A 227,415-nucleotide genomic window follows, 5' to 3' on the forward strand; every position below is an offset into this window, starting at 1 on the left:
TGATCGGCCCTTGGCCGCTCGATAGCACCAATGCAATCTGGTCCTTGACGTCTTTCCAGTTCGTGGCAGCGTTATCAACCTTATTGGCCGAAGCCAGGTTGATGATCCCGTTACCCTTGGCCCGGTAAAAGCCATTGCCGTCCACGTCGAAAAAGCCCAGCGATAGAGCCCTGGCGCTGTATCGCAACAACTGTTTGAGGGCCTGCCAGATCCTGTCGAAGTCACGGTTGACGGTGCTCGACAGGAAGTCGCCGTTTTCCTGATAGTCGTTCAGGCGCTGAAACGGGACGTCCAATTGCAGCAGCAGGGCCCCCAGGGGCGCGACAGTAAATGTGATTGTGCTTTGGGGGGCGCCAATTCCTGAAACGGTGAAGCCTGACGTCACCTCAACGTCGTTCAGGTAGACCTTGAGGTCGGCAGCCCCCAGCAGCAGGAACGGAATGGTATAGACGGTTGCGATCCCGTTGGCGGCATAACGCTTTTCGGTTGGCCCTTCTGGAACTGCCATGACTTGCCCCTTTGGTGGTGGCGGGCTAGTAGTCCACTTGAACCTCATGAACACCCGCATCTGGGCGCCAATCGTCACGCCGGGTCTCTGTCGGTTTCCCGACTATTCGGCCAATGCGCACAGGGGTTTGGGCTATGCCGCCAGCACCGGAGTCGATGTAGTCGTCTTCCTGGGTGGTCAGTGCTGGGTTGAAGTCGCGCATCTGGTCCCAGATGATTTTCAGCACCTCGACGTGCGCCCACAGGAAGCGCGCTGACAGCGGTGATTCGAAGGCGTCGAGGATGCGTTTCTGTTTGTTGGTGCTGGAGTGTTCCTCTCCTATCCCGCAACCTGTGCCCTTGAGTGCCTGCTTAAGGATCGCGGGAGCGAACCCGCCAGGGCCGTTTGTCTCGATGATCACGCGCGGAATTTGATACCTGACCACCAATTCGCGGATCTGGTGAACCTGGCCCCCGCAGATCCTTTCCCTCTTATCGAACTCCGCAATTTCCCCTGTAAGCCCCACGGCCAAGTGCCAATAAAGCTGCCCGCGCGCGTCGGTGAGGATCAGCGAGAAAGCCGATGCGTCGGACTTGATCTTACCCAGCGAGCAATCCCAATAGGCCACGGCCCCCACGATCTGCGTGGCGCCTAGGTACATCGCCGCGGCGTTGTTGGCGTAGCGCATGACCGGCTGAACGTCGTACGGGATGATGCGCGCGGGGTCTAGGCGAACCTCTGTGACGGGTTTCGAGTGGAGCTGATACTGCGAGTCCCATTCGTTGATGGTACGGGTTTCACGGCGCCGGGTTTCCAAGGTGGCCATGTCGAAGCGTTCAGGCCAGGCGCTACCGGCGTAGCAATCCACAAGTGTGCCGGGCGGCGCAAAGAAGGCGATGCCGGTTTTGGTGGCTTGGTAATCCCTGCCCAGCACCAGCACGCGGGCGTGCTTGCCGATGCCGGAGAACACAACTTCGGGCACGAACGGAACGTCATAAGCGTTCTGCTTGGCGTCCTCTATCCGGTGCTCCTGGGCGAACATGCGAATGGTCAGGCAGTCGGCCCCCATGCTTTCAAGTTCGTCGTACAGGCTGTCGTGGGTGTGCGGCGTGCCGATATAGAGCTTGCTGCCACCCGGCACCAGAATGTGCGTCTGCTCGCCCAGGCGATAGCGCAGCTTCTCCCGCGCCTCGGGCGTCTGGATGTTGCGCGGCACCTCCACGTCATCGTTCTGGCACTCGTCCGCACGGGCCGAAGTAACGTTGGACAGGATGCCCTTGGCGAACATGCTGGCGTTACGGAAGTCGGTGGCACCTTCAACCCACCATTGCTCGACCGTGCCCTGGTTGGGTGGCAACAGGTGGCGGGTCAGTGGGTGGTTGCGGATAACGTTCTGCGTATCGCGGCTGGTCTTGTAGGCCGTGGGGTCCGACTCCGACTGGTGCAGAATTCGATAGGTCGGGTCTTTGTAATACAGCCACGCGTTGTAAATCGCCAACAGCGTCGATTTGCCGAAGCCCCGGAAGCAACGCAAAACGGCCAGAGGTCCTTTGGCCTCCAGCCATATCAGCGCTTGTACGTGGATGAACGGCACATCCCATCGCATGCGCCGCGCCCACAGCATGAAAAAAATCAGTAGGCTGACTTTCTTTTCAGGCTCAGTGGACATGACCACCCTTCTGCATCCGGTCGATGATGGCCTGGGCCTCACGCTCGGCAGCAGCTAGTTCGCCGTCCAGTTCATCAGCAGCATCACCATCGTCCTTGCCTGGCTTCTGCTTATTCAGGACGCCGGTAATGTTCACCACCTTGAGCAGCAGCGTCATGGTGGCGGCGGCGTTCTTCTTGCTCCAATAGCGATCACCCCGTTCCTGCTGGGTGAGGTCGGAGGGGTCTTTCTTTGCCCCGGGCCAATTCGCTGGGTCTACCTCATGAATAACAACTTCGCCGAGGCTTTCGCTCAAGGCCTGCAACCGGGTTATTTGATCGTCGCGCATTACTTCGCTCCTACTGCGGCGCCCAGGTTCGGCGCGCGATCTGGTGTCGAATCGCCCGGCTCCCACCAGTACGACTGCTTGAATTCCTTGCGGGCGCGCTGCTTCATCCGGCGCAGGTAGCCCGGCGAGAAGTAATCCTGCAGTTGGTTGAAGATCAGGTGGTCGGTGGCGGCTTTGGTGTACCAGAGGTTTGCACCGGGTATGTGGGACTTGGCCAGGCGCACCAGCTTGCCCCCGGTTTGGTTGACCTCGCCGTCTGCGGCGTTGTCCTTCAACTTGAAGATGGATTCCAAATCCCCGGCAATGGGGCCGCTCAGGGCTGCAAGCGGGGAACTACCACCCTGCGACGTGTCGGAGAACAGGAAGTCGCCGTACAGACCCATGGCGCCACCCTTGAGAAATGAGGCAAGGCCGAAGCGCAGGCCCGGTACGCCCCATTTCTTATCATCGGTGATGTCCTTTGGATCGCGGCCGGCAGCAATCTCGCCCAACTGGATGGCCATTCCGCCCAGCACCGTGGTGGATGCGACTAATGCAGCCAGATACCCAGCCTTGCCCCATCCTTCCTGAGCCATGCCGCGCGCGCCGTGGCGCATGATCATGCCGATGGAAAAGCTCTTGAACTGCCAGAACGAGCGGACCAGCTCGCCTTTCATGGTTCCGCGCTCTACGCCGCCGTGCATCATGGCTTTCTCGCGGGCGCCGGGTTCAATGATTGCCATGTTGGTTTCATCCAGTACGGCGCCCAGCAGCTTGGTGGCGGCCTGATCCTTGAGGCGCTGCGGGGTTGTCTTGAGTTGCTGAGCCATCGCCGTCAGATCGGCGTCCGGGATGCGGTAGATGCTGTTCGCCGTCAGTACGGTGTCACCCACGCCGCGCCAGTCCTCGGGCTGGGCCATGCGCCACACAGACCAATCCGTCTCGGTGACACCCTGGCCCGCCAGGCGCTTGGCGTCGGCTGGGTCCATGGCTGCAAGGGTCGGATGGCGTCGGGACATATCGCCAATCGTGTCCAGCATGGTCGCGCCGAACGCGCGCTGGGAGCCGGCGGTCAATGCGTTCAAGCCTGACGCCTGCATAACCTTGCTGGCAGCGGTCTGGGAGAACTTGGCGATACGCCCAGCCACCTGTTCGTTGGTGCCAAGGCCGTCGGCGCCGAAGCGGTTCAGGCTGCCGATCAGTTGATTCAGGCCCAGGCCCGCGCGCTGCGCAAGGCGGCGGTCCCCGGCGCTGGCCGGGTTGAGCATGCGGATTTCGTTGGCGAACACCTTCATCACCGGCATTCCGTTCATGGACGCGGTGAGGCCCAGCGTTCCCTGGTCAGTGACCGACGTCAGTACGGCGGAGCCCAGGCGGCTGGCGACGTTGAGCGCGCGGTAGGTGTCGAAGCCATTCGCCAGCGCGGCAGACACTGGCGGTTCGCGGGTGGCGGCCACTTCCTCGTAAAGGTGTTCGATCTTCTTGCGCTGCTTGGCAGTCTTGGCCAGGTCGTTGGGCTTGGCGGTGTCCATGGCCTTTTGCCCGGAATCCAAGAAGTAACGCATTTGGTTGGATGGGTTGGGGCCAAGGGTTTCCACCAGGGCAATATCCCGCGATGCACGGTCGATGTGCCCGATAAGCAGCTCCAGCAGGTTATGGTCTCCATATGCCTTCTGGGCGGCGATGAAGCTTTCGGCGTCCTTGTAATGGATCTGCCGCGACTCACTCCCGCGGTTGGCGCGCATGCCGTTACCAGCTGCCTGCCCGGGCTGCATCTTGTTGGCGCCACCCGTGGCCAACGTGGTCCAGGCATGCCCGAGGAAGTCGGCCAGCTCGGCGTCGTTCATCGGCGTCCCATCTTCCTTGAGGTACTTGCCACGGTTCGCCCACTTCACATGATCGGCGACCCACTTGGCCTGGTCCTTGGCCACCTTCACCTGGGAGTGGTCGCGCGGCATGGACCAGTCGTCCAGCAAGCCCACATCACCACCGGCACGGTTGAAGCGCTGGCGCAGTTGCTCGGCGGTGTCCTTGAATTGCTTCGCTGCGGTCTTGGCCACTGCGCTGCCGGAGTCCTCGCCGTGCAGCTCTCGCACCAACGCCAGGTTGCCGGCTTCGTTCTGGAACAGGCCCAGGAACTTGCCCTTAGTCTGGTCGATCACGTCAAGCATGCGGCTCATAGAGTCGTCGCGGATTGCCCGCGCAGATGATTCAATCGACAGAATCCCGCTTTTGCCGTCGGCGGAAAACGCCAGTACCCGGTCGAGGCCTTCAAGTGGTTGATCCGGGAAGCGCTTCATATAACTGTCGATGCGGTCGTGGGCCAGGATGGTCAGGGCCACACGCTTTTTCTTGAGGTTCGCCTCTTCCACCAGATCCTTGGCGGACTTGGCGGCAGCTTCGTTGAGCCGGTCAGCGGCGGTTTTGGATTGCCAGGTGGTGTCGGTCTGCGCCAGTTGCTTCATATTGCGGCGCACGCGGTTCTCGATGCCCTGGATTTCCTGCTGGTTGAGGGGGCGGCCAATTGCCTGGGTTACGGCCTTGATGCATTCGGGGCGCATGGGCTTGCTCCTGTTTGAATGGGAGCAAGCCTATGGTTGCGGGATAGACGGTTTCCCGACTATTTAAAGCCCTCGTTGCAAGAAGCAGGCGGCGGCGGCGGCAAAGCCTTTGGCGTCCTGGGTGGCCTGGGCGATGTCTGCGTCTGCGCTGGCGAGCAGTTCACGGGCTGACACGGTGATGGGGTTGCCGTCGGCGTCCATGGCGCCCGTGCCAATGCGCATATCCTCGACGCGGGCCAGGATTTCGTCAGCGACCTGCACGACCGGGTCAGATACGGCAACCTCACCTTTCGGTGCTACGGCTGGATCGTTTTCAGCTGGTGCATTTTTTGCACCAGTTGGCTTTCCACCTGGTACGGAATCTGCCTTGGGCGCTGCGCCTTCCGGTTTTGGGGCCGCTTTGGGGGCCGGAATATCCAGCGGCTTGGGCTGCAACGTTGGGTCGGCGCGCTCGATGTCATCGAGGATGCGGGTTATTTCCTGGCGGGCGATCTGCGCCATGGTCAGCTTGGTGTTGGCCTCGGCAATACCAGACGATAGCGGGCTCTTGTCGAAGCCCTTCACGATGGCGTCGGCGCGCTGGCTCAGTCGATCCTGAAACCGCTGCGGAACCTCGCCACGATCCATGGCGTTCAGGTCTGCACGGGCTTGCTCGGCGCTGCGGTTGCCGCCGAGGGCCTCATTCAACGAGGCTTGGCGGTCGGCCAGATCCAGGCGATCCGCCTCGATTGCCTGGCGCGCTGACTGCTCGGCCTGTTTTCGCCCCTGGCCCTGCCGCTGGAACTCTTTGGCTCGGGCCTTGAACGAGTCATCAAGGGCGGCAATGCTTTGTGCCACGGTGGATAGTTCGGCCTTCACGTCCTTAACGTTGGGCAATATGCCGGATGCCTCTTGCTCCAGTTCGACACGCAACTTCGGCTCCAGATCCTGGCGCGCGGTGACCAGCGCCGAATCACGCGACGGAGCAACTACCGAGGATTCCTCGGCTGTTCGCAGGAACTGTGCACTGTGGATGTTATCGGGCAGCACCACCGGCTCGCCTCGCTGCAACTGGTCGATGACCGAACGGATTGCATCCTGGTGGGCCATGGCCGACTTGGGATCAACCGGCGCACCCGGCGCGGTGTCGATATCGGCATGCTGATTGGTGCGCTCGGTTAGCGCGGCGTCGACCTGGGCAGCCGTCGGGCGGCGGAAGTTGGCCCGGCCAATACCGAAGAACGCCAACCCCATGATGGCGTCAGTCGCCAGGGCCGTTCCGTCCATGACTTTGTACTGGGCGGCCTGCGTGTGATAGCCGTTGCTCTCCAGTAGTGAAGCAGTGGCGCCGCGCCCAGCCATACCCAACCCAACGTTCGCTCCCACAGCGATTGCAGCATCACCCAATATCGGTTTAACGAACTTTGCGGCGGGCAGCGCAACGCCAATGCCCGTGACTGCGGCGTCGATCAAGCCCTTTTTGGTCGCGGTGGATTCGTCCAGGCCTTCAGCCATACCCACTTGCTTGCTGGCAAAGCCAGCAGGCGCACCAGCAGCCAACGCAGCACCAGCCGGGCCGGCAACTACAGCGCCAGCAATGGTGCGCGGCAGTACGGCAGCGGCTTCGCCCAGGATCTGGCCGACAACGCCAACCTCTGTTGGGTCGGGGCGCAGGCTCATGACTGACTTGGCGGTGGACTCGCCGATGTCGCGGGCCTGGGTTTCCCGGAACTGCTGCTGATCAGCCACCTGGCCGTCATCGGGGAAGTAGGACGAACCGATGTTCAAATCAGATTCAACCGCCAGGCTGCCCAGTTGCAGCGCGGTGGATTGCATGCTGCGTCCGCCTTCGATGGCGCCACGCAGAAGGTTGGGCCCGATAGTACCGAGCGCGCCGGTGAACACGCCGGGGGCGAGCTTATCGGCCGTGCGGTCAAGGCGCTGGTCCTGGCTGCGCGCCTCGCTGTCTTCGATCATTCCGTCTAGCCAGCTCATTTGACGATCACCATGATTGGTTGCTTGGTGTCCGGGTCGATCTGCACCCGGCCGGCGTTCAACAGGTAATAGGAGCCCTCTTTGCCTGGCACCGGTGACAGCGGCATATCCTCCAACTGGCTGACCGGGATTTTGCTGGTCTTGGCCATGCCCTCGATCTGCATATCGACGGACTTGTTGAAGGCGTCGTCGTCCATGCCGTAAGGCTTGATCACCCGGGCGCCCGCTCGCTCAGCAACACCGCCGGTTGCCATGTCGAACGCGGACTGGGATGTCTTGCTGTCGAGGTCGTCGCCTTCGTCGTACTTCAAACCCTTCGACGCCGCGGTGCCTGCATACAGCGACTTGAACGCCAGGTAGGCCTGTTCGCGCTGCGGCGTGCCCGGTACAAGCGATGCGCCTGCATGCTCGTCGAAGGCTTCGCGGAATAACTTGTCCTTCGGCAGTGGCACCGACTTGTCAGCAAGCACCTTGGCGCCCGACAGCAGCGTGCGGGGAACGTCCGTGCCGTCGGCGCCCTTGAGCCCACGGAACTGGGCCATTCCGGCAAGCGTGGCGATAGGGTCGTCAGCCACCAACGGCTTGAGCGCGGCGGAGAAGTCAGCGCCTGACGGGGACGATGCAGCGATAGCGCCGAACAGTTGCAGCTTTGTCCCGTCGTCGGCCTGCTTGATCAGCGATGACAGCATGGTCTGCTCTTCCGGCTTCCACGGGTTGCGGGCAACCTCGGGGCCGTACGCCTTGCGCACAGAGTTGACCACGTCGAATCGGTCGGCGATCTGCTCACCCAACTTTTGCTGGCCTTCCGGAGTGGCGATGCCGGACACATCAAGCGGCGCCACATCGGCGCCAGTGCGCAATGCGTTGAAGGTCAGCGGGTTTTCCCGCATCAGTTTGATGTTGTTGTCCACGGCGGTCTGCAACCGGTTCAGGTTGGCTTGCTGGGCAACGCTGCCGCCATTCGCCTGCATCTGCTGGCGCTGCTGGTCAATGAACTGCTGGGCGACCGCTGGCGGCTGCCGTAGCAGGCCCTGCACCTGGGTCATTTCCCTCATGCGGGTATTGAACTCGCCAGCGGCTGACGTGCCGGACAGTGCCGACTTCCACCGCTGCTGGTCTGCCGGGGTTGGCGGAACGCCCGTGGAGGCCTGCCGGTCCATCTGGGTCAACACTCGTTCGGCCTTCATTTCCCGCATTTCGGCCTGGCGCTGCTGGTGTTCCTTCACCTGGAAGATTCGACCGCTCACGGTGTTGAGCAACTGGTTGCGTTTCTCCGGGTCCAGCTTGTGGGCGTAGAAACCGTCCTCGGCGGTCAGGTCATGTTCAACCTTTTGCAGGCTGCCCAGGCTTTCCCGCGATTCGATAACGCGCTGTGTCGCGTGTGTGGTCCAGTTGCCGTCCTTGAATTCCTGCTTCTTGCTGGCCCAGGACTCGCCGAACGCCAGGCGCCCAGCAACGTCGATGTCCTCGGCGTCCATGCGGGCATTGATCTGCTCGACGTTCGCCCCCGGCATTGCCGCGTCTTTGCCCAGCATATCCATGCGGGACGTCAGATCGCTCTGTGCCGACTGAATGCGGCCCTTTGCGGCTGATGCACGGATGCTATCCAGGCCGCCCAACTGCATGCGCTTTAGAGAGTTACCAATTTCACCCTGCTGTGCTTGGTCAAGCCCAGGCGTTTCCAATGGGTCAAGCTTCGACACTGCGCTATTGAAGGCCTCTTCGGACTTCTCGTACGGCAGTTTGCCGGTGCGCATTTGTTCATCAAGATCCGTAGCAATGGTCTTGATTTGAGACTCGCGATCGATCAAAGCGTTGCTGGCCTTAACTCGCGCAAGTGCTTGATTTTCCTTGTTTATATTATCAAGAACACCAAGCGCGGCGTTTTGCACGGTGCTTGCTGCCTGTTGCGCGGCCTGGGCCTCCCCACGAGTATCCACGGTGATGACGCGGTTCTGTGGCGCTTCGGGTACAGCACGGGCCTGCGCGAAGTTGCCCAGTGGAATCTGTGCCATCAGGAAGCCCCCCCAACTTTCGGAACAGTTGCATTGGTGCCAGCAGCCGAAGCCTTCCAGGCCATGCCCGCCTGGGCGCCGGCCGACAACACAGTGCTGATGGACTGCGAGTTAGCCGCGCCGCGCGCCTGGGTGCCCGCCAGGCTGTAGTTGCTGGCATCGGTGTAGCCACGGGTTTTCTGGTTTTGCCCGTTGAAGATGGTCAGCGCCGCGTCTTCCTCGGCATTGCCGATGATTTCCTCGTTGATGTTGATGGCCGTACCCGCGCCAGTCTCAACGCCCGAGGCGGCGAGGGAGGCGTTGGCCTCGCTGGCCTGATTGCGCGCCAGGCGTCGAATGCGGTCAGCCTGCACCACGGCAGCGCTGGCGGCCGCGTCTGCATCGCTCTGGGCCTGATCCGACTGGGCGTTGGCGTTGAGCTGGGCCTGCTTGCCCGACTGCTGGGTGGTGTAAACCGAATACACGGTCGCCGCCGCGACTGCGGCATAAGCGGCGTATGCTGCTGCTCCTACTGCCATGTCAGATCTCCATCATCAAAAGCGGGCCGATGTTGCGCAGCCCCTGGGATTCATAAAGCCGGGTGGTTCCCTCAACGCTTACACCGGTGCCGATGCCCATGTAGATTTGCTTCGCGCCCTTGAGCTTTGCCCACTCCTTGAACGTCTGGATCAGGCGAACAGCGATCACCCCATTGCGCTTGGATGGCTCAACGAATAGCGAATAGTCGTAGGCGATCATGTCGTCACTGAACCACTGATCAATGACGCCACCGGCCATGCCACCCACCACCTCCCCGCGAACCTCGGCGACAAACACAACGCCCTGCCCATTGATCAGGTCATGAAGAAAACGGGCCGACTTGTCCGGGCAAAAGTTCATGGTGGAATAGCTGGTGGTAGCGTGCAGCAGCGTGCCCAGCTCGATCAGCCGGGGTACGTCGGAGTGCTTGGCGGGCCGGATCATGGGTACACCTCAATCATTGATGGTTATTTTTTTGATGACGTTCAGCAGGTGGAACGGCAAAGGCTGGTCCTGCATGATTTCCAGTGACGCCTCGCCACGCTCCCACCCAAGGTTCTCCAGGCGCTTGACGCCGATGAAGCTCTCGGGGGGCTGGTCAAGCACGTTCTCTCCGAGATTTCGAAAGCTGATGGTCTGGGTGATGCCCTTGCCTTTCACCTTGCATCCGATGGTGTCGAGGAAACGCAGGGTGATTTCGCCAATTCGCATGCTGTTGCCTTGCGCGCTGCCGGTGTTGCCTGCGGCCTCGGGCGTCAGCGTCTTGATCAGCGTCTTGAAGTTCAGGCCGATTGAGGTGGTGAACGCCTTTCGCTCAATCGTGACCTGGCCGCCTGTGACGAGCTGCTGCTGCATTACAACGCCGTCGGCGACGATATCCACCATCTTGCCTTCCAAGTGCGCCAGGCCGCCCCACACGGTGGCCCCGCCAACGCTTGTGGCGTTCACGCCGGAATCAACGCGAACACCAGAGGTGAACCGCTCGATGTAGCGAAGGTTTTGCCCGTTGATGTTGCGACGGACCACCACCCACACCTGATCACCGGTCTCGGTGGGAATGGACGCGGCCGACTCGTAAGCACCGTCGGTGATCTGCCTGGCCCAGCCAATAACGTCTTGGTCACGGTCCACGGTCATGGTGGCCAGCACGCCGTCGGCCCGGACCATGTACAGGATGGATTCCGGCTCTTGCTGATAGGCCATATCAACGATGCCAGACTTGGTTGCATGCTCCGACAGCACGGACATATCGGGAGAGCCGAACGTGTCGGAGTCGTACTTGTAGGCCATGGCGCGCAGCTTGCGGCCGGCGCGCTGGATGAAATACAGCTCATTGCCGATCCGAACCGGGCGGACCTTGTTGCAGCCGTACACGGATGGGTTCTTGGCGCGGATGTTGGTCGGGGTAATGGCCTTCTCAACACCGCCGCTCACGGTGAACTCGCCGCCGTAGGTCAGCGGGATCAGGGCGTTGATCTGGCCGATGTGCAGGATTGGATTGATCTGGTCCGACGACAGGTTGTAGGAGATTGCATCGTCGTCCTTGGTGCCCAACTCGAAGTTCAGGTACTCGCCTGTGCGCGATTCCCAAATGGTCTGCGGGAAGTTTGGCGAACCGCCCAGGGCAAGGCGTTGTTCGTACAGCGTGCCCGCGCCAGGGTAGCCGTCGATGTCATTCCATACCGAAGCCTCAAGCGACCAGGCGTTGGCCGGGGATGCGACGGCCGATGTCGGCGCCGACCGGATGATGCCCGACACCACCGTGGAACTGGTGAACGTGATGATTTCCAACAGCCCGCCGTTGATCTTGACGAACTTGCCGATGTCATTGGCGCGCCAGCCTGCAACACCGAGGGTCATGCTCACAGAGCCGCCAACGGGCGTTGCTGCGCTCAGGGTGTTGGTGGTTTGCGGCGAGCCCTTGAGCGACCAGGTTGGGCGCGTGGTGGCGCTGAATGCATTGGTAACTTCAACGGTGGCCACCGTGGCGCTGGTTACTGCTGTGACCTTTGCCACGCCGCCGCCCGCCCAGATTTCGCGGCCAACATCGGCAGCCAGGAAAGCAGATTCAGCAGCAGTAACGGTTCGACCGGTGCCCACGGTTGGATCGCTGATAGTGAACAGGGTCAGGAAGTCGATACCCTTTTCATCGAACGGCTTGGTCACAAACGGCGCCGGGGCCAGGGTCCACTCGGTATTGGTGATACGGCGCAGGCGCCCCACTGGCACCTTGTTGTGGAAGATGAACATGGTGTCGGCGCCCTGCACGTAATCCATTCGGTCAAGGATGTCGTGGGCGTATGGGCTGACCAGTTCAATCCCGCTGTATGCGCCGGTAGGAAGGTGGATCCTGACGTACAGGTCGCCAAACTCAATCATGAACGCCTGGGAGGCGTTGAACACGTAAGGGATAAGGCGGCAGTTCTTGTCCGGGAACTTGGCCGGCGAACACATCAGCGTGCCGTCACGGCGAACACATCCGCCATGGATCACCGGCCAGGCGTTCTGGATGATCTCGGCGCCGTTCTGGTAGCGGGCGATATCGACGCGACCGAGCATGCGCGGGGAGACCTCCCCCGCGGTGAAGTTGGTTTGGTTCAGCGTCAGGCGAGGCATTACCAGTGACTCCCGAAACGCGCGGCATACAGGCGCTCATCACCCAGGGTCTGCGGCGGATCTTCCTGGCCATCCACGGCCTTGGCCCGGCGCAACATCGTTTCGAGCTTCTGCTCTTCGCCTGCCTGCTTGGCAGTTGATTGAGTGACTGGGTACGCCAGCGCCGCGCACATCGCCTGGGTGGCCAGCGCCACAAGGTGAGAGTCCCAGGTGCTTTCTACCTCGTTACGGAAAACGTAGCGCAGTTCCAGAACCGTGGTGTCAGCCTGGATGGACCGGCCCTCAACCAGGTAATCGATCTGCTGCCCGCTGCTTCCGACCTCCAGAACCCGCGAGCAATCGGCCGGCAGCTCAAACGCATGGGAGTAACCAAAGATCGGAGCGGCAGCATCAGGCGCGAGCACTGCCCGCTTGATGCAGCAGTTCCAAGGGTGGGCACGCAACAGGTCGTCACGGACAGTCGGGTATAGGTTGGCGCACAACTTCGCCCGGTCAAGGTTCTGCTGGTCGGCAAAGTCATTGATGGTCTGCGAGCCGAGTAGCAGCAGAGCGTTGGAACAGATCGAAACACCAGTGGCCATTGCCAACCTCCAGATAAAAAGACCGGGGCGCGCGGCCCCGGTAAATGATTTGCCATCCTTGGCGGCCCGTGAAATCAGTTTTGACCGGCGTACTGACCTACCAAGGTGATGACCTGACCAGCCTGGAGAGCAGCACCAGCCACGGTGGAGAGCAGTTCACTTTGATCAGTGGCCAGACCCTGCTGGGCCACGGTCACTTCGAACAGCGCACCGTTGGCGAGGTGTGCCTCGGCGACCGCGTTACCGGCAGCAGCGACCGAGGTAGCAGCCAGGTAGCGGGCTTGCGACACGGTGTCGCCCAGGTTGAGGGTCGAGGATGCCGCGCCGGCGCCGAAGTACAGCTTGGTGCCAGGCATCAGTCGGGAGCCGAACGGCAGAAGGCCCCAGCTGATTTTGTCGCCGATGGCAGTACCACCAGCGGGAACGGTGAAGGTGCTGACGAGGATCTGAATGTCAGCGCCTTGCAGGTTGGGTTTCACCAACTGCTGAGGGAGCGCCACGCGTGCGGCGGATACAGAAGCGTTTACGGTTGCCATGGTTTGAAACTCCTAAGTCGGGAAAGGGGCAAAGCCGAAGCCGCTTACGCGGCCTCAGTTACTGCGATCTCAACCACCTTTTCTTCCTCGACCCGCACGGAGCCGATGGACATTTTGGCGTAGACGCGGACGTTGAAGCCCTTGCCTGGATCTTCACCAACCTTGGTGGTGATGTCGGCGCCCTTGCCGAGGGTGACGCCCGACTTGGCCCAGGCGTACAGGCGGCGGGTGCTGCCGTCGTACGGGGTGCGCTCGGACGGAATCCAGGTGAAGCCCATCCACTTGCCTTCTACGTCGCCTTCCTGGAGGAACTTGCCGGCCATGTAGTCAGCGCTGGTCAGGGTGGCGTCCGCGAGGATGTCGGCGGCAGCGGCAGCGGTGTAGGTGATGAACAGCTCTTCACCGTTGTGGTTGTCGGCCTCGTTGCGTCGGAACAGCTTCCGGGCCTGGATGATCTTGGCCTTGGTCAAGCCGGTGCCGCCCACAACGATCTTTTGGGAGGCTGGCAAGATGATGTTGCCGGTGGTGGCGCGGGAGTTGCCGCCCATGGACGCGATGACCACGTCATCCTTGGCACGGTTCAGCGAGCTGACCATGGCCTTGACGTAGTCCGACGTCGGGTCAACCAACATGCGGATCTTGTCTTGGTCGTCGATCATGTCGCCGTCGTCCCAGTCGAACAGGTCAACAAAGCGCGTGCTGTGCGGTTGATCGTTGATCGGGGTGTCCGCATGGCGCTGGGTGCGGCGCTGCGCGGTACGCTGGCCGAGACGGTTGATCGACTTCGACATGCCCACGATGTTGGGCTCGATGGTTACGTGCGGCTCGAAACGGGACTGCATTTGTTGGGCAACGTGGCGGAAGTTATCCGCGAACTGCTGAACAAACGCTTCGGTGATTTGCTGAGACATGCGGTGCACTCCAATGCAGATAAGGGATTGCCTGCCGGGTATCCGCATCGCGGGCCGGTATTACCTGGCGTGCATCGGCTTTGCTGCGCCTCGGGGCTTTCTCGGGTATCTGCGTGCCATCGCAGGCCGGCCCATTGCTGGGATGCCTGCGATGTTTGTGCATGGGGGGTGTCGGTTTCCCGACTATTTGACGCGGGGATCAGCCAAGGCGGGATTGCTGCTTGCTGTACTTGCTGTTGTATAGGGCGTCCAGCTGAGCCTGGATGCCTTGTCGCTTTGGATCGTGCGCCGGCAACGCCTGCAACTGGCTGCGCAGCTCGGATGTCTTCACGGCGAAGTCAGCTTCGTTGATCTGGGCACCGCCATTGATGGCGTTGTCTTCCTTGAGTTCGCGGCCAATGTTGGCGGTGAACGCGATGAAGTCCGGGTCTCTGCCGAACTTACGGTTCAATGCCTCGTAGCTGCCAAGCCCTTCCTCGTTTGCAAAGGTGGACGAGGCCAGGTAGGAGGCGCGCACGTTCTGTGTCATTGCCTTGTCGTCGCCCCATACGGCCTTCAGCGCATCTGTGCAACCCTGCAAGTCGAGCGTTTCAGCGCCACCAACCAGGGCAGGCGCCGCCTTCATGTACTCGCCAATCACGTATTCGACCTGGTCATTGGTCAGGCCCTTGGCATGGGCGCCCTTGAGGAAGGACTGGGTGTCGGGGTCAGCCTTGAACTCGTTCCAGTCGAAACCCTCGACGCCTTCCAGCTTGACCGTGTATTCATCGACGGTCTTGGGCGGCACGTCGCCGGAACCCATGCGGGTTTCGAGGTGCTTGTACGCTTCGGCCATCTTGCGGCTGGACTGCTCCAGGTCGAGCGAGCCGTCTTCCTTGTTGGTCCGGTACTTCTCGGGGATGTAGTCGGTGGTGTTGGCGCCGCTATCCAGCACGGAGCCTGTGGGAGCGGGGGCTGGCGTGGTCGCTGCTGGGGTGGATGGGTCGCCGCCCTCACCAGCTTCGGCCATGTAGAAGTGGCCCAGGCGGCCATGGATAAACATGTTCATCGTTATTCCTCTTGCTCGTTGGGATCGGCTTGGACGCCGTTGGCGCGGTTGATGCGGTTTACAACGTGGTCGAGGACTTCACGGGCCCCGGCCTGCTTGTACGTGGTGAGGATGGCGTCGATACCACCGACGGTGCAGGCGTTCTTGGCGAAGCGCTGAATCAGCAGCTCCAGCACGATGCGACCTTCGTGGTGATCCTCGAATACGCGCTTGAACATCGCGTCGATCTGTTCGGGGGTCATGCGGCTGCTCCCTGTTGTTTCAATGCAGCTTCACCGGCCTGCTGCATCATTGCTTGCTGCTGCTCCTGCTCCATGGCGGCCTGTTGAGCCTGGGCGCGGTCGGCGCGGATCTTGTCCCGGTCGGCTGAGCTGCGGATGACAGAGCCAGGCACGCCCAAAGCCTCACCCTTGAAGCGCTGGGCTGCATCCATGTCAATGTTGTCCATAACGGTTGGGTCGGTTGCAGCGACGACCAGAGCGCCTTGGATGAACGTGTCGATAGCCGTCACTTCCTCCAGCTTCTGCGACCTGGCCAGCGGCGACAGGTAGCGCACGGTGAAGTTGCGGCCGGCCAGCGACTCAGGTGCAGCACCCAGCACGCCCGCGCGGTAAGCAATGCCAAAGCACCGTTCGATCATCGGTTGCAGGTACTCGGTTTGCAGCCGGCCATACACCGGGCCGAGCAACTGACGGATCAGGTTGACCCGCACATGCACCTCGGTGGCGGTCATCGCCGGGCCATCCTGGGCCTGGAGCTGGTCGGCCATCAGGATCTTGCGGATAGAGCCCTGCAAGCGGGCGATCTTGGTCTCGGCGTATTGGAAGTTGGACCCGCTCTGTAGCGGCTTCATGCTGTCCACGGAGTTGGCCACGATGATCTTGCGCGGGCCTACCTTGATGGTGCGCGGGTTCAGCACGCCGTCGTCTTCGGCAATCCACATGCCCGCGATAGCCAAGTCACCGGCTGCCAGGTCCATTCGGCACAGTTCGTTCAGGGTGCGCGCATCAGGCAAGGCATCGAACACCGGGCCAATCGCGTACACGCTGTCCGGGATCATCATCCAGCGCGGAACAACCACCGGCATTTCGTGATAGCCCGACTCGCTCACCAGATGCTTGGCATCTACCTCGACCTTGCACGATGCAATGGGCATGTTCTTCGCCAGCTTGGCGTTGACCATGTGGGTGGTGCGCGGGTAGATGGCGTGGACGAACCGAACCATCTCCTGCGGCTTGTCCTTGGACAGCTTACGGGTGGCATCGCTGACGTTCTGTTCGCCGAACTCGTTGACCGCCTGTTCAGCCGTCAGCTTGTATTCGCGATACACGGTGTCGATCTTGCCCCCGGCCTTGGATGCGGATGCATACACGCTCGCGATGGGCCACAGATCGAAGGTGAAGCCGCCCCTCTCCATGTCCTGATCGATGTACAAGGCAAACCAGCCAGCGCACACAACGTCAATCAGCCCCTCAAAGGCGGCCGCGTCGAAGTTGGATGCGTGGATGTTCTGCCACAGGATGTCGGCCGAGTCGTCCAGCCAGCGGCGCTCTTCCTCGGTCTCCTGGCCAACGTCCATGCCGAACCACAGCGAGTTGGCCGGGGTCAGGCCCGACATGATCCCAGACGACAGAATCCGTGCTGCGTCCGTGGTGGTGCCGTCGATCATCCGCGCCTTACGCATCTGCGCTTCGATGGCGGTGATCTGTTCAGTGCAAAAGCCACTACCCCGAATCGGGTAGCTGTGATCGAAGCAATCGCGCCAGACCGACTCATGCGGCGAGCGGAGAGACTTCAATGTGCTCAGCGTTTTGGCGATCTGGTCTGCATTCATGCGCCGAGTGTCCTTTTGCCCTGGTCAAGGACGCTACCCGCCGCGCCGCCAGTAGAGAGCAAGCTGCTCTCCTGCTTGCGCTTCTTGCGGGTGGCCGTTTCTTCGTTGGCCTTCTGGGCTGCCAGGTCGGCGGCTTTCTGCGCCTCGATAGCAGGATCAGGCGTGGCAACGGTCTTTGGTGCCTTTGGCTTGCTTCCCATGGTGTCAGTCCTTTGCTTTTGGCTCAGGGCACAACCAGCCTTCGGGCGTCATGACCGCCTGAGCGAGCGTGGTTGCGTCGATGCTGGTGGTGGTCGTGGTGGCGGGCTTCGGCTCGTTCAGCCGCTGCGGGTCCAGCACCAGTGGTTCGCCACCAGCGTTCAGGCGCTCGACCTCGGGAATGACCGTGGCCTTGTCGCCAACGAAGTCACCGACCTGCTCGGCCTTCTCGTCGTTGGTGACGGCAATCCACTTGCCCGCGCCCTTGTGCTTGGCGACGTAGAGCGGCGGCGCGGCGGTGTCGGTCGCCGTATCCGTGCTGCTGGTGGTGGTCGTGGTGGTGTTGGCGAGCGGATCGCCTGGGGTTTGAACGGTGAGTTCTGGAGCTGGCATTGGACTGGCCTCGGGCTGGTTGGTGATCAACGAGGAGGCCAGAATCAATGGGGTGGGCTGTCGGGTTCCCGACTATTTGCGAGGGAGGCAGGCGGTGTTGACCCAATCAATCAGGCTGTTCAGGGCAATGATTGCTTCGTCTCCGTCTGTGGCGACGGCGACAATTCGTTGACCAGCCGCTGGGTCAAGTTCGGCGCGCGCTTCTGCATCATCCACGCGGCCGGCACTTGGTCCGGTACGCACGACGGGGCACTTGGCTGGGACTGACAGCCGCTGAGCGCCAGTGCCAACACGAGCAAGCAGGTCTTTGTTCTGGGCTTGAGCATCAGTGAGTACCTTGGTGTTATCGGTGTCGAGCTGGGTCAGCAGCTTCTGGGTGGCCTTGCGTGATGCTGCGGCGCGCTCCAGGGTGCCGACCTGCTCCGTCGCGGTGTCGAGGCGTGTGCTGATGTGATCGAGACGCCAAAGCGCCAGGACAAGCGCCATGGCAAGGCCTGCAACGAGATAGCGAGCCATGGCGCCCATGCTCAGGACTCGACGTGCAGGCGCTGAGTCAGCTCGTAACCCATCAACGGCCAAATCTTGGTGATTGCGTTCTGGCGAGCGACCTTCTTGCCAATCTCGGCGTCGAAGTTCGCCTTGGTCACGCACGCGCTCTCACCGGTGACAGTGAAGCCGTTAGCCAGCACCAGGACGCAGAAGGTCAGGCGATTCAGGCTGTCGGCATTACCGGCAGGCTTGGTGCCCATCTGGCTTTGGCCCAGCACCCCTTCGCCGGCGGTGAAGTAGAACTCGCTGCGGATGTTGCGCTCTACGTCGCCAGGGGTCACACGCGGCGCGGTCAGTCCTTTGTCTTGAATCTCTTGCTCAATCGCTTGGTCGTTCATGGATATTGCCTCGGGGTTGGGGTTGGGGGATTACTGCGCAGCCATGCACTTGGCATGGCGTTCAAGCTGTCGAGCCCAGACGCCCCAGCACCGTTTGTTGCGCGGCGTGGAGCAGTCGAAGCCAGCGGCATAGCGATACTTGAGCAGGTCATGGCATGCCTGGGCGTAGTTGCCGGCCAGCAGGTCGCGACGCGGGGATCCGGCGCGCCAGGTGCCAATGCCGTACTGGCCCACGAAGTCCATGTAGATATCGAATTCGTCCTGATACAGCTTCACGCCCGGGAGGGACGCGGCGAATTGCTTCTCGGCTTGGCTGTTCAGGTTGCGGGCCAGGATCTCGGCGCGCTGCGGGGTGATGGTGTCGCCCATGCGGACTGGCGAGCCATCTTCGTAGCGGGTCGAGCCGTGGCCGATGGTGGGTACGTCGCCCTTGGTGGGGATGACGGCGGTGGTGGTCAGGCCTTCGCTGGTCTGCCATGCAGCGAACCCGGCAGCGCTCAGACTGAGCAGGCCCACGGCGATGCGCTGACGCAGTTGGGGGCTCATACCTTGCACTGATCGCGCAGGGCCTGAAGCCTGGCTTGGCTTTCGGCGTGTTCGCGGCGGTCCTTGCGGATCTGGAAGTACGTGCTGATCACCAGGCCCAGCACTGCAACTGCCACACCGGTCATGCCTATCCAGTTCACCTGGGACAACCAACCAACGAAGCCAACGGCCCCGCCGGTGATCATGCCCTTGCTGGCAACTGATGCGCCGACTACCTCAACGATGCTTTCCGGCGCAGGGTTGGCCATGCTGTTACTCCTGACTGGATGCTTCATGTCGCCTCCAGGGTCAAAAAAAGCCCAGCGCTAGTTGGCTGGGCTGCGATGACCGTAAGAGTCGTCGGGGTCAGGTGTCGGAATCCCGACTATTTCTCCGCTCCAAACTCGGCAGCGGCCAGCACGATGGCGCGGCGAACGTCTGCGTTTGGATCAGCAAGCACCAACTGTTCGACCGTACACAGCCTGCCCTGGGCGTCCACATAGTTCACGCGCACGCCTCTCGGGCCTTCGAACTCAATGTCCAGCTTGAGCGCAACCATCAGGCGGAACGCATCGCCGTCGTCAGTGAGCGGGTTCCAGTATTCATGCGATTCAGGCATCACGTAATGCGTTGAGCCTTTGTGGTCAATCGTTTCGCGCGCACCAGCAGCCTTTGCCGCCAGCTCCAGCAATTCCTGATCAGTCACTTCGAATCCTCCAGCGCTTTCATCAGCGTGTCATGCGTGAGCTGCGCCATGGCTTGGGCGTAGTTCGCGGTCTCTTGCATGAAACGCATTAGGGTCACATCCTGCCGCGTCCCCTGCACGTAGTAGTGATCGTCAAACGATCTGCCGTTGTGCGTATCAGCAAACCACTCTTCAAAGCTCGGTAGCTTCACGGTAACCCCTCCCACTCAAGTCGCCAGATGGTACGCCAGCAGTCCCATGGCGAACATGCATACACAGCTCAAGCCGATGACGTGCGCCAGCAACAGACCGCGATGCAGGCGCATCACGTTGCTCCGGTACTTGGCCAACTGCTCCGGCGTCATGCGGCTGAACTTCTTCATACTGATGCCCATTACGCCACCGCCTGCCCGCCAGCAGTCACCCACAGGTCGTACAGCTCCTGCGTCATCTTGCTGACGTAGCCCCCCTCGTAACGCTCAAGGTTGTAGTGGCGGGGCACGCACCACTCTTCAAAGGTTACGCCGGCGCCAAGCTTCAACAACTTCTCGGCCTCGGCGGTCAGCTTGTCTGCCAGTGCGTGCTGGCCGTTGTTTATTGCACGCCCAGCAGCATCGGACAGGTTGATGGCGCGGTTTTGGTTTTCAATGGTAAGCATCGGTATTCCCTCAAGCCTTGGAGTGATAAGCCCACCAGTCACCGACGGCGACCATGGGCAGCTTTGAACGGTCCCGGCCAGTGACCTGGGACCAAAACGACACAAGGCGCTCACCCTCGGTGTATCGAGGTTCGGCGCCCTGCTTCCAGCCAATCAGCGTTGTGCGTGCAACACCGACAGCGGCTGACACAGTGTTCAGTGAGTAACCCGTCTTGGTCAGGCCGGTGATGACCTTGAACCAATCGACGCGCTTTTCCGTCTTGGGCTGCGACCTGGCTGTCTGTCGAACAGGAATGACCAGGCGAGCAACCACAACCCCTTCCCGCGCAGACACGACAGGCTCTGGTGGTGGAAGGTACAAATCCAATTGGTTGGGGTGGGCCTGGGTTCGCATGGTTAGCCTCCAAACGCGTGCGCGCGCGAGACAGAGTGAGTTGTCGCACCCTCCCCCAGCTCTTTCATCATCGCTTTGTACTTGGCCCTGATCGCCTTCAAGTCGTCGATGGTGTAGCGCTGCGGCTCGTGCGGACCTTCCAGCCAATCGACTTGGGCCTGACCAATGCGGTGCACCAGGTTGATTCGGTAGTTCACGATGTCGCCGGACTTGTGTTGATTGCACGGGACGCACTGCTTGTGGCAGTTGAGTGGCTCGAAGCGGAGAGCGGGATTGCTGCCCACGGTGCGGTAATGGCCAGCGTCGTACTTGCCCTCATGGTGGCGACCACAACTGATGCACGGACGGGCTGCGTCTCTGGTGCGTATCCAGGCGTTAAACGCGGCCTGAGCCTCACGCATGTACTGGCCCTTTGGCTTTAAGCGCTCCTTGGCCGCTCGTAGCTCCTTCCTGCCTACCTCTGCCAGGGCCTTTCGGGACTTCTCTTGGCGTGCACGGGCGATCACCACGGCGCAATCGGGTTTGCACCAGCTCTGGAAGCTGATGGCGGGCACGAACTTCTCGCCGCATGCGGGGTTCTTGCACTTCTTCGGGCGGGGCTTTTTGGTGATCACGCGGCCACCTCGCCCAGCAGGTCGGAGAAGAACACGCCCTTGGCGGTGAACTCGGCCACGATCTGATCCGTGTAGGCAATGCCCTGGGCACGGTTGAACAGGCGGGTCACCGGGAAGCCATCCGGGCCGAAGATCGAGCAAGGGCCCATCAGCTCCAGCTTGGTCTCGTACTCCAGGTGCAGGAACATCCGGTTCCAGCCGTTGCGGAAGTCGGCGTCGGCATTGCGCATGATCGGCACGCCGAAGTGCAGCTTGCAGTACTTGCGGGCGTCTTCCACGTCGCCGATCTGGGTCATCTGGGCGATACGCTGGTACAGGGCGAACCACAGGGCGTTCTGGTCAAGGGTGCGGTCCTTGCCCGGGCGCAGGGTGATGACCACGAACTTCTTCGCCTTGTACATGGCTGTCAGGGCGTTGATGGCCTCGGAGAGCTTGGTGGAGCTGTTGACGCTGATCTTGTCGGTCATTGCCCGCCACCCTTCGACCCTTCTGGATCGGCGCTTTGAGACGTTTTTGAGGTCGATTGCCCGCCACGGTCTCCCTGGCCCAGGGCGGCGCCAACCTGTCCGGATCGAGTCTCTGGAAGATCAGCCTGAGCCGTGATGCGCATGTTCGGGCACGGAAGCCCACCCATGCCGTAGTGGATCTCGCCGCATAAAAGGCACTTGGATGGACCGGTAAGAGGAGCCCTAGGGGGCGCATAGCGGTTGCCTGTACCACGGCGAAGTGCTTCAACCTCAGCCTTCAGCTCAGCATTCACCCGCTCGTAGGCTTCGTAGCCGGTGCGTAGGCCTGCGATTTCTGCCTTGAGCTCAGCAATAACTGCTGATTTGGTATCGCGAGTGGCTTCTGCGTCGCGCTTACCACGCCACAGGTCTGCTCGTTCGCTCTCAAGCCGCTCGTTCTCGGCGATCAGGGCCAGGACTGCGGCAGGCTCGACCAGCATCACGCGCTTCGACTCAATCGGGTCGGCGATATCTTTTTGAGCGTGCGCCTCGGCCAGCCGCTTCAGTTCGGTGTTGTCGGTCATGTCCGTTGCTCCGTGGGTTTCTTGCCGAACTTCGCCAGCAGCAGTGCGCGGGCTGACTTGCCGTCGGCCGGGATGCCCTGCTGAAGGATTCGGTCTTGGGTTTGCTGGTCGGCCAGCTCGTTGGCGAGTTCGAATTCGGACTTCTGGCTGTCGTGACCGATGCCGGTGGCAATCTTCCCGTCGAGTGGCTGGCCCATCTGGGCGCGGCGCAGGATGATTTCGTAGCTGCGGTCAAAGCGGGCGCGCAGGCCCTTGTCTTCCTGCTTGGCGCTGCGCAGGTCGAAAATGCCCGTGGCTTCGGCGGCGAGCTTTACCGCGTCGTGGCTGTACACGCCCATCAGCGCCTCGATCCAAGCGTCAGCCGGAGCAGGCATGCCGAAGTCTTCCGGGCCGGGGATGCACATGGCGATGAACTCACCCACGCTCGGGGCGAAGGGCTTCTTGAGCTTGCGGCTCTTCTGGATGCCGAACTCGATCTGCTCCAGGGAGCGAATACCGGCGTCGGCGAATTCCTTGATCCACTCGGCCTTGGCGGCGTCGAGCGCTTCGGTGGATGGCCAGGCCTGGCGCCATGCTGGGAAGATCCCGCGCAGTCGGCGGAAAAGCTCGTTGACCACTTCGGCGGTCTGCGGCGTGACCTGAATCGGTTCCGACTGGATGGCTGGCGGCAGGTTGCCGAGGGTCGCCATCAGCTCGCTGGCTCGTTTCATGGGTTCACCAACAGGCCGTTGGCCCAGGCCGTGCTGTCGAAGTCCGGTTCGTTACCGTTTCGGCGCGGCGGGAGCTGGTGGACGTTGTTGACCTTGTCCGGAAATATCCCCGTCCAGCCGTTGGAAATCGAGGTGGCAAGGACTTGGTCCGGGTCTGCGTGCCCCTCCAGCGCCTTGGCCTGCTGTTCGCAGCTTTTGGCGGTCAGGGGCTTGTGGATTTCGCGGCGGTGCTGGCACCAGTCGGCCCAGGTCTTTTCGGTGACGTTGGCGGGCTTGACGGTGAGCGGGTCGAACTTTCGAGACTTCTCCGGCGCGGGAGCGGGAGCGACAGGCTTTTGATCTTGTATGTTCTCTTCTCTTCTCTTCTCTTCTTTATTCGTTGAGTTTTCGTTCAACGGAATTTCAACGGGCGTTGAACGGGCGTTGCGGGAGGCTTTAGGACGGGACTTTGCGGCGTTCTTGCGAGCCTCTGCGGACGCCCTTCCAGCAGCAATACGTTGTGCCTGCGTTGCGTGCAATGCTTCAAGATCGCGCTCAATTCGCTCATGCACCCACTCGCCATCACGCTCGTTGAAGAACTCGTTCAACGAGCGTTCAACGTCCGTCCAGCGGTCGTTGGTTAGGCGTGCGATTCGGGCAAGGCGAGACACCGGGATAGGCTTCCCGGTTTGCCAGTAATTGAATATCAGCAACAGGTACGCGCCATGTTCCTCGGTGGTGAGGTGCATGGTGTCTGCCAGGTAATCGGCCACGTACAGCTGCATGTATGGGAGTGCGGCCATGGTTATTCCTCCTGCAACTGATCAACGCTCTGGATCAGCTCCATGTACCGCCTGGCCTGATGCAGAAGGGTTTCAATGTCCCGCTTGTCGAAGCACTGCATAGCCTTCGGCACAACCTTCAAATCCAGCACGGCCAGGATCTGGCAGAACTGTTCGAACTTCTCGGGCTTCATGCGGCTTATGGTCGCTTCATCGCAACCCACTGCAAACGCGACAGGTGCATTGCCGACAGACGCAAGCTGCTGCATGAGAACGCTGTAGTTCTTGCGGGCCCTTACGGTCTGCTCTTGGCTTAATGGGCTCGTGGACATGGTCAAGCCGCCTTCTGATCAGCCTTCAGCTTGTTCTTGCTGATGACCTGGATCTGAAATTGGCGGACAGGCGGGATGTCGATCCCCCACTGCGTAACAGCGCTGGGGCGAATCCCCAAGGCATCGGCAAGCTTCTTTTTGGAGCCGAAATGCTTGATGGCGTCATTGATGTTCATTGCGAATCCTCGCTTGGTAATGCGCAGATTTAAGCACCCTTAAAACATGCGCGCAACAAGGCAGCGAGATTTTCACCCACTTAAATTAAGCTGACTTAACATACGACGATGAATAGAAACGAACGCATCGCCCGCGCCATACAGGTCAGCGGGAAATCAAAGAGCGAAATAGCCAAACTTTGCGACGTTGCACCTTCGGCGGTCACTCAGTGGATCAATGGGGATAGCAAGGCGCTGAAGGCTGAGAGCGTTTTTGCTTTGGCGAAAGCGACCGGATTCACAGCTGAGTGGCTTACCTTTGGTACCGGGCCCGAAAAAATCGATAGCGAGGAGCTGGGCACGCCAAGCGAGAAGGACTACGCATTGATACCTCAATACAGTGCTCACGGATCGTCGGGCGATGGATACCTTAACGATCATGTCGAGGTGACCGGTGGGCTGGCGTTCAAACGAGACTGGTTGAAGCGTATGTCCATGCGCGAAGAAAACCTGCGAGTGCTCTACAACGAAGGGGATAGCAACTGGCCAACACTTAGCGATGGCGAAGTGCTGCTTGTGGATGTTTCGCGCACCGACCCCACTAACGGCAATATGTACGCGATCCTTAACCAAGATCATGAGTTGATCATCAAGCGGCTGATTCGCGACCTTGCTGGCGGGTGGATCATTCGATCAGACAACCAGGACAAGGCGAGGTATCCAGACATGCCAATCAGCGACGAAGGAATGCGCGGGGTTGAGGTCGTGGGGCGCGTAGTCTGGCGAGGCGGCGGAATATAGGGAATACGGCATGAGCTGGCTAGACGCGTTTTCAAGCGAAGCTGACATCCAAAACCAGATGAACCAACTTAAGTTCACGACAGAACTGCCGCAGCCGAAACCGGCATTCAGTTACACCACGGGCTTGGTCTGCTGCTACAGCGTTGCGGTCAGCTTGATGGTCTTCATCCTATTTCGTCGGCTATGGAGAATAGCTCGCCATGGCGCTAACATCGGGTTCGGACGAAGTCGAACAGTAAGCTTTTTCCTTCGACAGGTCCCTTTGACTATCGCAGTAGCCATCTGGTCTGGATTCCTTTTGGGGTCTGTCATGGCTGCCATCGTTTCAGGTCTGCTCTGGATTACTACCTAGCTTTCCCTGCCGCCTAAAAGGCCCGCCGCGCGCGGGCTTTTTTATTTCCGCGCGCCTGCCAAATTCAGCTCACTTAAATAATTTACTTAAGCGCACTTGACCTCTGCTTTTCAGTGCGCTTAAATTCGCCCATGCAAATGCAACACAACACCGCTCTTTAGTTCCACCGCAACACAACAGGCAGCAATGGTCAGGCCTAAACAGACCAGATGGGGGGCCTCCACCCAAGGCGCGAAGCGTAAAGCGCCAAAACTGGAGAGGTTGCGGCCTGCATGGGCGTGGCGACCTGTTGGGCCCTCAGGGCTCCCGAACAAGTAATCGCCCAGTCCGCAGGTGGCGTGTAACAGCGGCCAGCAATACCGGAACCTTTCACTGATGCACCTGGCGACGGGTGCATTGGGAAAATCACCGGGAGTCACAAATGAGCGAGTTTAACTACGACCTGGCCAAGGCATCGTTCCCCAGCTTTGGCGATTACGCACTGATCGAAATGAAGCGTCATGGCGTGCCGAACGAGGTATTCACCCACAAGGTTATCGGCACTTACCAGTCGAACACCTGGGTGGACGTTCCAATCCAGTCGCCGCCCACCGAAACCATTCACAAGGGTGAAATGCAGGCTGTAGCCCGCGTGATTGTCTGCGGGATCAGCGAAGACAAGGTTTACACGGTCCGGGTGGCAGACATGAAACCCCGAGCCTTGCCAATGCCTGACGCCGAGGTTCAACAGCTGATGGCGTTCTATGAGGTAAAGGACATTCGCAGCCTGATCGACCAACAGGCCGACCACGTAAAGGTTCTCCAGCTTCGGCTGTCTCCGTTCCTCAACGAGCCAAACCCAATTAATCGAGTACGCGAAGGTTGACCGCATCACCTCTGCCCATTCCACCGAGTGGGCAGACGGATGCGGACGAAATCGCGGCCTACAACAACCCACCTGCATCAAGTCGGGAATCGCTGCGTCAGTTCGACGCTAAAGCACAGGCAGCGTGACAGCCGGGAAAGACCGGCACGCAGGTAGCCAGCGCCTAGCCGGTGAAATCCCAGACAGATCTGATCGTGGATCAGCGCCGGGCACCTGCACCTATTCAATATGCCCCTGGAGGCGACCATGGAACACGAAATAGTTGTTGAGGGGTTTGTCCTCCAGGTGGAGGTGAACATTCTGGTGGATGACCCGCCCTGCCCCGGTAGCTGGAACAGCGACTGGGACGCCCAGGGCGAACGGGAGCTGGAATTCAAGATTATCTCGGCCGTCTGCTACGACGATGACGGCGTGCGTATGACTTGCAGCCGTCAGTGGTCCACGGCATCACTGGCCCACCACTACTGCCCGCAGATCACCGCGGCGTTGTGGGTCGAGATCGACGCCCTCAAGCGTCGGCAACGGTGGGCAGCATGAGCCGTAACCACCGGGTCGCCCTGGAAATCATCGACTCCCGCTTCACCAAATTGCAGGCCGGTGATTCATCGGCCCAGCTCCACGCCGAAACGAGCATGGCCGTTGAAATGGCCCACTCGCTCGGCGCCATCGACACGCAAGAACACAGCCACTACGTCCAGCGCCTGCATCGTCTCTACGAGATTCAGGCCGAAGGGTTCCTGGCTGACATTCGGAGGGCTGCACCGTGAACACCATGACCCTGGCATTTACCCACACGTCCTGGCTCGGCGCTCTGTCGCTGGCCTATGACGCTGGTATCGAAAACGTCCACGCCTGGAGCCGTCGGGCCTGCCTGTGCGGTGAGTGGACTGTCGCGTACGAGGTGAAAGCATGAAGTGCTGGATGGTTCACGACGGCGAGCCTGCATACGGCTGCCAAATGGTGTTCGCGGAGACCAGAAGCCGCTCCAAGCTGGTAGGCATCAATAACTACCCGGGCGACATGGGCGACTGGATCGGAGTTGTTGCGTGGAGAAAGCCTGATTTTGACGGTATTCGTGATCATGAGTGCGCGGTCATGGATAACGATGAATTGCCGCCGGACAAGCCGTTTTATAGCGAGGTTATTGGATGACCACCCACCAGCGGCACCGGCTCCGCGCCATCCGCTGGACCTCGGCCATCGTTGGCCTGACCTTCCTCACCATCGTTCTACTGGGCCCAGCCATTGGCGGCCTGATCACCAACTAAAAACATTACACAGCGCCCCGCAAGGATGGCGCGGGAGCATTGCCATGTCCGCGAAACAGCAAGTAATCACCATCGACGACATCAGCGCCGACAACGCGCCGGCCATTTACGTTGCCGGTGGCCTGGGCCAGTTCTTCGACGCGGTGAAGGCCGAGGTAACCGGCGAGGTGCCTGATCTGACTACCCGCAAGGGCCGCGAGCGCATCGCCTCCCTGGCCGCAACGGTCAGCAAGTCCAAAAAGGCAGTCGAAACACCTGGTCGCGACTACCTGAAGCGCCTCAAGGAAATGCCCAAGGTGGTGGAAGCCGAGCTGCGCGACTTCGTGACCAAGATGGACAACCTGCGCGATACCACCCGCCAGCCGCTGACGGACTGGGAAAAGGCCGAGCAGGCCCGCAAAGACAAGCACGTCGACGGTATCCAGGCCATCAAGGATCTGGCCGTTTTCGAAGCGACCCCGGCCGCCGCCCATGTCGCCCAGATCATTGCGGACCTTGAGTTGGTCGAAATCAGCGATGCATGGGAAGAGTTCCTGGCCGAAGCCGCCCAGGTAAAGGACCAGACCCTTGCGAAGCTGCGTGCCCTGCACGCCGAACGCGCTCAGTACGAAGCCGAACAGGCCGAATTGACCCGCCTGCGCCTTGAGAAGGAGGCCCGCGACAAGAAGGACAACGAGGATCGCATTGCCCGCGAAGCTGCCGAGCAGGCCACCCGCGAAGCGGAAGCGAAGGCCCTACGTGATCGTGAAGCCGAATCGCAGCGTGTGCGTGATGACCAGGCCGCCGCCGAGAAGCGCGAGAGCGACCTGAAATTGCAGGCCGCCGAAGCTGAGCGCCAAGCCGAACAAGCGAAGCGCGAGAAGATTGAGGCCGAACAGAAAGCCGAGCGCGACCGCCTGCAAGGCATCGAAGATCAGAAGCGGGCCGTTGAGCAGGCTCGCCTGGACGAGAAGGCCCGTGCCGATGCAGCAGCAGACGAAATCCTGCGCCAGCAGCGGGAACGCCAGGCCGACGTAGCACACAAGTCGAAAATCCTCGGCGAAGCCAAGCAGGCCTTGATCGGCATGAACATCAGCGAAGAGCTGGCCAAGGCCATCGTCCTCAAGATCGCGCGCGGCGAAGTGCCGAACGTCACCATTCAATTCTGAGGTATTCAGCATGTCCACCGACATCATCATGCCGGAAGAACGGCACCAATCAGTCGCACTCCACCAGCAAGGGCAAGAAATCAGCATGCTATCGACGATCAGTCGGCTTGCTCTCGACCCTCGCTGCGACATGGATAAGCTGGAGCGCCTGATCGCGCTTCAAGACCGCATGGAAGCCAAAAGCGCACTTGAGGCCTTCAACGCTTCGTTCGCCGAAATGCAATGCGAAATGCCTTCGGTAGAGAAGCGAACCGAAAACACGCACACCAAGAAGATGTACGCCGACTTGGACGACATCAACTTCGCGGTGCGCCCGGTCATGGCCAAGTTTGGTTTTGGCGTGTCGTTCAAGATCATCAATCAGGCCGCCGGAGTCAGCATTACCGGAATCCTGATGCACAAGGCTGGTCACCGCGAAGAAACGACCATGATCCTCCCGCTTGATACCGGCGCCGGTCGTAGCGCTGTTCAATCGGTAGGCTCAACCACCACATACGGCAAGCGCTACGTCATGTGCGCCCTGCTGAACATCACCAGCGGCGACGACAACGACAACGATGGCTATGTAGAGGCCACTGATCAGCTGGTAACTCCCGCCCAGGCGCGGCAGGTGCAAGCCCTTCTGGATAAATGCAGCGAGGCTGTCCACGCCAACTTCGAAAAGAAGTACGGCGACCCGGGCCAGATTGCGAAGTCAGCGTTTGACGGCGTAGTGGCCGGCCTCAACAACTCAATCTCAAAGGCCGCCAAGGCGGCGCAGCAGGGGAATTGAACATGGCCATGCAAATCATCACAGAGGTCGAGCAGGGTTCGCCGGAATGGCTGGCCCTGCGCCTAGGTATCGTCACTTGCTCCGAGCTGGAATGCCTGCTTACCAACGGTAAGGGCGAAGCCGGGTTTGGTGTCGGCGCATTCACCTACATGCATACCCTGATCGGCGAGCGCATCACAGGCGAGGCTGCCGACCCCTTCACGGGCAACCGACACACCGAGCGCGGCCACGAGCTGGAAGGTGTCGCCCGCAAGCTGTACGAGCAGCGCGAGGAAGTCGAAACCAACCAGGTGGCAATCATCCTCAACCACGGAGCCGGCTATTCGCCTGACTCGCTGGTGGGGGCCAAGGGCCTGACGGAAATCAAAACCAAGCTGCCGAAGTTTCAGGTCGAAGTGATCCTTTCGGGCGAGATTCCAAAGGAACACGTCGCCCAGTGCCAGGGTGGCCTGTGGGTCTCGGAGCGCGAGTGGATCGACTTCGTTTGCTACTGGCCCGGCATGCCGATGTTCGTCAAGCGCGCTTACCGGGACGAAGCGATGATCCGCAAGATCGCCGAGCGGGTTAAGACCTTCTACGAAATTCTCGACGAGCGCATGAATCAAGTTCTGGGGATCGCAGCATGATCAGCAATCACCTAAGCATGGTAGAGGCTTTACGGCCCGCATCGAACGAACTGGCCGCCGCTGTCGAGCAGTACCTGGCGGCCGGCGGCAAGATCGAAGTAGCCGAGCCCATCGGCTACAAGCCAAAGCCCATCACCTACAGCAACCAGATGCCTCCGGCGCCGAAGCCATTCGTGCGGCGCCGGGTTCAAGCCGCGTCCCTGCCGGTCGCGCCCCTCGACGTGCGAAACGAAAAGCGCGCAGAGAAGGCTGAAATGGTAAGGGCCCTTGCCCCAAATCACACACAGGCGGAAGTATCGGGCATCACCGGCATGACACCAAGAACGCTCAGAGACCTCGCCAAGGATTTTGGGTTTTCGTTCAAGCGGTCCGCCCACGGCGGCCACTACGGCGATAAGTGGAAAGCGGAAACGGTAGTTCGTGATGCCAAGTACGCCGAGCGCATCAGGGCGTTCAAGGAGCTGGGTATTTCCCGGCGCCGGATCTGCGGCATGTTGGCGATATCACACAGGACGCTTGATCGCATTCTGGAAGATCACGATATCGATTACCCGAAGGCACGCCAGGGCAAGACCTCATGCGCCGCATAGTCCGCGTCCAGCAACGCAAACGCCAAACCTGGCTGGCACTGCCGGCCAGCGGAATACAAGAGGCAGTCCATGGCAGCCCAACCCAAAGAGCGATCGGCAAAGACTGCGGCGAGGCGAAAGACTCGCGGCGAGGAAGAGTTGCGACTTCACACCATGGCCGGCACCCGCCAGGCCTTAGCTGACCTGATGGCCTGGCACAGCATCGAGGAGCAGGGCGAGGCGATGACCCTGATGATTCACCACCTGCACGGCCTCGGCCCAGCAGGGTCAGCGCAGTTCCTCGCACCGCCGCGACACGAATACGTGATACCCGAAAACGTGTCGGCAAAACTGCAGCTCGCCTTCAACCGCGAATCGCTGCGCGTCTGTCACGACGAATAACCCCTCCCCCTTCAAAGTCAGCCGCTATAGCGGCAAGGATGCGTTCGCCCCATGAAAGTTACCGACGCAGAAATCCTGCAGGCCATCTGGCGCGCGCAGGTCAAAAAAACAGCCCGCGGTGTGATCGACAACTACATCGGCGGCACCAAGGGCCTGAAACGGGATAGCGAGCAGGACCGACACTTTGCCCAGTACCAATACATGATCGGGCGCGGGGACCTGGGCATTGCGCTTGGCAAGGGTCAGCTCGCTCGGCGCTTAAAGGTGTTGATCGGCGGGGACAACCTTCAATGGCAGGGGTCGCCGGGGCATGTCTACGAGTTCCGTACTGAAGCAGCCATGGACGTGTTCCGGTTTGCGCGTAACTGGTGGGCAGACCATGGAGTGCCTAGCGGTTGGGACGCGGATAACCAGTGCATGCGCACCATGCGCCTCGACAATTACGACGATCTGGCCGCCCAGCTCGAGAAAGTGCTGCTGGAACGCTTCGGAAATCAGGCGGTGACGCAATGATCGCCACCATCTGGTTCGCCTACGTGTTCATCTACAAGGGGCCTAGGCCATGAGCCAGATGATCAACGTTCGAACCGAAGACCTGGCCGGCCCCGCGCTTGGCTGGGCCATCGAGTCAATCGAAGGCGCCGCGCCGCCGGCGGAGGGCCAACTACAACTGGCCTTCTGTGCGCCACCGGTGGACGACGCCCAATGCGACCACCTGATCGCCAAGTACGCTGTTTGGGTTGAGCCCGGCCACCGCGAGAGCTGGGTGGCTGACGCGAAGTGCGATCCATTCCAGCGTGTGGCCGGTGATACCAGAGCGATTGCGGTATGCCGCGCCGTCCTACTGAAACTTTCAGGCAGCACCGTAAGCGTCCCCGCCGAATTCATCTAACCCAATCCCCCTACATGCCTGCCGGTGAACGGCGGGCGAGGTATTTCTATGCAACAGCAAAACACCGCCCTGGTGGGCAACGCAGAAGTAATCAAGATGCTCGGCATGCAGAGCGTTTCCGGGCTGAACAAACTGCGGGTACGTGACAAGACGTTCCCCACGCCGATCAAAACCAGTGAGGCGCGCGGCGCCCGGGTTCGCTTCGATCCCGTCGAGGTCGAACAGTGGATCGCCGACAAGAAAGCAGCACGCAACCAAGCCAGCAGCGACGAACAATAACTGCCGGCGATTGATCACCAAGGGGCCGAGCAATCCGCGACAGCCCCAAGTGAACTGTATGGCGGCGTGTATGGTGAAACGCACAAGTGCCTTGCAGGCCCCGTAAAACGTGAACAGTCACAAGTCCTCTACCCGCTCCACCTAATTGTTGGTCCCGCGTCTGGATGGTTTTGACGGGGGATTCATGAAAAAACCGGCCCTGGTGGCCGGTTTTTTTATGTCTGGGATTCGGTGGTTCGACACATGTGGCAACTTCGCACAGGCACAACCCAGGCGATTCAGATGGCCGCGTAGGCGGTTTCGCTTAATTCAACACTGCGCCTACGAGCCCATTCTCCTGGCAAATTCTGGCAACAGAAATCGTCTTTGAAACCGAAGTGTTCCCGCCCCATCCTCCGCAACCTTTGCGATCAGTCATTCCTGTTGCCAGATAGTATCCACATGGATACAGTTGGCGCCTGCGAGGTCCTGTGTATTATTCAATCCAGCAAACCCAAGTCTTCGCAGACTGGCATTCAGGTGTTCGCGACCTGAGAGCAAAGATTGCGATTGGCCGGCGTATTGAGAGAGCAAGCATGGGTAACCTGGGTGATATCAAGGCGCTAGGAAACGGCATCTCAGAAATGCGAGTCGATGTAGGTGTCGGTTCATGCCGCAAACACTGACGACATTCGATATGGCCGAGCTGCTCGACAGTGACGAGGCCATCAGCGAGTACCTCTCTCAGGTGCTGGCCGACGGCGATAACGAAGAGTTTCTGCGTGCCATCGGCTACGTGGCCAAAGCCCGAGGAATGACAAAGATCGCCACTGAGACGGGTATGGGTCGCGAGAGTCTTTACAAGGCGTTCTCCCCCGGCGCAAAACCGCGCTTTGAAACAGTCCTCAAAGTACTCCACTCGCTAGGCATTGATCTGTTTGCACGGCCTGGACATGTCACCAATCACCCAATTATTTGAGCACGCGGCCCGGCCGGCACTGCGACGACGCCCGTCAAGGCACTGAAACCAGCGCGGGTTTAACAGGCTTCCAACCGACCAAGGCGATGAGCAACGTCATCAACTGAAAGACGACAATCAACCCCACACACCCCGCCCAGCCCCACCGTTCCCAGATCAATGCCGGGACGATCGCCCCGCAGCTACCACCCAGGTAATAGCAGGTGAGGTAAATACCGATAGCGCCCGCCTTGTTGTCGCCGGCATTGGCCGTGGTGAACGCATTGGCGGCGGCCTGGGCGAGGAATACGCCGGTGGAGCTGAGGGCCAACCCCAACACGATGCACCACAGCGTTGGCACCAGGGTCAGCAGCGTGCCCGTGATGCCCAGCATGACGGCAACGGTCAGCAGTTCGCCATGGGGCCGGGCTTTGCTGAGGCGCCCCGCGATGGGGATCACGATCAACGCCAGCAGGAACACCATGTAAAGCGTGCCCAAAGCCGCAGGCCCCAGATTGAATGGCGGCAGGCCAAGGTAAAAACCCACGTAGGTAAACGCCGCGACCTGGGAAAACAACACGCAAAAACCTACGGCATAAGCCGCCAGCAATGGCTGACGAAAAGTCCCCGATGAACCCGATGAAACGGTTGCAAGCGGCACCGTACGCGCCCGGCTAACCGGCAACAGAAACTGAATGAACCCGCCCACCATCAGGCTCAGCGCCGCGAGCAACTCGAAGGCTTCGCGCCAGCCCACATACTCCGTCATCACACCAGTGACGAACCGCCCGGCAAACCCTCCCAGCACGGTGCCCGCCACGTACAGGCTGGTGACTTCGGTGACCGTGCCACCACTCCAACGGTCGCCGATATAGGCCACACTGGTGGCGAACACCACCGGAATCACCATGCCTTCGACAAACCGCCACACCAGCACTTCGGTAAAACTGTCGGCATACGCCGTCATCAACGCTGGCACGGCCAACAGCAGCGCCGCCACGCAGATCACCGTGCGTTGCTCGAAACGGCCTGTCAGTCGGCCGACAAACGGCGCCGTGATCGCGACAGCCAACGTCGTCACGGTAATACTCCACCCCGCCGCCTTGGCGCTGATCTGAAATTGCGCGGCAAAGGTCTGGAGGATGCTCTGGGTCGCATAAAGGTTGAGAAACGCCGCGCAGCCACACAGGAACAGGGCAAGACGGGCACAATGCAGGCGCGGTTTCATGAAACCTCTCGTTTTATGTTGAGCGGTCTTTATAGAATGCCCGGCAGGTCTTGAACCAATACCGAATCAGGACCGATCAATACCCGAGGGCCAGGATGCTCGACCTACGCAAGCTGCGATACTTTCTGATGGTCGCCGAAGAATTGCACTTCGGCCGCGCCGCCCTTCGCCTGCACCTGGCCCAGCCGCCGCTGACCCGACAGATCTCGGCGCTGGAAGCTGAGCTGGGTTTCAAGCTGTTCGATCGCACCAGCCGCACGGTGACACTTACGGCACAAGGGCGGTCGTTTCTACCTTATGCGCGTGGCGTGCTGGAGCAGGTGGAGCTGGCTCAAGTCATCGCCGGCAAACTCGCAGCAGGCACCGCCGGGCAACTGACGCTGGGGTATGTCAGTTCGATTGCTTTGTCAGACCTGTTCAGCCAGGCAATCCAGGCGTTTGCCCAACGCTTTCCCGATGTGCAACTGACCCTGGTGGAATGTGCCTCCGGCAGCCTGGGTGCGCAGGTGGCAGACGGGCGCCTGGACGTCGGGCTGAGTCGTTTGTTGCCACAGGGCAAGGCGGTGCAAGCGCTGTCGCTGGGCGAGGAACGGCTGGTGGCGGCCTTATCCACTGACAACCCATTGGCGAGCCACGCGCAAGTCAGCTTGGCGCAGCTCAGTGCTTATCCGCTGATCCTTTTCCCGGCAGATTACGGATCGGGACTGAACCAATCCATCGAGCAGCTTTACCGCCACCACGGCCAGCCTCTGCGACCAGGGCCGACCGGGCGGCAGATCACCTCGATCATCGCTCTGGTCGCCGCCGGGCAAGGCGTGGCGCTGGTGCCACAATGCACGCAAAGCTTGATGAACAAAGGCGTGACCTACCGGCCGTTGGTGGAAGTGGATGCGTGTGCCCAGTTGTTGGTGCTGAAGCCAACTGAATCAAAAAGTGTACTGGTTGATGCGTTTCTCAGCGTGATGACGCAGGCCCTACACACCCGGTAATACCTGCGCAAAACCTCGCAATACCTCTCTCTGGCGCCGTTGCGGCGTGCTCATACACTTCAGTCACTGCCTGGCGAAATACCGGTCATCGACCGTCGGTGGGTAGAGTGTTGATAACTTTTTATTTGTGGTTATAGTCACCACCAACACACACCACAAGGAGGTGTTGTGGATAGCCGATATTTGATAGGTCACATCGTCGCAGACGGTTGGTATCTGGTGCGTACCCGAGGCAGCCATCACCACTTCAAGCACCCGACCAAACCGGGGCTGGTGACCATCCCTCATCCACAAAAGGACCTGTTGGACAAGACCGCCAAGAGCATATTGAAACAAGCTCTGCTGAGTTGACCGTCCCTGGAGGACAACAGACATGCTTTATCCCATCGCAATTTCAACCGGTGACGAAAACCACGCCTGGGGTGTGGAAGTACCGGACATTCCCGGCTGCTACTCCGCCGGCGACGACCTGGACGACGCCATGGCCATGGCCCGTGAAGCCATCGAAGGGCACTTCGAGATCCTCGCGGAAGACGGTGCGCCGATCCCCAGCGCGCAGAAAGTCACCCTGCATGCCGCCAACCCGCAATACGCAGGTTGCACGTGGGCAGTGGTCGACATCGATATCACCAAGTACTTGGGCAAGGCGCAGAAACTCAACATCACCCTGCCGGGCTACCTGTTGAAGCGCATCGATGAATATGTGCTGCACCATCCTGAAGAAAAAAGCCGCTCGGGTTTCCTCGCATCAGCGGCGCTCAAGGTGTTGCAACAAGGCCACTGACCCACCTCAGCAAAGTCTGACTGCGGCGACACGCTAGTCTCTTGATGATGTCAGCTCTTTCAGCCCGAGATCGAGGCAATGCCAAAGTCCAAACAACGCACCTCCAAACCCATGCTGCACCAAGTGGTGGGCTGGGTGCTGGTTTTGCCACTGCTGCTTTCGTTCGTGAAGCTGCCGTTTCTCCTCGGGTCGGTCATCGCGGCTGGCTCGATCGTGGGTTCGGTTTATGGCGTGCTGTTGGCGAGACGCCACGCCAGCCGACGCGTGGTCGTGTTCGCCGCTATCGTTACCCTGCTCAACATCATTTCGTTCGTAGTGTTCAGCACGGGCTCACTGCTCATGGCGCTCTACTTCACGTTCAGGCTTTTTGGTTATCCGTATCTTTACGAGTGGGTCTACTGGAATTTCTAAACGCAGGAAAAATTCAACCGCAAGAAACGTAGTTTGTGGGCGGGCGTATGAAACTACCCTTGCATGGTAACGTTTGCACACTCTCAAGGAGGCCGCCCATGCCCTACGAATACAAACTCATGCCCTCCCCCGTCGGCCAACTTACTCTGGTGGCGCGTAACGGCAAACTCTGCGCGATCCTGTGGGAAACAGAACGAGCCAACCGTGTGCGCCTGGGTGAACTGCGCGAAGCCAACGACAGCCTGGTGCTGCTGGAGGCAGAGCGTCAGTTGCAGGAGTACTTCGCCGGCACCCGCAATCTATTCGCGCTGGAGCTGGACTTCGCCGGCACCGACTTCCAGAAGCAAGTCTGGCAGGCACTGCTGACCATTCCCTTCGGCGAAACCCGCAGCTACAGCCAGATCGCGCAGCAAATCGGCAACCCCAAAGCCGTACGCGCCGTGGGCGCAGCCAACGGGCGCAATCCAATCTCGATCATCGCGCCCTGCCATCGGGTGATTGGCGCCTCGGGTGAGCTGACCGGGTTTGCCGGTGGCCTGCAAGCCAAGCAGTATTTGCTTGCGCTGGAAGGTACCGGCCAGGCGGAATTGGCCTTCTAAACAAGCAACAAAAAACGGCGGTTGGATTTACTCCAACCGCCGTTTCGCGTTTCAGATGCTCGATTCAACCGTCACCCTGATGGTCTTTACCGTAGGTCGATGCCAGGGCGCGGGCCTTCTGCAAGCGCTCTTGCAACTTGGGCAGCGTCTCATCCACCAGCGCTTTTATTTCCGGCACATCCGACGCGGCGCCTTCCTGTTTGAACAGGGCAATGGCCTCTTCGTTTTCCTTGACCTGTTGCGCGGTGTAGGCAGCGTCAAAGGAGTCGCCGTCCTTGAGTTCGGGCATCAGGGTTTCGGCTTTGTCGACGATCTTTTCCCGCGGAGCCACCGGCAGCTCCAGCTTCTTGGCGATGGCCGCCAGATGTTGGTTGGCCAGGGTGCGCTCGTTGATCACCTCAATGGTGTAATCCTTGATTTCCTGGGACGAGGTCTTGGCGTGGGCCATGCGACTGGTTTCGATATCGGCCATGCCTTTGGCCGACGCCTGTTCGATGAATTCAGCAGGCGACTGGGCGAAAGCATTGCTGGCGCCGAGGCCCAGCAGCATCGCGAAACTGGCGGTGCGTAACCGGATAGCCATGCGGCTCATGATGGGTTCCTCCAGGGCAAAAATAAGCGCGGGGGAACACTCCCCGCCCTGAATTCGAATTTTCAAGGCGGCAAAGGTTTAGAAAATACTTGTCAGTGCGACGAACGGTCGTGTGGCAGCTTCAGCCCCTCCACCCGCCCCATCAACCACTGCAACCCCGAATCCCCACCCCGCCGCACATTCCACGCCAACTCCACCGCAAACGAGGGGATATGAAACGGTGGCGGCACCGCCAACAGGTGTGGGTGATCAATATTGAGCAATCCCCGCGACGACACCGTCAAGATCAAATCCGTGCCCTGGATCAACTGCGGTGCCACGCCCCAATGCGGCAGGCTGACCGCCACATGTCGGCGCTCACGAATCGCGGTCAACGCCCGCTCGATTTCCGGCGTTCCACTGCCGCGCATTTCCAGCAACACATGCGGACGCGACAGGTAAGTGGGCAGGTCCAGCACGCCGTCAGCCGGCAAGCTGTCGCGATCGACCAGACAGGTGTAGTGCTCTTCAAACAGCGGCGTAGTACGCAGTTCCGCAGGCATGTCAGGAAAGACTCCAGCAGCCAGGTCGAGATCGCCATTGAGCACGCCCTCCACCATGCCCTCGCGGCTGGCCTGGATGATTTGCAGGTCGATACCGGGCGCTTCACGGCGCAGCATGCGGACCAAGTCCGGTAGGAAAATAGCCGCACTGTAGTCCGACATCGCCACCCGAAAGCGGCGCTTGGCCGAGGCCGGATCAAACCGGTTGGGCGCCAACAGCGCCTGCACCTGGGCCAGCGCCTCGGCGAGCGGTGCCGCCAATTCCAACGCGCGTGCGGTGGGCACCAACGTGCCGCCCTGGCGCACCAGCAACGGGTCGCCGAGCAAGTCCCGCAACCGTGCCAGCGCATGGCTGACCGCCGGCTGGCTCAGGTGCACGCGTTCAGCGGCGCGGGTGACGTGTTGTTCGGCGAGCAAGGCGTCGAGGATCACCAGCAGGTTGAGGTCAATGCGGCGCAGATCATTCATTAACTGCATGCTCGGCATAAGAATTTGGAATTTAAATTTGCGCGACGAATACCTTAGAGTCCAGCAAAACCTCTGGGAGATTCACGATGACAACGTTGCATTGGCTGGGTTTATTGGCGCTGGCAGTGATCGCCGGGGCGGTGGTGCCGTTTCAAAGTGCGATCAACGCCAACCTCGGGCGCGGGCTCGGGCACCCGTTATGGGCCACCTTGGCGTCGCTGCTGGTAAGCATTGTCGTGTTGCTGCCGGTTATTCTGGCGCTGCGTTTGCCCCTGCCGAGCCTGGGTTTTATCAGCAAGGCGCCGTTGTGGATGTGGGCCGGTGGTGCATTTGGCGTGTGCTTTATTTCCCTGGCGTTGATGCTGCTGCCCAAGCTCGGTGCGTCAGGCTTCATTGCGCTGGCCATGGCCGGGCAGATTCTCGCCTCGCTGCTGCTTGATCACTTTGGCCTGTTCGGCCTGGCTGAGCGCCAACTGACAACGCCCCGAGTGCTGGGGGCGTTGTTGTTGATTGGCGGGGTGGCGTTGATTCAGTTCAGCGCCACGCCAGCCAAGGCCTTGGCCGCAGCGTGATAATTCGTCAACGCTTGTCGGATGTACGCAGTTTTTGCGGCAGCCCCCACAGCAACAGCGCAGCGGCGATCAATGCACATACACCAATCACGTAGAGCGCCGGGGTGGTGCTGCCGCTGATGTCCTTGATCCGCCCAACCATTACCGGGCTGACGATACCGCCCAGTTGTCCCAGGGTGTTGATCAAGGCAATCCCGCCCGCCGCACCGGCGCCCGCGCCGGCCAGCAATTTGGGCGGCAAGGTCCAGAAGGTCGGGATGGCGGCGATGATCCCCGCCCCCAACAGGCCCAGCGCAACGATCAGGAACGTGGTGTGGTCGTCAAAGATACCGGCACAGAAAAAACCTACCGCGCCCAATGCCACCAGCCCACTGACAAACTTGCGGCGTTCACCGGTAGCATCCGACCAGCGTCCTACCAGCACCATGGTGATCGCACCACAGATGTAGGGGATGGCAGTCAACAAGCCGATCACCACCGAGCTTTCGATACCGGTGCTGCGGATCAATTGCGGAGCCCAGAAGTTAAGGCCGTAGGACGCCACCTGGATCAGGAAGTAGATCAACCCCAACATCAGGAAACCGGGAATTCGCAGGGCCTGGAGCAGCGAGCCCTTCTTGTGCACCTCATGCACGGCGATGCGGCTGGACAGCAAGGTTTTCTCTTCGGCGCTCAGCCACGGCGCATCTTCGATGCGGTCCTTGAACTGCGTCAGCACCATCCACGCCAAGACCACGCACGGCATGCCGCCGAGCAGGAACAGCCAGTGCCAGCCACGCATTTGCAGCACCCCGTCCATGTGCTCCAGCACCAGCCCGGAAAACGGCGCCCCCACTAGCCCGGCAAACGCCGAAGCGAGGAACAGCATCGAGGTAATACGCCCACGGAAGTCCTGGGGAAACCACAGCGTCAGGTAATACAGCACGCCCGGCGCAAAGCCTGCCTCCATGGCGCCAATCAAAAAGCGCAGCGCATAGAACTGCCACTCGGCCGTGACAAACACCATGGCCGCCGTCGCCAGCCCCCAGGACACCATGATCCGCGCGATCCACCGACGCGCCCCAACCTTGTAGAGCATCATGTTGCTCGGCACTTCGAAAATCACATAGCCCACCACAAACAGCCCAGCCCCCAGGCCATACGCGGTGTTGCTCAGGCCAAGGTCGGCCTGCAGTTGGAACTTGGCGAAACTGATGTTGATACGGTCAAAAAAGGCGAACAGGTAGCAGACCATGATCAATGGCATCAGGCGCCAGGCGACCTTGTTGACCACGGCTTTGATCGGATCGACTTCAACTGCCGGGCGCGCGCCGGCCTCTAACGGATTAGTGCTCATGCTTTCTCTCCAGCGGGCTGCTCACAGGCGCCCGATTGTTTTTGTTGTCTGGTGCGGGGTTACAGCGTGGCGATGTACGCCGGTGGTGGATGCAGGTCGCAATTGCGCCCGGCCTTGGCCACCTGACCGGACAACTCATGCCCCAGCAGGGCCGGCAATTGGCGGGACAGGTGCAGCAGGTGCGGCAAGTCGATCCCGGTGTGAATCCCCACTTCTTCACACAGGTTGACCAGGTCTTCGGTGCAGATATTGCCCGACGCCCCCGGCGCAAACGGGCAACCACCGAGGCCGCCGAGGGCCGCGTCAAACCGCCGGGCCCCAGCCTCGTAGGCCGCCAGCACATTGCACAAACCCAGGCCACGGGTGTTGTGGAAATGCAAGGTCAGGTCACTGGCGGGCACACGCTCCAGCACACGTTTGACCATACGCGCCACCTGACGCGGATTGGCCATCCCGGTGGTGTCGGCAAGGCTGATGCCCTGGATGCCCAGTTCGCGATAAGCGTCGACTATTTGCAGGACGCGGTCTTCATCAATCTTGCCCTCGAACGGGCAACCAAACGTGGTGGCGATGCTGCCGTTGAGGCGCACCGGGTGGTCGGCGGCAAAGCTGACAATGTCACCGAACGCCGCCAACGAAGCCTCGCAACGCATGCGCATATTGGCCAGGTTGTGGGTCTGGCTGGCGGACATCACCAGGTTCAATTCATCGGCGCGGGACTCGATGGCACGTTGGGCGCCCTTGAGGTTGGGGATCAACGCCACGTAAATCACACCGGCTTGGCGCCTGATGCCCTGGAACACCTGCTCGCCATCACGCAGTGCAGGAATGGCCTTCGGTGACACGAACGAACCGGCTTCGATCCGCGAAAATCCGGCCAGTGAAAGCTGGTCGATCAGGCCGATCTTGTCGTCGGTCTCGACCCAGGTCGGTTCGATCTGCAGGCCATCACGCGGGGAGACTTCCTGCACGATCAGCGGGTCTGAATAGTCGTGAATCATTGCACCACTCCCGAAGTTTTCAGGCGTTGTATGTCGGCGCCGGTAAGACCCAGGCTGCCAAGGATGTCATCCGTATGTTGGCCGAGGGCCGGACCCGACCAGTTCACCCCGCCAGGCGTTTGCGAGAGCTTGGGCACGATGCCGGGCATTTTCACCGACACGCCGCCGGGCAGCTCGGCGCTGAGCAACATGTCCCGCGCCTGATAGTGCGGATCGCTGACGATGTCCGCCACGGAATAGATGCGCCCGGCCGGCACTTCGGCGGCCTCCAGCGCGTTGAGTACCTGGTCGATGGGCAGGCTGCTGGTCCAGTGGGTGATCGCCGCATCGAGCAGCCCGCTCTTGGCGGCACGGCCATCGTTATGGGCGAACTCGGGCGCATCGCCCAGGTCGGCGCGGCCGATGGCGGTCATCAGGCGCTTGTAGATCGGGTCGCTGTTGCCGGCAATCACCACGTAGGCGCCATCGGCGGTCAGGTAGGTGTTGGACGGCGCGATACCGGGCAAGGCGCCGCCACTGCGTTCACGCACATGACCGAGCATGTCGTATTCCGGCACCAGGCTTTCCATCAGGTTGAACACGCTTTCGGCCAACGACACATCGACAATCTGCCCATCGCCCTGCCCGGTCTTGACCCGCAGCAACGACATCAGTGCGCCGATCACGCCGTGCAATGACGCGAGGGAATCCCCCAGGCTCACGCCCACCCGCGCCGGTGGCGAGTCCGGGTTGCCGGTGGTGTAGCGGATGCCGCCCATGGCCTCGCCAATGGCACCGAAGCCTGGGCGGTCACGGTACGGCCCAGTCTGGCCATAACCGGAGATGCGCACCAGGGTCAGCTTGGGGTTGAGGGCGTGCAACACTTCCCAGCCCAGGCCGAGTTTTTCCAGGCCGCCGGGGCGCAGGTTTTCAATGAGGACGTCGGCATCGCCGAGTAGCTGTTTGATCAGGTCCAGGCCTTCAGGGGACTTGAGATCCAACGCCAAGGACTTCTTGTTACGCGATTGCAGGTACCACCACAGCGACGTACCTTCATGCAGCTTTCGCCATTTGCGAAGCGGATCGCCCTGGCCCATGGCCTCGATCTTGATCACCTCGGCGCCAAACTCGGCCATCAACCGGGCGGCGAACGGCGCGGCAATCAGGGTGCCGATCTCAATCACCTTGATACCGCTCAGGGGACCCGTCATGGGATGTACCTCTCGTTCTTGGAATGTGGTGCCAAGACTAGAGGGCCGACGCGGGAGAAATCCAACCGTCAGTTGGCAAGGAGCGTTCGCGAAACGCGAACGACCAGAGAATTATCTGTAGGAATCCGTGGTCTTGCTCAGGTAATCAAAGAGCAAACAGCTTACGGGCGACAACTGTGCCTCATCACGTACCACCAGGATCAGGCTGCGATCCGACCAAGCGTCCGTTAGCGGTACGGCATGCAAACCCAAGGCACGACCGAACAATTCATACGCCTTGTGAGGCAGGATTCCGATGCCCATGTTCGCCTGGACCATCCGGCACATCGCATCAAACCCCGGCACATGAATGCGCAGGCGCAACATCTTCCCCGCCTCGCGAGCGGCGGCGTGGGTGCGCATATTGATGGAGCTGGCGGCATGCAGGCCGACGTAATCGCTGTCCAGGGTCTCGGCAAACGCCAGGCTCGTGCGCGTCGCCAAAGGATGATCCGCTGGCATCAACACCACCAGTTTATCCAGGCGATAAATCACGCTGGGCAGCCCTTTGGTATCTGTATCGCTGGAGCAGATCCCCAGGTCCGCCACGCCATCCAGCACGCCCTGGACCACGCCGTTGCTGGGACGTTCTTCCAAGTCGGTTTTGACCTGAGGGTGCAGCTCGGAAAAATCCCTCAGGTCTTCGGGAAGGAACTGAATGATCGCCGATAGATTAGCCAGCATCCGCACATAACCGCGCACACCATGGCTGTGCTCGCCCAGTTCCAGGCCCATTTTTTCGACGTTGAACAGCATCTGCCGCGCATGGTGCAGCAAGGTTTCACCGGCGGCTGTCAGGTTCATGCCCTTGGCGCGCCGCACAAACAGACTGAGGCCCAGCACCTGCTCCAACTCCATCAAACGCTTGCTGGCAGCCGACACCGCAATCGCTTCGCGCGCAGCGGCGCGGGTCAGCGTGCCTTCTTCGAACACCGCGACAAACAGCTGCAGAGTGATCAGATCCAGGCGGCGCACCAGGCCCTTGTGCAACATCAGCGGCGCTCGCCGGCCAGTCGATTGATCTCAGCCTGCTCCACCACCGGCTGCGGCGCACCATGACTCGCCGCCTGCAACATCGCCCGGCCAACCGTTTCGGTGCTCACCACCCAACCCGGTTTGACCCGGCGCAGCAACGTCAGCAGCGGCCCCAGCACGGAATAAAACGCCTGGTACAACGGCGTCTTCGAGCGCACGCCGTGCAACGGTTGGATCACTCCCGGCCGGAACAGGTACACCGCCTTGAACGGCAAGCGCAGCAAGGCATTCTCGGTCTTGCCCTTGACCCGTGCCCACATCGACTTGCCCGCCTCGGAACTGTCGGTACCGGCGCCAGACACGTAGATAAAGGTCATCTGCGGATTAAGCCGCGCCAAGGTGCTGGCCGCGACCAGGGTCAGATCGTAGGTGAGGTGAGTGTACTGGGTTTCGTTCATGCCCGCCGAAGACACGCCGAGGCAGAAGAAGCAGGCATCAAAGCCTTGCAGCAGGTTTTCCAGGGGTTGGAAATCGAGCATGTCGCTGTGCAGCACCTGATGCAGCTTGCCGTGTTCCTGGGTCAGTGGCGTGCGGCCGACGGCGACGACTTCCTGCACGTCGGCGGCCAGCAGGCATTCACGCAGAACACCCTGGCCGACCATGCCGGTGGCGCCGAATAACAGAACTCTCATAGGGGGACCTCAGCGGCAAGCCGCAAGCTTCAAGCGACAAGTTGAATGCAGTTCAGCTTGTAGCTTAACGCTTGCAGCGTGTCAGTGCCCCGTTAGAAAGCGCTGCGAAAGATCTCTTCTATTTGTCTTTGATCGGCGCGCCGTGGGTTGGTCAGCCCACACGCATCCTTCAACGCATTGCTGGCGAGTAATGGAATGTCCTGCAACTTGGCGCCAAGCTCACGCAGGCCGGCCGGGATATCTACGTCCTGAGACAGGCTGCGAATCGCCGCGATCGCCGCCTGGGCCCCCTCTTCCACGGTGACGCCTTTGACATCGGCACCCAACGCGCGGCCCACGTCGCTCAAGCGTTTGGCGCTGACGCTGGCGTTGAAGCTCTGCACATGGGGCAACAACACGGCGTTGCACACGCCGTGGGGCAAGTCGTACAGGCCGCCCAACTGGTGCGCCATGGCATGGACAAAGCCCAGGGACGCGTTGTTGAACGCCATGCCGGCGAGGAATTGCGCGTAGGCCATGTTTTCCCGCGCGGCCTTGTCGCTGCCGTCGCGCACTGCCAGGCGCAGGTTGGCGCTGATCAGTTCGATGGCCTTGATCGCGCAGGCGTCGGTGATTGGCGTGGCAGCGGTGGACACGTAGGCTTCGATGGCGTGAGTCAGTGCGTCCATGCCGGTGGCCGCGGTGAGGCCCTTGGGCATGCCGACCATCAGCGCCGGGTCATTGACCGACAGCAGCGGCGTGACGTTGCGATCGACGATGGCCATTTTCACGTGGCGGCTTTCGTCGGTGATGATGCAGAACCGGGTCATCTCGCTGGCGGTGCCGGCGGTGGTGTTGATGGCCACCAGCGGCAGTTGCGGTTTACTCGACTGGTCAACGCCTTCGTAGTCGCCAATATGCCCGCCGTTGGTGGCACACAGCGCGATGCCCTTGGCACAGTCATGGGGCGAACCGCCGCCCAGGGACACCACGAAATCACAGGCGCTTTCCTGCAACAGCGCCAGGCCTTTCTCGACGTTTTCCACATTGGGGTTGGGCTTGGCGCCGTCGTAGATCACCGAGTCGATGTCCTGCATCGCCAGTTTCTCGGCGATCATGCTGGCCACGCCGGCTTTGGCCAGGCCCACGTCGGTGACAATCAATGCCTTGCGAAAGCCATAGTTGCGGATGGCGGTCATCGCTTCGTCGAGGCAGTCGGTGCCCATGATGTTGACGGCGGGAATAAAGAAAGTGCTGCTCATGGCTAATCCTCGTAGGCTTTATGCCTACAGAATCAACCGCTGACGGTCATAGCATCTTGATCAGGATCAACGCCCGCTCGTGATAAAGTCACCGCCCAGCCGAATTCGAGTAGACCCGCCGCAATGAAGGATTTCCAGGATATTGACGCCCACCTTGAAGACTGGAGCGCCCTGCGCAGCGCCATCGACTTCAGCGGGATTCTGATCGGCAACGGCGCCAGCCGTACGATTTGGGAAGACTTTGCCTACGACTCGCTGTTCGAAAACGCGCGCACCGTCGAAGAAAAACCCCTGAGCCCATCCGAACTCAGCGTGTTCGACGCCCTGCAAACCCGCAGTTTCGAGCAGGCCCTGGGCGCCCTGAAAACCACCAGCCGGGTCAACAAGGCGCTGGCGGTCAGCTCGGCGGCGCCGCGCAATCGCTACTACGCGATCAAGGAAGCGCTGATCAACACCATCCACGCCCTGCATATCCCGTGGCGCCTGGTGCAGCCGTCGACACTGGAGACGATCAACCGCGAACTGGCGAGCTACACCACGGTATTCACGAGCAACTACGACTTGCTCAACTACTGGGCGATCCTGCACACACCGGGCATCGACGACCTGTTCCGCAGCGCCGACGCCAGCTTCGACCTGCGCAATACCCACACCGACGCCACGCGCATCCTCTACCTGCACGGCGGCCTGCACCTGGTACGCAACCTCGACGGCACCGCGCGTAAATTGCCGACCACCGACAGCACCTTGCTCAGCAGTTTTGCGATCAACAACACGATCAAGACCCTGGATGATGTGCCGCTGTTTGTCAGCGAAGGCAAGGTGGAAGAGAAACTGAAGACCATCCGCAGCTCGGATTATCTGTCGTTCTGCTATGAGCAGTTGCTTGGCCATCAGGGCGCGCTGTGCATCTTTGGCCACGATTTGGGCACGCAGGATAAACACTTGGTGGATGCGATTCGCCAGGCCAGGTTGAGCACCCTGGCGATTTCGGTGTCGGGGCGCAGTGATGGGTTTATTCGCCAGCAGAAGCGGCGGTATTCGGAGATGTTCGAGGGGACGGGCGTGGAGCTGAAATTCTTCGCTGCGCGCACTCACCCACTGGGCAATCCCGCACTGTCCGTCCCCGTCGAACACTGATCTCCAGAACAAAGGAGATCCCCTGTGGGAGCTGGCTTGCCTGCGATGCAGACACCTCGGTGTATCAGGCAGACCAGGGTGATGCTATCGCAGGCAAGCCAGCTCCCACAGTAGATTGCATTTCAAACAGGCATCGCGGTCAGTCTTCCGGGCTGTGCACCACCACCAACAACTGCGCCTGCACCGCCCCCACCGACCTCAGCCGATGCGGCTTCTGCGCATTGAAATGCAGCGCATCACCGCGCTCCAGAATCACCCGTTCATTCATGAAATCCACTTCCACCTGGCCTTCATGCACGAACAGAAACTCCTCCCCCAGGTGCTCCTTGAAGGTCTTGTCGGTGAACTCCGCCGGCGGATAGATGATGAACGGCAGCAGGCTGCGCTCACTGACCTGATGGGCCAACACCGCATAACCCGGCGCGGTGTCGGGCCGTTCATGGCTGCGCACCAGGCTGTAGCTGTCGAGGCTGACGTTGTCTTCGCTGAACAGCTCTTCGACCTTCACGTTCAACGCCTTGGCCAGTTTCAGCGCGGCCGCAATCGACGGTGTATTGAGCCCGCGTTCAACCTTGGACAGGTAACTCTTGGTCATTCCGGACTTTTCGGCCAGCACGTCCAACGTCACGCCAAGTTTTTTTCTCAATAATTTCAAACGGATAGACATGTGCTGCGGTTAGTCCATGCAGAAAACGATAAGCTGCGCTTGCCAATGACACTTTGTGTCATATAGCATCTTTAGTGTCATTTGCGTTCACCCAACGACCTTGCGAGCAGCGGGAGACCAGCAAACCAGACGTCCATTGAACCACCCAAAGGACACCGATATGGCCAAGACATTAGCACTCCCCAAAGACCAACTGGTCAAGCAAGCGCTGATCCAGATGCAAAACACCCTGGCGGATAATACGTGGACCGACCGGCAAAAGCTGGCGCTCACGTGCCGCATCCTGTTCGAGAACGGCCACGACTCCGGCCTGGCCGGGCAGATCACCGCCCGTGGGCCAACACCTGGCACCTATTACACTCAGCAACTGGGCTTGGGCTTTGACGAAATCACCGCCAGCAACCTGCTGCTGGTCAACGAGGACCTTGAAGTGCTGGAAGGCCATGGCATCCCCAACCCGGCCAACCGTTTCCACAGTTGGGTGTACCGTGGGCGGCCGGATGTGAATTGCATCATCCATACGCACCCCACGCACATCGCTGCGTTGTCGATGCTGGAAGTGCCGTTGCAGGTGTCCCACATGGACCTCTGCCCGCTGTACGAAGACTGTGCATTCCTGGAAGCCTGGCCGGGGGTGCCGGTGGGCAATGAAGAAGGTGAAATTATCACGGCAGCCCTGGGCGACAAGCGCGCGATCCTGCTGTCGCACCACGGCCAACTGTCCACTGGGGCGAGCATCGAGGAAGCCTGTGTGATCGCGCAGTTGATCGAACGTGCGGCCAAGTTGCAGTTGCTGGCGATGGCGGCGGGCACCATCAAACCGATCCTGCCGGAACTGGGTCGTGAAGCCCACGACTGGATCTCCCGGCCCAAGCGCCACGGCGCCGCGTTCAACTACTACGCCCGGCAGAACCTGCGCCAACACGCCGATTGCCTGAACTGATTGCCCTTTTTCGACCGGAGACCTCTCATGTCCAGCCCAACTATTCACGGCATCATCGGCTACACCATCACCCCTTTCAGCGCCGACGGTTCGCGCATTGACCTCGACGCCCTGGGCCGCTCCATCGACCGTTTGATCGCCAGCGGCGTGCATGCCATCGCACCCTTGGGCAGCACCGGCGAAGGCGCCTACTTGAGCGACGCCGAATGGGATGAAGTGAGCGCCTACAGCCTGGCAAAAATCGCCCGGCGCGTGCCCACCGTCGTCAGCGTGTCCGACCTGACCACCGCCAAGGCCGTGCGCCGTGCCCGTTACGCCGAAGCCAATGGCGCCGACGTGGTGATGGTGCTGCCCGCCTCGTACTGGAAGCTCAGCGAAGCGGAAATCCTCGCCCACTACGCCGCGATTGGCGACAGCATCGGCGTGCCGATCATGCTTTACAACAACCCGGCCACCAGCGGCACCGACATGTCGGTGGAGCTGATCGTGCGCATCATCAAGCAGGTCGCCAACGTGACGATGGTCAAGGAGAGCACCGGGGATATCCAACGCATGCACCAGTTGCATCGCCAGAGTGACGTGCCGTTCTACAACGGTTGCAACCCGCTGGCACTGGAAGCGTTCGCGGCCGGTGCCAAGGGTTGGTGCACGGCGGCACCGAACCTTATTCCACAGCTCAACCTGGATTTGTATGACGCCGTGTTGGCCAATGACCTGACAAAGGCGCGGGCACTGTTTTATCGCCAGTTGCCGCTGCTGGAGTTCATTCTCAAGGGTGGCTTGCCGGCGACGATCAAGGCCGGGTTGCGCTTGACCGGGCTGGAGGCGGGCGATCCGCGGTTGCCGGTATTCCCGCTGGGTGAAGCGGCAATCGAACAGCTGAAAACATTACTGAAATAAAGCCACAGTCCCCCTGTGGGAGCGGGCTTGCTCGCGAATGCGGTACATCAGTGACAGATACATTGACTGACACAGCGCCTTCGCGAGCAAGCCCGCTCCCACATTTTTGATCACGAGCGTTCGTAATTTATAGAGACAAATAGCAATGGTTCTCGATACCATTCGCGACTTTCCTACGTCGTGCTTCGTCAAGAAGGATATCCATGTCTCGTCCCAAGCCCGACCCGTTGGCGGCCGATGCCTTTCGCGGTTTTTATACAGATATCCTGTATTTCCTGCGCAAACGCACGGACAACGCCAGCGACGCGGCGGACATGACCCAGGATGTCTTCACTCAATGGCTGGACTACCGCGACCGCGCCAACGTCGAGCAGCCACGGGCGTTTCTGTTCCAGATGGCGCGCAACCTGCTGCGCGATCACTGGCGTAAACAGAAGGTACGGCAGACCGTCCACCAGGATCAGGCCGAAAGGGACGTGGAGCCTGCCACCGACGAGCAAAACGAACCCATGGCCGCCGCGCAACGCTTGCAACGCCTGGAACAGTTGAAAGAAGTCCTCGCCGAACTCTCGCCCCGCCGACGAGAAGCCCTTATGCTGCACCGCTTCGAAGGCCTGAGCCAGGCGCAGATCGCCGAACGCATGGGCATTTCCACCAGCATGGTGGAAAAGCACATCGCCTTGGCCCTGCTGCATTGCAAGCGACGCCTTCAACCTGAACCCGGCACGGAGCAGCCAGAATGAACCGCCTGAGCGACATCGACATCGAGGACAGCGACTCCATCGACGCCCAAGCCGCCAGCTGGTTTGCACGCAACCACAGCGACACCGACCGCGCCGACCGCAAGGCCTTTGCCGCCTGGCAGGCCGAGCCGGCCCATGCCCGCGCCTATGCCGAATTCGAGCAGCTGTGGGCGGACCTCGCCCAGTTGCAGCAACTGAACAAACCCGTGGCGCTGCCGCCGCGCAAACCGTCCGTGTGGCGCCCGGCCCTGGCCGTGGCGGCCGCCTTGCTGTGCGCAATCATGGCCACGCATATCGGCGCGCCCCGCGAGCTGTATCACACCCAGGTCGCAGCCCACGCCAAAGGCATGCACACCCTCAATCTGCCCGATGGCAGCACCTTGTATGTGAATGCCAATACCCGCGTGCGGGTGGAGTTCACCGCGTACCAGCGCATCGTGCACCTGGACAAAGGCCAGTTGTACCTCGAAGTGGCCGCCGACAAGGAACGCCCGCTGTTCGTGCAAGCGGGCGAGGCCAATGTGCGCGTGGTCGGCACCGGCTTCGATGTGCGGCGCAGCCAGCAGCAACTGGTGGTCAGCGTCGCCCATGGCCAGGTCGCGTTCGAGCCGGATGCCAAAAGCCCCGTCACCCTATTGGGTGCACAGCAGCGCGCGATCTTCAGCTACGCCAAGGGCACGTTGCAGCAACAGACCCTCACCGCCGAAGAGGTGGCCGACTGGCGCAGCGGTCACCTGTCGTTTCGCAACCGCGAGCTGGTCAGCCTGATCGATGAATTGAGTCTGTACCGCCCACAGGCACCGTTGCAGGTCAGTAACGCCGTGGCGCACTTGAAGGTCTCGGGCAACCTGGATGTGAATGATCCCGACGCCCTGCTCAACGCCCTGCCCGCCCTGTTACCGGTGAAAACCGTGGCGTCGGCCGATGGCATCGTACGCATCGAACCGAGCAAATAACCCTGCAAGATTCTTATTTGAGAATATTTTGCATTCGCAGGTGTGGTTTTTTCGAGCAGCCGCGTCTTCCCCCGGTCTGCGTTTGATACGCACACCTTTTCGGCCACTTGGCCACACCGGGGGATTTCATGTTTCGCGCGCCTTGCCACGCTTCGCACCTGTTTCTTCGACCGACGCTCATCGCCAGTTGCCTGGTATTCAGCCTCAGTGCACAGGCCGATTCGCTCACGCTGCAACTGCCAGCGCAGTCACTGGCGACGTCCCTCAGCCAGGTGGCGCAACAGGCACAGATCCAGTTGCTGTTCGATGAAGAGCTGCTCAAGAACGTGCAAGCCCCCGCGCTCAACGGCGACTTCACGCCGGAAGTAGCGATTCGCACCCTGTTGAAAAACGGCGAGTTCACCCTGATCAAGGTCGGCAGCACCTACGTCGTGCGCCCCGATGAGGGCAAGACCACCAACAGCGGCGTTGTTCAACTGGATGCACTGAGCGTGATCGGCACCGGTAGCCAGGTCGACTCCAGCACAGTGGGCCGCTCCACGCTGAGCCAGGCGGATATCAACCGCTACCAGCCCGATAACATTCCTTCGCTGTTGCAGACCCTGCCCGGGGTATCCATGGGTGGTTCACCCAAGCCGGGCGGCCAGACCATGAACATCCGCGGCATGGGCGATGCCGAGGATGTGCCAATGACCGTGGACGGGGCGGCCAAAAGCGGTTTCGAGCGTTATCAACAAGGCACTATCTTCATTGAACCCGAGCTGATCAAAAGCATTGAGGTGGAGAAAGGCCCTTACTCGCCATTTACCGGTAATGGCGGTTTTGGCGGCACGGTCAACATGATCACCAAGGACGCACCCGACCTGCTCAAGGACGGGCAAAATGCCGGGGCGATGGTCAAATACGGCTACGCCAGCAACACCCACGAGCAGGTCTACACCGGCGCCGTGTATGGCCGCACCGACGACGGCCGCATGGACGGCCTGGCCTACCTGACCAAGCGCGACGGCGACGACCTCAAGCTTGCCGGCACGCCGCCCGACCCGCGCAATGAATACCCGATCAACCCCAAACGCTTGCCCAACAGCGCGCAGGATGTCGAAGGCCAGCTGTTCAAGTTCAACGCGTATTTCACCGATGAACACAGCATGGGCGTGTCTTACTCTCGCGCCCAAAGCCAACGTATGACGCCGTTCTCGGCTAAGTCCTACCCATCACCCCCGAAACAACCTGCCATCGACCGTTATGGCTACGCAACGGCGGTGTCTCGCTTCCTGGCCGACCGCGACACAGTGGACACCACCTGGTCGAGCAAGTACGAGTACCACCCACTGAACAACCCGCTGATCGACCTGAAGCTGAGCTACTCGGAGTCCAATACCGACCAGACCGATGAGCGCGCCGAGAATGCCGTCATTAGCCTGGCTACCGGTGGACGCAAGATGGATACGTCCTACAAAGACCGCATCCTCGAACTGCGCAATACCAGCTTGCTGACCACTGGTCCGCTGGAGCACGCGGTGACCACGGGCGTGCAGATCCGCAAGCACAAGCGCGAAACCGAAAGCTGGATGCCAGGTGCGGCCTACAACACCGCCAGATACAACTATGGGCATTTCCAGCCGTATTTCATGCCCCACGGCAAGGTCGATAGCAACGCGTTCTACATCCAGGACGCGATTACCCTGGGCGACGTGACCCTCACGCCGTCCCTGCGTTACGACCACGTGCGTAATCGCGGCGAAGCCAACGATGCGCCGTACTACAGCAACCCGGACCCGAAAGTGGGCCACGACTATAGCGACCGCACCTACACCGGTTGGTCACCACGCCTGGCGGCGTTCTGGAACGTGACCCCGGATGTGGCCTTCTTCGCCAGTTGGAACCGCACCTGGCGTGCGCCGGTGATCGATGAACAGTACGAAGTCCAGGGCGGCCTCAGCACCCGCAGCGCCACCAGCCTGAACCTCGACCCGGAGCGCATTACGGCGATTACCGCAGGCAACGTCACCAACTTCTCGGGGCTATTCACCCGCGAGGACAACCTGCAACTGCGCACCACGCTGTTCCACAACCGTATTGAAGACGAAATCATGAAAGCCACCGGCGTCGGCTGCGAACGGCAACTGACAGTATCGGGCAGTATCGATGCGGTATGCAGTGACGCGGCGTCCAGGACCAACTATCGCAATGTGGGTGGCATGACCATCAAGGGCGTCGAGCTGGAAAGCTACTACGACTCGACCTACCTGTTCGGCTCCCTGACTTACTCCTGGGCCACAGGCAAGCGCGACAACCCCTACACCAACCCCTGGGCGACAGACCTGCACGTATGGGCGCGGGATATCCCACCGGCCAAATGGGTGGTGGTGCTGGGTACCAAGATCCCGAGCTGGGATGCGCAGGTGGGCTGGCAGGGCCAGTTCGTACGCAAGACCGATCGCGTGCCTACCGATGTTTACGCGGGCGGTTTGAACTCCAGCATCGGCGACTTCATCTACGACCAGACGGAGAACGCCAGCTACGACACACAAGGCCTGTTCGCCAATTGGAAACCGCAGCAGGCAGGTCTCAAGGGCACCGAGATCAACTTCACTGTCGACAACCTGTTCAACCGCTTCTACCAACCGGCACTCAGCGGTGAAGGTGTCTACAGCCAAGGCCGCAACGCCAAGATCAGCATCACGCGCTTCTTCTGAAAAAACTGTACGGATAAATCCGCACCCAGCTGTAGGCCCTTGATTGGCGGGGGGTGTGGCTAGATGGGCTTCCCTTGAAGCCCTCTAGATTCTGGTTGCCTTCCATGAGCTCGCGCGAAAACACCGGCATGGCCCTCGGCCTGCTGGGCGTCATCATCTTCAGCCTGACCCTGCCCTTCACCCGCATCGTGGTGCAGGAAATCCACCCGCTGCTCAACGGCCTCGGCCGTGCGCTGTTCGCGGCGGTCCCGGCGGCGGCGTTGTTGCTGTGGCGCCGTGAGCAATGGCCGACCTGGCGCCAGGTACGTGGGTTGTGCCTGGTGATTGCCGGGGTGATCCTCGGCTTCCCGGTGCTGTCGGCGTGGGCCATGCAAACCCTGCCGGCGTCCCATGGCGCGCTGGTCAACGGCCTGCAACCGCTGTGCGTGGCGTTGTATGCGGCGTGGCTGTCCCACGAGCGGCCGTCCAAAGCCTTCTGGGCCTGCGCGGCGCTGGGCAGTGGCTTGGTGTTGAGTTATGCGTTGATCACCGGCGCCGGCAGCATTCAGGCGGGCGATTTGTTGATGCTCGGCGCCATCGCCGTGGGCGGCCTGGGTTATGCCGAAGGTGGCCGACTGGCCAAGGAGATGGGTGGCTGGCAGGTGATCTGCTGGGCGCTGGTGCTCTCGACGCCGGTATTGATCGGCCCGGTGTGGTACCTGGCGGCGCAGCATCAAGGGGCGATTTCCATGGGCACCTGGTGGGCGTTTGGCTATGTGTCGCTGTTCTCCCAGTTCCTCGGGTTCTTTGCCTGGTATGCCGGGTTGGCCATGGGCGGGATCGCGCGGGTGAGCCAGATCCAGTTGTTGCAGATCTTCTTTACCATCGCGTTTTCGGCGTTGTTCTTTGGTGAACAGATCGAGCCGATTACCTGGGTGTTTGCCTGTGGGGTGATTGTGACGGTGATGCTGGGGCGCAAGACCTCGGTGCAGCCTGCGCCCAAGCCTAGCGCGGTCTGACAGTGGAAGGAGGTTAGTGTGGGAGCGGGCTTGTGTGGGAGCGGGCTTGCTCGCGAAGGCGGTGGATCAGTTGAAATTCCTGTGACTGACACACCGCATTCGCGAGCAAGCCCGCTCCCACACAAGCCCGATCACACAGGGGGTCTGTGTTCAGCTTAAGTAGCCATCCGCCCGCAGCAGGGTTTCCAGGCAATGTTCAGTGATGTGGTAGAACGCCTTCAGTTCCTGGATCTTCTCCAGCAACTGCGCATTGTCCATCGGTTCCGCACGCTTCACCGCCAGGATCATCTTGTTCTTGTTGGTGTGATCCAACGAGATGAACTCGAACACCTTGGTCTCATAACCACAGGCTTCCAGAAACAGCGCACGCAAACTGTCGGTGACCATCTCGGCCTGCTGGCCCAGGTGCAAACCGTATTGCAACATCGGTTTCAACAGCGCCGGGCTCTGGATCTGCAGGCGGATCTGTTTGTGGCAGCACGGCGAGCACATGATGATCGACGCGCCGGAGCGGATGCCGGTGTGGATCGCATAGTCGGTGGCAACGTCACAGGCATGCAGGGCGATCATCACGTCCAGCTCGCTCGGCGCCACGCTGCGCACGTCGCCGCACTTGAACACCAGCCCAGGATGCTCCAGGCGCGCGGCGGCGGTGTTGCACAGGGTCACCATGTCTTCACGCAGCTCGACGCCCGTCACTTCGCCCTCGGCCTTGAGGGTGTTGCGCAGGTAATCGTGAATGGCAAACGTCAGGTAGCCCTTGCCCGAACCGAAATCAGCGACACGCACCGGCTGGTCCAACTTGAGCGGTGAAGTGGTCAACGCATGGCTGAACACTTCGATGAACTTGTTGATCTGCTTCCACTTGCGCGACATCGACGGGATCAGCGCCTGCTTGGCGTCGGTCACACCGAGGTCGGCGAGGAATGGCCGGCTCAGGTCGAGGAAGCGATTCTTCTCGCGGTTGTGCTCGGCGCTCGGCGCCTCACGCAATTGCTGCGGCTTGCTTTTGAACAGCGAGCTTTTGTTCTTCTTGCTGTATTCCAGCTGGGCTTCGTCGGTCAGCGACAGCAGGTGCGCGTTCTTGAACTGCGCCGGCAGCAACGCGGCAATCGTCGCCACGCCCTCGGCCACGGGGAAGTTCTTGGTGATGTCACGGGTTTTATAGCGATAGACGAAGGACAGGCACGCCTGCTCCTTGACCGTCACCGCCTTGATGATCAGGCGTTGCAACTCGGCTTCGTCACCGACGTACTTGGCCAGCACCAGCTTGATAAAGGCGTTCTGCGCGAGGCTGGTGCCCAGCAGTTCGATGAACTGGGCGTGGTGGTCGCTGACGGGTTGAGCGGTGACAGACATGAACAAAAACGCCTCGGGCAGGGAATGCCGGGCATTTTAGGGGGGATGGCTCGCCAGGGCACGGAGTTATTTGATCAACGGTCAGTGTATTGACTCACACAAAACCAAATGTGGGAGCGGGCTTGCTCGCGAATGCGGTGTGTCAGTCAAAGATATTTCAACTGATCCACCGCATTCGCGAGCAAGCCCGCTCCCACATTTAGAACTGCATTGTCTGGATTACTTGAGTACGACCAAGCGATTGGGTAGTTCGTTACGGGTCTGCGTCACCGGCACATGCACCTTCAACAACTCGCCACACGCCTCGATGCAGTCGATAAACCCCGCCAGCGTCTGCCCCTGCTTCACTTGCTGGGTAAACGCCTGCACGATGGCATCCCAACTGCCGTCATCCAAGCGCTTGGAAATCCCGTCATCCACCAGGATCTCCACATACCGCTCCGCCTCGCTGACAAAGATCAGCACGCCGGTGCTGCCCAAGGTGTGGTGCAGGTTCTGCTCCAGGAACTGCCGCCGAGCCAGGTTGGACGCGCGCCAGTGGCGTACCGACCGCGGGATCAGCCGTGTGGTGACCTTGGGTAGACGAAACACCAGGCACAACACGATAAACGTCGCCCATTGCGCCAGCAGCAAGGTGTACATGGTCAGGTAGCCCGACAGGTAATGCACCACACCCGGCACCACCAAGGCGATGAGGCTGGCCCACAGCAACGGAATATAGGCGTAGTCGTCGGCGCGGGCGGCGAGCACGGTCACCAGTTCCGCGTCGGTGGTTTTCTCCACGCGAGCAATCGCTTCGGCCACTTGGCGCTGCTCGTGTTCAGTCAGTAATGCCATGGTTGTAGATGCTCTTTTCTAGTTATTGTCATTACCAGCCACCCGATGCCCCGCCGCCGCCGAAGCCGCCACCGCCGCCCCGGAACCCCCCGCCGCCGCCACCTCCGCCACCGCGACCACTGCTGCTGAGGATCGCCAGCAGGATCGCGCCCACCGGCAGGCCCAGGCGATTGCACAGCCACAACACACCGATCAGCAGGATAAACAGGCCAATGGAAAACCCCGGATTATCCTTGGCAAAGTTGGCATCCGCCACATGCGCAGGCACGGCCAGCGGTTCACCGCCCACCACTTGCACCATTGCCGCGACACCATCGCTGATGCCCTGGCTGTAGTTGCCGGCCTTGAACTTGGGCGCGATCACCTGGTTGATGATCACCCACGACTGCGCATCGGTGAGCACGCCTTCCAGGCCATAGCCGACTTCGATGCGCAACTTGCGCTCATCGCGGGCGACGATCAACAGCGCGCCATTGTCCTTGCCCTTCTGACCGATGCCCCAGTGGCGGCCCAATTGATAACCGAAGTCTTCAATCGGCACGCCCTGCAGGTCGGGCACGGTGACCACCACGATCTGGTCGCCCGAGGTCTGCTCCAGCGCCTGCAATTGCTGGGTCAGTTGCTCGCGCGTGGCCGGGTCGATCATCTGGGCGGTGTCCACCACCCGCCCGCTCAGCGCCGGGAACGTCAGCGCAGCCTGGGCCACGCCCACGCAGGCCAACAGGCACAGCGCCAAGCCTATCCTTAATAAACGCATCGACACCTCAATGCAGTGTTATTTGAACTTCACTTGCGGTGCTTTATCGGCATCGGCGCTGGTGGCTTCAAACGTCGCGCGGATCGGCAAGTCGCTGTACATCACGCTGTGCCACAGACGGCCAGGGAAAGTGCGGATCTCGGTGTTGTAGGCCTGCACCGCCTGGATAAAGTCGCGGCGCGCCACGGCGATGCGGTTTTCGGTGCCTTCAAGTTGCGATTGCAGGGCCAGGAAGTTCTGGTTGGCCTTGAGGTCCGGGTAACGCTCGGACACCACCATCAAACGGCTGAGGGCACCGCTCAAGCCGTCCTGGGCTTGCTGGAACTGCTTGAGTTTTTCCGGGTTGTCGAGGGTGCTGGCATCCACCTGGATCGAGGTGGCCTTGGCCCGCGCTTCGATCACCGCGGTGAGGGTGTCCTGTTCATGGGCGGCGTAGCCCTTGACCACTTCCACCAGGTTGGGGATCAGGTCGGCGCGGCGCTGGTACTGGTTCTGCACCTGGCCCCAGGCGGCCTTGGCCTGTTCGTCCAGTGTCGGGATGTTGTTGATGCCGCAACCGCTCAGCACGCTGCTGATCAGTAGCAACGCCGCGGCTTTCAAGCCCCAACGGTAACCTTGTGCTGCTTGCATGGTGTTTCTCCTGGCGAACCTTGATGGAATTGGGCAGCCGTGAGGCATAATCCGCGACCACGACTGGATTGCATCGAATCAATCAGCTAAAAAGATGCCCACCGCTAATAAGAGTTCCGAAGTGTGCGGCATTTGTCGGTATAACACTCGAACAACAACATACGTCCCCCACATTTTGGCAGAGCAGCGCATTTTTGCTGTGCAGTGAGCCGAAAAAGGATATTCATGAAAAAGCTGTGTTTGCTCGGCCTTGTTGCCACTCTGGCCAGTCACCCCGTATGGGCAGAAACAAAGCCTGCTGCGCTTAAAGACAAGGACGCGTTTGTCAGCGACCTGCTCAAGCAGATGACCCTCGATGAAAAGATCGGCCAATTGCGCCTGATCAGCATCGGCCCCGAAATGCCCCGCGAGCTGATCCGCAAGGAAATCGCCGCCGGCCGCATCGGTGGCACGTTCAACTCCATCACCCGCCCGGAAAACCGTCCGATGCAGGACGCGGCCATGCGCAGCCGCTTGAAGATCCCGATGTTCTTCGCCTACGACGTGATCCACGGCCACCGCACGATCTTCCCGATCAGCCTGGCCCTGGCCTCCAGCTGGGACATGGACGCGATCCACCGCTCCGGGCGCATTGCCGCCCAGGAAGCTGCCGCCGACAGCCTCGACATCACCTTTGCGCCGATGGTCGATATCTCCCGTGATGCACGCTGGGGCCGCACGTCCGAAGGTTTCGGCGAAGACACCTACCTGGTCTCGCGCATTGCCGAAGTGATGGTCAAGGCGTTCCAGGGCACCAGCCCGGCGAATGCCGACAGCCTCATGGCCAGCGTCAAGCACTTCGCCCTGTATGGCGCCGTAGAAGGCGGCCGCGACTACAACGTGGTCGACATGAGCCCGGTGAAGATGTACCAGGACTACCTGCCGCCGTACCACGCGGCGATCAAGGCCGGTTCCGGCGGCGTGATGGTGGCGCTGAACTCGATCAACGGCGTGCCCGCCACCGCCAACACCTGGCTGATGAACGACCTGCTGCGCCGCGACTGGGGCTTCAAGGGCCTGACCGTCAGCGACCACGGCGCGATTTTCGAACTGATCAAGCACGGCGTGGCCAAGGACGGGCGTGAAGCCGCGAAACTGGCGATCAAGGCCGGTATCGACATGAGCATGAACGACTCGCTGTATGGCAAGGAATTGCCGGGGCTGCTCAAGTCTGGCGAGATCGAACAGAGCGACATCGACAACGCCGTGCGCGAAGTGCTCGGCGCCAAGTACGACATGGGCCTGTTCAAAGACCCGTACCTGCGTATCGGCAAGGCCGAGGATGACCCGGCCGACACCTATGCCGACAGCCGCCTGCACCGCGCCGAAGCCCGCGACGTCGCACGCCGCAGCCTGGTGTTGCTGAAAAACCAGAACGACACGTTGCCGCTGAAAAAGTCCGCAACCATCGCCCTGGTCGGCCCGTTGGCCAAGGCCCCGATCGACATGATGGGCAGTTGGGCCGCCGCTGGGCGCCCTGCGCAATCGGTCACCCTGCTGGACGGCCTGAACGCCGTGATCGGTGAAAAAGGCAAAGTGATCTATGCCCGTGGTGCCAACATCACCAACGACAAGGCCGTGGTCGATTACCTCAACTTCCTCAACTTCGATGCCCCGGAAGTGGTGGATGACAAACGCGCACCGCAGGTGTTGATCGACGAAGCGGTGAAAGCCGCCAAGAGTGCCGACGTGATCGTCGCGGCGGTGGGCGAGTCCCGTGGCATGTCCCACGAATCCTCCAGCCGCACCGACCTGAACATCCCGCAGAGCCAGCGCGACCTGATCAAGGCCCTGAAAGCCACCGGCAAGCCGTTGGTGCTGGTGCTGATGAACGGTCGCCCGCTGTCGATCCTCGAAGAGAACCAACAGGCCGACGCGATCCTGGAAACCTGGTTCGCCGGCACCGAAGGCGGCAACGCCATCGCCGACGTGCTGTTTGGCGACTACAACCCGTCGGGCAAGCTGCCGATCACCTTCCCACGTTCGGTGGGGCAGATTCCGACCTACTACAACCACCTGACCATTGGCCGGCCGTTCACACCGGGCAAGCCGGGCAACTACACCTCGCAGTACTTCGATGACACCACCGGACCGCTGTTCCCGTTTGGTTATGGCCTGAGCTACACCACGTTCAGTCTGTCGGACATGGCGTTGTCGTCCACCACCTTGAACAAGACCGGCAAGCTCGACGCCAGCGTCACCCTGAAAAACACCGGTAAGGTCGATGGCGAAACCGTGGTGCAGCTGTATATCCAGGACGTGGCCGGCTCGATGATCCGCCCGATCAAGGAGCTGAAGAACTTCCAGAAGATCATGCTCAAGGCCGGCGAGGAGCGCACAGTGCACTTCACCATCACCGAGGACGACTTGAAGTTCTACAACACCCAGCTCAAGTTCGCGGCGGAGCCGGGTGAGTTCAATGTGCAGATCGGGCTGGATTCCCAGGATGTGCAGCAGCAGACGTTCGAACTGCTCTAAAACCGTACGCGGTCAAAAAATGTGGGAGCGGGCTTGCTCGCGAATGCAGTGGATCAGTCAACATCTTCGGTGACTGACACTCCGCCTTCGCGAGCAAGCCCGCTCCCACATTTTGATCTCAGTAGTCTGGTTAGCCGCGTCGGTCGAGCAAGTTCACCACCAACCGATCAATCCACCCCCACACCCGCTGCTTCACCCGCCGCCACAGCGGCCGCGACTGCCACGCCTCCAGGCTCACGGCCAGGCTCTGGGAAAAATCCCGCGCGAAACTGCCCGCCACTGCCTGCGTCAATTCAGGGTCCAACGCCTCCAGGTTGGCGTCCAGGTTGAAGCGCAAATTCCAGTGATCGAAATTGCATGACCCCACACTGACCCAATCGTCCACCAGCACCATTTTCAGGTGCAAAAAGCACGGCTGGTATTCAAAAATCTGCACCCCCGAACGCAGCAGGCGCGGGTAATACCGGTGCCCGGCATACCGCACGGACGGGTGATCGGTGCGCGGCCCGGTGAGCAGCAAACGCACATCCACCCCACGCCCGGCGGCACGGCGCAAGGCGCGGCGCACGCCCCAGGTCGGCAGGAAATACGGGGTGGCCAGCCAGATACGCTGCTTGCCACCATTCAACGCGCGGATCAACGATTGCAAAATGTCGCGGTGCTGGCGGGCGTCGGCATAGGCGACACGGCCCAGGCCCGGCCCTGTGGCGGGCATCTTCGGCAAGCGCGGCAAACCGAAACGGGTGGCGGGCTTCCACTCCCGACGCGCAGCGTTGGCGTGCCATTGGCGGTCGAACAGCGCTTGCCAGTCCTGCACCAACGGGCCGTCCATCTGCACCATCACTTCATGCCAGTCGGCCGTATCATTGCCCGGGGTCCAGAACTCATCGGTAACGCCCGTACCGCCGACAAAAGCGCTGCCTTGGTCAATCAGCAACAGCTTGCGGTGATCGCGGTACAGGTTGCGCATCCAGCGCCGCCAGTTCAGGCGATTGTAGAAACGCAGCTCCACCCCGGCGTCGGTCAGGCGCTTGCGCAGCCCGAGGGTAAACGCCAGGCTGCCGTAGTCATCAAACAGGCAGCGCACCTGCACGCCACGCTCGGCGGCCAGCACCAGCGCTTGCACCAAGGCTTCGGCACAGGCGCCGGCTTCCACCAGGTACAACTCCAGATCGACCTGGCGCTCGGCGCGGGCAATGCCCACCAGCATCTGCGGGAAAAAAGCCGGCCCGTCGATCAACAACTCGAAGCGATTGGCGCTGCGCCACGGGAACACTGCGCCGCTCACGGTCAGCGCGCCGTGAAGATCAGCACCGCACCCACCGGCACCGACAAACTGATGGACGCCAAACCGGCCGCCTTGCGCAAGGCCGCGACACCGGGCATCAAATCAAAATCCTCGGCATGCAATACCACCGGCTCCAGGGTCACCACCTGGAAGCGCCGGTCATCCAGGCGCGTGGCCAGCAGCTCGGCGCTGTAGGTCTGGGTCTTGCCGTGCAGGGTCACGCTCAAGGGCAGGCGCAGTTCCAACTGCGCGCCGGCGGCCAGGTCGTTGATCGGTTGCAGGTTGATCTGCGCGCGGATCAGCGCGTCGGGGAAAGTCTTGATCTCGAACAGGTCATTGCGCATACGCTCGTCGCGCAGCGGGATACCACTGTTGACCGACTCCAGCTCCACTTCCACTTGCGCGGCGCCGTTACCGTCAACCTTGCCGTGCAACACCAAAAAGCGCTGCACCTCGGCGATGTCGGTGTTTTTGGTGGTGACGAAGGACAGGCGTGAGGACTCGTTATCCAGGTACCAGTCGGCATGGGCAGGCACGGCAGCGGCGGCCAGCAGGGCGAAGGCCAGGGGTTTGATCAGCATTAAGAACTCGCGGGGGAAAAACCTGCACGAACCTTAAGCGCAATATCATAAACGACGCAAATCCAATGTGGAGCGGGCTTGTGTGGGAGCGGGCTTGCTCGCGAAGGCGTAGTGTCAGACATTGAATAGTTGACTGACCCACCGCTTTCGCGAGCAAGCCCGCTCCCACAGGGGGTATGAGGTGTGTCAGGGGTTCAGGCGACAGCCCTGGCGGTCGCCGAGCCAGCGCGCCGTGTGGCTACGCCCCATGCCACTGGCCGTCACTTCGCTGCGCTCGGGGTTATCGCTGAATGCGCTGGTGGGCACGTACTGCTTCACGTAACCCCGGCAATACTCCGCCGGATTATTCGCCACATACCGGCACGAGCAATATTCCTTCGCCGTGTACGCCGCAATGATGTCGGGAAAGGCTTGCAGGTTGACCCGCTCGTGCCACACCCAGCCCAACAGGGCGAGCAGCAGCACAATCAACAGGCTGATGAACGGCCGACGTCGGATCATGGCTGCACCGCCGCAAGCACGCGCTTGAGCAATTCGTTGTGGCGGTAGCTGCCGTCGCGGTCATCGCCGTAGCGCACGATCACCAGGTGTTCGGCGGGCAGCACGTACAGCGCCTGGCCCCAATGGCCGAGGGCGGCGAAGGTGTCGGCGGGTGCATCGGGCCAGGGTCTCGATGGGCCTTTATTGAGCCACCAATGACCACCGGGCACGGCTTCGTCCTGTCCGGCTTTGTATTTATCGAAGGGCTGGCGGTTGAAGGCGACCCAGTCTTTGGGCAGCAACTGTTGCTCGCCCCAACGGCCGTCTCGCGCCATTAACAAACCGACACGCGCCAGGTCGCGGGCCGTGAGGTAGGCGTAGGAAGAAGCGACGAAGGTTTCATCCGCGTCGGTTTCCCAGGTCGCGTTTCGAATGCCCAGAGGCTTGAACAATGCATCCCACGGATAACTCATATAAGCCTTGTGCCCGAGCATCCCTTTGAGCGCAGCGGACAGGATATTGCTGTCGCCACTGGAGTAACGGAACACCTGGCCGGGGGCGCTGACGGCCTCGGTGTCGGCGGCGAACTCGGCCATGTCGCTGCGCCCCCGGGTGTAGAGCATCGCCACCACCGAGGATTTCAGCGGGGCGTATTCGTAGTCTTCCTGCCAGTCCAGACCCGAGGCCCAATGCAGCAGATCAGCCATGGTGACCGTGGGATGCTGCTTCATCGGCGGATAGAAACGGGCGGCGGGGTCGGTCAGCTTGAAGCGGTTTTCGCCGTAGGCCACGCCTAACACCGTCGCCATCAGGCTTTTGCTGATGGACCAGGTGAGGTGCGGGGTACTGGCCGTGGTTGGCGCGGCATAGCGCTCATAGATGATTTCGCCATCGCGGATCACCAACAGCGCATCGGTGCGAACGCCTTGGCGGGTGCTGTCGTCACGCGCGGGAAACGCGTAGGTATTCAAGGCATCGACAGCGGGGCCTGCGATCTGCGTGCCCTTGGCCCAGTCCTTGTCAGGCCAGGTTTCGGCGTGGGCGGCAACGGTGGCTAACAGCAGGACAACACACAACAGGCCTCTGACCATGGACGCAGACTCAAGGGGGGGCATTCAAGGCGGCGAGCCTAATCCAGAAACATGACAGGCTTGCGACAGACACGATGCAACGCAAGCCCATCCCCCATAGCTCCAATATCTAGCGCTTGAACGCGAACGCTTGATGAATCGAATGGGTAGGCGCCGCGTCACCTCTCTTTCCCCACCGCTCCTCATGCCCACCAACGGCGATTGCAATATGGCTGCCAGACTGGAATATGCCTGTCCTGCCATTCACCAGTTCATCGATGGATACTGGCTCAACCAGTTCCATTATCCCTAATCGCCGGAACGTGGACTCAGCACCACTGCCACCACCGTTTATAATTTTCAAAGCCTCCTCGAAGCTCCCCGCTCCTGTCTCTTGATAGCGCTTGGCGTTGACCGCTCCGATGAAGTTCGCATAGGTGATCGTAGTCGAGTCCTCACCTTTCAAGTCCGCCGCCATAGACGCCTGCTTGAACTCCGCCTTGGAAAGATACGTCGACTCGCCGTTTCTCAATACGATCTCATAGCCTTGAGGGGTTTCTTTAACCGACTTGAATATGTCGAGAGGACTTTTTCCAAGTTCCTGCATCGCCAACTTGATCACCGATACGCTCAAGCAGTTGTTGGCTCCCCACTGACTGAAGTCACCGAAAATATTCTCGGGTTTGCCTCTTGGGTGGTAATCGAGCTGTGTGTAGTGGCTGAAATCCGCACCAGCCAAGACCGGCCGATCGCTCATTTTTTCGCCATAGGTACGCCCATCCTTGGGATTTATGCCTGACTTTCCCTGGAGAGGGGAGTCATCCATGGATACCGGCAGGGAGGCTTGCTCCTGGGACTGGGCGCCCGGTGCAGGCGTTGGAGCCTGCCATTGAGGTTGACTCCCGAATGCGGGGAGCGAGTGTAGCCACTGAGATTGAGACCGACCCCCGTTGATAAAGTCCGGCATTTAATTTTCCCTTCATGAAACGTTTCTTTCGCCCTGCATCTTTCGACTTCAATATCAGTTCGCCATAAAGCTGCCCCCCTTATTGGCAAAGGGAAGGGTTCGGGTTCCATATATTTATCAATGGCTGCTCCCGAAGCCTGTCATCCAAGCGTCACCATAAGTTCATGGAGATGACACCGGGCCTCCATAGCCTGACTTTGGACAACAAAGTCGACCGGCCGAAATCGTGGCCGGCACTCGGAGACTCGCCATGACTCAGATCGCCCGCATCAGCGACACCGGCAATGAACGCCGTCTGCAAGCCGAACGCCTGGTTGGCGCACAGGCGTTGCAGGAAGCCCAGGCCTTGCGGTTCAACGTATTCAGCGGCGAGTTCAACGCCAAGCTGAAAGGCGCGGAACTGGGTCTGGACATGGATGACTATGATGTTCACTGCAGCCACATCGGCGTGCGGGACTTGAACAGCGGTCGCTTGGTGGCCACCACCCGTTTGCTCGACCACGCGGCCGCCAGCACCCTGGGCCGGTTCTACAGTGAAGAAGAGTTCAGCCTGCATGGCTTGCTGCACCTGCAAGGCCCGATCCTGGAAATCGGCCGCACCTGCGTCGACCCGGCCTACCGCAACGGCGGCACCATCGCCGTGTTGTGGGGCGAATTGGCCGAGGCCCTGAACCAGGGCGGCTACAGCTACCTGATGGGTTGCGCGAGCATCCCGATGCACGACGGCGGCATCCAGGCCCATGCGATCATGCAGCGCCTGCGCGAACGCTACCTGTGCAACGAGCACCTGCGCGCCGAACCGAAGAACCCCCTGCCAGCGTTGGACCTGCCATCCAACGTCATCGCGGAAATGCCGCCGCTGCTCAAGGCCTACATGCGCCTGGGTGCGAAGATCTGCGGCGAGCCGTGCTGGGACGAAGATTTCCAGGTGGCCGACGTGTTCATCCTGCTCAAGCGCGATGAGCTTTGCCCGCGTTACGCCCGCCACTTCAAGGCGGCCATGTAATGAGCCGCCTGCGGGTGTACGGGCGCATTGCCCGCGTGCTGGTGGTGGTAGGGCTGGGCTTGAGCATGGCCAGCGTGTTTGGCCTGTTCGAGCGCTTGGGCATTGCCAACTCGATGGTGCGGCGCCAGCGTTGGTCGCGGTTTTTCATGGCTCGACTGACCAATGCCCTGCCCTTTCGCGTGACCGTGCACGGTGAATTGCCACAACAGCCGATGCTGTGGGTGAGCAATCATGTGTCGTGGACGGATATCCCGTTGCTGGGAGCCGTGGCGCCGATGTCGTTTCTGTCCAAGGCCGAAGTGCGCACCTGGCCGGTGGCCGGCTGGCTGGCGGCGAAGGCCGGGAGCTTGTTCATTCGTCGCGGCTCGGGCGACAGCCAGTTGATCCGCAAACAGATGACCCGCCATCTGGAGCAACAGCACCCACTGCTGATGTTCCCCGAAGGCACCACCACCGACGGGCGCAGCCTGCGTACCTTCCACGGGCGCTTGCTGGCCAGCGCGATTGACGCGGATGTGGCGCTGCAACCCGTAGCGATCCGCTATCTACGCGAGGGCCAGGTCGACCCGCTCGCACCGTTTATTGGCGATGATGATTTGCTCTCGCACCTGATGCGCCTGTTTGCCAATGACCAGGGCGATGTGGAGATTCATCTGCTCAAGCCGATTGCCTGTGCCGGGCAGGAACGTGCGGCGTTGGCGTATCAGGCGCAGCAAGCGGTGCAGAAGGTGTTGTTTGGGCCGGTGCCGGAGGCTGAGCAGGTAGAGGCTCGTCCTGCATTTGCAGCATGAACACAGTTCAAAATGTGGGAGCTGGCTTGCCTGCTCCCACATTTAGATCTCAGTCGTCAGTTGGGTTTGTGCAAACACCTGCAACTCGGGGTAAAACACTCGGAAGTCTTCACTCAACGGCTCATACAGCTCGCGCAATTCCTGCATCGCAAACCCCAACTCCTCAGGCTGCGACAACCGCCGCGAAATCCCGCGCAACACCTGTTCCATCACCGCAAACTCGCGATAAGACCCCAACCAATCATCTGCCGCCATCCAGGGCGCAATCTGCGCCAGCCGCCCCGGTAACTGTGGCTCGGCCGCCAGCACGCGGTACACCTGCGAGGTGAAGCGCTCCAGCGGCTGGTCGGCGTACAGCGCCCAGTCCCGCGCCAGGCAGTGATCGAAAAACACATCGAGGACGATCCCGGCGTAACGCCTGCGGGTGAGGCTGAAGCGCGACAACGCCTCCCCCACCAACGGGTGGCTGTCGGTAAACCGGTCGATGGAACGGTGCAGCTGGATCGCCGCTTCGATTTGCGGGCTGTATTGGCCTTGCAGGCGGCCTTTGACGAAATCGCCATAGAGGCTGCCCAGCAGTTGTGCAGGAAGTTGGCCGCCCAGGTGCAGATGTGCGAGATAATTCATGGCGCGCAGTTTAGCACTGCCGTCAACGTATCGTTATAACCCGATATACCGATTTGATCTCGTTTAAGACCCAATTCATATTGGCATATCGGGATATAACGATTTAAGGTTCGCCTCATCGCGATATAACGTTTCAAGACACCGAGCACCTGCCATGTCCATCGACCTCGACGAAATAATAAAAGCCCTGGCGCACCCAGTACGGCGAGACATCCTCAACTGGCTGAAAGACCCGAAAGTGCAATTCCCCGAGCAACTGCACAACCACGAATACGGCATCTGTGCCGGGCAGATCGACCAACGCTGCGGCTTGTCCCAGTCCACCGTGTCGGCCCACCTGGCGACGTTGCAACGCGCGGGGTTGATCAGCAGCCAGAAGGCCGGGCAGTGGCACTTTTTCAAACGCAACGAGGAAACGATCCAAGCGTTCCTCGATGCGCTCATCACCGAACTCAGCGCACCGCTGTAACAAGGAAACGATAATGCCCCTCTCGCTACTCATACTGGCCCTGAGCGCCTTCGCCATCGGCACCACCGAGTTCGTCATCATGGGCTTGCTGCCCGATGTGGCGGCGGACCTCGGCGTGTCGATCCCCGGCGCCGGCTGGCTGGTCACCGGCTACGCCCTCGGCGTGGCCATCGGTGCGCCATTCATGGCACTGGCGACCGCCAAGCTGCCGCGCAAGGCTGCACTGGTAGCGTTGATGGGCATCTTTATCATCGGCAACCTGCTCTGCGCCCTGGCCAGTGACTACAACGTGCTGATGTTCGCCCGTGTGGTCACCGCGCTGTGCCACGGTGCGTTCTTCGGGATCGGTTCGGTGGTAGCCGCCAACCTGGTGCCGGCCAACAAGCGCGCATCGGCCGTGGCCTTGATGTTCACCGGCTTGACCCTGGCCAACGTCCTCGGCGTGCCGCTGGGTACGGCGTTGGGCCAGGCCGCAGGCTGGCGCTCGACGTTCTGGGCGGTCACCGTGATTGGTGTGGTGGCGCTGATCGGCTTGATCCGCTTCCTGCCGGCCAAGCGTGACGAAGAAAAACTCGACATGCGCGCCGAACTGGCGGCTCTTAAAGGCGCCGGTATCTGGTTGTCGCTGACCATGACCGCGCTGTTCTCCGCGTCGATGTTCACCCTCTTCACCTACGTCGCGCCGCTGCTGGGCGACGTCACCGGCATCTCGCCCAAAGGCGTGACCTGGACCCTGTTGCTGATCGGCCTGGGCCTGACCCTGGGCAACATCATCGGCGGCAAGCTGGCGGACAAGCGCCTGGCAGCCACCCTGATCGGCGTGTTTATCAGCATGGCGGTGATCTCCACCGCGCTGACCTGGACCAGCATCGCCGTGATCCCGACGGAAATCACCCTGTTCCTGTGGGCCACCGCCGCGTTCGCCGCCGTGCCGGCGTTGCAAATCAACGTGGTGACCTTTGGCAAGGCGGCGCCGAACCTGGTGTCCACCCTGAACATCGGCGCCTTCAACATCGGCAACGCCCTCGGTGCCTGGGTCGGCGGCAGTGTGATTGCCCACGGTTTCGGCCTGACCAGCGTGCCATTGGCCGCCGGTGCCCTGGCGATCCTCGCGCTGCTGGTGACCTTGATTACTTTCCGTCAGAACGGCGACGCCGACCTGGCCCCTGCGACCCACTGATCAACTTCAAAGAGAAGGTGTTATCCCATGACGACTATTTTCGACCCGATCAAACTGGGCGACCTGGAACTGTCCAACCGTATCATCATGGCGCCGCTGACCCGCTGCCGTGCCGACGCCGGTCGTGTGCCCAACGCGTTGATGGCCGAGTATTACGTGCAACGAGCTTCCGCCGGGCTGATCCTCAGCGAAGCCACCTCGGTGACGCCACTGGGCGTGGGTTACCCGGACACGCCGGGCATCTGGTCCAACGACCAGGTGCGTGGCTGGGCCAACGTGACCAAGGCGATCCACGGCGCGGGCGGCAAGATTTTCCTGCAACTGTGGCATGTGGGCCGTATCTCCCATGAGTCGTACCTGAACGGCGAAACCCCGGTAGCGCCAAGCGCGATCCAGCCCAAAGGCCACGTCAGTCTGGTGCGCCCATTGGCCGACTACCCGACGCCGCGCGCCCTGGAAACCGCGGAAATCGCCGACATCGTCGACGCCTACCGCACCGGTGCAGAGAACGCCAAGGCCGCCGGCTTCGACGGCGTGGAAATCCACGGCGCCAACGGCTACCTGCTGGACCAGTTCCTGCAAAGCAGCACCAACCAGCGCACCGACCAGTACGGCGGCTCCCTGGAAAACCGTGCGCGCCTGCTGCTGGAAGTGACCGATGCTGCCATCGAAGTCTGGGGCGCCGGCCGCGTGGGTGTGCACCTGGCACCGCGTGCCGACTCCCACGACATGGGTGATGACAACCTGGCGGAAACCTTTACCTACGTGGCCAGCGAACTGGGCAAGCGTGGCATCGCGTTCATCTGCTCCCGCGAGAAAGAAGCCGGCGACAGCCTCGGCCCGCAATTGAAGAAGGCATTTGGCGGCGTGTACATCGCCAACGAACGCTTCACCAAGGACAGCGCCAACGCGTGGCTGGCCGAAGGTAAAGCGGATGCCGTGGCCTGGGGCGTACCGTTCATTGCCAACCCGGATTTGCCGGCACGCTTGAAAGCCGATGCGCCGCTCAACGATGCACGCCCGGATACGTTCTATAGCAAGGGCCCGGTCGGTTACATCGACTACCCAACGCTGGCGATCTGATCGCCTGAAACGCAAAAAGCCCCGGTTCGCAAGAACCGGGGCTTTTTTATGCTGACCAGAGCCACACCCACCATCCCCTGTGGGAGCGGGCTTGTGTGGGAGCGGGCTTGCTCGCGAAGGCGGTGTGTCAGGCAACTCATCTGTTACTGACCCTCCGCATTCGCGAGCAAGCCCGCTCCCACAAAAAACCGCACATGTTTCTGAACCTGAGTGATGTGAGGGAAACACTCCTTCACACCCCTGCAACAAAATCCCTACAAAATACTTAGCCGGCTACCTATCAACCCCAGGCCAGCGCGTATATAAAGTCACCCCACAAATAAGGCAGAAGGACGATTGACCATCCTTAAGCTTTACTGTTGACACAACGTGATGCAATTACGCATTTTGTCTCAATTGCGCAGGCTGGGGCTCAGGCGCAGCATGTCCAATCCGGCATCGACCCAGCGCTCGGCGTCCTGGTGCAGTTGGAAGCTGTCGGGGACCAGCAGCCACTGGCCAATCAGCCCGTTGATATAGGCATGAATGCACACGGCACCACGGGTGGTGTCGAGGTTTTCCGGCAGTTGGCCACGATGCACTGCATTGCGCAGGGTCAAGCCGATACGCAGATTGCACTCCAGGCTGTGGGTCTGGCGTTGACGGCGCATGTCACACATTTCATCGGTGAATTCACACTTATGGAAGAGGATCTCATTGATGCGCCGGGTTTTCGGGTCCAGGGCCACTTGATGAAACAGATGGATCAACAGCTTGCGCATGCAGCCCAGCGGGTCGAGTTCGTCCTCGCTCTCACTGGCCCGGGCCAGCTCGTCCAACGGTTCGTGCAGCGTGTCGAGCAACGCTTGGAGCAAATCGGACTTGTTACTGAAATGCCAATAGATGGCGCCCCGCGTCACGCCCGCCAACGCGGCGATGTCGGCCAGGGTGGTGCGCGCCACACCGCGCTCATAGAAGGCCTGCTCGGCGGCTTGGAGAATCTGGCTGCGCGTTTCCTGAGCTTCCTCTTTGGTGCGACGAACCATGGCAGTAAAACCTCAATCAGGACACTTGGGACGATTGTTAACGCACAATTAATAGCGGCTAACGATCATCTGAATATTTGTGGGACGACACCATCGTGGGTGCCGAACGTAATGAAATCGAGGCTTTGGGCGTTGCTTTGTCAACATTCCGCGAAGCCTGTCAAGAGTTTACAAACAACCGTGAACGTAAGTATATTGCGTAGCAAGCTACTTATCTACTCACAGCTTGTTTTTTACCCTTCCACATTTCTTGTGCGCACCCTGCGCGCCTGACCCGAGGATCTTCATGCAACTTAAGCCAGCTGTTACCGCTCTGGTCACTGCCGTCGCCCTGGCATCGCTGCTCAGCGGATGTAAAAAGGAAGAAGCGGCTCCGCCCGCTCAAACCCCTCAGGTCGGCGTGGTCACCATTCAACCGCAAGCCTTTACCCTGACGTCCGAGCTGCCAGGCCGCACCACCGCCTACCGCATTGCGGAAGTTCGCCCACAGGTCAACGGCATCATTCTCAAGCGCCTGTTCAAGGAAGGCGGCGACGTGAAGGAAGGGCAACAGCTCTACCAGATCGACCCGTCGGTGTATGACGCCACCCTGAAAAGCGCACAAGCCAGCCTGACCCAGACCAAGTCCATCTCCGACCGCTACAAGCAGTTGGTCGATGAGCAAGCCGTCAGCCGCCAGGAATACGACACCGCCGTCGCCAATCGCATGACGGCCGAAGCCAACCTGCAAACCGCCCAGATCAATGTGCGCTACACCAAAGTGTTCGCGCCGATCTCCGGGCGTATCGGCCGTTCTTCGGTGACCGAAGGCGCACTGGTCAGCAATGGCCAGACCGATGCCATGGCCGTGATCCAGCAACTGGACCCGATCTACGTCGACGTCACCCAGTCTTCGGCAGAAATGCTGAAACTGCGCCGCGACCTGGAAAGCGGCCAGTTGGAAAAAGCCGGCGCCAATGCCGCCAAGGTCAAGCTGACCCTGGAAGACGGTACCGACTACAACCAGGACGGCAAACTGGAATTCTCCGAAGTCTCGGTTGACCAGACCACCGGTTCGGTCACCCTGCGCGCCGTGTTCCCCAACCCTGACCACACCCTGCTGCCGGGCATGTTCGTGCACGCCCAACTGCAAGCCGGTGTGAACAGCAAGGCCATCCTGGCGCCACAGCAAGGTGTGACCCGCGACATCAAGGGCATCCCGACCGCGCTGGTGGTGAACAAGGACAACAAAGTTGAGCAACGCACCCTGGTTGCCAACCGTACGTCCGGCGCCTACTGGCTGGTGGAAAAAGGCCTCGACGCCGGTGACCGCGTGATCACCGAAGGCCTGCAATTCATCAAGCCGGGCATCGAAGTCAAGGTCAAGGACGCCGACAACGCCAAGCCTGCCGGTTCTGCTGCTCCTGCTGCCGCTGCTGGCAAAGGGGAGTAATCCATGTCGAAATTTTTTATCGACCGTCCCATTTTTGCCTGGGTAATTGCCCTGGTGATCATGCTGGTCGGGGCACTGTCGATCCTGAAGTTGCCCATCAACCAATACCCGGCCATCGCGCCGACCGCCATCGACATCCAGGTGACCTACCCAGGCGCGTCCGCACAAACCGTGCAGGACACCGTGGTGCAGGTCATCGAGCAACAGCTCAACGGTATCGACAACCTGCGTTATGTCGCCTCGGACAGTAACTCCGACGGCAGCATGACCATCACCGCGACGTTCAACCAGGGTACCAACCCGGACATCGCCCAGGTTCAGGTACAGAACAAGCTGAACCTGGCGACCCCACTGCTGCCGCAAGAAGTGCAGCAGCAGGGTATCCGCGTGACCAAGTCGGTGAAGAACTTCCTGATGGTGATCGGTCTGGTGTCGGAAGACGGCAGCATGACCAAGGACGACCTGTCCAACTACATCGTGTCCAACATCCAGGACCCGATTTCCCGTACCGCGGGTGTGGGTGACTTCCAGGTCTTCGGTTCGCAGTACGCCATGCGTATCTGGCTCGACCCGGCCAAGCTGAACAACTACCAGTTGACCCCGGTAGACGTCAGCACCGCCATCGCCGCGCAGAACGTGCAGGTGGCCACCGGCCAACTGGGCGGCCTGCCTGCCCTGCCCGGCACTCAGCTGAACGCGACCATCATCGGCAAGACCCGTCTGCAAACCGCAGAAGAGTTCGGCAAGATCCTGATGAAGGTCAACGCCGATGGCTCGCAAGTTCGCCTGCGTGATGTTGCACGCATCGAACTGGGCGGCCAGAACTACAGCATCAGTGCACAGTTCAACGGCAAGCCGGCTTCCGGTATGGCGATCAAGCTCGCCTCGGGCGCCAACGCCCTGGACACCGCCAAGGCCATCCGCGCCACGGTTGCGTCCCTGGAACCGTTCTTCCCGCCAGGCATGAAGGCGGTGGTGCCGTATGACACCACCCCGGTTGTAACCGAATCGATCTCCGGTGTAGTGCACACCCTGGTCGAAGCGATCGTGCTGGTGTTCCTGGTGATGTTCCTGTTCCTGCAGAACTTCCGCGCCACCATCATCACCACCATGACTGTACCGGTGGTATTGCTGGGCACGTTCGGCATCCTTGCGGCGTTCGGTTTCACCATCAACACCCTGACCATGTTCGGCATGATCCTGGCCATCGGCTTGCTGGTGGATGACGCCATCGTCGTGGTGGAAAACGTCGAGCGGGTAATGGCCGAGGAACATCTGTCGCCCAAGGAAGCGACGGTCAAGTCCATGGGCCAGATCCAAGGCGCCCTGGTGGGTATCGCGCTGGTGCTGTCGGCGGTATTGCTGCCAATGGCCTTCTTCGGCGGCTCCACCGGTGTGATCTACAAACAGTTCTCCATCACCATTGTTTCGGCGATGGCGCTGTCGGTACTGGTTGCCCTGATCTTCACCCCGGCCTTGTGCGCCACCATGCTCAAGCCAATCGACCCGGAAAAGCACGGCCAACCCAAGCGTGGTTTCTTCGGCTGGTTCAACCGCACCTTCGACCGTGGCGTACTGAGCTACGAGCGCGGCGTGGGCAACATGATCAAGCACAAATTCCCAGCGTTTTTTGTGTACCTGGTCATCGTCGTCGGCATGGTCTGGTTGTTCACCCGTATTCCAAGCGCGTTCCTCCCGGAAGAAGACCAGGGCGTGATCTTTGCCCAGGTGCAGACCCCGGTCGGCTCGTCGGCGGAACGTACGCAGAAAGTCATCGACGACATGCGCGCATTCCTGCTGAACGACAAGGAAGGCGAGCCAGGCGAAGGCAAGGCTGTGAAGTCGGTGTTTACCGTGAACGGTTTCAACTTCGCCGGCCGTGGCCAGAGCTCGGGCCTTGCGTTCGTGATGCTCAAGCCATGGGATGAACGCGACGCCTCCATGTCGGTGTTCGAAGTGGCCAAGCGTGCCCAGGGTTACTTCTTTGGTGCCTTCAAGGACGCCATGGTGTTCGCCATCGTGCCGCCTTCGGTTCTCGAATTGGGTAACGCCACTGGTTTCGACGTGTTCCTGCAAGACCAGGGCGGCGTCGGCCACGAAAAACTGATGGAAGCGCGTAACCAGTTCCTTGGTATGGCCGCACAAAGCAAGATCCTTGCAGGCGTGCGTCCTAACGGCGTGAACGATGAGCCGCAATACGAGCTGACCGTTGACGACGAGAAAGCCAGTGCCCAAGGCATCACCCTGTCGAGCATCAACCAGACCCTGGCGATTGCCCTGGGTGGCAGCTACGTCAACGACTTCATCGACCGTGGTCGGGTGAAGAAGGTGTACGTGCAGGGCGAGGCCGCTGGCCGTATGTCCCCTGAAGACCTGGACAAGTGGTTCGTGCGCAGCGACTCCGGGAAGATGGTGCCGATGTCGGCCATTTCCTCGGGCAAGTGGATCTTCGGTTCGCCGAAACTCTCGCGCTACAACGGTGTAGCGGCGATGGAAATCCTCGGCACCCCGGCACCGGGCTACAGCACCGGTGACGCCATGGCCGAAGTCGAGCGCATCGCCAAGCAATTGCCGGCGGGTGTCGGCTATGCGTGGACCGGTCTGTCGTACGAAGAACGCCTGTCCGGCTCCCAGGCGCCGGCGCTGTACGCGCTGTCGCTGCTGGTGGTGTTCCTGTGCCTCGCGGCACTGTACGAAAGCTGGTCGATCCCGATTGCGGTGGTGCTGGTAGTGCCGCTGGGTGTGGTCGGGGCGTTGATCGCCACGAGCATGCGCGGGTTGTCCAACGACGTGTTCTTCCAGGTGGGCTTGTTGGTGACGGTGGGCCTGGCGGCGAAAAACGCCATCCTGATCGTCGAATTCGCCAAAGAGTTGCACGAGCAAGGCAAAGGCATTGTCGAGGCGGCCATCGAAGCGTCCCGCATGCGTCTGCGGCCGATCATCATGACGTCCATGGCGTTCATCCTCGGCGTATTGCCGCTGGCGATCTCCTCGGGCGCCGGCTCGGGCAGCCAGCACGCGATTGGTACCGGCGTTATCGGCGGTATGATCACGGCCACTGTCCTGGCGATCTTCTGGGTGCCACTGTTCTTTGCAACCGTGTCTGCCGCGGGCGAGCGCAAAAAGACTGAACCTACTGAAACCCCTAAAGAGGCTGGCCTATGAGCAAGTCGCTCCTTTCCTTAGCCGTCACGGCATTCGTGCTCAGTGGCTGCTCGCTGATACCTGACTATCAGCGCCCTGAAGCGCCGGTGGCCGCTCAGTTCCCGCAGGGGCCGGCGTATTCGTCGGCCCAGGCGCCGAACCAGGCCGCTGCCGAGCAGGGCTGGAAGCAGTTTTTCCATGACCCTGCCCTGCAACAGCTGATCCAGGTTGCCCTGGAAAACAACCGCGACCTGCGTGTCGCGGCGCTGAACATCGACGCCTATGCCGCGCAGTACCGCATCCAGCGCGCCGACCTGTTCCCGGCCGTCTCGGCCAATGGCAGCGGCAGCCGCCAGCGGGTGCCAGCGCGTGCCTCGCAGACCGGCGAGTCGAACATCACCAGCTCGTATTCGGCCACCCTCGGGATCAGTTCCTATGAGCTGGACCTGTTCGGCCGTGTGCGCAGCCTGAGCGAAGAAGCCCTGCAAAAGTACTTCGCTACCGAAGAAGCCCGACGCAGCACGCAGATCAGCCTGGTCGCCAACGTGGCCACGGCCTACGTGACCTGGCAGGCCGATAAAGAGCTGCTCAAGCTGACCCAGGACACCCTCGGTGCCTACGAGCAGAGCTTCAAGCTGACCTCGCGCAGCAATGAAGTCGGCGTGGCTTCGGCTCTCGACCTCAGCCAGGCGCGCACCTCGGTAGAAAACGCCCGGGTTGCCCTGGCGCGTTACACCCGCCAGGTGGCCCAGGACGAAAACAGCCTGACCCTGCTGCTGGGCACCGGCCTGCCGGCGAATATCGCCAGCCAGCCGCTGTCGGACAACCTGCTCAGCGAAGTGCCTGCCGGGTTGCCCTCGGACTTGCTGCAACGTCGTCCCGACATCCTGCAAGCCGAGTACAACCTCAAGGCCGCCAACGCCAACATCGGCGCCGCCCGTGCAGCGTTCTTCCCGAGCATCAGTTTGACGGCCAACGCCGGCACCCTGAGCCCGGACCTGAGCGGCCTGTTCAAAGGCGGCTCGGGCACCTGGTCGTTCGCCCCGCAGATCAACATCCCGATCTTCAACGCCGGCAGCCTGCGCGCCAGCCTGGACTACGCGAAGATCCAGAAAGAAATCAACGTGGCGACCTACGAGAAGGCCATCCAGACCGGCTTCCAGGAAGTTTCCGACGGCCTCGCCGCGCGTGAGACCTACAAGGAACAGCTGGAAGCACAGCGTGGTTTCGTCGCCGCCAACCAGGATTACTACCGCCTGGCCGAGCGTCGCTACCGCATTGGCGTGGACAGCAACCTGACGTTCCTCGACGCCCAGCGCCAACTGTTCAGTGCCCAGCAATCGCTGATCACCGACCGCCTGGCGCAGCTCACCAGCGAGGTCAACCTGTACAAGGCCCTCGGCGGTGGCTGGAACGCGCAGACCGCGAAGAACGAGCCGTTGAAAGAACAAGCGCCAGAACTGAAGTTGTTCTGATCGCGCTGATGTAAACAAAAAACCGCTTTCGTTACCGGAAGCGGTTTTTTTATGCCCACACATCCGATGTCATGAGGGGTAGATCTCATCGCCTGGACACATTCAGAGCTGACAACTCGCATCAAGAGTTGACACCTTGAAACGGTGTTAAAGGGGAGCTTCGATATCTAATTGGTACCCAAACACGCCCATCTCTCGAGCTGGAACCTGGCTATTTTCGACGAAGTGGAAGAAAAACTGCACGCTCAAATACAACCGTCCGTTAACTTCACTTAGCCTCATGACTTTCATTTCACCTGATTTAATATCCTCTTGCGGATAGCCAACGAATCCACGCATCGCAAATCCGCCTTCAACTTCTCCTTCGTCAGGAATGGTTTTGATCGGATAAACCCTCAGGTATTCCAGCGTGACCTCTCCACGCAAAACCAATTCATCTTCTGGGGAGTCCGACCCTGTCGGCACCAGTCTGATAAAAAAATAGTTGCTCGTGCGATAAAAGTAGATTTGTTGGAAATCAATCTTGGTCGCACGTTTTCCATTGATATCCAACTGGCCACTGAAACTCCCCTCAACAAGATCGAGTTTTTCGGAATTAGCGATGGGCCTACCTTTTTGATCATCCATCTCACACCTCTAACAGTTAAACCAAGATTCTATAAAATAGGTCTGTCGAAACACTGCCACAACTGTCAACTCTCACAGGTAGGCCGTTGTCACTGGCCGGCATTAGGGCTTGCCCCTCCCACATTTAAGCCCCCACTGTCGCCTTGCATTTGGCTCAACCTTTCAGGATAAAATTGGTCACAGATTCTTACAGACCACAGAGGGAGCTTGTCGTAATGATCGTAGGAATCGACCTGGGGACCACCAACAGCCTCGCCGCCGTCTGGCGCGGTGACGCAGCCGAAATGGTGCCCAATGCCCTTGGCCAGTTGCTCACCCCCAGCGTGGTGGGCCTGGATGACCAAGGCCGCATCCTGGTAGGCCAGGCCGCCAAGGAACGCCTGCACACCCACCCGCATCTGACCACCTCGCTGTTCAAGCGCTACATGGGCAGCGCCACCGAAGTGCGCCTGGGCGACCGCTCGTTCCGCCCCGAAGAACTCTCGGCACTGGTGCTCAAAAGCCTCAAGGAAGACATCGAACGCACCTACGGCCACACCGTCACCGACGCCGTGATCAGCGTGCCCGCCTACTTCAGCGACGGCCAACGCAAAGCCACGCGCATCGCCGGTGAGTTGGCCGGGCTCAACGTCGACAAACTGATCAACGAACCCACCGCTGCCGCCCTCGCCTACGGCCTGCATCAGCGCGACAAGGAAACCTCGTTCCTGGTGTTCGACCTTGGCGGCGGCACCTTTGACGTGTCGATCATCGAGCTGTTCGACGGCGTGATGGAAGTGCGCGCCAGCGCCGGCGACAACTTCCTCGGCGGCGAAGATTTCGACACCCTGCTGCTGGAACACTTCGTCGACAGCCAGCGCCACGCCGCAGGTTTCCCGCCCACCAGCAGCGTGTTGCACGCCCTGCGCCGTGAAGCCGAGCGCGTGCGCAAGGCCCTGGGCCAGGACGACAGCGCCGAATTCGCCCTGCGCGTCGACGGCCAGCAGTGGGTCACAACCATCACCCAGCAGGAACTCGCCAAGCTCTACACGCCCCTGCTGGAGCGCCTGCGTGCGCCCATCGAGCGAGCCCTGCGCGATGCGCGGATTCGCGTCGGCGACCTGGATGAAATCCTTCTGGTGGGCGGCACCACACGCATGCCGCTGGTGCGCAAGCTCGCCGCCGGTTTGTTCGGGCGCTTCCCGTCCATCAGCCTCGACCCGGACCAGGTGGTCGCCCACGGCGCCGCGATCCAGGCCGCGCTCAAGGCGCGCTCGGCAGCGCTGGAAGAAGTGGTACTGACCGACGTCTGCCCCTACACCCTGGGCATCGAAACCTCGCACCAATATGGCGGCCATATCGAAAGCGGCCACTACCTGCCGCTGATCGAACGCAACAGCAGCGTGCCGGTGAGCCGGGTCAAGAGCGTGGTCACCCTGCACGACAACCAGAGCCAGGTGCTGCTGAAGATCTACCAGGGCGAAAGTCGCCTGGTCAAAGACAACATCGAGCTGGGCCAACTGGACATTGCCGTGCCCAAGCGCAAGGCCGGTGAAGTCTCGCTGGAGGTGCGCTTCACCTACGACAACAACGGCCTGCTGGAGGCCCAGGTGAACATCCCGCTGACCGGCGAGCAGCACTCCCTGGTCATCGAGAACAACCCCGGCGTGTTGAGCCCGGACGAAATCCAGCAACGCCTGCAAGCCCTGGCGCAGTTGAAGGTCCACCCGCGCGACCAACAGGTCAACACCGTCCTCAGCGCCCGCCTCGAACGGCTCTACCAGGAAAACCTCGGTGAGCTGCGCGAACAACTCGGCCACTGGGCCGCACAGTTCCAGCAGGTGCTCGACACCCAGGACGAGCGGCGCATCCGCGAGGCCCGCAGCGAACTGACCCGTCAACTCGAACAGCTCGACAACGGGTTCTGGCGCTGAGGAAACACCCCATGGATTGTTGGACCGTACTGCAACTGCCGGAAGACACCGACGAACGCACCATCAAGCGCACCTACGCACGGCTGCTCAAAAGCTGCCGCCCGGACGATGACGCCGAAGGTTTCCAGCGCCTGCGCGAAGCCTACGAAGAAGCGCTGGCCTACGCACGCTGGCGCGCTGACTGGGAAGACGACGACACCCGCGTGGAAGAGCCCGTGGCCGCACAGACCTACGGCAACCTCAACGACCTCGCCGAGCTGATGGACGTCAGCGCCCTGCACCCGGCCCCGCTCGAAACGTCCCAGCCCGACCGGGCCCAGGCGCTGATCAGCGGCCTCAACCTGCATAATCTCGACGAGCGCTGGGCCCAGGCGCAGCAGCAAGGCTGTAGCGAAGCGTTCCAGGCCGGCCTGTTGCGCCATTGCTTCGACAGCCCCGGCGAGCGCGGTGCGATTGTCAGCTGGGCCGTGCACCACCTGGAATGGCTGACACCCTGGCAACAGGTGGCCATGACCCCGTGGCAACACGACGCGCTGACCGGCGAGCTGCTCCAGGAATACCGCCGCACCTTGCAGGAACTGCTGGAGCAAAAGGCCGAACGCGAGTTCATCACCCAGCTCAGCCAGTACAACAGCCAACCCTGGCTGCGGGTGTTCGACCTGCAACAGCAGTGGCAACGCATCGTCCTGCACTTGCTCCACGACACCACCTGGAGCGTGCCGCTGTTCGAACGCGTGTGCCAGGCGTTCGGCTGGGACGACCAGCAAGGCGTGTACCCGGAACCGGCCTGGATGTGGCGCGACCTGGTCGCGCGTTGCGAGCAGGAGAGTTTCTACGAGCACTTGCAGGCCAAAGCGCAGGACCCCACCTGGAAATCCGCCGATGCCATGGCCGCGCGCCTGCTGCTGACGCCGCTGTCCGAAACCCAGCAAAGCTGGATGACCGCGCAATTCAGTGACAACGACTGGCACGCCTGCCAACAGCTGGCCGAAACCCTCAACTGGCGTTATCCGCAACTGCTGGAACGCCTGCCCCAGGCCGACGTGTTTTTCTGGCGCAAATTCCTCCCGCGCCCCGTGTCCCATCGCAGCTGGATACGGCTGTGGGGCGCGCTCGCCTTGGCCACGGGACTGGCCGTCGCCCCCGAGACCAAAACACTGAGCACCGAGGCGGTCCTGGTGGTGCTGCTGACAGTCATTCCGGCCTTCCTCGCGATCCGTGCCACCCAACTGTGGGCCGCCGTGACCTCACGCTTGATCATCCCCGACTTGTGGCTGACCCAGCGCCTGCTGCCCGAACGGTTCAACCCGCATCAGCAGTGGCTGGTGCTGCGCCACGGCATCCCGCAACTGTGCCTGCTGGTGTTCTTCGGCATGCTGCTGGGGGTGATGGGCATGCTGGGGTACGCCGGGATGATCCTGATCCACTGGCTGCACCCCAAGCGCATCGGTCAGGTCAGCGAGCACGTCGAGCACTATTACCCGTGGTTCAGCGGCCTGCATTGGGCGCATTGGAGCCCGTTGCAAGTGGCGTTTCTGACGCTGATGGTGCCCGCCACCCTGCTGTGTCAGCGCTACTTGCCCGAGATCCCATGGACCAGCCTGGCACACGTTCTCTAGGCACAAACACGCCGGGCCCCAGCGCCCGGCAACTTGCGTGCGATCATCGCCCACAACCCGCCCTCCCCCGATTGAACCGCTCGCACCACGCCCCGCACCATGGCCCGCACCTGCACAACCCCCAATAACAATAGGTTCAACGCCATGAGCACATTCCATCCTCGCCAGCTATTGCTGGCTGCCGCCGTCACCAGCCTTGCCTTGCCCGTCGTCGCCGAAGAGCACGGCTTCCTGGAAGACGCCAGCGCCAACCTCAACCTGCGCAATTTCTTCTTCAACCGCAATTACACCAACCCCACCAAGACCCAGGGCGGCGCGCAGGAGTGGACGCAGAGTTTCATCCTCGACGCCAAGTCCGGCTTCACCCAGGGCACAGTCGGTTTCGGCGTGGATGTGTTGGGCATGTACTCGTTGAAGCTCGATGGCGGACGCGGCACCGGCGGCACCCAGTTGCTGCCGCTGGACCACGACGGCCGCCCGGCGGATGAGTTCGGGCGCCTGGGCGTGGCGTTCAAGGCGAAGATCTCCAAGACCGAATTGAAGGTCGGCGAATGGATGCCGGTGCTGCCGATCCTGCGCGCGGACGATGGCCGCTCCCTGCCGCAAACCCTGCGCGGCGGGCAGATCACCTCCAGGGAAATCGACGGCCTGACCCTCTACGGCGGCCAGTTCCGCGCCAACAGCCCGCGTGACGACAGCAGCATGAGCGACATGTCGATGGTCGGTAAAACCGCCTTCACCTCCGACCGCTTCAACTTCCAGGGCGGCGAATACGCGTTCAATGACAAGCGCACCCAGGTCGGCCTGTGGAACGCCCAGCTCAAGGACATCTACCGCCAGCAGTTCGTCAACCTGATCCACAGCCAGCCCCTGGGCGCCTGGACCCTGGGCGCCAACCTCGGCTTCTTCTACGGCAAGGACGACGGCAGCGCCCGCGCCGGCAGCCTCGACAACAAGACCTGGTCCGGCCTGTTCTCGGCCAAGTACGGCGGCAACACCTTCTACGTTGGCCTGCAAAAACTCACCGGCAACAACGCCTGGATGCGCGTCAACGGCACCAGCGGCGGCACCCTGGCCAACGACAGCTATAACTCCAGCTACGACAACGCCCAGGAAAAATCCTGGCAACTGCGCCACGACTACAACTTCGCCGCCCTCGGCGTGCCCGGCCTGACCCTGATGAACCGCTATATCAGCGGCAGCAACGTACACACCGGGACCATTACCGACGGCAAGGAATGGGGCCGCGAAAGCGAAGTGGGTTATACCGTGCAAAGCGGCGTAGCCAAGAACCTCACCGTGCGCCTGCGCAACTCCAGCATGCGCCGTGACTACAGCAATAACGAATTTGACGAAAACCGGTTGATCGTCAGCTATCCGATGAACCTGCTGTAAGACCCCATAACAACTCGCCGGGAACTGGTTGCCACGGAGGGCCACTTTCAGGAGACAGGCATATCGCCTGGCTCCTGGACAAGGACCTCAAATGGACGCCACCAAAAACGTTGCCCCTCAACCCCATCAACAGCCGGAAGGCCCGCACAGCTCACCACGCGATTGCGTGGCCACGTTTGACAACAGTCACTACGTGCCTTCTCGACCGCCACACTTGATGTTCACGCCCGACCATCAAATACAGGTCCATCTACAACCGTTCCTGGATGACGGAAATTTAAAAGCCGCCGGTCAATCCGTCTGGGAACAGGGCATCACCTACAGCCTGCAAAACAGCCTGGTTCTTGAAACCGGTGACAAAGCAGATCGGATTCATATAAGCCAACTCCATCCTGGTCAATTGGATGTGCGGGTCAATGGCAAGTTGTACCGCTTTGACAGCGAAGACAAGGAAAACGAGCCCGTTACCTTCCACCTCAAGAGCCAAGGCGGCAATGACAACATCATCATTGACGGCAATGTTACGGTGCCCATTACGGTGCATGCCGGCGACGGCGATGATCGGATACGCGCCGGGGGTGGTTATACCCGCCTGTTCGGCGGCAAGGGTAACGATGTGATGCGCCTTGGCAGTGGTCGCGGCTATGCCGAAGGCAATGATGGTGATGACCTGATCTTCGGCGGTCACGGCGATGACGTCATGTATGGCAACAACGGCAATGACCGGCTGTACGCCGGAGCAGGAACCTCCGGTAAAACCAGTTACCTCGATGGCGGTAACGGCAATGACCGCCTGTACGCAGGCAACGGGCATACCGTGCTGCACGGCGGCGCCGATGATGACTGGCTGTTAGGCCATGACCGCAGTACCTTCTACACCGGCAGCGGCCATGACACGGTGATCGCCAACCGCCCGGGTGACCTGATCTACGCTGAACCCGACGACACCATTGCCCACCTCAATGGCTCGGCACTCATCACCGTGTCGGCCTCCAGCAAAGAGCACAACGGTTTCGTGATCAGAGGGTCAGCCGAGTTCGTCCAGAGAGTCGAAGACGACTTGGCGTTGCTGCGCCAATCCCCTGTGGGCAAGCAAATGCTCGCCGAAATGGACGCTATCGTCCAACGCAACGGCGGGCCGGTGACCATTGTCGAAGATCTGCCTGACACCGGCAGTGGCTACGTCTACGGCAGCCTGGCACTCAAAGCGTCGATGGGTTACGAACGCCCGCGAGTGGTCGGCGACGATCCCAAGTGGGGCTTCATGGTCGATGGCGTGCCGGGGGCTCCAGCTGATCGTGCTGAAATCAATTACAACCTCTCCGCCTTAGACGTACTGGCAGGTGTTACCTACTCGCCCATCACGACGCTTTACCACGAGATGGTCCACGCCTGGAACGCCGCCAACGGCACCGCGCTGGCGGGGTCAACGGCGGGAGTGTTTGAGGGTGAAGCCCACAGTGTCCCCAATAGCGAGCGTCAAGCCCTGGGCTTGCCCACCACGGCAGAGCCATATGACTTCGACAACGACCCCGCCACGCCCGCGACCACCACCAACCCCAAGCCCTTCACTGAAAACGCCTTGAATGAAGAAATGGGCAAGCCGATACGCCAGCAATACGTGGACTGATGCTGATCAGCGCGCGTTTGTCAGCCTGTAAACTCACACTGGCCATCTTGCTGTATGGTGCGCGCCTGCCGCTGCTGAGCTGAATCAGCAGCGGCTTTTTATTCGAGCCCGTGCACACCATGAAATCCTTCGCTTTAGCGTGCGCCCTGTTTGCCCTGGCCTTGAGCCTCAGCGGCTGCATCGGCGCGCCCATCGCCCTCACGCCGCACACCGAGCAACGCCTGCAAGCCCAGGCGCCGATCCGTTTCCTGCTGACCTTCGATGACGGCCCCAGTGCTTCCGGCTACAACAACCCGAGCCGCTCGGTGGTCGCCGACCTGGCGCACAACCCGGTGTTGCCGGGGATCAAGGCGGTGTTCTTCCTGCAGACCGAGTCCTCACGCTCCGGTGGCAGCTCACGTGGGCGCAAGACCATGGAACGGGAGTACGCCGGCGGGCATATCCTGGCCTTCCACACGGCCACGACGTTCCACACCAACCATCGCTGGCTGAACGACACCGAGCTGGAAAGCACCCTCAGCCAAGGCGCGGCCGACATCGCTTCGATCACAGGCAACCCGCCCCTGCTGGTGCGCCCGCCGTTCTGGAACTACGACCGCCGCACCTTCGCCGCCTACCAGCGTCATGGCATGCACGTGCTGCTGACCGACTTGAGCGCCAACGACGGCAAGATCTGGGGGTTCAACGGCAGCCCGCGGCGCCGCGCGAATTTGTATCGCCAGCTGTCGGTGGTGCGCGAGCGCATCGCACTGGGTGAATTGCCGACGGTAGACGGAGTGATTCCGGTGGTGGTGACGTTTCACGACATCAACCGCTACACGGCGCGGCACATTCAGGAGTACCTGCAGATCCTGCTGGACAGCGCACGGATCAACGGCATGAAGACGGCGGCCGAGCCGTTCTACACCGACACGGCCCAACTCGAACGCGCCGCGCTGGCCCGCACGGTGAAGGATGTGAGTGAACCGGTGCACCTGCCGGGCGTGTGGAATTGGGTGTGGGATGCCGACTCCCACTGACACCCTGCAATCAATGTGGGAGCGGGCTTGCTCGCGAAGGCAGTGGGTCAGTTTGCACATGTATTGGCTGATCCACCGCATTCGCGAGCAAGCCCGCTCCCACATTTTTTACTGTATTTCAGGTTCAAGAGGGTTGGCGGGATTCCACGCCCAACTCATCCCACACCGACTCCGCCAGGTGGAATGTCGCATTCGCCGCCGGTATCCCGCAGTAGATCGCGCTCTGCATCAGCACTTCCTTGATCTCGGCACGGCTCACACCATTGCTGGCGGCGGCGCGCAGGTGCAGCTTCAGCTCTTCATTGCGGTTCATGCCAATCAACATTGCAATGGTGATCAGGCTGCGGGTGTGCCGGGGCAGGCCCGGGCGGGTCCAGATGTCACCCCAGGCGTGGCGGGTGATCATGTCCTGGAACTCGCCGTTGAACTCGGTCAAGGCATTGAGGCTGCGGTCGACATGGGCGTCGCCCAGCACTTCGCGGCGCACTTGCAGGCCGTCGGCGTAACGTTGTTTCTCGTCCACAAAAAACTCCTCAGTGGGCCAGCAAAAATTCGATAACCCGGTCGCTGAACGCAGCGCCGGCCTGGACATTGGACAGGTGCGCCGCATAGAACTCGGCGTATTCGGCGCCCTGCACATGGTTCTGGATAAAGTGGCTGCCCTCTGGTGGCGTAACAGCGTCGTCGGTCCCGGCAATCACCAGGGTCGGGGCCTTGATCGACGCCAGCTGCTCACGAAAATCCGCATCGCGCACGGCGGCGCAGTTGGCGGCATACCCCTCGGGGGATGTGGCGGCCAGCATGTCGGTGATCTGCTTGGCCTGGTGCGGATTGGCCACCGCAAAATCGGCGGTGAACCAGCGCGCAATCGACGCATCACGCAGGGCGACCATCGCCGCCGCGCCGTCGCGCAGGACCATCTCGATACGCGGGTCCCAAATCTGCGGCGTGCCGATCTTGGCGGCGGTGTTGCACACCACCAGGCGGTGCAGGCGCTCGCCCGCGTTGATGCCCAGCCACTGGCCGATCAAGCCACCCATGGACAAGCCACAGAAATGCGCGCGTTGGATGTCCAGCGCATCCAACAGCGCGATCACGTCGCGGCCCAGTTGCTCGATGCTGTAGGGCCCTGGGGTGACCAGGGATTTGCCATGGCCACGGGTATCAAAGCGCAACACACGGAAATGCTCGGTGAACGCCGGGATCTGGATGTCCCACATGTGCAGGTCGGTGCCCAGGGAGTTGGACAGCACCAAGACCGGCGCCCCCACAGGGCCGTCCAGTTGGTAGTGCAGTTCGCCATCGGCGAGTTGTACAAAGGCCACGGTGGTCTCCTCAAGCAAAGTGTTCGGTTACGGCGCGGCTGACCCAGGTGCGGGCCAGCCCCAGGTAATGGGCGGGATCGAGCAGGCGGTCGAGTTCGGCCGCGGACAGTTCGGCGGTGACCTGCGGTTCGTCCGCCAGCACCCCACGCAAGTGCCGCCCTTCGGCGACGGCGCGTTTGCAGCAGTGTTCCAGCAGATGGTGCGCGGTCTCACGGCCCAGGCGCTGGGCGAGCACGATGCTGACGGCTTCGGCCAACACCAGGCCTTGGGTCAGGTCGAGGTTGTGGGCCATGCGCTGCGCGTCCACTTCCAGGCCTTCGCTCACCAGCAACGCCTGTTGCAGCGCGCCGGACACCAGCCGGCAGATCTCCGGCAGGGTTTCCCATTCGGCATGCCACAGGCCCAGGCTACGCTCGTGCTCTTGCGGCATGGCGCTGAACATCGTCGCCACCAGGCCGGGCACGCGGGTAGCGGCGCTGATCAGCACGGCCGCGCCCACCGGGTTGCGTTTGTGCGGCATGGTGGACGAGCCACCTTTGCCCGGCGCGGAGGGTTCGAATACCTCCCCCGCTTCGGTCTGCATCAACAGGCTGATGTCGCGCCCCAGTTTGCCCAGGCTACCGGCGATCAGGCCAAGCACGCTGGCGAACTCCACCAGGCGATCGCGCTGGGTGTGCCAGGGCTGTTCCGGCAGGCTCAGTTGCAACTCATCGGCCAGGGCTTGTGCCACCGGCAGTGCTTGTTCGCCGAGCGCCGCCAACGTGCCGGAGGCGCCGCCGAATTGCAGCACCAGCAAACGCGGTTTCAACTCGGCCAGGCGTTGTCGGCTACGGGTCACCGCCCCCAGCCAACCGGCGATTTTCATGCCCAGGGTGACCGGCGTCGCATGCTGCAACCAGGTGCGTCCGGCCAGCGGCACGTCGGCATACCGCTGGGCCTGGGCGGCGAGCACATCGCCCAGGCGCGCCAGGTCCGTTTCGATCAGCACCACAGCCTGGCGCAGTTGCAGCACCAGGCCGGTGTCCATCACATCCTGGCTGGTGGCGCCCAGATGCACATAACGTTCAGCACCAGCGTCTTCACTGGCGATCAACTTGCCCAGCGCCTTCACCAGCGGAATCGCCGAGTTGCCCGCCGTGGCAATCGCCACGCCGAGGGCATCGACGTCGTACAGCGAGGCCAGGCAAGCCTGGGCAATCGGCGCGACGGCGGCTTGCGGGATCAAACCCACCCGCGCCCCGGCCCGCGCCAGCGCCGCTTCGAAATCCAGCATGCCCTGCAAGCGCCCCTGATCGCAGAACACCTCGGCCATGCTGCCCGCAGTGAAGTAAGCGTCGAACAGTTGATTGCTCGTGCGCAGTGTCATAACCCGTCCCTTACAAGTCGTGGTGCAAGTACGCCGCCTGTTTCGGCAGGCGCAAGCTGAACAGGAAAGCGATCGCCATCATCGCCGTCACGTACCAATAAAAACTGTTTTCCATGCCGATGGATTTGAGGCTCAACGCGACAAATTCCGCCGAGCCGCCAAAGATCGCATTGGCCACTGCATATGCCAGGCCCACACCCAAAGCGCGCACCTGAGGCGGGAACATTTCCGCTTTGACCAGGCCGCTGATGGAGGTGTAGAAGCTGACAATCGCCAGCGCCAGGGTGATCAACACAAAGGCCAGGAACGGGCTGCTGACGGTTTTCAAGGTAAGCAGGATCGGCACGGTGAACAACGTGCCAAGGCCGGCAAACCACAGCATCGAGTTACGGCGGCCGATCTTGTCCGCGAGCATGCCAAACACCGGCTGCATGCACATATACAGGAACAGCGCGCCGGTCATGATGTAGCTCGACGTCTTGGCGTGCATGCCGACCGTGTTCACCAGGTACTTCTGCATATAAGTGGTGAACGTGTAGAAAATCAGCGAGCCGCCAGCGGTGTAGCCCAGCACCGTGATAAACGCCGCCTTATGGTCGCGGAACAGCGCGGCAATGCTGCCGGCGTCCTTGTCTTCGCGCATTTCCTTGCTGGTGGTTTCTTTCAGGGTGCGGCGCAGCAACAGGGAGATCACTGCCGCAATGGCACCAATCACAAACGGAATCCGCCAGCCCCAGGCACGCAGTTCTTCCTCAGTGAGGATTTGCTGCAGGATCACCACCACCAGCACCGCTAGCAGTTGGCCGCCGATCAGGGTCACGTATTGGAAGGACGCAAAGAAGCCACGCTGGCCCTTGAGGGCCACTTCACTCATATAGGTCGCGGTGGTGCCGTATTCGCCGCCCACCGACAGGCCCTGGAACAGGCGCGCGATCAGCAGCAGGATCGGTGCCCAGACACCGATGTCGTTATAGGTCGGCAAAAATGCGATGACCAGGGAGCCGGCGCACATCATCAGCACCGAGATCATCATCGAGTTTTTACGGCCGTGTTTGTCGGCCACGCGCCCGAACAGCCAGCCGCCGATGGGCCGCATCAGGAAACCGGCGGCGAATACGCCCGCCGTATTCACCAGCTGCACGGTGGGGTTGTCCGACGGAAAGAAGGCCGGGGCGAAGTAGATGGCGCAGAAGGCGTAGACGTAGAAGTCGAACCATTCGACGAGGTTGCCGGAGGAAGCCCCGACAATCGCAAAAATCCGTTTGCGGCGTTCTTCTCCGGTGTAGTGACTGGTGGTTGTTGTCATGATTTTTTCACTCAGTGGGAACGGTTATAGCCTAGACATACTTTGCAACAAGCTCGTTCCGCAACCAGACTTTTGGAGGTGTGTTGCCTGGGAGGGCCTCTTCGCGAGCAAGCCCGCTCCCACAGTTGACTGCATTCCAGAGTTGGAACTCGATCAAATGTGGGAGCGGGCTTGCTCGCGAATGATCTCAAGCCAACTCAATAATCAAAGAACACTGTTTCCCGGTCTGCCCCCTGCAAAATCACATTCCACTGATGCACACCCGCTGCATCCTGCTTGGCAATCAAGGTCTCACGCCGCGCAGCCGGCACACATGCCAGCAACGGGTCATCCCCATTCATCGGTTCGCCGTCAAAATAAATGCGCGTGAGCAAGTGCTTCACCAGGCCCCGCGCAAACACCAGCACCACCAGGTGCGGCGCCTGGGTCGTGCCCTTCAACCCTGGCACGGCGCCCGGCTTGATGGTGGTAAAGCGAAACCGCCCTTCGGCATCCACCGGCACCCGGCCGAAACCTTCGAAGTTCGGGTCGAGCGCTTTGTCCTGCTCATCTTCCGGGTGGTCATATTTGCCGGCAGCGTTGGCCTGCCAGACTTCCAGCATGGCGTCATTGACGACATCACCATTGCCATCCACCACTTGCCCGCTGATCGCCACGCGTTCACCCAGGGTGGCGGCAGTGGTCAGGTCTTCGCGGTTCAGCCAGGTCAGGCCGATGTGGTAATACGGCCCGACGGTGTGGGACGTGGTCGCGTTGAGTGTCATCTCATTTCTCCATCGGCGTGGCGTCGCGGCCGCGCAGGACGATGTCCCAGCGGTAGCCGAGGGCATAGGAAGGAATGGTTTTTTCCAGGTCGAAACGGGCGATCAAGCGCTCCTTGGCGCTAGTGTCCGGCACGCAGTTGTAGATCGGGTCGTATTCCAGCAGCGGGTCGCCGGGGAAGTACATCTGCGTGACCAGCCGCGTCAGCACGCTGGGGCCGAACAGCGAAAAGTGGATATGCGCCGGGCGCCACGCGTTGTGGTGGTTGCCCCACGGGTAGGCGCCGGGCTTGATGGTCTGGAACTGATACCAACCGTCGGCGTCGGTGACGGTGCGGCCGGTGCCGGTGAAGTTCGGGTCCAGCGGCGCGTCGTGCAGGTCACGCTTGTGGTTGTAGCGACCGGCGGCGTTGGCCTGCCAGATCTCCACCAGGATGCCCGGCACCGGCAAGCCGTTTTCGTCGAGCACACGCCCGTGAATGATGATGCGTTCGCCCTGGGGCTCGCCGTCATGCTGGGCGGTCAGGTCGTTGTCCTTCGCGTTGATGCGCTCGGCGCCGATGGTCGGGCCGGTAATTTCCGACAAGGAATGGGGCAGAAACACCAACGGCTGCGACGGCGAACGGACATTCGTCGATTGGTAGGCCGGGTGCAGGTAATCAGGTTGAGTGCCCGCTTGCGGGCGCCGGTAACCGGGCTTGTCACTCATTGAGCAGTCCTCTCTTATTAGATGCGTTCAATCGCCAGGGCCAACCCTTGGCCGACGCCCACACACATGGTCGCCAGGCCTTTGCGGCCACCGGTTTTTTCCAATTGGTGCAGGGCCGTCAACACCAGCCGTGCGCCGCTCATGCCCAGCGGATGGCCGAGGGCGATGGCGCCGCCGTTCGGGTTGACCTGCGGCGCGTCGTCGGCGATGCCCAGTTCACGCAGCACCGCCAAGCCTTGGCTGGCGAAGGCCTCGTTGAGTTCGATGACGTCAAAGTCGGTGACCGCCAGGCCGAGGCGTTCCACCAGCTTGCGTACCGCTGGCACCGGGCCGATGCCCATCACTCGCGGCGCAACGCCGGCGCTGGCCATGCCCAGTACGCGGGCGCGGGCGGTCAGGCCGTGTTTTTTCACCGCTTCGGCGGACGCGAGGATCAACGCCGCAGCGCCGTCGTTCACGCCGGAAGCATTGCCGGCCGTCACGGTTTTGTCCGGGCCGTTCACCGGTTTGAGCTTGGCCAGGGCTTCCAGGGTGGTGTCCCGTGGATGCTCATCGTGCTCCACCACGGTCTCGCCTTTTTTATGGGCGACCCGTACCGGTACGATTTCCTCGGCGAAGAACCCAGCGGCTTGCGCGGCAGCGGTACGTTGCTGGCTGCGCAGGGCGAAGGCGTCCTGGTCGGCGCGGGATACCTGGTAATCGTCGGCAACGTTATCGGCGGTCTGCGGCATCGCATCCACACCGTATTGAGCCTTCATCAACGGGTTGATAAAACGCCAGCCGATGGTGGTGTCTTCCAGCTTCATGTCGCGCGAAAACGCCGCGCCGGCCTTGCCCATCACGAACGGTGCGCGGGACATCGACTCGACGCCGCCGGCAATCGCCAGTTCCATTTCGCCACTGGCAATGGCGCGAAAAGCCGTGCCAATGGCGTCCATGCCCGAAGCGCACAAGCGGTTAAGGGTCACGCCCGGAATACTTTCCGGCAGGCCCGCCAGCAACAGCGCCATGCGCGCGACGTTGCGGTTGTCTTCGCCCGCCTGGTTGGCGCAGCCGAGGAACACCTCATCCACCGCGGTCCAATCCACCGAGGGGTTGCGCTCGATCAGCGCCTTGATCGGCAAGGCCGCCAGGTCATCGGCGCGCACCGTGGCCAGACCACCGCCGAAACGGCCGATGGGGGTGCGGATGGCATCACAGATAAATACGTCGCGCATCAGGCTTCTCCTGGCGCTTGGCCGTGGGCGGCGGCGGTGCGTGCTTCCAGGTCACGCAGGGCTGTCAGCTCTTTCTCGGTAGGTTCAGCGGTGGTGCTGACCTGCTCGGCAAAACGAATCGCCCAGCCGGTGGCGGCCGTCACTTGCTCGCGGGTCACACCGGGGTGCAACGCGGTGACGACAAATTCATGGGTGCCCTCTTCCGGCTCCATGATGCACAGGTCGGTAATGATCCCTACAGGCCCGGCGCCCGGCAGGCCCAGACGTTTGCGTGAATCGCCGCCTTCGCCGTGGCCCACCGAGGTAATGAAATCCAGCTTGTCGACAAACGAACGCGCCGACTGCTTGAGGATGATCAGCACGCTCTTGGCAGAGCCGGCAATCTCCGGCGCGCCACCGGCACCCGGCAGGCGCACTTTAGGCTGGTGGTAATCACCGACCACGGTGGTGTTGATGTTGCCGAAGCGATCGACCTGGGCCGCGCCGAGAAAACCGACGTCGATGCGCCCGCCTTGCAGCCAGTAGCGAAAGATCTCACCGGTTGGCACGACGGTGTCGGCGGTTTCCGCCAGCTCGCCATCACCGATGGACAGCGGCAACACGCTCGGCTTGGCGCCGATCGGGCCGGACTCGTAGATCAGCACCACGTCCGGCGACGAGGTCAGGCGCGCCAGGTTGGCGGCCTTGGAGGGCAGGCCGATGCCGACAAAACACACGGAGCCATTCTTGAGGCGACGCGCGGCGGCGACGGTCATCATTTCATTGGTGGAGTAAGCCATCACTTGGCCTCCTGTGCAGTGGCCAGCTTGGCCTGGAATTCACTGAAGTCGGCGGTGCCGTGGATGTATTCGTCGATCCAGGCAGTAAAGGTCTCACGGTCGCGGGCGATGGGGTCCCACGCCTGATAGAAGCGGTTGTCGCGCTCGTTGTAGCCGTGGGCGTAGGACGGATGCGCGCCACCGGGCACATGGCACACCGCAGTCAGGGCCCAGGTCGGCAATACGCAGCTGTTCATCGGTGCATTCAAGTCATCGACGATTTCTTCGACGGTGACGATGCAGCGCTTGGCCGCCAGGGCCGCTTCCTTCTGTACACCCAGAATGCCCCAGAGCAGCACGTTGCCCTTGCAGTCGGCCTTTTGCGCGTGGATCACGGTCACGTCCGGGCGCACCGACGGCACGGCCGCCAGCACTTCACCGGTGAACGGGCAGGTCACGGTCTTGATCAGCGGGTTGACCTTTGGCAGGTCGGAACCGGCGTAGGCACGCAGTACCGCGAACGGCAGGCCGGAAGCGCCAGCGACGTAGGCGTTGGCCAGGTCGGCGTGGCTGTGTTCTTCGATCTCCAGCGGTTGCGGCCATTGCTTCTCGACCGCGTCGCGCAGGCGATGCAGGGAACCCACACCCGGGTTGCCGCCCCAGGAGAAAATCAGCTTGCGGGCGCAACCGGCACCGATCAATTGGTCGTAGACCAAGTCAGGCGTCATACGCACCAGCGTCAGGTCTTTCTTACCCTGACGAATGATTTCATGACCCGCCGCCGTGGGGATCAGGTGGGTGAAGCCTTCGAGCGCAACGGTATCGCCGTCGTTCACGAAACGCTTTACCGCGTCGGTCAGGGTGAGCATTTCAGCCATGGGGTTGGGCTCCCGGTGTGGATCGAAAAAGGCGCAGAGGTGGCGCCGAAGTGCCTTGAAGATTAAGTCGGGGAAATGGCTCTAACAATCCGATAATCGACTAAGTGTTCGATAATCGAACTGATTGTTGCCTGGCTAACTTTTCCTCCGTGCAGGACTTAAAGTGGGCACCGTCCCTTGTGGGAGCGGGCTTGCTCGCGAATGCGGTGGATCAGTTTAAATATCTGTGACTGACACACCGCATTCGCGAGCAAGCCCGCTCCCACACAAGCCCGGTAGCCACAAAATCAGCGCCGGACCCTAGGTCGCATCCGCATGGCTGACCATGCCCTTGATCACCACCGCAGTGGTGGCCAACGCCGCCGGAATCACCAACGCCGTCAGCACCTGCTCGAAATTCCAGCCCAGCCCCAGCAACGTTGCGCCCATCCACGCCCCGAGGATCGCGCCGAAACGCCCAATCCCAAGCATCCACGACACGCCAGTGGCACGCCCCTGAGTCGGATAAAACCGCGCCGCCAGCGAGGGCATCGCCGATTGCGCGCCGTTGACACACATCCCGGCGATCAACACCAAGGTCGCCAGCAGCGTGATATTGCCCAGGCTCTGGCCTACCGCGTAGGCAAACACCCCGGCCAGCAGGTAGAACGTGCCGATAACCTTGTGCGGATTGAAGCGGTCCATCGCCCAGCCCACGCCGACGGCGCTCAGCACCCCGCCAAACTGGAACAACGCGCCGATAAACGCGGCTTGCTCCATGCTTGCGCCACTGTCACGCATCAGGGTCGGCAGCCAGCTGGTCAGCAGGTAGACGATCACCAGGCCCATGAAGTAGGTGAGCCACAGCAACAAGGTGCCGGCGCTGTAGGTGCCGGAAAAGATCACCGCAAACACGTTGCGGGCCTTCACGGTTTTTTGCTCGGGCACGCTGAAGTCGCTGGCTTGGGCGACGATATTCGGCTCGATGGGTGCCAGGGTCTTGCGCACCTTGTCGGTGCCGCGATTGCGCACCACCAGGTAACGCGCCGACTCCGGCAGCCACACCAGCAGCACCACCGCGAGGATCAACGGCAGGATGCCGCCGATCAACAGCAGGCTGTGCCAGCCGAACGCCGGGATCAGCTTGGCCGAGATAAACCCGCCGCCGGCCATGCCCAGGTTGAAACCACAGAACATGCTGGTCACCAGCAGTGATTTGTGGCGCTCGGGGGTGTACTCGGAGAGCAACGTGGTGGCGTTCGGCATGCCTGCCCCCAGGCCAAGCCCGGTGAGAAAGCGCAGTACCAGCAACTGGTCGACGTTGGCGGCGTAGGCCGAGGCCAGGCTGAACGCACCAAACACCAGCACCGCGCCCACCAGCACCATTTTGCGGCCAAAGCGGTCGGCCAACGGGCCGGAGCCGAGGGCACCGAACACCATGCCGATCAGGGCGGCGCTCATCACCGGGCCGAGGCTGGCGCGGTCGATGCCCCAATCCTGGGACAGCGCAGGCGCAATAAAACCCATGGCCGCCGTGTCGAGGCCATCAAGGAAGACAATCAGGAAACACAGGATCACCACGCGCCATTGGTAGCGCGACAGTGGCTGGGCGTTGATGAAGGACTGGACGTCCAGGGTCGTACCAACAGACGGTTGATTCATTATTGTTATTTCCACACCGATGGGCGGGTTGACGACCTGGGGCCGTCATTATTATTGAGTGAGGCGGCGCCCTAGAGCGCTGCCGCACAGTAATAAGGCGGGGGAAACATCGTCAATTGATCAAACCGGGATCTGTGCGATCAGCGAACAGCTTAGGTAAACAACTGCGCGCTCAGCTCGCGGCTGGCGCTGAGCATGCTGGGCAGGAAACGCTGCTCCAGCTCGCTGCGGCTGACGCGGCCGGCGTGGGTGCTGACATTGAGCGCCGCCAGCACCTGGCCGGAGGCGTCATACACCGGCACCGCGATGGAGCGCAGGCCCTGCTCCAGTTCCTGATCGACAATGCACCAGCCCTGCTGACGCACTTGTTGCAGGCACTCAAGCAAGGCCGCCGGGGTGGTCAGGGTGCGGCTGGTCTTGGTTTGCAGGTCGGCGTGGTCGAGGTAGTCCTGCAGGGAGGCGTCATCCAGCGCGGCGAGCAAGATGCGGCCCATGGACGTGCAGTACGCCGGCAGGCGCCCGCCCACCGACAGGTCCACCGAGATCAGGCGCTGGGTCGTGGCGGAGCGGGCGATGTAGAGGATGTCATCGCCTTCGAGGGTGGCCATGTTGCAGGCTTCGTGGAGTTGCTCGCTCATGCGGTCCAGGTAAGGCTGCGCAGACACCGCCAATGGCGTGGACGACAGGTACGCATGGCCCAGGGTCAACACCTTGGGCAACAGCGAATACGTGCGCCCATCGGTGGTGGCGTAGCCGAGTTTGATCAGGGTATAGAGGCAACGGCGCACGGCGGCGCGGGGGATTTCCGTGCGATGGCTGATCTGGGCGATGGTCAGGTGGCGCTTGCGCTCCTGGAACGCCTGCACCACGGCCAGGCCGCGGGCCAGGGAAGTCATGAAATCGGGATCGCCGGTAAACGCCTGGATGCGCTTGGCCGGTGAGGCCACGATCGGTGGCGCCACTGATGCGAAGGAGTTGCGCAATTGATCGTTCATTTCATGAGTCCTTTTTCTTGTTTTCAACCGTCAGCAGGTTTGGCCGCTATTACAAGCCGCACGGGGCGCAATGCACAACGCCAGGCCAGTGACACTGGGCGATTATCGGACACTACTCCGATTATCGCAATTTGCGGCGCCCTGCTATTGCTCAAGCACTGAAAACTTTCTGGCGCCAGATTTTCCGCAATCGACTGACGCGCTTAAGTAACAAAACGCTCACACGAAGTTCGCATTTTTTAACTTTATGGTGATAGTGTTCTTAGAATGCGCCGCTATACTGCAACCTGTGCAGAGGTCAACCCGGTTTCACTATCGGGGCCAGAGCTCGCCAGGCGACACATTCAGTGTGCATCGCCGGTCACAAGTAACCGCTTAAAGTATCGACCTCAGGCCATTCACTCGAACTTGAACGTTAAACCGTTCAACTTTGAACAGTCTGAAGGCGACTTTCCGGTATGGCACTGCACAATAATCAAACTCAACTCATATTAGGTAATACAGTGACGAAAGATGAACTGCGCGCGGAACTTGAGCGCCAGGAACAACGTTACAAGGACGTTTACGGCGGGGAAGTCACCACCTACGCCGCGCAGCCTGAGCCCGAGCGTAAACCTTGGCGTAAACGCGCCAGCTTGCTCGATCAGGCGTTTGCCCAGGAAATCCAAAAGATTGAACAGGAACTCAAGGCTGAAGAGCCATAAGCCCTTCGACCTGAGCTGCGGCACTTGCCACCTCCGCTGGCGCATTGCCAGCCGAGGGCTGCGATGATTCGGCACGCGTCCTATCGTCGCAAACGAAATTTCATACAAATGTTTCAGATATGCCGTTTCAGTGGCATTTCCCCCCTGAAACACGCCCTCGCTTTATAAATCAAAGACTTGCCAAAGCCCCGGAAACCCTGGGATGGGCGCCTTTCGCCCCTGGCATTTCAATGAAGATTGTGACCGATGAGCAGCTAGTGCATCGATTACCGAGGTTTTCTGGCATAATCGCGCCCCCTTACGACCGGGTCAGAAAACCTTCATGATCGATTTATTCAGCGGACTGGATGCTTGGGTTCTAGTGAGCCTGCTGCTCGCCCTGGCCTTTGTCCTCGCCTTCGAGTTCATCAATGGCTTTCATGACACCGCTAACGCGGTGGCCACAGTCATCTATACCAAAGCCATGCCGCCGCACCTGGCCGTGTTCTTCTCCGGGGTGTTCAACTTCCTCGGCGTGTTGCTCGGTGGTGTCGGTGTCGCCTACGCCATCGTGCACTTGCTGCCCGTGGAGTTGCTGATCAATGTGAACACCGGCCACGGCCTGGCCATGGTCTTCTCTCTATTGGCAGCGGCGATCACCTGGAACCTGGGCACCTGGTACTTCGGTATCCCGGCCTCCAGCTCCCACACCCTGATCGGCTCGATCCTCGGTGTCGGCCTGGCCAATGCCCTGATCAACGATATCCCCCTGGCTGACGGTGTGAACTGGCAGAAAGCGATCGATATCGGTGCGTCCCTGGTGTTCTCGCCAATGGCCGGCTTCCTGGTCGCAGCCCTGGTGCTGATCGGCCTGAAATGGTGGCGCCCACTGTCGAAGATGCACAAGACGCCGGACCAGCGCCGCAAGCTTGATGACAAGAAGCACCCACCGTTCTGGAACCGCCTGGTCCTGGTGATCTCCGCCATGGCCGTGAGCTTCGTGCACGGTTCCAACGATGGCCAGAAAGGCATTGGCCTGATCATGCTGGTGCTGATCGGTATCGTGCCGGCGCAGTTCGTCCTCGACCTGGGCAGCACCACCTACCAGATCGAACGCACCCGTGATGCCACCCTGCACCTCAACCAGTTCTACCAGCGCAACCACGAGACCCTCGGTGAGTTCCTGGCCTTGGGCAAAAGCGTGAAGGATGACCTGCCGGGCAAGTTCCGTTGCAACCCGCAGCAGACCGAGCCGACCATCAACGCCCTGCTGGGTACGTTGAAAGGTGTGTCCGACTACCACTCGCTGACCGCCGACCACCGCATTGAAGTGCGTCGCTACCTGCTCTGCCTGGACGACACCGCGAAGAAAGTCGGCAAGCTGCCGGGCCTGGATGCGCGTGAGAAGTCCGACCTGGACAAGCTGCGCAAAGACCTGACCGCCACCACCGAGTACGCACCGTTCTGGGTGATCCTCGCCGTCGCACTGGCCCTGGGCCTGGGCACCATGGTGGGCTGGAAGCGTGTGGTACTGACCATTGGTGAGAAGATCGGCAAGCAAGGCATGACCTATGCCCAGGGCATGTCGGCGCAGATCACCACGGCCACCATGATTGGTTTCGCCAATATCTTTGCACTGCCGGTGTCCACGACCCACGTACTGTCGTCGGGTGTGGCCGGTACCATGGTTGCGAACAAAAGCGGCCTGCAAGGCGGGACGGTCAAGACCATCCTGATGGCGTGGGTACTGACCTTGCCAGCTACCGTTGGCCTGTCGGCCGGGTTGTTCTGGCTGGCGTCGAAGGCGCTGGGCAGCTGATAAGCCGCCTGCAATAAAAAAGGTGCGATCCGCGAGGGTCGCACCTTTTTTTATACCTGTACTTCGGCACAAATGTGGGAGCGGGCTTGCCCGCGATAGCGGTGGATCAGCACCTGATTCATCAACTGACAGACTGCTATCGCGGGCAAGCCCGCTCCCACACAATCCCACTCATATTGGAGAGCGGCGGTGTTAGTTAAATAGCAGGCAAAAAAAAGGGCGACCGAAGTCGCCCAAAATGCCTTGCGTGCTCATGTAATCCAGAAAGATCTATTTTTTCCGCTTATTGGCGTCTTTCCAGATAAAAAAACCAAACCCTACAAAAAACAGCACCATGAGGCTGACAGTCAGCACTCCGGCAAAAACCACATTATCGAAAAACATGACCGGCCTCCTGCACTTGCCCTGTTGCGATAGGGCTAAGTTAATCGAGAAGGCGGATTGGAAAATTGACGGGGATCAATGCCGCCCACAACGGGGCGTAAAGAAGGGCAATAACTGACCTGCATCAACAGATGCAGGCTGTTTCAACGCTTTTTCGGTTTGTTCTTGGGTTTCTTCTTGGCCTTGCCCAACGGCATGGCCTGCTCGAAGGCCTGGCGTACTTCATTCAGGCGCTTGTCGTTGAGGTCGTGCACGCGCTTGGCACGTTCGGCATTCAGGTCGATCAGCTTGTCATCATCACTCATGGCTTGGCTTACGTTGTGGCGGGAATGCCTCAATAATGCGGCCTGCCCCGCCCGACGGCAAATCAGCGGGCGACAAAATGCAGGTCATCGCCCAAAATCGGCACTTCTCTCAGGCAACGGAGCGCACTCACGTGGCACTGCACAAGGACCTTCCGCCCTTGCTGGCCCTGCGCGCCTTTGAGGCCGTGGCGCGGCACTTGAGTTTTATCAAGGCGGCGCATGAGTTGTCGGTGACCCAGAGCGCACTGAGCCATCACGTGCAAAAACTTGAGCAGCACTTGGGCAAACCGCTGTTTATCCGACGCACCCGTGCGATTGATCTGACTGGCGACGGCCAACGCTACTACGACGAAATCCGCCCAGCCCTCGACGCCATCGCTGCCGCCACCCGCACCCAACGCGCCGCCCCCAGCACCACGGTGCTGCGCATCGGCCTGCTCGCCTCCTTCGCCACCTTGTGGCTGGCGCCACGCCTGGCGGACTTTCTGCATCGCTACCCGCATATCCAGGTGGAGTTGTTACCGGCGATTCAACTGGCTGATGTCGCCGCCGCCGAAGTGGACCTGGCGATACGCTATGGCAAGGGCGATTGGCCCGATGTACAGGCCACACGCCTGATGGCGGAAGTGATCTCGCCGGTGTGCAGCCCGGCGTTCAAGGCACGGCATGACAGCCCGCTGCTGATGGCCACCTCCCACCGGCCGTTCGAATGGACCGATTGGTCCGCGCACTACCATGCCGATCTCACCGGCCACCCCCGCGTGATGCTGCACGACTACAACATCGTGGTCGAAGCCGCCGTGGCCGGCCAGGGCATCGCCATGGGCCGCCACCGCTTGATCGAGCGTCGGCTCAAGGACGGCAGCCTGGTGCAAGCCTTTGACTGGCCGCCGTATCACAGTGACATCGGTTACTGGCTGATCGCCCCCCAAGGCCCTGCCAGCGCGGCGGCCGCATGTTTCAGCCAATGGCTGAAGGACGCCTGTGGCGATGCGTGAGTTTTTTCGATTCATTGGGTGAGAACTATCCGTTTGTCGCCGGCCGGCCTGGCCGACATGCTCAAGCCTCTTTTACCGTTGAGGATTGATCATGAGCGACTCCCTGCGCCAACGCGTGCAAGCCCTTGGCCTCACGCTGCCGACACCCAGCCAGCCGGCGGCCAACTACCTCAACTATGTGATCAGCGCGAACCAGTTGTTCGTCTCCGGGCAGATTCCGCTGGTGGAAGGCAAACCGGCCTACATCGGCCGCCTGGGCGAATCCCTCAGCGATGAGGAAGGTACCCAGGCCGCCGAACTGGCGGCGCTGGGCCTGCTGGGGCAATTGAGCCATGCGCTGGGGGATGACCTGTCGCGCCTGGTGCGCACAGTGCGCCTGGGTGTTTTTATCGCCAGCAGCGGCGAATTCACGCACCAGAGCGCGGTCGCCAACGGTGCGTCGAACCTTTTGGTGAATGCCCTCGGCGACAAAGGTCGGCATGTGCGCACCGCCGTCGGGGTGGCCAGCCTTCCCGCCGGTGTCGCGGTGGAGGTGGACGGGATTTTCGAGCTGCAACCATGAACCTGCTCGACACCCAAGCGCTGCGCGACGCCACACCCGGCTGCCAATCCGGCATCGTCCACCTCAATCATGCCGGCGCCTCGCTGCCGAGCCAGGCCACCCTCGATGCAATCATCGCGCAACTGCACCGCGAAGCCCGCGACGGTCCGATGGAAGCCGGCGAGCATGGCGCCCTGCTATTGGAAAACGCCCGCCGCGCGGCCGCGCAATTGCTCAATGCGCCCGCCTCGTCGATTGCCTTCGCCAGCAGCGGCTCGGCGGCCTGGAATATGGCGTTCCAGGCACTGGCCCCGTGGCAGCCGGGCGACCGTATCCTGGTGGGCCGCCATGAATGGGGCGGCAACCTGGCGAGCATGCAGCTCGCGGTGCAAGCCGGCGCCCGCGTGGAGGTCATCCCCTGCGATGCAAGCGGCGCGGTGTGCCCGCTGGCGCTGGAAGCGATGATCGACGCCAACGTGAAGCTGATCGACCTCACCTGGTTGCCGGCCAACGGCGGCCTGATCAACCCGGTCCAGGCTATCGGCGAGGTCGCCAAAAAATACGCGATCCCTTATTTCATCGACGCCGGCCAAGCTGTCGGCCAGGTGCCGGTGGATGTCCAGGCGCTGCACTGCGATGTGCTCAAATCGGCGGGCCGCAAGCACCTGCGCGGGCCGCGCGGTACCGCGTTGCTGTATGTCCGGCCGGCGTTCCTTGCGCAGTTGAACCCGGCCCAGCGCGATGTGTTTTCCGCGCCGTGGACGGCCGACGGATTCGACCTGCGCAACGACGCCCGCCGCTTTGAAACCAGCGAAGTGTCCTACGCCTTATTGGCGGGATTGGGTAATGCATTGCAGGAGATAAATCGCCTGGGTATCGAGCAGGTGTGGGAAACCATCAGGCAGACCAGCCAGCAGAGTCGGGAAGCGCTGCGCCAGATCCCAGGCATTGCCTTGCATGATCTGGGCGCCAGCCAATCGGGCCTGATCGCCTTCAACCTGGCCGGTTGGGACGCCTTTGAACTGAAACGGCGGCTGGGCTTGCAGGGCATCAATATCGGCGCCAACGGCGTGGCCTACACCCCGCTGGATATGCAGGCGCGCGGCCTGGCCAGCGTGGCGCGGATTTCCGTCAGCCCGCTCAATAACGCGGACGACATCGAGCGGCTGCTGGCCGCCCTGCGGGCATTGTGCGGCTAGACTTCGACATCCACCCACAAGCCCTGGCGCGGTGCATCTTCAATCAGCGGGATCACCGGCACGGTATTGTCGGCATTGAGCACATCCCCCGGAATCGCCAGGTGCTGCTCCGGGTCTTCGTCGGCTTCACGCCGGCGCTTCTGTTGCTCTTGCTGGCGCCGCTGTTCTTCGCGCAGCAGCAGGGTCGATTGCTCGGCGTCACGGTTTTTCAGGTCGATGGTGCTTTCATTGGAGCCCGGTTGTACTGGCACCACGGGCGGGATGTCCGGCTTCTGGCGCACCGGATCGAGTTGTGACGTGACCGGCACAACGCTCACGGGCAGCATGGGTGGCAGCATAAGGTTTACTCTCCTGATCAACAGGCTGTCGGCACGCCGGATTGCGACTTGAGCGCGCACTCGCCAAGCTGTGACCCAGTCGACACTCCCAAGTGCCCGCCACCCGTCGATCCGACTTCCGCGCAGCCACGCAAACGGAGTAGTTTTTGTCAGGAGTCCTTTGGCTGAGGGCCGTGTTCCGTTAAGATAGTCGGCTTTTTCACGGCGGGAGTCAGGCAGCATGGCGCAGCAGTATCAACCGGGGCAACGCTGGATTAGTGACAGCGAAGCAGAGCTGGGGTTAGGCACCGTTCTGGCACAGGACGGGCGCTTGTTGACCGTGCTCTATCCGGCCACTGGCGACACCCGCCAGTATGCGCTACGGAATGCGCCCCTCACCCGCGTGCGGTTCTCGCCGGGTGACAGCATCACCCATTTCGAAGGCTGGAAAATGACCGTACAGGAAGTCGACGACGTCGATGGCCTGCTGGTCTACCACGGCCTCAATGGGCAGAACGAGCAGGTCACCCTGCCGGAAACCCAACTGTCCAACTTCATCCAGTTCCGCCTGGCCAGCGACCGTCTGTTTGCCGGGCAGATCGACCCGCTGGCCTGGTTCTCGCTGCGTTACCACACCCTGGAACACACCAGCCGCCAGTTGCAGTCCGCCCTGTGGGGCCTGGGTGGCGTGCGCGCACAACCGATTGCCCACCAATTGCACATTGCCCGTGAAGTCGCTGACCGTATCGCGCCGCGGGTATTGCTGGCCGACGAAGTAGGCCTGGGCAAGACCATCGAAGCCGGCCTGGTGATCCATCGCCAGCTGCTGTCGGGCCGCGCCAACCGCGTGCTGATCCTGGTCCCGGAAAACCTGCAACACCAGTGGCTGGTGGAAATGCGCCGCCGCTTCAACCTGCAGGTTGCGCTGTTCGACGAAGAACGCTTTATCGAAAGCGATGCCGCCAACCCGTTCGAAGACACCCAGCTTGCCCTGGTTGCGTTGGAATGGCTGGTGGACGACGAGAAGGCCCAGGATGCGCTGTTCGCAGCCGGCTGGGACTTGCTGGTGGTCGATGAAGCCCACCACCTGGTCTGGCACGAAGAAAAAGCCAGCGCCGAATACGCCCTGGTCGAGCAACTGGCCGAAGTGATTCCTGGCGTGCTGCTGCTGACCGCCACCCCGGAACAACTGGGCCAGGACAGCCACTTCGCGCGCCTGCGCCTGCTGGACCCGAACCGCTTCCACGACCTGGCCGCCTTCCGCGCCGAGAGCGAGAACTATCGCCCGGTGGCCGAAGCCGTGCAGGAGTTGATGGACAAGGGACGCCTGTCGCCCAAAGCGCATAAAACCATCCAGGGTTTCCTCGGTGACGAAGGCGAAGCCCTGCTCACCGCCGTCAACGATGGCGACACCGAAGCCAGCGCACGCCTGGTGCGTGAGCTGCTCGACCGCCACGGCACCGGCCGCGTGCTGTTCCGCAACACCCGCGCCGCCGTGCAGGGTTTCCCGGAGCGCAAGCTGCACGCCTACCCGCTGGCCAACCCGGACGAATACCTCGAACTGCCGCTGGGCGAGCACGCCGAGCTGTACCCGGAAGTCAGCTTCCAGGCACAACCGGACATCGAAGAAGAACACCGCTGGTGGCGCTTCGACCCACGGGTCGAGTGGCTGATCGACCAGCTGAAAATGCTCAAGCGCACCAAGGTCCTGGTGATCTGCGCCCACGCCGAAACCGCCATGGACCTGGAAGACGCCCTGCGCGTGCGTTCCGGTATTCCGGCCACGGTGTTCCACGAGGGCATGAACATCCTCGAACGTGACCGCGCCGCCGCCTACTTCGCCGATGAAGAATTCGGCGCCCAGGTGCTGATCTGCTCCGAGATCGGCAGCGAAGGCCGCAACTTCCAGTTCTCCCACCACCTGGTGCTGTTCGACCTGCCGTCCCACCCCGATCTGCTGGAACAGCGCATCGGCCGTCTGGACCGGATCGGCCAGAAACACGTGATCGAACTGCACGTGCCGTACCTGGAAACCAGCCCGCAAGAGCGCCTGTTCCAGTGGTACAACGAAGCGCTGAATGCCTTCCTCAACACCTGCCCGACCGGCAACGCCTTGCAGCATCAGTTCGGCCCTCGCCTGCTGCCGCTGCTGGAAGCCGCCGACGACGGCGAGTGGCAAGCCCTGATCGACGAAGCCCGCACCGAGCGCGAGCGCCTGGAGCAAGAGCTGCACACCGGTCGCGACCGCCTGCTGGAACTCAACTCCGGCGGTGCCGGCGAAGGCGATGCGTTGGTCGAGGACATCCTCGAGCAAGACGATCAGTTCGCCCTGCCGATCTACATGGAAACCCTGTTCGATGCGTTTGGCATCGACAGCGAAGACCATTCGGAAAACGCCCTGATCCTCAAGCCGAGCGAAAAAATGCTCGACGCCAGCTTCCCCCTGGGCGACGACGAAGGCGTGACCATCACCTACGACCGCAACCAGGCGCTGTCGCGCGAAGACATGCAGTTCATCACCTGGGAACACCCGATGGTGCAAGGCGGCATGGACCTGGTGCTGTCTGGCTCGATGGGCAACACCGCCGTGGCGCTGATCAAGAACAAGGCGCTCAAGCCGGGCACCGTGTTGCTGGAACTGCTCTACGTCAGCGAAGTGGTGGCACCGCGCGCCCTGCAACTGGGCCGTTACCTGCCGCCGGCGGCACTGCGCTGCTTGCTGGATGCCAATGGCAATGACCTGTCGGGCCGTGTGTCGTTCGTGACCCTCAACGACCAGCTGGAAAGCGTACCACGCGCCAGCGCCAACAAGTTTATCCAGGCTCAGCGCGACCAACTGACGCCACGGATCAACGCCGGTGAAGAGAAAATCACCCCGCAACATGCCGAACGCGTGGCCGAGGCCAAGCGTCGCCTGGCGGCGGACACCGACGAAGAACTGGCGCGCCTGACCGCGTTGCAGGCGGTCAACCCGACTGTGCGTGACAGTGAGTTGGTGGCGTTGCGCAATCAGCGCGAGCAAGGGTTGGCGATGCTGGATAAAGCGGCTTTGCGCCTGGAAGCGATTCGAGTGCTGGTCGCCGGCTAAACAAGAAGGCCCGCGCAATGCGGGCCTTCTTTATTTGCCTTTCGGGCCTCTTCGCGAGCAAGCCCGCTCCCACATTTGATTGCATTTCAACTGGAGAAACTCAGTCGAATGTGGGAGCGGGCTTGCTCGCGAAGGCGTCACCTAAGTCTCAAGCTGTCACCGCCGAACCCGGCACCTCCACCGCACTCAACCCCTCCTTCATCTTCTTGGCATCGCGCACAAAACACCGCGACGCCTGGAACAGAAACAGCATGGTCAAGAACAGCGCCACCGGAATCAGGTACATGGCGTCATGCAACCCCACCGCCTTATAAGCTTCCGTCATCTGCTCCGCCCCCGCCGCATACATCGCCGAATGGGCAAAATGGTCCGACAAGCCCCCCACCACGATCGGCCCCATGCCACCGCCCAGCAAGTACAGCCCGGCAAAAAACAGCGCCATCGCCGTGGCCCGCAGACGCGGCTCGACCACGTCCTGGATCGCCGTGTACACGCAGGTGTAGAAGTTATAGGCAAACAGCCAGCCCACACTGAATACCGCGACAAACACGCCAATCTCAATGCGCCCGGCGTGGAGCGCCCAGGCCGTGGTCACGGTGGAGATAATCAGGCTGAACGCAGCAAACAGCAGCCGGCCATTGGCGATGCGCTGATGGATCTTGTCGGCCACCCAGCCGCCCAGGGTCAGGCCCACCAAACCGGTCAGGCCAACGATCACCCCGGTGGCCACCGCCGCATCCTGCAACGGCATCAGAAAGTAACGCTGCAGCATCGGCACCAGGAACGAGTTGCACGCATAGGTAGCAAAGTTGAAGCACAGCCCAGCCAGTACCAACCACAGGAAGGTCGGCACCGCCAGGACGCGGCGGATCGGGCGGTCCACACGCTCCTGGGAGACTTGCACGGTTTCCGCCGCGCCGCGCTTGGGTTCCTTGATATAGAACATGAACACCGCCAGGATCATCCCCGGCACGGCGGCGATAAAGAACGGCGCGCGCCAGCTGTCGAACGCCTTGACCATCCAGCCGATGGTGAAAAAGGCCAGCAACAAGCCCAGGGGCAGGCCAAGCATAAAGATGCCCATGGCCCGGGCGCGGCGGTGGGCGGGAAACAGATCGCCGATCAGCGAGTTGGCGGCCGGTGCGTAGCTGGCCTCGCCGATACCGATGCCCATGCGCACCAGCAAGAAGGTCCAGAAACTGCCGACCAGGCCATTGACCGCCGTCAGCCCGCTCCAGGCGAACAGGCCCCAGCCCATCAGTTTGCTGCGCGAACCGGTGTCGGCCATGCGCCCGAGGGGCAGGCCGGCAATGGCGTAGACGATGGTAAAGGCGGTGCCGATGATGCCGAGCTGGAAGTCGCTCAGGTGCCATTCCATGCGGATTGGCTCGATGATGATCGCGGGAATGGTGCGGTCGAAGAAATTGAACAGGTTGGCGAGGAACAGCAGGAACAGAATGCGCCAGGCATTCGCCGCTTGGGTCGAGTTCTGCATGGGTCCGTCTCTTTTATTGTTATGAGAGCTGCGATGCCCGATGCATCCTGCCCGGTATCAGCAACATAGTCAGGCTGGCGGCGGTTGTCTGTAATGATTCGTAAAGCTGATAGGGCATGATTTCACCCACGATCCCGGGACTTTCCCTACGAAAATATATGTGTGCGCCCCTCTTCCCAACGGCCATGGCGCAGATAGAATGGCGAGCCTTCCGGTAGTACCCCCTCTTACTTTTCTTATCGATGACGTCCATGTCCGAAGCCAGTCCGTGCCTGAATTGTGGTGCCTGCTGTTCACACTTCCGTGTGTCTTTTTTCTGGGGCGAGTGCGCCTCATCCGGCGGGACGGTACCGGACGAATTGGTGGTGCAGATCAATCCGACGCGCGTGGCGATGATCGGCACCGACCAGAAACCCGTACGTTGCTGCAGCCTTGAAGGGGAAGTGGGCAAAGGCACCAGCTGCTCGATCTACGCGCAACGGTCGAGCACTTGCCGTGAGTTTGAAGCGTCCTGGCACGAGGGCGTGCAGAACGTCGATTGCGATGCCGCCCGCGCTGCCTTTGGCCTGGCGCCGCTGGAGATGCCCTTCGAGTTGGACCTGCCCATCAGCGCTTAGCATCAAACGCTATGGCAGGCATGCCAAAATCGTTGAGAGCAAAGTGCCATTATCCATGGCGAATTCCGCGGGGCTTCTATACTCGAGGTCGTAGGCCATTGCTGTAGGCAATGGCGCAATGACTTTAACGGGACATGCTATGGAATGGCTTGGTCTGCATTTCTTTACCGAGCTTCCAGAGAACGGGCACTTATTACTCAATTGCAGTCATAACCCCTTCCTGGTTCTGCTGGCCTACTTGGTCGCCTGTGCGGCGGGTTTTGGCACCCTTGATATGGCTGAGCGGGTTGGCCACGTCGAAGACCCTACCGCCCGACGCCGCTGGCGCTGGCTCGGCGCCGGTTGCCTGGCCGGCGGCATCTGGTCCACCCACTTCATCAGCATGCTGGCCTTCCAGGCCCCTATCGCTATTCATTACGAACTGATCATGACGTTCGCCTCGCTGCTGATCGCCATGATCGCATCGCTGTTCGCCATGCAAACCCTCAGCCACACCCATTTGCGCTTGCATCAGTACCTGCTGGCATCGGTATGGATGGGCCTGGGCATCGCCTTGATGCACTACGTGGGCATGTCGGCCATGCGTTCCCAGGCCCAGGTGTACTTCGAATCGGGGCTGTTCATGGCCTCGGTGGGTATTGCCATCGGTGCCAGCCTGGCGGCGCTGCTGCTGTCGAGCTACCTGCGCAATGGTGCCGGGGTGTTCCACCAATTACTCAAGTACGCCGCCAGCCTGGTGCTGGGCGCCGGCATCCTGAGCATGCACTTCACCGGCATGGCGGCGATGCGCATGATGGTGCCCACGGGCGCGGATCTGTCGTTGCCACTGGACAACAACCCCATCCAACTGGGCCTGTCCGTGGCGGTGATCACCCTGCTGGTGATCGGCAGCAGCGTCAGCGCGGCCCTCGCGGATAAAAAGCTGCAACATAAGGAACGCGATCTGCGCCGGGTCAACGCCTTGCTTACCGAACTGGATCAGGCGCGCGCCTCTCTGCAACAGGTGGCACATTTTGATGCGCTGACCAGCCTGCTCAATCGGCGTGGGTTCAATCAGATCTTTGCCGAGAAATTGGCGGAAAAAACCGCTTCAAACGGCATGATGGCGGTGATCTTCCTCGATATCGACCACTTCAAACGCATCAACGACAGCCTCGGCCACGATGCGGGCGACCAATTGCTCACCGTGCTCGCCGCGCACATCAAGGGTTCGGTGCGCAGCCATGAAGACGTGGTCGCACGGTTTGGCGGCGATGAGTTCTGCATTCTGATCAGCGTCCATCACCGGGATGAAGCCCGGCACATGGCACAGCGCATCATGCAAAAAATGAAAGAACCCATCGAACTGGCCGGGCGGCGCATGGTGATGACCACCAGTATTGGTATCAGCCTGTTTCCCGATGACGGCCTCACCGGTGAAGAGTTGTTGAAAACCGCCGACCTGGCGCTGTACCAATCCAAGGACGCCGGGCGCAACGGCCTGACCTTCTTCAGCTCCAACCTGAAAACCCGCGCCTTCCTCGAACTGCAACTGGAAGAAGAACTTCGCGGTGCCCTGCGCGCACGCAACCAACTGGTGCTGTTCTACCAGCCGATCTTCGACATGAAGCTGGGCAAGGTCACGCGCCTGGAAGCCCTGGTGCGCTGGCAGCATCCGGTGCATGGCCTGCTTGCCCCCGATCGCTTTATCGGCATCGCCGAAAGCAATGGGTTGATTGCCGAACTGGACCACTGGGTGTTGCGCCAGGCCTGTCATGAACTCAGCCTGCTGTCTGACCGCGGCTACACCGAACTGACCATGGCGGTGAACTGTTCTGCCCTCAACCTGGCCCGCGACGAACTGGCCGATGAGATCGAAGATGCCCTGCGTTTCAGCGGGATCGCAGCCCACCGCCTGGAACTGGAAGTCACCGAAAACGCACTGATGGGCAATATCAGCAGCACCCTCGCCCTGTTGCGGCAGATCCGTGCGCTGGGCGTTTCGCTGGCCATCGACGACTTCGGCACCGGGTATTCATCCCTCGCCTACCTCAAGCGTTTGCCGCTGAACACCTTGAAGATCGATCGCTCATTTATCCAGGACATCCCCAAGTCCACCGCCGACATCGAGATCGTCCAGGCAATTATCGGTATGGCCCACACCCTGCACCTGCAAGTGGTGACCGAAGGCGTGGAAACCCAGGCGCAATTCGAGCTGCTGCTCAAACATGGCTGTGATTACGTCCAGGGTTACCTGTTGAGCCCGGCCGTGTGTGCCGCTGACGTTATCGGTGTCATCCAGGGCATTCAGATGCGTAATCCGTTGTACCCGTTCAGCGTGGCGGGCACCAAGGACCCGCTGGCCCCCAGAGCCTCCGCCCCGGTCCGTATCGGACCGACTTCGGTGATCCGGCCAATTCGCTGACGCCGAAACTTTGGCATTTCGCCATCATTTGCTTAAAGAAACCCGACAGACGGCCGATTCATCAGAGTCCGGTCACGATTTCCCTTGAAAAAGCAGGGTTAAACCCGAGCGTCCCGGACTAAGACGCGCTGCAAAGTCGCGAACTTTCATTCAGTGATGGCTCCTTGAATTTTTGCAGCCATCCGCCCAGGTACATGGCGCCCAATGACTTCCAAAAATAACTCTGCCACCGTGGTCCCCGACGTGTTGCCGACAGCACCTGCGGAAAAATCCCCAGGCTCAAAGTCATTGAGCAGCGCCCGCCCGCTGGCGACCCAGCAGTACTTGTACTTCACCGAAACCAATACTGACCGCATCCTCGATAACCTCGACGGCCTGCGCGAAATGGTGTTCCCGCGCCTGCCCCAGCAGGAGGGCGACGGCGACCCGCGCAACGAGCAGGAATTTCCCTCGGTGTGCCTGATCGGCCTGGGCCGCTGCGGTTCGAACATCGCGCTGGACGTCGCCGAGCTGGTGTACAACGCGCGCAAGTTTTACCTGAACGAATTCAGCAACGAAGACAAGTCGGTGGACAAGGGCTACAGCCCGGCCCAGTGGATCCGCAACAACCTGCGCCTGGGCGGCGGCAAGGCCAGCAAACCGGTGTTCCTGGTGGAACCGCTGGTGATGCTGGGCGACTTGGACAAGGACATCGCCGGGCGCATCCGCTTCTCGCGCAAGGGCGAAAAAAGCGGCTTTTTGCGCGACTACAGCAAGATGAAAATCATGGACCTCTCGGAAGTCCATGCCGGTGGCGCCGGTAACGCGCCGATCCTCGGCCAGTACCTGGCCAAGATCATCCTCAACAAAGACACCCAGCGGTTCTCCAGCCCCGACTGGAAGATGATCCACTCGTACCTGATCGACTCCTGCGGCATCAAGGCCAACCAGTCGCGCCTGTACTTCTCGATCTTCAGCGCCGGCGGTGGTACCGGCTCGGGCATGGCTTCGGAATTCGGCCTGGCCCAGCAGCACTCCTACATGAACAAGACGTTCGACACCAAGCCCGCCGACGAGCACGACAGCAAGAGCGGCCATGCGTTTGTGTTCGAGCCGATCTTCACCAGCGGCATCTGCGTGCTGCCGAATATCTCCGACCACCGCAGCGAAATGTCCGAGGCGCTGCACATCAACGCCGGGCGTTTGCTCTGCAAGTATCTGTCGGAAGAATGGGATTTCTCGTACAACTTCGCCAACGAAGACAGCAGCGAAGCCAGCGTGAAGGGGCGCATCCGGCCGTGGAACGCGATGATGTTGATCTCCAACGACATCATGCGTTACGCCGAAGAAAGCGATGACGGCAATATCCAGAACATTGACGTCAATGCCATGGAAAAACACGCCAACCAGTACATCTCCCAGCAGATCTTCAACATCCTCACCGCCCAGGCGGTGACCACCGACTACGACCAGAACTACTTCCGTCGCGCCGGTATCGACATTGGCGAGACCATCCGCCTGGATGCCAACGACCTGTTCATGAGCCTGGCCGGCCCGGTGGCGATTGCCTACGCCGAATCCGTCGTCCCGGAAACCCCGGCGCCGTCCAATGACAAGTTCAAGGTATTCGATAAAGAACCGCAGCGCCTGAACATCGACGATCTGTTCTTCCGCTCCATCGACCTGCCGCACTTCAACAAGGTCACCCAGGCCATCGAAGGCATCAGCCTGTTGCCGATCGAGTCCAAGCGCTACAAGGCGTCCCTGGAGCAGTACAAGAACTCCGGCTACGACGCGGCGGCGCTGCATGACTTGCACTTTTTCAAGAACTGCTCGTCGGTGGTGTCCATCGTCTCGTTGCCCAAGGACTACAAGCTGTCCTACATGGACCTCAACCGGCTCAAGACCCACCTCAACAGTCTGTTCCCCAACACCACGCTCAAGCGCTACGCCTTGGTGATCGGCGCTTCGGCCAACCTGTCGCTGACCACCCTGATCGCCAAGAGCCCGTGCCTGTCGGATGATTTCCTCACGTTGATCGTGGCGTTTATCAAACGCTGCTTTGCGCGCAACCCGTACCGCTTCGATGAGACGCTGGACAACTCGATCCTGGACTTCATCATCCACGAGGACTTCGACGAAGACCGCATCGACGAGTTGCTCAACGAGTTTGAAAACCCGGCGAAGATCCTCGATACCAACTGGTACGCGATCAAGCCGATGTATGAAAAGAAGTACCGCGAGCTGATCAACGACAAAGAGAAGTTTGTCTCGATCAATGACATTCGCCTGTCACGGGATTGCGTGAAAAAGGCGATCAAGTACCTGCGCGAGATTTACCGTCACCGCATCGGCAAGACCAAGGTGATTTCGCTGAATAACTACACCGGCAAGACGTTCTAGGTCGTGGAGGCGGCGCCACTCGGCGCCGCCACCCTGTTACTGGGCCAGGCGCTGGCGCAGGAAGGCCAGGATGGTTTGCTCGTCAGCCGCCTTGGCGGGCCGGGGCATGTGTTGCGGCCAGCCGGCGTCTTTCGCCTCCAGCAGTTTTCTTTGCTCAGCTTCGTCCCAACGTCGTATTTCCTTGCAGGCCGATTCCCACCAGCCGTGTCGGCATACGTCGTAGTACGGGTTCTGCGGCGCCGAGCTGCCGTAGAGCAGATCACGACCGACCTTCTTCAGATGCTTGCGCTGGTTGCGCAACTGCCACTTGATCCACACGCGTTGCAGAGGCGATGGCATCGGCTTGAAACGCGGCACGTCCAGGCTACGGGCGATCAGCTCAGGGCTGAACGCCTCACCGTGCAGGCTGAAAAAGTGCGCCTGCATGGCATGGAAGAAACGTTTGTCGGCATAAAAGTGGTGCACGAACTTGCGCGCCTCGCGCACCGGCTTGCCGCGCATTGCGAAGGAAATCGCGACTTGCTCGATGGTGTGGATGTCGAACGACTCGCGGGTCCACTCGTCGATAAAGCCGATGGCGGTTTCGAGCAACGGTGCGTCACTCGCCTGCACGCCGCACAGGCCGCTGTTGTAAAGCTTGAAGCCGTTGCTGGCGCTGATGCCATGGGCCTGTAGGTCGCGGCCCAACTTGAGGTAGTCCGGGCGCTGGCAGACGTAGCTCCAGTCGTATTCAAACTCGTCCATCACATACTGGCCGGGCTCGATCAGTTCGAGTACGCGATGGGGCGATTTGAGAAACAGCGTATCGGTATCGACGAACAAGGTTTTGTCCGCCAGCGTCAGCCCTTGGGCGATGGCGCAGGCCTTGCGGCGGTGGGTATAGCCGTTGTCGCCCTGCCAGCGGGTCAAGGTCGGCTCATCCAGGGCGATGGTTTCAACCGGCCAGCCAGTGTAGTCCTGCGGACGATCCGTCATGACCCGAATGCACAGCGATTCGCCCTGTTTGAGCTGCGACAGGGCGGTGAGGATGCTGAACTTGGCCTCGCGTCGATAAACATCCTGTTCACCGTAGACAAGGTAGAGCAGCTGGTGCGGTGTTTTTTGCAAGGGGGGCAGCGTGGACGACATGACGAGCTCCATGGAACAAGCGGGGAACTTTACCGGAATCCACCGACAAATCCCCGAGCCCACAGATTTTTCTTACAAATGGCTCCTGTTTATTCACACCAGGAAACAATTCCCTCACCGGTTTGGCAGGGTCAAAACTGTTCCCATGACGCGCACGTCACCCTGCGCTGTGACCTTTCTCTACGGCAACATGCCATCACGGCGTCAGCAGTTACTCCGCTACACACTTCTGCCTGGGAAAAACACGCACCTTTTTTGTGCGCGACTTTCTTACGCTGCCCTTTCCTGGATCAGAATCCACGGCGAAACCACCACGGCCCATAGGCTCGGATCACGCTCGACCAGGTCCAATGCCCGCGTCGCAGACACTTCGCCAAGGCTGCCCGAGGCCAGCCAGGCAGCGACTTTGTCACGGTTGTCCTCGGCCATTCCTTCGGCGGCTTCGATCAAATCCAGGCCGGCATCGACCCACAATAGGGCACCCTTGGCAAAGAACGGTTCAAGCTCCTTCCAGGAAATTTCGGCGGTTTCACCGAGCAGCTTGGCATAGAGGGTGCTAGGTTCTTGCGTCATGGGAGTTCACCTTGGGGAAAAAACGGCGCAATCATAACGTCACGCCCCAAGTAGAAAAACCCAGTTGCAAATGAGGCATCGATAGAAAGTGTCAGAAAAGCCAAGGATTGCCCGAGACTCTGGCATTAACCCGCCGCAATTCTGTCTTTTTCTTTCATTTAAGCGACACGCCCGGGTTTTGCCCCCAGCAGCCAGCTTTTCAAGCGATCAACCGGCGCTCTACACTGTACCGGTACAGTTGCCAGGCCGCTGCCGGGGGGATATCCGAGATATCCGATCCGGTTCTGCAGCTCACAAGGCCGCTAGAACTATAAAAAATACAACAGTAAGAGTGGAGCACTATGAATAAGGCTACTAAGCAGATTTCCAAACTGTTTGCCGCTATGGTCCTGGCTGGGGTTGCCGGCCATTCGTTCGCAGCTGATACCATCAAGATCGGTATCGCCGGGCCTAAGACCGGTCCAGTGACGCAATACGGCGACATGCAGTTCATGGGTGCCAAGCAAGCCATCAAAGACATCAACGCCAAGGGCGGCGTAGACGGCAAGATGCTTGAGGCCAAGGAATACGACGACGCTTGCGATCCTAAACAAGCCGTGGCCGTAGCCAACAAAGTGGTCAACGACGGCGTCAAGTTCGTAGTCGGCCACCTTTGCTCCAGCTCCACTCAGCCAGCGTCCGACATCTATGAAGACGAAGGCGTGATCATGATCACCCCGGCTGCCACCAGCCCGGACATCACTTCCCGTGGTTACAAACTGGTGTTCCGCACCATTGGCCTGGACAGCGCCCAAGGCCCGGCTGCCGGCAACTACATCGCCGACCACGTGAAGCCGAAAGTCGTTGCGGTGATCCACGACAAACAGCAGTACGGTGAAGGTATCGCCACCGCCGTTAAACAGACCCTCGAGAAAAAAGGCGTGAAAGTCGCCCTCTTCGAAGGCATCAACGCTGGCGACAAAGACTTCGGCTCGCTGATTCAGAAGCTCAAGCAAGCCAACGTCGATTTCGTCTACTACGGCGGCTACCACCCCGAGCTGGGCCTGATCCTGCGCCAAGCCAAGGAAAAAGGCGTGAACGCCAAGTTCATGGGCCCTGAAGGCGTCGGCAACGATTCCATCTCGCAAATCGCCCAAGGCGCTTCCGAAGGCCTGCTGGTCACCCTGCCGAAGTCCTTCGACGCAGATCCAGCGAACAAAGCCATCGTCGACGCCCTCGTCGCCGACAAAAAAGACCCAAGCGGCCCATTCGTGTTCCCGGCCTATTCGGCTGTTGAAGTCATCGCCGGCGGTATCGCTGCCGCGAAGAGCGAAGACACCGCCAAAGTGGCTGCTGCTATCCACGCAGGCACCTTCAAGACCCCTACCGGCGACCTGAGCTTCGACGCCAAGGGCGACCTGAAGGACTTCAAGTTCGTGGTCTACGAATGGCACTTCGGCAAATCTAAAACCGAAGTTTCCCCTCAGTAAGCCAGGCGTTACTGGTCCAACAAGCCCACTGTGAGAGCAGTGGGCTTTGTTTTACGAGGTTTATGGGCCTGTCACCCGCGATCCGGGCGCTGGCTCACCTGAAAATCTTAAAACCGTCACCAGCGGTTCGCTGGCAAACGCTTTGTGCAAATGTGCTCACAGAACACAGCGCAGGGCCGGAACATGACTCCACCAGTGAAATGCGTATCGGGTTTTTAGGAGCGCTGTAATGCCTGAGATCTATCATTTTTTCCAAACGCTGGTTAACGGCATGACCGTTGGCAGCACCTATGCCTTGATAGCCATTGGCTACACAATGGTTTACGGCATCATTGGAATGATCAACTTCGCCCATGGCGAGGTGTACATGATTGGTTCCTACGTGGCCTTTATCGCCCTTGCCGGGCTGGCCATGATGGGGATCCACTCCCTGCCGCTGTTGATGACCGCTGCGTTCCTTGCGTCGATCATCGTGACCAGTGCCTATGGCTACAGTATCGAGCGTGTTGCCTATCGTCCCTTGCGTGGCAGCAACCGTTTGATCCCGCTGATTTCCGCCATCGGCATGTCGATTTTCCTGCAGAACACCGTATTGCTGTCCCAGGACTCCAAGGACAAGTCCATTCCCAACCTGATCCCGGGGAGCTTCTCCTTTGGTCCGGGTGGCGCACAAGAAGTGCTGGTTTCGTACATGCAGGTCCTGGTCTTCGTCGTCACCCTGGTGGCCATGCTGGGCCTGACCCTGTTCATCTCCCGCTCCCGTCTGGGGCGCGCCTGCCGGGCTTGCGCCGAAGACATCAAGATGGCCAACCTGCTGGGCATCAACACCAACAACATCATCGCCCTGACCTTCGTGATCGGTGCCGCACTGGCCGCCGTCGCGGCGGTGCTGCTGAGCATGCAGTACGGCGTGATCAACCCCAACGCCGGTTTCCTGGTGGGCCTCAAGGCCTTTACCGCAGCGGTCTTGGGCGGCATCGGCAGTATCCCGGGCGCGATGCTCGGTGGCCTGGTGCTGGGTGTGGCCGAAGCGTTCGGTGCCGATATCTTCGGCGACCAATACAAGGACGTCGTGGCGTTCGGCCTGTTGGTTCTGGTGCTGTTGTTCCGTCCGACCGGCATCTTGGGCCGCCCGGAGGTTGAGAAAGTATGAGCAGATATCTTAAATCGGCGTTTTTCAGCGCCTTGCTGGTATGGGCCGTGGCCTTCCCGGTACTCGGCCTCAAGCTGAGCATTGTCGGCATCAACCTGGAAGTGCATGGCACCGGTCCCGTGACCCTGACCATCATTGCCTTGTGTTCGGTGTTGATGTTCCTGCGCGTGTTGTTCAGCGATCAGTTCAGTGCCTTGCTCAAGAGCAACCGCGGCCCGTTGGTCTCGCCCAAGGTCAGCCAGTTCCTGACCCTGCCGCGTACCCAGCGCTACATCATCATCGGCCTGATCGTGGCCGCGTTGGTCTGGCCGTTCTTCGGCTCGCGCGGCGCGGTCGATATCGCCACCCTGATCCTGATCTACGTGTTGCTGGGCCTGGGCCTGAACATCGTGGTGGGCCTGGCCGGCCTGCTCGACCTCGGTTATGTGGGTTTCTACGCCGTGGGTGCCTACACCTACGCGTTGCTCTCGCACTACCTGGGTTGGAGCTTCTGGATCTGCCTGCCCCTGGCGGGCATGGCGGCGGCGACGTTCGGCTTCCTGCTGGGCTTCCCGGTGTTGCGCTTGCGCGGTGACTACCTGGCCATCGTGACCCTGGGCTTCGGTGAAATCATCCGCCTGTTCCTGCGTAACCTCACCGATATCACCGGCGGCCCCAACGGCATCAGCAGCATTCCCAAGCCCACCTTCTTCGGGCTGTCGTTCGACCGCAGCGCCGCCGAAGGCATGCAGACCTTCCACGAATACTTCGGGATCGACTACAACCCGGTGAGCAAAGTGGTGTTCCTGTACCTGGTGGCGCTGTTGCTGGCACTGGCCGCCTTGTTCGTGATCAACCGCCTGCTGCGCATGCCCATCGGCCGTGCGTGGGAAGCGCTGCGCGAAGATGAGATCGCCTGCCGGGCCCTGGGCCTGAACCCGACCATCATCAAGCTCTCCGCGTTCACCCTGGGTGCTGCGTTCGCCGGTTTTGCCGGCAGCTTCTTCGCCGCTCGCCAAGGCTTGGTGACCCCGGAGTCGTTCACCTTTATCGAGTCGGCGATCATCCTCGCCATCGTGGTACTGGGTGGCATGGGCTCGCAGCTGGGCGTGATCCTGGCGGCAATCGTGATGATCCTGCTGCCGGAAATGATGCGTGAGTTCAGCGAATACCGCATGTTGATGTTCGGCGCCATGATGGTGCTGATGATGATCTGGCGTCCTCAAGGCCTGCTGCCCATGCAACGTCCACACATGGAGCTGCGCAAATGAGCCGCGAGATCCTGAAAGTCGAAAATCTGAGCATGCGCTTCGGCGGTTTGCTGGCGGTCAACGGCGTGGCCCTGACCGTAAAAGAGAAACAGGTGGTTGCCTTGATCGGCCCTAACGGCGCCGGCAAGACCACGGTGTTCAACTGCCTCACCGGTTTCTACAAGCCGAGCGGTGGCAGCATCCTGCTGGACGGCCAGCCAATCCAGGGCCTGGCCGGCCACGAGATCGCCCGCAAGGGCGTGGTGCGCACCTTCCAGAACGTGCGGCTGTTCAAGGACATGACGGCGGTCGAGAACCTGCTGATCGCCCAGCACCGTCACTTGAACACCAACTTCCTGGCGGGCCTGTTCAAGACCCCGGCGTTCCGCAAGAGCGAGCGCGAGGCCATGGAATTTGCCGCGTACTGGCTGGACAAGGTCAACCTCACCGAGTTTGCCAACCGCCCTGCCGGCACCCTGGCCTACGGCCAGCAACGTCGCCTGGAAATCGCCCGCTGCATGATGACCCGCCCGCGGATCCTCATGCTCGACGAACCGGCCGCCGGCCTCAACCCCAAGGAGACCGAAGACCTCAAGGCGCTGATCGGCGTGCTGCGTGAGGAACACAACGTCACCGTGCTGTTGATCGAACACGACATGAAACTGGTCATGAGCATTTCCGACCACATCGTGGTGATCAACCAGGGCACGCCGCTGGCCGACGGGACGCCGGAGCAGATCCGCGACAATCCTGAAGTGATCAAAGCCTATTTGGGGGAAGCGTAAAATGCTGCAATTCGAAAACGTTTCCACTTTCTACGGCAAGATCCAGGCCCTGCACAGCGTCAACGTGGAAGTGCGTCAAGGCGAGATCGTCACGCTGATCGGCGCCAACGGCGCGGGCAAATCCACCTTGCTGATGACCCTGTGCGGTTCGCCCCAGGCCCACAGCGGCAGCATCCGCTACATGGGTGAGGAACTGGTGGGCCTGCAATCGTCGCAGATCATGCGCAAGAGCATTGCCGTGGTGCCGGAAGGTCGTCGGGTGTTTTCCCGCCTGACCGTGGAAGAGAACCTCGCCATGGGTGGGTTCTTTACCGACAAGGGCGACTTCCAGGAGCAAATGGACAAGGTGCTGCACCTTTTCCCACGGCTCAAGGAGCGCTTCAGCCAGCGCGGCGGCACCATGTCTGGCGGCGAGCAGCAAATGCTCGCCATCGGCCGCGCGCTGATGAGCAAACCCAAGCTGCTGCTGCTGGACGAACCGTCCCTGGGGCTGGCGCCGATCATCATCCAGCAGATCTTCGACATCATCGAACAGCTGCGCAAGGACGGTGTGACGGTGTTCCTGGTGGAGCAGAACGCCAACCAGGCCCTGAAAATCGCCGACCGTGCCTATGTGCTGGAAAACGGCCGAGTGGTGATGGAAGGCTCGGGTGAGCAATTGCTGACGGATCCGAAGGTGCGTGAGGCGTACCTGGGCGGTTAACCACCGGTTGCTGAATGAACCGGGTCAAAAAATGTGGGAGCGGGCTTGCTCGCGAATGCGGTGGATCAGCTAAGTATCTGTTGGCTGACACTTCGCATTCGCGAGCAAGCCCGCTCCCACATTTGCTTTGTGTGATGCTCAAACTGTTGTGCATCCTGAATTAATTTTCGGCGGGCGTGTAACGGATTCCGCCCAACTGCCTCTAGTGGTACAAGCAGGCACTCAAGCCCGCCAATTCAACCCACTGCTGGAGATCCACCATGACCACCAAACTGTCCGCTGCCACCCTCGTCCTGGCCCTCGGTTCCGCCCTGAGCCTGTCCGCCCTGACCTCCACCGCCCACGCGGCCGATGACATGCAGAAATGCTTCGGCGTCGCTGAAGCCGGCAAGAACGATTGCGCCGCGGGCGCCGGCACATCCTGCGCAGGCACGTCGAAAACCAAAGACCAGGCCAACGCCTGGAAACTGGTCCCGGCCGGCACCTGCACCCAAACCCCAAGCTCCACCTCGCCGACCGGTTTCGGCCAGGAAGCCGCCTTCACCGCCAAGTCCTGAAACCCTGCGCCGCCTGAGTACTGATGATGACCCTTTCATCCTTGCCAGCCGTCTCCCAGGCTCAGGCGCCCGGCCTGCCGCGCCGGGCCGGGCTGGGGCTGAAGCACGAGCACTTCGCCGAAGTGCTCGAGACCGCCCCCGACATCGGCTTTTTTGAAGTGCACGCCGAAAACTACATGGTCGCCGGCGGGCCGTTTCACCACTACCTGGGATTGATCCGCGAGCAGTACCCGCTGTCATTGCACGGCGTGGGCCTGTCCATCGGCGGCGAAGGCCCGCTGGACCGTGAGCACCTGGCACGGCTGGCCACGCTGATCGAGCGATATCAACCTCACTCCTTTTCCGAACACCTGGCCTGGTCAAGCCACGGCCCGGTGTTTCTCAACGACCTGCTGCCCCTCGCCTACGATGCCGCCACCCTCAAGCGCGTCTGCGAACACGTGGATCAGGTGCAAAGCACGCTCAAGCGGCCAATGCTGCTGGAGAATCCGTCAACCTACCTGCAATTCCAGCGTTCGACCCTGGACGAGACGGACTTCATCAGCGAAGTCATCCGCCGCACCGGCTGTGGCTTGCTGCTGGACGTGAACAACGTCTACGTGTCGTGTATCAATCATCAACGCGACCCACTGGCCTACATCGACGCACTGCCGTTGCACGCTGTCGGTGAGATTCATCTGGCCGGGTTTGCCGAAGACACTGACAACCTTGGCGACCGCCTGCTGATCGACGACCACGGCGCGCCCATCGATAACGCCGTGTGGCGCCTGTACGAAACCGTACTGGCACGCATCGGCCCGGTGGCCACGCTGATCGAACGGGATAACCAGGTGCCGGACTTCAGCGTCCTTCACGCTGAAGCTCGACAAGCCGACTGGCACTTGTCGCAGGTGCTCTCATGAGCCTCTATGACATGTTTGCCAGCGCCCTGCTGGCGCCTGACCTGCCCTGTCCCGAGGGTCTGTTCAGCAGCAACGGTGCCGACCCGGCCAGCCGGTTTGCGGTGTACCGCAACAACGTACATAGCTCGTTGATCAACGCGTTGGCTGCGGCACACCCAGTGACCTTGCAACTGGTGGGCGACGCATTCTTTCGTGCCATGGCCGGCCTCTATGTACAGGCCAGTCCGCCGACCAGCCCGCTGATCAGTGAATACGGCGACTCATTTGCCGCGTTCATCCGCGGCTTCGAACCCGCTGCCAGCGTGCCGTACCTGGCCGATGTCGCACAGCTCGAACGCCTGCGCGTACGGGCTTATCACGCCGCGGATACGCCGGGCCTGGAGCAGCATGCCGTCCTCCAGTACCTGCAAAACCAGGCAGACCTGGGGACATTGCGCCTACACCTGCACCCGTCCCTCGCCACGCTGGACAGCGCGTATGCCGTGGTTGCCGTGTGGGCCGCGCACCAGACCGAAGGCGCCCTGGCCACCTTGAACCCCTGGCACCCACAGAGTGCGCTGGTGTTGCGCCACGGCCTGGGCGTCAAGGTGTTCGCCATCGACAGCGGCACCGTGGCGTTTATCAACAGCCTGAACCACGGTTCACCGCTGCAACGGGCCGTCGCTCATGCCCTTGAGACGTCGACCGAGTTCGACTTGCACAAATGCCTGTCGCTGCTGGTCAGTCACGAGGCCATCACCCATCTGCACCTGGAACAAAAGGTATCGCCATGAACACAGCCCCCACCTGCCTGATAAAACGGGCAATCGCGCTTTTAGAGAAAATCCCCTACAGCCTGATCGCCTTTCTCGCACGCTTCTCCATCGCGGCAGTGTTCTGGAAGTCGGGGCAAACCAAGGTCGAAGGTTTTGTCGTTGACCTGATCAGCGGCACCTTCCAACTGGGCGAACCGCGCCTCGCCGCCTCGACATTGCCGTTGTTTCGCAGTGAATATCACGTGCCATTGCTGTCGCCGGAGGTGGCCGCGCACATGGCGGCGTTTGCCGAGCACTTCTTCCCGGTGTTGATCCTGGTGGGCTTTGCCACACGCTTTTCGGCCCTGGCGCTGATCGGCATGACCCTGGTCATTCAGTTGTTCGTCTACCCGGATGCTTACCCGACCCACGGCACCTGGCTGGCCATACTGTTACTGCTGACAGCCAAGGGCCCGGGGCGCCTGTCCATCGACCACCTGATCGCCCGACGCTACGGCTAAAGACGGTCCAGGGCCTCGCCGCTGCGCTTGAACCAGTCCACCAGATAATCGGCCAGCACTTGGGTGCGACGGGGCAGACCGCCTTGATAAGGGTGTACCAGGTACATTGGCATGCTCCGTGTCTGATAATCCCGCAGGAGCCAACGCAAGCGTCCGTCGGCCAATTCCGCCGGTAGTACGTAGGATGGCAGACGGGCAATACCGGCCCCCACCAAGGCGGCCTTCTTCAGCAGGTTGTAGTGGTTGGACGCGAAGGTGCCGCTGACCCGCACCCGCAACAATTCATGTTGCTGGTGGTAAAGCCACTCTTCGCGGCCGCTGTAATGACTGTTGAGCAGGCAGGTATGGGCAGCCAAGTCCGCCGGCGTCTGCGGTTCGCCATGCTGTTCCAGGTAAGCCGGGCTGGCGCAGGTCATCTCCTGCCAGGCCAGCAGCGGCTTGGCGACCAGGCGCTCGTTTTCAATCGCGCCCGAGCGCACCCCCAAATCAAAGCCATCCCGTGCCAGGTCGCGGTAGCTGTTGTTCAGCTCCAACTCGATCTGGACCTGCGGGTATTGCTTGGAAAACTCCAGCAATAAGCCATCAAAGAAGGTTTCGCCCAGCGACACCGGAACTGTCATACGTACCGGCCCGGCCAAATCGTCTTTCAGCCGAGCCAATGCCTGACGGGCGCGATCAACCTGCACCACCAGCGCCTGCGCCTGGGGCAACAGCGCCGCACCGGCAGCAGTAAGGCTCAGCTTGCGCGTGGTGCGATGCAGCAACACCACCGAGAACTGCGCCTCCAACTGGCTGATGCGCTTGGACAACTGCCCCTTGCTGCAACCCAATTGCTCGGCTGCCACGGTGAAACTGCCCGCTTCGATCAGCACGGCAAAGGCCGCCAGGTCATCCATCTCGCTCATGGATTGTTTCCAATAGAAAACCAAAGGTTGCCTATTAGCACGTTTATCCATGAAAAAAGCCACTCTAGACTGAAACCTCACTTACCCCTGGAGGAACAGCCCCATGAAAATCCTATTGATTGGTGCCAGCGGCACCGTCGGCTCGGCGATCAAGGCAGAACTGGCACAGCGTCACGAGGTCATCAGCATCGGCCGCAGCAGCGGTGACTTCCAGGTGGACATCAGCGACAGCGCCTCGATCCGCAAGCTGTTTGAACAGACCGGCACGTTCGACGCCCTGGTGTGCGCGGCGGGTAGCGTGAACTTCGTCCCTCTGGGGGACATGAGCGAAGCCGATTTTGAGCTGGGCCTGCGCGACAAGCTGATGGGCCAGGTCAACCTGCTGCTGATCGGCCGCGAGTACGCCAACGACGGCGCCTCGTTCACTTTCACCAGCGGCATTCTCAACCGTGACCCGATCCGCACCGGCGCCTCGGCGGCGCTGGTCAATGGCGCACTGGATGCGTTCGTCAAAGCGGCGGCGATTGAGTTGCCGCGCGGCCTGCGCGTCAACTCCGTGAGTCCTACGGTGTTGGTGGAAGCGATGGGCAGTTATGCGCCGTACTTCCGCGGCTTCAAGCCGGCGCCAGGTGCGGATGTAGCATTGGCCTACGCGAAAAGTGTTGAAGGCCTGCAGACTGGGCAGACCTACATCGTCGGCTGAAAACGCCGTCAATTCAGCAGCGATGGCAGCAAGTCGGGCAGCATTTCTTTCGGGATTGAAAAGCTCAAGCGTCCTGAGTCGAGCGCACTCCGTACGGTTGAAGTGCTCAACTGTCGGCCGTTGAGATATAGCGTCAACGACTTGTTGAGCGCCTGAGTGGTAACCGCCGCCGTGCGCGCCTGGGCTTCTGGACTCAAGGTAACGCTCATACCGACATACTGAGCATTGGCATTGTGGGCCGTCTTTAACACTAGGCTCATGTCCACAAAGTCAGTCTGCGAGCGGTAAAAAATCTTGGCCGGCTGTTCAGCCCAACTGGTGAGTGGGACCAACAGCGCGGCTGAGAGGCCGATAGCTAATTTCATCATTGATGTTCCCTGGCAAAAAACCAACGTGACATTCAAACCGAAAGTTCCGTATAGGAAAAAGCCTGGCGGCTCTTTGTACATCATCTGTTCGGATTCCTGGCTTGTGATACATCGCCAGCCTGCGTAACGTGGCGGCACTTGTCTGGAGACCCTCTATGCGTGCCGCACGTACCCTTGCCCTGTTTGCCCTGCTCCCCCTGTTCGCCGCCTGCCAGATGTTCGAAAGCGAGCCGGCCAAGCCGTCAACTGCCGGCCTGACCCGCATGCAGGGCGAGCTCACGGCAGTCAATGGCAAGCTGCTGTTCCAGCCGTGCAACGACCAACGCAACTATGTGGTCAATGACACCGGCGGCACCAGCATCCTGCAGGAGGCCGCCTCCCTGGCCGGCCAGCAAGGGGCGCTGTTCGCCGACCTGCGCGGCAAGTTCTCCGGTGTGGCCAGCGGCACCCAGAGCAACGTGGACCTGCAGCAGCTCTATCGTGTGGAGCGCTCGACCTCGGCCTGCAACGACCCGGACTTCAAGCGCATGACCCTGCGCGCCAACGGCCACAAGCCGGCCTGGGCGATGAATGTCACGGCCAAGGGCATGGTCCTGGAACGTGAAGGCCAGCCGCCACTGGCGGTGCCGTACGTAGAAGAGCAAATCGGTGACGGCCGCTTCAACCTGATGACCGAGGCCAACAACCAGCACGTCGAGCTGTGGGTGGCCCCTCAACGCTGCGTGGACAGCGTCAGTGGCAGCCTGCAACACATGACCGCCGAATTGCGCGTCAACGGCCAGGTGCAGCGCGGTTGCGCGGCGTTTGGCGGCTCGCGCGACGACTGACGCGGCCCTCGGCTGTTTTAACATGACGGGAAATGTCCATTGGGGCTTATAATCACCGGTTTGCAAAACAGCCGGCCTCTTTGCCTGCCGCCTACCGGATCCCGTCATGCTACGAATCACCGAACTCAAGCTGCCCATCGACCATCCCGAAGAAGACCTGCGGCCTGCCATCGTGCAGCGCCTGGGCGTCGCCAGTGATGACCTGCTCGATTTCACCCTGTTCAAACGCAGCTACGATGCGCGCAAGAAATCGTCGGAGCTGTGCTTCATCTACACCATCGACTTGAATGTGAAGGGCGAAGCCGCCTTGCTGCTCAAGTTCGCCGATGACCGCAACATCAACCCGGCGCCGGATGTCAGCTACAAAGTGGTTGGCCAGGCGCCCGAAGGCCTGACCGAACGCCCGATCGTGGTCGGCTTTGGCCCGTGCGGGATCTTCGCCGGGCTGTTGCTGGCACAGATGGGCTTCAAGCCGATCATTCTTGAGCGCGGTCGCGAAGTGCGCCAGCGCACCAAGGACACTTGGGGCCTGTGGCGTAAAAACGTGCTGAACCCCGAGTCCAACGTGCAGTTTGGAGAGGGCGGCGCCGGGACGTTTTCCGACGGCAAGCTGTACAGCCAGATCAAGGACCCGAAATTCCACGGGCGCAAGGTCCTGCACGAGTTCGTCAAGGCAGGTGCACCGGAAGAGATCCTGTACGTCAGCAAGCCGCACATCGGTACCTTCCGCCTGACCGGCGTGGTGGAAAACATGCGCGAGCAGATCATCGCCCTCGGCGGTGAAGTGCGTTTCGAGCAACGCGTCACTGACGTGCTGATCGAGGACGGCCAGTTGCATGGCGTCGTCGTTGACGGCGGCGAGCAGATCCTCTCCAAGCACGTGATCCTGGCCCTCGGCCATAGCGCCCGCGACACCTTCCGCATGCTCCACGGCCGCGGCGTGTACATGGAAGCCAAGCCGTTCTCGGTGGGTTTCCGTATCGAACACCCGCAATCGCTGATCGACGCGGCACGCCTGGGTAAATACGCTGGCCATCCAAAACTTGGCGCTGCGGACTACAAACTGGTGCACCACGCCAAAAACGGCCGCTCGGTCTACAGCTTCTGCATGTGCCCGGGCGGTACGGTGGTCGCTGCCACCTCCGAGCCGGGCCGCGTAGTCACCAACGGCATGAGCCAATACTCGCGTAACGAGCGCAATGCCAACTCCGGCATCGTGGTCGGCATCACGCCTGAGGTGGACTATCCAGGTGGCCCGCTGGCGGGTATCGAACTGCAGGAACGCCTGGAATCCCACGCCTACATCCTCGGCGGCAGCAACTACGAGGCACCGGCGCAGTTGGTAGGCGATTTCATCGCTGGCAAGCCGTCCACCGCCACTGGCAGTGTGGAACCTTCCTACAAGCCGGGTGTGTCCTGGGGGGATCTGGCCCTCGCGCTGCCGGAGTTCGCCATTGAGGCGATCCGCGAAGCGCTGCCGGCGTTCGAGAAACAAATCAAAGGCTACTCGCTGCACGATGCCGTGTTGACGGGTATCGAGACACGCACGTCCTCGCCACTGCGGATCACCCGCAATGAATCGATGCAAAGCTTGAACGTGAAGGGCCTGTTCCCGGCCGGTGAAGGCGCGGGTTACGCCGGTGGGATTCTGTCGGCGGGCGTGGACGGAATTCGGATTGCCGAGGCATTGGCGCGGGATATGCTGGGTATCGAGGCCTGACATTGACCCTACAGCTTCCACACATCCACTGTGGAAGCTGGCTTGTGTGGGAGCGGGCTTGCTCGCGAAAGCGGAGTGTCAGTCGCTGGATAGGTTGACTGATACACCGCTTTCGCGAGCAAGCCCGCTCCCACATTGGTACTTGTGTTGGGTCAGATATTGGCGCGCAGGACGCTGGCAGGCAGAGGCTCGCCCCGCTCAACACTGGCCGCAACAGCCGCAATCAACCCCTCCAACGCATAGCCCTGGTTTTTGAGCCACGCCTGATCATAGTAAGTAGTGGCATAGCGCTCGCCCCCATCACACAAGATCGCCACGATCGACCCCGACTCCCCCACCGCTTTCATCTGCTGCGCGGCCATCAACGCGCCAATCAAGTTGGTCCCACTGGACCCGCCGACCCGCCGCCCCAACCGTTCAGCCAGGTAATGCATGGCCGCCAACGACAACGCGTCCGGCACTTTGACCATGGCATCAATCACCTTGGGCAGAAACGACGCCTCTACCCGTGGCCGGCCAATGCCTTCGATACGTGAGCCGCAGTCCAGGCGCAAGCTGGCATCGCCACTCAAGTAGTAATCAAAAAACACCGACCGCTCGGCATCGGCGCACAGCACGCGGGTGCAATGCTGGCGATAACGCACGTAACGCCCCAGGGTCGCGGTGGTGCCGCCGGTGCCTGGGCTGGAAATCAACCAGCTCGGCTCGGGATAATGCTCAAAGCGCATCTGTTGGAAGATGGATTCAGCAATGTTGTTATTCGCCCGCCAGTCGGTGGCCCGCTCCGCGTAGGTGAACTGGTCCATAAAGTGACCGCCACTTTCCCGCGCCAAACGCTCGGATTCGGCGTAGATCTGCGTCGGATCGTTCACCAAGTGGCTCTTGCCACCGTAAAAGGCAATCTGAGCGATCTTTTCCTGGGAAGTGGTGGCCGGCATCACCGCGATAAACGGCAAGCCGAGCAGGCGGGCGAAGTAGGCTTCGGAAATCGCCGTCGAACCACTGGAGGCTTCGATCACCGGCGCCCCCGGCTTGAGCCAGCCATTGCACAGCGCATAGAGGAACAACGAACGTGCCAGCCGATGTTTCAGGCTGCCAGTGGGATGGCTGGACTCATCCTTGAAGTACAACTCGATACCCGGCAAACCCGGCAAGGGCAGCGGGATCAGGTGCGTGTCAGCGCTGCGCTGGAAGTCCGCTTCGATGATGCGAATGGCTTCGCGGGCCCAGGGACGATGGTCGCTCATGAGGAGTTTCTCTAAGGATTTCACCCCCAATCTTAGGAGGTTTCCTACACTCCACACAGATACAGTACCGACTCAATTGGACACACAATTGCTAGGCTTTGGCGCACCGTCATACCGGACCATCGCTTATAACAAATAAGAATATAACTTTTGTTTTAACAACTAACGGTACGGGTTAGGGTAACCCCCTATTGAACCTGGATTGGAGAGCATCCCTTGCCTCTGCGTAGCACTTTCACCCGTTTCTTCCAGCTGGAAGCCGCCAGCGGCCTGTTGTTGATCGCCGCTGCCGCGCTGGCGCTGATCATCAACAATTCGCCGTTATCGCACCTCTACAGCGCCTTTCTCGACGTGCCGGTGGTGGCACAGATCGGTGCCCTGAAAATCGCCAAGCCCGCGCTGCTGTGGATCAACGATGGCCTGATGGCACTGTTCTTCCTGCTGATCGGCCTGGAGGTCAAGCGCGAGCTGATCGATGGGCACCTGTCCAAGCCCTCGCAAGTGGTACTGCCCGGTGCCGCGGCGATTGGCGGTATGGTCGTCCCCGCGCTGATCTACTGGGCGATCAACAAGGACTACCCCGCCGCACTCTCCGGCTGGGCGATCCCCATGGCCACGGACATTGCCTTCGCCCTTGGCGTCCTGGCCCTGCTGGGCAAGCGCGTGCCGGTGTCGCTGAAGCTGTTCCTGATGACCCTGGCGATCATTGATGACCTGGGCGCAATCATCGTGATTGCCGTGTTCTATTCCGCCGACCTTTCGGGGGCCGCATTGGCGGGCGCAGGTGCTTGCCTGGTTGCCTTGATCGCGATGAATCGCCTGGGCGTGATCAAGCTAGGACCGTACCTGATCATCGGGCTGATCCTGTGGGTCTGCGTACTGAAAAGCGGCGTGCATGCAACGTTGGCCGGCGTGACATTGGCGTTCTGCATCCCGATGCGCACCAAGAACGCCGAACCTTCGCCCCTGATGACCCTGGAACACGCCCTGCACCCGTGGGTGGCCTATGGCATCCTGCCGCTGTTTGCGTTCGCCAACGCCGGCGTCTCCCTGACCGGCGTCAGCCTGGAAAGCTTCACCCACCATGTGCCGATGGGCATTGCTGCCGGCCTGCTGATCGGCAAGACCGTCGGCGTGTTCGGCCTCACCTGGCTGGCCATCAAGACCGGCCTGGCCGCACTGCCCGAGGGCGCCAACTGGGGCCAGGTGTTTGGCGTGGCGATCCTGTGCGGGATCGGCTTTACCATGAGCCTGTTTGTCGGCTCTCTCGCGTTTGTGCCAGGCGCCAGCGAGTTTGCCGGGGAGGATCGAATGGGGATTCTGACCGGGTCGATTCTGGCGGCGTGTATTGGGTATGCAGTGACGGCGATGGCGAGTCGCAAGAAAGTGTCCCACTAAGGTCAATATGGCGAGGGAGCTTGCTCCCGCTGGGCCGCGAAGCGGCCCCAAAAGCCTTGGGAGCGCTTCGCACTCCAACGGGAGCAAGCTCCCTCGCCACAGGCAAACTTAGACATACTCGGCCCTCCGTGAGTTGGGCCTCACTTCCAGCGCACTTACCGGAACTTGTGGGCCTTCGGATACAGGTCATTGTTTCCTGTGAACAGGCAACTCCAGCCACTAACTGGGCTTGCAACAAAAAACCCCAACCGGTCACCCGGTTGGGGTTTTTATTTGCCGACTGTTTACTGCTTAGCGAGTAACCCGGCTAGTCCCATCAACAGTCATGATGCGCACACGGTCACCAATGCGGAAGATTTCATTCTCCTGCACGGCCTGCACGTAGGCACGCATGCTGCCGTCGTCTTCGCGTACGGTGATTTCCACGCCTTGGGTGCGGGTCAGGCCTTCTTCGGTGGCCGAGCCCAGCAGGCCACCGGCGACTGCGCCGATCACTGCGGTGACGATGCTGCCACGACCGCCGCCGATGGCGCTGCCGCCAACGCCGCCGATGACTGCGCCAGCAGCGCCGCCGATTGGGGTCTTGGTGCCTTCGATTTTCACCGGGCGCAGGGATTCGATGGTGCCCATGCGAACGCTCTGTACACGACGCGCTTCGTCACGGGAGTACGAGTCGCCGGTCAGACTCGAAGCACAGCCACCCAGCAGAAGTGACAGGGTGGTGAAGCAGGCAACTAGTAAAACGGACTTACGCATAGCATCAACTCCAAAGGACAGGTGGTCATTAGACGCTGCGGCTTGGCGCCTGTCACGGCAAGCACCGCAGAAAATAGCTTTCATTCAGCCTGAGTACAGACTGCTAGCACCACAAAACTCGACCAACGGTAGCCCAGCGTTTGTGCCAAGTGATGTCACGACTGTTTCATCATTGTAGCCGCACAGCCGCATGCGGCCGAAGTCTCTGCCATAGAGACGTCGGCGCAGCGGGAAACATTCAGGCGGGATGACGAAAGGCGCTGCTCAGGGTGCCAGGCGTTCGCGGGTCCAGTCGGCCCCTTGCAGGCGGTAGTTCAAGCGATCATGCAGGCGGCTGGCGCGGCCTTGCCAGAACTCGATGCGCTCAGGCAGCAGGCGATAACCACCCCAGTGCTCGGGGCAGTCGGGTTGGATATCGCTGAAACGCTGCTCGGTAGCCTTGAGCAAATCGTGCAGTTCTTCACGGTCACGAATGACCTTGCTCTGCGGTGAAGCCCAAGCGCCCAGACGACTGCCCAACGGGCGGACCTGGTAATAAGCATCCGACTCCTCAGGCGACACCTTGACCACCCGCCCCTCGATCCGCACCTGGCGCTCCAGGGTCGGCCAAAAGAACGTCATGGCCGCAAACGGCCGCGCGGCAAGCTGTTCGCCCTTGGCACTCTGATAGTTGGTGAAGAAGGTAAAGCCCTGTGCATCCAGGCCCTTGAGCAGCAGGATGCGACAGTGCGGGCGCCCCTCCTGGTCAACCGTGGCCAGGGTCATGGCATTGGCTTCTACCGGTGGCTGCTCGGTTTTCACCGCGTCGGCAAACCACTGGTGGAACAACGCAAACGGCTCGCCCGGGGCCTGGGCCTCGCTCAAACCGTCCCGGGTGTAGTCACGGCGCATATCGGCCAGTGCCTGGGTCATGCGGCTTTATCCTTCTACTTCAACAGGTCAGTTTTTTGCCTGGTCGTTAGCCGGTGCAGCAGCCTTGGCCTTGGCCGGAGCCGCTTTCTTCGCAGCAGGCTTGGCCGGGGCTTTTTTGGCAGCTGGCTTGGCAGCGGCTTTTTTGGCGGCAGGCGCTTTTTTCGCCGGGGCTTTGGCAGCAGGTGCTGGCGCAGGAACGTCCTGTACGGCCACCATTTCAGCCACGGGCGGGGTCTTGCCCGAGTTGTACTTGCTCAGCAAGGCCAACATAGTTGTACGCTGAGTGAACATAATTTCCATGCGACGGTTCAGCGCACGGCCCTGGGTGCTGTCGTTGGCAGCACGTGGCATAAGGTCACCCATGCCACGCAGCATCAGGCGATCCTGCTTCAAGCCGCTGAGGCTGAAGATCGAGGCGATCGACTGCGCACGCTCCTTGCTCAAGGCCTGGCTCGCTGGCGCGGTGCCGGTGGCATCGACGTGGCCCAGGACCAAAACGGCGGTCTTCGGGTCGGCTTCAACGGCCTTGGCAACGCGAGTGAACGGGCCCAGGGTGACCGGCAGCAGCATCGCCGGGCGTTTCGGGTTGTAGGAGCCGTCTACCGGGGCGATCACGACGAGTACGTTGTCACGACGTTCCAGTTGCAGGTTGCTGTCCTTGATGGCAGCGCGCAGGCGCGGCTCATAGTCGTCCAGCCAGGCCTGGGTGATTTTTGGGTCTGGCATCGGGATGTTGGTCACATCGACTTTGGCCAAGGGTTTTGGCTTGCTTTCGAACGGCCACCACCAGTGAGTTTCGCTGTCGGTCTTGGCCACGGCTGGCGTGGTGGCTGGGGCTGGAGTGGCAGCCTTGAGGTCGGCTTTCAGGTCAGCAGCCTTGGCATCGGCGGCGGCTTTGGCATCCGGCTTGGCGGCAACCTGAGTCGCGGCGTCCTTGGCGGCGGTTTTATCAGACCCAAATGACCCAAATGACCACCAATGTCCGCCATCGGCATCATTTTGTGGAGTTTGTGCGCAGCCAGTAATAGTGAGGCAAAGCGCCAGTGCCAAGGACTTGTTCGATAACATGAGATATCCACAAAATGAGAAAAATGCCAAGGGTCTGGATGACCCGTTAAACAGACGCCAGGACAAGAATAAAGTTACAACTTTTCCGTCAGCCTCTTCTTATAGTTGCCTTTGTAACAAAAAAACGTGAAACAGCAAGGGGTTTACAGACAACCGGCCAATATTCTGACCAACTTCTGTGCACGCGGGTCCATAAGTACATAAGGCCCCAATGTATTAGTCACGAAACCAAACGCAACATCATGCTCAGGGTCGGCAAACCCCACCGAACCGCCCGCGCCCGGATGCCCGAAAGCACGCGGGCCAAGGCCGAAGGTGGCATTGGGCAGTTGTGGCTGATCCAACATGCAACCCAAGCCGAAACGGGTTTGTGTCAGCAATGTTTTATCCAGCCCGATACTGTGTTCGCGGGTCAATTCTTCAAGCATGTCGCTTTCGAGCAAACTACCGTCCAGCAAACCACTATAAAAACCCGCCAGGCTGCGCGCATTACCGTGACCATTTGCGGCGGGTTGCTGCATGCGTCGCCATTCAGGTTTATTAGTGCTGGTCAGAATAGACGGTGGATTGGCAAATGCCCGCGTTGTCATCGCATTCGGCTCGCGCATCATTACTTGCAATAAGCGTTGCGCGGCTTCATCGCCCATGTTGCCTTTGCTGCGCGCTATATGGGCAACACGATAAAACTCGTCATCCGCCAGGCCGACATGGAAGTCCAACCCCAATGGCCGCGCAACCCGCGCCACGATGGACTCCCCCGGACCGCGCCCGTCGGCACGCCGCAGCAGCTCACCGACCAACCAGCCATAGGTGATCGCCTCGTAGCCATGGCCCTGGCCTGGCGTCCACCACGGAGCCTCGGCCGCCAGGGTGTCTACCATCAATTGCCAGTCGTACAGGGCTTCGGTGGGCAGCATCTGGCGAATCGCCGGCAAGCCCGCCTGATGGCAGAGCAACTGGCGCAGGGTGATGGTTTCTTTGCCCGCCGCCGCAAACTCCGGCCAGTAATCGGCCACGGGGGCGTCCAGTTTCAGCTTGCCCTCGGCCACCAATTGCAGGGCGGTGACAGCGGTAAAGGTCTTGGTGCAGGAGAACAGGTTGACGATGGTATCGCTGTGCCAGGCCTCGGCACCGTCCTTGTCGGCGGTGCCGGCCCACAGGTCAACCACGGTTTCGCCGCCAACCTGGATACAGAGCCCGGCGCCACGCTCCTGGGGGTCATCGAACAAGGCGGCGAAGGCTTCACGTACCGCTTCGAACTGGAGCTCGTAATGACCCTGAATCTGCACCTAAGCCCCCTCGGAAAACGCCGTAAAAAGTGGCCGACATTGTTCCAGTCATTATAGGTTTTGTGAACCCGTCAACGCTGAATCAGTGACCATTTCCCGCGTGCCCACCCGCATGCCCGGCGCCTTTGCCGGCGCTTGCGCCATTACCACTTTGATGTTCACGGACCGCGCTGGCCGCCTTGGCTTTTTCCGCCTCCTTGCCCAACTGATCGACGGCCGCCAGGTTGCTCTTGCGCACATTCTCGACAAAGCCCTGGAACGGCACATCGGTGATGCCCACCAAACCGAAATGGCCGTTCTCAGCGTCCAGCAGGCGGCCGGTCACCGGCTGATCCAGGTACTGGAACCAATGCACGCCGACAATCGACGGCTCGGCCATGGCCTGCTTGAGGAAGTTGGCGTACGCCGTGCCGCGCTCCTCTTCCCTGGCCACTTGCGTCACACCGCCCCAGAACGGGCCACGATCTGCGGAGCCAAAGTTGAATTCGGTGATCAGCACCGGCTTGTCCAGCGCACGCAAGGCCGCGAAGTCATAACCGTCCTGGGGTTTGAGCGTGTACATGTTGAAACTCAGCACATCGCAATACTGCGCGCAGGCGGCCACCGCTTCCGGGGTGCTCACCGCGTAACGGCCGCCCAGCAGCAACTGGTTGGGCGCGTGCCATTTCAGCGAGTCAGAGATGGTCTTGAAGTAGGCGTCGGCAAAGGTCTTCTGGAAATACTTGAAGTCGGCCTCGATTTCCGGGTGCTCGGCATTCGGCATCGGTGGCTCGAAGCCCGGATCTTCCATCAGCTCCCAGCCCGCCAAATGGATGCCCCAGGCTTTCGACAGGCCTTCCTCGTTGCGGTACTTGTCGCGCAATTGCTTGAGGAACGCGCGCTTGGCCGGCACGTCGGTGGTCATGCGCAAGGTGCCGTAGGCCAACGCGTAACGGGACTTCGCATCGTCGCCGGGACCGGCCCAGGCCAGTTCGTTGTCGGCAAAGAAGCCGATCAACCACGGGTCATCGCGGTGATCACGGGCGGCGATGGCCACGGCACGTTCGGTAGCCATGGCGAAACGCGGATCAAACGGATCGGGCATGCCGCCCCACCAGTCGGTGCCGGTGCTGATGCTGGCGTAGTCGCCGACAATCGACAGCGGCAAGGTGTAGGGCACGCGGTCGGCGCGGGCCAGGTCTTCGTCGCTCCAGTTGCCCAAGGTGTTGAAACCCCAGGCCTGCAGGCGGTCGAGTGTATGGCTGGCCCAACGCTCCTGGTCAAAACCTTCGCCACCGTAGGTGCGTTGCAGGTTGGCGCCGTAGAAATCGTACCAACGTCCGGCGCCAAAGCTGCGCCCTTCGCCGGCGCCATTGCCGGTGCGGTTATCGCCGCTGCCGTAATACTTGTCGAGCGGTTCACCGGCTTTGGGCAGCGCCGCGAACATCCATTCACGGCCGGAGACGTAGGTCTGGCTGTTATCCGGGGCCACGGTATTGACGCCCAGGGAGTAAAACGGATGGCCTTCTGGCGTCACCAGGTACCAGCGGCCGTCACGCTTCTCGGTGCGGAAAAACCCGCTGGCGTCAAACGCCGGGCCTTTGTTCCAACCACCAAACTTGTCCAGCGCGGATTTATCCCGCGTGGCCAGCCAACCTTGCAGCTGCTGCTGTTCCTTGGCCGCCGCGGCCTTGAGTTGTTCATCGCTGCTGACCTTTTCCGGCCAGCGCGCACGGGTGGATTGACCGTAGGCGTCCACCAGTTCGCTGTAGGCGGCCTTGATCACTGGCTCGCTGTCCTGCACACCAAAGCGTTCCAGCAGGATGCTCTGCGCGGCGTTGGGCTTTTGCATCGACAAGGTCACCGATGCCACTTGGCTACGGTCGATCTCGCCAAAGCTGCCGGCCAGCAAGACGCGTTGGCCGTCCACGGTAATCGGCATCGGCGGGCCGGCCTTCATGCCCTGGCTCAGCGGCGAGTTGGCTTGCAGCGGCACCAGCAACGTCTGGGCCGGACCGGCCGGCAGGTCGATGCGACTGCGCAAGGTCTTGCCGTCGGCGCTCTGCACCGTGACGTAGAGGGTCAGCGCCCAGTCCATGGCACTTTGGATGCGCAGGCTCATGGCGCTGGACTGCGACCAGTCCCAGGTGCCGGTCTGCGGGCTGAGCACCAGGCTCGGCTCGGCGGCCGGGTTGAAGGTGATGCGGCGCAACACTTCGCCTTCCGGGGTTTGTTCGGCGTTGTATTGCGGCAGGCTGGCGTCCTGGGTCGCCACCTTGACCACATCGGCCGGCCGGACGAAGTTGAACAGTGTCTGTTGCCCGGTAGGCGCGGCCAGCAAAGGCGCGGCGAACAGTAGGGCAAATAGAGCGGGCAGCGTGCGAATCATACGAACAAGGTTCTCCCAGACGGCCGGTGAATGGCCTGATGAAATACAATGAGATAGACCACGAAGTGGGCGAAACCGCCCACGGTGGCTTAAGAAATTTCGCGCCTGAACGGCGGCAAGGCATTCAGGATAGCCTTGCCATAGCGCTGGGTGACCAGGCGGCGGTCGAGCAAGGTGATGGTGCCCCGGTCTTCTTCGGTGCGCAGCAAGCGACCGCAGGCCTGGACCAGCTTCAGGGAAGCGTCCGGCACCGAGATTTCCATGAACGGGTTGCCACCACGCGCTTCGATCCACTCGGCCAGTGCCGCCTCGACCGGATCATCCGGCACCGAGAACGGGATCTTCGCGATCACCACGTGTTCGCAGTAGGCGCCGGGCAAATCCACGCCCTCGGCAAAACTCGCGAGGCCGAACAGCACGCTGGAATCACCGCCATCCACCCGCGCCTTGTGCTTGTTCAGGGTTTCCTGCTTGGACAGGTTGCCCTGGATAAACACCTGCTTGCGCCAATCGCGGTCGAGGCCGTCGAATACGTCCTGCATCTGTTTGCGTGATGAGAACAACACCAGGGTGCCACGCGAACCTTCGACCAACTCCGGCAAGTCACGGATGATCGCGGCAGTGTGCGCGGCCGCGTCCCGTGGGTCGGCCTTGAGGTCCGGCACCCGCAGCACGCCGGCGTCGGCGTGATGAAAGGGGCTTGGCACCACGGCAGTGACGGCCTTTTTTGGCAGACCGGCGCGCATGCGGAAACGGTCGAACGTGCCCAGGGCAGTCAGCGTGGCGGAGGTCACCAGGCAGCCGTAAGCCACGTTCCACAGGTTGCGCCGCAGCATTTCTGCGGCAAGGATGGGGCTTGCGTTGACCTCGATATCAAACAGCGCGCCACTTTCCGACAGGGTCAGCCAGCGCGCCATCGGCGGGTTGTCTTCCGGGTCTTCGACGGTGAAGGCGGTCCACAACTCCCAGTTGCCTTGGGCACGGGACAGCAGGCTGCCGAACAGCGGGTACCATTCTTCGGCCTGGTTGCTGGCGATGCCGATGTTGACCTCGCCGTCCATGCCTTCCTTGAGCAGATCAGTGAGACGGGTAAACAGGTCGGTCAGGCGCGAAAAGCCCTTCTTCAACTCGATACCCATTTCGCGCATGTGCTCGGGGATCATGCCGCCAACAAAACGGTGACGTGGCCGCTCGCGGCCTTCCACGTCTTCGCCCGGTTTGAAGTCGGCGACCTGTTCGCAGGCGCTGAACATGAACTGCTGCTGGGTCTTGATCTCCCGCGCCAGCTCCGGCACTTGCTCGATGAGCTTGCCGAGGTCGCCGGGCAGCGGGTGCTGGGCCAACAACTTGGTGAGGTTCTTCGCGGTGGTTTCCAGCCAGTCAGCGGTGGAGCGCAGGCGTGTGTAGTGGGCGAAGTGGCCGATGGCCTTGTCGGGCAGGTGGTGACCTTCGTCGAACACATACAGCGTGTCACGCGGGTCCGGCAGCACGGCACCGCCACCCAGGGCGAGGTCGGCCAGCACCATGTCGTGGTTGGTGACGATCACATCGACCTTGCCCATACCTTCACGGGCCTTGTAGAAGGCGCACTGGCCGAAGTTGGGGCAGTGACGGTTGGTGCACTGGCTGTGATCGGTGGTCAGGCGCGCCCAGTCGGAATCTTCCAGGGCATTGGGCCAGCTGTCGCGGTCGCCGTCCCATTTATTGCCGGCCAGCTTCTCGATCATGCTGGTAAACAGCTTCTGGCTGACCTCATCCACCTCGATCTTGAAGCCTTCTTCTTCGAACAACGAAGCCGTGGCGGTTTGCGCGTGGCCTTCCTGCAACAGCACGTCGAGCTTGGACAGGCACAGGTAACGGCCACGGCCCTTGGCCAGGGCGAAGGTGAAATTCAGGCCGCTGTTGCGCATCAGGTCGGGCAGGTCTTTGTAGACGATCTGCTCTTGCAGGGCGACGGTTGCGGTGGCGATCACCAGGCGTTTGCCGGCGGCCTTGGCCGTAGGGATCGCCGCCAGGCTGTAGGCCACGGTTTTACCGGTACCGGTGCCGGCTTCGACGGCCACGACCGCAGGGTCGCCACTGCGCCGACCTTCGTCGTCGGTGTCGATATCGCCGAGGACCTTCGCCACTTCGGCGATCATCAGGCGTTGGCCGTAGCGCGGTTTCAAGCTCTTGGCTTCGAGAAAACGCGAATAGGCGCCCTGGATCGTGGTTTTGAGTTCAGTGCTGATCATGGATAGTCGGGCGCAAAAAACGCTGGATAAATTTTCAGTGGTTCGGATCGGCCGCTATCATACCCCGCTAATTAATCCCGCGCAGAACGGAGTACCTCAATGACCGCGTTTAGCCTCGCTTACACCCTGCATGTATTGGCCGCCCTGATCTGGGTCGGCGGCATGTTTTTCGCCTGGATGATCCTGCGCCCCGCCGCTGTGGCGGCACTTGAGGGCCCTGCCCGGCTGACGCTGTGGGCGAATGTGTTTCAACGTTTTTTCGTGTGGGTGTGGGTCGCGGTGGCGATTTTGCCGATCAGCGGCATTGGTCTGCTGCAACTGCGCTTCAGCGGGTTTGAGACCGCGCCGCGTTATGTGCAGGTGATGATGGGGTTGTATCTGGTGATGACGGCGTTGTTTATCCGTATCCAGGCGTTGAAGTTCCCGGAGTTGCGCGCGGCGGTGGCGGCGCAGGATTGGCCGACTGGTGCGGCGGTGTTGGGGCAGATTCGGCGGTTGGTAGGGGTTAATCTGCTGGTGGGGTTGGTGGTGGTGGCGATTGCTTCGGCTCGGCCGATGTTTTAAGGCTGTTCTTTAGGGCCTCTTCGCGGGCAAGCCCGCTCCCACATTCGACCGCATTCTCATGTTGGAACTCGGTCAAGTGTGGGAGCGGGCTTGCTCGCGAAGACGTCAGCCCAAACGACTCACAGCCGCTGAATGGTCACCGCCCCCGCAGGCCCCACCGGCCCCGGCTGCCCTTCCAACCCCGGACGGCCCTTCTCGCCGCCATCGGCCTGATACACCAGGCAACCCTTGGACTGGCCACCCTTGCCCGGTTTACCGGCTGTGCCAGCCAAACCACCCGCACCACCTTCAACCCAGACCTTGATCTGCTCCGCCGGGTAGTCCTTCGGCAACTCGACCCGCACCAGCGCACCCGCGCCGCCGGGCAAGCCGTCGCCACCGTTATCGCCATTGGCACCACGCCCCGCCGAACCCCAGGTGCAACCCGGGTCTACGCCGTTGGCACCGTCCAGGCCGGCATAACCTTTGGCGCCGGCGCCTCCACGGGCGTCCACCGACAGCTCGTCGGCCACCAGCGAATTGATGCGCAAGGTCAGGTCGCGCCCGGCCTTGGCCGGTTTTTCATGGGTGCCGGGGGCGCCGCGCGAGGTGATCTGGCTGCCATGGTCCAATTGCGCATGGCGCACCTGCAATTGCAGCGCGGTATTGCCGGGAACGATGGTGATGCGCGCTTCGCGGCCCAGGTGCAGTTCATCCACCGTGACCTGGCTGATGCTGGCCGGAATCAGCAAGGTGCCGTAGTCCGCCACGTCCAGGCGCTCTAGTTGCAACACGCTGGTGCTACTGGGCAGGCGCATCAGCGAGTTGGTTTCAACACTGACGCTCTGGGCCAGGGCAATGGGGCTGACCAGCAGGGCCAACAGTAAAACCTTACGCATCTTGGAGCTCCCCTTGAGTGTGTTTCAACGTTGTTTCTAGTTTTTCTTTGGACGCACAGTAACGACTTCTACCGGCGATTTGCCAGTGAAGGTTCAAAAAAGTTGGGAAGCAGGAGGTTTCGGTAAAAGTCGCCAGCAATGCCCCTGTGGATCCCACAGGGGCAAGGGCTGTCAGCGGTTGATCTGGATTTCCACGCGGCGGTTCAAGGCACGGCCTTCAGCGGTTTTGTTGTCGGCGACCGGATGGCTTTCGCCAGCGCCCGTGACCGAGACAAAACTGCTGCGCGGGATACCGGAACCGATGAGGTATTCGGTGACCGAGTGCGCACGTTTTTCCGAGAGTTTCTGGTTGTAGGCGTCTTTGCCGACGCTATCGGTGTGGCCGCTGACCCGCAGTTGGGCGGTTGGCGCTTCTTGTTTCAGGCGAGTGGCGATGGTGTCGAGCTTGGTTTTATCCGCCGCCGTCAACTTGGCCGAGTCGAACTCAAAGTGCACATCACGAATCACGATGGTTTCTTCCTTGACCACCACCACTTCCTCGACCACCGCGACCGGCACCGGTGGGCAACCGTTGGCATCCACCGGCACGCCTTTCGGTGTGCCTGGGCACTTGTCGCGGCTGTCCGGCACGCCATCGCCGTCTTCGTCGCCATCACCATGCACCCAGCAATAGGCGCCTGCCATGCCGCCGATCAACAACGCACCGGCGCCTGCATAGGCCGAGCTTTCGGTGGCGCCGATCGCCGCACCGGTCACACCGCCGAGGGCGGCGCAGGTGGGCCAATCGGTTTTTTGCAAACCTGCGCAACCTGTCAGTACTCCGGTTAGCAGAATCAAGGGTAGAGCTGTCCGCATGATGCTCATCTGATTTCTCCTGAGGGGATCGGCGGGGGCCGATGGGTGGAGTAAAGACCGCTCTTTTCATCTGCGCCAGTTGGCGACACCCCCGGTTTTATTGAGGATCGCCATCAACGGCTGGCTTTTCGCAATCGCCCGCTCTAGGCCCGCACGCTCAGCCGCGCTAGTCTCTAGGGTCCTGATGTGAGGATCTCTGATGACCGCTGGTATTTCTGCCCGTACACCCCAGCAAGCCCTGGCCGCCTTGCTCGACCTGCACCAGCCCAAACGCCTGCTGCTGCTGGGGGCCAGCCAGTTCCCGGCGCTGGAGGCGTTTGCGGCCGAACACCCGGACACCCACGTGTCCATCGCCCCGCCCGGCCCCTTGCCGGCCGAGTTGGCTGCGCAGCGTTTTGACCTGGCGCTGGTGGTCGATTGCCTGGAACACCTGTCAAAAGCGCAAGGCCTGACCTTGCTCGGCGGCATTCGCAACCTCAATGCCAGCCGCATCGCGGTGCTGGTGGACCTGGGTGCGTGCGAGTGGAAGGACACCGACTTCTTCTCCCTGGCCTTGCAGGCCGGCGAGCGGTTCCAGCGCGATGAGCAGGTTCTGACGCTGTTTACCTACGATCTGCTTGACTATAAACAGGTACCGGACTGGCTCAACGCACGGTTCTGGGCCAACCCGCAAAATTTCGGAAAGTATTGGTGGTAACCCAATGAGTACATCCATTTGCCCCTGCGGCAGTGGCAACCTGCTGGATGCCTGCTGCGGTCATTATCACGCCGGCCACCCGGCACCGTGCGCCAGCGCGTTGATGCGCTCGCGCTACAGCGCCTACGTGTTGGGCCTGGTGGACTATCTGGTGGCCACCACCTTGCCCGCGCAACAGTCCGGCCTGGACCGCGATGCCATCGGTGCCTGGAGCGCCCAAAGCACCTGGCTGGGCCTGGAAGTGGAAAGCTCCGAGGTGTTCGGCGGCCAGCCGGAACACGCCTTTGTGACCTTTACCGCACGCTGGCATGACAGCACTGGCGAACATAGCCACCGCGAACAGTCTTCTTTCGTACAGAATGACGGGCACTGGTACTTCATCGACCCCACCGTGGAGGTGAAGGCCGGGCGCAACGATGCCTGCCTGTGTGGCAGCGGGCAAAAATTCAAGAAGTGTTGTTCCAGCTATCTCTAACCCACACAGGACAAACGCCATGCTTCGGATCTGCAGCTTGATGCTGGCGTTGACTCTCGGTTTGACCGGCTGCGCGTCGTGGTTCGAAGATGACTCGCCACCGCCCCACGTGTCCCTGGTCAAAGTCGAGGTGGTGCGGGCCAAGTTGCTGGAGCAGAAATTCAAGCTGTATTTTCGCGTGGACAACCGCGACGACGCCGACCTGACGGTGCGCGGCCTGATCTACAAAGTGACGCTGGATGACTTTGTGCTGACCGAGGGCGAGTCCAACGAGTGGCTCACCGTACCGCCGCGCGGGCATGCCTTCTTCAAGGTCTCGGTGCGTACCAACCTGTGGCCGCAGATCCGCGATGTGGTGCAGATGCTGAAAAACCCGGACAAGCCAGTGCCCTATCGCCTCGACGGCGAGCTGAAAACCGGATTATTCATCGGTTATGACGTGCAGGTCGCCCACAATGGCGAGATAATCCCCGGCGATTTTATTCCGGAGCGACATCAATGACTCAACAACCCCATGTCCATGGTCCTGACTGCAACCACGATCACGATCACCATGATCACGACCACGGCCATGTCCACGGCCCGAACTGCGGCCACGCTCACCAGGAGCCGGTGCGCAATGCCTTGAAGGACGTGGGTCGCAACGATCCTTGCCCGTGCGGCAGTGCGAAGAAGTTCAAGAAGTGCCACGGGGCGTAAGCCACACTGAAGAGCCAACTGAATGAGTGGGCTTGTGTGGGAGCGGGCTTGCTCGCGAAGGCGGTATGTCAGATAAAGATTTACTGATTGACCCACCGCTTTCGCGAGCAAGCCCGCTCCCACATTGGACTGCATTTCACATCAGGTTTTGCGTTGAAACAATAGCTCCACCTCAAGCCCGCCACCCTCCCGATTCCTCAAACTCAACCGCCCCTCATGCGCCCTGGCGATGGTGTGAGCAATGCTCAGCCCCAAGCCATACCCACCCGTTTCGGCATTACGTGACCCTTCCACCCGATAAAACGGTTCCATCACCTGCTCCAGCTGCTCCTGGGGAATCCCCGGCCCGCGGTCGCTGATGACGATCTTCAAGCTGTCTGCCTGGTCTTCGACCCGTACCACCACTTCACTGCCATAACGCACCGCGTTTTCCAGCAGGTTCTGCACGCACCGTTTAAGGCTACGCGCATACCCCGGCAACGGCTGCTTCGCCCGGCCTTCGATGCGCACGCTTTGCCCCACGTCTTCCAGATCCGCCTGCAAGCTTTGCAGCAGCGCATTGATGTCGATGTTTTGCCGCGCCTCGTTGATTTCGCCGCTGCTGACAAAATCCAGGGTGCTGGCCACCATGTGCTCCATTTCCTCGAGGTCGCTGCGAAAACGCTCCTTGGTGCGGTTGTCGTCGAGCATCTCGGTGCGCAGGCGCAAGCGTGTGATCGGTGAACGAAGGTCGTGGGAAATCGCCGCGAGAAAACGCGTGCGCTCGGCAATGTTGGCGATCAGCCGTTGCTGCATCGCATTAAACGCCTGGGCGGCGCGGCGCACTTCGGTGGGGCCATCCAACGACAGTGGCGGGCGCTGGATGTCCCGGCCAAGGGCTTCGGCGGCCTTGGCCAAGGCGTTGAGCGGGCGAATGGCCAGGCGCACGGCCACCAGGGCGATCACCACCAGCACCAACACGCGCAGCAGGTAGATGCGCATCACATAATCGAACAACAGGTCCAGCGGCGAGGTGCTGGTCCAGCCCTGCTCTTCGCGGGCGTCCACTTGCAACCAACGCCCGTCGGGCAGGCGCAGGTCGATGAGGAACTGCCCGACTACCGGCTTGGACTCCAGCAAGGTCCACAGCCCGGCGTTTTGCCCCGCGCCGTCCACCAGCGACAGGTGGAGCAGGATCAGGGTTTGCGCGTAACCGGTTTTTTCCGAGAGCACTTTCTTGATCAGCCGCTCAGTCGGCCGGTCGCTGTCGGTGAGGCTGCTAGGCGTATTGCTCGCCTGGTCGCTCAAGGTCAGACGAAAATTCGGCGCATCCAGCAGCTTGATCAGCAGATCGGCCTGCTGTGGATCGCTGTGCACCAGGCGTACCACATCGGCCAGCCGGGTGGCGATCAACCGCGCGGGGATCTCCAGCACCTGGCCATGGCGCCGGTCGTACCAGATGCTGCTGGTCAGGGCCTGGGCCGCGAGCATGCCGCTGACCAGAATCAGCACCAGCCGCCCAAACAGCGAACGCGGCAGCAGTCTCACGAGGCCGGCACCACGTCATCGGCAGTGAGCATGTAGCCCTCGTTGCGTACGGTCTTGATCAGCCCAGCCGGCAGTTGCGAGCGCAGGCGGCTGACACACACGTCGATGGAGCGATCGAACGGCGTGCTGTCCTTGTCGAACACATGGTTGAGCAAAAAATCGCGGCTGAGGGGTCGGTTCGGGTGCTGCAAGAGCAGGCGCAACACGCGGTAATCCGAATTGCCCAGGCTGACCACCACACCCTCCGGCGAGAGCAATTGCCGCGCTCGGGTGTCGAGCTGCCAGCCGGCGAAACGGATGCTCGGTGCTTCATCCAGCCGCGCCCGGTCGGGAAAACTCTGCACCCGGCGCAACACCACCTTGATCCGCACCAGCAGTTCACGTGGGTCGAACGGCTTGGGCAGGTAGTCATCGGCGCCGATTTCCAGGCCGACGATGCGGTCGATCAACGACCCCTTGGCGGTGAGCATCACCACCGGCGTGTTGGAACTCACGCGCAGCTCGCGGCACAGGCTCAGGCCGTCTTCACCGGGCAGCATCAGGTCGAGGACGATCAGGTCAATGACGTTCAACTCCAGACGCCGGCGCATCTCTTTGCCGTCGGCGGCGGTGGACACCTGAAAGCCCGCGTCGCTCAGGTAGTCGCAAAGCAACTGGCGGATTTGCGGGTCGTCATCAACGATCAGGAGGTGGTCTTGCTTGGCCATGGGCAGTCGATCCGAAAAACTATAAAACGCAGCAAATAGCCGAAAGTTCAGGCTACGGCGTACGCAAATGTAATGGAATGTTGTGGGAAACGATAATCAAGCATCAGCGATACAAACCCGGGGCAATGCAGGCGGAATCGCTCTTTAGACTACCGAACCTAAATGAGAGTAATTGTAATTTAGACTCGGAAGTAGCCCATGTCATCGCCCACACCGCTCCGCAACCCGCTGCACACCACCCTGGCACCGATGTTCGGTTTTCTCGCGGCCGGCAGCGTGGCCCCGACGGCCTGGGCGGATGCACCCACCGCCAGCACCCAGGATTCAGTGCTGAGCCTGCCGGAAATCCAGGTCGATGGAGAAGCCACGTCCACCTTCAAGGTCGACCGGGTGACCTCGGCGAAAATCAGCCAACCCCTGCTGGACGCGCCGCAAAGCGTGACCATCGTGCCGCAACAGGTACTCAAGGAACAGAACGCACAAACGTTGCAGGAAGTGTTGCGCAACGTACCGGGCATCACCTTTATGTCCGGCGAAGGCAACCTGGGCTGGGGCGATCTGTTTTCGATCCGTGGCTTTTCCTCCGAACAAAGCCTGACCGTTGACGGCGTGCGTGACGCCGGCATGTCCACGCGCACCGACACCTTCAACCTGCAACAGGCCGAAGTGTTCAAGGGCACCGGTTCCATCGAGTCCGGGGTGTCCGCCGTGGGCGGCAGCGTCAACCTGGTGAGCAAGGAAGCGCACCTGGGCGACGCCAACCGCGTGTCCGCTGGCATCGGCACCGATGCCTACCGGCGCCTCACCGCCGACGTCAATAAACAGCTGAACGACACCACCGCCGTACGCGTCAACCTGATGAAGCACTACAACCAAGTGTCCGAACGCGACGACGTGGACTACGACCGCTGGGGCATCGCCACCTCGTTCGGCTTCGGCCTGGGCACCGACACACGCTTTTTCATCGACACCTTCTACCAGAAAGACACCAATACCCCGGACGGCGGCGTGCCCATCCAGCGTGGTACAAACGGCGACCGCATGCCCGGGGTAAAACGCTCCAACTGGTACGGCGATTCCAGCCTCTACACCCAAGAGAACAAAACCACCTCGCTGACCGCCCGCTTCGAACACGACTTCGCCTGGAACGACGCCAACCTGCGCAACCAGACGCGCTGGGAGCGCAGCGACAACTTCGCGGTGCTTTCCCCGGCGCGCTTCTTCGCCGCCAACGCCTCAGGCGGAAAAACCTGCACCGGCACCCGCTGTGCGACCTTGGGCTACACCGGTGTAGGCCCGATCAGCCAAGTGCCGGGCAGTACGGTCAATGCCTACACCGACTACGTGAACAACAGCAACACGTCCTACGGCATCCTGCGCGGCAGCGACTTCGGTTTGTCCAAGCGCTACACCATCCTCGATAACCAGACCGACTTCAGCTTCAAGTTCAACACCGGCAGCCTGCAACACGCGGTGGTCTCGGGCCTGGAGTTCTACCACGAGACCTACGGCGGCCTGAAACGCAACGCCGAAGTGCCGGCCGGCGACATGCTCTTCGACATGAGCAACCCCAGCCATAGCTTCGCCAGCACCTACGTGACCAAAGGCGTCGGCGAGCCGCGCTCGGTGATCGACAACGCCGGCGTCTACCTGGGCGACACCGTCACCCTCAACGACCAATGGCAAGTGTTGGGCTCGCTGCGCTACGACAAGTGGCAAGCCGAAACCCGCCAGCGCGGCCAAGCCACCACCAGTAGCAGCGACGGTGCGGTCAGCGGTCGCGTCGGCGCGGTGTTCAAGCCGTTGCCCAACGGCAGCATCTACGTGTCCTACAGCGAGGCGGCACAACCGTCGGCACTGGGCGCGTCCACCAACAACCAGATCTACGGCGCGGCCAGCACCAGCAACTACAGCCCGGCCAAATCCAAGACCTATGAACTGGGCACCAAGTGGGACATTGCCCACGACATGCTCAACGTCACGGCGGCGATCTTCCGCACCGAGCTGGAAAACTCGTGGGAATACCAGGACGGCGAATCCGCCCCGGTGCGCGCCCTGCCCGCCAAGCGCGTGGACGGCATCGAGTTGGGCCTGCAAGGCAATATCACCCCGCGCTGGACCGCCTACAGCGGTTTCTCGGCACTCAAGAGCGTGCAGACCAAAGGCATCAACAAAGGCGCCGAAGCCAAGAACGTGCCCGACCTGACCGCCAACCTGTGGACCACCTACGCCGTCACCGACGCGCTGAGCCTGAGCTACGGCGAGCAATACGTGGGCCGGCGCCGCTACACCGACAACAAATACGTCGGCGGTTTGAACAACAACAGCAGCTACGCCAGCGGCGCCTCCGGGGTGTACGCGATCTATACGCGCGACCACGAAAAAGCCCCCGGTTACTGGCTGAGCAACGTGGCGGCGCAATACAAGGTGAACAAGGACACCACGGTCAACCTCAACCTCAACAACGTGTTTAACAAGTTCTATTACAGCCAGGTCGGCGCGTCCCTCGATGGCTTCCAGCTCTACGGCATTCCGGGCGCCGGGCGCACCCTCACCGCCAGTGTTGATTATGAGTTCTAAATCCCCCTTTCCAGGAGCCCTTGCCATGCGCAAACCCCGTCAACTGCTCAAGCTCGGCGTACTGTGCGCCGCGCTGGTCCTCGGCCACGCCGAAACTGCGGCCGCCCAACAAGTCACCGATGTGCTGGGGCGCAAGGTCGACGTCAGCGATCACGTCAAGCGCGTGGTGCTGGGTGAAGGCCGGCTGATTTCGGCGTTCGCCCTGCTCGACAAGGACGCGCCATTCCAACGCATCGTCGGCTGGCAGAACGATTTGAAGCTGCTGGACCAGCACACTTACAACGCCTACGTGGCGAAATTTCCGACGGTGAAAGACATCCCGCTGATCGGCCAGGCGTCGGAACAAAGCGTCAGCGCCGAGGAGATTCTCTCGCTCAAACCGGACCTGGCGGTGTTCAGCATCTCCGGGCACGGCCCTACCGAGCACAGCGCGGTGGCTGACGTACTGGCCAAGGCCGGCATCCCGGTGGTGTTTGTCGATTTTCGCGTCAACCCGGTGCAAGGCACCCACACCAGCATGACCGCGCTGGGCCAGGCCCTGGGCCGTGAAGCCCAGGCCAAGGCGTTCCTCGATTTCTATGACGCGCATATCAAAACCATCACCGACGCCATCGCCACCCTACCCGCCGGGCCACGTCCAAGCGTGTTCCTCGAACTGCTGGCCGGCGCCTGGCAAGCGCCGGGGCACACCACCGGCAAGAGCGGCATGGGGGAAGTGATCAAGCTGGTGGGCGGGCGCAATATCGCCGCCGATGTGGTGCCGGGGGCGTTGGGGGATATCAGCGTCGAGTACGCGCTGAAGGCAGACCCGGATGTGTATGTCGCCACCGGCAATCACAAACCGGGGCTGGTCCTCGGCGCAGGTGTGAGCAGCGACGAAGCACGCGAGGCGTTTGATCGCGTATTGGCGCGGCCAGAGTTCGCCAACCTTCGTGCGATCCGCGAGGGCAATTCCCACGGCCTGTGGCATGACTTCTATAACTCGCCGTATAACGTGCTGGCGATTGAGGCGTTGGCCAAGTGGGTGCATCCGCAGTTGTTCGCCAAGCTGGATCCGCAGGTGACGATGGAGCAGATCAACCAACAGTTCCTGGGAATGCCGTTGCAGGGCGCCTACTGGATCGACACCAAAACCAAGTAACACACAGATAAATGTGGGAGCGGGCTTGCTCGCGAATGCGGTGGATCAGTCAAATAATAAGTGACTGACACACCGCATTCGCGAGCAAGCCCGCTCCCACATTTTGATCATCTTCGTTTTCAAGAGTGTGTAAACCCAGTGAATACTCAAACCCTCGACCTGGCCAGCGCCACCCACGGCTACCGGCGCCTGCTCGCACGGCGCGCGTGGCTGCTGGCCGCGCTGGGCACGGCGCTGGTCGGCGCCATTCTGGTGGACCTGGCCAGCGGCCCGTCCGGCATGGGCCTGCTGGCCTTGCTCGATGGGATCGTGCACCCCGCCCATCTCAGCGCCACTGACCAGGTGATCATCTGGAACGTACGCCTGCCCTACGCCCTGATGGCGGTGCTGGTGGGCTGCGCGCTGTCGCTGGCCGGGGCCGAGATGCAGGCGATCCTCAACAATCCGCTGGCCAGCCCGTTCACCTTGGGCGTGTCGTCGGCGGCGGCGTTGGGTGCGTCCCTGGTGATTGTGTTTCCGGTGACGACGCTGTGGGTGTCGGCCAACACCGCGATTTCCCTCTCGGCGTTTATCTTCGCCGCTGCCTCGGTATTTTTGCTGCAAGCCATGTCGCGTTTGCGCGGCGCGGGGGTGGAAAGCCTGGTGTTGTTTGGCATTGCGCTGGTGTTCAGTTGCAACGCGGTGGTCGCCTTGCTGCAACTGGTCGCCACCGAAGATGTGCTGCAACAACTGGTGTTCTGGACCCTGGGCAGCGTGACCCGCGCCAACTGGGACAAGCTCGGCATCCTGGCCGTGGTGGTCGCGGTGGTGTTGCCGTTCTCGTTTGCCGCCGCGCCGCGCCTGACCCTGCTGCGCATGGGTGAAGACCGCGCGCAGAGCTTTGGCGTGGATGTGAAGCGCCTGCGCTTTTTTTCGTTGCTGCGCATCAGCCTGTTGTCGGCCACCGCCGTGGCCTTTGTCGGCACCATCGGATTTATCGGCCTGGTGGGGCCGCATATCGCGCGGATTCTGGTGGGCGAAGACCAACGCTTCCTGCTGCCCGCCAGCGCCCTCACCGGCGCGTTGTTGCTGGCGCTGTCGTCGATTGCCAGCAAGTTGATCATGCCTGGCGTGATCGTGCCGGTGGGCATCGTCACCGCGTTGGTGGGCGTGCCGATCTTCGTGCTGTTGGTGTTCAAGCGTGGGAGGCAGTTATGAGTGAAGGTTTGCGCATCGAGCGCGCGAATGTCAGCTATGGTCGCCGGCAGATTGTCCACGACCTGAGCCTGCCCACCCTGCCCCACGGCAGCCTGACCGCGCTGATCGGCCCCAACGGCGCGGGCAAATCCACGTTACTGCGTGCCGTGGCCGGGCTGGAAAAGATGCATGGCGTTGTGCGACTGGGTGACCTGGACCTGTCCGCCATGTCCGTGGCCGAACGTGCGCGGCGCGTCACCTACATGCCGCAGAACCTGCCACCGGGGCTGAGCCTCAGCGTGATGGAAAGCGTGATCGCCGCCTTGCGCGTGGCCAATGTGGACGGCATCCCCTTGTCCAGCGAGGCCTGCCTGCGTGAAGCCTTCGCGGCGCTGCAACGCATCGGCATCGCCCACTTGGCCGATCAACTGTTAAGCACGCTGTCGGGCGGCCAACGCCAACTGGTCAGCCTCGCCCAACTCATCGCCCGCCGCCCCCAGGTGATGCTGCTGGACGAACCCACCAGCGCCCTCGACCTCAATTACCAATTGAAAGTCATGGACTGCGTGCGCGGCCTGGTGCGCGAACACCAACTGATCGCCGTGGTGGTGCTGCACGACATCAACCTCGCGGCCCGCTTCGCCGACCATATCGCCGTGCTGCGCCAGGGCCGCTTGTACGCCTGTGGCGCAGCCGATGAGGTGCTCGACCCGGCGCTGTTCGCCGAGGTGTATGGCGTGCAGGTGCGCATCGAACGGTGTTCGCAGCAATCGTTGCAGGTGTTGGTGGATGGCGCGGTGGTTTAACGCAGCACGTCGCGGGAATGGATCACCGTGGCGTACTCACCGTGCAGGTTGCCCAGCGACATGGCGTGCACCAACTCGGCGGGGTGCAGTTGACCGAAAAAGTCCGGTTTGTCGAAGGTGTAGCACGCGTCTTCGATCACCCAGGTATCAAACCCAAGGTTACCGCCGGTGCGGGCGGTGGCTTCTACCGAGTTATGGGTGGCCACGCCCACCAGCACCAATTGCGCAATGCCAGCGGCGCGCAAATGCGCCTCCAGCGGCGTGCCGCTGAACGCATCCGGCACGCGCTTTTGAATCACTTGCTCACCGGGCGCCGGCGCGCAAGCGTCCTGGAACTCGACACCGGACTGCCCTGGCCAGAACACCGAATCCGGCAAATGGGACAGATGCTGTACATGGATCACCGGCCGGCCCGTGTGGCGCCAATGCTGCAACAGCGCCTGAATGCGCGCCTCGGCCTGTAGGTTATTGCGCCGCCCGAGCTTCGGGTGATGAATGCCTTTCTGCTGATCGATCACGATCAGTGCCGCGTCCTGCCGAAATTCCATATCGATAGACCTAAATGTTTCATTGAATTTTCGCACTCCGAACATCACCTCTACCTACAGGCATTCGCGCCTTTGGAGAGCTTCATGATCGATTTGTATTACTGGACGACCCCCAACGGTCACAAAGTATCACTGTTCCTGGAAGAAGCCGGCCTACCTTACGAGGTGCATCCGATCAATATTGGCCAGGGCGATCAGTTCAAGCCCGACTTCCTGAAGATCGCGCCCAACAACCGCATTCCGGCCATCGTCGATCACAACCCTGGCGACGGTGGCGCGCCGATTTCCCTGTTTGAATCCGGCGCAATCCTGCTGTACCTCGCGGAAAAAACCGGCCAGTTCATTGCCCAGGACCTGCGCGGCCGCCAGGAAACCCTGCAATGGCTGTTCTGGCAAATGGGCGGGTTGGGGCCGATGGCCGGGCAGAATCATCACTTCAGCCAGTTCGCGCCCGAGAAGATCCCCTACGCGATCAAGCGCTATATAGACGAAACCGCGCGGCTGTATGGCGTGCTGGACCGGCGTCTGGCGGATCGGGCGTTTGTTGCAGGCGAGGACTACAGCATTGCCGATATGGCCATCTACCCATGGATCGTTTCCCACAAGTGGCAGAGTCAGCGGTTGGAAGATTTCCCACATGTGCAGCGCTGGTTCAACAGCATCAAGGAGCGGCCGGCGACGGTTCGGGCGTATGACCTGGTGCAGAAGGTGAATCCGCCTAAGGCCTGATCCAAAGTTCCACACGGTCAAATTGTGGGAGCGGGCTTGTGTGGGAGCGGGCTTGCTCGCGAAAGCGGCGTGTCAGTCACAGGTATTTCGGCTGACACACCGTATTCGCGAGCAAGCCCGCTCCCACACAAGCCCGCTCCCAAATTAACCATCACCTGATTCAAGAAGTAATGCTTAACCCCAAACTCCCGCTTGCGTCGTTTCACCGCGCTCACTAACGTAGCGCCTTTACTGACGCTACCCCCCGCAGGAGCTTTGCCATGGCCTCGCCAGCCCTCTCACATTTTCTTCCCCGGTTCGGCGTTGCCGCGGCAGTGGCCAGTGCGTTAAGCCTGGCCGGTTGCCAGCTCCAGAGCACCCAGGACACCCTGCCGCCGGTCGCCGGTGTGCAACCGATCAAAGGCCTGGCACAGAATGTGTCGGTGCGTCGCAATGCCCAAGGCATGCCGCTGATCGAAAGCAACACCTTCCACGATGCGCTGTTCAGCCTCGGCTATGTACACGCCAGCGACCGCATCACCCAGATGGTCACCCTGCGCCTGCTGGCCCAGGGCCGTCTGGCGGAAATGTCGGGGCCAGAGGTGCTGGACGCCGACCGCTTCATGCGTGCGGTCAACCTGAAAAAAAGCGCCGGCGAGCTGTATAACGCCTCGTCGCCGCGCCTCAAGCGTTTCTTTGAGGTGTATGCCCGTGGCGTCAACGCCTACCTGTTCCGCTACCGCGACAAGCTGCCGCCGGACCTCGCCCAGACCGGCTACAAACCGGAATACTGGAAGCCGGAAGATTCGGCGCTGTTGTTCTGCCTGCTGAATTTCAGCGAGTCGGCCAACCTGCAAGAAGAAATCGCCTCCCTGGTGCTGGCGCAAAAGGTCGGCGTCGACAAACTCGCCTGGCTCACCCCGAGCGCGCCGGACGAAGCGATCCAGCTGGCCGAAGCAGAAAAACTCAAAGGCGTGAACCTGAGCCAGATCACCGGCCTCGCCGGGCTGGACAGCGTCAGCCAGCAACTCAGTCGCCTCAACTCCCTGGCCGTGACCACGTCGAGCAACTGGGCAATCGGCCCGCAACGCAGCCGCAGCGGTAAAAGCATGCTGGCCAACGACCTGGCCGCCCAGCCGCAAGCGCCGTCGCCGTGGAGCTACGTGCAGATCCGTGCGCCGAAATACCAGGCGGTCGGCGCCTCGATTGCCGGTTTACCGACCCTGTTGTCGGGCTTCAACGGCAAAGTCGCGTGGAGCATGAGCACGGTCAAGGGCGATACCCAGGACCTGTTCCTGGAGAAGGTCAAACGCCAAGGCAGCGCGTTGTACTACGAGAACAACGGCAAATGGCTACCGGCCGGTGTGCGAAACGAAACCTTCTTCGTCAAAGGCCAACGTCCGATTCGCGAAGTGGTGTACGAAACCCGCCACGGCGCCCTGCTCAATAGCAGCCAGGCCCTCACCAGCGGTTTTGGCCTGGCCCTGCAAACCGCCGACTTCAAGGACGACAAGAGCCTGGATGCGTTCTTCGACCTGTCCCGCGCGCAAAACGCCGGCAAGGCCTCGGACGCGACCCGCGAAATCCGCGCCATCGCGTTGAACATGGTGTTCGCCGACGCCAGCAACATTGGCTGGCAAGTCACCGGGCGTTTCCCCAACCGCCGCGAAGGTGAAGGCCTGCTGCCCTCGCCGGGCTGGGACGCGCGCTTTGACTGGGACGGTTACGCCGACGCGATGCTGCACCCCTATGACCAGGACCCGGCCCAAGGCTGGATTGGCACCGCCAACCAACGCACCGCGCCGCGCGGTTATGGCATGCAGCTGTCCAACTCCTGGGACGCGCCGGAACGCAGCGAACGTCTGGCGCAACTGGCCAACGCGGGTAAGCATGACAACCGCAGCATGATCGCCATGCAGTACGACCAGACCACCACTTTCGCCGCCAAGCTCAAGACCATGTTCCAGGCCCCGGGCATGGCCCAGCCGCTGAAACAGGCGATCGATGCCTTGCCGGCGGCCGAACAGGCCAAGGCACGTGAAGCGTTGGGCCGCCTGATGGCGTTCGACGGTCGCCTCGTATCCACTTCCGCCGATGCGGCGATCTACGAGCTGTTCCTGCAGGAAAGCGCCAAGCAGATCTTCCTCGACAAGCTCGGCCCGGAAAACAGCGCCAGCTGGAAGGCCTTTGTCAGCACGGCCAGCCTGTCCTACGCCGCCACCGCCGACCACCTGCTGGGCCGCGAAGACAGTCCGTTCTGGGATGACACGCGCACCGCGCAAAAAGAAGACAAACCGGCGATCCTGGCACGCACCCTCGCCGCCGCGATCAGCGCTGGCGACAGCCAACTGGGCGCCGACCACAAGGCCTGGCAGTGGGGCAAGTTGCACAGCACCACCTGGAAAAACAGCCAGGGCCAGGTGATTCGCGGGCCGCTGGCGTCCGGTGGCGACCACAACACCTTGAACCCGGCGCCGTACAGCTGGGGGCAGGACTTCAACACCACGCAGGTGTCGGCGTTGCGCATGATCGTCGATTTCGGCCAAGTGGAGCCGATGACGGGCCAGGGTGGCATCGGCCAATCCGGCAACCCGGCCAGCCCGAACTATGCCAACGGCATCGACCCGTCGCTCAAGGCGCAATACCTGAGCTTCCCGATGCAGCCGCAGAACTTCGAGAAGGTGTATGGGAAGACGCGGTTGACGCTCACACCGGGTAAGTAACCTGATCTAACTGTGGAGCGGGCTTGTGTGGGAGCGGCGGTGCGACGATTCGACTTGCTCGCGAATGCGGTGTATCAGAAACACATTCAGTGACTGACACACCGTATTCGCGAGCAAGTCGAATCGTCGCACCGCCGCTCCCACACAAGCCCGCTCCCACATTTGCTTTATTTCACCTCTATTCCTGCGCCAGCCCCGAAATAGTGCGCTGAATATTCCATGCCCATTTTCGGGCATCGCCTACCCGCCAAATCCCTTCGTCCTACCCTTGAAACCGACTTTTCAGAACTATGGTTCAGAAATTGCTACCTACGTTGCGTCTGACACCGTTCAGTAACAGTCCTAAACGCGCCACAAGCGCTTATCTTGGTTTCAAGGGATTACATAATGAAAAAAGCATTGCTGACCCTTTCTGCACTGGCTCTGTGCATGGCCGCAGGTTCCGCGTTGGCCAAGGAATACAAGGAACTGCGTTTTGGTGTCGATCCATCCTACGCGCCATTCGAATCCAAAGCCGCCGACGGCAGCCTGGTGGGCTTCGATATCGACTTGGGCAATGCGATCTGCGCCGAGCTGAAAGTGAAGTGCAAGTGGGTCGAAAGTGATTTTGACGGCATGATTCCGGGCCTCAACGCCAACAAGTTCGACGGCGTGATTTCTTCGATGACCGTGACCACAGCCCGTGAAAAGGCCATCGACTTCTCCAGCGAGCTGTTCTCCGGCCCGACGTCCCTGGTGTTCAAGAAAGGCGCAGGTTTCTCCACGCCCGAGTCCCTCAAGGGCAAATCCGTGGGTTATGAGCAAGGCACCATCCAGGAAGCCTACGCCAAGGCTGTGCTGGACAAGGCCGGTGTGACCACCAAGGCCTACGCCAACCAGGACCAGGTGTACGCGGACCTGACCTCCGGGCGTCTCGACGCTTCGGTGCAAGACATGCTGCAAGCCGAACTGGGCTTTTTGAAGTCGCCAGCCGGTGCCGGCTATGAAGTCAGCGCGGCGATTGATGACCCGTTGCTGCCGTCGAAAACAGCGGTCGGTATCAAAAAAGGTAACAAAGACCTGAAGGCATTGCTGGATAAAGGTATCAAAGCGTTACACGATGATGGCACCTACGCCACCATCCAGAAGAAACACTTCGGCGACCTGAACCTGTACAGCGGTAAATAACACCCTGGCGCCCACCGGTTCGGGTGGGCGCTTTTTTATCGCCATAGGTCCTGAATTCATGTTTGAAGATCTTTTGCAAACCCTGGGGCTGGGTGCCTTCAGCTTGAAGGGGTTCGGCCCATTGTTGCTGCAAGGGACGTGGATGACCGTGAAGTTGTCGGTCGCTTCCCTGGCTGTCAGTGTCCTGCTCGGCCTGCTCGGCGCCAGCGCCAAGCTTTCCAGTCTGCGCCTGCTGCGCATCCCCGCCCAGCTCTACACCACCTTGATTCGCGGCGTGCCCGACTTGGTGCTGATGCTGCTGATTTTCTACAGCCTGCAAATGTGGCTGACCGGCTTTACCGACTTTATGGAATGGGACTACATCGAGATCGACCCATTCAGCGCCGGGGTCATCACCCTGGGCTTTATCTACGGTGCCTACTTCACCGAGACCTTTCGCGGCGCGATCCTCGCCGTGCCCCGCGGCCAACTGGAGGCGGCGACCGCCTACGGGCTCAAGCGCGGGCAGCGGTTTCGCTACGTGACCTTCCCGCAGATGATGCGCTTTGCCTTGCCGGGCATCGGCAACAATTGGATGGTGATGCTCAAGGCCACGGCGCTGGTGTCAATCATCGGCCTGGCGGACCTGGTCAAGGCTGCCCAGGACGCCGGCAAGAGTACCTATCAACTGTTCTATTTCCTGGTGATCGCCGCGTTGATCTACCTGTTGATTACCAGCGCCTCCAACTTCGTGTTGCGCAGGCTTGAGCGGCGCTACTCTGCCGGGTCTCGGGAGGCGGTGCGATGATCGAGCTCTTGCAGCAATACTGGCGCCCGTTCCTGTACAGCGACGGCCAGCACATCACCGGGTTGGCCATGACCATGTGGCTGCTCAGCGCCTCGCTGGTGATTGGCTTCCTGGTGTCGATCCCGTTGTCCATCGCCCGTGTGTCGCGCAAGCGTTGGGTGCGTTGGCCGGTGCAGTTCTATACCTACCTGTTCCGTGGCACGCCGCTCTATATCCAGTTGCTGATCTGCTACACCGGCATCTACAGCATCGCGGCGGTGCGCGAGCAGCCGTTGCTGGATGCGTTCTTTCGCGACGCGATGAACTGCACCATCCTCGCCTTCGCCCTCAACACCTGCGCCTACACCACCGAGATCTTTGCCGGGGCGATTCGCAGCATGGCCCATGGCGAAGTCGAAGCGGCCAAGGCCTATGGTCTGAGCGGCTGGAAGCTGTACGCCTACGTGATCATGCCTTCGGCCCTACGCCGTTCGTTGCCCTACTACAGCAACGAAGTGATCCTGATGCTGCACTCGACCACAGTGGCGTTTACCGCGACCGTGCCGGATATTCTCAAGGTGGCCCGGGACGCCAACTCGGCCACCTACATGACCTTTCAATCATTCGGCATCGCTGCGCTGATCTACCTGACCGTGACCTTTGCCCTGGTCGGTCTGTTTCGTCTGGCGGAGCGCCGCTGGCTGGCCTTTCTCGGGCCGAGCCACTAAGGAGTTCGCATGCGTCATCAGGTCCATGAACTGATTGCGCCGGTGCCAGGTACGGCGCGGCAGGTTCACAGTTTCCACTTCGGCCCCGAACAGGCCGGGGGCAAGATCTATATCCAGTCGTCGCTGCATGCCGATGAGCTGCCGGGCATGCTGGTGGCCTGGCACTTGAAGGTGCGCCTGGCTGAACTGGCTGCCGCTGGGCGCCTGCGCAGTGAAATCGTGCTGGTGCCCGTGGCCAATCCGGTGGGCCTGGAACAGGTGCTGATGGATATCCCACTGGGCCGTTACGAGCTGGAGAGCGGGCAGAATTTCAATCGCCTGTTTATCGACCTCAGTGAAGCGGTGGGTAACCAGGTCGAAGAATTGCTCGGCAATGACCCGCAGCACAATGCCCGGTTGATCCGTACGGCACTGTCCGCAGCCCTCGCGGAGCAAACCGCGCAGACGCAATTGCAGTCCCTGCGCCTGGTGCTGCAACGCCTGGCGTGCGATGCCGATATGGTGCTGGACCTGCATTGCGACTTCGAAGCCGTGGCGCACCTGTACACCACGCCCGAAGCCTGGCCGCAGGTGGAGCCATTGGCGCGTTACATCGGCTCGGAAGCCAACTTGCTCGCCACCGATTCGGGTGGGCAATCCTTCGATGAATGTTTCACCTTGGTCTGGTGGCAGCTGCAGCAACGCTTCGGCGAGCGCTTCCCGATTCCCCTGGGCAGTTTTTCGGTGACCGTCGAGCTGCGCGGCCAGGGTGATGTGAACCACGGCCTGGCCAGCCTCGATTGCCAGGCGATCATCGACTATCTGATCCACTTCGGCGCCATCGCCGGCGACGTCGCGCCGCTGCCCGACCTGCCCTACCCGGCCACCCCGCTGGCCGGCGTCGAGCCGGTCGCCACCCCCGTCGGCGGCCTGCTGGTGTTCAGCGCCCTGCCCGGCGAATATCTGGAAGCCGGGCAACTGATCGCCGACATCATCGACCCCATTACCGACCGCGTAACGCCCGTGCACTGCCAGAAGGCCGGCCTGCTTTACGCCCGTTCGCTACGCCGCATGGCCACTGCCGGGATGGTCATTGGCCATGTCGCAGGCACCGAGGCCTACCGTAGCGGCTATCTACTTTCGCCTTGAGGATGCATGCCCCATGTACAAATTGACCGTTGAAGGCCTGCATAAACGCTATGGCGACAATGAGGTGCTCAAAGGTGTCTCGCTCAAGGCCAAGACCGGTGACGTGATCAGCCTGATCGGCGCCAGCGGCTCGGGCAAGAGCACCTTTTTGCGCTGCATCAATTTCCTGGAAACCCCCAACGACGGCGCCATGACCCTCGATGGCCAACCGATCCGCATGGTCAGTGACCGCGACGGCATGCGCGTGGCCGACGATGCCGAGTTGCAGCGCCTGCGTACGCGGCTGGCCATGGTGTTCCAGCACTTCAACCTGTGGAGCCACATGAGCGTGCTCGAAAACATCACCATGGCCCCGCGCCGGGTGCTGGGTTGCAGCAAGAAAGACGCCGAGGACCGTGCCCGGCATTACCTGGACAAGGTCGGCCTGCCGGCGCGCGTGGCCGATCAGTACCCGGCGTTTCTGTCCGGTGGCCAGCAGCAACGGGTGGCCATCGCCCGCGCCCTGGCGATGGAACCCGAGGTGATGCTGTTTGACGAACCGACCTCGGCCCTCGACCCGGAGCTGGTGGGTGAAGTGTTGAAAGTGATCCAGGGCCTGGCCGAGGAAGGCCGCACCATGATCATGGTCACCCACGAAATGAGTTTTGCGCGCAAGGTGTCGAGCCAGGTGTTGTTCCTGCACCAGGGCCTGGTGGAAGAGCAAGGCGCGCCGGCGGATGTGCTGGGCAATCCGCAGAGCGAGCGTTTGCAGCAGTTCCTGAGTGGCAACTTGAAGTAAACCTTTGCGCGCACTGGAAGGTCTGTGGAATAGACCTTCCAGAGTATCAACGGCCCCATGGCAAAACCTACCGACTACGCCAAGCAATGGTTTGCTGCCAAGGGTTGGAAGCCGTTCGCTTTTCAAAGAAACGTGTGGACGGCGGTCAGGTGCGGCCAGTCGGGGCTGCTCCACGCCAGCACGGGCGCCGGTAAAACTTACGCCCTGTGGTTTGCAACCCTCAACCGCTTTGCCATCACGCGCCCACCCGTAGCCGGCAAGCGCAATCCCCCTGCTGAACCGCTAAGCGTGCTGTGGATCACGCCGATGCGCGCCCTGGCCGCCGACACCGCCCGTGCCCTCGAAGCGCCACTGGAGGCGCTACAGATTCCGTGGAGCGTCGGCCTGCGCACCGGCGATACCAGCAGCAGCGAACGCGCCCGCCAGACCCGGCGCCAGCCGACCGCACTGGTCACCACCCCGGAAAGCCTGACCCTGATGCTCGCCCGTGCCGACAGCAAAACGAGCCTGGCGCACCTGCGCATGGTCATCGTGGATGAATGGCATGAATTGATCGGCAACAAGCGCGGCGTGCAGTTGCAACTGGCGCTGGCGCGGCTGCGACGCTGGCATCCGGAACTGATGGTGTGGGGCATTTCTGCCACGCTGGGCAATCAATCCCACGCCTTGGAGGTGTTGGTACCACAGGGCGGCGGGATTAATGTGCAGGGGCAAACAGCCAAGCAGCTGGACGTCGACACCTTGCTGCCACCGCACGCCGAACGTTTTCCCTGGGCTGGGCATATCGGCCTGAAAATGTTGCCCCAGGTGGTGGCGCAAATAGACGTCAGCAGCAGTTGCCTGGTGTTTACCAATACGCGAGCGCAGTCGGAAATCTGGTTCCAGGCGCTGCTGGATGCGCGCCCCGATTGGGCCGGGGTGATTGCGCTGCACCATGGTTCCCTGTCACGGGAAACCCGAGACTGGGTAGAACGGGCGTTGAAAGACGGCCAGCTCAAGGCAGTGGTCTGCACCTCCAGCCTGGACCTGGGGGTGGATTTTTTACCGGTGGAGCACGTGTTGCAGATTGGCTCGGCCAAAGGCGTCGCACGCCTGATGCAGCGCGCCGGGCGCTCGGGGCATGCGCCAGGTCGGCCGTCGCGAGTGACGCTGGTGCCGACCCATAGCCTGGAGCTGCTGGAAGCGGCGGCGGCCCAGGACGCAATTGCCCAGCGTCGTATTGAAGCGCGGGAGTCGCCCTACAAGCCATTGGACGTGCTCGTACAACACTTGGTGAGCATGGCATTGGGAGGTGGCTTTACCCCAGATGCGCTGCTGGAAGAGGTACGCGGTACCTGGGCTTATCGCGACCTCAGCAAAGAGGAGTGGGCCTGGGCGCTGGGATTTGTGCGGCATGGCGGTCTGTCCCTGACCGCCTATCCCGACTACCGCCGCGTGGAACCCGATGAACCGGGCATCTGGCGTGTCCCTGATGCACGCCTGGCACGACGCCATCGCCTGAGCGTGGGCACTATCGTCGGCGACGCCAGCATCCAGCTGAAATTCTGGAGTAAAGCCGGCGGTGGCAAGAACCTGGGCACTGTCGAGGAAGGCTTTATTGCACGGCTCAAGCCGGGTGATGGCTTTCTGTTTGGCGGACGCTTGCTTGAGCTGGTCCGCGTGGAAAACATGACCGCATATGTACGCCGCAGCAGCGCGAAAAAGGCCGCCGTGCCGCGCTGGAATGGCGGGCGCATGCCGCTCTCCAACGAGCTGGCACAAGCCGTGGTGGCACGCTTTGATGCGGCGGCCCACGGGCACTTTGACGGCCCTGAAATGCGCGCGGTGCAACCTTTGCTACAGACGCAGTTGCACTGGTCCGGCCTGCCGATGCGAGGATGCTTACTGGTCGAGGTACTGAAATCCCGGGAGGGCTGGCACTTGTTCATCTACCCGTTCGGCGGGCGCCAGGTGCACCAGGGGTTGGCCAGTTTGTTGGCGTGGCGGGTCAGCCAAGGGCAACCGGTGACCTTCTCGATGGCGGTGAACGACTACGGGTTGGAGCTACTGAGTGCTACCGCGGTGGATTGGCCTGCATTGTTAAACACCGCATTGCTCAGTCCCGAGAACCTGTTACACGACGTGGCCGCCAGCCTGAATGCCGGTGAGTTGGCCAAGCGCCGTTTTCGTGAGATCGCCCGCATCGCCGGGCTGGTATTTGCCGGTTACCCCGGCGCGCCGAAAAGCATGCGGCAGGTACAGGCGTCCAGCGCGTTGTTCTTCGAGGTGTTCAAACAATATGACCCACAGAACCTTCTGCTGACCCAGGCTGGGGAAGAAGTCCTGCGCGACGAACTGGATATTCGGCGACTGGAAGAGACCTTGCGTCATCTGTCGACACTGGAACTGGATGTGCACCTGATCGAACGCCCTACGCCACTCGCGTTCCCCTTGCTGGTGGAGCGGATGCGCGAAAGCATGAGCTCGGAAAAGCTCTCGGCGCGCATCGCGCGGATGGTCAAGGACCTGGAAAAGGTCGCGGATAACGGGAAGCGTTGATGCATTGTTCACTGACACTTGAAGGCGAAGAGCTGTGGTTGCTGGCGGACAAGGCAGTTTACTGGCCCGCGCGCCGCTGCCTGCTGATTGCCGATGCGCATTTTGGCAAGGCGTCGGCTTACCGCAGCTTGGGCCAGCCCGTGCCACAGGGCACCACCACGGCGAATCTTGAGCGACTGGATCGATTGCTGGCGGCGTATGTATGCGACCAGGTGGTCTTTCTCGGGGATTTTCTGCACGGCCCCGGATCGCATGCCAGTGGCACCTTGGGCGCCTTGCGTGCCTGGCGTGACCGTCATGCTGGCCTGCCCCTTACCTTGATTCGCGGCAACCACGACAAACGCGCGGGCGACCCGCCACCGGACTTGAGCATTGAAGTGGTGCCCGAGCCGCTGCTTATGGGGCCCTTTGCCCTGCAACACGAACCGCACGCCCATGCCAGCCACCATGTACTCGCGGGGCATGTGCATCCGGTGTATCGCTTGCGCGGCAAGGGCCGGCAGAGCTTGCGCCTGCCGTGCTTCCAGATCGGCACGCGGGTCAGCCTGCTGCCGGCGTTTGGCGCGTTTACCGGGGGGCATGGGGTGGAACAGGACAATGACCGCCAAATCTTCGTGATTGGCGATCATGCCGTCTGGCCGGTGGGCTAGGTATCAGGCGACAGGTGCCGGTGGCGGCTCGTCCGGCAATGTGGGCTCGCCAGGTTCGGTGGGCTGTGGGTAATCCGGCTCGGGCTGGCCGGGAATGCCACCCGCGTAAACGGGATCGGCCATCAGGGACCAGGCCATAACACCAATCTGATTGGGTTCAAGCCGGGCAAGTTCGGCGCTGATTCGCGGGTCGAGCTTCATAGGGGGACTCCTCAAGCGTGGCTCGGGGCGTTGTGCACGCACCGAGGCAGTACACCCAATAGAGTGCCTGCCCGCTGACAAATTCCCTTTACGTGTAAGACCTTTCGATCAAGCGCGTGGGAGGGTGACGCCGCGCTGGCCCTGGTACTTGCCTGCACGGTCTTTATAGGACACTTCACACGCTTCGTCGGACTGCAGGAACAGCATTTGCGCCACACCTTCGTTGGCATAGATCTTTGCCGGCAAGGTGGTGGTGTTGGAGAACTCCAGGGTCACGTGGCCTTCCCACTCGGGCTCAAGCGGCGTCACGTTGACGATAATGCCGCAGCGCGCGTAGGTGCTCTTGCCCAGGCAGATGGTCAGTACGTCCCGGGGGATGCGGAAGAACTCCACGGTGCGCGCCAGGGCGAAGGAGTTTGGCGGAATGATGCACACGTCGCTCTTGACGTCGACGAAGCTCTTTTCGTCAAAGTTCTTCGGATCGACGATTGCCGAGTTGATGTTGGTGAACACCTTGAACTCATCGGCGCAGCGCACGTCGTAGCCGTAGCTGGAAACACCGTACGAAATCACAGGGCTATCGCCTTCGCCACGGATCTGGCGCTCAACAAAGGGCTCGATCATGCCGTGCTCTTGCGCCATGCGGCGAATCCACTTGTCCGATTTGATGCTCATGGCGGGTGTCCTGAATAGCGAGGTGGAAAAATTCTGTTGGGCATCTTACCGGGGCCGGCGTTGGGGTTCAAAGGGCGTGGGGCTTTTCTTGACGACAGGCCTGCCTGCTATAAGCCGCAGCCAGCGGGGCCGGGACCCTGCTTGTGGCGACCAGTGGCGATAAATACCACCGCCAGTCACGAAAATAGAGAAACCTTCGGAAATACCATTGGCACGTTCCGGAAAAAGGGTTAAGGTGGCGCCACTGTGCTGCTTGTGTCACTGAGAATCTCTACACGATATGTTGAATTTCGATCCAACCATCTCCAAGAATTTTTCCTGCTCTTTGCACTCAGTCTCGGCCAGGGCTTTTCCTGAGTCGCAGTTAACTTTGTCCAAGGAGATACACCATGTCTAATCGCCAAACTGGTACCGTTAAGTGGTTCAACGATGAAAAAGGCTTCGGCTTCATCACTCCACAATCCGGTGACGACCTGTTCGTTCACTTCAAAGCTATCCAATCCGACGGCTTCAAAAGCCTGAAAGAAGGCCAACAGGTTTCTTTCATCGCTACCCGCGGTCAGAAAGGCATGCAAGCTGAAGAAGTTCAAGTTATCTAACTTGTACTGACTTAGTCGAAAAAACCCCGCCCTTAAAAGCGGGGTTTTTTTATGCCCGGGATTTAGCACTGTCGCCGATGTAATGGCCGGGCGCAAAAAAATGTGGGAGCCAAACCCATGTGGGAGCTGGCTTGCCTGCGATAGCAGCACCTCGGTTTGTCAGTGACACCAAGGTGATGCTATCGCAGGCAAGCCAGCTCCCACACAAGCCCGCTCCCACACTTTGTCCTGTGTCGCTTATTGAAACAACGACTCACTCGACAAGCCATTCTTCTCCAGGATCTCACGCAAGCGCTTGAGCCCTTCCACCTGGATCTGCCGCACCCGCTCACGGGTCAGGCCGATCTCCAGGCCGACATCCTCCAGGGTGCTGCTCTCATGGCCGCGCAGGCCGAAGCGGCGGATCACCACCTCACGCTGCTTGTCCGTAAGCTCAGATAGCCACTGGTCAATGCTTTGGGACAGATCATCGTCCTGCAGCAGTTCACAAGGATCTGTAGGGCGATCATCTGTAAGGGTGTCCAGCAGGGTTTTATCCGAGTCCGGACCCAGCGAGACATCGACCGAAGACACACGCTCGTTCAAGCCGAGCATGCGCTTGACCTCCCCTACCGGTTTCTCCAGCAGGTTGGCGATTTCTTCGGGCGAAGGTTCATGATCGAGTTTCTGGGTAAGCTCACGCGCCGCCCGCAGGTAGACGTTGAGCTCCTTGACCACATGGATCGGCAACCGGATCGTCCGGGTCTGATTCATGATCGCCCGTTCGATGGTCTGACGAATCCACCAGGTGGCGTAGGTCGAAAAGCGGAAGCCCCGCTCAGGGTCGAACTTCTCCACAGCCCGGATCAAGCCGAGGTTGCCCTCCTCGATCAGGTCCAACAGGGACAGCCCACGATTGACGTAGCGTCGGGCGATTTTCACCACCAGGCGCAGGTTGCTTTCAATCATGCGCTTGCGCCCGGCCGGATCGCCCTTTTGCGACAAGCGCGCAAAATGGACTTCTTCTTCGGGAGTGAGCAGAGGGGAAAAACCGATTTCATTGAGGTACAGCTGGGTCGCATCGAGCGCCCGCGTGTAATCAATGTATTTGTGTTGCTTTAACGCGGTGGAGTTCTTGGATTTGGTGCGAACTGAAGGTGTTGCAGGTCCCTCATTCGACATCGATTCCTCAGCGATACCGGTCTCCATAAGGAGAACCTCATCGTCGATGTCAAACTCCGGCGCTTCTTTACTGAGAGCCATTGTTATAGTCCTTTGGTGAGTTCGACCTCAAGCTCAAGCGTCGCCTTTATCCTTGGCAACACTGGAGCCTGTTCCTTCTACGTGAGGGAACAGGCTGACAACAAATCAACGACGGGGTAGGAATTGCAGCGGATCTACAGGTTTCCCTTGGCGGCGAATCTCAAAGTGCAGTTTCACCCGGTCTGTACCAGTTGACCCCATTTCGGCAATTGTCTGTCCGACTTTGACCTGCTGCCCCTCCCGAACCAACAGCCTGCGGTTATGTCCGTAGGCACTGACGTAGGTATCGCTGTGCTTGATGATGACCAGCTCGCCGTAGCCCCGTAAACCACTCCCGGCGTACACCACTGTCCCATCAGACGCAGCTAAAACAGGCTGTCCCAAATCCCCGGCGATATCAATGCCTTTATTCAAACTACCGTTTGAAGAGAATTTTCCAATAAGCACTCCGTTTGAGGGCCATCCCCAACCCGTCGGTGCAGGTCCGGCAGGTGGCAGTGGCGCAGGTGCAGGCTTGCTCGCAACCGTAGGCGCGGCGGTGCCTGCAGGCCGGGTGATGATGGTGGTTTTGCTCGAAGACGACGGCGAAGAGGTGCTGTTTGTGACCACGGTCGCAGGCGTTGAACCGGTGCGCCCATCAAAGCGAATCGTCTGACCCGGATGTATCGTGTATGGCACAGGAATATTGTTACGAGCTGCGAGCGCCTTGTAGTCCCAGCCATAACGGAAGGCAATCGAGAACATCGTGTCGCCTTTGCGCACGACATATTGCCCGGTGGTGACGGTCGGCTTTTGCGGTACCGCACTATTGCGGTCAACCACCCGTGCGCCGCTGCTTGGCGAGCTGGAACACCCCACCAACAAGGAACTCAAGACAAGGCCAAGCACCAGTCGCTGAAAGCTTGTTTTACTCATACGCTGCGCAAGACCTGTGAGACTCACCCGCCGCTCCCTTATATGGTGGCTGAACATGAATGCCTGTATCAGGCTTGAAATATGACGCAAGTATAACTGGGCATTGGCTTTTTACCGGCACACGACTGAAACGAAAAATTCATCATGTTTAATCCCGATCACCCGTCATGTTGACTCTATAGACCCCGGCGTAAGACACATCCTCGCCAACAGAATTCACTGCCGGCGCACAAATGATCAGGCCAGCGGGCCGTTAAGCAGCGGGACGAAGCGCACAGCGCCCAGCACATGCCGTGAAAAACCTTCGTCTTCGCGGATGATGAGCATCAATTGTTGCACTTCGCCGGAGCCCACCGGGATCACCAACCGCCCACCCGGGGCCAATTGATCGAGCAACGCTTGGGGAACATCAGTGGCCACGGCGGTAACGATAATGCCGTTATAGGGTGCCAGCGCCGGCCAACCCTCCCAACCATCGCCCCAGCGGAACACTACGTTGCGCAGATTCAACTCGGCCAGGCGCTCCTTGGCGCGGTCCTGCAGGACCTTGATGCGCTCCACCGAAAACACCCGCTCCACCAACTGTGACAGCACCGCTGTCTGGTAGCCCGAGCCGGTGCCGATCTCCAGCACCTTGTCCAGTGGCCCCGCCGCCAGCAGCAACTCGCTCATGCGCGCGACCATGTACGGCTGGGAAATGGTCTGGTTGTGGCCAATGGGTAGCGCCGTGTCTTCATAGGCGCGATGCGCCAAGGCCTCATCGACAAACAAGTGCCGAGGCGTACGCCGGATCACTTCCAACACCTGGGCGTTGGACAGCCCCTCTTCGTACAGGCGCTGGATCAAACGCTCACGGGTACGCTGGGAGGTCATCCCGATGCCCCGGCGCAGCAGGTCGTCTTGTTCGCGGCCCATCAGTTCAGCGCCTCCAGCCAGCCATCGAGGCTACTGAAGGCATCACTGAAGGTGCGATCAAGTTGCAACGGGGTAATCGACACATAACCTTGCATCACCGCATGAAAGTCAGTGCCCGGGCCGCCGTCTTCGGCATCGCCGGCAGCGGCGATCCAATAACCTTCCTTGCCACGCGGGTCGACCACCTTCAACGGCGCTGCCGCACGGGCACGGTGGCCCAGGCGCGTCAGCTGGATGCCACGGATGTGGTCGAGGGGCAAATTGGGAATATTGACGTTGAGCACCGTACGCGGCGGCAGGTCCAGGGAGCCGTGGGCCTCGACCAGCTTGCGCGCAAAATAGGCCGCGGTCGGCAGATTGTCCAATTGGCGCGAAGCCAACGAAAAGGCGAACGAAGTACGGCCGAGGAAGCGCCCCTCAAGGGCCGCCGCCACCGTACCGGAATACAGCACGTCGTCACCGAGGTTGGCGCCGAGGTTGATGCCCGATACCACCAGGTCCGGCTCGCGGTCCAACAGGCTGTTGATCGCCAGGTGGACGCAGTCGGTGGGGGTACCGTTCACGCTGATAAAGCCGTTGGCCAGAACCTGCGGGTGCAGCGGACGGTCGAGCGTCAGCGAACTGCTGGCGCCGCTCTTGTCCTGGTCGGGGGCAACCACCACGCACTCGGCGTAATCTTCCAGCGCAGCATAGAGCGCGGCAAGACCGGGTGCGGTGGCACCGTCATCGTTTGATATCAGAATACGCATGGGCTGTCCGTCTGCCCCACCGGCACCAGATCAACAAGCTCGCGCACCAAGACAGTGGCGAAGCATCCGGCCGGCAGGACGAATTCCAATTGCAGAATGTCAGGCCCGGGATAATGCCACGTCAACCCGCCAATGGGCAGTCGCAGAATGCGCCGCTCTTGGCTCATGCCCGCATTCACCAGCCAATCGCGCAGCTCGGCTTCACTGGCGGCGACGGCCTGCTCCAGCGCATGGGTCGCACCGCTGGCGGGCGAATCGCCCTCACCCCACTGCGGCCCGGTCGGGTGCAGGTCGAGGATCGCCAGGCGCGGGTCGCTGCATTCAGCCTCGCCGGCCGGGAAAAAGCTGCGGCTGTCGGTAAACGCCAGCAGGTCGCCGACCTGGGCACGCTGCCAGGAACCGTCGGCAACACGTGCCGCCAACACCTTGTTGAACAAGAAACTGCGCGCAGTGGACAGCAGCCGCGAACGCACATTGCGCTGCTCCGGCAAGGCCTTGCGCGCCGCCCACTCGCGGGCATCAACCACGTTGCCGCCGTTGTGGCCAAAACGCTGGGCGCCGAAGTAGTTGGGAATGCCGTGCTGGGCAATCAGTTGCAACCGCGCGTCGATGGCCGCGGTATCACCGGCCAATTGGGTCAGGCGCAAGGTGAAGCCGTTCGCCGAATGCGCGCCACGTTGCAACTTGCGTTTGTGGCGGGCCATCTTGAGGATCTTGAGGGTGTCGTTTTCCGCACCACTCATGTCTGGATCAGCCTTGCCCGGCAACTGCACGCTGAACCACTGGCGCGTCAGCGCCTGGCGATCCTTGAGCCCGGCATAACTGACGGTACGCAACGGCACGCCAGCGGCCTTGGCGATACGCCGCGCGGCCTCTTCGGTATTGAGGCCGCGTTTCTCGACCCACAACCACAGGTGCTCGCCATCGCCGGTCAACGGGATGTCCAGCACTTCATCAACCTGGAAGTCTTCAGCGGTGGCCTTCAGGACGGCACTGCCCAACGCCTCGCCATAGGCCCGTGGGCCCAACAGTTGCAGGTCGTTCATGCGCGCAGCAACAAGGCGACGGAGTGCACCGCAATGCCCTCTTCACGACCGGTAAACCCGAGCTTTTCGGTGGTGGTGGCTTTCACGTTCACTTGATCCAATTCTATTTGCAGATCCGCGGCAATCAGCGCGCGCATCGATTCGATATGGGGGGCCATTTTCGGCGCCTGGGCCACGATGGTGTTATCGACGTTGCCGACTTTCCAGCCCTTGGCGTGGATCAGGCCTACAACGTGGCGCAACAGGACGCGACTGTCCGCACCCTTGAAGGTGGGATCGGTGTCTGGAAAATGTTTGCCGATATCACCCAACGCCGCTGCGCCGAGCAAGGCATCGCTCAAGGCATGCAACACAACGTCGCCGTCGGAATGAGCCAGCAACCCATGGTGGTGTGCAATGCGCACGCCACCCAAGGTGATGAAGTCGCCCTCAGCGAAACGGTGCACATCGTAGCCGTGGCCAATACGCATAAAAAAACGCCCCGATTTAATTCAGGGCGTGATTCTACCTACTTTTGCCACACATTAACCGAGCAAAGCACGGCCATGATGTCGCAAATGCTCTTCGATGAAGCTGGCGATAAAGAAGTAGCTGTGGTCGTAGCCGGGTTGCAGGCGCAGTTCCAGCGGATGACCGGCCGCCTTCGCCGCTTGCTGCAAGGCTTCAGGCTTGAGCTGCACGGCGAGGAAGTCGTCGCGGTCGCCCTGATCCACCAGCAATGGCAGCTTTTCCGAGGCCTCGCTGATCAGCACGCAAGCGTCCCACTCACGCCACTTCGAGCGTTCTTCCCCCAGGTAACGGGAGAAGGCTTTCTGGCCCCACGGGCAATCCATCGGGTTGTTGATCGGCGAAAACGCCGACACCGACAGGTAACGCCCAGGATTGCGCAACGCACACACCAACGCGCCATGGCCGCCCATGGAATGGCCGCTGATGCCGCGCTTATCCGAAGCCGGGAAATGCGCTTCGACCAACGCCGGCAATTCCTGCACCACGTAGTCATGCATCCGATAGTGCTTGGCCCAAGGTTCCTGGGTGGCATTCAGGTAGAAGCCCGCGCCCAGGCCAAAATCCCAGGCGTTGTCCGGGTCGCCCGGCACACCCGGGCCACGTGGGCTGGTGTCCGGCGCGACGATGATCAGCCCCAGCTCGGCGGCCATGCGCTGGGCACCGGCCTTCTGCATGAAGTTCTCATCGGTGCAGGTCAGGCCCGACAGCCAGTACAGCACTGGCAACTTGCCGCCCTGCTCCGCTTGCGGCGGCAGGTAGACGGCAAAGGTCATGTCGCAACCGAGCACATCGGAGTGATGCTTGTAGCGTTTATGCCAGCCGCCAAAGCTTTTCTGGCACGACAGGTTTTCCAGACTCATGGCCGACCTCAGAAGTGGATGACGGTGCGGATGCTCTTGCCTTCGTGCATCAGGTCAAACGCTTTGTTGATGTCTTCCAGGCCCATGGTGTGGGTGATGAAGGTGTCCAGCGGGATCTCGCCGGTCTGGGCCATTTCCACGTAGCTTGGCAATTCAGTACGACCGCGCACGCCGCCGAAGGCCGAACCACGCCAGACGCGACCGGTCACCAACTGGAACGGGCGCGTGGAAATTTCCTGGCCAGCGCCCGCTACACCGATGATCACCGACTCGCCCCAGCCTTTGTGGCAGCACTCAAGGGCGGCACGCATCAGTTGCACGTTGCCGATGCACTCGAAGGAAAAGTCCACGCCGCCGTCAGTCAAATCGACAATCACATCTTGAATTGGGCGATCGTAGTCTTTCGGGTTGATGCAGTCGGTGGCGCCCAGTTGCTTGGCGATTTCGAACTTGGCCGGGTTGATGTCGATGGCAATGATGCGGCCAGCCTTGGCTTTTACCGCGCCGATGATGGCCGACAGGCCGATACCGCCGAGGCCGAAGATGGCCACGGTGTCGCCCGGCTTGACCTTGGCCGTGTTGATCACTGCACCGATACCGGTGGTGACGCCACACCCCAGCAAGCAGACTTTTTCCAGCGGCGCTTCTTTAGGAATCTTGGCCACGGAAATTTCCGGCAGCACGGTGTACTCGGAGAAGGTCGAAGTGCCCATGTAGTGGAAAATCGGCTGACCCTTGTAGGAGAAACGCGTGGTGCCATCCGGCATCAAGCCTTTGCCCTGCGTGGAACGGATGGCCTGGCACAGATTGGTCTTGCCCGAGAGGCAGAATTTGCACTTGCCGCATTCCGGGGTGTACAGCGGGATCACGTGGTCGCCGACCGCTACCGAAGTCACGCCCTCGCCAATCGCTTCAACCACTGCCCCCCCTTCGTGACCGAGGATCGACGGGAAGATGCCTTCCGGGTCCGCGCCCGACAGGGTGTAGGCGTCGGTGTGGCACACGCCGGACGCGACCACGCGCAACAGCACTTCGCCAGCCTTGGGCATAGCGACATCTACTTCAACGATTTCAAGAGGTTTCTTGGCTTCGAAGGCTACGGCGGCACGGGACTTGATCATCCGGGTTTCTCCATGGAGTTAAAAACTGAGGCGCAGAGTGTAAAACATGGCTGAGTGATGAATAATCCAGGCAAAAGCAAAACATTATTGCTGCACAGGGATAATCAAGATGTTGGAAAACCGCTGGGAAGGCATCGATGAGTTCGTCGCCGTCGCCGAGTGCAGCCAGTTCACAGCGGCTGCCGAGCGGCTGGGCGTTTCGTCGTCCCATATCAGCCGGCAAGTGGCGCGCCTGGAAGAGCGGCTGCAAACGCGCTTGCTGTATCGCAGCACGCGCAAGGTCACCCTGACTGAAGCGGGCCAGACGTTCCTGCAGCATTGCCAACGTTTGCAGGACGGTCGCGAAGAGGCCCTGCGCGCGGTCGGAGACCTCACCAGCGAGCCCAAGGGCATGTTGCGCATGACCTGCGCCGTGGCCTACGGCGAGCGGTTTATCGTGCCGTTGGTGACGCGGTTCATGGCGTTGTATCCGCAATTGCGTGTGGATATAGAGCTGAGCAATCGCCAACTGGACCTGGTGCACGAAGGCCTCGACCTGGCGATTCGTCTCGGGCGCCTGCAGGATTCGCGCATGGTTGCCAGCCGCCTGGCACCGCGGCGCATGTATGTGTGTGCGTCACCGTCCTACTTGGCGCGGTATGGGCGGCCACATAGTTTGTCGGAATTGAGTCGGCATAACTGCCTGATCGGCAGCTCGGACATCTGGCAACTGGCCCAGGACGGGCGGGAATTTTCTCAGCGGGTGCAGGGAAACTGGCGCTGCAACAGTGGGCAGGCGGTGCTGGATGCGGCGCTGCAAGGCGTCGGGTTGTGCCAGTTGCCGGATTATTACGTGCTGGAGCATCTGCACAGTGGTGCGCTGGTGTCGTTGCTGGAGGCGCATCAGCCACCGAATACGGCGGTGTGGGCGCTGTATCCGCAGCAGCGACATTTGTCGCCGAAGGTCAGGAAGCTGGTGGACTTTTTGAAGGCGGGGTTGGCTGAAAGGCCGGAGTACAGCCAGTGATTATGGGTTGTTTGTGCCGGCCTCATCGCAGGCAAGCCAGCTCCCACCTTTGACCGTATTCCTACAGGATAAACGCGGTCCAATGTGGGAGCTGGCTTGCCTGCGATGATGTCGACTCGGTGCAACTGACTACCTACGGTTAGCCCACCGCAACCGCAACCACTCCAGATCCTCCGGCCGGGTCACCTTGATATTGTCCGAACGCCCCTCGATCAAGCGCGGCGCCTGGCCGGACCACTCCATGGCCGAGGCTTCGTCGGTGATCACCGCATCCGCCACCAAACTATCGGCCAACGCGCGGTGCAAGGCACCGAGGCGGAACATCTGCGGCGTGTAGGCTTGCCAGATCAAGCTGCGATCAACGGTTTCCACCACCCGCCCGTGCTTGTCGACGCGCTTGAGCGTATCGCGGGCCGGCACGGCCAACAGACCGCCAACGGGGTCATCGGCCAGTTCCATCAGCAACTTATCGAGATCATCGCGACTCAGGTTAGGTCGCGCCGCATCGTGTACCAACACCCAATCATCATCACTGGCGCCCAGGGCATTCAATTGCAACAACGCATTGAGCACCGAACCCGAACGCTCGGCGCCACCGTCGGCACGCTGGATGCGCGGGTCGGCAGCACAGGCCAGGTTGGGCCAGTAGGGATCATCAGCAGCAAGACTGACCACCAGGCCCTTGAGCGTTGGATGGTCGAGAAAACAGCCAAGGCTGTGTTCGAGAATTGTGCGCCCGCCCAACTGCAAATATTGCTTGGGACGGTCCGCAGCCATACGGGCACCGACACCCGCGGCAGGAATCACGGCCCAGAAGGCCGGCAAATCGTTACTCATTGGGCCAACTGGTAGAGGGTCTCGCCCTCCTTGACCATGCCCAACTCATGACGAGCCCGCTCTTCCACGGTCTCCGTACCTTTTTTCAGCTCAAGCACTTCGGCATCGAGGACGCGGTTGCGCTCCAGCAGGCGTTCGTTTTCGGCGTGCTGGTCGGCAATTTGCTGGGTCAGGTCTTTTACCTGCGCAAAGCTGCCATTACCCACCCATAGGCGGTACTGCAGGCCAGCCAGCAACAAGAGCAAGACGAGGAACAACCAATTGGGACTGCGCATCGAAATCCGGGTATCCAGTGAAAAAAGACAGCCATGCAAAACTTTTGCAGCAACTGATAGCACGAAGCCTGGAAGAACCAGGCTTGTGCTAGATAGCCATGAGATTAGCGTCGAAATCTACACTGTCGTGTTTTTTCCGACGCAATCCGCCGACTTTTTACCATTTACAGCTCAGCCGCGAAACTCATCGCGACCGTTGTACTTGGCTTTGCCAGCCAGTTGCTCTTCGATACGCAGCAATTGGTTGTACTTGGAAACGCGATCGGAACGGCACAGGGAACCGGTCTTGATCTGGCCCGCCGAAGTGCCCACAGCCAGGTCGGCAATGGTCGAATCTTCGGTTTCGCCGGAGCGGTGGGAGATCACGGCGGTGTAGCCCGCAGCCTTGGCCATCTGGATGGCTTCCAGGGTTTCGGTCAGGGTGCCGATCTGGTTGAACTTGATCAGGATCGAGTTGGCGATCTTCTTGTCGATGCCTTCTTTCAGGATCTTGGTGTTGGTCACGAACAAGTCGTCACCCACCAGCTGGATTTTCTCGCCGATCTTGTCGGTCAGGATTTTCCAACCGTCCCAGTCGGACTCGTCCAGGCCGTCTTCGATCGAGATGATCGGATAGCGCTGGGTCAGGCCCTTCAGGTATTCGGCGAAACCTTCGGAGTTGAACACCTGGCCTTCGCCGGACAGGTTGTACTTGCCATCTTCGTAGAACTCGCTGGCCGCGCAGTCCAGGGCCAGGGTCACGTCGGTGCCCAGCTTGTAGCCAGCGTTGGCCACGGCTTCGGAGATGACTTTCAGTGCATCTTCGTTGGACGCCAGGTTCGGTGCGAAACCACCTTCGTCACCCACGGCAGTGCTCAGGCCACGGGCCTTCAGCACGGCTTTCAGGTGATGGAAAATCTCGGTGCCCATGCGCAGGCCTTCGGAGAAGGACTTGGCGCCAACCGGCTGCACCATGAATTCCTGGATGTCGACGTTGTTATCGGCGTGCTCGCCACCGTTGATGATGTTCATCATCGGCACCGGCATCGAGTAAACACCCGGGGTGCCATTCAGGTTGGCGATGTGGGCGTACAGCGGCAGGTCCTGGTCCTGGGCAGCAGCCTTGGCCGCAGCCAGGGATACGGCGAGGATGGCGTTGGCGCCCAGGCTGCCTTTGTTTTCGGTGCCGTCGAGCTTGATCATTGCCAGGTCGAGGGCTTTCTGGTCAACCGGGTCTTTACCCAGCAGCAGGTCGCGGATCGGGCCATTGATGTTGGCTACGGCCTTGAGTACACCTTTGCCCAGGTAACGGCTCTTGTCGCCATCACGCAGTTCCAGCGCTTCGCGCGAACCGGTAGACGCACCGGACGGCGCGCAGGCGCTGCCAGTGATGCCATTATCGAGAAGCACGTCGGCTTCGACGGTGGGGTTGCCACGGGAGTCGAGAACTTCACGACCTTTGATGTCGACGATTTTTGCCATTGTTGTAAACACTCCAAAGTTGACGAAAACGACGCAGTTGAAGGAAAACTTTTGACCGACCGCAAGGGTGGAACAACGGGGCAGGCTTGCAGGCGACAAGGCTCAGGCCCGGGGGCCTGAGCATTTAGCGTGGGATACTTTACCGGAGAAACGCGGCTTACGCGGTCTCTACCGTCGGAAAACTCTTGACCAGTTCGTCCAACTGCTTGAGCTGGGCCAGGAACGGCTCCAGCTTGTCCAGGCGCAGGGCGCAAGGGCCGTCGCACTTGGCGTTGTCCGGGTCCGGGTGGGCTTCGAGGAACAGGCCCGCCAGGGACTGGCTGATGCCGGCCTTGGCCAGGTCCAGCACCTGGGCACGACGCCCGCCAGCGGAATCGGCACGACCACCGGGCATTTGCAGCGCGTGGGTCACGTCGAAGAACACCGGGTATTCGAACTGTTTCATGATGCCGAAACCGAGCATGTCCACCACGAGGTTGTTGTAGCCGAAGCTCGAACCACGCTCGCAGAGGATCAACTGGTCGTTACCCGCTTCCACGCACTTGTTCAGGATGTGTTTCATCTCCTGGGGTGCGAGGAACTGGGCTTTCTTGATATTGATCACAGCGCCGGTCTTGGCCATCGCGACAACCAGATCGGTCTGGCGCGACAGGAAGGCCGGCAACTGGATGATGTCGCACACCTCGGCGACCACGGCAGCCTGCTCAGGCTCGTGGACGTCGGTGATGATCGGCACGCCGAAGGCTTGCTTGATGTCCTGGAAGATCCGCATGCCTTCTTCAAGGCCCGGGCCGCGATAGGAGGTCACGGACGAACGGTTGGCCTTGTCGAAGCTGGCCTTGAATACGTAAGGGATACCGAGTTTCTCGGTGACCTTGACGTACTCTTCACAGACCTGCATCGCCATGTCGCGGCTTTCCAGCACGTTCATGCCGCCGAACAGCACCATGGGCTTGTCGTTGGCAATCTCGATGTCGCCGACGCGAATGATCTTCTGGGCCATCAGGGTTACGCCTTCTTCTGGTGTTGCGTCAGTGCTGCCTTGACGAAACCGCTGAACAACGGGTGACCGTCGCGCGGCGTCGAGGTGAACTCCGGGTGGAACTGGCAAGCGACGAACCATGGATGATCCGGTGCCTCAACCACTTCAACCAACGCGCCATCACCGGAGCGACCGGAGATTTTCAGGCCAGCCTCTTTGATTTGCGGCAGCAGGTTGTTGTTCACTTCGTAGCGGTGACGGTGACGCTCGACGATCACGTCCTTGCCGTAGCAATCGTGAACCAGCGAGCCCGGCTCCAGCAGGCAGTCTTGCGCGCCAAGGCGCATGGTGCCGCCCAGGTCGGAGGCTTCGGTACGGGTCTCGACCGCGCCGGTGGCATCTTCCCACTCGGTGATCAGGCCCACGACCGGGTGGCCGCTCTTGCTGTCGAACTCGGTGGAGTTGGCGTCTTTCCAGCCCAGCACGTTACGGGCGAACTCGATAACGGCCACTTGCATGCCCAGGCAGATACCCAGGTACGGCACCTTGTTTTCACGAGCGTACTGCACCGCAGTGATCTTGCCTTCCACGCCACGCAGGCCGAAACCGCCTGGCACGAGGATCGCGTCCACACCTTCGAGCAAGGCAGTGCCTTGGTTCTCGATGTCTTCGGAGTCGATATAGCGCAGGTTGACCTTGGTACGGTTGCTGATACCGGCGTGGCTCATCGCTTCGATCAGCGACTTGTACGCGTCCAGCAGTTCCATGTACTTGCCGACCATGGCGATGGTGACTTCGTGCTCAGGGTTGAGCTTGGCGTCAACCACGGCTTCCCACTCGGACAGGTCCGCGCCGTTGCATTGCAGGCCGAAACGCTCGACCACAAAATCGTCCAGGCCTTGCGAATGCAGGATGCCCGGGATCTTGTAGATGGTGTCGGCGTCTTCCAGCGCGATCACCGCACGTTCTTCAACGTTGGTGAATTGCGCGATCTTGCGACGCGAGGAAATGTCGATCGGGTGATCGGAGCGGCACACCAGCACGTCCGGCTGCAGGCCGATGGAACGCAGTTCCTTGACCGAGTGCTGGGTAGGCTTGGTTTTGGTTTCGCCGGCGGTGGCGATGTACGGGACCAGGGTCAAGTGCATCAGCATCGCGCGCTTGGCGCCGACTTCGAAACGCAACTGGCGGATGGCTTCGAGGAACGGTTGGGACTCGATGTCACCCACGGTGCCACCGATCTCGACCATCGCCACGTCGGCATCGCCTGCACCCTTGATGATGCGGCGCTTGATTTCGTCGGTGATGTGCGGGATCACCTGGATGGTTGCACCCAGGTAGTCACCACGGCGCTCCTTGCGCAGCACGTGCTCGTAGACACGGCCGGTGGTGAAGTTGTTGTTCTGGGTCATGGTCGTGCGGATGAACCGCTCGTAGTGGCCCAGGTCCAGGTCGGTCTCGGCGCCGTCGTGGGTGACGAACACTTCACCGTGCTGGAACGGGCTCATGGTGCCCGGGTCAACGTTGATGTACGGGTCCAGCTTGAGCATGGTGACCTTAAGTCCCCGCGCCTCCAGGATGGCCGCCAATGAAGCCGATGCGATGCCTTTCCCCAATGAAGAAACAACACCGCCCGTGACGAATATGTAGCGCGTCATGAAAAACCCTAGAAGTCTGCGTTAAAGCGGTCCGAGCCGCCGGGGAAAGCGAAGAGAGGCCGAAGCCCCCGATCACCTGCATTAATCACAGTGCACCTTTCAAAAAAACCGCCGCGTTGTGACAGACCAGCAATGAAACACCGGTACGTTGATCGCTACACATTTTTTGGAATCGCCCAGCAAAGACTGCTTGGTAATCGGCAACTGCTGCGATTCAGGCGAATCCACAGAAGTTGTATCAAGAAGGGAGCGTAGTCTACCGGAAAGGCTCTATCAGCTCAAACCTTGATCGCACGTCTGTGGCATCCAATGTAATTGCCAGTCGCCCGTCGAGTCGGGCCATAGCCCAGCGAGGGTGGGGACCGCCAGCAATTGCTCGCCCTGATACAGCAGCGGCAATCTGCCACGCATGAAGCCTGGCAAGCCACCTTCGTTCAGCAGACGCTTCAAGTCACGCCGGCCTCGGCCGGGGACTTCGACGATTTCGCCACCTTGACGATAGCGGATCTCCAGCGGACCTTCGGGTGGCTTGCCGACCAATTCCAACCGACCATTGCCGGGTAACTCTAGTGGGTTTTGCGGTTGGGGCCAGCTCACCGATGCGTCGGAAAAATCCGACCAAGTGGCAGGCACCCACCAGATGCGCTCGGCGCAACGGTGCAGTTCGCCATCGGTAAGGCGCCACAGCGGCTGCGCGTCACGCTTGGCATCACGCAGGGAATACCAACTGGCCCAGTGGTCGCTGTCGGGCAAACGGGTCAGCGGGGTCAGCCAGTGACGCAAGACGTTGCGCTGGCGGGCATCGGAAAGCTCGCGCAATGGCGTAAGCGCCAACGACGGCAATGGAAGCCAAGGAAACGACGACGGCTGATCGGCGGTATGCAGGTCCATCTGAGCCAGCTCATCGAGCAGGCCTTGGGCTTCACTCAGGTGTTCGGCGGTGCGTGCAAGGCTGCTGACAGCTTGCGGCCAACGCTCCGTCAGCAGCGGGACTACCCGGTGACGCAAGTAGTTGCGCGAAAACCGAGTGTCAGCGTTGGACGGATCGTCAATCCACGTGAGTTGATGTTCGTGGGCATAGGCTTGCAGCTCGGCACGCGAGACATCCAGCAGCGGTCGCACCAGATGCCCACCTGCCAAGACGCGATGGGCGGGCATCGCCGCCAGCCCGCGCACCCCTGCCCCACGCAGCAGGCGAAACAGCAGGGTTTCGGCCTGATCGTCACGATGCTGGCCGGTCAGCAACACCTCACCGGCGCCGACAACCTCGGCAAACGCCTGGTAACGCGCGTCACGGGCGGCACGCTCAAGGCTGGCGCCGGGTTGGACCTGTACGCGCATGACGCGCAGAGGCACGCCCAGGCGGTCGCAGATCGTTTGGCAATGGCTTGGCCAGGCATCGGCGGTGGCTTGCAGGCCGTGGTGGACATGGATGGCGTTGAGCGGCGGGAGGTGTTCGGTGCTGGCCAGGAGGTGCAGCAAGACAGTGGAATCAAGACCGCCGGAGAAAGCGACATGCCAGGCGGGGGCGTTGCGCCAGAGGGCCAGGGCTTGCAGGAGTTTGGCGGTTAAGGAAGGAGTCATGAAAAATACCGCCATCAATCTGGAATGCGATAACCCAGCATACACAAAGCAAATGTGGGAGCGGGCTTGCTCGCGAAGGCGGTGGATCAGTCAACCTTTACAGTGACTGACACACCGCCTTCGCGAGCAAGCCCGCTCCCACATTTTAGTACTGCGTCAGCTTAGAGGCCGTAGCTCATCAGACGCTCATAACGACGCTTCAACAGCGCTTCGTTATCCAGCTTCTTGAGCATCGCCAATTGCGAGCCCAACTCAGCACGGATGGTCGCAGCGGCAGCCGCCGGGTCGCGGTGAGCGCCGCCCAGTGGCTCGGCGATGACTTTGTCCACGATACCCAGGCCTTTGAGGCGATCGGCGGTGATGCCCATGGCTTCGGCAGCGTCCGGCGCCTTTTCTGCGGTTTTCCACAGGATCGAGGCGCAACCTTCCGGCGAGATCACCGCGTAGGTCGAGTACTGGAGCATGTTCAACTGGTCGCACACGCCGATGGCCAGTGCGCCGCCGGAACCACCTTCACCAATCACGGTGGCGATGATCGGGGTTTTCAAGCGGGACATGACGCGCAGGTTCCAGGCGATGGCTTCGCTCTGGTTACGCTCTTCAGCGTCGATACCCGGGTAGGCGCCCGGGGTGTCGATGAAGGTCAGGATCGGCATCTTGAAGCGCTCGGCCATTTCCATCAGGCGGCAGGCCTTGCGGTAGCCTTCCGGGCGCGGCATGCCGAAGTTGCGGCGAACTTTTTCGCGCACTTCACGGCCTTTCTGGTGACCGATGACCATTACCGGCTGGTCGTCCAGGCGAGCGATACCGCCCACGATAGCCGCGTCGTCGGAGAAGTGGCGGTCGCCATGCAACTCGTCGAATTCGGTGAAGATGTGCTGAATGTAGTCCAGGGTGTACGGGCGGCGCGGGTGGCGAGCCAGGCGCGCGATCTGCCAGCTGGTCAGCTTGCCGAAGATGTCTTCGGTCAGGGTGCTGCTCTTGTCCTGCAGGCGAGCGATCTCATCGCCGATATTCAGCGAATTGTCATTGCCGACCAGGCGCAGTTCTTCAATTTTGGCTTGCAGGTCAGCGATCGGCTGTTCGAAATCAAGAAAATTCGGGTTCATAAGCGTCCGTCTTGGGTCGACGGCCAAGGAGTGCCTGGCCAGCCGGTGGTCTATTCGCGCCCTACCTTAAGGGAGAGGCGCGTTTAGGTCGAGATTAAATGTTCAGTCGAGATCAGGCTTTCTACTGCCACCTGGCCATCAACGGTATTGGAGGAAGACGTTGTCTCGCCCGAACTGGTCACGCAAAGCTTGAATCAAGCCATCCGCCGGATCAATTCGCCAGGTCTCGCCGAACTGCAACATGGCCTTGGCGTCGCTGCCGGTGTACTCCATGGTCACCGGGCACGCGCCACGGTGGCGCTTGAGCAAGTCGCCCAACCAGCGTAGCTGATCGCCCTTGAGCGCCTCGGTTTTCACCTTCAGGCGCAGGCTTTCGGCCAGGTTGGTGCGCGCGTCTTCCATGCTCATGACCCGCTTGATCCGCAGGCGCAGGCCGCCGGAGAAGTCGTCGTTGCTGACCTCCCCTTCCACCACCACCATGGCATCGGTCTGCAACAACGACTGCGCAGAATGGAACGCGTCGGCAAACAGCGACGCTTCGATGCGGCCCGAGCGGTCGTCGAGGGTGATGAAACCCATCTTGTCGCCCTTTTTGTTCTTCATCACCCGCAGGGCGATGATCATGCCGGCAACGGTCTGGGTGTCGCGGGCCGGCTTCAGGTCGATGATGCGCTGGCGGGCAAAACGGCGGATTTCGCCTTCGTATTCGTCAATCGGGTGGCCGGTCAGGTACAGGCCCAAGGTGTCTTTCTCACCCTTGAGACGTTCCTTGAGGGTCAGCTCCTTGGCCTTGCGATGGTTGCCGTAGACGTCCGCGTCTTCTTCGACGAACAAGCCGCCAAACAGGTCGGCGTGGCCGCTGTCGTGGGTACGGGCGGTCTGTTCGGCGGCCTTGATCGCCTCTTCCATGGCGGTCAACAGCACCGCACGATTACGGTCGATATTGGCCTGGTAGGCCTTCGGCTCATCGTGGAAATACGGGCCGAGACGGTCGAGCGCGCCGCTGCGGATCAAGCCATCGAGGGTCCGTTTATTGATGCGCTTGAGGTCGACCCTCGCGCAGAAGTCGAACAGATCCGCGAACGGCCCGCTCTGGCGCGCTTCAACAATGGCCTCCACCGGGCTTTCGCCCACGCCTTTGATCGCGCCCAGACCATAAATGATGCGGCCTTCGTCGTTCACCGTGAACTTGAACTCCGAGGCGTTCACGTCCGGCGCGTCGAGGCGCAGCTTCATGGTGCGCACTTCCTCGATCAAGGTCACGACCTTGTCGGTGTTGTGCATATCCGCCGAGAGTACCGCGGCCATGAACGGCGCCGGGTAGTGGGCTTTCAGCCAGGCAGTCTGGTACGACACCAGACCGTACGCAGCGGAGTGGGATTTGTTGAAGCCGTAACCGGCGAATTTTTCCACCAGGTCGAAGATGTTACCCGCCAGGTCGGCGTCGATATTGTTGGTGGCGCAACCTTCAATGAAACCGCCGCGCTGCTTGGCCATTTCCTCGGGCTTTTTCTTACCCATGGCCCGCCGCAGCATGTCCGCACCACCAAGGGTGTAACCGGCCATGACCTGGGCGATCTGCATCACCTGTTCCTGATACAGGATGATGCCGTAGGTCGGCGCCAGGACGGGCTTGAGGCCTTCGTACTGGTAGTCGGAGTGCGGGTAAGCCAACTCGGCGCGGCCGTGCTTACGGTTGATAAAGTCGTCCACCATGCCCGATTGCAGCGGGCCCGGACGGAACAGGGCCACCAGTGCGATCAAGTCTTCCAGGCAGTCGGGCTTGAGCTTTTTGATCAGCTCTTTCATGCCCCGCGACTCAAGCTGGAACACCGCCGTGGTTTCGGCTTTTTGCAGCAGCTGATAGGTCGGTTTGTCGTCCAGCGGGATAAACGCGATATCCAGCGGCGCTTCGTCCACCTTGGCGCGCTCGCGGTTGATGGTCTTGAGCGCCCAGTCGATGATGGTCAGGGTACGCAGGCCGAGGAAGTCGAACTTCACCAGGCCGGCCGCCTCCACGTCATCCTTGTCGAACTGGGTTACCAGGCCGTCGCCGGCTTCGTCGCAATAGATCGGCGAAAAGTCCGTGAGCTTGGTAGGGGCAATTACCACACCACCGGCGTGTTTACCGACGTTACGCACCACGCCTTCAAGCTTGCGCGCCATGTCCCAGATTTCGGCGGCTTCTTCATCGATCTTGATGAAGTCGCGCAGGATCTCTTCCTGCTCATAGGCCTTTTCCAGGGTCATGCCGACTTCGAACGGGATCATCTTCGACAGACGATCCGCCAGGCCGTAGGACTTGCCCTGCACCCGCGCCACGTCACGGATTACAGCCTTGGCCGCCATGGAACCGAAGGTGATGATCTGGCTTACGGCGTTGCGGCCGTATTTCTCGGCCACGTATTCGATCACGCGGTCACGACCGTCCATGCAGAAGTCGACGTCGAAGTCGGGCATGGAAACCCGTTCCGGGTTCAGGAACCGCTCGAACAGCAGGTCATATTCCAGCGGGTCGAGGTCAGTAATCTTCTGTACATAGGCCACCAGCGAACCGGCACCCGACCCCCGGCCCGGGCCAACCGGTACGCCGTTGCTTTTGGCCCACTGGATAAAGTCCATTACGATCAGGAAGTAACCGGGGAACCCCATCTGGATGATGATATCCAGCTCGAAATTCAGCCGATCGACGTAGACCTGGCGCTTGGCCTCGTAGTCTTCGGTGGTGTCCTTGGGTAGTAGAACAGTCAGGCGATCTTCCAGACCGTCGAACGACACCTTGCGGAAATATTCGTCGATGGTCATGCCATCGGGAATCGGGAAGTTGGGCAAGAAGTGCTTGCCCAGCTTCACTTCGATATTGCAGCGCTTGGCAATTTCGACGGAGTTTTCCAGGGCCTCGGGCAGGTCGCTGAACAGCTCGGCCATCTCGTCGGCGCTTTTGAGGTATTGCTCTTCACTGTAGTTTTTCGAGCGACGCGGGTCATCCAGGGCTCGGCCTTCGCCGATGCACACGCGGGTCTCGTGGGCCTCGAAATCTTCCTTCTTGATGAAACGCACATCGTTGGTCGCCACAAGCGGCGCGCCCAGCGTGTCAGCCAGGGCCACGGCGGCGTGCAGGTGCTCTTCGTCGTTGGGGCGGTTGGTGCGCTGCACTTCCAGGTAGAAACGGTCAGGGAAGACCTGCATCCACTCGCGGGCCAGCACTTCGGCTTCCTGCGGGTTGCCGCCCAGCAGCGCGAGGCCGATCTCGCCCTCTTTGGCAGCCGAAAGCATGATCAGGCCTTCGCTGGCCTCGGCCACCCACTCGCGCTCGATGATGATCGAACCATTGCGCTGGCCGTCGATGAAACCCCGGGAAATCAGCTCGGTGAGGTTGCGGTAACCGACACCGTTCATCGCCAGCAGGCTGATGCGGCTCAGAGCGTTGTCCGGGTCTTTGTTGGACAGCCACAGGTCGGCGCCGCAGATCGGCTTGATGCCGGCGCCCATGGCGTTTTTGTAAAACTTGACCAGGGAACACATGTTGTTCTGATCGGTAACCGCTACCGCAGGCATGTTCATGCCCACCAAGGTTTTGACCAGCGGTTTGATCCGTACCAGGCCGTCGACCAGGGAGTATTCAGTGTGCAGGCGCAGGTGAACGAATGAAGCCGGCATAGTGATCCTGTCTAGAAACTTAGAAACAACAAGGCCCGGGATTGTACCGGGCCTTGAGCAAAACATCAGCCTCGCGACTACAGCTCGCCGAGAGCTTCCCGCGCCTCGTAAGCCAGGCGAACCGGGGCGAACGAACGTCGATGGATCGGCGTTGGGCCGAGGCGCGCCAAGGCTTCCAGATGAACGGGCGTCGGGTAGCCCTTATGGCCACCAATGCCGTAACCGGGATAAATCAGTTCGAAGGCGGCCATTTCACGGTCGCGACTGACTTTGGCCAGGATCGACGCGGCGGCAATCGCCGGCACCTTGCTATCACCCTTGACCACCGCTTCAGACGGCATCGCCAGTTTGGGGCAGCGGTTGCCGTCAATCATCGCCATTTTCGGCGTGATGTGCAGGCCTTCGACCGCGCGCTGCATGGCGAGCATGGTGGCGTGGAGGATGTTCAGTTCGTCGATTTCTTCGACTTCGGCCCGAGCGATGTGCCAGCTCAAGGCCTTTTCACAGATCTCATCGAAGAGCTTTTCGCGGCGCGCTTCGGTGAGTTTTTTCGAGTCATTGAGGCCGAGGATCGGGCGGTTCGGGTCAAGGATCACCGCCGCCGTCACCACCGCACCGCACAGCGGGCCGCGACCCACTTCGTCCACACCGGCCACCAGTTCGTGGGCTTCGGCAACCAGGCTGAAGTCCAGGCCCATTTGCGTCGTCATACTGTTTCCTGTTTTTGCCCGATCAAGGCCAGCACGGCATCCGCCGCCTGATTCGACGCATCACGGCGCAAGACGCGATGAATGGCGTCAAAACCACGGGTCTGCTCTTCGCCGCCATCGATCAGGGGTAATACGGTTTGCGCCAGGGCTTCGGGCGTTGCGTCGTCCTGCAACAACTCCGGCACCAACAGGCGTTGGGCCAGCAGGTTGGGCAAGGAGATGTAGGGGCTTTTGACCATGCGCTTGAGAATCCAGAACGTCAGCGGCGCCAGGCGATAGGCCACGACCATCGGGCGCTTGTACAGCAGCGCTTCCAGGGTCGCGGTGCCCGAGGCAATCAACACGGCATCACAGGCCGCCAGGGCCAGGTGCGATTGGCCGTCGAGCAGGGTCAACGGCAAGTTGCGCCCTTCAAGCAAGGTTTCGATTTGTGCTCGACGTTGCGGACTGGCACACGGCAGCACGAAACGCACGCCTGGCTTCAAGGTCATCAGCCGTTCGGCGGCATCGAAAAACAACGCGCCCAAACGGCCGACTTCGCCGCCCCGGCTACCCGGCATCAACGCCACCAGCGGGCCGTCAGGCAAACCCAGTTCCGCACGGGCCGCCGCGCGATCGGCTTGCAGCGGGATGGCATCGGCCAGGGTGTGGCCGACAAAACGCACCGGCACGCCCTTCTCTTCGTAGAACCTGGCCTCGAACGGCAGCAGGGTCAGCATCAGGTCGCAGCCTTCGCGGATCTTCAGCACGCGCTTCTGCCGCCACGCCCACACGGACGGGCTGACGTAATGCACGGTCTTGATCCCGGCCCGACGCAACTTGAGTTCGATATTGAGAGTGAAGTCCGGCGCGTCGATGCCGATGAAGACGTCGGGCTTTTCTTCGATAAGGGTCTGAATCAGCAGCTTGCGCCGAGCCAGCAGCTCGCGCAGACGGCCCAACACTTCCACCAACCCCATGACCGACAAGCGCTCCATGGGAAAGTAGGACGTGAGGCCTTCGGCCTGCATCAGGGGGCCACCCACGCCGATAAATTCAACCGCAGGATGCTGGGCCTTGAGGGCCCGCATCAGACCTGCGCCCAGAATGTCGCCGGAAGCTTCACCGGCCACCAGCGCAATACGCAGATTGGCCATGATCAGCGGGTGATGCCGCGAGTCGATGCCTGGATCGAGTCACGGAATATCGCGACTTCCGGGAACAACGCCGACGGCTCGGCCAGTTCGGTCAGGGCCTGGTCAACCGTCAAGCCCTGGCGGTAAACCACCTTGTAGGCACGGCGCAGGGCGTGAATGGCTTCTTCGCTGAAACCACGACGGCGCATGCCTTCGAAGTTCATGCTGCGGGCTTCGGCCGGGTTGCCGAACACGGTAACGAACGCTGGAACGTCCTTGCCGATGGCGGTGCCCATGCCGGAAAAGCTGTGGGCGCCGATATGGCAGTACTGATGCACTAGGGTGAAACCGGACAAAATCGCCCAGTCGTCAACATGTACATGGCCGGCCAACGCGGTGTTGTTGACCAGGATGCAGTGGTTGCCGATCACGCTGTCGTGGCCGATGTGGGCATAGGCCATGACCAGGTTGTGGTCGCCCAGCGTGGTCTCGGCACGATCCTGCACGGTGCCACGGTGAATGGTCACGCCTTCTCGGATGATGTTGTGGTCACCGATTACCAGGCGTGTTTCTTCACCCTTGTACTTCATGTCCGGGGTGTCTTCGCCTACCGAGGAAAACTGGTAGATGCGATTGTGTTTGCCAATACGGGTCGGACCTTTGAGGATCACATGTGGCCCGATGACAGTCCCCTCGCCGATTTCAACACCTGCGCCGATGATCGACCAAGGGCCGACCTCAACGTCGGCGGCCAGCACGGCCGACGGATCGATGATTGCGCGAGGGTCAATCAAACTCATAGTTTGCGTTCCGCACAGATGATCTCGGCAGAGCACACCGGCTTGCCATCCACCGAGGCCTGGCACTCAAACTTCCAGATCTGGCGCTTGCAGCTGATGAACTTGGCTTCCAGGATCAACTGGTCACCCGGGGTGACCGGATTGCGGAAACGCAACTTGTCGGAACCCACGAAATAGTAAAGCGTGCCGTCGGCAGGCTTGAGGTCAAGCATTTTGAAACCAAGGATACCGGCAGCCTGGGCCATCGCTTCAATGATCAACACGCCCGGCATGATTGGATGCGCGGGAAAGTGACCGTTGAAGAACGGTTCGTTGATGCTGACATTCTTGTAGGCACGAATGCGCTTTTCCTCGACATTGAGGTCCACTACACGGTCCACCAGCAGGAACGGGTAACGGTGAGGCAGGTATTCGCGAATCTCGTTGATGTCCATCATTTCGGGGGGAAGCCTGTAATAAAGATTGGGGGCGGACTAAAAGCACGCCCCGCTAGCAAATCAAGGAGGCAAGTCTAGCGGCTGTGCACACTTGATATGGAAATGGTATCAGCCTTCTGATGAAGCATTACCGCCAGGGGTCACGTCACCAACACGCTTTTCCAGCTGTTTGAGACGTCGAGCCATGTCATCCAGATGCCTCAAGCGTGCTGCACTCTTGCGCCATTCAGCTGCGGGCTGCATGGCTGTACCGGAAGAATAGGCGCCTGGCTCGGTAATCGAGTGGGTCACCATGGTCATGCCGGTAATGAAGACGTTGTCGCAAATATCGATGTGGCCTACCAGCCCAACGCCACCGGCGAGCATGCAATGCTTGCCGATCTTGGTGCTGCCGGAAATACCCACACAGGCAGCCATGGCAGTGTGATCGCCAATCTGTACGTTGTGGGCGATCTGGATCTGGTTGTCGAGCTTCACGCCATTGCCGATCACGGTATCGGCCAAGGCCCCGCGATCGACAGCCGTGTTCACGCCAATCTCCACATCGTCGCCAATCAACACACCGCCGACCTGGGCGATCTTGTTCCAGATGCCTTTCGAGTTGGCAAAGCCAAAGCCTTCCCCACCGATCACGGCACCCGATTGAATCACCACACGCTCGCCAATACGCACATCGTGGTACAGGGTCACGCGAGGAGCCAGCCAACCGCCGGCGCCGATTTCACAGCGTGCACCGATAAAGCAATGCGCACCGACCGTGACGCCGGCCGCAATGCGTGCACCGCTCTCGATCACCGCAAAGGCACCAATGCTGGCCGCAGGATCAACCTGGGCATCATCGGCGATGACTGCAGACGGATGGATCCCGGCGACAGCCTTGGGTTTCGGGTCAAACAGGTGCGAAGCACGCGCGTAAGCCAGGTACGGGTCGGCCACCACCAGCGCATCCCCGGTAAACCCTTCGGCGTCAGCGGCTTTCAGCAACACGGCTGCGGCTTGGCTGTCGACGAGGTATTTACGGTACTGAGGATTTGCGAGGAAGCTCAACTGAGCTGGGCCAGCCTCCTGCAAGGTGGCTAGCCCAGTGATTTCTTTCTCCGGGGAGCCGCGCAAGTCGGCCCCCAGGAACTCGGCCAACTCGCCGAGTTTGATAGTCGCGGTCATGGCTTACTTCAGCTGGTTCATGCGCTCGATCACCTGACGGGTGATGTCGTATTGAGGCTTGACGTCGATCACGGCGCCGCGCTCGAACACCAGGTCAAAGGCACCTTTCTTGATGACTTCTTCCACGGCGCTGTCGAGTTTCGGCTTCAGTTGCTTGAGCATTTCACGGTCAGCAACAGCCTTGGCTTCGTTCAGCTCCTTGGACTGGAACTGGTAATCACGGGCCTTTTGCTTGAATTCAAGCTCCAGACGCTCACGCTCGCCTTGCTGCATCTTGTCGCCACCGGCAACCAGACGATCCTGGATGCCCTTGGCGCTGCTTTCCAGGGTCTTGAGCTTGGTCAGTTGCGGACCGAATTTCTTCTCGGCATCCACGGCGTACTTCTTCGCCGCATCGGATTCCAGCAGAGCCATCTGATAGTTCAGGACGGCGATTTTCATCTCGGCGAAGGCCGGGGTGGTTACCAGCACGGTGGCCAGCAGAACCAATTGAGTCAACTTACGCACGATGTACTCCTACAGAATCCGTTGTCGTTATCTTGGGTCAGACGCTTAGAACGTCTGGCCGAGGGAGAATTGGAAAATCTGGGTTTCAGCGTTATCCGGTTTCTTGATCGGCATGGCCAGAGCAAAGCTCAACGGGCCAAGCGCGGTCACCCAGGTCACACCTACACCGACGGAGCTGGCCAGGTTGCTGAGGCTCACGTCGTTGCACTGAGTGTTGGACTTCACGCCGCTAGGGTTACGGATCTGCTCGCACTTGGAGTCAAACACGTTACCCACGTCCCAGAATACCGAAGTACGCAGGGAGCGCTGATCCTTGACGAATGGCAGCGGGAACAAGATCTCGGCACCACCCTGGATCAACACGTTACCACCGAATGGCAGCGGGTCGTTGTCGGAGTCAGCTACGGTGCCCTGGTTACCGGTTATACCAACGCCACGGCTCGGAGTACCGCGTGGCCCCAAAGTGCTGTCCTTGAAGCCACGTACGGAGTTGAAGCCACCCGCGTAGTAGTTCTCGTAGAACGGCAGACCATTGGTCGAACCATAACCGTCGCCATACCCCAGCTCAGTGTGCAGGCGCATGGTGTAGTTGTCGCTCAACGGCTGGAACAACTGGCCGCGGTAGTCGAGCTTGAAGAACGACAGGTCGCTGCCCGGCGTGGTGGCTTCCAGGGTCAGGCTCTGGGAGTGGCCACGGGTTGCCAGTACGCCTTTGTTCAAGGTGGACTCGGACCAGCCGGCCGACGCCTTGAAGTTCAGGAACTTGTCGCCTTCGGTACGTACGAAGTTGAAGATTTCGTCCACGGTGTAAACACCGGTCTTGATTTCATCCTGTTGCGCGGTCAGGCCGAAGGTCAGACGCGAGGTCTCACTGATCGGGTAACCAATGTTCACGCCAGCACCCAGGCTGTCGATCGCATAGCTTGCAACGTCAACGTCGAGATCTTTGTAGTCGGTGGTGCGATAGAAGGCGTTGTAGCCCAGGCTCACGCCATCAGCAGTCCAGTAGGGGTCGACATAACCGAAGTTATAGCGGCTCTGGTATTCGCTGCGGGTCAGGCCAATGGAAACCTTGTTACCGGTACCGAGGAAGTTGTTCTGGGTAATCGAGCCACCGAGGATCAGGCCGGCACTTTGTGCGAAGCCGACGCTGGCGGTGATCGAACCCGACGCTTGTTCTTCTACGGCGTAGTTCACGTCAACCTGGTCATCCACACCCGGTACCGCTGGGGTTTCGACGTTCACTTCCTTAAAGAAGCCCAGGCGCTCAAGACGGGTCTTGGACTGGTCGATCAGGTAGGTCGAAGCCCAGCCACCTTCCATCTGGCGCATTTCACGACGCAGCACTTCGTCCGCAGACTTGGTGTTGCCACGGAAGTTGATGCGATTCACATAGGCACGCTTGCCTGGATCGACGACAAAGGTGATGTCCACGGTGTGGTCATCATCGTGTGGAGTCGGCACGCCGTTGACGTTGGCGAAGGTATAACCCTCGTTACCCAGGCGACGGGTGATCAGCTCGGAAGTGGTGGTCATCAGCTTGCGCGAGAACACTTGGTCCTTCTGCACCAGCAGCAGGGCCTTGACCTGGTCTTCAGGTACTTTCAGGTCGCCGCTCAGCTTAACGTCACGAACCTTGTACTTCTCGCCTTCGTTGACGTTGACGGTGATGTAGACGTGTTTCTTGTCCGGGGTGATGGACACCTGGGTGGAGGCGATATCCATGTTGATATAGCCACGGTCCAGGTAGTAGGAACGCAGGCGCTCCAGGTCACCGGAGAGTTTTTCACGGGCGTACTTGTCGTCGTTCTTGAAGAACGACAACCAGTTGGTGGTCTTCAGCTCGAACAGATCGATCAGGTCGTCATCAGCGAACTTGGTGTTGCCCACCACGTTGATGTGCTGAATGGCCGCCACGGTGCCTTCGTTGATGTTGACCTTGAGGCCGACACGGTTACGAGGCTGTGGGATCACTTCGGTTTCCACGGACGCCGAGTAGCGGCCCTGGGCAACGTACTGGCGCTGCAGTTCGTTACGCACACCTTCGAGGGTGGCGCGCTGGAAGATCTCGCCCTCGGCCAGGCCGGATTGCTTGAGACCCTTCATCAGGTCTTCAGTAGAGATCGCCTTGTTGCCTTCGATCTCGATACTGGCGACGGAAGGTCGCTCAACCACGGTGATGACCAGGACGTTGCCTTCGCGACCCAGTTGGATATCTTGAAAGAAACCGGTTTTGAACAGCGCACGAGTGGATTCCACCAGGCGACGATCATCAGCCTGTTCCCCGACGTTCAACGGCAGCGCACCAAAGACGCTACCCGCGGAAACCCGCTGGAGGCCGTTGACGCGAATATCGGAGATGGTGAAGGACTCGGCGTGAACTTCGGCGATCATCAATACGGTGAGAACCGCAGTTAGCAGCAGACGTTTCATGAAGTCCTTTCTTATTCCAACTGGCAATAAACAAACTGCCGCAAAATGCGGCAGATTCGCAATTCAGCGAAGCGTTACAGACGTCCCAGATCGTTGACCAGAGCTAACAACATCACCCCGACCACCAAACTGATACCGATCTGTATCCCCCAACCCTGCACCCGATCCGACAAGGGGCGACCACGCACCCACTCGACCAGATAAAACAACAGATGCCCCCCATCCAATACTGGAATGGGCAGCAAATTCAGAACACCCAGGCTAATACTCAGATAAGCCAGGAAATTCAGGAAATCTGCGACACCCGACTGGGCAGAAGCGCCCGCCACTTTAGCAATGGTTATCGGTCCACTCAAGTTTTTTACCGAGAGCTCGCCGAACAACATTTTCTTCAGGGATTCGAGGGTCAGCACACTCATGGTCCAGGTACGTTTCGCACCCTCGCCAATCGCCTCCAAAGGCCCGAAGCTGACCTCGCGCAGCATGGAAGGCGGCCACTCCGGACTCTTCACCCCGGCACCGAGGTAACCCCCGGCCGCCTTGGCCTCCCCACGCAACGACAGGGTTACGGGGACGTCGATTTGAGCACCTTCACGTTCAACTTTCAGCACAATTTTGGTATCAGGGCGTACACGCACCAGGTCGACCACTTGCTGCCAGTCGCCCAGCGCCTGACCATCCAGGGCCAACAGGCGGTCGCCGGTCTTCAGGCCGGCAGCCTGGGCCGGACCTTTCGGATCCAGCTCGGCGAGCACTGGCGGCAAGCTTGGACGCCAGATACGAATGCCCAGTGACTTGATCGGATCAGGCTCATCAGCGCCCTGCAACCAGCGATCGAGCACCAATTCACGCGGGGTCTCGGCAGTCGAGTCCTGCTCACGGACCACTACCTTGACGGTACCGCTCTCGCCAAGGCGTCGCACCAACTGCAGGTTGACCGCCCCCCAACCGGTGGTCAGCTCGCCATCAATTGCAACAATTTCCTGGCCTGCGGCCAACCCAGCCTTGGCGGCAATGCTATCGGCTTCGACCGCGCCGATGACCGGGCGCACCTGCTCGCTGCCCAACATGGCCAAGACCCAGAAAAAAAACATCGCCAACAGGAAGTTGGCGATCGGCCCGGCAGCAACGATGGCAATTCGCTGACGAACGGTCTTGCGATTGAAGGATTGGTCCAACTGATCGGCCGGCACTTCGCCTTCGCGCTCATCGAGCATCTTGACGTAGCCACCCAACGGGATCGCCGCGATCACGAATTCGGTGCCCTGGCGGTCGTGCCAGCGCAACAACGGCATGCCGAAACCAACGGAAAAGCGCAGTACCTTGACGCCGCAACGACGCGCGACCCAGAAATGGCCGAATTCGTGGAAGGTAACCAACACACCCAGAGCAACCAGGGTGCCGACAATCATGTAGAGCGCACTCATCTAATTTCTCCGCATTCCAATCCAGTGCCTGAAGGCTCAAACCCACCCAAAGGCTAACGCGCGTTGCGGTTCAACCATTGCTCGGCCAGGGCCCGGGCCTTTGCATCTGCCTCGAACACTGCCGCCAAATCATTTACCGCAACCACAGGCTCAAGGCCCAGGACGTCCTCGATGATACTCGCGATCTGCGGAAAGCGGATGCGCCCTTCGAGAAACGCTGCCACTGCCACTTCATTCGCCGCATTGAGCATCGCCGGCGCACTGTTGCCCGCCTCTGCCGCTTGCCGCGCGAGGCGCAGGCAAGGAAACCGCTGCTCGTCCGGCGCTTCGAAGTCCAGGCGGGCCACCGCAAACAGGTCCAACGGCGCCACGCCAGAATCAATCCGCTCAGGCCAGGCCAGGGCGTTGGCGATCGGCGTGCGCATATCGGGGTTGCCCAATTGCGCCAAAACCGAACCATCCACGTAGTCGACGAGGGAATGAATCACACTTTGGGGGTGAATCACCACCTCGACCTGATCAGGCCGTGCATCAAACAGCCAGCACGCCTCGATCAGCTCCAAGCCTTTATTCATCATGCTCGCCGAATCCACAGAGATCTTGCGCCCCATGGACCAGTTTGGATGGGCACACGCCTGGTCAGGCGATACATGCTCCAACTCGGCCAATGGAGTCTGCCGAAACGGACCACCGGACGCCGTCAGAAGAATCCGGCGCACGCCCACCTGGCTCAAGCCTCGGGCGAAATCACCCGGCATGCACTGGAAGATCGCATTGTGCTCGCTGTCGAGCGGCAGCAACACGGCGCCGCTCTTGCGCACCGCCTGCATAAAGAGGGTGCCGGACATCACCAGCGCCTCTTTATTGGCCAACAAAATCTTCTTGCCAGCATCGACAGCCGCCAGGGTCGGGCGCAGGCCCGCAGCACCGACAATGGCCGCCACGACGGTGTCCACTTCGGCATCCGCCGAGACCTGGCACAACCCCTCCTCCCCCACCAGCACCTGGGTCGCCAGGCCTGCGGCCCGCAGATCATTCTGCAAGCCTCGCGCAGCGGCTGCCTCAGGCACCACGGCAAAGCGCGGCGCATGGCGCACACACAGGGCCAGCAACTCGCTCAGGCGCGAGTAGCCGGTCAGGGCAAACACTTGATAGCGTTCAGGATGGCGGGCGATCACATCCAGGGTGCTCAGGCCGACCGAGCCGGTAGCGCCCAGCACGGTCACTTGTTGCAAGCGGCTCACGAGGCGATCATCCACAGCAGCACGGCAAAGATCGGAATCGCGGCCGTCAGGCTGTCGATGCGGTCCAGCACACCACCGTGACCCGGCAGCAGGTTGCTGCTGTCCTTGATCCCGGCCTGGCGCTTGAACATGCTTTCGGTGAGGTCACCCACCACCGAGATAAATACGACAATGGCCGTGCCCAGCAAGCCGAGGAAAATCTCCTTCACCGACCAGTCGCGCACAAGCCCGACAACCAACGTGATCACCAAGGTCAACGCCAAGCCGCCATACACACCTTCCCAGCTCTTGCCCGGGCTGACAGCCGGCGCCAGCTTGCGCTTGCCGAACGCCCGACCGGAGAAGTAGGCGCCGATGTCAGCCCCCCACACCAGCACCATCACGGCCAGGATCAACTCGTTACCGATAGGGTAGCGCTTGATCTCCACCAGCCCTTGCCAAGCCGGCAGCAGGATCAACAAGCCAATTACCAGCTTGCAGGCAACGCTGGACCACTGGCTGCTGGTACGCGGAAAAGTCAGCACCAGGAAGGTTGCCAACGCCCACCACAATACTGCCGCCCCCAGCACCCAGGGCGCGATGTCCGGCAGGATGTACATCAGGAACAACAACAGCGCCACGACAGCGGCGTACGTCACGCGCGGCAACTGGCTGGTGAACCCCGCCAGGCGCGCCCACTCCCAGGCCCCAAGGGTCACGACCAAGCCGATAAACAGCGCAAAACTGGAACCGTCGAGCAGGAAAAACCCGCACAGGGCAATCGGCAGCAGGATCAGTGCTGTGATGATTCGTTGTTTAAGCATTTAAACCCGGGCTCCAGCTTCGATCTGCTCACTTGTTTTACCAAAGCGACGCTGACGGGAAGCGAAATCGGCCAGCGCATTGCGCATGGCATCGTGTTTGAAGTCCGGCCAGAACAGGTCGGAGAAGTACAGCTCGGTATAGGCCAACTGCCACAACAGGAAGTTGCTGATGCGGTGCTCGCCCCCGGTGCGGATGCACAAGTCCGGCAACGGCAGATCACCGGTCACCAGGCAGGTTTGCAACAATTCGGGCGTGATGTCGTCCGGGCGCAGATGACCGGCCTGCACTTCGCGGGCGAGCCGCTGTGCCGCCTGGGCGATGTCCCACTGGCCGCCGTAGTTGGCTGCAATCTGCAACACAAAACGGTTGGCACCTGCGGTAATGGCCTCAGCCTCGCGCATGGCCGCCTGCAGTTCTGGATGGAACCGTGAACGGTCACCGATGATTCGCAGGCTGATATTGTTGTCGTTAAGGCGCTTGGCCTCACGACGCAGGGCCTTGAAGAACAGATCCATCAAGGCACTGACTTCTTCGGCAGGGCGCTGCCAGTTTTCACTGGAGAAGGCAAAGAGGGTCAGAACCTCGACCTTGGCCTCGGCGCACACCTCAATCACAGCCCGCACCGCATCGACACCCGCTTTATGCCCGGCAACACCCGGCATAAAGCGTTTCTTCGCCCAGCGATTATTCCCATCCATGATGATCGCGACATGGCGCGGCACCACAGAGGGTACAGTCTGCTTGGTCTTTTCCATGAAGGTGTCCTGACCCCTTATACGGCCATCAGGTCCTTTTCTTTTTCTTCGGTGGCCTTGGTGATCTGGGCCTCGGCATCTTTGGTCAGCTTGTCGATATCGGCGACGGCACGGCGCTCTTCGTCTTCGCTGATTTCCTTGTCCTTGACCAGCTTCTTCAGATCACCCAGTGCATCGCGACGGATGTTGCGAACAGCAACACGTGCGTCTTCAGCGGCACTGCGCGCCTGCTTGGTGAAGCCCTTGCGGGTTTCTTCAGTCAGGGCAGGCATGGAGATCAGCAACAACTCGCCCAGGTTGGTCGGGTTGAGGTTCAGGCCGGCACTCTGGATGGCCTTGTCGACCGCGCCGAGCATGTTGCGCTCAAAGGCTACGACTTGCAGGGTGCGCGAGTCTTTAACGGTAATGTTGGCAACGCTGCTGATCGGCGTATCGGAACCGTAGTACGGCACCATCACGCTGCCCAGGATGCTCGGGTGCGCCTTGCCGGTACGAATCTGGCCGAACGCGTGGTTCAGGGATTCCAGGGATTTCTGCATACGCGCCTGGGCGTCTTTCTTGATTTCGTTGATCATTGTTGGCCTTCCTCGATCAGAGTCCCTTCAGCGCCGCCGTGTACGATATTCAGCAGGGCGCCGGGCTTGTTCATGTTAAATACGCGCAGCGGCATCTTGTGGTCGCGGCACAGGCAGATTGCCGTCAGGTCCATCACACCCAGCTTGCGATCCAGCACTTCATCGTAGGTCAGATGATCGAACTTCTCGGCATGCGGGTCTTTGAATGGGTCAGCAGTGTATACACCATCAACCTTGGTTGCCTTGAGCACCACATCAGCATCGATTTCGATAGCGCGCAGACACGCAGCCGAATCGGTGGTGAAGAACGGGTTACCCGTGCCGGCAGCGAAGATCACCACTTCTTTCGAATTCAGGTGGCGCATGGCTTTGCGGCGATCATAGTGATCGGTCACGCCCACCATGGAAATAGCCGACATCACGATAGCCGAGATATTGGCACGCTCCAGGGCGTCACGCATGGCCAAGGCGTTCATCACAGTGGCCAGCATGCCCATATGGTCGCCAGTCACCCGATCCATACCGGCCGCACTCAGTGCCGCGCCGCGGAACAGGTTACCGCCACCAATCACCAGGCCAACCTGCACGCCGATGCCGACCAGTTGGCCGACTTCCAGCGCCATGCGGTCGAGTACCTTGGGATCGATCCCGAACTCTTCCGAGCCCATCAGGGCCTCGCCGCTAAGCTTGAGTAGAATGCGTTTATAGCGAGCCTGATAACCACTGCCCTGCTGAGCCATTGCGAATCTCTCCTGCGGCGTATTTTAAAAATTCTTGGCGAGCCGTTTACGGCTTGCGTTCACTCTAGCTGGACGCTCTCACAGCGCCATCGGAACACGGCTTTGTAAGCCAGTTCCGAAGGGAAACCAAATAAAATTGGCCTTCCCATTTGAAAAGAGGCTGCGCGCGTGAGCGGGCAGCCTCTTTCGGGCGACAGTTGAAAACTGTCTTATTGCTTGGCGGCAGCCAGCTGGGCAGCAACTTCTTCAGCGAAGTTGTCGACCGGCTTCTCGATGCCTTCGCCTACTTTGAAGTAAGTGAAGGAAACGATTTCAGCACCGGCTTTCTTAGCCAGTTCGCCAACCTTGATTTCAGGGTTCTTGACGAACGCCTGCTCAACCAGGCTTGCTTCGGCCAGGAACTTGCTGATACGGCCTTTGACCATGTTCTCAACAATGTTTTCTGGCTTGCCTTTGATTTTTTCTTCGTTCAGCTGCAGGAACACAGCTTTTTCACGCTCGATCGCTTCGGCAGAAACTTCCGAAGGCAGCAGGAACTCAGGGTTGCTGGCCGCTACGTGCATAGCGATGTCTTTGGCCAGTTCAACGTTGCCGCCTTTCAGGACAACTGCAACACCGATCTTGTTGCCGTGCAGGTAACCACCAACAACATCACCTTCAACGCGAACCAGGCGACGGATGTTGACGTTTTCGCCAACCTTGCCGACCAGTACCAGGCGAGCAGCTTCTTGAGCTTCGATCAGAGGCTCAACGGTAGTCAGCTTGTCAGCGAATGCTTTTTCAACGCTGGCAGCTACGAACGCCTTGAAGTCGTCCTGCAGAGCCAGGAAGTCGGTCTGCGAATTCACTTCCAGCAGAACAGCGGATTTGCCGTCTTCTTTCAGAGCGATCGCGCCTTCAGCAGCTACGTTGCCTGCTTTCTTGGCAGCCTTGATGGCGCCGGAAGCACGCATGTCATCAATGGCTTTTTCGATGTCGCCGTCAGCCTTTTCCAGGGCTTTCTTGCAATCCATCATGCCTTCGCCGGTACGCTCACGCAGTTCTTTAACCAACGCTGCAGTAATTGCTGCCATTTTCAAATTCCTCTTGGATAGGTTTTCAACCATTCCACCCGATCGAACGGGGGATCAATTCTTCCCGAATCACCCTTGTAGGCCGCTGCACGTTACAGATGATGTAGCTGCGCTGCCGACAAATGGTTTTCGAGGTGGCAAAAAGGGGGCCAAGCCCCCTTTTTGCTTACTGAGTCAACGCCAGGGCGTCAATTACTCAGCGGCTGCTACCGGAGCTTCTTCAACGAACTGCTCGGTACCGCCAGCAACGTGGTTGCGACCACGGATTACAGCGTCAGCCATCGAACCCATGTACAGCTGGATAGCGCGGATTGCGTCATCATTGCCTGGGATGATGTAGTCAACGCCTTCTGGGCTGCTGTTGGTATCGACTACGCCGATAACAGGGATGCCCAGCTTGTTGGCTTCGGTGATCGCGATGCGCTCGTGATCAACGTCGATAACGAACAGTGCGTCAGGCAGACCGCCCATGTCCTTGATACCACCCAGGGAACGATCGAGCTTTTCCAGGTCACGGGAGCGCATCAGCGCTTCTTTCTTGGTCAGCTTGGCGAAAGTACCGTCTTCGGCTTGCACTTCAAGGTCACGCAGACGCTTGATGGAAGCACGGATGGTTTTGAAGTTGGTCAGCATGCCGCCCAACCAGCGGTGATCGACGTACGGCGAACCGCAACGTGCTGCTTCTTCAGCAACGATCTTGCCAGCGGAACGCTTGGTGCCGACGAACAGAATCTTGTTTTTGCCCTGGGCCAGGCGCTCTACGAAAGTCAGAGCTTCGTTGAACATTGGCAGGGTTTTTTCAAGGTTGATGATGTGGATCTTGTTACGTGCGCCGAAAATGTATTTACCCATTTTCGGGTTCCAGTAACGGGTCTGGTGACCGAAGTGCACACCGGCCTTCAGCATATCGCGCATGTTGACTTGGGACATGATAGTTCCTTAATAAGTCGGGTTTGGCCTCCACGTATCCCAATGACCAACCAGCGGCATCAAGGCCTCCGGCACCCAGGTCATCGTGTCGACACGTGTGTGGATTTAAGCTTCACGGGGTATCCCCGGAAAGCGGCGCATTTTATACCACAGCATCCGTAAAAACGAAACCCGCAATCGCATTTGCCGCTCACTGCGTTTACGCAACCCCTTGAATAGAGCCAACATCACCCTACCTTATAGAGAGAAGCGATCGTCAGGGGCTCATGATTTGCCGCCCACGTCTGCTAGAATCGCGTTTTTTAGGGCTTGTGCGAATTCTGTAACCTTTTGTCGCACGCCCGTGAACCGTATTGATTTCAGCGCGTCGCGCTAGAGAGAGCCTGTATGACCGTTAGTTTGAAAACCGCCGAAGACATTGCTGGCATGCGCATCGCCGGCAAACTGGCTGCCGACGTGCTGGAAATGATTGCCGAGCACGTCAAGCCCGGCGTCACCACCGAAACCCTGAACCAGATCTGCCACGACTATATCGTCAACGTCCAGGGCGCCATCCCTGCGCCGCTGAACTACAAGGGCTTCCCCAAGTCGATCTGCACCTCGGTCAACCACGTGGTCTGCCACGGCATTCCGGGCGACAAGCCGTTGAAGGACGGCGACACCCTGAACATCGACGTCACCGTGATCAAGGACCGCTACTTCGGCGACACCAGCCGCATGTTCCACGTCGGCACCGTGCCGGTCTGGGCCGAGCGCCTGTCCCAGGTAACCCAGGAATGCATGTACAAGGCCATCGAGATCGTCAAGCCTGGCTGCCGCCTCGGTGACATCGGTGAAGTGATCCAGAAGCATGCGGAAAAGAACGGCTTCTCCGTAGTCCGCGAGTTCTGCGGCCACGGCATCGGTACCGTGTTCCACGAAGAACCGCAGATCCTGCACTACGGCCGCGCCGGCACCGGCATGGAACTGAAAGCCGGCATGACCTTTACCATCGAGCCGATGATCAACCAGGGCAAAGCCGACACCAAGGTGCTGGGCGATGGCTGGACCGCTATCACCAAGGACCGCAAGCTCTCGGCCCAATGGGAACACACCCTGCTGGTCACCGAGACCGGCTACGAGATCTTCACCCTGCGCGCCGACGACACGATCCCACGCGTTTCGGCCTAAAGGTTGCTTTGGTTTTCCCATGTAGTGTTGTTGCTGACTGAATAGATAGAAAGGAAAACCGATCGATGCCCCAGGTGGATCCCGAACTCTTCGACCGTGGCCAGTTCCAGGCCGAACTGGCCCTGAAGGCGAGCCCCATCGCCGCCTTCAAGAAGGCGATCCGCCAGGCCCGCGAGGTGCTCGATGAGCGCTTTCGCAGCGGCCGCGACATCCGCCGGCTGATCGAGGACCGCGCCTGGTTCGTCGACAACATCCTGCAAAAGGCCTGGGAACAGTTCAACTGGAGCGAAGACGCCGATATCGCCCTGGTGGCCGTCGGCGGCTACGGCCGTGGTGAACTGCACCCCTACTCCGACATCGACCTGCTGATCCTGCTGGACAGCGCCGATCATGAGATCTTTCGCGATTCCATCGAGCGCTTTCTCACCTTGCTGTGGGACATAGGCCTGGAAGTCGGCCAGAGCGTGCGCTCGGTGGACGAATGCGCCGAAGAAGCCCGCGCCGACCTCACCGTCATCACCAACCTGATGGAAAGCCGCACCATTGCCGGCCCCGAACGTCTGCGCCAGCGCATGCTCGAAGTCACCAGCACTGCGCACATGTGGCCGAGCAAGGACTTCTTCCTGGCCAAGCGTGCCGAGCAGAAAGCCCGCCATCACAAGTACAACGACACCGAATACAACCTGGAACCCAACGTCAAAGGCTCACCGGGCGGGTTGCGGGACATCCAGACGATCCTGTGGGTTGCCCGTCGCCAGTACGGCACCCTGAACCTGCGCGCCCTGGCCGGCGAAGGCTTTTTGGTGGAGAGCGAAAACGCCCTGCTGGCCTCGTCCCAGGAGTTCATCTGGAAAGTGCGCTACGCCCTGCACATGCTCGCCGGACGTTCCGAAGACCGCCTGCTGTTCGACCATCAACGCTCCATCGCCACCCTCCTGGGCTTTGAAGGCGAAGATGCGAAAACCAGCATCGAAAGCTTCATGCAGCAGTACTACCGGGTGGTCATGAGCATTGCCCAGCTCAGCGACCTGATCATCCAGCATTTCGAAGAAGTGATCCTGGCCCCCGAAGACGAAGCGCCGCCGCAGCCGATCAACGCGCGCTTCCAACTGCACGACGGCTATATCGAGGCGCGCAACGACAACGTGTTCCGCCGCACGCCGTTCGCCATGCTGGAAATCTTCGTGCTGATGGCCCAACAGCCGGAAATCAAGGGCGTGCGCGCCGACACCATCCGCCTGCTGCGCGAGCATCGCCACCTGATCGACGACGAATTCCGCAACGACATCCGCAACACCAGCCTGTTTATCGAGCTGTTCAAGTGCAAGATCGGCATCCACCGCAACCTGCGCCGGATGAACCGCTACGGCATCCTTGGGCGCTACCTGCCGGAGTTCGGTTTTATCGTCGGGCAGATGCAGCACGACCTGTTCCACATCTACACCGTAGACGCCCACACCCTGAACCTGATCAAGCACCTGCGTAAGTTGCAGTACACCCAGGTGTCAGAGAAATTCCCGCTGGCCAGCAAGCTCATGGCCAAGCTGCCCAAGCCCGAGCTGATCTACCTGGCCGGCCTGTACCACGACATCGGCAAGGGCCGCCATGGCGATCACTCGGAAGTGGGTGCCGTGGATGCCGAAGCGTTTTGCCAGCGCCACCAGTTGCCGCTGTGGGACAGCCGCCTGATCGTCTGGCTGGTGCAGAACCACCTGGTGATGTCCACCACCGCCCAGCGCAAGGACTTGTCCGACCCGCAGGTGATCCACGACTTTGCAGGAATAGTCGGCGACGAAACCCGCCTCGATTACCTGTACGTGCTGACCGTCTCCGACATCAACGCCACCAACCCGACGCTGTGGAACTCATGGCGCGCCAGCCTGTTGCGCCAGCTCTACACCGAGACCAAGCGCGCCCTGCGCCGCGGCCTGGAAAACCCGGTGGACCGCGAAGAGCAGATCCGCCGCACCCAAAGTGCCGCCCTGGATATCCTCGTGCGCGGCGGCAACGACCCGGACGACGTCGAGCAACTGTGGTCACAACTGGGTGACGATTATTTCCTGCGCCACACCGCCGGCGACGTCGCCTGGCACAGCGACGCGATCCTGCAACAACCCGCCGATGGCGGCCCGCTGGTGCTGATCAAGGAGACCACCCAGCGCGAATTCGAAGGCGGCACGCAGATCTTCATCTACGCGCCCGACCAGCACGATTTCTTCGCCGTGACCGTGGCGGCCATGGACCAGCTCAACCTGAACATCCACGACGCCCGGGTCATCACCTCCAGCAGCCAGTTCACCCTCGACACCTATATCGTGCTCGACACCGAAGGCGAGTCGATCGGCGACAACCCGGCGCGGGTGAAGAAGATCCGCGAGGGCCTGACCGAGGCCCTGCGCAACCCTGACGACTACCCGACCATCATCCAGCGCCGGGTGCCGCGCCAGCTCAAACACTTTGCGTTTGCGCCGCAGGTGACCATCTCCAACGATGCCCAGCGCCCGGTCACGGTGCTGGAACTCAGCGCGCCGGATCGCCCCGGCCTGCTGGCGCGTATCGGTGGGATCTTCCTGGAATTCGACCTGTCGTTGCAGAACGCCAAGATTGCGACCCTCGGCGAGCGCGTGGAAGACGTGTTCTTCATCACCGACGCCGACAACCAGCCGCTGTCCGACCCTGAGCTGTGCCTGCGCTTGCAGGAAGCCATCGTCCAGCAGTTGAGCGTGACCCAGGAACCCGGCGTCGAACTGACACGCCTGACCATTTGAACACCTGATTTCGCTGTGTGAGCGGGCTTGTGTGGGAGCGGGCTTGCTCGCGAATGCAGTGTGTCAGCCACACATAAGCTGACTGAACCACCGCTTTCGCGAGCAAGCCCGCTCCCACATTGGACTTTCTTCGCCCAGTAGACCGCATGCTTTCAACTGATTTTGAACGAGGCTTACATGAACAACGCCCTGAACCAACTCCAGCCCTACCCGTTCGAGAAACTGCGCGCCCTGCTCGGCAGCGTCACGCCAAACCCGGCCAAGCGCCCGATTGCGTTGTCCATCGGCGAACCCAAGCACAAATCCCCGGAGTTCGTGGCCAAGGCCCTGGCCGACAACCTCGACCAGATGGCCGTGTACCCGACCACCCTGGGCATCCCGGCCCTGCGCGAGGCCATCGGCGCCTGGTGCGAACGCCGTTTCAGCGTGCCCAAGGGCTGGCTCGACCCAGCGCGCAATATCCTGCCGGTCAACGGTACCCGTGAGGCGCTGTTCGCCTTCACCCAAACCGTGGTCAACCGTGGCGACGACGCGCTGGTGGTGAGCCCGAACCCGTTCTACCAGATCTACGAAGGCGCCGCGTTCCTCGCCGGGGCCAAGCCGCATTACCTGCCGTGCCTGGACAGCAACGGCTTCAACCCGGACTTCGACGCCGTGTCGCCGGACACCTGGAAACGCTGCCAGATCCTGTTCCTGTGCTCCCCCGGCAACCCGACCGGCGCGCTGATCCCGGTCGAAACCCTGAAAAAACTCATCACCCTGGCCGACGAATACGACTTCGTGATCGCCGCCGATGAGTGCTACAGCGAACTGTACTTCGACGAACAGACCCCGCCGCCCGGCCTGCTGAGTGCTTGCGTGGAACTGGGCCGCGAGGACTTCAAGCGCTGCGTGGTGTTCCACAGCCTGTCCAAGCGCTCCAACCTGCCGGGCCTGCGCTCCGGTTTTGTGGCCGGCGACGCCGACATCCTCAAGGCCTTCCTGCTGTACCGCACCTACCACGGCTGCGCGATGCCGGTGCAAACCCAGCTGGCCAGCATCGCTGCCTGGCAGGACGAAGCCCACGTATTGGCCAACCGCGACCTGTACCGCGAGAAGTTTGACGCCGTACTGGCCATCCTCACGCCAGTGCTGGACGTGCAAAGCCCGGACGGTGGTTTCTACCTGTGGCCGAATGTGAAGGGTGATGATGCGGCGTTCTGCCGTGATCTGTTCGTGGAAGAGCACGTGACCGTGGTGCCGGGCTCTTACCTGTCGCGGGAAGTGGACGGTTTCAACCCGGGTGCCGGGCGTGTGCGCCTGGCACTGGTTGCGCCGTTGGCGGAGTGTGTCGAAGCGGCGGAGCGGATTCGCGCGTTTATTCAACGTCGTCATTAATGAAACACGCCCGCACTGCGCAATGCAGTGCGGGGTGCTGGGCATTTCCTACAGCGCCACAGATATTCAGCTACTTCTTCGTTGGAACGTTTCCCTCAAACAGCACCACTACACGGTCTCCAAACTCCTTTCGCCAGCGAGGCCATGTATTTTGAGCATCAACCCTACCGGCTATCCAACACCCACCGCCCCTGAGCATGCCTACGACAATCAGGCACCGAACACATTGGCACTCAGTAGGAAAAAACGTGGCGTGGCATTCCCTGCGGACCTTTGGCCACAACACTCGACTCTCAAGATCTCGTTGACTGGCATGACGCCGGAGCAGGAGCAATTCACCAAAAACAACGTCAACAAGTGGGCGCCTCACGTCAATCTGAAGTTCGAGTTCACCCAATCACCCGACGCCGATATTAGAATTGCAGCGGACAATAATTCCTACGGGAGCTCATCGACAGTCGGCGTAAATGCAAAGAAGGTTCCCGCCCCCAAGCCCACGATGTTTATCGGTTTTGCAAACGGTTTGGGGGCAAAAACCAGCCAGACGGTGGCGCATGAGTTCGGCCATGCCCTGGGCTTGAAGCATGAGCACCAACATCCCTACCGGACGCTGGAGTTCAATGCAGAAAACGTCTATGAAGATCACGATCGCTACAACCAACCCAGGCAACAAGCTGACGAGCAAATACTAAAAAAATTTGATCCTCGGCAGGTCTATTTTTCTCAGTATGATCCGAGCTCAATCATGCACTACGGCATGCCGGGGACGTACTTCACTAACAATACGCCCACGCCCGAGAACTATGAACTGTCCGAAACCGACAAACAGTTCGTCAGTGACCTCTACCCTAAAAACCGATAGGACCGCGCTGACGTCCTATTTCAACACCCCCAGATTCGCCTCACTCATATCCAACTCTGCCAACACCTCCCGCAACACGTCATCACCAATCTGGTGATGACGGCTCAAGCTATACAACTCCAACCGCTGCGCCCGCAGGGCCTTGAGCCGCAACTTACGCTCCAGCAGGTCCATCTGCCGAGCCAGCGCCTGGGCTTCGGCCGAGTCGTTGAACACTTCCAGTTGGTGGCGATATTCCGACATCAAGCGTGCCTTTAACTCGGCGGCCAATGCTGCCTGGGCGGCGTCCTGAGTTTCGGTTTCAGCGAGTTCCTCGGTTTCCAAGGCATGAATCGCGGCCACAGCGGTTTTCTTCCAAGCCTCGCGAACCTCGTTGTGGCGCTTCTCATCGGGGCTCTTTTCGACGCCGCGCAACAACAGCGGCAAGGCGATGCATGCAGCGACCAACGACAGCAGGATCACCCCGGCTGCAATGAATATCAGCAGATCGCGCTCCGGGAAGTCCTGCCCCGGCGCCAGCAGCAGCGGCACCGACATCACGCCGGCCAGCGTCACCGCACCGCGCACGCCGCCGATGGTCAGCAGCCAGCAGGAGCGCGCCGTCGGCACCAGCGTCAGCTCTCCTTTGCCCCGCAGCCTGCGCAGCAAACCCGACAACCGCCAGATGCTCTGTACCCAGACAAAGCGCAGCACCAGCAACACCAGGAAGATCGCCACCACGTCCAGGCAGCGATACAACAACGTCGGCCACAACGTCGGCTCATGGCTCACCACCGCCTTGATGATGTCCGGCAATTGCAGGCCCAGCAGCAGGAAGATCAAGCCGTTGAAGGCAAACTCCAGCAGCGACCAGACACTACGGTTAAGCAAGCGCGTGCTCGTCTGGCGCGGCAACAGATCGAGCCAGCTTTGCATCATGCCCGCCGCCACCGCCGACAAAATCCCTGATGCGCCCAAACGCTCGGCCAGTACATACGCGGCGAACGGCAGCAATAACATGAAAACCACGTGGGTTGCCGGGTCGTCCCAACCACGGGCGATCATCCAGGTGCGCAAACGGCCCACCAGCCAGCTCAGCGCCACGCCAACGGCCAGGCCACCAACCGCCACCAACACAAACGTGAGGCTGGCATCCGCCAGGGAAAACACCCCGGTCAACGCCGCCGCCAGGGCAAACTTGAAAGTCACCAGGCCCGAAGCATCATTCATCAAGGCCTCGCCCTGGAGCATATGCATCAGCGGCGTGGGCAAACGGTTCTGGGAAATGGCCGACACCGCCACGGCATCCGTCGGCGACAGCACAGCCGCCAAAGCGAAGGCCACCGGCAGCGGGATCGTAGGCAATATCCAATGAATGAAGTAGCCGGCGCCGACCACGGTGAACAGCACCAACCCCACCGCCAATGTCAGGATCGGCCCGCGCAGCCGCCACAATTCTCGCTTGGGCATGCGCCAGCCATCGGAAAACAACAGCGGCGGCAGGAACAGAAACAGGAACAACTCCGGGTCCAGCGCCACATGCAGGCCCAGGGTCGGCCAAGCCAGCAAGGCACCTGCGGCGATCTGAACCAAGGGCAACGGCAACGGTATGACACGCCCGACCAGACGCGAAACACTGACCAGCATCAGCAGGATAAGAACGGTGTAGGCGGTTTGCATAACGCGGGGTTCCCGGGCAATCGACTTGCGAAGACACACTTGAGGCAACGACTGGCCGTTGAAGTGCCATATTACCCGGCTATATTAGCGGCCTGGCTGCCGCCTGGCATTTGCACATAAGTCGCACGCCAGCATGACGAGCGGCACCACAGGCCGCCGGTCGTGGCATAATCCGTGACCTTTCGTTTCCGTTGGTCCAAAGGGGGGCAATTCCTTGACCGCTTCAAGCAAAACCTTGCACCTTTTCGGCATCAAAGCCTGCGACACCATGAAAAAGGCTCGCACCTGGCTCGATGAGCACGGGCTGAGCTACGAGTTCCACGACTACAAAACGGCCGGTATCGACCGCGAACACTTGACCCAATGGTGCAATGAGCACGGTTGGCAGGTGGTTTTGAACCGTGCGGGCACCACCTTTCGCAAACTCGAAGACGAACGCAAAGCCGATCTCGATCAGTCGAAATCCATTGAATTGATGCTCGCACAACCCTCGATGATCAAGCGCCCGGTGCTCGATCTCGGTGACAGAACCCTGATTGGCTTCAAGCCAGATAGTTATTCGGCGGCCCTCAAGTAGGCCAGCCCTTTCCATTTTTGTAGAGGTAACAGCATGTCCAATTCCCTGTTCAGCCTGGGCTTCGGCGTCGGCACTCAGAACCGCCAAGGTGCTTGGCTGGAAGTGTTTTACGCGCAACCGCTGCTCAACCCTTCGGCTGACATCGTCGCGGCTATCGCGCCGATCCTCGGCTACACCGAAGGCAACCAGGCGATCACCTTCACCGTCACCCAGGCCCTGCAACTGGCCGACGCGCTCAAAGGCGTCGATGCCACCCAAGCCGCCCTGCTGAGCCGCCTGGCTGAAAGCCACACCCCGCTGGTCGCCACGCTGCTGGCCGAAGACGCCGCGCTGACCTCCACGCCTGAGGCCTACCTCAAGCTGCACCTGCTGTCCCACCGCCTGGTCAAGCCCCACGGCCTGAGCCTGGCCGGTGTGTTCCCGCAACTGCCAAACGTCGCGTGGACCAGCCAGGGCGCCATCGACATCAGCGAACTGGCCGAACGCCAGCTGGAAGCGCGCCTGCGTGGCGAACTGCTGGAAGTGTTCTCGGTGGACAAGTTCCCGAAAATGACCGACTACGTGGTCCCGGCCGGCGTGCGTATCGCTGACGCCGCGCGTCTGCGCCTGGGTGCGTATGTGGGCGAAGGCACCACCGTGATGCACGAAGGTTTCGTCAACTTCAACGCCGGCACCGAAGGCCCGGGCATGATCGAAGGCCGCGTGTCGGCTGGCGTGTTCGTCGGCAAGGGCTCGGACCTGGGCGGCGGCTGCTCCACCATGGGCACCCTGTCGGGCGGTGGCAACATCGTGATCAAGGTGGGCGAAGGCTGCCTGATCGGCGCCAACGCCGGTATCGGTATCCCGTTGGGCGACCGCAACACCGTGGAATCGGGCCTGTACGTCACCGCCGGGACCAAGGTTGCGCTGCTGGACGAGCAAAACCAACTGGTCAAGGTGGTCAAGGCGCGCGAGTTGGCCGGCCAGCCGGACCTGCTGTTCCGCCGCAACTCCGAGACCGGTGCCGTGGAGTGCAAAACCCACAAATCGGCCATCGAACTGAACGAAGCGCTGCACGCTCACAACTAAGCAGCCACTCGATGCCACTAGCGGGCCCCGATCCTGGGGCTCGCTTATACGAGTCTTGAACACCATGCTAGTGCCCTCTCCCTGGCGCGCCGATTTCCCGGCCATTGCCACCCTGCAACGGCAAGACCAGACCTACCTGGACAACGCCGCCACCACGCAAAAACCCCAGGCCCTGTTGGATGCCATCAGCCATTACTACGCCAATGGCGCAGCCAATGTGCACCGTGCCCAGCATTTGCCGGGCGCCCATGCGACCCAAGCTTTCGAAGACAGCCGCAGCAAGGTCGCCCAGTGGTTGAACGCAGGTGACAGTGGGCAGATCGTATTCACCCACGGCGCAACCTCTGCGCTGAACCTCTTGGCCTATGGCCTGGAGCATCTATTCAATGCGGGCGATGAGATCGTCATCAGCGCCCTGGAACACCACGCCAACCTCTTACCCTGGCAGCAACTGGCTAAACGCCGCGCCTTGGAACTGGTGGTATTGCCCCTTGGCGATGACGGCGTGATTGACCTCGCGGCCGCCGCCGAGCTGATCGGCCCACGCACGCGCCTGCTGGCGGTGAGCCAGTTGTCCAATGTGCTCGGCGCCTGGCAACCGCTGGAAGCCTTGCTGGCACTGGCCCAGCCCCACGGCGCACTGACCGTCATCGACGGCGCCCAGGGCATTGTCCATGGCCGCCATGACGTACAGGCCCTGGGCTGCGACTTCTATGTTTTCTCCAGCCACAAGCTCTACGGCCCGGATGGCGTCGGCGTGCTGTTTGGCCGCAACGAGGCCCTGCACCACCTGCGCCACTGGCAGTTTGGCGGCGAAATGGTGCAACAGGCCGACTACCACAGCGCTAGCTTTCGCCCGGCGCCGCTGGGTTTTGAAGCGGGCACGCCGCCGATTGCCAGCGTGATCGGGCTGGGCGCCAGCCTGGACTACCTGAGCTCGCTGGATCAGCCGGCAGTGATCGCCCATGAAGCGGCATTGCATGAGTACCTGTTGCGCGGGCTGAAAGCGCGCAATGGCGTGCGGGTGTTGGGCGCGCCGCAGGTGGCGCTGGTCAGTTTTGTGGTCGAGGGCGTTCACAACGCCGACCTTGCGCACCTGCTCACCGAGCAAGGTATTGCCGTACGCGCCGGTCATCACTGCGCAATGCCGCTGCTCAAGGCCATGCATTTATCGGGGGCAATCCGCGTATCCCTGGCGCTGTATAACGATTCCGACGACCTGGAACGCTTTTTTGAGGCGTTGGATCAGGCCCTGGATATGTTGCGATGAGCTTGCCCGTTGATGCAGTGACAGCGCTTGAAGCGTTCCAGACCGTCGGCAGCTGGGAGCAGCGCGCACGGATGCTGATGCAATGGGGTGAGCGCATGCCGGCCTTGCCCGCTGAAGATAAGGTCGACGCCAACCTGGTACAGGGCTGTGAAAGCCTGGTGTGGTTGGTGGGGCGGTTGCAGGAGGGGCATTGGCAGTTTGCTGCTGCCAGCGATGCAAGGTTGATTCGCGGGTTGGTGGCGTTGTTGCTGGTGAGGGTGAACGGGTTGACTGCCGCTGAGTTGCAGGCGGTTGATTTGCCCGACTGGTTTAGTCAGCTAGGGCTTTCCCGCCAATTGTCACCGTCGCGCAGCAATGGCTTGAATGCAGTATTACAGCGCATGCGAACATTGAGCCTGACACAAAACTAAATGTGGGAGCTGGCTTGCCTGCGATGCAGACACCTCGGTGTATCAGTCATACCGAGGTGATGCTATCGCAGGCAAGCCAGCTCCCACACAAGCCAGCTCCCACATTTTGAATGGTGCAAGTATCCAGAATTAGGCCGGTTTAACCCGCTCCGACGGCCTGCGCACCCCAGCCACAATCTTGTCCACTGCCTTGGTCGCCGCCACCATGCCAAAGCTGGCCGTGACCATCATCACCGCACCAAACCCACCGGCGCAGTCCAGCTTCACCCCATCCCCCACGAAACTCTTCTGCAAACAGATGCTGCCATCCGGCTTGGGATAGCGCAGCTGCTCGGTGGAAAACACACACGGCACGCTGTAGTGGCGGGTCACGGTGCGCGAGAAACCATAATCGCGGCGCAGGGTGGAGCGCACTTTCGAGGCCAGCGGGTCATTGAACGTACGGTTCAGGTCGCACACCTGAATCAACGTCGGGTCGATCTGCCCGCCCGCGCCGCCCGTGGTGATGATCTGGATCTTGCGGCGCTTGCACCAGGCGATCAGCGCGGCCTTGGCATTCACCGCGTCGATGCAGTCGATCACGCAATCAATATCTGGCGTGATGTACTCGGCCATGGTGTCGCGGGTGACGAAGTCCGCCACCGCATGCACCGTGCAATCCGGGTTGATGCCACGCAGGCGCTCGGCCATGACCTCGACCTTGGGTTTGCCCACGGTGCTATCCAGCGCATGCAACTGGCGGTTGCTGTTGCTCACGCACACGTCATCCAGGTCAAACAGCGAAATCTCGCCCACACCGCAACGTGCGATGGCTTCCGCCGCCCAGGAACCCACGCCGCCGACGCCGACGATCGCCACATGGGCCGCTTTCAAGCGTTCCAGGCCTTCAATGCCATACAAGCGGGCGACGCCTGCAAACCGTGGATCTTCTGTACTCATGACCATTACCCCAAAAACCGGCGCGCATTATGGGCTACGCAGCGGCAAGTTTTAAGCTACAAGTTACAAGTTAAGAACTTAGATGGGCTTTCGCTGACTAACGTCCGGCTTTTCTCTGCTTGCTGTACGCTCAGGGAAGCGCCGGTGTAGGATGCGCGCCGTTCGGCGCAGGCCGACACCTCTTTTCGTTCCACACCCTTTGGAACCCGAAATAGCCATGGCATCGCGTAAATTTGGACTCAACCTGGTGATCGTGCTGGCAATTGCCGCACTGTTCACCGGCTTCTGGGCGCTGATCAACCGCCCGGTCACCACCCCCAACTGGCCTGAACAGATCTCCGGTTTCTCCTACTCGCCGTTCCAGCAAGGCCAGTACCCGCAGAAAAACCAGTTCCCAACCGACGACCAGATGCGCCAGGACCTGGCGATCATGAGCAAGCTGACGGACAACATCCGGACCTACTCAGTCGATGGCACCCTGGGCGACATCCCCAAGCTCGCCGAAGAGTTCGGCCTGCGCGTGACCCTGGGGATCTGGATCAGTCCGGACCTGGAACGCAACGAGCGGGAAATCCAGCGCGCCATCGAAATCGCCAACAACTCGCGCAGTGTGGTGCGCGTCGTGGTCGGTAACGAAGCCGTGTTCCGCAAGGACATCACGCCTGAAGACCTGATTGTGCTGCTGGATCGGGTACGCGCGGCCGTCAAAGTGCCGGTCACGACATCCGAGCAATGGGACATCTGGGAAAAGAACCCGCAACTGGCCAAGCACGTCGACCTGATCGCCGCGCACATCCTGCCGTTCTGGGAATACATTCCGATGGACAAGGCCGGCCAGTACGTACTGGACCGCGCCAAGGACCTGAAGAAATTGTTCCCGAAAAAGCCGCTGCTGCTGTCGGAGGTTGGCTGGCCGAGCAACGGCCGCATGCGCGGTGGCAATGAAACGTCACCGGCCGACCAGGCGATTTACCTACGCACACTGGTGAATAAACTCAATCGCCAGGGCTACAACTACTTCGTGATCGAGGCCTTCGATCAGCCGTGGAAAGTCAGCGATGAAGGCTCGGCCGGCGCTTACTGGGGCGTATTCAACGCCGCGCGCCAGCAGAAATTCAACTTTGAAGGGCCGGTCGTCGCGATCCCGCAATGGCGCGTACTCGCCATCGGTTCGGTGGTGCTCGCCCTGCTGTCGCTGACCCTGCTGATGATCGACGGCTCGGCGCTGCGCCAGCGTGGCCGCACCTTCCTGACCTTTATCGCGTTCCTCTGCGGTTCGGTGCTGGTGTGGATCGGTTACGACTACAGCCAGCAATACAGCACCTGGTTCAGTGTCACCGTGGGTATCCTCTTGGCGCTCGGCGCCCTCGGCGTGTTTATCGTGTTGCTGACCGAAGCCCACGAACTGGCCGAAGCGGTGTGGACTCACAAGCGTCGGCGTGAATTCCTGCCGGTTGAAGGGGACTCGGACTACCGTCCGAAGGTGTCGATCCACGTGCCGTGCTACAACGAGCCGCCGGAGATGGTCAAACAGACCCTCGACGCCCTGGCAGCCCTCGATTACCCGGACTACGAAGTCCTGATCATCGACAACAACACCAAAGACCCAGCCGTTTGGGAACCGGTGCGCGACTACTGCGAAACCCTCGGCCCGCGCTTCAAGTTTTTCCACGTCGCGCCCCTGGCCGGATTCAAGGGGGGCGCGTTGAACTACCTGCTGCCGCACACCGCCAAGGATGCCGAAGTGATCGCGGTGATCGACTCGGACTACTGCGTGTCGCCCAACTGGCTCAAGCACATGGTGCCGCACTTCGCCGACCCGAAAATCGCCGTGGTGCAGTCGCCGCAGGACTACCGCGACCAGAACGAAAGCACCTTCAAGAAGCTCTGCTACGCGGAATACAAAGGCTTCTTCCATATCGGCATGGTCACCCGCAACGACCGTGACGCGATCATCCAGCACGGCACCATGACCATGACCCGTCGTTCGGTGCTCGAAGAACTCGGCTGGGCCGACTGGTGCATCTGTGAAGACGCCGAACTGGGCCTACGCGTATTCGAGAAAGGCCTGTCGGCGGCGTATTACCACGACAGCTACGGCAAGGGCCTGATGCCGGACACCTTTATCGACTTCAAGAAACAGCGTTTCCGCTGGGCCTACGGTGCGATCCAGATCATCAAGCGTCACACCGCCAGCCTGTTGCGGGGCAAAGACACCGAGCTGACCCGTGGCCAGCGCTATCACTTCCTCGCGGGCTGGTTGCCGTGGGTGGCGGACGGCATGAACATCTTCTTCACCGTGGGCGCACTGTTGTGGTCGGCGGCGATGATCATCGTGCCGACGCGGGTCGATCCGCCGCTGCTGATTTTCGCGATCCCGCCGTTGGCGTTGTTCGTGTTCAAAGTGGGCAAGATCGTGTTCCTGTACCGTCGCGCCGTGGGCGTGAACCTCAAGGACGCGTTCTGCGCGGCCCTGGCCGGCCTGGCGTTGTCCCACACCATCGCCAAGGCGGTGCTGTATGGCTTCTTCACCAGCAGTATTCCGTTCTTTCGCACACCGAAAAATGCGGATAACCACGGCTTCTGGGTCGCGATTTCCGAAGCCCGCGAAGAAATGTTCATCATGCTGCTGTTGTGGGGCGCCGCGCTGGGGATCTACCTGGTGCAGGGCCTGCCGAGCAATGACATTCGCTTCTGGGTGGTGATGCTGCTGGTGCAATCGCTGCCGTATGTGGCGGCGCTGATCATGGCGTTCCTGTCGTCGTTGCCGAAACCTTCGGTAGTCGCGGAGCCCGCACCCGCTGCGTAAAAACTTGCGCAATGCACTAAACGGCGGCCTCTGGCCGCCGTTTTGCTATAAGATAACGGCCGTTTTGCAAGACTAGGCCTGCACCAATGTTTCATGTGAAGCAGGTCTATGTGGGAGCGGGCTTGCTCGCGAATGCGGTGTGTCAGCCACACATTCATTGACGGATGCACCGCATTCGCGAGCAAGCCCGCTCCCACATTGGATCTGCGCCACTTTACGTCCTGCGCCCATTACCGCTTCCCGGAGTTTTCCCATGACGGCCCATGCCGACCTTTCGCCGACCCTTCAACTTGCCATCGACCTGATCCGTCGCCCCTCGGTGACGCCGATCGACGCCGATTGCCAGAAGCTGATGATGCAGCGCCTGGGCGACGCCGGTTTTGCGCTTGAGCCGATGCGCATCGAAGACGTGGACAACTTCTGGGCCACCCACGGCAAGCACGAAGGCCCGGTGCTGTGCTTCGCCGGTCACACCGACGTGGTCCCCACCGGCCCGGTGCAGGCCTGGCAGAACGATCCGTTCGACGCGTTGATCGACGACAACGGCATGCTTTGCGGGCGTGGCGCGGCAGACATGAAAGGCAGCCTGGCAGCCATGCTGGTGGCGTCCGAGCGTTTCGTCACCGACTACCCGGACCACAAGGGCTCGGTGGCCTTCCTGATCACCAGCGATGAAGAAGGCCCGGCGCACCACGGCACCAAGGCCGTGATCGAACGCCTGGCCGCGCGCAAGGAGCGCCTGGACTGGTGCATCGTCGGTGAACCATCGAGCACCACGCTGGTGGGTGATGTGGTCAAGAACGGCCGTCGCGGCTCCCTCGGCGCTACCCTGACCGTACGCGGCGTGCAAGGCCACGTGGCCTACCCGCACCTGGCGAAGAACCCGATCCACCTGGCCGCACCGGCCCTGGCCGAACTGGCCGCCGAACATTGGGACGACGGCAACACCTTTTTCCCGCCGACCAGCTTCCAGATCTCCAACCTGAACTCCGGCACCGGCGCCACCAACGTGATTCCCGGTGACCTGACGGCGGTGTTCAACTTCCGCTTCTCCACCGAGTCCACCGTCGAAGGCCTGCAACAGCGTGTGGCGGCGATCCTCGACAAGCACGGCCTTGACTGGCATGTGGAATGGGCGCTGTCGGGCCTGCCGTTCCTCACCGAACCGGGCGCGTTGCTGGATGCGGTCTCGGCCAGCATCAAGGCGATCACCGGGCGTGAGACCAAGGCGTCCACCAGCGGCGGCACCTCGGATGGGCGTTTCATCGCCACCCTCGGCACCCAGGTGGTTGAACTGGGTCCGGTCAACGCGACGATCCACCAGGTCAACGAGCGCATTCTGGCCAGTGACCTCGACGTGCTGACCGAAATCTACTACCAGACCCTGATCAAGTTGCTCGCCTGATGCTCGCTTGCCCCATTTGCAGCGCCCCGCTCAACGCGGTGGACAATGGTGTCGCGTGCCCCGCCGGGCACCGTTTCGACCGCGCGCGCCAGGGTTATCTGAACCTGTTGCCGGTGCAGCACAAGAACAGCCGCGACCCGGGCGACAACCTCGCCATGGTCGAGGCACGCCGCGACTTCCTCAACGCCGGGCACTACGCCCCGGTGGCCAAGCGCCTGGCCGAACTAGCCGCTGAACGTGCCCCGGCGCGCTGGGTGGACATCGGTTGTGGCGAGGGTTACTACACCGCGCAAATCGCCGACGCCCTGCCCCGGGCGGACGGCTACGCGCTGGACATCTCCAGGGAAGCGGTCAAGCGTGCGTGCAAGCGCAATCCGGCGCTGACCTGGTTGATCGCCAGCATGGCCCGCGTGCCATTGGCCTCAGGCAGTTGCCAGTTCCTGGCCAGCGTTTTCAGCCCGTTGGACTGGGAAGAGGCCAAGCGCCTGCTCAGCCCTGGTGGCGGCCTGATGAAAGTAGGCCCGACCAGCGGCCACCTGATGGAACTGCGCGAACGCCTGTACGACGAAGTACGCGAGTACACCGACGACAAGCACCTGGCCCTGGTGCCGGACGGCATGAGCCTGGCCCACAGTGAAACCCTGGCGTTCACCCTGAGCCTGGCCGAGCCCAAAGACCGCGCCAACCTGCTGGCCATGACCCCCCACGGCTGGCGCGCCAGCGCCGAGCGGCGCAGCGAAGTGATCGAGGCGGCCGAGCCGCTGTCTGTCACCGTGTCGATGCGCTACGACTATTTCGTGCTTCAATAACCGACTTTTCCGCGAATGGATTTTCGAATCCCGCAACGAGGAACATCCATGCGCCAACCCGATATCGAGATTTACCTGAAGGACGCCGACGTCGACTACAAAGCCGTCGCCGCTTGGCTGGGCGCCGCCCTGGGCCCGTGCACCGACTGGGTCCAGAAAGGCCAGACCTACAAGTGCAAGGCCGGCAACGTGCCCGTCACCTGGCTGCCCAAGGCTGTAGGCAAATGGAACAGCCTGTACCTGGAAAGCGACCAGACCCCGTGGGACGACGACATCGCCTGCGCCCGCGCCGCGTTTGCTGCGCTGAACGTCGAAGTGCGTTGCGCGCCGGGGACGTGGGTTGAGGAAGAAGGTGAGGAAAGCGCGGATCGCTGGATGCGCATCAGCGCGGATGGCGAAGAAGAAATCACCTGGAAAACTGCATAAACCCTGAGTTGTGAACCCAATCAACTGTGGGAGCGGGCTTGCTCGCGAAGGCGGTGGTTCAGTCAACATCTATTGTGACTGACGCACCGCCTTCGCGAGCAAGCCCGCTCCCACATGGGTTCAGCGGTGATCTTAGAGACCCACCACATCCTCCGCCTGCAACCCCTTCTCGCCGGTCACCACGGCGTATTCCACCTGCTGGCCTTCGGCCAACGAGCGGTGGCCATCACCGCGAATGGCGCGGTAGTGCACAAACACATCCTTGCCATCATCACGCTGAATAAACCCATAACCCTTTGCATCGTTGAACCACTTCACATTGCCGGTTTCGCGCGTTGCCATCTGTTTAACTCCCACATGCTTTTTATTGTTGAGTCGCTCGCATTGAACTGCCGAGTATAAGACAGGCTCCAAAACGATCAACTCAAGTTTACATCGCTGCTTTTTTGCCGATTTTCGGCGAATACGGCACACTACCCGCCCGAGCGCCTGCTCGGTTTTTCCCACTTGAAGCAGCACGCCTATGACCCGCTCCCCGTTCCGCCGTCTGGTGTTTGGCACCTTGCGCCGACTGTTGTACCTCTGGGTTCGCTCGGAGACGATCAACCAGTCGTCCCTTACCCTCAACCTGGACCGCAGCCGGCCGGTGTTCTACGTCCTGCAATCGCCCTCCCTCACCGAATTGGCCGTGGTCGATGCCGAGTGCACCAAGGCCGGCCTGCCGCGCCCGGTACTGCCGGTCGCGGTGGGACCGCTGATGGAGCCTGCGGCGTTCTTCTACCTCACGCCCGAGCCGGACTGGCTCGGCCGCCAGGACAAGCGCGGCGCGCCACCCACCCTGACCCGCCTGGTCAACACCCTCACCGAGCACGTCGAAGAGAATGCACAAATCATTCCGGTCAGCGTGTTCTGGGGGCAGTCGCCCGAGAGCGAGTCCAGCCCATGGAAGCTGCTGTTCGCCGACAGCTGGGCGGTCACTGGGCGCCTGCGGCGCTTGCTGAGCATCCTGATCCTCGGTCGCAAGACCCGTGTGCAATTCTCCGCGCCTATCAACCTGCGTGAATTGATCGAGCACAATAAAGGTCACGAACGCACGGTGCGCATGGCCCAACGGATCCTGCGGGTGCACTTTCGCAACCTGAAGACCGCCGTGATCGGCCCCGACCTGTCCCACCGGCGCAACCTGGTCAAAGGCCTGGTCAACATGCCGCTGGTACGCCAGGCCATCCTGGATGAGGCCGAACGGGAAAAAATCAGCCCGGAAAAAGCCAAGGCCCAGGCCCTGCGCTACGGCAATGAGATCGCCTCGGACTACACCTACACCGCGATTCGCTTCCTCGAAGTGGTGTTGAGCTGGTTCTGGAACAAGATCTACGACGGCATCAAGGTCAATAACATCGAAGGCGTGCAAAAGGTTGCCCAGGGCTACGAGGTGATCTACGTGCCGTGCCACCGCAGCCATATCGACTACCTGCTGCTCTCCTACCTGCTGTTCAAGAACGGCCTGACCCCGCCGCACATCGCCGCCGGCATCAACCTGAACATGCCGGTGATCGGCAGCCTGCTGCGCCGCGGCGGTGCGTTTTTCATGCGCCGCACGTTCAAGGGCAACCCGCTGTACACCTCGGTGTTCAACGAATACCTGCACACCCTGTTCACCAAAGGCTTCCCGGTGGAGTACTTCGTCGAAGGCGGGCGCTCGCGTACCGGGCGCATGCTGCAACCGAAGACGGGCATGCTGGCAATCACCCTGCGCAGCTTCCTGCGCTCTTCGCGCATGCCCATCGTGTTCGTACCGGTGTACATCGGCTACGAGCGCGTGCTCGAAGGCCGTACCTACCTCGGCGAACTGCGCGGCGCGAGCAAGAAGAAAGAATCGATCTTCGATATTTTCAAAGTGGTCGGCGCGCTCAAGCAGCGTTTTGGCCAAGTTGCGGTCAACTTCGGCGAGCCGATCAAACTGGCCGAGTTCCTCGACAGTGAACAACCGGACTGGCGCAGCCAGGAGCTGGGCCCGAACTACAAGCCGGCCTGGCTCAACGAAACCACGAACCGCCTTGGTGAACAGGTGGCTCGCCACTTGAACGAAGCCGCCGCGGTGAACCCGGTGAACCTGGTGGCCCTGGCGCTACTGTCCACCACCCGCCTGGCCTTGGATGAACAGGCCATGGCGCGCCAATTGGACCTGTACCTGGCGCTGTTGCGCCGCGTGCCCTACTCGCCCCACACCACCTTGCCCGAAGGTGATGGCCTGGCGCTGATAAAACACGTCAAGGACATGGACCTGCTGTCGGAACAGAGCGACGCCCTCGGCAAGATTCTGTACCTGGACGAGCAAAACGCTGTCCTGATGACCTACTACCGCAACAACGTATTGCACATCTTCGCGTTGCCGGCGTTGCTGGCGAGTTTCTTCCAGAGCAGCTCGCGCATGAGCCGCGAACAGATCCTGCGCTACACCCACGCGCTGTACCCGTACCTGCAATCGGAGCTGTTTATCCGCTGGTCGTTGGAGGAGCTGGACACCGTGGTCGATCAATGGCTGGACGCCTTTGTCGAACAGGGCCTGCTGCGCTTCGAGAACAACGTGTTCCTGCGCCCGGCGCCCAGCTCGCGGCACTTTGTGTTGCTGACGCTGCTGTCCAAGAGCATCGCCCAGACCCTGCAACGCTTCTACATGGCGATCTCGCTGCTGCTCAACAGCGGCCAGAACAGCATCAGCGCCGAGGAACTGGAAGATCTGTGCACAGTGATGGCCCAGCGCCTGTCGATCCTGCACGGCCTCAACGCCCCGGAGTTCTTCGACAAGAGCCTTTTCCGACATTTTATCCAGACGTTGCTGGAGCAAGATGTGCTGCGCCGCGATGAAGCCGGTAAGTTGAGCTACCACGACCTGCTCGGCGAACTGGCCGAAGGCGCCGCCAAGCGCGTGTTGCCGGCGGAGATTCGCCTGTCGATCCGCCAAGTCGCGCTGCACCGCGTCGATGGTGCGGCGGAAGCGCCGGTCGAGCCTGACGCGCCCATTTCCGAAGAAGTCCGCTAGATTGAATAAGGCGCCGGGCTGTTTCCGGCGCCGCTGACAAGGAGCTGCACCATGAAAAAGATCATCCTCCTGGGCCTCACCGCCCTGCTCGGAGCCTGCCAAACCATGACGCCCGCACCCAAGGCCAGCCTCGATGGCGAAGTGTTCTACCTGCAACGCATCGCCCTGCCGCCAACCGCCACCTTGAGCGTCAGCCTGCAAGACGTGTCCCTGGCCGACGCACCGGCGGTGACCCTCGCCGAACAGAAAGGCCCGGTCAAAGGCCAGGTGCCGCTGCCGTTTCACCTGAGCTACGACCCGGCCCAGGTCAAGCCTGGCCACAGCTACTCGGTCAGCGCTCGCATCGAAGTGGACGGCAAGCTAATGTTTATCACCACCGAACGGCACTCTGTGCAGCTCAACGGCCAGGATCCACAACCGCTGCGCCTGCGCGTCGATGCTGTGGCCCACTGAACTCGATCAAAAGGAAGCGCCCATGCTCCGTAACTCCCTTCGCTTTACTGCCCTGTGTGCCGGCCTGCTGCTGGGGGCCAACGCCATGGCGCTGGACCTCTCCAGCCTGTCCCAGGGCGACGCTTCCGGCGGCCTCAAGGACGCACTGACCCAAGGCGCGCAGATCGCCGTGAAACAACTGGGGGTGCCGGGTGGTTTCAGCAACAACCCGGAGGTGAAGATCGGCCTGCCAGGCAAGTTGGGCAAAGTGGCTGACAAGCTGAAAATGTTCGGCATGGGCGACCAGGTCACACAACTGGAAACCAGCATGAACAAAGCCGCTGAATCCGCCGTGACCCAGGCCCAGCCGATCCTGGTCAATGCCGTGAAAAACATGAGCGTGACCGACGCCAAGGGCATCCTCAGCGGCGGCCAGGACTCGGCCACCCAGTACCTGAACAAAAGCAGCCGTGAACAGATCCGCGCCAAGTTCCTGCCGATCGTGAAAGCGGCGACCGACAAGGTCGGCGTGGCCCAGCAATACAACGCCCTGGCTGGCAAGGCCGCAGCCTTTGGCGCCGTGGATGCCAAGAGCGCCAACGTCGAGAACTACGTGACCGAACAGGCGCTGGATGGTTTGTTCAAGATGATTGCGCAGCAGGAAGAGACCATTCGCAAGAACCCGGCGGCGGCAGCCACCAGTTTGGCGAAGAAGGTGTTTGGCGCGCTGTAAGCGTTGAACGGATCGCTCCCTGCAACGGGGAGCGATCTAATGCAAGACCGACTCAGCCAACCGCCCCACCATCAACGTGGCAAAGCAGCCAATGGCAATCGACGTCGCACGGTTGATCTTCAACGGCGTCAGCCAGGCCTTCTGAATCCCTTCGAAACGACTGCCCAGCACGATCCAGGCAGACCCTACCGGTATCACCACCAGCGCCAACGTGGCCATAAAGCCGGCATAACCTGGCAACGTGGCAAAGGCGCCGACCGGCGCGATGAACGACACGATCAACAGGCCCTTGGGGTTCATGACCGTCAGCCAGAAGAAATACGGCCCGGAGAAACGGTCACCGCCTGCATCGACGGTGCTGTTCTTGCGCTGCCAGAGCTTGTACGAGACATACAGCAGGTAACAGGCCGCCGCCAGTTGCGTCGCCTTCAGCGCCCACGGCGAGAACGCCGCCAGATACAGCAGCGCCACACCCCACAGCGAGACTTGCAGCAGGTAGGCCAGGCACTCGATAAACGCGAGCGTCCAGGAGGCGCGATAGCCGAACAACACACCTGCGCGAAACAGCAGGGTGTTGGTCGGGCCAGGGGCAAGCAATAACAACATCAGGGCTGAAACGGTGGCCAACATGATTACGCGACGTCCTTCCTCACTCGGAACCACGCAGCATACAGGGCCGGCAGGAACAATAGGGTCAACGCCGTCGCCACAATCAACCCACCCATGATCGCCACGGCCATCGGCCCAAAGAACACGCTGCGCGACAGCGGAATCATTGCCAGCACGGCAGCGAGAGCCGTGAGCACAATCGGACGGAAACGTCGGACGGTGGCTTCGATAATCGCCTGCCACGGCGCCAGGCCCGCCTTGATGTCCTGTTCGATCTGGTCCACCAGGATCACCGAGTTGCGCATGATCATCCCCGACAAGGCGATGGTGCCGAGCATGGCCACAAAGCCGAAGGGTTGGCGGAACACCAACAGGAACAGCGTCACGCCGATCAGGCCCAGCGGTGCCGTCAGAAACACCATCGCCGTGCGTGAGAAGCTGCGCAGTTGCAGCATCAGCAATGTCAGCACCACCACGATGAACAACGGCACCCCAGCCTTGACCGAGTTCTGGCCGCGCGCGGAGTCTTCGACCGTGCCGCCGACGTCCAGCAAGTAACCATCCGGCAGTTCGGCACGTACCCCTTCCAGGGTCGGCAGGATTTGCTGGACCAGGGTAGCCGGTTGTTCCTTGCCGTAGATATCGGCGCGAACGGTCACCGTTGGCAGGCGGTTGCGGTGCCAGATGATGCCTTCTTCGAAGCCGTACTCCAGGGTGGCGATCTGCGACAACGCCACGCTTTTGCCGTTGTCGGTAGGCACCGCCAGGCTTGGCAGCAACGACAGCTCGGTGCGCTCATGCACGGTGCCGCGCAGGAGGATTTCGATCAACTCGTTGTCCTCCCGGTATTGGCTGACGCTGGAACCGGTGAGCGAGCTTTGCAGGAATTTCGACAGGTTGGCGGTGCTCACGCCGAGGGCGCGCGCACGGTCCTGGTCGATATTGAGGTAGACGATCTTGCTCGGCTCTTCCCAGTCCAGGTGCACGTTGACCACGTGGGTATTTTCGCGAACCTTGGCCGCCACTTTCCTCGCCAGGGCGCGGACTTCTTCGATGTGTTCGCCAGTCACACGGAACTGCACCGGGTAACCCACGGGCGGGCCGTTCTCCAGGCGCGTGACCCGCGAGCGCAGCTCTGGGAACTGTTCGTTGAGGGTTTCGATCAGCCACGTGCGCAGGCTTTCGCGCTCTTCGATGGTTTTGGCCAACACCACGAACTGCGCAAAACTCGCAGCGGGTAATTGTTGGTCCAACGGCAGGTAGAAGCGCGGCGAACCGGTGCCGACATAGGCCACGTAGTTGTCGATGCCGGCGTGTTCCTTGAGCAGCGCTTCCAGGCGTTTGACCTGATCGGCGGTGTTGCTCAGGGACGTGCCTTCGGCCAGTTTCAGGTCGACCATCAGCTCCAGGCGACCGGAGGCTGGGAAAAACTGTTGCGGCACAAAACGAAACAGCGCCACCGAGCCGATAAACAGCAGCAAGGTCAGGACAATCACAGTTTTGCGCCGACGCACGCACCATTCCACCAAACGCCTTACACGCTGGTAGAAGGGTGTGCCGTAGGGATCTGGCCCGTCAGTACCGTGCTTGGCCGCGTGAATCTTCGCCAGGTCCGGCAGGAGCTTTTCCCCCAGGTACGGCACGAACACCACCGCGGCGACCCAGGAGGCCAGCAAGGCAATGGTGACGACCTGGAAGATCGAGCGGGTGTATTCGCCGGTGCTCGATTGCGCGGTGGCAATCGGCAGGAAGCCGGCGGCGGTGATCAGCGTGCCGGTGAGCATCGGGAACGCGGTGCTGGTCCAGGCGAAACTCGCGGCCTTGAGCCGGTCGTAGCCCTGTTCCATTTTGATCGCCATCATTTCCACAGCGATGATTGCGTCGTCCACCAACAGGCCCAGGGCCAGTACCAGCGCGCCCAGGGAGATCTTGTGCAAGCCGATGCCAAGGTAATACATGCTGGCAAAGGTCATTGCCAACACCAGCGGAATCGCCAGGGCCACCACCATGCCGGTGCGCACGCCGAGGGAGAAAAAGCTCACCAGCAACACGATGGCCAAGGCTTCGGCCAGTACCTGGACGAATTCGCCGACACTGGTTTTCACCGCTGCCGGTTGGTCCGACACCTTGCGCAGTTCCATACCTGCCGGAAGATTCTTCTGCAAACGTGCGAACTCACCTTCCAGGGCCTTGCCCAGTACCAGGATGTCGCCACCGTCGCGCATGGCCACGGCCAGGCCGATGGCGTCCGCGCCCATGTAGCGCATGCGCGGTGCCGGTGGGTCGTTGAAGCCACGGTGGATATCCGCCACGTCGCCGATGCGGAAGGTGCGGTCACCGGCGCGGATCGGGAAGTTGCGGATCTCATCCACCGTCTTGAAGTTGCCCGACACCCGCAGCTGCACGCGCTCGGTCGGGGTTTCGAAGAAGCCGGCGGTGGAGACTGCGTTCTGTTCCTGCAAGGCCTGCTGTACGGCGGCCAACGGCAAGCCGAGGGTGGCCAGCTTGAGGTTGGACAGTTCGATCCAGATCTTCTCGTCCTGTAGGCCAAGTAGTTCGACCTTGCCGACATCCGGCACCCGTTGCAGTTGAATCTGGATGCGGTCGGCGTAGTCCTTGAGCACGGCGTAGTCAAAACCGTCGCCGGTCAGGGCGTAGATATTGCCAAAGGTGGTGCCGAATTCATCGTTGAAAAACGGCCCCTGGATATCCGGTGGCAAGGTCTGGCGGATGTCGCTGATCTTCTTGCGCACCTGGTACCACAACTCGGGAATCTGCGCCGAGTGCATGGAGTCGCGGGCCATGAAGGTGACCTGGGATTCGCCGGGGCGCGAGAAGGACACGATGCGCTCGTACTCGCCGGTCTCCATCAGCTTTTTCTCGATGCGCTCGGTGACCTGGCGCGAGACTTCCTGGGCCGTGGCGCCTGGCCAGTTGGTCTTGATCACCATGGCCTTGAAGGTGAACGGCGGGTCTTCGCTTTGTCCCAGCTTGGTGTAGGACAGGGTGCCGACCACCGCCAGCAGGATCATCAGGAACAGTACGATCTGGCGATTACGCAACGCCCATTCGGAAAGATTGAAACCCATCGGGGACTACTCCTTGGCCGCCAGATTCACCACCCGGTTGGAACGATCCACCGGGCGCACTTGCTGGCCCTCATGGAGCACATGCACACCCGCCGCGATCACCCAGTCCGTGGGGCTCAAGCCTTCCAGCACGGGCACACTTTTCTCGCCGAAGGCACCGATGCGCACCGGCGTGCGTTTAAGAGTGTTGTCCGCCTGTACTCGCCAGACGTAGGAATCGCCATTTTCTGCACTGAGGGCAGACAGCGGCACCGACAGCGGAATCACGCCGTCTGCCTGTATGAAAACACGAGCGCTTTGCCCCAGTTCAGCGGGGACCTTGCCGCCGGTGAACGCCACGCGTGCAGCAAAAGTGCGTGATTTTGGATCGGCGGCTGGGGACAGTTCACGAATACGCCCGGCGAAACGCTGGTCGGGCTGGCTCCACAACTCGACGGACACCGGCTGGCCGATCTTGAACCGGCCGAAGCCTTGCTCCGGCAGGCTGATCAGCACTTCGCGCTCACCGTCGGTGGCCAGGGTAAACACCGTCTGACCGGCAGACACCACTTGGCCCACTTCCACCGCACGCTTGGCGACGACGCCGTCCTGCGGTGCGCGCAACGTGGCATAACCGGCCTGGTTGCTCGACACGTCGAACTCGGCCTTGATCTGCTTGAGGCGCGCTTCGCCGGATCGGTAGAGGTTTTCCGAATTGTCGTACTGGGAACGGCTGACCATCTGACGGTCCATCAGGGTCTTGTAGCGGTCGCGCTCGGCGCGCACCAGGCTCAGGTTGGCCTCGGCGGCGGCCACTTGGGCACGGGTGGCTTCCAGTTGCAGGCGCACGTCTTGCGGGTCCAGTTCGGCCAGCGGCTGGTTGGCCTTGACCCGCTCGCCCTCCTCCACCAGACGTTTGCTGACTTTGCCGCCAATGCGAAAGGCCAGGTCAGGCTCATAGCGCGCACGCACTTCGCCGGGGTAGCTGTCACTCGCCTGCGCCGAGGGCTGCGGTTGCACCACCATGGCCGGGCGGATAACGGTCTGGGGGGCTTCCTCGTGACCGCAGGCGGCCAGCAGGAAAGCCAAGCTGACAGGCAACGCAAGGGGCAGGAAAGTACTGCGCATGCTGAAGGACCTTTCGCAAATGGAGCTAGGAATAATTATACTGGCCGGTATGTTATTAATACCAAACTCGCCAGTCCAGTATTAAAGGTGAAAATGTCCGACAATCCTGTAAACACCAATAGCCCCGGGCGTCCCAAGGACATGGCAAAACGCCAGGCAATCCTCGAAGCAGCGAAAATCCTGTTTTTGAGCAATGGCTACGCCAGTACCAGCATGGACGCGGTGGCACTGGAAGCCGGCGTTTCGAAGCTGACCGTCTACAGCCACTTCACCGACAAAGAGACCTTGTTCACCGCTGCCGTCGTGGCGACGTGCGAGGAACAACTGCCGGTGATGTACTTCGAGCTGCCCGCAGGCATGCCTGTGGAGACGGTGTTGCTGAACATCGCGCGGGGGTTCCATCGGCTGGTCAACAGCGAGGAATCGGTGAACCTGCATCGCCTGATGATGACCACCGGCAACCAGGACGTGAAACTCTCGCAGATCTTTTTCGAAGCCGGCCCGATGCGCATGTTGCAGGGTATGGAACGCCTGTTGAGCAAGATCGACCAGAGCGGTGCGCTGAGTATCGACAAACCCTTTACGGCGGCCGAGCACTTCTTTTGCCTGCTCAAGGGCACGGCGAATTTCTGCTTGCTGTATGGCTGTGGCGGACAGTTGAGTGAAGAAGCCGCCGAGGCGCATGTGCGGGATGTGGTGGGGTTGTTTATGCGGGCTTATCGGGTCTGAGGCCTTGTGGTGACTGGCCGGACGCTTTCGCGAGCAAGCCCGCTCCCACATTCGACTGCATTCCAAAGCTGGAACTCGGTCAACTGTGGGAGCGGGCTTGCTCGCGAAGAGGCCCTCAAGGCCAATGAAGACTCAGCCCTTGAGCGCCTTCTTCGGATAAATATCATACCGGCTGGACTTGCCATCCAGCGCATGGCTGGGCTTTGGCCCCTCAATGCACGGCGCCTTGCGCGGCCGCTTCACCACCACCCGGTGGCTGGCCAGGGCCAACGCCGCGGCAAGCAAGGCCGGGGCATCCGGGTCATCCCCGACCAAGGGCCGGAACAGGCGCATTTCCTTCTTCACCAGGGCGGTTTTCTCACGGTGCGGGAACATCGGGTCGAGGTAGATCACCTGCGGCGGCTCGCCTTCCCAATTGCGCATCACGTCGATGGAATTACCCTTGAGCAGCTTCATGCGCGCGACGATCGGTGCCACTTCAAAATCATCCGCACCGCGTGCCAGGCCGTCTTCGAGCAAGGCGCCGATCAGCGGCTGGCGCTCGATCAGGCTCATGTCGCAGCCCAGGCTGGCCAACACGAACGCGTCCTTGCCCAGCCCCGCCGTGGCGTCCAGCACCCGTGGGCGCACGCCTTGGGCGATGCCCACGGCCTTGGCAATCATCTGCCCGCTGCCGCCGCCGTATAAACGTCGGTGTGCGGCGCCGCCTTCGACGAAGTCCACGCGCACCGCTCCCGGCGCTTCAGGCCCGAGCTGTTGCAGCTGTAGGCCTTGCTCACCGACCTGCAGGGAAAAATCCGCATCGGCCAGTTGCAAAGGCAGGTCAAGCCGGGCCGCCCACTGTTCGGCCAGGGCCTGGAAACCCTCGGCCAAGGCCTCGACCCGGATGCGGCTGGCCGCTGGTTGTTCGCTCATCAATCGCTACGCTCAAAAATATTAAGGATCGGCAAACAACGGCCGATAAAACCTACAGTCAGGTATTTTGCCAGAGCTGAGCGTCGACCGAGAAAAATGTCAGACATTCTTCCCCAAACCATCGGTGTACTGCCGACCCACAACCACTACGGCCTGCGCAATACCCAAGCGCTGGCCGGGGTGAGTCATGTGTGGCAGGACTTCTTCGCCCGGGCGTTGGCCGAGCAGCTCGGCGCCACGCCGGACGCGCTCGCCGCCCAGGCGCCGGCACCGCTGGACCCGGAAGTTGAACCTCGCGCTGGCGCCGACCTGCTGTCACAGATCCTCACCCAGCGTGAGTGCGACGTGAAAGACACCGAGATCGCCCCGCCTGAGCCGCTGTTCCTGCCGATTGCCGAGTTCGAGACCGAATTGCTGCCACCGGCGGCCACACCGTTCCCGGACGACGAAATCGTCGCCCAACAGCGCCAGCAGAATTTCGACAGCGGCTGGGTCCGCCCCATCGTACTGACGGCCGGCCAACCATTGCCGGAGCCCGGCCCGGCCCCCGAACCGCGCCCCCTGCACCTGCCCATCG

227 protein-coding genes and 1 pseudogene (2 of these 228 running past the window's edge) are annotated in these 227,415 nt (G+C 60.9%); 102 read left to right on the top strand and 126 right to left on the bottom strand.

Annotation, left to right across the window (positions count from 1 at the left end; all coding sequences use genetic code 11):
• From DBR46_RS08890 to DBR46_RS09045, 33 genes are all read right to left on the bottom strand, one after another.
• Positions 1–508: the beginning of a hypothetical protein gene (locus DBR46_RS08890; RefSeq protein WP_124525864.1), read on the bottom strand. It extends 1,544 nt beyond the left edge of the window; the window shows 508 of its 2,052 coding nt (coding positions 1–508); it begins with the start codon at positions 506–508; its stop codon lies off the left edge, out of view.
• Between the two features lie 25 nt (positions 509–533).
• Positions 534–2,156: a phage terminase large subunit gene (gene terL / locus DBR46_RS08895; RefSeq protein WP_124525865.1), complete on the bottom strand. Its 1,623-nt coding sequence runs from the start codon at positions 2,154–2,156 to the stop codon at positions 534–536.
• A complete protein-coding gene (locus DBR46_RS08900) occupies positions 2,146–2,484 on the bottom strand; it encodes a hypothetical protein (protein ID WP_124525866.1) in 339 nt (112 codons plus the stop codon). Before DBR46_RS08900 ends, terL begins: the two co-directional genes overlap by 11 nt.
• Positions 2,484–5,024: a hypothetical protein gene (locus DBR46_RS08905; RefSeq protein WP_124525867.1), complete on the bottom strand. Its 2,541-nt coding sequence runs from the start codon at positions 5,022–5,024 to the stop codon at positions 2,484–2,486. The genes DBR46_RS08900 and DBR46_RS08905 overlap by 1 nt, the downstream gene beginning before the upstream one ends.
• Positions 5,025–5,087: 63 nt before the next feature.
• Entirely contained in the window at positions 5,088–6,998 is a 1,911-nt protein-coding gene (locus tag DBR46_RS08910; protein WP_124525868.1) for a hypothetical protein, read from the bottom strand.
• Complete coding sequence (locus DBR46_RS08915; RefSeq protein WP_124525869.1) at positions 6,995–9,013, bottom strand: hypothetical protein; 2,019 nt, start codon at positions 9,011–9,013, stop codon at positions 6,995–6,997. The genes DBR46_RS08910 and DBR46_RS08915 overlap by 4 nt, the downstream gene beginning before the upstream one ends.
• Positions 9,013–9,531: a hypothetical protein gene (locus DBR46_RS08920; RefSeq protein WP_124525870.1), complete on the bottom strand. Its 519-nt coding sequence runs from the start codon at positions 9,529–9,531 to the stop codon at positions 9,013–9,015. The genes DBR46_RS08915 and DBR46_RS08920 overlap by 1 nt, the downstream gene beginning before the upstream one ends.
• Before the next feature lies 1 nt (position 9,532).
• On the bottom strand, positions 9,533–9,976 hold the full coding sequence (locus DBR46_RS08925) for a GNAT family N-acetyltransferase (protein WP_124525871.1): 444 nt from the start codon (positions 9,974–9,976) through the stop codon (positions 9,533–9,535).
• 9 nt (positions 9,977–9,985) lie between these two features.
• Positions 9,986–12,148, bottom strand: coding sequence for a hypothetical protein (locus tag DBR46_RS08930; protein ID WP_124525872.1), 2,163 nt, complete (start codon positions 12,146–12,148; stop codon positions 9,986–9,988).
• On the bottom strand, positions 12,148–12,729 hold the full coding sequence (locus tag DBR46_RS08935) for a hypothetical protein (protein WP_124525873.1): 582 nt from the start codon (positions 12,727–12,729) through the stop codon (positions 12,148–12,150). The genes DBR46_RS08930 and DBR46_RS08935 overlap by 1 nt, the downstream gene beginning before the upstream one ends.
• Before the next feature lie 74 nt (positions 12,730–12,803).
• Entirely contained in the window at positions 12,804–13,265 is a 462-nt protein-coding gene (locus tag DBR46_RS08940; protein ID WP_124525874.1) for a hypothetical protein, read from the bottom strand.
• A gap of 44 nt (positions 13,266–13,309) precedes the next feature.
• Positions 13,310–14,176 (bottom strand): phage capsid protein, encoded by an 867-nt coding sequence (locus tag DBR46_RS08945; RefSeq protein WP_177414024.1) that lies wholly within the window; start codon positions 14,174–14,176, stop codon positions 13,310–13,312.
• A gap of 199 nt (positions 14,177–14,375) precedes the next feature.
• A complete protein-coding gene (locus tag DBR46_RS08950; protein WP_124525876.1) occupies positions 14,376–15,224 on the bottom strand; it encodes a hypothetical protein in 849 nt (282 codons plus the stop codon).
• A 2-nt stretch (positions 15,225–15,226) separates the two neighbouring features.
• Positions 15,227–15,466, bottom strand: a complete 240-nt coding sequence (locus DBR46_RS08955) for a hypothetical protein (protein ID WP_124525877.1) — start codon at positions 15,464–15,466, stop codon at positions 15,227–15,229.
• Positions 15,463–17,058, bottom strand: coding sequence for a portal protein (locus DBR46_RS08960; RefSeq protein ID WP_124525878.1), 1,596 nt, complete (start codon positions 17,056–17,058; stop codon positions 15,463–15,465). Before DBR46_RS08960 ends, DBR46_RS08955 begins: the two co-directional genes overlap by 4 nt.
• Positions 17,055–17,258 (bottom strand): hypothetical protein, encoded by a 204-nt coding sequence (locus tag DBR46_RS08965; protein WP_124525879.1) that lies wholly within the window; start codon positions 17,256–17,258, stop codon positions 17,055–17,057. The genes DBR46_RS08960 and DBR46_RS08965 overlap by 4 nt, the downstream gene beginning before the upstream one ends.
• A 4-nt stretch (positions 17,259–17,262) precedes the next feature.
• A complete protein-coding gene (locus tag DBR46_RS08970) occupies positions 17,263–17,679 on the bottom strand; it encodes a hypothetical protein (RefSeq protein WP_124525880.1) in 417 nt (138 codons plus the stop codon).
• Positions 17,680–17,721: 42 nt separating this feature from the next.
• Complete coding sequence (locus DBR46_RS08975; RefSeq protein ID WP_124525881.1) at positions 17,722–18,174, bottom strand: lysis system i-spanin subunit Rz; 453 nt, start codon at positions 18,172–18,174, stop codon at positions 17,722–17,724.
• A gap of 2 nt (positions 18,175–18,176) precedes the next feature.
• On the bottom strand, positions 18,177–18,536 hold the full coding sequence (locus DBR46_RS08980) for a Gp49 family protein (protein ID WP_124525882.1): 360 nt from the start codon (positions 18,534–18,536) through the stop codon (positions 18,177–18,179).
• Positions 18,537–18,566: 30 nt separating this feature from the next.
• Positions 18,567–19,082, bottom strand: coding sequence for a glycoside hydrolase family protein (locus tag DBR46_RS08985; protein ID WP_124525883.1), 516 nt, complete (start codon positions 19,080–19,082; stop codon positions 18,567–18,569).
• Positions 19,079–19,330 carry a holin gene (locus DBR46_RS08990; protein ID WP_124525884.1) on the bottom strand — a complete coding sequence of 84 codons (252 nt, stop codon included), beginning with the start codon at positions 19,328–19,330 and terminating at the stop codon, positions 19,079–19,081. The genes DBR46_RS08985 and DBR46_RS08990 overlap by 4 nt, the downstream gene beginning before the upstream one ends.
• 116 nt (positions 19,331–19,446) lie before the next feature.
• Positions 19,447–19,767, bottom strand: a complete 321-nt coding sequence (locus DBR46_RS08995; RefSeq protein WP_124525885.1) for a hypothetical protein — start codon at positions 19,765–19,767, stop codon at positions 19,447–19,449.
• Complete coding sequence (locus DBR46_RS09000) at positions 19,764–19,958, bottom strand: hypothetical protein (RefSeq protein ID WP_124525886.1); 195 nt, start codon at positions 19,956–19,958, stop codon at positions 19,764–19,766. The genes DBR46_RS08995 and DBR46_RS09000 overlap by 4 nt, the downstream gene beginning before the upstream one ends.
• A 15-nt stretch (positions 19,959–19,973) precedes the next feature.
• Positions 19,974–20,141, bottom strand: a complete 168-nt coding sequence (locus DBR46_RS30210) for a hypothetical protein (RefSeq protein ID WP_158619151.1) — start codon at positions 20,139–20,141, stop codon at positions 19,974–19,976.
• Positions 20,141–20,404 carry a hypothetical protein gene (locus DBR46_RS09005; protein WP_124525887.1) on the bottom strand — a complete coding sequence of 88 codons (264 nt, stop codon included), beginning with the start codon at positions 20,402–20,404 and terminating at the stop codon, positions 20,141–20,143. Before DBR46_RS09005 ends, DBR46_RS30210 begins: the two co-directional genes overlap by 1 nt.
• Before the next feature lie 10 nt (positions 20,405–20,414).
• Positions 20,415–20,798, bottom strand: coding sequence for a hypothetical protein (locus DBR46_RS09010; RefSeq protein ID WP_124525888.1), 384 nt, complete (start codon positions 20,796–20,798; stop codon positions 20,415–20,417).
• 2 nt (positions 20,799–20,800) lie between these two features.
• The gene (locus DBR46_RS09015; RefSeq protein WP_124525889.1) at positions 20,801–21,412 is read right to left on the bottom strand and encodes a recombination protein NinG; all 612 of its coding nucleotides are present in this window, start codon (positions 21,410–21,412) and stop codon (positions 20,801–20,803) included.
• On the bottom strand, positions 21,409–21,879 hold the full coding sequence (locus tag DBR46_RS09020) for a hypothetical protein (RefSeq protein WP_124525890.1): 471 nt from the start codon (positions 21,877–21,879) through the stop codon (positions 21,409–21,411). The genes DBR46_RS09015 and DBR46_RS09020 overlap by 4 nt, the downstream gene beginning before the upstream one ends.
• Complete coding sequence (locus DBR46_RS09025) at positions 21,876–22,442, bottom strand: hypothetical protein (RefSeq protein WP_124525891.1); 567 nt, start codon at positions 22,440–22,442, stop codon at positions 21,876–21,878. Before DBR46_RS09025 ends, DBR46_RS09020 begins: the two co-directional genes overlap by 4 nt.
• Positions 22,439–23,152, bottom strand: a complete 714-nt coding sequence (locus DBR46_RS09030; RefSeq protein ID WP_124525892.1) for a replication protein P — start codon at positions 23,150–23,152, stop codon at positions 22,439–22,441. Before DBR46_RS09030 ends, DBR46_RS09025 begins: the two co-directional genes overlap by 4 nt.
• Complete coding sequence (locus DBR46_RS09035) at positions 23,149–23,934, bottom strand: DUF1376 domain-containing protein (RefSeq protein WP_124525893.1); 786 nt, start codon at positions 23,932–23,934, stop codon at positions 23,149–23,151. Before DBR46_RS09035 ends, DBR46_RS09030 begins: the two co-directional genes overlap by 4 nt.
• Before the next feature lie 2 nt (positions 23,935–23,936).
• Positions 23,937–24,245, bottom strand: coding sequence for a CII family transcriptional regulator (locus DBR46_RS09040; RefSeq protein WP_124525894.1), 309 nt, complete (start codon positions 24,243–24,245; stop codon positions 23,937–23,939).
• A gap of 2 nt (positions 24,246–24,247) precedes the next feature.
• Positions 24,248–24,421, bottom strand: a complete 174-nt coding sequence (locus tag DBR46_RS09045; RefSeq protein ID WP_124525895.1) for a Cro/CI family transcriptional regulator — start codon at positions 24,419–24,421, stop codon at positions 24,248–24,250.
• 108 nt (positions 24,422–24,529) lie between these two features.
• On the opposite strand from DBR46_RS09045, the gene DBR46_RS09050 reads away from it, so the two are divergent.
• From DBR46_RS09050 to DBR46_RS09120, 16 genes and pseudogenes are all read left to right on the top strand, one after another.
• Positions 24,530–25,201, top strand: coding sequence for a LexA family transcriptional regulator (locus tag DBR46_RS09050; protein ID WP_124525896.1), 672 nt, complete (start codon positions 24,530–24,532; stop codon positions 25,199–25,201).
• A 773-nt stretch (positions 25,202–25,974) separates the two neighbouring features.
• Positions 25,975–26,418 (top strand): hypothetical protein, encoded by a 444-nt coding sequence (locus DBR46_RS30295; RefSeq protein WP_177414026.1) that lies wholly within the window; start codon positions 25,975–25,977, stop codon positions 26,416–26,418.
• 246 nt (positions 26,419–26,664) lie between these two features.
• Complete coding sequence (locus tag DBR46_RS09060; protein ID WP_124525897.1) at positions 26,665–26,955, top strand: hypothetical protein; 291 nt, start codon at positions 26,665–26,667, stop codon at positions 26,953–26,955.
• Positions 26,952–27,185, top strand: coding sequence for a hypothetical protein (locus DBR46_RS09065; protein WP_124525898.1), 234 nt, complete (start codon positions 26,952–26,954; stop codon positions 27,183–27,185). The genes DBR46_RS09060 and DBR46_RS09065 overlap by 4 nt, the downstream gene beginning before the upstream one ends.
• Entirely contained in the window at positions 27,182–27,331 is a 150-nt protein-coding gene (locus DBR46_RS30300) for a hypothetical protein (RefSeq protein WP_169862700.1), read from the top strand. Before DBR46_RS09065 ends, DBR46_RS30300 begins: the two co-directional genes overlap by 4 nt.
• Positions 27,328–27,570 carry a hypothetical protein gene (locus tag DBR46_RS09070; protein ID WP_148090398.1) on the top strand — a complete coding sequence of 81 codons (243 nt, stop codon included), beginning with the start codon at positions 27,328–27,330 and terminating at the stop codon, positions 27,568–27,570. Before DBR46_RS30300 ends, DBR46_RS09070 begins: the two co-directional genes overlap by 4 nt.
• Positions 27,571–27,730: 160 nt before the next feature.
• The gene (locus tag DBR46_RS09075) at positions 27,731–28,834 is read left to right on the top strand and encodes a hypothetical protein (RefSeq protein WP_124525900.1); all 1,104 of its coding nucleotides are present in this window, start codon (positions 27,731–27,733) and stop codon (positions 28,832–28,834) included.
• Positions 28,835–28,844: 10 nt separating this feature from the next.
• Positions 28,845–29,606 (top strand): ERF family protein, encoded by a 762-nt coding sequence (locus tag DBR46_RS09080; RefSeq protein ID WP_218569325.1) that lies wholly within the window; start codon positions 28,845–28,847, stop codon positions 29,604–29,606.
• An 8-nt stretch (positions 29,607–29,614) separates the two neighbouring features.
• Complete coding sequence (locus DBR46_RS09085; RefSeq protein WP_124526164.1) at positions 29,615–30,232, top strand: lambda exonuclease family protein; 618 nt, start codon at positions 29,615–29,617, stop codon at positions 30,230–30,232.
• The gene (locus tag DBR46_RS09090) at positions 30,229–30,822 is read left to right on the top strand and encodes a helix-turn-helix domain-containing protein (protein WP_124525901.1); all 594 of its coding nucleotides are present in this window, start codon (positions 30,229–30,231) and stop codon (positions 30,820–30,822) included. The genes DBR46_RS09085 and DBR46_RS09090 overlap by 4 nt, the downstream gene beginning before the upstream one ends.
• 69 nt (positions 30,823–30,891) lie before the next feature.
• Complete coding sequence (locus DBR46_RS09095) at positions 30,892–31,203, top strand: hypothetical protein (RefSeq protein ID WP_124525902.1); 312 nt, start codon at positions 30,892–30,894, stop codon at positions 31,201–31,203.
• A gap of 51 nt (positions 31,204–31,254) precedes the next feature.
• Entirely contained in the window at positions 31,255–31,716 is a 462-nt protein-coding gene (locus DBR46_RS09100; RefSeq protein ID WP_124525903.1) for a hypothetical protein, read from the top strand.
• A gap of 49 nt (positions 31,717–31,765) precedes the next feature.
• Entirely contained in the window at positions 31,766–32,095 is a 330-nt protein-coding gene (locus DBR46_RS09105) for a hypothetical protein (protein ID WP_124525904.1), read from the top strand.
• A gap of 48 nt (positions 32,096–32,143) precedes the next feature.
• Positions 32,144–32,374, top strand: coding sequence for an AlpA family transcriptional regulator (locus tag DBR46_RS09110; RefSeq protein ID WP_044272746.1), 231 nt, complete (start codon positions 32,144–32,146; stop codon positions 32,372–32,374).
• Positions 32,375–32,844: 470 nt separating this feature from the next.
• Positions 32,845–33,021, top strand: a pseudogene (locus DBR46_RS30505) (type II toxin-antitoxin system RelE/ParE family toxin); the annotation flags it as partial.
• 2 nt (positions 33,022–33,023) lie between these two features.
• On the top strand, positions 33,024–33,332 hold the full coding sequence (locus tag DBR46_RS09120) for an addiction module antidote protein (protein WP_124525905.1): 309 nt from the start codon (positions 33,024–33,026) through the stop codon (positions 33,330–33,332).
• 34 nt (positions 33,333–33,366) lie between these two features.
• Here DBR46_RS09120 and DBR46_RS09125 read toward each other — a convergent pair whose 3' ends face one another.
• Entirely contained in the window at positions 33,367–34,539 is a 1,173-nt protein-coding gene (locus DBR46_RS09125) for an MFS transporter (RefSeq protein ID WP_124525906.1), read from the bottom strand.
• A 95-nt stretch (positions 34,540–34,634) separates the two neighbouring features.
• Here DBR46_RS09125 and DBR46_RS09130 point away from each other — a divergent pair, with 95 nt between their 5' ends.
• The 5 genes from DBR46_RS09130 (at position 34,635) to DBR46_RS09150 (ending at position 37,322) form a co-directional block, all read left to right on the top strand.
• Complete coding sequence (locus DBR46_RS09130) at positions 34,635–35,528, top strand: LysR family transcriptional regulator (protein ID WP_124525907.1); 894 nt, start codon at positions 34,635–34,637, stop codon at positions 35,526–35,528.
• 168 nt (positions 35,529–35,696) lie between these two features.
• Positions 35,697–35,879 (top strand): type II toxin-antitoxin system HicA family toxin, encoded by a 183-nt coding sequence (locus DBR46_RS09135; RefSeq protein ID WP_124525908.1) that lies wholly within the window; start codon positions 35,697–35,699, stop codon positions 35,877–35,879.
• 22 nt (positions 35,880–35,901) lie between these two features.
• A complete protein-coding gene (locus DBR46_RS09140) occupies positions 35,902–36,312 on the top strand; it encodes a type II toxin-antitoxin system HicB family antitoxin (protein ID WP_124525909.1) in 411 nt (136 codons plus the stop codon).
• Between the two features lie 78 nt (positions 36,313–36,390).
• Positions 36,391–36,723, top strand: coding sequence for a hypothetical protein (locus tag DBR46_RS09145; RefSeq protein WP_124525910.1), 333 nt, complete (start codon positions 36,391–36,393; stop codon positions 36,721–36,723).
• A gap of 98 nt (positions 36,724–36,821) precedes the next feature.
• On the top strand, positions 36,822–37,322 hold the full coding sequence (locus DBR46_RS09150; protein ID WP_124525911.1) for a methylated-DNA--[protein]-cysteine S-methyltransferase: 501 nt from the start codon (positions 36,822–36,824) through the stop codon (positions 37,320–37,322).
• 64 nt (positions 37,323–37,386) lie between these two features.
• Here the strand turns inward: DBR46_RS09150 and DBR46_RS09155 are convergent, their stop codons facing one another.
• The gene (locus DBR46_RS09155) at positions 37,387–37,914 is read right to left on the bottom strand and encodes a DUF4142 domain-containing protein (RefSeq protein ID WP_124525912.1); all 528 of its coding nucleotides are present in this window, start codon (positions 37,912–37,914) and stop codon (positions 37,387–37,389) included.
• Between the two features lie 92 nt (positions 37,915–38,006).
• A complete protein-coding gene (locus tag DBR46_RS09160) occupies positions 38,007–38,942 on the bottom strand; it encodes a LysR substrate-binding domain-containing protein (RefSeq protein ID WP_124525913.1) in 936 nt (311 codons plus the stop codon).
• Between the two features lie 68 nt (positions 38,943–39,010).
• On the opposite strand from DBR46_RS09160, the gene DBR46_RS09165 reads away from it, so the two are divergent.
• Complete coding sequence (locus DBR46_RS09165; RefSeq protein WP_124525914.1) at positions 39,011–39,496, top strand: DMT family transporter; 486 nt, start codon at positions 39,011–39,013, stop codon at positions 39,494–39,496.
• Positions 39,497–39,503: 7 nt separating this feature from the next.
• On the opposite strand, the gene DBR46_RS09170 is transcribed toward DBR46_RS09165, so the two are convergent.
• The 6 genes from DBR46_RS09170 to yiaY form a co-directional block, all read right to left on the bottom strand.
• Positions 39,504–40,832 (bottom strand): MFS transporter, encoded by a 1,329-nt coding sequence (locus tag DBR46_RS09170; RefSeq protein ID WP_124525915.1) that lies wholly within the window; start codon positions 40,830–40,832, stop codon positions 39,504–39,506.
• 59 nt (positions 40,833–40,891) lie between these two features.
• Entirely contained in the window at positions 40,892–41,833 is a 942-nt protein-coding gene (locus tag DBR46_RS09175; RefSeq protein WP_124525916.1) for a hydroxymethylglutaryl-CoA lyase, read from the bottom strand.
• Positions 41,830–43,023, bottom strand: coding sequence for a CaiB/BaiF CoA-transferase family protein (locus DBR46_RS09180; protein WP_124525917.1), 1,194 nt, complete (start codon positions 43,021–43,023; stop codon positions 41,830–41,832). Before DBR46_RS09180 ends, DBR46_RS09175 begins: the two co-directional genes overlap by 4 nt.
• 111 nt (positions 43,024–43,134) lie before the next feature.
• Positions 43,135–44,055, bottom strand: a complete 921-nt coding sequence (locus tag DBR46_RS09185) for a LysR substrate-binding domain-containing protein (protein WP_124525918.1) — start codon at positions 44,053–44,055, stop codon at positions 43,135–43,137.
• Entirely contained in the window at positions 44,055–44,729 is a 675-nt protein-coding gene (locus tag DBR46_RS09190; protein WP_124525919.1) for an NAD(P)H-binding protein, read from the bottom strand. Before DBR46_RS09190 ends, DBR46_RS09185 begins: the two co-directional genes overlap by 1 nt.
• 92 nt (positions 44,730–44,821) lie before the next feature.
• The gene (gene yiaY, locus DBR46_RS09195) at positions 44,822–45,970 is read right to left on the bottom strand and encodes an L-threonine dehydrogenase (protein ID WP_124525920.1); all 1,149 of its coding nucleotides are present in this window, start codon (positions 45,968–45,970) and stop codon (positions 44,822–44,824) included.
• Between the two features lie 123 nt (positions 45,971–46,093).
• Here yiaY and DBR46_RS09200 point away from each other — a divergent pair, with 123 nt between their 5' ends.
• A complete protein-coding gene (locus DBR46_RS09200) occupies positions 46,094–47,110 on the top strand; it encodes a DUF4917 family protein (protein WP_124525921.1) in 1,017 nt (338 codons plus the stop codon).
• 139 nt (positions 47,111–47,249) lie between these two features.
• Here DBR46_RS09200 and DBR46_RS09205 read toward each other — a convergent pair whose 3' ends face one another.
• Positions 47,250–47,777: a helix-turn-helix domain-containing protein gene (locus DBR46_RS09205; protein WP_124525922.1), complete on the bottom strand. Its 528-nt coding sequence runs from the start codon at positions 47,775–47,777 to the stop codon at positions 47,250–47,252.
• A 160-nt stretch (positions 47,778–47,937) separates the two neighbouring features.
• Here DBR46_RS09205 and DBR46_RS09210 point away from each other — a divergent pair, with 160 nt between their 5' ends.
• The 6 genes from DBR46_RS09210 (at position 47,938) to DBR46_RS09235 (ending at position 55,016) form a co-directional block, all read left to right on the top strand.
• Positions 47,938–48,720 carry an aldolase gene (locus DBR46_RS09210; RefSeq protein ID WP_124525923.1) on the top strand — a complete coding sequence of 261 codons (783 nt, stop codon included), beginning with the start codon at positions 47,938–47,940 and terminating at the stop codon, positions 48,718–48,720.
• 27 nt (positions 48,721–48,747) lie between these two features.
• Complete coding sequence (locus tag DBR46_RS09215; protein ID WP_124525924.1) at positions 48,748–49,620, top strand: dihydrodipicolinate synthase family protein; 873 nt, start codon at positions 48,748–48,750, stop codon at positions 49,618–49,620.
• A 203-nt stretch (positions 49,621–49,823) separates the two neighbouring features.
• Positions 49,824–50,363: an RNA polymerase sigma factor gene (locus DBR46_RS09220; protein WP_124525925.1), complete on the top strand. Its 540-nt coding sequence runs from the start codon at positions 49,824–49,826 to the stop codon at positions 50,361–50,363.
• Positions 50,360–51,319 (top strand): FecR domain-containing protein, encoded by a 960-nt coding sequence (locus tag DBR46_RS09225; protein ID WP_124525926.1) that lies wholly within the window; start codon positions 50,360–50,362, stop codon positions 51,317–51,319. Before DBR46_RS09220 ends, DBR46_RS09225 begins: the two co-directional genes overlap by 4 nt.
• 128 nt (positions 51,320–51,447) lie before the next feature.
• The gene (locus tag DBR46_RS09230) at positions 51,448–54,018 is read left to right on the top strand and encodes a TonB-dependent receptor (protein ID WP_124525927.1); all 2,571 of its coding nucleotides are present in this window, start codon (positions 51,448–51,450) and stop codon (positions 54,016–54,018) included.
• 104 nt (positions 54,019–54,122) lie between these two features.
• Entirely contained in the window at positions 54,123–55,016 is an 894-nt protein-coding gene (locus tag DBR46_RS09235; protein ID WP_124525928.1) for a DMT family transporter, read from the top strand.
• A 150-nt stretch (positions 55,017–55,166) separates the two neighbouring features.
• On the opposite strand, the gene DBR46_RS09240 is transcribed toward DBR46_RS09235, so the two are convergent.
• From DBR46_RS09240 to DBR46_RS09255, 4 genes are all read right to left on the bottom strand, one after another.
• A complete protein-coding gene (locus DBR46_RS09240; RefSeq protein ID WP_124525929.1) occupies positions 55,167–56,375 on the bottom strand; it encodes an SAM-dependent methyltransferase in 1,209 nt (402 codons plus the stop codon).
• 219 nt (positions 56,376–56,594) lie between these two features.
• Positions 56,595–57,212, bottom strand: a complete 618-nt coding sequence (locus DBR46_RS09245; protein WP_017737108.1) for a TPM domain-containing protein — start codon at positions 57,210–57,212, stop codon at positions 56,595–56,597.
• Between the two features lie 31 nt (positions 57,213–57,243).
• Positions 57,244–57,969 (bottom strand): YgcG family protein, encoded by a 726-nt coding sequence (locus DBR46_RS09250; protein WP_124525930.1) that lies wholly within the window; start codon positions 57,967–57,969, stop codon positions 57,244–57,246.
• An 18-nt stretch (positions 57,970–57,987) separates the two neighbouring features.
• Positions 57,988–58,599 carry a LemA family protein gene (locus tag DBR46_RS09255; protein WP_017737110.1) on the bottom strand — a complete coding sequence of 204 codons (612 nt, stop codon included), beginning with the start codon at positions 58,597–58,599 and terminating at the stop codon, positions 57,988–57,990.
• Positions 58,600–58,824: 225 nt separating this feature from the next.
• Between DBR46_RS09255 and bglX the strand changes: the two genes are divergently transcribed.
• On the top strand, positions 58,825–61,116 hold the full coding sequence (bglX, locus tag DBR46_RS09260; protein ID WP_124525931.1) for a beta-glucosidase BglX: 2,292 nt from the start codon (positions 58,825–58,827) through the stop codon (positions 61,114–61,116).
• 130 nt (positions 61,117–61,246) lie between these two features.
• Here bglX and DBR46_RS09270 read toward each other — a convergent pair whose 3' ends face one another.
• From DBR46_RS09270 to DBR46_RS09290, 5 genes are all read right to left on the bottom strand, one after another.
• Positions 61,247–62,404 carry a phosphatidylserine/phosphatidylglycerophosphate/cardiolipin synthase family protein gene (locus tag DBR46_RS09270; protein WP_124525932.1) on the bottom strand — a complete coding sequence of 386 codons (1,158 nt, stop codon included), beginning with the start codon at positions 62,402–62,404 and terminating at the stop codon, positions 61,247–61,249.
• Positions 62,405–62,406: 2 nt separating this feature from the next.
• On the bottom strand, positions 62,407–62,985 hold the full coding sequence (locus tag DBR46_RS09275) for a YceI family protein (RefSeq protein ID WP_124525933.1): 579 nt from the start codon (positions 62,983–62,985) through the stop codon (positions 62,407–62,409).
• A gap of 186 nt (positions 62,986–63,171) precedes the next feature.
• Positions 63,172–63,486, bottom strand: a complete 315-nt coding sequence (locus tag DBR46_RS09280; protein WP_124525934.1) for an amidase — start codon at positions 63,484–63,486, stop codon at positions 63,172–63,174.
• A complete protein-coding gene (locus DBR46_RS09285; RefSeq protein ID WP_124525935.1) occupies positions 63,483–64,556 on the bottom strand; it encodes a serine hydrolase in 1,074 nt (357 codons plus the stop codon). The genes DBR46_RS09280 and DBR46_RS09285 overlap by 4 nt, the downstream gene beginning before the upstream one ends.
• Positions 64,557–64,665: 109 nt before the next feature.
• On the bottom strand, positions 64,666–65,292 hold the full coding sequence (locus DBR46_RS09290) for a hypothetical protein (RefSeq protein ID WP_124525936.1): 627 nt from the start codon (positions 65,290–65,292) through the stop codon (positions 64,666–64,668).
• 460 nt (positions 65,293–65,752) lie between these two features.
• On the opposite strand from DBR46_RS09290, the gene olsB reads away from it, so the two are divergent.
• Together olsB and DBR46_RS09300 are read left to right on the top strand one after the other, a co-directional pair.
• A complete protein-coding gene (gene olsB / locus DBR46_RS09295; RefSeq protein ID WP_124525937.1) occupies positions 65,753–66,508 on the top strand; it encodes an L-ornithine N(alpha)-acyltransferase in 756 nt (251 codons plus the stop codon).
• Positions 66,508–67,299: a 1-acyl-sn-glycerol-3-phosphate acyltransferase gene (locus tag DBR46_RS09300; RefSeq protein WP_124525938.1), complete on the top strand. Its 792-nt coding sequence runs from the start codon at positions 66,508–66,510 to the stop codon at positions 67,297–67,299. Before olsB ends, DBR46_RS09300 begins: the two co-directional genes overlap by 1 nt.
• Before the next feature lie 42 nt (positions 67,300–67,341).
• On the opposite strand, the gene DBR46_RS09305 is transcribed toward DBR46_RS09300, so the two are convergent.
• Complete coding sequence (locus DBR46_RS09305) at positions 67,342–67,926, bottom strand: ACP phosphodiesterase (RefSeq protein ID WP_124525939.1); 585 nt, start codon at positions 67,924–67,926, stop codon at positions 67,342–67,344.
• Positions 67,927–68,080: 154 nt separating this feature from the next.
• On the opposite strand from DBR46_RS09305, the gene DBR46_RS09310 reads away from it, so the two are divergent.
• Genes DBR46_RS09310 through DBR46_RS09320 form a run of 3 tightly spaced genes read left to right on the top strand, consistent with a single transcriptional unit; the run spans position 68,081 to position 70,658 of the window.
• The gene (locus DBR46_RS09310; protein WP_017736896.1) at positions 68,081–68,395 is read left to right on the top strand and encodes a helix-turn-helix transcriptional regulator; all 315 of its coding nucleotides are present in this window, start codon (positions 68,081–68,083) and stop codon (positions 68,393–68,395) included.
• A 13-nt stretch (positions 68,396–68,408) separates the two neighbouring features.
• Positions 68,409–69,575 carry an MFS transporter gene (locus DBR46_RS09315; RefSeq protein WP_124525940.1) on the top strand — a complete coding sequence of 389 codons (1,167 nt, stop codon included), beginning with the start codon at positions 68,409–68,411 and terminating at the stop codon, positions 69,573–69,575.
• A gap of 27 nt (positions 69,576–69,602) precedes the next feature.
• Positions 69,603–70,658 (top strand): alkene reductase, encoded by a 1,056-nt coding sequence (locus DBR46_RS09320; protein WP_124525941.1) that lies wholly within the window; start codon positions 69,603–69,605, stop codon positions 70,656–70,658.
• A gap of 392 nt (positions 70,659–71,050) precedes the next feature.
• Here the strand turns inward: DBR46_RS09320 and DBR46_RS09325 are convergent, their stop codons facing one another.
• Positions 71,051–71,683 carry a TetR family transcriptional regulator gene (locus tag DBR46_RS09325; RefSeq protein WP_124525942.1) on the bottom strand — a complete coding sequence of 211 codons (633 nt, stop codon included), beginning with the start codon at positions 71,681–71,683 and terminating at the stop codon, positions 71,051–71,053.
• Between the two features lie 286 nt (positions 71,684–71,969).
• Between DBR46_RS09325 and DBR46_RS09330 the strand changes: the two genes are divergently transcribed.
• From DBR46_RS09330 to adeC, 3 genes are read left to right on the top strand one after another with little or no spacing between them, the layout of a single operon-like run.
• Entirely contained in the window at positions 71,970–73,115 is a 1,146-nt protein-coding gene (locus tag DBR46_RS09330) for an efflux RND transporter periplasmic adaptor subunit (RefSeq protein ID WP_124525943.1), read from the top strand.
• Positions 73,116–73,118: 3 nt separating this feature from the next.
• Complete coding sequence (locus tag DBR46_RS09335) at positions 73,119–76,280, top strand: efflux RND transporter permease subunit (RefSeq protein ID WP_124525944.1); 3,162 nt, start codon at positions 73,119–73,121, stop codon at positions 76,278–76,280.
• Entirely contained in the window at positions 76,277–77,734 is a 1,458-nt protein-coding gene (gene adeC, locus DBR46_RS09340; protein ID WP_124525945.1) for an AdeC/AdeK/OprM family multidrug efflux complex outer membrane factor, read from the top strand. Before DBR46_RS09335 ends, adeC begins: the two co-directional genes overlap by 4 nt.
• A gap of 147 nt (positions 77,735–77,881) precedes the next feature.
• Here the strand turns inward: adeC and DBR46_RS09345 are convergent, their stop codons facing one another.
• Positions 77,882–78,361 carry a hypothetical protein gene (locus tag DBR46_RS09345; protein WP_124525946.1) on the bottom strand — a complete coding sequence of 160 codons (480 nt, stop codon included), beginning with the start codon at positions 78,359–78,361 and terminating at the stop codon, positions 77,882–77,884.
• A 215-nt stretch (positions 78,362–78,576) separates the two neighbouring features.
• Between DBR46_RS09345 and DBR46_RS09350 the strand changes: the two genes are divergently transcribed.
• From DBR46_RS09350 to DBR46_RS09370, 5 genes are all read left to right on the top strand, one after another.
• Positions 78,577–80,274 carry a molecular chaperone HscC gene (locus DBR46_RS09350; RefSeq protein WP_124525947.1) on the top strand — a complete coding sequence of 566 codons (1,698 nt, stop codon included), beginning with the start codon at positions 78,577–78,579 and terminating at the stop codon, positions 80,272–80,274.
• A gap of 11 nt (positions 80,275–80,285) precedes the next feature.
• The gene (locus tag DBR46_RS09355; RefSeq protein WP_124525948.1) at positions 80,286–81,893 is read left to right on the top strand and encodes a J domain-containing protein; all 1,608 of its coding nucleotides are present in this window, start codon (positions 80,286–80,288) and stop codon (positions 81,891–81,893) included.
• A gap of 144 nt (positions 81,894–82,037) precedes the next feature.
• Positions 82,038–83,288 (top strand): OprD family porin, encoded by a 1,251-nt coding sequence (locus tag DBR46_RS09360; RefSeq protein WP_124525949.1) that lies wholly within the window; start codon positions 82,038–82,040, stop codon positions 83,286–83,288.
• 91 nt (positions 83,289–83,379) lie between these two features.
• Entirely contained in the window at positions 83,380–84,918 is a 1,539-nt protein-coding gene (locus DBR46_RS30670) for a M91 family zinc metallopeptidase (protein WP_124525950.1), read from the top strand.
• A 119-nt stretch (positions 84,919–85,037) separates the two neighbouring features.
• A complete protein-coding gene (locus DBR46_RS09370) occupies positions 85,038–85,937 on the top strand; it encodes a polysaccharide deacetylase family protein (protein WP_124525951.1) in 900 nt (299 codons plus the stop codon).
• 124 nt (positions 85,938–86,061) lie between these two features.
• Here DBR46_RS09370 and pcaC read toward each other — a convergent pair whose 3' ends face one another.
• The 11 genes from pcaC to pcaR all read right to left on the bottom strand — a co-directional run bounded on the left by pcaC (position 86,062) and on the right by pcaR (position 96,893).
• Positions 86,062–86,460 (bottom strand): 4-carboxymuconolactone decarboxylase, encoded by a 399-nt coding sequence (pcaC, locus tag DBR46_RS09375; RefSeq protein ID WP_124525952.1) that lies wholly within the window; start codon positions 86,458–86,460, stop codon positions 86,062–86,064.
• Positions 86,461–86,470: 10 nt separating this feature from the next.
• Positions 86,471–87,262: a 3-oxoadipate enol-lactonase gene (gene pcaD / locus DBR46_RS09380; protein WP_124525953.1), complete on the bottom strand. Its 792-nt coding sequence runs from the start codon at positions 87,260–87,262 to the stop codon at positions 86,471–86,473.
• Positions 87,263–87,272: 10 nt separating this feature from the next.
• Positions 87,273–88,628, bottom strand: coding sequence for a 3-carboxy-cis,cis-muconate cycloisomerase (locus DBR46_RS09385; RefSeq protein ID WP_124525954.1), 1,356 nt, complete (start codon positions 88,626–88,628; stop codon positions 87,273–87,275).
• 10 nt (positions 88,629–88,638) lie between these two features.
• The gene (locus DBR46_RS09390) at positions 88,639–89,934 is read right to left on the bottom strand and encodes an MFS family transporter (RefSeq protein ID WP_124525955.1); all 1,296 of its coding nucleotides are present in this window, start codon (positions 89,932–89,934) and stop codon (positions 88,639–88,641) included.
• A gap of 197 nt (positions 89,935–90,131) precedes the next feature.
• Positions 90,132–90,698 carry a protocatechuate 3,4-dioxygenase subunit alpha gene (pcaG, locus tag DBR46_RS09395; protein ID WP_124525956.1) on the bottom strand — a complete coding sequence of 189 codons (567 nt, stop codon included), beginning with the start codon at positions 90,696–90,698 and terminating at the stop codon, positions 90,132–90,134.
• 1 nt (position 90,699) lies between these two features.
• Positions 90,700–91,404, bottom strand: a complete 705-nt coding sequence (gene pcaH / locus DBR46_RS09400) for a protocatechuate 3,4-dioxygenase subunit beta (RefSeq protein ID WP_124525957.1) — start codon at positions 91,402–91,404, stop codon at positions 90,700–90,702.
• A gap of 17 nt (positions 91,405–91,421) precedes the next feature.
• A complete protein-coding gene (pcaF, locus tag DBR46_RS09405; protein ID WP_177414032.1) occupies positions 91,422–92,624 on the bottom strand; it encodes a 3-oxoadipyl-CoA thiolase in 1,203 nt (400 codons plus the stop codon).
• Positions 92,621–93,403 carry a CoA-transferase subunit beta gene (locus tag DBR46_RS09410; protein ID WP_177414028.1) on the bottom strand — a complete coding sequence of 261 codons (783 nt, stop codon included), beginning with the start codon at positions 93,401–93,403 and terminating at the stop codon, positions 92,621–92,623. Before DBR46_RS09410 ends, pcaF begins: the two co-directional genes overlap by 4 nt.
• Entirely contained in the window at positions 93,400–94,257 is an 858-nt protein-coding gene (locus DBR46_RS09415; RefSeq protein WP_124525960.1) for a CoA transferase subunit A, read from the bottom strand. Before DBR46_RS09415 ends, DBR46_RS09410 begins: the two co-directional genes overlap by 4 nt.
• Before the next feature lie 300 nt (positions 94,258–94,557).
• Entirely contained in the window at positions 94,558–95,898 is a 1,341-nt protein-coding gene (locus DBR46_RS09420; protein ID WP_124525961.1) for an MFS transporter, read from the bottom strand.
• A gap of 152 nt (positions 95,899–96,050) precedes the next feature.
• Positions 96,051–96,893, bottom strand: a complete 843-nt coding sequence (pcaR, locus tag DBR46_RS09425) for a pca regulon transcriptional regulator PcaR (RefSeq protein ID WP_017735916.1) — start codon at positions 96,891–96,893, stop codon at positions 96,051–96,053.
• A gap of 503 nt (positions 96,894–97,396) precedes the next feature.
• Here pcaR and DBR46_RS09430 point away from each other — a divergent pair.
• Both DBR46_RS09430 and DBR46_RS09435 read left to right on the top strand, forming a co-directional pair.
• A complete protein-coding gene (locus DBR46_RS09430; protein ID WP_003172389.1) occupies positions 97,397–97,597 on the top strand; it encodes a hypothetical protein in 201 nt (66 codons plus the stop codon).
• 322 nt (positions 97,598–97,919) lie between these two features.
• Entirely contained in the window at positions 97,920–99,395 is a 1,476-nt protein-coding gene (locus DBR46_RS09435; RefSeq protein ID WP_124525962.1) for an inorganic phosphate transporter, read from the top strand.
• 270 nt (positions 99,396–99,665) lie between these two features.
• Here the strand turns inward: DBR46_RS09435 and ccoM are convergent, their stop codons facing one another.
• Both ccoM and DBR46_RS30305 read right to left on the bottom strand, forming a co-directional pair.
• Entirely contained in the window at positions 99,666–99,779 is a 114-nt protein-coding gene (gene ccoM / locus DBR46_RS30675) for a cytochrome c oxidase subunit CcoM (RefSeq protein ID WP_017735918.1), read from the bottom strand.
• Positions 99,780–99,922: 143 nt separating this feature from the next.
• Positions 99,923–100,084 (bottom strand): hypothetical protein, encoded by a 162-nt coding sequence (locus DBR46_RS30305; RefSeq protein ID WP_003172386.1) that lies wholly within the window; start codon positions 100,082–100,084, stop codon positions 99,923–99,925.
• 131 nt (positions 100,085–100,215) lie between these two features.
• Here DBR46_RS30305 and DBR46_RS09440 point away from each other — a divergent pair, with 131 nt between their 5' ends.
• The 3 genes from DBR46_RS09440 (at position 100,216) to DBR46_RS09450 (ending at position 102,822) form a co-directional block, all read left to right on the top strand.
• Positions 100,216–101,082: a LysR substrate-binding domain-containing protein gene (locus DBR46_RS09440; RefSeq protein WP_124525963.1), complete on the top strand. Its 867-nt coding sequence runs from the start codon at positions 100,216–100,218 to the stop codon at positions 101,080–101,082.
• 91 nt (positions 101,083–101,173) lie between these two features.
• Positions 101,174–101,644, top strand: a complete 471-nt coding sequence (locus DBR46_RS09445) for a RidA family protein (RefSeq protein ID WP_124525964.1) — start codon at positions 101,174–101,176, stop codon at positions 101,642–101,644.
• Positions 101,641–102,822 carry an aminotransferase class V-fold PLP-dependent enzyme gene (locus DBR46_RS09450; RefSeq protein WP_124525965.1) on the top strand — a complete coding sequence of 394 codons (1,182 nt, stop codon included), beginning with the start codon at positions 101,641–101,643 and terminating at the stop codon, positions 102,820–102,822. The genes DBR46_RS09445 and DBR46_RS09450 overlap by 4 nt, the downstream gene beginning before the upstream one ends.
• On the opposite strand, the gene DBR46_RS09455 is transcribed toward DBR46_RS09450, so the two are convergent.
• Positions 102,819–103,160 carry a hypothetical protein gene (locus DBR46_RS09455; protein WP_017735922.1) on the bottom strand — a complete coding sequence of 114 codons (342 nt, stop codon included), beginning with the start codon at positions 103,158–103,160 and terminating at the stop codon, positions 102,819–102,821. The two genes, DBR46_RS09450 and DBR46_RS09455, sit on opposite strands and share 4 nt — an antisense overlap.
• Positions 103,161–103,380: 220 nt before the next feature.
• Here DBR46_RS09455 and rapA point away from each other — a divergent pair, with 220 nt between their 5' ends.
• Positions 103,381–106,227 carry an RNA polymerase-associated protein RapA gene (rapA, locus tag DBR46_RS09460; RefSeq protein ID WP_124525966.1) on the top strand — a complete coding sequence of 949 codons (2,847 nt, stop codon included), beginning with the start codon at positions 103,381–103,383 and terminating at the stop codon, positions 106,225–106,227.
• A 148-nt stretch (positions 106,228–106,375) separates the two neighbouring features.
• On the opposite strand, the gene DBR46_RS09465 is transcribed toward rapA, so the two are convergent.
• Positions 106,376–107,722 (bottom strand): MFS transporter, encoded by a 1,347-nt coding sequence (locus DBR46_RS09465; RefSeq protein WP_124525967.1) that lies wholly within the window; start codon positions 107,720–107,722, stop codon positions 106,376–106,378.
• Between the two features lie 251 nt (positions 107,723–107,973).
• Here DBR46_RS09465 and DBR46_RS09475 point away from each other — a divergent pair, with 251 nt between their 5' ends.
• From DBR46_RS09475 to DBR46_RS09485, 3 genes are all read left to right on the top strand, one after another.
• Positions 107,974–108,339 carry a YkgJ family cysteine cluster protein gene (locus DBR46_RS09475; RefSeq protein WP_124525969.1) on the top strand — a complete coding sequence of 122 codons (366 nt, stop codon included), beginning with the start codon at positions 107,974–107,976 and terminating at the stop codon, positions 108,337–108,339.
• Positions 108,340–108,478: 139 nt separating this feature from the next.
• Positions 108,479–110,743 carry a bifunctional diguanylate cyclase/phosphodiesterase gene (locus DBR46_RS09480; RefSeq protein ID WP_124525970.1) on the top strand — a complete coding sequence of 755 codons (2,265 nt, stop codon included), beginning with the start codon at positions 108,479–108,481 and terminating at the stop codon, positions 110,741–110,743.
• 204 nt (positions 110,744–110,947) lie between these two features.
• A complete protein-coding gene (locus tag DBR46_RS09485) occupies positions 110,948–113,125 on the top strand; it encodes a hypothetical protein (RefSeq protein ID WP_124525971.1) in 2,178 nt (725 codons plus the stop codon).
• Between the two features lie 36 nt (positions 113,126–113,161).
• Here the strand turns inward: DBR46_RS09485 and DBR46_RS09490 are convergent, their stop codons facing one another.
• Positions 113,162–114,253 carry a hypothetical protein gene (locus DBR46_RS09490; protein WP_124525972.1) on the bottom strand — a complete coding sequence of 364 codons (1,092 nt, stop codon included), beginning with the start codon at positions 114,251–114,253 and terminating at the stop codon, positions 113,162–113,164.
• A 270-nt stretch (positions 114,254–114,523) separates the two neighbouring features.
• A complete protein-coding gene (locus tag DBR46_RS09495; RefSeq protein ID WP_017735930.1) occupies positions 114,524–114,826 on the bottom strand; it encodes a DUF2288 domain-containing protein in 303 nt (100 codons plus the stop codon).
• A gap of 341 nt (positions 114,827–115,167) precedes the next feature.
• On the opposite strand from DBR46_RS09495, the gene DBR46_RS09500 reads away from it, so the two are divergent.
• From DBR46_RS09500 to DBR46_RS09540, 9 genes are all read left to right on the top strand, one after another.
• A complete protein-coding gene (locus DBR46_RS09500; RefSeq protein WP_124525973.1) occupies positions 115,168–116,295 on the top strand; it encodes a branched-chain amino acid ABC transporter substrate-binding protein in 1,128 nt (375 codons plus the stop codon).
• Between the two features lie 229 nt (positions 116,296–116,524).
• Positions 116,525–117,448 carry a high-affinity branched-chain amino acid ABC transporter permease LivH gene (livH, locus tag DBR46_RS09505; protein WP_124525974.1) on the top strand — a complete coding sequence of 308 codons (924 nt, stop codon included), beginning with the start codon at positions 116,525–116,527 and terminating at the stop codon, positions 117,446–117,448.
• Entirely contained in the window at positions 117,445–118,698 is a 1,254-nt protein-coding gene (locus DBR46_RS09510; RefSeq protein ID WP_124525975.1) for a high-affinity branched-chain amino acid ABC transporter permease LivM, read from the top strand. Before livH ends, DBR46_RS09510 begins: the two co-directional genes overlap by 4 nt.
• The gene (livG, locus tag DBR46_RS09515; protein WP_124525976.1) at positions 118,695–119,462 is read left to right on the top strand and encodes a high-affinity branched-chain amino acid ABC transporter ATP-binding protein LivG; all 768 of its coding nucleotides are present in this window, start codon (positions 118,695–118,697) and stop codon (positions 119,460–119,462) included. The genes DBR46_RS09510 and livG overlap by 4 nt, the downstream gene beginning before the upstream one ends.
• Before the next feature lies 1 nt (position 119,463).
• Positions 119,464–120,165: an ABC transporter ATP-binding protein gene (locus DBR46_RS09520; RefSeq protein ID WP_017735935.1), complete on the top strand. Its 702-nt coding sequence runs from the start codon at positions 119,464–119,466 to the stop codon at positions 120,163–120,165.
• 260 nt (positions 120,166–120,425) lie between these two features.
• Positions 120,426–120,722, top strand: coding sequence for a DUF2282 domain-containing protein (locus tag DBR46_RS09525; RefSeq protein ID WP_017735936.1), 297 nt, complete (start codon positions 120,426–120,428; stop codon positions 120,720–120,722).
• 23 nt (positions 120,723–120,745) lie between these two features.
• The gene (locus tag DBR46_RS09530; protein ID WP_124525977.1) at positions 120,746–121,624 is read left to right on the top strand and encodes a DUF692 domain-containing protein; all 879 of its coding nucleotides are present in this window, start codon (positions 120,746–120,748) and stop codon (positions 121,622–121,624) included.
• A complete protein-coding gene (locus DBR46_RS09535; RefSeq protein WP_124525978.1) occupies positions 121,621–122,397 on the top strand; it encodes a DNA-binding domain-containing protein in 777 nt (258 codons plus the stop codon). The genes DBR46_RS09530 and DBR46_RS09535 overlap by 4 nt, the downstream gene beginning before the upstream one ends.
• Positions 122,394–122,879, top strand: a complete 486-nt coding sequence (locus DBR46_RS09540; RefSeq protein ID WP_124525979.1) for a DoxX family protein — start codon at positions 122,394–122,396, stop codon at positions 122,877–122,879. Before DBR46_RS09535 ends, DBR46_RS09540 begins: the two co-directional genes overlap by 4 nt.
• Here the strand turns inward: DBR46_RS09540 and DBR46_RS09545 are convergent.
• Positions 122,876–123,784 carry a LysR family transcriptional regulator gene (locus tag DBR46_RS09545; RefSeq protein ID WP_124525980.1) on the bottom strand — a complete coding sequence of 303 codons (909 nt, stop codon included), beginning with the start codon at positions 123,782–123,784 and terminating at the stop codon, positions 122,876–122,878. The two genes, DBR46_RS09540 and DBR46_RS09545, sit on opposite strands and share 4 nt — an antisense overlap.
• 103 nt (positions 123,785–123,887) lie before the next feature.
• Here DBR46_RS09545 and DBR46_RS09550 point away from each other — a divergent pair, with 103 nt between their 5' ends.
• Positions 123,888–124,487 (top strand): short chain dehydrogenase, encoded by a 600-nt coding sequence (locus DBR46_RS09550; RefSeq protein WP_124525981.1) that lies wholly within the window; start codon positions 123,888–123,890, stop codon positions 124,485–124,487.
• Positions 124,488–124,495: 8 nt separating this feature from the next.
• Here the strand turns inward: DBR46_RS09550 and DBR46_RS09555 are convergent, their stop codons facing one another.
• Entirely contained in the window at positions 124,496–124,939 is a 444-nt protein-coding gene (locus tag DBR46_RS09555; RefSeq protein WP_124525982.1) for a hypothetical protein, read from the bottom strand.
• 71 nt (positions 124,940–125,010) lie between these two features.
• Between DBR46_RS09555 and DBR46_RS09560 the strand changes: the two genes are divergently transcribed.
• Positions 125,011–125,682: a COG3650 family protein gene (locus DBR46_RS09560; protein WP_124525983.1), complete on the top strand. Its 672-nt coding sequence runs from the start codon at positions 125,011–125,013 to the stop codon at positions 125,680–125,682.
• Positions 125,683–125,788: 106 nt separating this feature from the next.
• Positions 125,789–127,402, top strand: a complete 1,614-nt coding sequence (locus DBR46_RS09565; RefSeq protein WP_124525984.1) for an NAD(P)/FAD-dependent oxidoreductase — start codon at positions 125,789–125,791, stop codon at positions 127,400–127,402.
• 152 nt (positions 127,403–127,554) lie between these two features.
• On the opposite strand, the gene DBR46_RS09570 is transcribed toward DBR46_RS09565, so the two are convergent.
• Positions 127,555–128,649, bottom strand: coding sequence for a PLP-dependent cysteine synthase family protein (locus tag DBR46_RS09570; RefSeq protein ID WP_124525985.1), 1,095 nt, complete (start codon positions 128,647–128,649; stop codon positions 127,555–127,557).
• A 216-nt stretch (positions 128,650–128,865) separates the two neighbouring features.
• On the opposite strand from DBR46_RS09570, the gene nhaA reads away from it, so the two are divergent.
• On the top strand, positions 128,866–130,047 hold the full coding sequence (gene nhaA, locus DBR46_RS09575) for a Na+/H+ antiporter NhaA (protein ID WP_124525986.1): 1,182 nt from the start codon (positions 128,866–128,868) through the stop codon (positions 130,045–130,047).
• A 291-nt stretch (positions 130,048–130,338) separates the two neighbouring features.
• On the opposite strand, the gene DBR46_RS09580 is transcribed toward nhaA, so the two are convergent.
• The 6 genes from DBR46_RS09580 to dinG form a co-directional block, all read right to left on the bottom strand.
• Positions 130,339–130,803 (bottom strand): glycine zipper 2TM domain-containing protein, encoded by a 465-nt coding sequence (locus DBR46_RS09580; RefSeq protein WP_026136695.1) that lies wholly within the window; start codon positions 130,801–130,803, stop codon positions 130,339–130,341.
• 264 nt (positions 130,804–131,067) lie between these two features.
• A complete protein-coding gene (gene pdxH / locus DBR46_RS09585) occupies positions 131,068–131,715 on the bottom strand; it encodes a pyridoxamine 5'-phosphate oxidase (RefSeq protein ID WP_124525987.1) in 648 nt (215 codons plus the stop codon).
• 27 nt (positions 131,716–131,742) lie between these two features.
• Complete coding sequence (locus tag DBR46_RS09590; protein ID WP_124525988.1) at positions 131,743–132,783, bottom strand: OmpA family protein; 1,041 nt, start codon at positions 132,781–132,783, stop codon at positions 131,743–131,745.
• 143 nt (positions 132,784–132,926) lie between these two features.
• Complete coding sequence (locus tag DBR46_RS09595; protein WP_124525989.1) at positions 132,927–134,072, bottom strand: serine hydrolase domain-containing protein; 1,146 nt, start codon at positions 134,070–134,072, stop codon at positions 132,927–132,929.
• Between the two features lie 82 nt (positions 134,073–134,154).
• A complete protein-coding gene (locus DBR46_RS09600) occupies positions 134,155–136,440 on the bottom strand; it encodes a beta-galactosidase (RefSeq protein WP_124525990.1) in 2,286 nt (761 codons plus the stop codon).
• 89 nt (positions 136,441–136,529) lie between these two features.
• Positions 136,530–138,674: an ATP-dependent DNA helicase DinG gene (gene dinG, locus DBR46_RS09605; protein ID WP_124525991.1), complete on the bottom strand. Its 2,145-nt coding sequence runs from the start codon at positions 138,672–138,674 to the stop codon at positions 136,530–136,532.
• Positions 138,675–138,773: 99 nt separating this feature from the next.
• Between dinG and DBR46_RS09610 the strand changes: the two genes are divergently transcribed.
• Positions 138,774–139,238: a CopD family protein gene (locus tag DBR46_RS09610; protein WP_124525992.1), complete on the top strand. Its 465-nt coding sequence runs from the start codon at positions 138,774–138,776 to the stop codon at positions 139,236–139,238.
• 119 nt (positions 139,239–139,357) lie between these two features.
• Here the strand turns inward: DBR46_RS09610 and DBR46_RS09615 are convergent, their stop codons facing one another.
• Positions 139,358–140,116 (bottom strand): collagen-like protein, encoded by a 759-nt coding sequence (locus tag DBR46_RS09615; protein WP_124525993.1) that lies wholly within the window; start codon positions 140,114–140,116, stop codon positions 139,358–139,360.
• A 171-nt stretch (positions 140,117–140,287) separates the two neighbouring features.
• Positions 140,288–140,980: an OmpA family protein gene (locus DBR46_RS09620; RefSeq protein WP_124525994.1), complete on the bottom strand. Its 693-nt coding sequence runs from the start codon at positions 140,978–140,980 to the stop codon at positions 140,288–140,290.
• Positions 140,981–141,170: 190 nt separating this feature from the next.
• Between DBR46_RS09620 and DBR46_RS09625 the strand changes: the two genes are divergently transcribed.
• From DBR46_RS09625 to DBR46_RS09640, 4 genes are read left to right on the top strand one after another with little or no spacing between them, the layout of a single operon-like run.
• The gene (locus DBR46_RS09625) at positions 141,171–141,668 is read left to right on the top strand and encodes a DUF6231 family protein (protein ID WP_124525995.1); all 498 of its coding nucleotides are present in this window, start codon (positions 141,171–141,173) and stop codon (positions 141,666–141,668) included.
• A gap of 4 nt (positions 141,669–141,672) precedes the next feature.
• A complete protein-coding gene (locus DBR46_RS09630; RefSeq protein ID WP_124525996.1) occupies positions 141,673–142,143 on the top strand; it encodes a YchJ family protein in 471 nt (156 codons plus the stop codon).
• Positions 142,144–142,162: 19 nt separating this feature from the next.
• Positions 142,163–142,645, top strand: a complete 483-nt coding sequence (locus DBR46_RS09635) for an LEA type 2 family protein (RefSeq protein ID WP_124525997.1) — start codon at positions 142,163–142,165, stop codon at positions 142,643–142,645.
• On the top strand, positions 142,642–142,842 hold the full coding sequence (locus DBR46_RS09640) for an SEC-C metal-binding domain-containing protein (protein WP_026136698.1): 201 nt from the start codon (positions 142,642–142,644) through the stop codon (positions 142,840–142,842). The genes DBR46_RS09635 and DBR46_RS09640 overlap by 4 nt, the downstream gene beginning before the upstream one ends.
• Positions 142,843–142,983: 141 nt before the next feature.
• On the opposite strand, the gene DBR46_RS09645 is transcribed toward DBR46_RS09640, so the two are convergent.
• Positions 142,984–144,369 carry an ATP-binding protein gene (locus DBR46_RS09645; RefSeq protein ID WP_124525998.1) on the bottom strand — a complete coding sequence of 462 codons (1,386 nt, stop codon included), beginning with the start codon at positions 144,367–144,369 and terminating at the stop codon, positions 142,984–142,986.
• A complete protein-coding gene (locus tag DBR46_RS09650) occupies positions 144,366–145,076 on the bottom strand; it encodes a response regulator (protein ID WP_124525999.1) in 711 nt (236 codons plus the stop codon). The genes DBR46_RS09645 and DBR46_RS09650 overlap by 4 nt, the downstream gene beginning before the upstream one ends.
• A 198-nt stretch (positions 145,077–145,274) precedes the next feature.
• Here DBR46_RS09650 and DBR46_RS09655 point away from each other — a divergent pair, with 198 nt between their 5' ends.
• The 4 genes from DBR46_RS09655 to DBR46_RS09670 all read left to right on the top strand — a co-directional run bounded on the left by DBR46_RS09655 (position 145,275) and on the right by DBR46_RS09670 (position 150,779).
• On the top strand, positions 145,275–147,656 hold the full coding sequence (locus DBR46_RS09655) for a TonB-dependent siderophore receptor (protein ID WP_124526000.1): 2,382 nt from the start codon (positions 145,275–145,277) through the stop codon (positions 147,654–147,656).
• 25 nt (positions 147,657–147,681) lie between these two features.
• The gene (locus tag DBR46_RS09660; protein ID WP_124526001.1) at positions 147,682–148,797 is read left to right on the top strand and encodes an ABC transporter substrate-binding protein; all 1,116 of its coding nucleotides are present in this window, start codon (positions 147,682–147,684) and stop codon (positions 148,795–148,797) included.
• A gap of 138 nt (positions 148,798–148,935) precedes the next feature.
• Positions 148,936–149,994, top strand: coding sequence for an iron ABC transporter permease (locus DBR46_RS09665; protein WP_124526002.1), 1,059 nt, complete (start codon positions 148,936–148,938; stop codon positions 149,992–149,994).
• Positions 149,991–150,779, top strand: coding sequence for an ABC transporter ATP-binding protein (locus tag DBR46_RS09670; RefSeq protein ID WP_124526003.1), 789 nt, complete (start codon positions 149,991–149,993; stop codon positions 150,777–150,779). The genes DBR46_RS09665 and DBR46_RS09670 overlap by 4 nt, the downstream gene beginning before the upstream one ends.
• On the opposite strand, the gene DBR46_RS09675 is transcribed toward DBR46_RS09670, so the two are convergent.
• On the bottom strand, positions 150,776–151,327 hold the full coding sequence (locus tag DBR46_RS09675) for a cysteine hydrolase family protein (protein ID WP_124526004.1): 552 nt from the start codon (positions 151,325–151,327) through the stop codon (positions 150,776–150,778). The genes DBR46_RS09670 and DBR46_RS09675 overlap by 4 nt on opposite strands.
• Before the next feature lie 84 nt (positions 151,328–151,411).
• Between DBR46_RS09675 and DBR46_RS09680 the strand changes: the two genes are divergently transcribed.
• The 9 genes from DBR46_RS09680 (at position 151,412) to pdeM (ending at position 162,513) form a co-directional block, all read left to right on the top strand.
• On the top strand, positions 151,412–152,056 hold the full coding sequence (locus DBR46_RS09680; RefSeq protein ID WP_124526005.1) for a glutathione S-transferase N-terminal domain-containing protein: 645 nt from the start codon (positions 151,412–151,414) through the stop codon (positions 152,054–152,056).
• A gap of 260 nt (positions 152,057–152,316) precedes the next feature.
• Positions 152,317–154,758: a penicillin acylase family protein gene (locus DBR46_RS09685; RefSeq protein ID WP_124526006.1), complete on the top strand. Its 2,442-nt coding sequence runs from the start codon at positions 152,317–152,319 to the stop codon at positions 154,756–154,758.
• A gap of 387 nt (positions 154,759–155,145) precedes the next feature.
• Positions 155,146–155,925, top strand: a complete 780-nt coding sequence (locus tag DBR46_RS09690; protein ID WP_124526007.1) for a transporter substrate-binding domain-containing protein — start codon at positions 155,146–155,148, stop codon at positions 155,923–155,925.
• Positions 155,926–155,983: 58 nt separating this feature from the next.
• Positions 155,984–156,712, top strand: coding sequence for an ABC transporter permease (locus DBR46_RS09695; RefSeq protein WP_124526008.1), 729 nt, complete (start codon positions 155,984–155,986; stop codon positions 156,710–156,712).
• Positions 156,709–157,419, top strand: a complete 711-nt coding sequence (locus tag DBR46_RS09700) for an ABC transporter permease (RefSeq protein WP_017739084.1) — start codon at positions 156,709–156,711, stop codon at positions 157,417–157,419. Before DBR46_RS09695 ends, DBR46_RS09700 begins: the two co-directional genes overlap by 4 nt.
• A 9-nt stretch (positions 157,420–157,428) precedes the next feature.
• Positions 157,429–158,547 (top strand): succinylglutamate desuccinylase/aspartoacylase family protein, encoded by a 1,119-nt coding sequence (locus tag DBR46_RS09705; RefSeq protein ID WP_124526009.1) that lies wholly within the window; start codon positions 157,429–157,431, stop codon positions 158,545–158,547.
• A 13-nt stretch (positions 158,548–158,560) separates the two neighbouring features.
• Complete coding sequence (locus tag DBR46_RS09710) at positions 158,561–159,325, top strand: ABC transporter ATP-binding protein (RefSeq protein ID WP_124526010.1); 765 nt, start codon at positions 158,561–158,563, stop codon at positions 159,323–159,325.
• 57 nt (positions 159,326–159,382) lie between these two features.
• A complete protein-coding gene (locus DBR46_RS09715) occupies positions 159,383–161,863 on the top strand; it encodes a ligase-associated DNA damage response DEXH box helicase (RefSeq protein WP_124526011.1) in 2,481 nt (826 codons plus the stop codon).
• Positions 161,863–162,513 (top strand): ligase-associated DNA damage response endonuclease PdeM, encoded by a 651-nt coding sequence (pdeM, locus tag DBR46_RS09720; protein WP_124526012.1) that lies wholly within the window; start codon positions 161,863–161,865, stop codon positions 162,511–162,513. Before DBR46_RS09715 ends, pdeM begins: the two co-directional genes overlap by 1 nt.
• A 3-nt stretch (positions 162,514–162,516) precedes the next feature.
• Here the strand turns inward: pdeM and DBR46_RS09725 are convergent, their stop codons facing one another.
• Together DBR46_RS09725 and dcd are read right to left on the bottom strand one after the other, a co-directional pair.
• Positions 162,517–162,714, bottom strand: coding sequence for a hypothetical protein (locus tag DBR46_RS09725; RefSeq protein ID WP_124526013.1), 198 nt, complete (start codon positions 162,712–162,714; stop codon positions 162,517–162,519).
• A 108-nt stretch (positions 162,715–162,822) separates the two neighbouring features.
• Positions 162,823–163,389 (bottom strand): dCTP deaminase, encoded by a 567-nt coding sequence (gene dcd, locus DBR46_RS09730; RefSeq protein ID WP_017739095.1) that lies wholly within the window; start codon positions 163,387–163,389, stop codon positions 162,823–162,825.
• Positions 163,390–163,778: 389 nt separating this feature from the next.
• Here dcd and DBR46_RS09735 point away from each other — a divergent pair, with 389 nt between their 5' ends.
• Complete coding sequence (locus tag DBR46_RS09735) at positions 163,779–163,988, top strand: cold-shock protein (protein ID WP_002554837.1); 210 nt, start codon at positions 163,779–163,781, stop codon at positions 163,986–163,988.
• A 237-nt stretch (positions 163,989–164,225) separates the two neighbouring features.
• Here DBR46_RS09735 and rpoS read toward each other — a convergent pair whose 3' ends face one another.
• The 8 genes from rpoS to DBR46_RS09775 form a co-directional block, all read right to left on the bottom strand.
• Positions 164,226–165,230 (bottom strand): RNA polymerase sigma factor RpoS, encoded by a 1,005-nt coding sequence (gene rpoS / locus DBR46_RS09740; protein ID WP_124526014.1) that lies wholly within the window; start codon positions 165,228–165,230, stop codon positions 164,226–164,228.
• A gap of 105 nt (positions 165,231–165,335) precedes the next feature.
• A complete protein-coding gene (locus DBR46_RS09745) occupies positions 165,336–166,172 on the bottom strand; it encodes a peptidoglycan DD-metalloendopeptidase family protein (protein WP_124526015.1) in 837 nt (278 codons plus the stop codon).
• A 210-nt stretch (positions 166,173–166,382) separates the two neighbouring features.
• Complete coding sequence (locus DBR46_RS09750) at positions 166,383–167,018, bottom strand: protein-L-isoaspartate(D-aspartate) O-methyltransferase (RefSeq protein ID WP_177325361.1); 636 nt, start codon at positions 167,016–167,018, stop codon at positions 166,383–166,385.
• 41 nt (positions 167,019–167,059) lie between these two features.
• A complete protein-coding gene (gene surE, locus DBR46_RS09755; protein ID WP_124526016.1) occupies positions 167,060–167,809 on the bottom strand; it encodes a 5'/3'-nucleotidase SurE in 750 nt (249 codons plus the stop codon).
• Positions 167,797–168,855, bottom strand: a complete 1,059-nt coding sequence (gene truD, locus DBR46_RS09760) for a tRNA pseudouridine(13) synthase TruD (protein WP_124526017.1) — start codon at positions 168,853–168,855, stop codon at positions 167,797–167,799. Before truD ends, surE begins: the two co-directional genes overlap by 13 nt.
• Entirely contained in the window at positions 168,852–169,325 is a 474-nt protein-coding gene (gene ispF, locus DBR46_RS09765) for a 2-C-methyl-D-erythritol 2,4-cyclodiphosphate synthase (protein ID WP_012722614.1), read from the bottom strand. Before ispF ends, truD begins: the two co-directional genes overlap by 4 nt.
• Positions 169,326–169,379: 54 nt before the next feature.
• Positions 169,380–170,225 carry an S-formylglutathione hydrolase gene (fghA, locus tag DBR46_RS09770; RefSeq protein WP_124526018.1) on the bottom strand — a complete coding sequence of 282 codons (846 nt, stop codon included), beginning with the start codon at positions 170,223–170,225 and terminating at the stop codon, positions 169,380–169,382.
• A gap of 8 nt (positions 170,226–170,233) precedes the next feature.
• Positions 170,234–171,346, bottom strand: coding sequence for an S-(hydroxymethyl)glutathione dehydrogenase/class III alcohol dehydrogenase (locus DBR46_RS09775; RefSeq protein ID WP_124526019.1), 1,113 nt, complete (start codon positions 171,344–171,346; stop codon positions 170,234–170,236).
• A gap of 109 nt (positions 171,347–171,455) precedes the next feature.
• Here DBR46_RS09775 and DBR46_RS09780 point away from each other — a divergent pair, with 109 nt between their 5' ends.
• Entirely contained in the window at positions 171,456–172,352 is an 897-nt protein-coding gene (locus tag DBR46_RS09780; RefSeq protein WP_124526020.1) for a LysR substrate-binding domain-containing protein, read from the top strand.
• 129 nt (positions 172,353–172,481) lie between these two features.
• Here the strand turns inward: DBR46_RS09780 and ispD are convergent, their stop codons facing one another.
• From ispD to rpsB, 23 genes are all read right to left on the bottom strand, one after another.
• Complete coding sequence (gene ispD, locus DBR46_RS09785; RefSeq protein WP_124526021.1) at positions 172,482–173,189, bottom strand: 2-C-methyl-D-erythritol 4-phosphate cytidylyltransferase; 708 nt, start codon at positions 173,187–173,189, stop codon at positions 172,482–172,484.
• A complete protein-coding gene (ftsB, locus tag DBR46_RS09790) occupies positions 173,186–173,464 on the bottom strand; it encodes a cell division protein FtsB (protein ID WP_003172294.1) in 279 nt (92 codons plus the stop codon). Before ftsB ends, ispD begins: the two co-directional genes overlap by 4 nt.
• Before the next feature lie 171 nt (positions 173,465–173,635).
• Complete coding sequence (gene eno / locus DBR46_RS09795; RefSeq protein WP_017739105.1) at positions 173,636–174,925, bottom strand: phosphopyruvate hydratase; 1,290 nt, start codon at positions 174,923–174,925, stop codon at positions 173,636–173,638.
• A 157-nt stretch (positions 174,926–175,082) separates the two neighbouring features.
• Positions 175,083–175,928 (bottom strand): 3-deoxy-8-phosphooctulonate synthase, encoded by an 846-nt coding sequence (gene kdsA / locus DBR46_RS09800; RefSeq protein ID WP_010212442.1) that lies wholly within the window; start codon positions 175,926–175,928, stop codon positions 175,083–175,085.
• A 5-nt stretch (positions 175,929–175,933) separates the two neighbouring features.
• Entirely contained in the window at positions 175,934–177,565 is a 1,632-nt protein-coding gene (locus DBR46_RS09805; RefSeq protein WP_010212443.1) for a CTP synthase, read from the bottom strand.
• 273 nt (positions 177,566–177,838) lie between these two features.
• Entirely contained in the window at positions 177,839–179,149 is a 1,311-nt protein-coding gene (tilS, locus tag DBR46_RS09810) for a tRNA lysidine(34) synthetase TilS (protein WP_124526022.1), read from the bottom strand.
• A gap of 161 nt (positions 179,150–179,310) precedes the next feature.
• Positions 179,311–180,258 (bottom strand): acetyl-CoA carboxylase carboxyltransferase subunit alpha, encoded by a 948-nt coding sequence (locus DBR46_RS09815; protein WP_017137153.1) that lies wholly within the window; start codon positions 180,256–180,258, stop codon positions 179,311–179,313.
• Positions 180,259–180,396: 138 nt separating this feature from the next.
• A complete protein-coding gene (gene dnaE, locus DBR46_RS09820; RefSeq protein ID WP_124526023.1) occupies positions 180,397–183,918 on the bottom strand; it encodes a DNA polymerase III subunit alpha in 3,522 nt (1,173 codons plus the stop codon).
• Positions 183,919–183,995: 77 nt separating this feature from the next.
• Complete coding sequence (gene rnhB / locus DBR46_RS09825) at positions 183,996–184,628, bottom strand: ribonuclease HII (protein ID WP_124526024.1); 633 nt, start codon at positions 184,626–184,628, stop codon at positions 183,996–183,998.
• Positions 184,625–185,764 (bottom strand): lipid-A-disaccharide synthase, encoded by a 1,140-nt coding sequence (gene lpxB, locus DBR46_RS09830; RefSeq protein ID WP_124526025.1) that lies wholly within the window; start codon positions 185,762–185,764, stop codon positions 184,625–184,627. The genes rnhB and lpxB overlap by 4 nt, the downstream gene beginning before the upstream one ends.
• 2 nt (positions 185,765–185,766) lie before the next feature.
• Positions 185,767–186,543, bottom strand: a complete 777-nt coding sequence (lpxA, locus tag DBR46_RS09835) for an acyl-ACP--UDP-N-acetylglucosamine O-acyltransferase (RefSeq protein ID WP_124526026.1) — start codon at positions 186,541–186,543, stop codon at positions 185,767–185,769.
• Complete coding sequence (fabZ, locus tag DBR46_RS09840) at positions 186,540–186,980, bottom strand: 3-hydroxyacyl-ACP dehydratase FabZ (protein ID WP_003172281.1); 441 nt, start codon at positions 186,978–186,980, stop codon at positions 186,540–186,542. Before fabZ ends, lpxA begins: the two co-directional genes overlap by 4 nt.
• Positions 186,981–187,088: 108 nt before the next feature.
• A complete protein-coding gene (lpxD, locus tag DBR46_RS09845) occupies positions 187,089–188,144 on the bottom strand; it encodes a UDP-3-O-(3-hydroxymyristoyl)glucosamine N-acyltransferase (RefSeq protein ID WP_124526027.1) in 1,056 nt (351 codons plus the stop codon).
• 3 nt (positions 188,145–188,147) lie between these two features.
• The gene (locus DBR46_RS09850; protein ID WP_003172279.1) at positions 188,148–188,651 is read right to left on the bottom strand and encodes an OmpH family outer membrane protein; all 504 of its coding nucleotides are present in this window, start codon (positions 188,649–188,651) and stop codon (positions 188,148–188,150) included.
• A 45-nt stretch (positions 188,652–188,696) separates the two neighbouring features.
• The gene (gene bamA, locus DBR46_RS09855; RefSeq protein ID WP_124526028.1) at positions 188,697–191,084 is read right to left on the bottom strand and encodes an outer membrane protein assembly factor BamA; all 2,388 of its coding nucleotides are present in this window, start codon (positions 191,082–191,084) and stop codon (positions 188,697–188,699) included.
• Positions 191,085–191,158: 74 nt separating this feature from the next.
• On the bottom strand, positions 191,159–192,511 hold the full coding sequence (gene rseP, locus DBR46_RS09860; RefSeq protein ID WP_124526029.1) for a sigma E protease regulator RseP: 1,353 nt from the start codon (positions 192,509–192,511) through the stop codon (positions 191,159–191,161).
• Positions 192,512–192,564: 53 nt separating this feature from the next.
• Positions 192,565–193,755 carry a 1-deoxy-D-xylulose-5-phosphate reductoisomerase gene (gene ispC / locus DBR46_RS09865; protein ID WP_124526030.1) on the bottom strand — a complete coding sequence of 397 codons (1,191 nt, stop codon included), beginning with the start codon at positions 193,753–193,755 and terminating at the stop codon, positions 192,565–192,567.
• Complete coding sequence (locus DBR46_RS09870) at positions 193,752–194,558, bottom strand: phosphatidate cytidylyltransferase (RefSeq protein WP_124526031.1); 807 nt, start codon at positions 194,556–194,558, stop codon at positions 193,752–193,754. Before DBR46_RS09870 ends, ispC begins: the two co-directional genes overlap by 4 nt.
• Positions 194,559–195,314 (bottom strand): polyprenyl diphosphate synthase, encoded by a 756-nt coding sequence (uppS, locus tag DBR46_RS09875; RefSeq protein WP_016974405.1) that lies wholly within the window; start codon positions 195,312–195,314, stop codon positions 194,559–194,561. It abuts the gene before it with no gap.
• Positions 195,315–195,331: 17 nt separating this feature from the next.
• A complete protein-coding gene (gene frr, locus DBR46_RS09880) occupies positions 195,332–195,889 on the bottom strand; it encodes a ribosome recycling factor (protein WP_124526032.1) in 558 nt (185 codons plus the stop codon).
• Positions 195,886–196,629: a UMP kinase gene (pyrH, locus tag DBR46_RS09885; RefSeq protein ID WP_003189161.1), complete on the bottom strand. Its 744-nt coding sequence runs from the start codon at positions 196,627–196,629 to the stop codon at positions 195,886–195,888. The genes frr and pyrH overlap by 4 nt, the downstream gene beginning before the upstream one ends.
• 209 nt (positions 196,630–196,838) lie before the next feature.
• Positions 196,839–197,702 (bottom strand): translation elongation factor Ts, encoded by an 864-nt coding sequence (tsf, locus tag DBR46_RS09890; protein ID WP_017739118.1) that lies wholly within the window; start codon positions 197,700–197,702, stop codon positions 196,839–196,841.
• Between the two features lie 192 nt (positions 197,703–197,894).
• Positions 197,895–198,632 carry a 30S ribosomal protein S2 gene (gene rpsB, locus DBR46_RS09895; RefSeq protein WP_003189158.1) on the bottom strand — a complete coding sequence of 246 codons (738 nt, stop codon included), beginning with the start codon at positions 198,630–198,632 and terminating at the stop codon, positions 197,895–197,897.
• A gap of 387 nt (positions 198,633–199,019) precedes the next feature.
• On the opposite strand from rpsB, the gene map reads away from it, so the two are divergent.
• The 4 genes from map to DBR46_RS09915 all read left to right on the top strand — a co-directional run bounded on the left by map (position 199,020) and on the right by DBR46_RS09915 (position 204,809).
• Positions 199,020–199,802, top strand: coding sequence for a type I methionyl aminopeptidase (gene map / locus DBR46_RS09900; RefSeq protein ID WP_012722594.1), 783 nt, complete (start codon positions 199,020–199,022; stop codon positions 199,800–199,802).
• A 65-nt stretch (positions 199,803–199,867) separates the two neighbouring features.
• Entirely contained in the window at positions 199,868–202,570 is a 2,703-nt protein-coding gene (locus tag DBR46_RS09905; protein WP_124526033.1) for a [protein-PII] uridylyltransferase, read from the top strand.
• A 177-nt stretch (positions 202,571–202,747) separates the two neighbouring features.
• Positions 202,748–203,947 carry a succinyldiaminopimelate transaminase gene (gene dapC / locus DBR46_RS09910; protein ID WP_124526034.1) on the top strand — a complete coding sequence of 400 codons (1,200 nt, stop codon included), beginning with the start codon at positions 202,748–202,750 and terminating at the stop codon, positions 203,945–203,947.
• A 34-nt stretch (positions 203,948–203,981) separates the two neighbouring features.
• Complete coding sequence (locus DBR46_RS09915) at positions 203,982–204,809, top strand: M12 family metallopeptidase (protein WP_218569326.1); 828 nt, start codon at positions 203,982–203,984, stop codon at positions 204,807–204,809.
• Positions 204,810–204,824: 15 nt separating this feature from the next.
• On the opposite strand, the gene DBR46_RS09920 is transcribed toward DBR46_RS09915, so the two are convergent.
• Complete coding sequence (locus tag DBR46_RS09920) at positions 204,825–206,468, bottom strand: Na+/H+ antiporter (protein ID WP_124526036.1); 1,644 nt, start codon at positions 206,466–206,468, stop codon at positions 204,825–204,827.
• 214 nt (positions 206,469–206,682) lie between these two features.
• On the opposite strand from DBR46_RS09920, the gene DBR46_RS09925 reads away from it, so the two are divergent.
• The 4 genes from DBR46_RS09925 (at position 206,683) to DBR46_RS09940 (ending at position 209,793) form a co-directional block, all read left to right on the top strand.
• Positions 206,683–207,045: an ArsC family reductase gene (locus tag DBR46_RS09925; RefSeq protein WP_124526037.1), complete on the top strand. Its 363-nt coding sequence runs from the start codon at positions 206,683–206,685 to the stop codon at positions 207,043–207,045.
• 33 nt (positions 207,046–207,078) lie between these two features.
• Entirely contained in the window at positions 207,079–208,113 is a 1,035-nt protein-coding gene (gene dapD / locus DBR46_RS09930) for a 2,3,4,5-tetrahydropyridine-2,6-dicarboxylate N-succinyltransferase (protein WP_124526038.1), read from the top strand.
• A gap of 64 nt (positions 208,114–208,177) precedes the next feature.
• Positions 208,178–209,383: an aminotransferase class V-fold PLP-dependent enzyme gene (locus tag DBR46_RS09935; protein ID WP_124526039.1), complete on the top strand. Its 1,206-nt coding sequence runs from the start codon at positions 208,178–208,180 to the stop codon at positions 209,381–209,383.
• Positions 209,380–209,793, top strand: a complete 414-nt coding sequence (locus DBR46_RS09940) for a SufE family protein (protein ID WP_124526040.1) — start codon at positions 209,380–209,382, stop codon at positions 209,791–209,793. The genes DBR46_RS09935 and DBR46_RS09940 overlap by 4 nt, the downstream gene beginning before the upstream one ends.
• A 129-nt stretch (positions 209,794–209,922) precedes the next feature.
• On the opposite strand, the gene tcdA is transcribed toward DBR46_RS09940, so the two are convergent.
• Positions 209,923–210,738: a tRNA cyclic N6-threonylcarbamoyladenosine(37) synthase TcdA gene (gene tcdA, locus DBR46_RS09945; protein WP_081609200.1), complete on the bottom strand. Its 816-nt coding sequence runs from the start codon at positions 210,736–210,738 to the stop codon at positions 209,923–209,925.
• Positions 210,739–210,949: 211 nt separating this feature from the next.
• Between tcdA and DBR46_RS09950 the strand changes: the two genes are divergently transcribed.
• From DBR46_RS09950 to DBR46_RS09965, 4 genes are all read left to right on the top strand, one after another.
• Complete coding sequence (locus DBR46_RS09950; protein ID WP_124526041.1) at positions 210,950–213,541, top strand: glycosyltransferase; 2,592 nt, start codon at positions 210,950–210,952, stop codon at positions 213,539–213,541.
• A 253-nt stretch (positions 213,542–213,794) separates the two neighbouring features.
• A complete protein-coding gene (gene dapE, locus DBR46_RS09955) occupies positions 213,795–214,946 on the top strand; it encodes a succinyl-diaminopimelate desuccinylase (protein ID WP_124526042.1) in 1,152 nt (383 codons plus the stop codon).
• A complete protein-coding gene (locus tag DBR46_RS09960; RefSeq protein WP_124526043.1) occupies positions 214,946–215,755 on the top strand; it encodes a putative RNA methyltransferase in 810 nt (269 codons plus the stop codon). The genes dapE and DBR46_RS09960 overlap by 1 nt, the downstream gene beginning before the upstream one ends.
• 48 nt (positions 215,756–215,803) lie before the next feature.
• Positions 215,804–216,181, top strand: a complete 378-nt coding sequence (locus DBR46_RS09965) for a hypothetical protein (protein ID WP_124526044.1) — start codon at positions 215,804–215,806, stop codon at positions 216,179–216,181.
• Between the two features lie 132 nt (positions 216,182–216,313).
• Here DBR46_RS09965 and DBR46_RS09975 read toward each other — a convergent pair whose 3' ends face one another.
• Positions 216,314–216,523: a cold-shock protein gene (locus tag DBR46_RS09975; RefSeq protein WP_017738302.1), complete on the bottom strand. Its 210-nt coding sequence runs from the start codon at positions 216,521–216,523 to the stop codon at positions 216,314–216,316.
• 181 nt (positions 216,524–216,704) lie between these two features.
• Here DBR46_RS09975 and plsB point away from each other — a divergent pair, with 181 nt between their 5' ends.
• From plsB to DBR46_RS09990, 3 genes are read left to right on the top strand one after another with little or no spacing between them, the layout of a single operon-like run.
• Positions 216,705–219,224 (top strand): glycerol-3-phosphate 1-O-acyltransferase PlsB, encoded by a 2,520-nt coding sequence (gene plsB, locus DBR46_RS09980; protein WP_124526045.1) that lies wholly within the window; start codon positions 216,705–216,707, stop codon positions 219,222–219,224.
• 51 nt (positions 219,225–219,275) lie between these two features.
• Positions 219,276–219,677, top strand: coding sequence for a YbaY family lipoprotein (locus tag DBR46_RS09985; RefSeq protein WP_124526046.1), 402 nt, complete (start codon positions 219,276–219,278; stop codon positions 219,675–219,677).
• Between the two features lie 22 nt (positions 219,678–219,699).
• A complete protein-coding gene (locus DBR46_RS09990) occupies positions 219,700–220,389 on the top strand; it encodes a DUF4197 domain-containing protein (RefSeq protein WP_017738305.1) in 690 nt (229 codons plus the stop codon).
• Positions 220,390–220,425: 36 nt separating this feature from the next.
• Here the strand turns inward: DBR46_RS09990 and DBR46_RS09995 are convergent, their stop codons facing one another.
• Genes DBR46_RS09995 through DBR46_RS10005 form a run of 3 tightly spaced genes read right to left on the bottom strand, consistent with a single transcriptional unit; the run spans position 220,426 to position 225,194 of the window.
• Positions 220,426–221,019: a LysE family translocator gene (locus DBR46_RS09995; RefSeq protein ID WP_124526047.1), complete on the bottom strand. Its 594-nt coding sequence runs from the start codon at positions 221,017–221,019 to the stop codon at positions 220,426–220,428.
• Between the two features lie 2 nt (positions 221,020–221,021).
• On the bottom strand, positions 221,022–224,087 hold the full coding sequence (locus DBR46_RS10000; RefSeq protein WP_124526048.1) for an efflux RND transporter permease subunit: 3,066 nt from the start codon (positions 224,085–224,087) through the stop codon (positions 221,022–221,024).
• Positions 224,088–224,093: 6 nt separating this feature from the next.
• Positions 224,094–225,194, bottom strand: a complete 1,101-nt coding sequence (locus DBR46_RS10005; protein WP_017738310.1) for an efflux RND transporter periplasmic adaptor subunit — start codon at positions 225,192–225,194, stop codon at positions 224,094–224,096.
• A 93-nt stretch (positions 225,195–225,287) separates the two neighbouring features.
• Between DBR46_RS10005 and DBR46_RS10010 the strand changes: the two genes are divergently transcribed.
• A complete protein-coding gene (locus tag DBR46_RS10010; protein ID WP_124526049.1) occupies positions 225,288–225,923 on the top strand; it encodes a TetR/AcrR family transcriptional regulator in 636 nt (211 codons plus the stop codon).
• A gap of 132 nt (positions 225,924–226,055) precedes the next feature.
• Here the strand turns inward: DBR46_RS10010 and DBR46_RS10015 are convergent, their stop codons facing one another.
• The gene (locus tag DBR46_RS10015; RefSeq protein ID WP_124526050.1) at positions 226,056–226,838 is read right to left on the bottom strand and encodes a class I SAM-dependent methyltransferase; all 783 of its coding nucleotides are present in this window, start codon (positions 226,836–226,838) and stop codon (positions 226,056–226,058) included.
• Between the two features lie 96 nt (positions 226,839–226,934).
• Between DBR46_RS10015 and DBR46_RS10020 the strand changes: the two genes are divergently transcribed.
• A protein-coding gene (locus tag DBR46_RS10020; protein ID WP_124526051.1) for an energy transducer TonB crosses the window boundary here: on the top strand, positions 226,935–227,415 show its 5' portion. 140 nt of this gene lie beyond the right edge of the window; the window shows 481 of its 621 coding nt (coding positions 1–481); its start codon is at positions 226,935–226,937; its stop codon lies beyond the right edge, outside the window.

Origin of the sequence: Pseudomonas sp. KBW05 (assembly GCF_003852405.1) — a bacterium.
Classification (GTDB): domain Bacteria; phylum Pseudomonadota; class Gammaproteobacteria; order Pseudomonadales; family Pseudomonadaceae; genus Aquipseudomonas.

Bases quoted from the DNA above. Each gene is read 5' to 3' on its own strand.
- pcaG (WP_124525956.1), bottom strand. From the start codon at position 90,698: ATGACACTCAACGCGACCACGTCCCACACCGTCGGGCCGTATTACCAC.
- DBR46_RS09385 (WP_124525954.1), bottom strand. From the start codon at position 88,628: ATGACACTGCGCACGAGCAATCAACTGTTCGACGCTTACTTCACTGCG.
- DBR46_RS09030 (WP_124525892.1), bottom strand. From the start codon at position 23,152: ATGAAACGAGCCAGCGAGCTGATGGCGACCCTCGGCAACCTGCCGCCA.
- ispD (WP_124526021.1), bottom strand. From the start codon at position 173,189: ATGAGTAACGATTTGCCGGCCTTCTGGGCCGTGATTCCTGCCGCGGGT.
- rapA (WP_124525966.1), top strand. From the start codon at position 103,381: ATGGCGCAGCAGTATCAACCGGGGCAACGCTGGATTAGTGACAGCGAA.
- DBR46_RS09235 (WP_124525928.1), top strand. From the start codon at position 54,123: ATGAGCTCGCGCGAAAACACCGGCATGGCCCTCGGCCTGCTGGGCGTC.
- DBR46_RS09965 (WP_124526044.1), top strand. From the start codon at position 215,804: ATGCGCCAACCCGATATCGAGATTTACCTGAAGGACGCCGACGTCGAC.
- DBR46_RS08900 (WP_124525866.1), bottom strand. From the start codon at position 2,484: ATGCGCGACGATCAAATAACCCGGTTGCAGGCCTTGAGCGAAAGCCTC.
- DBR46_RS09180 (WP_124525917.1), bottom strand. From the start codon at position 43,023: ATGACGGGTCCCCTGAGCGGTATCAAGGTGATTGAGATCGGCACCCTG.
- fabZ (WP_003172281.1), bottom strand. From the start codon at position 186,980: ATGATGGACATCAACGAGATTCGCGAATACCTGCCTCACCGTTACCCG.
- DBR46_RS09050 (WP_124525896.1), top strand. From the start codon at position 24,530: ATGAATAGAAACGAACGCATCGCCCGCGCCATACAGGTCAGCGGGAAA.
- DBR46_RS09940 (WP_124526040.1), top strand. From the start codon at position 209,380: ATGAGCTTGCCCGTTGATGCAGTGACAGCGCTTGAAGCGTTCCAGACC.
- dapC (WP_124526034.1), top strand. From the start codon at position 202,748: ATGAACAACGCCCTGAACCAACTCCAGCCCTACCCGTTCGAGAAACTG.
- DBR46_RS30295 (WP_177414026.1), top strand. From the start codon at position 25,975: ATGAGCGAGTTTAACTACGACCTGGCCAAGGCATCGTTCCCCAGCTTT.
- DBR46_RS10000 (WP_124526048.1), bottom strand. From the start codon at position 224,087: ATGGGTTTCAATCTTTCCGAATGGGCGTTGCGTAATCGCCAGATCGTA.
- pcaH (WP_124525957.1), bottom strand. From the start codon at position 91,404: ATGAGTGACAAGCCCGGTTACCGGCGCCCGCAAGCGGGCACTCAACCT.
- DBR46_RS09175 (WP_124525916.1), bottom strand. From the start codon at position 41,833: ATGATTCACGACTATTCAGACCCGCTGATCGTGCAGGAAGTCTCCCCG.
- DBR46_RS10005 (WP_017738310.1), bottom strand. From the start codon at position 225,194: ATGCGCAGTACTTTCCTGCCCCTTGCGTTGCCTGTCAGCTTGGCTTTC.
- DBR46_RS09710 (WP_124526010.1), top strand. From the start codon at position 158,561: ATGTACAAATTGACCGTTGAAGGCCTGCATAAACGCTATGGCGACAAT.
- DBR46_RS09490 (WP_124525972.1), bottom strand. From the start codon at position 114,253: ATGTCGTCCACGCTGCCCCCCTTGCAAAAAACACCGCACCAGCTGCTC.
- DBR46_RS09935 (WP_124526039.1), top strand. From the start codon at position 208,178: ATGCTAGTGCCCTCTCCCTGGCGCGCCGATTTCCCGGCCATTGCCACC.
- DBR46_RS09150 (WP_124525911.1), top strand. From the start codon at position 36,822: ATGCCCTACGAATACAAACTCATGCCCTCCCCCGTCGGCCAACTTACT.
- DBR46_RS08910 (WP_124525868.1), bottom strand. From the start codon at position 6,998: ATGAGCTGGCTAGACGGAATGATCGAAGACAGCGAGGCGCGCAGCCAG.
- olsB (WP_124525937.1), top strand. From the start codon at position 65,753: ATGACTCAGATCGCCCGCATCAGCGACACCGGCAATGAACGCCGTCTG.
- DBR46_RS09210 (WP_124525923.1), top strand. From the start codon at position 47,938: ATGGCCAAGACATTAGCACTCCCCAAAGACCAACTGGTCAAGCAAGCG.
- DBR46_RS09070 (WP_148090398.1), top strand. From the start codon at position 27,328: ATGAAGTGCTGGATGGTTCACGACGGCGAGCCTGCATACGGCTGCCAA.
- DBR46_RS09950 (WP_124526041.1), top strand. From the start codon at position 210,950: ATGGCATCGCGTAAATTTGGACTCAACCTGGTGATCGTGCTGGCAATT.
- DBR46_RS09500 (WP_124525973.1), top strand. From the start codon at position 115,168: ATGAATAAGGCTACTAAGCAGATTTCCAAACTGTTTGCCGCTATGGTC.
- DBR46_RS09640 (WP_026136698.1), top strand. From the start codon at position 142,642: ATGACTCAACAACCCCATGTCCATGGTCCTGACTGCAACCACGATCAC.
- DBR46_RS09215 (WP_124525924.1), top strand. From the start codon at position 48,748: ATGTCCAGCCCAACTATTCACGGCATCATCGGCTACACCATCACCCCT.
- pcaR (WP_017735916.1), bottom strand. From the start codon at position 96,893: ATGAACGATCAATTGCGCAACTCCTTCGCATCAGTGGCGCCACCGATC.
- DBR46_RS09145 (WP_124525910.1), top strand. From the start codon at position 36,391: ATGCCAAAGTCCAAACAACGCACCTCCAAACCCATGCTGCACCAAGTG.
- DBR46_RS09095 (WP_124525902.1), top strand. From the start codon at position 30,892: ATGGCAGCCCAACCCAAAGAGCGATCGGCAAAGACTGCGGCGAGGCGA.
- DBR46_RS09480 (WP_124525970.1), top strand. From the start codon at position 108,479: ATGGAATGGCTTGGTCTGCATTTCTTTACCGAGCTTCCAGAGAACGGG.
- DBR46_RS10010 (WP_124526049.1), top strand. From the start codon at position 225,288: ATGTCCGACAATCCTGTAAACACCAATAGCCCCGGGCGTCCCAAGGAC.
- map (WP_012722594.1), top strand. From the start codon at position 199,020: ATGACCGTTAGTTTGAAAACCGCCGAAGACATTGCTGGCATGCGCATC.
- DBR46_RS09455 (WP_017735922.1), bottom strand. From the start codon at position 103,160: ATGCTGCCACCCATGCTGCCCGTGAGCGTTGTGCCGGTCACGTCACAA.
- DBR46_RS09420 (WP_124525961.1), bottom strand. From the start codon at position 95,898: ATGAATCAACCGTCTGTTGGTACGACCCTGGACGTCCAGTCCTTCATC.
- dapD (WP_124526038.1), top strand. From the start codon at position 207,079: ATGTCCAATTCCCTGTTCAGCCTGGGCTTCGGCGTCGGCACTCAGAAC.
- DBR46_RS08940 (WP_124525874.1), bottom strand. From the start codon at position 13,265: ATGGCAACCGTAAACGCTTCTGTATCCGCCGCACGCGTGGCGCTCCCT.
- DBR46_RS09650 (WP_124525999.1), bottom strand. From the start codon at position 145,076: ATGGCCAAGCAAGACCACCTCCTGATCGTTGATGACGACCCGCAAATC.
- DBR46_RS09675 (WP_124526004.1), bottom strand. From the start codon at position 151,327: ATGGAATTTCGGCAGGACGCGGCACTGATCGTGATCGATCAGCAGAAA.
- ftsB (WP_003172294.1), bottom strand. From the start codon at position 173,464: ATGCGCAGTCCCAATTGGTTGTTCCTCGTCTTGCTCTTGTTGCTGGCT.
- dapE (WP_124526042.1), top strand. From the start codon at position 213,795: ATGACGGCCCATGCCGACCTTTCGCCGACCCTTCAACTTGCCATCGAC.
- DBR46_RS09035 (WP_124525893.1), bottom strand. From the start codon at position 23,934: ATGGCCGCACTCCCATACATGCAGCTGTACGTGGCCGATTACCTGGCA.
- DBR46_RS09555 (WP_124525982.1), bottom strand. From the start codon at position 124,939: ATGATGTACAAAGAGCCGCCAGGCTTTTTCCTATACGGAACTTTCGGT.
- DBR46_RS09255 (WP_017737110.1), bottom strand. From the start codon at position 58,599: ATGCAAGCAGCACAAGGTTACCGTTGGGGCTTGAAAGCCGCGGCGTTG.
- DBR46_RS09580 (WP_026136695.1), bottom strand. From the start codon at position 130,803: ATGCGTAAGTCCGTTTTACTAGTTGCCTGCTTCACCACCCTGTCACTT.
- DBR46_RS09610 (WP_124525992.1), top strand. From the start codon at position 138,774: ATGACCGCGTTTAGCCTCGCTTACACCCTGCATGTATTGGCCGCCCTG.
- DBR46_RS09715 (WP_124526011.1), top strand. From the start codon at position 159,383: ATGGCAAAACCTACCGACTACGCCAAGCAATGGTTTGCTGCCAAGGGT.
- frr (WP_124526032.1), bottom strand. From the start codon at position 195,889: ATGATCAACGAAATCAAGAAAGACGCCCAGGCGCGTATGCAGAAATCC.
- DBR46_RS09510 (WP_124525975.1), top strand. From the start codon at position 117,445: ATGAGCAGATATCTTAAATCGGCGTTTTTCAGCGCCTTGCTGGTATGG.
- DBR46_RS09100 (WP_124525903.1), top strand. From the start codon at position 31,255: ATGAAAGTTACCGACGCAGAAATCCTGCAGGCCATCTGGCGCGCGCAG.
- DBR46_RS09315 (WP_124525940.1), top strand. From the start codon at position 68,409: ATGCCCCTCTCGCTACTCATACTGGCCCTGAGCGCCTTCGCCATCGGC.
- DBR46_RS09250 (WP_124525930.1), bottom strand. From the start codon at position 57,969: ATGCGTTTATTAAGGATAGGCTTGGCGCTGTGCCTGTTGGCCTGCGTG.
- DBR46_RS09155 (WP_124525912.1), bottom strand. From the start codon at position 37,914: ATGAGCCGCATGGCTATCCGGTTACGCACCGCCAGTTTCGCGATGCTG.
- DBR46_RS09335 (WP_124525944.1), top strand. From the start codon at position 73,119: ATGTCGAAATTTTTTATCGACCGTCCCATTTTTGCCTGGGTAATTGCC.
- DBR46_RS09350 (WP_124525947.1), top strand. From the start codon at position 78,577: ATGATCGTAGGAATCGACCTGGGGACCACCAACAGCCTCGCCGCCGTC.
- DBR46_RS09360 (WP_124525949.1), top strand. From the start codon at position 82,038: ATGAGCACATTCCATCCTCGCCAGCTATTGCTGGCTGCCGCCGTCACC.
- pdxH (WP_124525987.1), bottom strand. From the start codon at position 131,715: ATGACCCAGGCACTGGCCGATATGCGCCGTGACTACACCCGGGACGGT.
- DBR46_RS09165 (WP_124525914.1), top strand. From the start codon at position 39,011: ATGACAACGTTGCATTGGCTGGGTTTATTGGCGCTGGCAGTGATCGCC.
- rpoS (WP_124526014.1), bottom strand. From the start codon at position 165,230: ATGGCTCTCAGTAAAGAAGCGCCGGAGTTTGACATCGACGATGAGGTT.
- DBR46_RS09020 (WP_124525890.1), bottom strand. From the start codon at position 21,879: ATGACCGACAAGATCAGCGTCAACAGCTCCACCAAGCTCTCCGAGGCC.
- DBR46_RS09735 (WP_002554837.1), top strand. From the start codon at position 163,779: ATGTCTAATCGCCAAACTGGTACCGTTAAGTGGTTCAACGATGAAAAA.
- DBR46_RS30305 (WP_003172386.1), bottom strand. From the start codon at position 100,084: ATGAGTGATGATGACAAGCTGATCGACCTGAATGCCGAACGTGCCAAG.
- DBR46_RS09280 (WP_124525934.1), bottom strand. From the start codon at position 63,486: ATGATCCGACGTCGGCCGTTCATCAGCCTGTTGATTGTGCTGCTGCTC.
- DBR46_RS09920 (WP_124526036.1), bottom strand. From the start codon at position 206,468: ATGCAAACCGCCTACACCGTTCTTATCCTGCTGATGCTGGTCAGTGTT.
- DBR46_RS09220 (WP_124525925.1), top strand. From the start codon at position 49,824: ATGTCTCGTCCCAAGCCCGACCCGTTGGCGGCCGATGCCTTTCGCGGT.
- DBR46_RS30210 (WP_158619151.1), bottom strand. From the start codon at position 20,141: ATGGGCATCAGTATGAAGAAGTTCAGCCGCATGACGCCGGAGCAGTTG.
- fghA (WP_124526018.1), bottom strand. From the start codon at position 170,225: ATGAGTCTGGAAAACCTGTCGTGCCAGAAAAGCTTTGGCGGCTGGCAT.
- pyrH (WP_003189161.1), bottom strand. From the start codon at position 196,629: ATGGCTCAGCAGGGCAGTGGTTATCAGGCTCGCTATAAACGCATTCTA.
- DBR46_RS09190 (WP_124525919.1), bottom strand. From the start codon at position 44,729: ATGAGAGTTCTGTTATTCGGCGCCACCGGCATGGTCGGCCAGGGTGTT.
- DBR46_RS09960 (WP_124526043.1), top strand. From the start codon at position 214,946: ATGCTCGCTTGCCCCATTTGCAGCGCCCCGCTCAACGCGGTGGACAAT.
- DBR46_RS09085 (WP_124526164.1), top strand. From the start codon at position 29,615: ATGCAAATCATCACAGAGGTCGAGCAGGGTTCGCCGGAATGGCTGGCC.
- DBR46_RS09110 (WP_044272746.1), top strand. From the start codon at position 32,144: ATGCAACAGCAAAACACCGCCCTGGTGGGCAACGCAGAAGTAATCAAG.
- DBR46_RS08955 (WP_124525877.1), bottom strand. From the start codon at position 15,466: ATGACCCCCGAACAGATCGACGCGATGTTCAAGCGCGTATTCGAGGAT.
- DBR46_RS09310 (WP_017736896.1), top strand. From the start codon at position 68,081: ATGTCCATCGACCTCGACGAAATAATAAAAGCCCTGGCGCACCCAGTA.
- DBR46_RS09775 (WP_124526019.1), bottom strand. From the start codon at position 171,346: ATGATCAAGTCCCGTGCCGCCGTAGCCTTCGAAGCCAAGAAACCTCTT.
- adeC (WP_124525945.1), top strand. From the start codon at position 76,277: ATGAGCAAGTCGCTCCTTTCCTTAGCCGTCACGGCATTCGTGCTCAGT.
- DBR46_RS09685 (WP_124526006.1), top strand. From the start codon at position 152,317: ATGGCCTCGCCAGCCCTCTCACATTTTCTTCCCCGGTTCGGCGTTGCC.
- DBR46_RS09225 (WP_124525926.1), top strand. From the start codon at position 50,360: ATGAACCGCCTGAGCGACATCGACATCGAGGACAGCGACTCCATCGAC.
- DBR46_RS09240 (WP_124525929.1), bottom strand. From the start codon at position 56,375: ATGTCTGTCACCGCTCAACCCGTCAGCGACCACCACGCCCAGTTCATC.
- DBR46_RS09565 (WP_124525984.1), top strand. From the start codon at position 125,789: ATGCTACGAATCACCGAACTCAAGCTGCCCATCGACCATCCCGAAGAA.
- DBR46_RS09290 (WP_124525936.1), bottom strand. From the start codon at position 65,292: ATGAGCGATCGGCCGGTCTTGGCTGGTGCGGATTTCAGCCACTACACA.
- DBR46_RS09325 (WP_124525942.1), bottom strand. From the start codon at position 71,683: ATGGTTCGTCGCACCAAAGAGGAAGCTCAGGAAACGCGCAGCCAGATT.
- DBR46_RS08930 (WP_124525872.1), bottom strand. From the start codon at position 12,148: ATGCCTCGCCTGACGCTGAACCAAACCAACTTCACCGCGGGGGAGGTC.
- DBR46_RS09090 (WP_124525901.1), top strand. From the start codon at position 30,229: ATGATCAGCAATCACCTAAGCATGGTAGAGGCTTTACGGCCCGCATCG.
- DBR46_RS09245 (WP_017737108.1), bottom strand. From the start codon at position 57,212: ATGGCATTACTGACTGAACACGAGCAGCGCCAAGTGGCCGAAGCGATT.
- dcd (WP_017739095.1), bottom strand. From the start codon at position 163,389: ATGAGCATCAAATCGGACAAGTGGATTCGCCGCATGGCGCAAGAGCAC.
- DBR46_RS09205 (WP_124525922.1), bottom strand. From the start codon at position 47,777: ATGTCTATCCGTTTGAAATTATTGAGAAAAAAACTTGGCGTGACGTTG.
- bamA (WP_124526028.1), bottom strand. From the start codon at position 191,084: ATGAAACGTCTGCTGCTAACTGCGGTTCTCACCGTATTGATGATCGCC.
- DBR46_RS09120 (WP_124525905.1), top strand. From the start codon at position 33,024: ATGCCGCAAACACTGACGACATTCGATATGGCCGAGCTGCTCGACAGT.
- DBR46_RS09075 (WP_124525900.1), top strand. From the start codon at position 27,731: ATGTCCGCGAAACAGCAAGTAATCACCATCGACGACATCAGCGCCGAC.
- DBR46_RS09815 (WP_017137153.1), bottom strand. From the start codon at position 180,258: ATGAACCCGAATTTTCTTGATTTCGAACAGCCGATCGCTGACCTGCAA.
- DBR46_RS08950 (WP_124525876.1), bottom strand. From the start codon at position 15,224: ATGAACATGTTTATCCATGGCCGCCTGGGCCACTTCTACATGGCCGAA.
- DBR46_RS09450 (WP_124525965.1), top strand. From the start codon at position 101,641: ATGAACCTGCTCGACACCCAAGCGCTGCGCGACGCCACACCCGGCTGC.
- DBR46_RS08925 (WP_124525871.1), bottom strand. From the start codon at position 9,976: ATGATCCGGCCCGCCAAGCACTCCGACGTACCCCGGCTGATCGAGCTG.
- truD (WP_124526017.1), bottom strand. From the start codon at position 168,855: ATGAACGACCTGCAACTGTTGGGCCCACGGGCCTATGGCGAGGCGTTG.
- DBR46_RS09655 (WP_124526000.1), top strand. From the start codon at position 145,275: ATGTCATCGCCCACACCGCTCCGCAACCCGCTGCACACCACCCTGGCA.
- DBR46_RS09545 (WP_124525980.1), bottom strand. From the start codon at position 123,784: ATGAGCGAGATGGATGACCTGGCGGCCTTTGCCGTGCTGATCGAAGCG.
- DBR46_RS08975 (WP_124525881.1), bottom strand. From the start codon at position 18,174: ATGGGCGCCATGGCTCGCTATCTCGTTGCAGGCCTTGCCATGGCGCTT.
- DBR46_RS09540 (WP_124525979.1), top strand. From the start codon at position 122,394: ATGAACACAGCCCCCACCTGCCTGATAAAACGGGCAATCGCGCTTTTA.
- DBR46_RS09200 (WP_124525921.1), top strand. From the start codon at position 46,094: ATGAAGGATTTCCAGGATATTGACGCCCACCTTGAAGACTGGAGCGCC.
- DBR46_RS08960 (WP_124525878.1), bottom strand. From the start codon at position 17,058: ATGAATGCAGACCAGATCGCCAAAACGCTGAGCACATTGAAGTCTCTC.
- DBR46_RS09985 (WP_124526046.1), top strand. From the start codon at position 219,276: ATGAAAAAGATCATCCTCCTGGGCCTCACCGCCCTGCTCGGAGCCTGC.
- DBR46_RS08965 (WP_124525879.1), bottom strand. From the start codon at position 17,258: ATGGGAAGCAAGCCAAAGGCACCAAAGACCGTTGCCACGCCTGATCCT.
- tcdA (WP_081609200.1), bottom strand. From the start codon at position 210,738: ATGGTCATGAGTACAGAAGATCCACGGTTTGCAGGCGTCGCCCGCTTG.
- DBR46_RS08945 (WP_177414024.1), bottom strand. From the start codon at position 14,176: ATGTCTCAGCAAATCACCGAAGCGTTTGTTCAGCAGTTCGCGGATAAC.
- DBR46_RS09870 (WP_124526031.1), bottom strand. From the start codon at position 194,558: ATGCTTAAACAACGAATCATCACAGCACTGATCCTGCTGCCGATTGCC.
- DBR46_RS09185 (WP_124525918.1), bottom strand. From the start codon at position 44,055: ATGTTGCACAAGGGCCTGGTGCGCCGCCTGGATCTGATCACTCTGCAG.
- DBR46_RS09065 (WP_124525898.1), top strand. From the start codon at position 26,952: ATGAGCCGTAACCACCGGGTCGCCCTGGAAATCATCGACTCCCGCTTC.
- livH (WP_124525974.1), top strand. From the start codon at position 116,525: ATGCCTGAGATCTATCATTTTTTCCAAACGCTGGTTAACGGCATGACC.
- DBR46_RS09355 (WP_124525948.1), top strand. From the start codon at position 80,286: ATGGATTGTTGGACCGTACTGCAACTGCCGGAAGACACCGACGAACGC.
- DBR46_RS09725 (WP_124526013.1), bottom strand. From the start codon at position 162,714: ATGAAGCTCGACCCGCGAATCAGCGCCGAACTTGCCCGGCTTGAACCC.
- DBR46_RS09040 (WP_124525894.1), bottom strand. From the start codon at position 24,245: ATGTCCACGAGCCCATTAAGCCAAGAGCAGACCGTAAGGGCCCGCAAG.
- DBR46_RS09530 (WP_124525977.1), top strand. From the start codon at position 120,746: ATGATGACCCTTTCATCCTTGCCAGCCGTCTCCCAGGCTCAGGCGCCC.
- DBR46_RS09615 (WP_124525993.1), bottom strand. From the start codon at position 140,116: ATGCGTAAGGTTTTACTGTTGGCCCTGCTGGTCAGCCCCATTGCCCTG.
- surE (WP_124526016.1), bottom strand. From the start codon at position 167,809: ATGCGTATTCTGATATCAAACGATGACGGTGCCACCGCACCCGGTCTT.
- DBR46_RS10015 (WP_124526050.1), bottom strand. From the start codon at position 226,838: ATGAGCGAACAACCAGCGGCCAGCCGCATCCGGGTCGAGGCCTTGGCC.
- DBR46_RS08980 (WP_124525882.1), bottom strand. From the start codon at position 18,536: ATGAACGACCAAGCGATTGAGCAAGAGATTCAAGACAAAGGACTGACC.
- DBR46_RS09005 (WP_124525887.1), bottom strand. From the start codon at position 20,404: ATGCTTACCATTGAAAACCAAAACCGCGCCATCAACCTGTCCGATGCT.
- terL (WP_124525865.1), bottom strand. From the start codon at position 2,156: ATGTCCACTGAGCCTGAAAAGAAAGTCAGCCTACTGATTTTTTTCATG.
- DBR46_RS09370 (WP_124525951.1), top strand. From the start codon at position 85,038: ATGAAATCCTTCGCTTTAGCGTGCGCCCTGTTTGCCCTGGCCTTGAGC.
- dnaE (WP_124526023.1), bottom strand. From the start codon at position 183,918: ATGCCGGCTTCATTCGTTCACCTGCGCCTGCACACTGAATACTCCCTG.
- DBR46_RS09300 (WP_124525938.1), top strand. From the start codon at position 66,508: ATGAGCCGCCTGCGGGTGTACGGGCGCATTGCCCGCGTGCTGGTGGTG.
- DBR46_RS09590 (WP_124525988.1), bottom strand. From the start codon at position 132,783: ATGTTATCGAACAAGTCCTTGGCACTGGCGCTTTGCCTCACTATTACT.
- DBR46_RS09485 (WP_124525971.1), top strand. From the start codon at position 110,948: ATGACTTCCAAAAATAACTCTGCCACCGTGGTCCCCGACGTGTTGCCG.
- DBR46_RS09990 (WP_017738305.1), top strand. From the start codon at position 219,700: ATGCTCCGTAACTCCCTTCGCTTTACTGCCCTGTGTGCCGGCCTGCTG.
- DBR46_RS09285 (WP_124525935.1), bottom strand. From the start codon at position 64,556: ATGGTCAGAGGCCTGTTGTGTGTTGTCCTGCTGTTAGCCACCGTTGCC.
- DBR46_RS09345 (WP_124525946.1), bottom strand. From the start codon at position 78,361: ATGGATGATCAAAAAGGTAGGCCCATCGCTAATTCCGAAAAACTCGAT.
- pdeM (WP_124526012.1), top strand. From the start codon at position 161,863: ATGCATTGTTCACTGACACTTGAAGGCGAAGAGCTGTGGTTGCTGGCG.
- eno (WP_017739105.1), bottom strand. From the start codon at position 174,925: ATGGCAAAAATCGTCGACATCAAAGGTCGTGAAGTTCTCGACTCCCGT.
- DBR46_RS09670 (WP_124526003.1), top strand. From the start codon at position 149,991: ATGAGTGAAGGTTTGCGCATCGAGCGCGCGAATGTCAGCTATGGTCGC.
- DBR46_RS09105 (WP_124525904.1), top strand. From the start codon at position 31,766: ATGAGCCAGATGATCAACGTTCGAACCGAAGACCTGGCCGGCCCCGCG.
- DBR46_RS08915 (WP_124525869.1), bottom strand. From the start codon at position 9,013: ATGGCACAGATTCCACTGGGCAACTTCGCGCAGGCCCGTGCTGTACCC.
- DBR46_RS09435 (WP_124525962.1), top strand. From the start codon at position 97,920: ATGATCGATTTATTCAGCGGACTGGATGCTTGGGTTCTAGTGAGCCTG.
- DBR46_RS09495 (WP_017735930.1), bottom strand. From the start codon at position 114,826: ATGACGCAAGAACCTAGCACCCTCTATGCCAAGCTGCTCGGTGAAACC.
- DBR46_RS09390 (WP_124525955.1), bottom strand. From the start codon at position 89,934: ATGACAACAACCACCAGTCACTACACCGGAGAAGAACGCCGCAAACGG.
- yiaY (WP_124525920.1), bottom strand. From the start codon at position 45,970: ATGAGCAGCACTTTCTTTATTCCCGCCGTCAACATCATGGGCACCGAC.
- DBR46_RS09975 (WP_017738302.1), bottom strand. From the start codon at position 216,523: ATGGCAACGCGCGAAACCGGCAATGTGAAGTGGTTCAACGATGCAAAG.
- DBR46_RS08990 (WP_124525884.1), bottom strand. From the start codon at position 19,330: ATGGCCAACCCTGCGCCGGAAAGCATCGTTGAGGTAGTCGGCGCATCA.
- DBR46_RS09700 (WP_017739084.1), top strand. From the start codon at position 156,709: ATGATCGAGCTCTTGCAGCAATACTGGCGCCCGTTCCTGTACAGCGAC.
- DBR46_RS09570 (WP_124525985.1), bottom strand. From the start codon at position 128,649: ATGAGCGACCATCGTCCCTGGGCCCGCGAAGCCATTCGCATCATCGAA.
- DBR46_RS09080 (WP_218569325.1), top strand. From the start codon at position 28,845: ATGTCCACCGACATCATCATGCCGGAAGAACGGCACCAATCAGTCGCA.
- DBR46_RS09060 (WP_124525897.1), top strand. From the start codon at position 26,665: ATGGAACACGAAATAGTTGTTGAGGGGTTTGTCCTCCAGGTGGAGGTG.
- DBR46_RS09045 (WP_124525895.1), bottom strand. From the start codon at position 24,421: ATGAACATCAATGACGCCATCAAGCATTTCGGCTCCAAAAAGAAGCTT.
- DBR46_RS09560 (WP_124525983.1), top strand. From the start codon at position 125,011: ATGCGTGCCGCACGTACCCTTGCCCTGTTTGCCCTGCTCCCCCTGTTC.
- DBR46_RS09330 (WP_124525943.1), top strand. From the start codon at position 71,970: ATGCAACTTAAGCCAGCTGTTACCGCTCTGGTCACTGCCGTCGCCCTG.
- DBR46_RS08985 (WP_124525883.1), bottom strand. From the start codon at position 19,082: ATGAGCCCCCAACTGCGTCAGCGCATCGCCGTGGGCCTGCTCAGTCTG.
- DBR46_RS08920 (WP_124525870.1), bottom strand. From the start codon at position 9,531: ATGGCAGTAGGAGCAGCAGCATACGCCGCTTATGCCGCAGTCGCGGCG.
- ccoM (WP_017735918.1), bottom strand. From the start codon at position 99,779: ATGTTTTTCGATAATGTGGTTTTTGCCGGAGTGCTGACTGTCAGCCTC.
- bglX (WP_124525931.1), top strand. From the start codon at position 58,825: ATGAAAAAGCTGTGTTTGCTCGGCCTTGTTGCCACTCTGGCCAGTCAC.
- DBR46_RS09160 (WP_124525913.1), bottom strand. From the start codon at position 38,942: ATGCCGAGCATGCAGTTAATGAATGATCTGCGCCGCATTGACCTCAAC.
- DBR46_RS08935 (WP_124525873.1), bottom strand. From the start codon at position 12,729: ATGGCCACTGGTGTTTCGATCTGTTCCAACGCTCTGCTGCTACTCGGC.
- DBR46_RS08905 (WP_124525867.1), bottom strand. From the start codon at position 5,024: ATGCGCCCCGAATGCATCAAGGCCGTAACCCAGGCAATTGGCCGCCCC.
- DBR46_RS09010 (WP_124525888.1), bottom strand. From the start codon at position 20,798: ATGCGAACCCAGGCCCACCCCAACCAATTGGATTTGTACCTTCCACCA.
- DBR46_RS09660 (WP_124526001.1), top strand. From the start codon at position 147,682: ATGCGCAAACCCCGTCAACTGCTCAAGCTCGGCGTACTGTGCGCCGCG.
- dinG (WP_124525991.1), bottom strand. From the start codon at position 138,674: ATGATCAGCACTGAACTCAAAACCACGATCCAGGGCGCCTATTCGCGT.
- DBR46_RS09600 (WP_124525990.1), bottom strand. From the start codon at position 136,440: ATGATTCGCACGCTGCCCGCTCTATTTGCCCTACTGTTCGCCGCGCCT.
- DBR46_RS09535 (WP_124525978.1), top strand. From the start codon at position 121,621: ATGAGCCTCTATGACATGTTTGCCAGCGCCCTGCTGGCGCCTGACCTG.
- plsB (WP_124526045.1), top strand. From the start codon at position 216,705: ATGACCCGCTCCCCGTTCCGCCGTCTGGTGTTTGGCACCTTGCGCCGA.
- DBR46_RS09170 (WP_124525915.1), bottom strand. From the start codon at position 40,832: ATGAGCACTAATCCGTTAGAGGCCGGCGCGCGCCCGGCAGTTGAAGTC.
- DBR46_RS09525 (WP_017735936.1), top strand. From the start codon at position 120,426: ATGACCACCAAACTGTCCGCTGCCACCCTCGTCCTGGCCCTCGGTTCC.
- DBR46_RS09475 (WP_124525969.1), top strand. From the start codon at position 107,974: ATGTCCGAAGCCAGTCCGTGCCTGAATTGTGGTGCCTGCTGTTCACAC.
- DBR46_RS09320 (WP_124525941.1), top strand. From the start codon at position 69,603: ATGACGACTATTTTCGACCCGATCAAACTGGGCGACCTGGAACTGTCC.
- DBR46_RS30670 (WP_124525950.1), top strand. From the start codon at position 83,380: ATGGACGCCACCAAAAACGTTGCCCCTCAACCCCATCAACAGCCGGAA.
- tsf (WP_017739118.1), bottom strand. From the start codon at position 197,702: ATGGCAGCAATTACTGCAGCGTTGGTTAAAGAACTGCGTGAGCGTACC.
- DBR46_RS09620 (WP_124525994.1), bottom strand. From the start codon at position 140,980: ATGAGCATCATGCGGACAGCTCTACCCTTGATTCTGCTAACCGGAGTA.
- DBR46_RS09625 (WP_124525995.1), top strand. From the start codon at position 141,171: ATGACCGCTGGTATTTCTGCCCGTACACCCCAGCAAGCCCTGGCCGCC.
- DBR46_RS09415 (WP_124525960.1), bottom strand. From the start codon at position 94,257: ATGGCTGAAATGCTCACCCTGACCGACGCGGTAAAGCGTTTCGTGAAC.
- DBR46_RS09995 (WP_124526047.1), bottom strand. From the start codon at position 221,019: ATGTTGGCCACCGTTTCAGCCCTGATGTTGTTATTGCTTGCCCCTGGC.
- DBR46_RS09445 (WP_124525964.1), top strand. From the start codon at position 101,174: ATGAGCGACTCCCTGCGCCAACGCGTGCAAGCCCTTGGCCTCACGCTG.
- tilS (WP_124526022.1), bottom strand. From the start codon at position 179,149: ATGACTCCTTCCTTAACCGCCAAACTCCTGCAAGCCCTGGCCCTCTGG.
- DBR46_RS09695 (WP_124526008.1), top strand. From the start codon at position 155,984: ATGTTTGAAGATCTTTTGCAAACCCTGGGGCTGGGTGCCTTCAGCTTG.
- DBR46_RS09905 (WP_124526033.1), top strand. From the start codon at position 199,868: ATGCCCCAGGTGGATCCCGAACTCTTCGACCGTGGCCAGTTCCAGGCC.
- DBR46_RS09520 (WP_017735935.1), top strand. From the start codon at position 119,464: ATGCTGCAATTCGAAAACGTTTCCACTTTCTACGGCAAGATCCAGGCC.
- DBR46_RS09705 (WP_124526009.1), top strand. From the start codon at position 157,429: ATGCGTCATCAGGTCCATGAACTGATTGCGCCGGTGCCAGGTACGGCG.
- DBR46_RS09750 (WP_177325361.1), bottom strand. From the start codon at position 167,018: ATGACCTCCCAGCGTACCCGTGAGCGTTTGATCCAGCGCCTGTACGAA.
- DBR46_RS09465 (WP_124525967.1), bottom strand. From the start codon at position 107,722: ATGCAGAACTCGACCCAAGCGGCGAATGCCTGGCGCATTCTGTTCCTG.
- kdsA (WP_010212442.1), bottom strand. From the start codon at position 175,928: ATGGCCCAGAAGATCATTCGCGTCGGCGACATCGAGATTGCCAACGAC.
- lpxD (WP_124526027.1), bottom strand. From the start codon at position 188,144: ATGACCGCGACTATCAAACTCGGCGAGTTGGCCGAGTTCCTGGGGGCC.
- rseP (WP_124526029.1), bottom strand. From the start codon at position 192,511: ATGAGTGCGCTCTACATGATTGTCGGCACCCTGGTTGCTCTGGGTGTG.
- DBR46_RS09025 (WP_124525891.1), bottom strand. From the start codon at position 22,442: ATGACCGACAACACCGAACTGAAGCGGCTGGCCGAGGCGCACGCTCAA.
- DBR46_RS09630 (WP_124525996.1), top strand. From the start codon at position 141,673: ATGAGTACATCCATTTGCCCCTGCGGCAGTGGCAACCTGCTGGATGCC.
- uppS (WP_016974405.1), bottom strand. From the start codon at position 195,314: ATGGAAAAGACCAAGCAGACTGTACCCTCTGTGGTGCCGCGCCATGTC.
- lpxB (WP_124526025.1), bottom strand. From the start codon at position 185,764: ATGGCCAATCTGCGTATTGCGCTGGTGGCCGGTGAAGCTTCCGGCGAC.
- DBR46_RS09140 (WP_124525909.1), top strand. From the start codon at position 35,902: ATGCTTTATCCCATCGCAATTTCAACCGGTGACGAAAACCACGCCTGG.
- rnhB (WP_124526024.1), bottom strand. From the start codon at position 184,628: ATGACGACGCAAATGGGCCTGGACTTCAGCCTGGTTGCCGAAGCCCAC.
- DBR46_RS09125 (WP_124525906.1), bottom strand. From the start codon at position 34,539: ATGAAACCGCGCCTGCATTGTGCCCGTCTTGCCCTGTTCCTGTGTGGC.
- DBR46_RS09635 (WP_124525997.1), top strand. From the start codon at position 142,163: ATGCTTCGGATCTGCAGCTTGATGCTGGCGTTGACTCTCGGTTTGACC.
- DBR46_RS09550 (WP_124525981.1), top strand. From the start codon at position 123,888: ATGAAAATCCTATTGATTGGTGCCAGCGGCACCGTCGGCTCGGCGATC.
- DBR46_RS09780 (WP_124526020.1), top strand. From the start codon at position 171,456: ATGTTGGAAAACCGCTGGGAAGGCATCGATGAGTTCGTCGCCGTCGCC.
- DBR46_RS09230 (WP_124525927.1), top strand. From the start codon at position 51,448: ATGTTTCGCGCGCCTTGCCACGCTTCGCACCTGTTTCTTCGACCGACG.
- DBR46_RS09805 (WP_010212443.1), bottom strand. From the start codon at position 177,565: ATGACGCGCTACATATTCGTCACGGGCGGTGTTGTTTCTTCATTGGGG.
- DBR46_RS09130 (WP_124525907.1), top strand. From the start codon at position 34,635: ATGCTCGACCTACGCAAGCTGCGATACTTTCTGATGGTCGCCGAAGAA.
- DBR46_RS09690 (WP_124526007.1), top strand. From the start codon at position 155,146: ATGAAAAAAGCATTGCTGACCCTTTCTGCACTGGCTCTGTGCATGGCC.
- lpxA (WP_124526026.1), bottom strand. From the start codon at position 186,543: ATGAGTTTGATTGACCCTCGCGCAATCATCGATCCGTCGGCCGTGCTG.
- ispF (WP_012722614.1), bottom strand. From the start codon at position 169,325: ATGCGTATTGGCCACGGCTACGATGTGCACCGTTTCGCTGAGGGCGAC.
- DBR46_RS09680 (WP_124526005.1), top strand. From the start codon at position 151,412: ATGATCGATTTGTATTACTGGACGACCCCCAACGGTCACAAAGTATCA.
- DBR46_RS09275 (WP_124525933.1), bottom strand. From the start codon at position 62,985: ATGCTGATCAAACCCCTGGCCTTCGCCCTGCTGGCCGCCGCTGCCGTG.
- rpsB (WP_003189158.1), bottom strand. From the start codon at position 198,632: ATGTCCCAAGTCAACATGCGCGATATGCTGAAGGCCGGTGTGCACTTC.
- DBR46_RS09305 (WP_124525939.1), bottom strand. From the start codon at position 67,926: ATGAATTATCTCGCACATCTGCACCTGGGCGGCCAACTTCCTGCACAA.
- livG (WP_124525976.1), top strand. From the start codon at position 118,695: ATGAGCCGCGAGATCCTGAAAGTCGAAAATCTGAGCATGCGCTTCGGC.